Here is a 220,485-nt window from a genome sequence, read left to right on the forward strand (position 1 = left end):
TAAAGCTCTAGCCGACGCCGTTAAGCCGCCGCCTCATATCTATATCCCCGACGACTTTGACACATTGCTTATCAAACTTTAACTGCGACATAAATAACTGTGGTGGCAAAAGGCGCAAAACGCTTCAACAGATCTAGTTTTTCAAAAAACTTAAGCCTAAACCGCTTTTGTAAAAACCTAGAGGGGAGGGGCGGGAATAAATATATCGGCCTAGCATCTATTATTTCAAGCCCGGCTTTCCTCAACGCAGATTTGACATAGAAGTACGAGTAGTAGTTGAAGGGCAGTTCGCTATCGACAGACTCCCAAACTCCTCTTACAACGCCGCGGAGAAGGGCATCTTTAAACTTGCCAACCCCTTGGAACAGCAGGTATTCGTACAACATATCTAGACACACGGCGTTGTCTATATCTGTGATAAAGATGCCGCCTTTCTTAAGCACGTGCGCCACGGAGGCAAACGCACTCTCTAGGTTATGTAAGTGGTTGTAGACGCTGCCGAGCGCCGTCACTGCGTCAAATCTACGAGCCCTAATAGGCAACATGGCGGCGTCGCCCTGTATTCTATCGCCACATCTACACACTTTCAAAGACTCGACAGAGATGTCTAGAGGGATCACTGTGGCGCCCCTGGCCTGCATATAGAGACTCCAAAACCCCGTGCCAGCCCCCACGTCGAGGATATACATACCTCTTTTGATATATACGTCTAACACCTCGCCTAACTTTCTATACAACGTCCTATAGTACCACGTCCCTAGGTATTTATCTACATAGAGACGGGCTACTGTATCGTAATAATCGGCGACCGCCTTCACCTTGGCTCTATTCTAAAATCTAGCGATAGTTTCCTACGTAGTTTCTCTAACTTAGCAACCCCCCTCGAGAGGACAACGCCGAGGTACTCCTCAGGCACCTTGATCACAATTAGGCCGTCTCTCTCCTCAAGCTTAATCTCGCCAGGGGGCACGTAGCGCTTCAAGGCGGAGACCACCATGGAATATATCTTGCGGCTCGGCGCCCTCTCCCCGCCCCTCTTCACTGGCACCACGAAGGTCTCCTCGCCAAAGACGTAGATCTCGTACTCCACCTCGTCTGTGAGGAAGTCCTTGACTAAGATAACAGGCCTGGCGAGATCCTCCTCCCTCATCCCCGCCGGCACCTTTACCACCATAGAGAGGGCGTATATCTTCTTCACCTCGCCGTCTTTCATAAAGATCACCGTGTCAATTATGGAGGGGATCATGCCCAGCTCCACCCTCCTGATAAACCTCTGGATGGCGTCTATAGGCGAGGTGGCGTGGACAACCCCCACCATCCCCACCCCCGCCAGCCTGAGGTCCACGTAGAGCTGGAAGTCCGCCGTGTCCCTCATCTCGTCGAAGATAGTATAGTCTGGCCGCGACAGGAGGAGGATGTCGTGAACCTCCTCAGATGTGGCCAAGTTCTTCGAGATCTGCGTAATGGCGGGGCTCAGAGTCATATCTCTCGGCGACTCCAACGTCTTCACAATCTTGCCCTTGCTCAGGTAGAACTCCGCGAGGGCCTGGGCGAAGGTGGTCTTGCCCGCTCCAGGCGCCCCCGCGATCAATATACCCTCGGCGCTTTTCTCAAGCCGCTCCAACACCCTGGGGTCAAGCCCGTAGTCTTCTATGCTCTTCCTAACCACAGGTTTTGTAGCTGTGATCTCCAATCTTTCAGACACCGGCGGAAAAACTACGACTATTCTATGCTCCTTATGTTGTATAATCATCGAATGGGGGCGCCTGATCTCAATCCTCGTCTTTGAATTCAGACGAGACGCCTCAGAGACGAGCTCTCTAACTATTGTATACAGTTGCTTTCTCGTAAGAGGCTCTGGAGACAGTTGGACAAAACGCCAACTGCCCGGCTTGCCGACTTTGCCAAAAGGCGGCAAGCCCTCTTTTAAATGCACAGACATTACATCCTTAGAAAAAAACTTCTCTATCGTCAAAACGTCGCGCGGTTTGCCTAGATATATAGTTCTAATCCCCTGCACAACCGCGGCGTCTCTAGACAATTCGTCACTTGTCACATAGATACAGTTATTCTCTTTCGCAAACCTCCTAGCATACATATCTAACTCACTTGGGTCTACCCTCCTATCTATAGAAACAACCTCTATCTTTACAAAGTCCGAAAGCCCCAGCTTCTCCACAGACTCAAACAAATCTTTCAACTCCTCCACGCCAATTATCCCAACCCCATCCCCCTGTCTTGCAAGAGAAGAGAAATACTCCGCCATTTCAGAGAGGAGAAAGAGAGTGCCCCTAAGCCTCCCCCCAAGTATCGCCTCTTTTAACGAGCCGTCTAACACCACCGAGCTGTCAGCTATGTATTTATCCACCGCCAACACACATACAAGTCTATATAAAATCTTTTAGCAGATAGCCCGTGCGATATTTAATAACTACAGTCCCAGGACTCGAAGACTTTGTAATAGAAGAATCGGCGGAGCGGCTCTCGGCAAAAACTGCAAAAGCCATATACATGACAGGACGCGTAATCGTAGAGACAGAGGCAGAACCACACGCCCTATACAGTTTAAAAACTGCAGAGAGGTTCGGCATATTCCTAGGCGAGGGGCTAGCAGAGACACTACAAGAGGTGGTAAACACGGCGTCGACATATCTACCACACGTCTTGAAATACCTCACAAAAAACACAACCGTAGGCATACGTTGCGAAAGAGTAGGCCAACACCCCTTCACCTCACGCGACGTAGAGAGAGAAGTGGGGAGGTGGCTAAAGGAGAGGGGGTACGTCATCAGCCTAGTCGACCCAGACGTCGAGATAAACGTCGACGTAGTACACAACTACGTCACAGTCTGGATCACCGTAGCTAAAAAAAGCCTCAAAGACAGGCCCTGGCGCGCCTATGAGCACTACGCCAGCCTAAACCCCATAATCGCCCACGCCATGGCCAGACTCGCCAAGCCAGCCCCCGGGGAGACCATATGCGATCTGACATGCGGCGGCGGAACCATAGCCGCAGAGGCGGCCGAATACGCCCCCTGGGCCAGATACATATGCGTAGACATATCCCTAAAACACATAAAAGGCGCCGCCTTAAACACGGCGCGGTACCCCCAGGTAGACCTCCTCTGGTTCGACTCCACCAAACTACATAGAGCAATACGCCCCATATGCGACAAATACATATTCAACCCCCCATACGGCTTCAGAATACCCGGCAAGATAGGAAAGCTATACCACCTCCTCGGAAAAGCCATGCGCAAACTCACCCGCCACTGCGCCACCTACGTCACAATAACCCCCAGACACAAAACCTTCACAAGCCAAGTAGGAGGCGAGATAATCATGAGAAGAGTCATATACCAAGGAGGCCTATACAGCAGCATCATAGTGGGGAGAATATGCCCCACCTCGTCCCCCTAACTCTCTCTTGGCCCCTCCCTGGGGGACTCAAGGGCCCGCCCCGGGCACGCCGGGACGAGGGGGCGGCTCACCCGGGGAACGTGGCGCCAAGTCATTAACTTTCCCCGTCTTCGCGCCCCCGTCTGCCGCCCCGGGACCAAGTAGATGTCGTTCATGTGAAGAGTGTAGTTACGAGGTTAAGGGAGGTATGGGCGTAATACTGTTTATGGTCGGGCTTGCCGTCGTGGCGGCCAGCGATGCCGCGTCGACTCCGCCGAATCCCACGTGCAGAAGGCGCTAGCCGCCGTCCAGAATCTTCTTCGCCGCGCTTGGCCAGTACATTGCCAATGCAGAGGCGACGTATTCAATGGCCATCGCCGCCTCCCAGGCGCGTACCCTCCAGCGGGGGGCCGCGGCACCGGCTGACGACGTAGTACGCCCTCTGGAGGGCGTCCACCAGCGCAGCCACCAGCTGCCTCACGGGGAGAGACCTCGGCACAAGCCGCCTAACCCTCACGTGCTCACGTTCTCTTCTTCGCCTTCGCAACCTCCTCAAGAACAGCCATTACTCCGCCAATGATTATTAACGCGCCTCCCAACATCGCTGTCTTAGCCGGGACCTGCCCCAGGAAGATGTAGGCAAAGAGCGTCGCGAATACAGGGTCTAAATAGCTAAGGATCGAAGCTGTGTGAATGCTTATCTTCCTTAAGCTGTCGTACCATAGGAATAAAGCCAGTAGTGTATTTACTAAAGCCGAAACTAGCACAATAGCTATATTGTAAGCGTTAAGCTCGAAATGCAGGATTAGTAGAAATGGGGAGGTGATGGCGGTCGATATCAAAGTCTGGCAAAGCACCAACTCCAGCGGATTAGTCAATTTACCAACAGATAACTTGTTAAACACTATTAGCAAGCCGTAGCTCACTCCGCTGAGAATCGCCAAAATAAGCCCTAAGCTCGCGCCAGCCCCCTCCGAAACCATCGTCACAAATGGATTTATTATGACGGAAAGGCCGGCGAACGAAATCGCTGCAGACAGCAGTTTAACCCTACTCAATTTTTCACCGACGAAGTGCATCACGAACATGGAGAAGACGGGCCCCGTGTAGTAGATCATAACAGCTATAGAAACTGGGAGCATCGCCACGGAGTAGAATAGGAAGATCCAGTTAAGCGCCAAAAACACGCCTGAAGCCGCGATGAACCTATCCCTCAACAGCTGGACCTTGACGTTTCTGAGGAGCAAGAGCAGAGAGAGGGCTGTGAAGAAGACTCTGAAAAATACAAACACGGGAGACGGCAGGCCGGAGTATATGGAGAGTATAGATACGCTTCCCCAGATCGCTGTGGTTACAACCATTTCGAGCACGCCCTCCGCCTTTTTATTCATACCCTTCTAAACACCAACACGTGAGTCCCACCACCCAGCTTCCCCTCGCCCGTCGAATAGATTTTGTAGTGAGATTCAAGTCTCAGCCCACGCTCGGCGGCTTCGGAGATGAACTTCGCAACGGAAGTCTTCCTCTCTTCGATAACGCCTAGTAATAGCGATGTCAGCTCTAGGTGGTAGAAGTTCAGGAAGGCCTTTTCCTCGTCAACTCTATTCTCATCCTTTGTCCCCTCGCTAATATCGACGTAAACCTTAGATAAAATGTTTAGCGCAACTCTCAATTTCCCCTCAACAGCCGCGTTGTAGGCTGAAAGCAACTCCTCTCGAAAAGTCTCCAGCGGTATATCGAGCAAATACACCAAGTGGTGCTTAACCACGTTCAACTTCCTCGCCCTTTCACTGGCAAAGTCGTCTATAAACTCGTCAGCCACTATCAAAACCCCTCCCCTACTCAGCCGGCTGGAGGTCAGCTCGAGGAAGTTGTCTATGTGGTGGGAGGAGCCGAATGAGATAATCGCATCCGTTTTCTCCGGTAATTCATTAAGCGTTGGGAATGTGGAGATCGCTTTAAATAAGTTAGAAGTCTCTACGCAGGTTATGCCTAAATCCAATATCTCCGTCAGCATCCTCTCATGATATGCCGGGCCGCAGCCTAAGCTCACAACGTCTCTGATACCCCTCTTCTCCAACTCATATGCGACGTAGACTGCTTGTTCCGCGTAGCCTGGGTGTAGCGGCTCATACAAAAGGTATTTTAGTGGATCTATATTCCGCTCAAATGATGATCTTCTTAATAACGCGTTTTGGCTGAACTTTCTCACGCCTTCCTTTATCGCCTTGGGAATTGTCAACTTCCCCCTAAGCGTTAGGATTTCCGCATTAAGCACATCGGCAGTTAAACTCTCCTCTAACCCCTCAACCGTTTGGAGATTATTTACTGCGTCGATTAGCATCTTTAAAAATTTGTTTTCAACGTTCTCGTCATATATTAAATCTCTATATCTGGGAATACTTACTTTCCTTGTGTTTTTATACTCGATTGTTGGTAATTCATCTTTTGAGCCATAGATTAATGTTACGATGGCCTCCGCGTCGTCTCCTACGGCCATGTAGAGGTGCTCCCTGCCTCCGTAGAACTTCGCAAAATCTCCCTCGCCAACTAACGACAGCTTGTCCCTGCTCCCGACGATCATCACCCCTTTAATAACTTGCACTACTTCCATTGGCGAGTTCCTGTGGGGTTCAGAGCGCTTTATCGCGTTGGAGCGCAGCTTCATTAGGTATACCTCCTTGTTCTCTACACGCTCTATCAATCGAACTTCAACCCCCTCGTCTTTAACAACTATGTCGTATGTCACGAGTTCGCCAAAGGGAACGCCTAAGGCGTTGGCGATGGCCCAGAGCGTGTTGATGGAGGGGCTTATCTTGTCATTTTCTATCTCCCACAAAGTCGATTTCGAGACACCCGCCAACCTAGCTAACCGCGAAAGGCTGAGGCCCTTTCTCCTCCTCAGCTCAGACAATCTATTCCCAAGCTTATACTCCATAGCCGCTTAGGTTTGATATTTCGAACTTAAAAGAATTACGCCTAGCAGATCTACTGCCTAGATTAACGGGGATTTGTTCGAACCATGAAACGAGCAGGACTTCGGCGGCCTAGATCTCCACAAACCCGTTCGATAATACGAACCCTTCTGCCTCTGCTCGGGGCCAGCCACGCGAAGCTACACAGGGGCTTCAGCGCTTCTGTAGACTAGACCATTACGTATTCCCTATCGGTTGCCCTTCGCGCAATGAGGATGTCGATGTCACTCACAACAGCGTACCTCGACAGAGCCCACACGAAGACCCTCGGCGCCTGGGTCGAAGCACTTACGTCTTTAACGAGCTCAGCAACGGATCTGCAACCCCTGAGGAAGCACGAGTCAGTAGAAACTCAAGCGTGCTCTATGAGGAGGCTGTGGAGTGATCAGCGCTCGGCTGTGTATGTGGCGAGTTGGCAGTACTGAGATGTGGCTTTGGCGCCGGGCTTTGGCTCCCATGTTATCCCTCTCGTGTCTCTCGCCACTATGACAAAGGTGTAGAGGCCGTGCTTCGTGGCGTTAAACGGCACCTCGACTCTGAAGTACCACATGCCTCCGTTTTCCACAGCCACGCCTTCGCAGAACCAGCCGGTTTGATTACCCAACGTGTAGAAACTTCGCCTCACATACGCAGAGGTTGGAACATCGTAGAAGACTGCCACTGGATAGCACCACCGGGTGTAGTTAAACGGCGCCATGGCCCCCTCCACGTACCCCTCGGCGATGAAGTACGTCCCGTTGTAGGCCGGCGGCTTGATCCAGCGAACCCACTTAGACACCATGTAGATTGTCATGTGGGCTTCAGAGCCGTTATACACTATGCCGACAGAGACGTAGTTGTTGCAAGGGTCGAGGAGAGAGCGTCGGTGGCCCCAGTTGGCGTGCGAATCGTTGTAGACCATTGACCTTATCGACCCAACGATGAAGTCTGTCATGTTGAAGTTGCCACATCTAACGGGTTTGCCGTTTAGGAGACATCTCGCCATTGCGCCGTTTTCCTCCGCGGCGTATTTCCCGCCGTCTAGCTTCGTGTAGTAGTAGATGGGGTGTCTCCCCTCCGCGTCGTAGTGGCTGTAGATGCCGGTCTTCAACATGTATTCGGCGCGGTACTGCGGGGTCTTGAGGGGAATCCACCTGACCGGCGGGACGCCCTCCCTCTCCCTAATCTGGTTGAGGTACTCCAGGGCGAGTCTCCGTAGGCCGCTGGGGGTCCCGTTGTAGGTCTCCTCCGGCGGCGTGGGCGGCAGGAGGTAGCGGGCCGTGACCACTCCGCTGTAGCTTCCACAGGGCGTCTCCAGCACAAAGGTGTAGTTTACGGCCGGGGCGCCGCCGAGGTACGGGAGGTACACCGTCGCGTTCCCAGCCACCTCATATACCCGGCCCCCCACCCTCAAAACGCCGCGCGGCACACCCCTCAACTCCACGCGCACCGGCACCTCAGACCCCGCGAAGGACACATACCTGCTGTAGTTCACCTCAGCTCTACACGCCCCCGGCGACACCCCCGCCGCCGCCCTCCGCAGATCCTCCGCCCACCGGCGGACGAGAGAAGTCACGTTAAGGCCGTGTGTTACAAGGCCAGGCGTGGAGTTGTAGAGCCCGCCCTCGGGCACGAGCTTGAGGTGCTTAACCAAGTCGAGGAGCCGCGCGGCAAACAGATGTGCGTACCCATACAGCCAAGAACCGCCCATGAGGTAGAGCGCCAGGGCCAGGAGGAGGATCAAGACAAGCCGCCTCATGTAATACGCAGAACGGAGGCCTTGTATAAGGCGCGCGCCGCCATCCGCGAGCCTATAGTGGGGAGAGTGCGTCCCACGTGAGTAGGAAGACAAACGACGCCAGAGGCACAAGCACGTTGTCGTCTATAGGCGGGAACTCAAACCTCTCCACAAAGCTGGCCAAGACCGCCGCGACCGCCCCCGCGGCCCCTAGGTAGTGCCAGCCGATGGGTATGGAAACAGCCGCCATGGCTAAATTGCCCACCCAGTGCTTCGTCCTCCTCCCAAACAGGAGGTTTCTTACGACGCCCGTGGCCGAGTCGCCCACGGCCATAAAGAGCGCCGGCACAACGCCCAAGCGCCAGTCCCCCAAAAGGCCCCAGCTCGCGGCCACCACGACCCCCCACATAACTGCGAAGGAGACCTCGTACATATTGCCGGGGTCTTGAAACCACCAGAGGAGCCGGCCGGTCCTATGCGGTATGTAGAGCAACACAGCGATTAAAAACGCTGTGGCCGCGGGAACCACCCAGCTTGAAAAACTTGGGACCAACACCGCCACTACGCCGCCGGCTAGCACGTGGATAACCTTCCGGTTGAAATACACCGCCCTCATGTGCCCTAGGCGAGACAGCGGCTTATAGAGCCACCTCGTCAACCCAAGGGCTACGAAGGCGACCCAGGCGCCGAGCGCAGAGGCTAACGCCAGGTCGTTATACAAACTCGACACCATCTGTCTTGGTGAGGGTCACGCGGTAGAGAAAGTCCATCTGCCTGAGGGCGGCGGCGTAGTCGAACTCGTTCAGCGCCGCCACCGCGTCGACGGGCACCACCACGTCGTAGAGCCTCAGCCTAGCGCTGGCAACCGTGTGGAGGACGCAGATGTTGGCCACAGTCCCCGTGACCACTAAGTGCTGGACGCCGTACATCCGGAGTATGTGGTCGAGAGGCGTGCCGAAGAAGGCGTCGTACCTCATCTTCTCCACTACTATGTCCCCCTCCCTGGGCTTCAGCTCGTCTACGATCTCCCAGCCCCAGGTGCCCCTAATGACGTGGGGCCCCCAGATGGGAAACTCCACCGGGTCGTCCCCGTAGTGTGTGTCCTTTGTGTATATCACCCGCACGCCGCTCCTCCTCGCCCTCTCCAAGAGGGAGACGATCCTCGGGATGATCTCGCGGGAGGAAGGCGCGTACAGCCTCCCGTTGGGGTGGGCAAAGTCGTTTTGCATATCTACGACAATTACGGCGGCTCTTTTAGATGGGATAGAGACTCTATCGACGATATTCACCCTGGGCACGCGGACGTAATCAGGCAACATGTCAAAACTCCGAAGCATATTTAAATCTATATCAACCACTTTGAGATATGAAAGAAGTCATCTACACAGAAAACGCCCCCAAGCCCATCGGGCCCTACTCCCAAGCTATTAAAGTAGGGAATATGTTGTTCGTCTCCGGCCAGATACCGGTGGACCCAAAGACTGGGGAGGTGGTAAAGGGCGGGATAAGAGAGCAGACCAGACAAGTCATGGAGAACATAAAAGCGGTGCTGGAGGCCGCCGGCTACACCCTAGAGGACGTAGTGATGGCCTTCGTCTTCCTCGCAGACCTCAACACATTCCAGGAATACAACGAGGTCTACAGCCAGTACTTCAAAAAGCCCCCCGCCCGCGTCACAGTACAAGCCGCCCGCTTGCCAAAAGACGTATTAATAGAGGTGGCAGTTATAGCCGTGAGGTGACGAAGACTCGCAGCGCTGAGAGGTGAAGACGAACCGGGTTCCGACCGTCTTCATAATCGGAGGCGGGAGGGAGGCCATGCTCTGCGCCAAGAAGATAGGCGCGGTGCATATAGACCACTACGCGGAGGTCAACCCAGAGGAGATAGACGGCGGGATCCAGGCACACGTCGAGGACCCAAACCTCGCCATCCTCCTCCTAGACGCCGCCGAGAAGATATACCTCTACCCCGAATTCGCCCAGCTACTCCCCAGCCTCCCCCGGGACAGGGTAGTCGTGGTGGCGCCGGAGGGCCACCCCCTCTGCGCCGAGTATAGATGCGGAGATCCCTGTTCATAGCCACCACATCCCTCACGAGGTCAGGCGTCGAGGCCTGCACAGACTTCCTAGAGGCAACCGCGCCGAGGCTTGGCGAGTTCTGGCTACCACTCCCTAGGGAGCTCTGCGCCGGCCGGCCAGTAGACCTAGGCCCCCTGGAGAAGTACCTAGAGCCCCTCCTAGCCCTCTACCACGAGGTAGAGGCAGACTGGCGTTGCTACGGCTCCGCCGAGGACCTCCGGCGGAGGGAGATGGCCACGGCCAAACTAGCCGCCTTGGTCATAAAGGCGAGGGTATATGGGAAAATCGACCTAAGGGAGTGGGACGCCTACTTCAGCCGCCCGCCGAGCCCCCCGCCCACCCCCTCCCTCGTCTTCGGCGCCGTGGGAGGAGAGGAGCTCGTGATATGCGGAGCCTACCCGCCCAACCCAATAGAAGCCGCACACGAGCTGTGGCACACCCTCACCCCACAGAAGAAGACAGAACTAGCCATGTGGATCACCAAATTCATAGCACATATAGTAGACAGCATAAACCTCGACGAGGCATACCACAAACTCATAAGAGAAGGCTGGGAAAACGCATACAAGACAATACTAGGCAACTCGGGGCCATAACCAAAGTGGTGAGGAAAAATTTCCCACTTAGCGGCGCATAACGACCAGTATACACAGTGAATGGGGTAGATCACGCCAATTAGATATTGCATAGGAAATGTGATGCTTATATATTTACCCTAGCTTTCATAGTATGAAGTATATTGCTTTGTTATTATCAGCTATATACATTTATGGAACCACCGTAACCGCAACTTAGCACTTTGAGAGCTACGGCGTGACAGTTGATGTAAAATACGCAGCAGATATAGAATCCACTATCTCAAAATCCTACATATTGTGGCCCGGAGAGGAGATTGCGCTCTCGTTACAGCCAAAGAGCGGTAAATTAACGCTAGACATATCTGTGAGACAAGACGTGCCTCTGATAGGTGGCCTACACCTCAGCCGCGAAATTGACATAAAGCCCGACAAGCGGCGCGAAATTGAATACGGCGTGTTACCAGGTATGACCCCCTCCCCGCCCTGAAGGGCGGGGCTTGTTGTTTACGCTGTCACAAAGCGTTAGGTGTGGCCGAAGTTTAAAAGCCACGCGGCCTCTACGCCGCCGCGTGATAGCAAAATTTTTAAAATATAGACGACACTCCGTTTGTGGAGGAGCTTCCGCGAGAGGTGGAGCTTCTGCTCGAGGCGTATAGGGAGGCTAAGAGGCCCCAGATCAAGATAGGTTACATCAGGGTGAAGAGGGTAGTGGGTGTTTTCTATGGCGTTGAGGGTGAGGATAAGACTTAGGGCCGGAAGGCGCGAGGTCGAGACCTCCGCGCTTGTAAACACCGGCTTTGAGTCCTCTGCTCCTGACGTGGCGGTTCCCGTAGAGGTGGCTAGGAGGCTCGGCTTGTGGCCTCCCAAGTCGGCCAGAGTCGTGTCGGCCGATACGGGCGGCGGCGAGGTTGAGATGGTGTATATTGAGGCAGGCGCTGAGATCGAAGTGGAGGGGAGGCGGGCCTCTGTAAACATACTCGTGAACCCCTACATCGACGAGGTTTTAATAAGCGACTTCCTAGCTGGGGAGCTGGGCATCGTCATACTCGACGCGAAGAGGGGGCACTGGCGTTTTAAAGATGAGGAGACGTTGAGGAGCTCCGTAGAGCCGCAACGCTGGCCCCGCCGCGGCTAAACCCAACAGTTGGCCTAATTCCAGTAGCTGAAAGAAATTAAATCAGACTTTATTCTACATGAGCTGAGTGGTACTCTACGGTAAATAGAAAGGCCTTATTCATGGAGACAAGCCTCAAACACCGCCTCAACGACCGCGCTCCCCGCCCTGAAGGGCGGGGTTTCTCCTCGCCCAAGCCGTCGTGGACATCCAGCATGCCTCGGGCGTGGGTCGTCGGGCATGGGGCCGGACGACACACGGCCCTTCTCCAGACACGACCGGGACAGAGCCCCTCATTTGGGGAGAGGCGTACGCGTTTAAGTCTTCTGTCTACATCCCTTCCCAGGTCTCGGCCGCTGCCCGGGGTTGGTGGGCCGCGTCGGGGCGGGTATCGCGGCGGGGCGTCCCCCCGCGGGGGCCATCTGCCGTTGACCCGCCGCATGGCGCGCACCGCTGTTTAAGCCCTTCTCTGCCTTCTTCACCGATCTGCCGTGAAAAATATACTCGTACCCACCCCCCGCCCTAAAGGGCGAGGCTTATCGTTTGCGTTATCACGCTACTTCCTCTTTACGTCTCTAGGCTCCTCTCCCGTTAGTTCTTTTATAAGCTGGGCAAGCCTAGCCGCGGCCTCTGCCCCCTTGGGCGTCAGTCTCAGCTCCTCGTCGCCCGTTACGAACCCCCTCTCTTTTAGATACTCCACGTATTGCTGAAAGCGGCTGTAGCTCACCCCGGACAGCAACGCCGCCTCTCTCCTGCTACGTCCATCTGCGAGAAGGAGCAGGATTTTCGTCACAACGTGGAGATCAGGATAGAATCTCCCTCGCCTTTTCATAAAACACCTCGGCCCTCCTAGCCAGCTCGGCTGACCGCATCACAAGCCTCCACGCCAGGACCAACGCCACCGCCAAGGCGCTGTAGAAGGAGGCGGCCCACAGAGCCGTGTACAAAACCCAGCCGGCTGACCCCCAGAACACGTCCCCCGTCGCAACCGCTATGAACCTCCCTCCCGGGGCCACGCTCCCCACGGCCCTTACGTGCAACACCACCTCTGTTACGTTGCCGACGGGAAACGCCGGAGCTCCCTCAACCACCATCAGGGGAGTTGTGTAGAGATACAGCGAGGTGGTTGCGACAAACGCAAGCGCCGCGTAGGACGCGACGTACAAAACAGGAGCCGCGACGCAGACACCCCCGCGTCTGTGGAACAGCTCCAGCAGATCCAGCCCCCCGGCCCCCTTCCTCCCGGGGAGAAGGCCGACAACCGCGGTGGCCACCGCCGAGGCGGCCGTGGCCAGAAAGACAAAGCCCCCCACGGCGCCTCCAACATAGAGGAGGAACAAGACAGGCAACAGCCACACGTGAACCAGGGTTAGGTAGAGGAGGGGAGGAGCCCACCTGCACAGACGGAAAAGTAGAGACATGGAACGGAGAGGAGCTCTACTTAATAACATTTACAGAAAAACAAACCGAGACGTCGAGAAAAAAGATGGGTTTTTGGAGAGACATTATTACCAGTAGTATAGCGTTAGCGTGCCCGAATATCACCGGCCTGGCCGGCGCCCTCTGCGCCGCCTTTCCACTCGATTATACCCCTAGACCAGATCCTGCCGCCGTCTATCACCAGAAGTGTGCCGTTTGGTAACAATTTGAACTCGACTCGTCTGGCCTCACCCCCTCTCATGACTATCTTAACTACAGCAATGGGCCTCCCACCCTCTAGCAATACGGCGGAGCCGTTTGGCAACAGCCTTACCTCAACCTTCTTAACCCCCTCCTTTAGGTTCAGCGCAACTGTGTGTACACCGCCCTGGGGATCTACCATCTTCACAACCCCGTTCTCATATGTGTACGTCACCTTAAACACGCCAGCGCTCAGAGCAACGGCCATCACCGCGGCCGCCAACGCGGCGAGCGCCGCCAGCTTGACCGTTTGGGATTTCTTTTCCATGCCCGCCATTGTGCCGGGACATATAAGCTTTGCATACTCCAAGTCTACAACAGCGGCGGAGATACAACGTAAAACACAGGAGAGAGCCGTCACAACGACGTGCCCCGCCTTAGCCGCAGATACCGGCGCCAGCGCCGCCTGCGCAGAACACGGCGACACGCCGACATGTCGCCAATCGATATTCCAAACTGGCGCCGGCTGTAGCCGCAATTCCACTCCCAACGCCCACGTGAAAACGCCGCTCCACAAGAGGGCTCCAGGCGCGTTGGCCGGCGCCTCTGAGAGCCGCCTCTCTCGCACCACCAAAGCCGTGTACCCCGTCTCGCAACCCGCCGTCTTCCTTTCTTCGCCTCCCACTTGGCCAAAACGCATCTCTACCCACCGCCGGCCCCCTTCGACGAAAAGAGGAAAAGGGAGGGGTTTATCTAGCCTCTATGTATATGCCGGAGGGTACTTGATAGAGGCATGTGTTGCCCCAGATGTCTGTCGCGGTGTATTGGTATTTGCTCACGGCGGCGTATATATACTCAGGGACGTTGTAGTCGGTGGGGACGTCGGGGTGGTCGCCGTAGTTTTTTATCGAGCCTAAGACGTACATCGTGGCGCCCTGTATAGAAAGCGATATGTCTATGCCGGGGAATACGTCTTTAGGCAAAACCGCTGGAACAGGCACTCTCGCCAACACGGCCAACACCACGGCGCCCACTGGAATACCCACTTCAAAATCTGCCTCACATCTGTCGAAATAGGGAAATATCTCGTTGAACTGTATATGCTCGCCGGGCTGAAGAGCCCCGTCTGAAAGCGCCGTGTTGGAAATGACGAGCTGTTGTTTATCTACCCCGCCATAGAAGAGGTTGGCGACTTCCTGGGGCAGACCAAAATCTTTCCCACTTACGATCGTGCTACCGCTGATGTAGATATCGGCTATGTAGAAGTAGTTCTCCTCTTGTATGTAGTCTCTGCCTAAGACGCCTTCGTAGTAGACGTCGTACGAGGCGAAGACGGGCCTCCCCCATATCCAAATCCAGCCAGATCTAGTGGGGCCGAGGAACAGCCCGTTTGCTAAAAAGTACTGCCGGCCTCCCCAACTCCAGCCAGCTAAGCTAATTGAGGGTCCGTAGTCGCCCGGAACCGCTAGAGCGGCGCCGACGGCAACTTGCGAAGTTGCAGGTAAAGTGCCAATGGCAACCCCTACGGACCCGCTGTAGGTATAGTTGTTAACTGCCATAATGACGGGTATTTTCATATACAGCTTGCCGTTGTAGGTTGTGAAGTACGTAGAGGGAAGTACTGAGGTTAAGTTCTCCACACCTACCCAAGCCTTTCTATACCAGCAGATAAACGCCGGGGGATCTGGACTTACTACTTCACACCACGTGTCTTTCGGCGGCTCGACATACGGCAGCTTCATCGAGAGAGGTGTAAAGCTGTAGCTCGTAAACAGCCCCCTCTTCTCTTCTCTATCTACCTTAACCACGTGCCCCCTCCACTCCCCCCTGCCCTTTGCTATATGTAGCGTGTATATCAACTCTCTATCTCCCCTAACCACCTTGGCTGGGTGGTAGTCTAGGAAGTAGGTGGTGTAGAACAGGGGCTTTCCGCTGGTTTTGTTTATAACTGCCAGGCTGACGATAAGCGCTGTGAAGAAGTCCTCGGGGTCGTGCCCCCTAGCCTTTAGTAATTCAGTCCAGTTCCTAGCCACGTCGGCTAGGGCGCCGGCTGATATGTGTACAGAGCCCCGCGTAGGCCCTGAGAAAACTACAGCCTCCCCATCCGGCGTGACGGCTCTTATGAAGACGGCGGCTACCACATCGGGTCTTGTAAAGAGGTCGCTCTTCTTGACGCCGGCCTCGTAGAGCTCAAACCTCAGCGTGATCCCCGGGCTAGGCGTCTGAAACCCCAACATCACAAAGGCAACAGCCGCCAAAGCCGCCAACACCACCAGCTTTATTATCTGAGGCTTCGGAGCCACGCCAGCCGCTATGCCGGGATATATAAGCCTTGTCTACTCCAAGTCTACAACAGCAGCAGAGATACAACGTAAAACAACAAATAGGACGGGGCGGTAGGTGCTACCCCGTCTAGACCCGCGGCGCGATGCTCTCTCACATTCATCCAGCGGCGCCGGCGTCTCAGCCGCAACCGCGGCTCGGCGTGATCGATTCACGACGCCGGCGTCATCCCAGGCGCGTAACTAGAAGACCTCGGATCCCCTCCCCCCGAACACCGCCGATGGCCGCTGGTGACTTCGCCGTGGACTGGCAGAGCCTCGTGGGGGGGGGGGGGGGGCGTAGGTGCGCGATAGGTGCGCGGCTCAGCGGCTTGGGCCTAGCCACCTGGGGAGCCCGCCGCGTGTCTCTTTGAAAAACTCCTCGAACCAGTCGGGAGTTCTGAACTCGTTGACAACGTCGAGGTGGTCGTAGGGCTTTATGTCCAACACGGGGCTCCCGCTCCACGCATCGAGACCTAGGACTCTGAGCCTGGGCGGGTCCACCTCCACGATCTTGACTATGGAGAGAGCGATGGGGTTAGGCCTCTGTGTGAAGCGCGTTGCGAATATGCCCACCTCGGGGAAGTCCTCCCGGCCCCAGGGCCTCAGCCTCAGCTTGACGCCTGGGGTTTCATGGAAGAGCCATATTATGAAGGCGTGGCTGTACTCCTCAAGCCTCCCAGGCCCCTCCACATACTCGTCGAAAACCCTAATCACAGACACGAAGTCGTACTTATCCACCCGCCCCAGCCGCCCGTCCGCGTAGCGGTAGCCGGCGCCAAGCGCCGCCGCGACGCGCACAGAGTTTTCAAACGCCCGGACAAGCCCTATCGCCCTCCAGAGTCCCCGCCGATCTGCGGAAACGCTGGCGGGGTTGACTATCACCTCCGCCCCCGCCGCCGCCACCGCGCAAGCTCCGGGGAGAGCAAGTCTACACATACCAGACAGCAAACTGCGAACTCCCCGGCCCTAAACAGCGCCAGCCCCCCCGGCGAAACCCAGCCCCTCTCCCCCGTAGCCGCCGAGAGAAACACCTTCTCACCCCACGTCAAGAGGCCGCCCCTACCCACCACGGGGCAGACGTTGACAACCGCGCCACCTCGCCTAACCGCGAGACCCCCCACCACCAGCGCCGACACAACCCCCAAACCCCCTCGAGTTCGCCAGCGACGCTTGGCCCCTCCTCCCGCCCGAGGCGAAGCTAGAGCTAGCCAAGTGGGTGGTGGAATACGTCACACAGATCGTAGACAGCATAAACCTAGACGAGGCTTACCACAAGATAACAAGACTCGGGTGGACACAAGCCTACAGGAGGCTGAAGCCAAAGACAAGATGGCCGGCAGAAACAACCGAGCAGAAAACCCAAAGAGCAACCCATGTTGTTTTAATACGAAAGTGACGTATTTTGAGGGGAATTGCGGAACATAAGCGATGTTTTACACGTGGTAATACGACAAACGAAAAACCGATATTACTATACAGGGAGCTAAAGCCCCGGCCGGGATTCGAACCCGGGACCTCCTCATTACCAGTGAGGCGCTCCACCAGGCTGAGCTACCGGGGCAGGATAGAAAATGGCAAGACCTTAAAAATTTTGTCTCCTCTGCCAGTGCGAAGTCGCTCAATCATAGCCCCCCGGCGCCCTCCCCCGCTAATCCACAGCCTTTTGGGCCAAACGCCTAGATCCGGTGTTGTTATAGCTTTTCGTGTTCGGCAGAATCGCCCCCGGTCTCCGCCGTCTCTTCTCCCCTGCCTTCGCCGCCGCCTCCTCGGCTTCTAGCCATAATTGTAGGGGCCTTCTAGCCTTGTAGTGGCGCATGTACACTCTATGGTGCTAGTAGCGAGCGTCTTGTAGGGCGGGGGTCTAGACCTTGAAAAGTTAAATATAAGACGCCGTATAGATGGCGTAGTGATGATCTCTTCGCTGCGCGGAGTTGTGACCATTCCGGCGGAGCTGACACATTGTTTTATACTATAAAGGTAGTGGGGCCGCCGGGATTTGAACCCGGGATCACCGGCGTGCTGGCATCTACGGGGTTTGTCCCCAGGCCGGCCTCAGGGGGCTACGCCCAATCCTAGCCAGGCTAGACTACGGCCCCTTTGCTTTATTGGGTGGAGTTTATTAACTTTTCTATAGTTCACTCGGTGTGAGGATTGCTCTTGTCCAAATGCCTAGGGTTGGGCTTGGGGAGGGGGTTCGCTGGCTTCTGGAGCGGTTGCCTAGGGCTGATGTGGTGGTTTTGCCGGAGTATTGGCTTGGGAGGTCTGTGTTGGATGAAGAGGGCTTGCGCAGGCTTGTGGGGGCTTTTGTGGATGTGGCTTCTGCTGTGGGCGGGGTTGTTGTGGCTGGCGGCGTGGCTGTGGCTGTTGGGTCGTCTGTGAGGGGGGTTTGTCCGGTGGTGGGGCGGGAGGGGCTTTTGACTTGGGGTGAGAAGATCTTCCCGTCGGCTGCCACGGGGGAGAGGGGGTGGCTGTCTCCCGGCTCTAGGCTTGCGCTTTTTGCCGTCTCGGGGTGGGCTGTGGGGTGTTTGATTTGCATAGATCTCATGTATCCGGAGCTCGTGCGGAGGCTTGCGTTGGCGGGGGCTGAGCTAGTTGTAAATCCCGCGAGTATATCTGCCGACAGGAGAGGGCTCTGGGGGGCTGTGGGCCTTGTGCGCGCCTTTGAGAATTCGATCTACGTCGCCTCTGCGGTGGGGACGGGTTTTGAATATGCCGACGGCAGGCCTGTGGCAGGCGGCTCTTACGTGGCTTCTCCTAACGGCGGCTTTAGAAGCTTTGGTTCTGAGGCTGGGGTTTATGTAGCTGAGCTTGATCGTGGGGAGGTTCTTCAAGCTAGGGCTAGGAGGAGGTATTTAGACGATGTAAAGGCCGTGGGGGGCGTTGATTTAAATATCTATGGTCTATAGACGCTATGTCGTGTCCGATTTGCGTCAGGCCTATAGGAGTTGTTGAAGTGGGTCTGCCTAGGTGGGGCAGTGTGGATAGGTTCGACTTTGTGTCTGTGATTAGGGTGTTCGACGAGTATGTGGATGGCCTTGTGGGGCTTGAGGAGTACAGCCACGCCTTTATCCTCTGGCATTTCCACGAGGCAGGGGCGCCGCGTCTTAGGCTGAGGCCGTGGGGGAGGGAGGATCTTCCCGAGGTGGGGATATTTGCCACGCGGTTTCCGCAGCGCCCCAACGCGCTGGCGCTTACGATTGTGAAGATAGTGGAGGTGGATCCGCCTAGGGTCAGAGTGCTTGGGCTAGATGCTTGGAGTGGCAGCCCGGTGTTAGATATCAAGCCTTATGACCACCTCGATGTGGTTAACGAGTTCCGTACGCCGGATTGGGTCGAGGAGTTTTTCAGGGGGTCTGCCGATAAGTTCCCCCGCTGGCTGGGGCCTGCTAGGAAGACGTAGTGTAGAAAGATAATGGTAGCCCGGCCGGGATTCGAACCCGGGCCACGGGTTGTGGGTGCCGGCGGCACTGTCCAAAGCCCCGCATCCCAAGCCGGGTTGTCCTTTGGCCGCTAGACGACCGGGCTCGTCTATATCTTGGTTGTGGGTTTTAAGTTTTTTGTCTCTATTGCCAGCCTGTGGCTGGCTTTAGTGTTGTGCCGGCGGGGATTCTGGCGCCGCGTGGTATTAATGCGCCGAGTTTGTAATATGTCCTGCCTCTTACTTCTACGGGCTCTAGCCTTTCTCTTCCCTCTCTCAATACCGCCATTGTGACTACGTTAGGCTCTAATACGGCCTCCTCTCCGACTATGCTGTATGAGATAAATGAGGCTCTTCCTATAGTCGCCTTTCTGCCTATTAGGCTGTGGCTTATTTCCGCAGCGCTTCCTACCACGGCGTCTTCTTCTATATAGGCGTAGTTACGGATTAGTGTGTGGCTTCCTACGAAGGTTTTTTTGCCGATGTATGCCGGGCCTTTTACTACTGCATAATGGTCTATCTCTGCGCCTTCTTCTACTATGACGGGGCCTTCTATTATTGCAGTGGGGCTTATCTTTGTATTGCTTGCTATGTAGGTGTGTTTCGGCGCGATGTATTCAAGGAGTTGTAGTATGTCCTCTGGGTAGTTTACGTCATGCCAGACGCCGCTCCAGGGGATTGTGGCTATTTTCTTAGTTTTCGCCGCCTCGTTTAATGTTTCGTAAAACGTGGCTTGTAGTATTGTCTTTATTATGTCTCGTGGGAGTAGGGCTACGCCGCCGAAGATCCACTGGCTTTCTCCGCCTATTCTAGCCAGTAGGCCCCCGGCCTTTGTCTCTACAGCCCCGTAGCCTTTTGTCGCTTTTTTTGGCACTATGAGTATTGCGCCGTCTGCTCCCGTCGATATTGTGCCTTCTACTAATGCTCTGAAGGCGGAGGGGTCTACATATACGTCTCCATACGCCAGGAGGATGTGTGTTTCGGCGCCTAGGTGGGTCTCTGCGGCAGCGATGGCTTGTTCTATTCCCTGGCCTCGCTCTTCTACATATATATAGGGCCCTCGCTCTGGGTGGGGAGATACTATATACACTCTGCCGAAGATAGCTAGGAGGGGGTCTGCGACATATTGATAGAGTCTTTTTCCGCCGACTTCTATATAGGTCTTTGGGAGGGGGCCGGTGAGTTTTTCAAAAAGCCCCGGCTTTCCGCCTGCCAATACAACTGGTGCTATCTTCATACTACTCCACGGTGACGGTTTTTGCAAGGTTTCTAGGCTTGTCTGGGTCGTAGCCTTTTTCCACGGCGGTGAAATATGCCAGTAGTTGGAGAGGCACTATATGTAATATAGGCGCGGTGAGTTCTCCCAATTCTGGCACCTCTATGGCGTAGTCTAGTCTTTTGGCAATGTCGCTTTTCATAGGCACTGTGCCTATTGTGTAAGCGCCTCTGGCTTTCATTTCCGCCACGTTGCTTAACGTCTTTTCTCTTGTGTTTGGGTCTGAAAACACAAAGAGGACGGGGAAGCCCTCTTCTACTAACGCGATGGGGCCGTGTTTTGATTCCCCCGCTGGGTAGGCCTCGGCATGTATATACGCCACTTCTTTTAATTTTAGAGCGCCCTCCATAGCCACTGGCAACGCCGCGCCTCTGCCTAGATAATAAGCGCTTGGCTTATTCTTAAGTCTCTTTGCTAGGTCTTTTGCCGCGCCTGCTGTATTTTCTAGTGTTTTTCTCACAAGGTCGGGCAGCGCCTTTATCTCCCGCTCCATGGGGGCTGTATCGTAGCCTAGTGTTTTTAACGCTGCTACATAAAGCGCCGAGAGGGTGGCTACTTGTGTGGTAAAGGTCTTTGTGGCGGCTACGCCTATCTCTGGGCCGGCACGTGTGTAGATAACCGCGTCGCTTTCTCTAGATATTGTACTACCGACGACGTTTGTCACAGCTAGAACTCTGACGCCTTTTTCCCTCATCGTTCTCACCGCTTTTATTGTGTCTATAGTTTCGCCTGATTGTGAAATTGCGACTGCCACATCGCCTTTGTCAAAAAGCTGTTCATATGTGGCGTATTCAGAAGCTACTATTGGAACTGGAGTCACTTTTATACGTAGTAGCAATTGTAGGAAGGCGAGGCCGGCGTGAAGTGACGAGCCGGCGCCGACTATGTAGACATTTCTGGCAGAGAGCAAAGTGTTTGCGGCAGTTTCTAACAAAGGCCACTCAAGCCCTGCGACAGTCGTGGCCAAAGACTCGGGCTGTTCATATATCTCTTTTAACATAAAGTGTGGATAGCCGCCTTTTGTAGCCATTTCTGCACTCCAGGGGATCTCCTCTATGCGGCTGGATACGTCTTGTGACACTCCGTCTGCTTCAATATACACCTGGGTGGGGGTTATGTAGCCGTACTCCCCATCTCTTACCGCTATGACTCTTCTCGTGTAGTCGAGGACTGTTGGTATATCGCTGGCAATTATATTAAAGCCGTCGCCGACGCCAATTATAAGGGGAGATAGATTTCTGGCGAAGTATATTACCTTTGGATTTTCCGCATCTATCAAAGCCACGGCGTAGGCCCCCCTTATTTTTGAAATAGCTTTTTTAAAGGCTGTAAAGGTGTCTACGCCTTGTCTCTTATACTCCTCGACGAGGTGTGCAATAACCTCGGTGTCCGTTTCAGAACGGAATACGTGCCCCTTGGCCAAGAGCTCCTCCTTTAATTCGGCGTAGTTTTCTATAATGCCGTTGTGAACTACAGCAATTATGCCGCCGCAGTCTATATGGGGGTGGGCGTTAGATTGGTCAGGCTTTCCATGGGTAGCCCAGCGGGTATGCGCCACACCGGCTGTGCCTTGTATAGAGTCAAAGTTGTACCGCGCGGCCACCTCTGCGACTTTTCCCGCGTCTTTCCTAACTATTAACAGCCCTCTGTCTACTACGGCGATGCCGGCTGAGTCGTATCCCCTGTATTCAAGCCTTTCTAAAGCTCTTCTCAATATTTCGCCTAAGTTTCTCCTAGGCCTCTCGGCAAATACTATACCAAAAATACCACACATAGGCTTAGTCTATTTATTGTTACATTTAATAGTTTTTCATAGACATCGGCCTTAGACAATTTATCGTCGTCTAGCTCGGCTTTGGGCAGGGCTGTAGTAATGGACGCTTAGGGCTATAGACTCAGTGCCGCTGAAGGGCGCTCATCTCTCGCCTGAACCTCTACTCATCACCTCTATAGCTCTACAAGGCACGTTTATATTGTTGCAACTGCCAAGTACATAAACAACGCTGGGTTTTAGAAGCTGTATGAGTTGTCGTAGAGGCCTATGTCTGTCGTATATTGGGGCTTTGATGTGGGCTCCTGCTGCGTATTTATGCCCGCCTCCTCCCATACGTGTTGCAACTTCTGTACAATCGTATGGGCTATCTCTATGCGCGCCGCAGTATAGCCTGTAGACTCTCCAACCTCGTCTAACTAGTATATTTACAAATTTTACGCCCTTTTTCTCAAGCTCTATCGTGAGTAGACGGTAGGATATGCCTAAGCGTATGGGGCTGTATATAAATAGGGTCTCCTCTGCCGGCAGTTTTGTAGCTATTTCTTGGATTTGTCTATTCCTCTCTAAACCTCTCTGGGCAAGCGATTTCAAAGGCTCCTCTTCTAATGCAACAAGTCCAGCTTTTGCAAGTTTTTCTACCGCGGCCAACTTCTCTCTTCTGTCGGCGTATCTAATCGCGAGATCTAGAAGCCTCACTCTGGGGTCTGTTATATTGGCTGTATCTGTTTGTATAGCGGCGTCTACCAACTGCTTAGCCGCCTCGTCGTTTTCTAAGCCAAGTGCTTTAGCTGCCAATAGCGCTGATGCGGGGGCCTCTGGGTCGTAAAACTCCACTTCTGCACAGGGCTTGTTAGTCTTGTGGTGATCTGCCCTCACTCTTACTCTGCCTGGACAGGGGAGGTCTGCCACAAAATCCCACCTCGTTAGTCTAATCCACCATTTTTTTACGTCGGCTGGCCCCGCCAGTACGACCGCCCCCCGTGGATTAGCTCTTTTAAAAAGAGCTGCAGACGCTATCCCGTCTACATCTCCCACGTCACACAACGCGAGAGGTCTGCCAGTTAGTTTAGCTATGATTACAGTAAGGAGCATACGCCGCCGTTAGATATATATTTATTTAATTTTATCTACAGCGTTGAGGCTGGGGTTCTTGGGGAGGAGGAGTCTCTTTGAAGTCGTAAGGAGGGTATCGTTTAACATAGCTCTTTTTGAGCGGGGGGATATAACTATTGTCGATGCTAAACTTAGAGAAGGGGGAGATATCGTATTACATTGCGACAGCTATCGTTGTGTTGCACAAGAGTTGTTTACTCTCTTGCCTAAACTACTTGGAGGTGGAAAGGTGGGGGTGGACCTCGGCACGTCTAGAAACGGCATGGCTTATGTATGGAGAGGAGAGCCTATTCTCCACGCCGTATTAGACTGGAAGACTGTAGAAGAGATTTTAAGAAATATTGGGCCTCTCCAGATTTACATAGGCTCTTCTCCTTACGTCGACGTTAAAAAAGCGGCTACGCTTGTCGGATGCCGCGAAGTGCGGCTTGTGGACGAGCTAGCCGCAGGTTGGACAAGAAGGTGGCTTAAGGCAAAATATCCAGAGTTGGAGGAAGACGAAATAGATGCGCTAGCGTTTACATATCACGACGGAGTGGCTGTATCTCTATGTTGACAACTCACCACTAAAGTCCCCCGCTTGCGCCCTTCACCGACGGCCTGGCTGTCACTGGCACGAGGCCGGCGCTCTTCGAAGAGTCTCCGAATTGTAGCGTCTATATCTAAGCCTTCACAACTCTGCTAAATACAATCCGCCGGGGTAAAGCCCGCCCTAAAGGGCGAGGCTTGTCGCAGTTGTCACTACATAAGTTTCAACATTTTCATAATGTATATCTCAAGGGAAAAAGTTTCGCAAAGACTCCCCAATCTCTTTTATAAGCCCTGTTTTCGGCCAAGGGAGATTGCGGTGGGCGTGTATTTCTCGTCCTTTGTTTTAACTTCTGGCTCTACACAACTCTACAGAGGCCGGGGTTATAACTCCGCTGTTTCTAAACTAGCAGACATAGCCTTAGGTGTTAACCCCGGCGAGGGGTTTTCGTAGCGAAAATCTGCGTGCGTGGGCAGATCGCCTCTCGCATGTTCAAAGGCTGTAATCTATCGATAGGTGTAAGACTAGTATTATCTAGGAAACTTTAATAAGCCGGATATGTCTTTTGTCAGTGTTTGTTGTGAAATGCGATTCATGTGGATTTATACTATATAAGGGGCCGGAGCCTAAGACTGTAGAAGCTGTCTATAAAATGTGGGGTGGAGTCTGCCCCAAGTGTCTCTCGCCGCTGGAGAGGAAGCCGATAAAAATAGCCATAGGCTTAAAGAGAGCGGCACGTTAAAGATATATTAGGGGCCGTTCCGTCCGTCATGGACAGGAAAGGGAAACTTCTACTTGCCGTGCCAGCCCTATTGGCGGCGTTTGCCATCGCTCTCTACGCCAGGATGTATAGGGTGTTTCTCTGGGGGTGGTGGCTGGACGAGTTTGACCCCTACATAAGGTACTACCTGGCCAAGTACACTCTTGAGCATGGCGTTGGGTGGTGGTGGGGCGGTGCGCAGTTTACCCAGTTCTGGCACCCCTACGGCGTAGACTGGGGCAGAGTACTCCTCCCGGGCACCTCCCTCTACGGCCTCTTTGTCTACGCCCTCCTACGCCCCTTCGGGGTAGATCTGTGGCACGCCGTCATAGCGGCTCCGGCGATAATGAACTCTCTGGCTGTCTTTTCCATGTTCTACCTGGGGTATAGGGTTGGGAGCGAGTTGGGTATACCAAACGGCGGGGTTAGAGTTGGCCTAGCCGCCGCGTTGCTCACTGCCATAGCGCCGGCCTTCGTCGAACGCGGCTTTGCCGCTTGGTTCGACGACGAGCCGATAAGTCTCTTCCTAATCCCCCTGGGCCTTGCCCTGTTGATAGACGGCCTTAGGAGGCCGTGGACTGGGGCTCTGGCAGGCGCCGCGTTGGGCTACGTGGTGTGGACGTGGGGCGGGCACTTCTACGTCTGGAACTTAGTCGGCCTATACGCCATGGTCCTCCCCGCCTACTACTACCTAAAGCTCGCCCTGGCGAAGCCGGGGAAGAAGAGCAGACCCCCGGAGCTCCCCTTCGACGCGAGGAACTTCTTCCTGTCCTACCTCCTATTCTACGTGGTATACGCGGCCTTTGTGGCGGCTATACCTAGATACGGCGTACACACGGTGGCGAGCGCCTTCAACATCCTGCCGACTTTCGGCCTCGCCTCGGCAGCGTTGACGTGGGCGCTTGGCTTAAAGCTCGGCGCCGCCAAAACCGCTGAGTTACTGAGGCGCTACATATGGGCTGTCGCAGGCGTGGTGGCCGTCGGCGTGGCGGTGTTCGCAGCGGCTATCGCGGCTGGGCTCATCGGCGGGAAGTTCCTCGCCACCCTTCTGCCCTTCGGCAGATCGGCGATCGTGGCCAGCGTCGCGGAACACTCGACAACTCAGTTTATACAGATCTTGAGTAGGTACGGCCCCATAATCCCGTTCATAGTTGCCTCTCTGCCGTATCTCTTCACGCCCAGCGGCCTGCTGGCGCTGTCTTACCTAGTTACTGCTGGCTACTCCGCCGCCACCATGGTCCGCCTCCTCGTGCTTCTAGCGCCTGCCGCGTTGCTCGCAACGGCCGTAGGCATGGTTAAGCTCGTCGACAACAGGAGGTTTGGCCACATCGTAATGGCGGCGGCCGTGGTCTCCACTGTGATGCTGTTCTCCGCCGTAATGCCAACCGTCTCGCAAGGCCAGGGCTTTGTTCAAGGCCTCGCTAGGCAACCTACCCAGATCGCCACCTCCGCTGTGGGAGTGGTGAGCGACGACTTCGTAGACGCCTTGATGTGGCTTAAGACCCGTCTGCCGCCTTACGAGCCCGTGGCGTCGTGGTGGGACTACGGCTACTGGATATCTGTCGTCGGGAACAAGACAAGCCTCGCCGACAACTCGACGATAAACGCGACACAGATAGGCAAGATAGGCCTCGCATTTATGGCGCCGCCTCAGATAGGCGCCGCCATATTTACGAGGCAGTTCGGCACCAAGTATGTCCTCGCCATCATGCCCTACGCCATATACCCTGTCACCTTGTCCACAGGCCAGCAAGTGCCTCTCCTCGTACACGAGTATCCGCCGGGCGGCGACTTCTTAAAGTCCTACTGGATGACGAAGATAGCTCTGGAGAACGTGGGCTACGCCGCGGATGTGTTAAAGGCGCGCGGCATGAGCCCCGAGGACTACATATACACGAGGGTGATGTCTTTCCCAGGTCCTCCGCCTAACACGGCGTACGCCTACTTCACCATCGGGGGTAGCTACTACCCCGTCCCGCTGGATTTAAACAGGACGTTGTACGCCATGCTCTTCTCCAAGGAAAGGTTCTTCCCCATATATGGCAACTACAGCCAGTTCCTCCCCTGGATCTTCGAGGGCGTGGAGCAACCAGGCGGGGGCTTCACGTCATTTAGATCTCTGAGGCTCGTCGGCGGCAACGTCTATCTGCCGACCGACATAACGCCGCAGCTCCAGAGCTTGGGGGCCTACGTGATCAAGGGCTGGGACCGCGGCGGGGTAGACGTCGTCGTTGACCCATTGACGAACACCACCCAGAGGATCCCCCTGGTTACGGCCGACCCGCGGCCTCTGAGGCTTGTATACGTCTCCAAGCCCTACGGCTGGGTGGTGGTGTACGAGGTGGAGGGGAGTTAAGGCCCTCCGAGGAGGTCTTTCAGAATTCTCTCCTTTGTCTCCTCTCTGACGGGAAGTGCGCCCGTCGACAGCTTCTGTAGGATTCTATACCTCTGGTATTTATCCTCTGGGGAGTACTTCGGCGGATGTGGCACCTTGACGGGGCCTCCGCACCTGGGGCACTTCTCCTTAGACAGCGTGTAGGCCCCACATTTTGTGCAACGCCTCAGGAGTGACCTCATTCTAGGCGCTGCACCGTGGCTATTACTTTGTGCTTCTTCTGTAGCGTCTGTAGTATGTTTGCCAGCTCTGTGAAGGCGGCCTCCACCTGCTTAGGCGCCTGGCCTACAAGGTCTATGCGGTACCTCGGGGGCCCCACCACGTATATCTTCACAGAAACGCTGGGGTATTTCTCATGTAGGGTTTTCGCCAGCTCCGCTAGGGCGGCTTTTATCCTCTCCGCCCCGTCGCCCTCGACGCTGACGGCCTTTATTATGCCGGATATCTTGGTGGGGGGTATCTCCACCTGTTGTCTCGCAAGCTCCACAATCTGCTCCTTGAGCTGGGGGTCTAGCTCCAGGTCATCTAGGACGTGGGGGCCGGTTTTCACGACCTCTTCAAACACCTTGAAGGGGTCTCCGAACTGCTCCTCCAGGTACCACAGCGCCTTAAGCGCCTCCTCCGGCGGCCTGCCCAGCTTCTTCATGGCTATCTCGAGCATCTTGAGCACTCTGACCTTGTGGCGGTAGAGCAAGAGCTTCTTCTCCTTCTCGTCGACGCGGACGCGCTTTAGCGACACTTCCACGACTCTCATCCTCGGGTTTACGCTAATTACCTTAAACACTGTCTTATTCCCCTCCTTCACGTAGTCTCTAATCGAGTGGAACCAAGACTGTATAATCTCTTGCGTAGGCGCGAAGGCCTCCAGCTCGTATTCATCAAGGTAAATGTATGCGCCGTGTTCAGCTATTTTTTTGACGGTACCAATTACCAGCTCTCCGACGTCTGGGAGATCTTTCTTAACCAGTTTCATAAGGCGATGGGGGTATTTGGTATAAATCTGTTTAGCTATTCTAGTATTTTCACTACGTGTCCCGCAAGTCTAGCTTTTCCACCGGTTGGCTCGGCGAGTACTCTGCCACAAACTAAACAGCGCACTACCATAGCCGCGTGGGAAAATACTACTTGTTCATTTCCACAGTCTGGACATCTGACTTTTATAAACTTAGACCGAGGTTGTGGGATTAAGACCTTGCTAAATTTAACTGGCATACTATACTAGCTCTACTTTCTTCATTCTACCAAGACTTCTCACAGTTTTATAACCGCATTTAGTACATGTAAAGACGAGAGTCACTTTCTTATTTACTTTTGCAAAACGTTTTTGCTTAGGCTTTGGAGTAGAGCCGTACCCCTTTAGTTTTCTCTCATATCTTCTCTGGCCTTCTGCTAAAGTGCGCCTCTGGCCGGCGTGGTAGTGAGATACTGTGTGTTTTGTATAAGTGTTGCAACGTGGGCAGTACTTATTAACAGACTTGGGAAATTTCATCAACCAACGCTGGAATTGAGTAAAAAATAAATCTTTCGCGCCGTAGGTCTCCTGACAAACATGGAAAACTAGCTCCTCCCAATGGCGCTCTGACAAAGTCTTATGGAAACCTCTTTGCCACACCCCTCTCCTCTAGATCTTTGGCGTCTCTCGCCGGTAGCTTAGCTAAATCTCCTTTGGCAAAGGGGCCTATTTGGATAAACTCCTCTGTTACTATGGCTGGGTGAGACACCAAAAATTGGACCACCACGTAGTTCTGTGATTTCTTCCTCTGCGGGCTGGCTTGTCTTATCTTAAGCAGGGGGCCTATTAGTCTCTCCTCTTCTGCAGTCATGTTACTAGGAGTTCTACCCTGGCTGAGCTCCCATAGTATTTTCTTAATTCTAAGGTCTACAATAGCTAATAGAGTCGAGATTATGTGGTCTTTTACTTTGTCTTGGAGACTCTGGGGAAGGGGCGAGTTTTGTAGCTCTTTTATAAACCGTTCGGCCACTTCTGCGTATGAGCTGTAGGGGGGTTCTGTTAATAGGCGTGAATTTACCTCCGCCGTAAGCCAAAGTCTTAGTTTCTCAATCATATATTTTACCTATTTCTTGCAGTTCTAAATATATTGCAAGATATGCAGGAAGTACTTTTACATCGCCTTCTCTAGCATTTATTTTTTCAAATAAGACAGCGCCTTCAAATGTCTTGTTAAATCTAAGTTTTAAGTTGCCCTTCTTAAAGACAATTGCGCGTTCTACAATCTGCTCTACATCTTTTTCGAGGTCTTGTTGAGAGAGGGGGAGCGCCAACAGTCCTGTCTTTCCGTTTATAGAGCCGGGTACTCTAATTAGCCTGTGTATATCCTGGGTAACAACTTCGTCTATTTCTATTTTTAAAGCTCTTGGGTCTTCAACTCCCTGTCTAATTCTAAAGAGGTTTCCGCCGACCTCCTCCTCGTACAAAACGACTTTTTTCCTCCCCTTCTTTACGACGAAACGAGAGGGGTCGAAACCCACGGCCTTTAGGTAGTTGACAAGCTCTCTCCTCTCCTTAGCCCCTAATGTTAACACCTCCTCTTCAGACACATGTATGTGGAAACCTCTGTTGCCAGAAAACACAACACGCCTAGGCTTCAGCCCTAGCTCTCCTGTGAGGACGTCAATTAGCTTGTTGGCCTCTTCTTTTGCATCATTAAGACAAGCTATGGACACAAGTTTGCTTTCTCTACAAGCCTCTGTATCAAGGTGATCACCGTCTATGTCAAATATTAAGTCTGCCCCCAGCCAGCCTTTTCGTTCCATATCTTCTTCGCCCGGCCTTTCGTAATATGCCGAAGAGTGGTATATATGTCTTGGCGTTTTTTCTATAACAAATTTTTTCAATTCTTCCAAAGTTTTGAAAGCTCTATGTCTAACTATACCGCCTTCAAAATATTGAAATGCAAACTCTCTTTTCTCGACCGCGTCTATGTCAAATTTTGCATAATTCCGGTAGAAGTTGCGGAAAAAGACTTCGACGATCACTCTACTCTAGGCGCTAGGAAGTAGGAGATTTTGCCGCCCGCGGGAATGTCGAAGGTCAACAGTAGGGGTTTCGCCGTTGCTAACTCAATTGTAACTATGTCGCTGATTTTAGACGTCTTTCCGACAATATCAACTAGATATTCCAGAGAGTATCGGGCGGAAGCAGGCTCTTTTACATCAAATTCGTAGACGAGCTCGCTGTTTTTATCAAGCTTAACTTCTACCTCGCCTTTATCGCTAGACGCCTTCATTAACAACGCCTCTTCATTAGCCTCAAATTTTATCTCATCTGCTATAGCATCTGCGTCTTTTACTGCAGAAGCTAAGACATCGCTGGCAGTTTTTACCATTGCCGTAAATACTACCTTTGGCGTTGGGAGGTCTTCGCTGACAACCTCTATCGTCGGTATTGTAATAGATCTCACAGATTTCCCAACTAGTTTTATTCTCACTCTACCCTCCTCAATCTCCATAGATATCTTATCCCCCTTCTTAATCCGTCTCAAGACCTTCTTCAAGTCTTTGAAATTGAGGCCAATACGCAACTCCTCTACTTCTGGAAATTCTTCAAACGCCTCCTTGGGTATTGAAAGATCTACCATCGCAGTTCTAGATGCATCAAGTGCCCTGAGGTAAAGGCCGTCGCTTCTGACGATAAAACTTGCCTCCTCTACCAATACAGAAATTGAGTCTACTATATATGCAAATTCCTTGGCGTCTAGGTATGTTAATATGTGTTTCGACATGTTATTATATCACCACCCTATTTTTAAGTCTGTAGATTGGTATTATTCGTATTCGCGCCATGTATATCCACATTTTGTACATCTGTAGAAACGCGTTGGCGGCTCATCTGCCGCTCTAGTTTGTTGAACCCATACATAAGCCTCGTCGTGTCCACATTTGGGACATCCCCTAGTCTTAACCTTAGGCAGATTTATTATATTATCAGACACCACTATGATAGTGTTTTTACTCTCTACAATAGACTTGCTCTGATATCTGTTTTTCGCATCGCCGCTAATCTCCTCTTCATATCCACATTTTGGACATCTCAATACGGTCTTATCCCCCTTTCTTACAGGGATTAACAAACTCTTGTCGTTAGGACAAAATCTCATGCCGCTACAAACGACGTGTGGTATATAAATTCTTTGAGACAAAAATCTTATAAATCGGGGCTATAACTGGGGCGTGACGTCAGTTAAAGAAGTTCCTGCCGATATGTTAATAGCTGAATTAGCTAAATATATAAAAGAGAATATACCGCAGGTAAAGCCGCCGGTATGGGCGCCTTTTGTAAAAACTGGGGCTAACAAAGAGAGGCCTCCTATGAACGAAGACTGGTGGTATATAAGAGCAGCATCTATAATGAGAAAACTATACCTATATGGGCCTGTTGGCGTCGGTAGCTTAAGGACGGCCTATGGCTACAGGGCTAAGATAGGCGATAAGACAAGACCTGAAAGAACTAGAAAAGCGGGGGGCGCCATAATTAGAAAGATATTACAACAGCTTGAACAAGCTGGTCTAGTCGCTAAGACCAAACAGGGGAGAATATTGACTCCAGAGGGCAAGTCGCTTGTCGACAGGATAGCTGCAAAAATTGGAAGAGAGCTTACAAAGACAAGACCGGAGCTTTTGAAATACATCGCGCCGCCTAAGGAGTAATGGCTGAGGGGGGTTTTGAAGATAGAGAACTAGAGGAGATAAGGAGGAGGAAGCTGGAGGAGTTACAAAAAAGGGCAGAGCTTGAGCGGCAGGCACAAATAGCGGCAGCTCAGAGAAGAGTTGCATTGAAAAGAATACTCACTCCTGAAGCTCTTGCAAGGTTAGATAATATCAGAGTTGTGAGGCCTGAGCTGGCGGAAGCTCTTGAGCAACAGCTGATTGCTCTAGCTTCCTCTGGGAGAGTAAAAGTGCCTATAGATGATGAGACATTAAAGAAAATTTTAGAGGCTATCTATAGCCAGACACGCCGGGAGTATAGATTTCGTCTCTAAAGTTTTTAAACTCTCTGATTAAAACACGGCCATGGCCCGTAATAAGCCTCTTGGCAAAAAGTTAAGACTAGCCGCCGCGCTTAAGTCTAATAGAAACCCCCCTGTGTGGGTTGTTGTGAAAACTAAGAGAAGAGTCACTAGATCTCCCACACGTAGACACTGGCGTAGGACGAAGCTAAAGGCTTAGGCAGATTTTATTGCTCTTATTATCTCGCCGAGTTTCTCAGGTTTCTCCTCAGCTAAGGTCCCAGTTACTATCACATTTGGCTTCTCCCGCGCAATTGTATAAGCTACCTCTCCGCTTCTAATACCGCCGCCCACAATTAAAATTCTTGGAAAGACTCTTCTCGCGGCTCTTACCATCTCTGGGGGCGCTGGCTGAGGCGCCCCGCTGCCAGCTTCTAAATACACCGCCTTAAAACCTATGTAATTTGCAGCTAATGCATATGCCATAACAATGTCGGGCCTTGTGTATGGTATTGGCTTACTCATTGAGACAAAACCTGCGGCGCCGCCGTCACCTATTATAATATAAGCTGTTGATATAACTTCCAACTTGGGATAGTGCTTTGCCAATAGGACAGCGCCTTGTATCTGAGCCCCAATTATATAATAGGGGTCTAGCGAGTTTAGCACGCTGAGAAATAATACGCCATCTGCTTCGTCAGTGAGTTGCGAAATAGAGCCTGGGAAAATTACGACTGGGACGTGCGCTATTGATTTTATGTCTTTGACAACTTGTGTAATCTGGCTCTCTCTAATGCCTAAAGATCCGCCGACTAGTATGCCGTCAGTCCCTGCCTCTAAAGCGTATTTAGCAATCTTTAGATAGTCAACTGATTTATCTGGGTCTATCAATGTGAAGTGTTTCGTACCCTCTACTAGATATTCATATAGTTTCATTGCCATCAACTCCTTCTTGTTTTCTTTGCAGTGGTGTTATTTTGCCCTCTAGATATAGGTCTACGAAAGCGTTATAGTAATCCACAGCCATCCACCCCGGCCGCTCTTCAAATTCGTAACGTAAGCCACAGTTGCCACATATTACTAAATAGCCGTTTTCTGTCTTTTTTACTGTAACTAATTGAGCGCCACAGTGGGGGCAGGTAAAGATTTTTGGTAATGTCTTCTTTAGCTTTGGAATTATCTTTCTAGTCTTTCTTCGTCTCCCCATATAACTCGTGGGGAGACCGTAAATATAAATATACGTCAGCTGTAGCGCCTTCGGTCACCAAATCACCGTAACCCTGACGGCATCACCATAGAGCACTTTATACAAATTTTAAAACTTTAGCGTAATGAAACCTATGAGATATCTGTCTGGCTTAAACCCAGTTTATAAAGTGGCAGATATCTTACCACAAGTCAACAAAATAGAAGACGTGGAGAAAATCGCCGTATGGGATGCGGCAGGCCGCGTAGTTGCCAGAGATGTTATAGCGCCTCACGACTATCCCCCATATCCTAGGGCCGCCTATGACGGCTATGCTGTTAACTCTAGCGCAACGCCGGGAAAGTTCAGAGTCGTCGGAACTATTCTCGTAGGGCAATATAGGAGAGATATAGTATTGAATAGCGGCGAGGCCGCTTATGTCACGGTGGGAGCTTTTCTGCCTGAGGGCGCCGACGCTGTTGTGCCTGAGGAAGCTGTAAAAAGAGAGGGGGAGTACATTCTGGTAGATAGGAAGTTTGAAAAATACGCCAATGTAGACCCTCCTGGCTCATATGTACGTAAGGGTGTTGTATTATTAAAACAAGGCACTGTAGTCACGCCGTTTGATGTTGTAGGTCTTCTCGACGTCGGCATCACTACGCTATATGCATATAGAAGGGTACGCGTCGGCATTGTTACAACAGGCGATGAATTAATCGCCCCGCCTATCGATCCAGATACAGCTAGTGAACTAGTGTTACGTGGAAAGGTTATTGAATCGACGGGATCTCTAGTTGCGTGGTATATCCAGACGTTTATGCCATATGTAGAAGTTAGAGAAAAAATAATCACCGGAGATAGACACGAGGAGGTGCGAGCAGTAGTAGACAGATTTCTTAAGCTATACGATGCAGTTATTATAACCGGCGGCGCAGGGCCTAGCGAGATAGACCATTTTTACAAACTAGGCTTTGGGGGGCTTAGAGGATTTCGCATGAAGCCTGGAAGACCTACGAGTGTGGCAGTAGTAGGAGGGAAGCCTGTCTTTGGACTTTCCGGCTATCCGATAAGCGCACTTCACGGCGTTATTAGAATCGTAGAGCCAGTTCTCAGATATATGGCGAATGTAAATAAAGCGCCAGGCCACGACTGGCATTATGCGGTAATTACACAAGATATACAGGGCGAGATGGCTCAGATTGTGCGGGTAAAACTTGAGGTTACTGAAAGCGGACTTCATGCAATACCTATTAAGGCTAGACACCATAGTTTTACAGAGCCGGATGCGTGTGGTGTAGCTTTAATACCGCCGGGGGGCGTAAAAAGAGGAGATATAGTTCTAGTATTAACGTACCGCGATATTAGGAGAGGCTAGACATTTGCTAAGCTTAATATAGCCTCTTTTAACAAGCATATCCAAAGCGTACAGCATATAGCCAAATCTCTTCTCTACATATTCACTACCGTACCACTCTAGATGCGCTTGTATTAGTTCGTCAAGACACCACTCGGTTTTTCCAGTCTCTTTTACGATCTTCATAATAAAGCCTGTGGCATCTTCTACGGCATTCCATTGATAGGCAAACCAAATCCACTCTCTAACCTCTACTGCGTAGAAATCCGGCATAAATTTGGCAACGCTTGTTATTACCTGTAACGCGGCTGTCTTAACCTCTTTTGGTCTACAACACTCTTCGAGACTCTTTTTTGCAAGCTCGATACTATCGCCAGTGTCGACAATATCGTCTACTACCAACACTCTTTTACCACTTAGATCTACGTTAATTGGATATTTCACATAAGCTTTCTCAGCGATTTGTGCAGCAGAAGGCCAATGTACCACTTGTACACTGAGGAGGTCGCTCACGCCAAGCCAATCACAGAGAAGGCGCGCTGGTACATAACCGCCGCGGGCCACAGCTACTATTACGTCTGGTTGCCAGTTACTCTCTTTGATTTTCTCTGCTAATTTCCTACTCCACTCAACAATTTCGTCAAATGTCACAACTTTTACAGGGATCTTAGGCACGTTGAGGTAAGTTCCTACCCAGTTTATATACATTCAAGAGTATTATTTACACGGCTCCACAGTTATAAACGTCGTACCGAAATTGCGACATTTAACTAAACCTTTAAATTCAAAATCCGATGTCCTAACAATACCGCACTCCATATCCACACACTGGTTAAAGAGGAGGTTGCCCACTACACATCTATCGCCTTCGCATGATGCGTATTTAGCCCTCTTTCTTCCCCCGTCTACCATCATGTTTATATTGCCGGCTGCAATATACAGCCCTGCTACATTAAACGCAACGAGCCACCTTCCCATCACTTTTGCAACAATATATGGAAGAGCTCTCAACAGCCCCAAGTCTACGGCAACGCCTCCTGGCATAACCACAGGATCTAATGCGGCATAGATCCCAAATAGAAGCAACCAACTCTCATAGCTCAGAGAAAGTCTCCATTTTAACGCGCTGTAGATGCCATATCGCATAGCTATAGCAAATCCAAGCCACGACTGGTCTATTACCTCAAGCACATCTCTAAACTTCAACAGCCCAAGAAGAGCTGCAGATATCTTGTCTAGATTTGGCGGCGTGTAAAGCTTACGCTCTCTTAACCCCCTGGCAATTAATACACCAAGAGTCTCTCTACATCTTCGCAGAGCTATAGGCTCCCCCCTGCGGTAGATATCCCAAAGAGGACGTGACCCTTTAATAACAGCATATAGATATTCGGCGAGACAATCGCCACTATTTAACCTATCTGTTGCATAAAGTTCAGAAATTCTAAGAGCTTTATTTAACCCCTCTGTAAAAACCTCACGGTAGAAAAACCTAGGTATTTCAGGAGGGTCGCTACAGAGATATAGCCCGCCAACTTTAACAGGACATCTCAAGGCGCGTCTAAATACAACCAATTTTTCGTTTAGATAGACGCCATCTTCTCTAATTTCTACTCTTCCCAATATACGACTACCACCAAATTGTAACTTACTACTGTTGATATATAGCGTTTTACTAGGAGATATCTTGATAAAAATATCGGCGAGGTTATCAGCGTTCAAATCCTCGCTCATCAATCGCCACTCGCCTCTCGTCACCCATAAAAAACAACACAGAAAGATAAAAATTAATACCTAGTTGCCGTATCCACACCATCATCGTGTCTAACAACAACTCAGCCAGTGCAGACGTAACATATCAAAGAGACACACAGAGATGTCGTAATAGCTCGCGAAGTACGGCTTTAAAAGGGAGCTACGTGCCGCCCGGCCCCACGTCCGAGGTTGCCGACAACGGCATAGGCGAGAAGGAGGTTTCTAGACATCGTCTAGGGATGGGCGGACGAAAATCAGACGTCTTTTTCTCTAGTATACAGCCATGTAAGCTTAGAGAGATCTATTCCCTCGCCGTGTTTTATAAGAGAGAGGACATTCCAGGTTATTACCCCTATGATGATGTGTCTACAAATCTTTCCCCCTACTGTATTACCTTCACACGTACACTTAGCCCCATATTCGCCTACTGCGACATAATACCAAACATCTGGTTTTTTCCTTGATCTTACGGCCAGCCTTAGTCCAACTATCTTACTTCCTCTCTCAACTATTTCAACTATTCTCACAGTCTCAGGAGTTACATAGAAATATAGATCTAGAACCTTCTCTATCCTTATATCTAAAACTCTAGAGAGGGCCAATAGGAAGTTCTTAATCTGGTCATCAATTTGATACTGCATCTACAAAATCTTCATCTCCTGCTATAATAGAGATTCTTGAATCTGGATATTGTTGTCCATAGATTACGTATTTAAAGCCGGGGATATATTTTGAAAACGTCAACGCCCCCGCGATATCTAATACACGTAACCTCCCTCTGAGGTCTACAAAGCCTTTTGCAATTCCTTCGGCTGTATATATTAGTTCTGCGGCAGAACTGCCCAAACTCCTCCCCTTTAGCCCCATTTTTCGCAAAATTTCACAAGTCTTGTCAGGAAATCCGTTGCTAATGGCTACAAAAACTATATTACTTTTCCTTCTTCTTTTGATAGGCCTTCCGTTTTTCCGAGCGCCGAGCTCTGGACTGGCAGTATATATATCTCCCATTGGTAAAATAGATACCGTTGCGTATTCTAAATCCCCAAGCGTTCCTTCTCTGTATTTTCCAGCTGCTAAAGAAATGGCAAAGATTGGTATCCCGACAGTATAGTTAAGCGAGCCGTCTAGCGGATCAAGAACAAACATATACCGCTCGTCTCCCCATCTATAGACCCCCCGCTCTTCTGCATATAGAACCCCGCCCTCTCTAAAGTTTTCTTTTAACATATAGTACACCAACTCCTCTATTGCTAAGTCGATTTCTCTAGTTACATCATCTCCCTTGTCTAAAATAATTTCGACACCTCGACCTTTTTTGAAGCTATCGAGTAAGTATTGAGAAGCCCGCGCCACAACCGCCTCCAATATACCTAACACATTTCCAACTTTTCTATATCTTATTTAAATAGTGCAGATGGATAGTCGCAGCAATTATAAACTTAGCTGTCTGACGACATATGGAAAAGCCAAAGAAGAGGTTTGTAATTGCGTCTATAGGGTTTTTTTAAAGCCGAATCCTTATATCAAGAAAAGTTTCTGAAAGCCAAGCCCCTTCTGTTGCCAACTCGAAGTCTACTATATAATCAACAAAATCTTGCGACACTAGCTACAGCGTTTATATAATCAACAACGTCATTGCCCAGAATTCTTTCTATGTCTCTGATGCCCGAAACCACAAATACTTTGACTTTCATACGCCCAGAGTATATGTTATATATAGTTTCTATAATATCACGAAATGTCGTAGCTACTTTAACTCTATTTTCCTCTAACTCCACTGGGAGTGTTGTCTGCGGAAATAGCGAAAGGTAGAATAGATCACGCGTTGAAGCGAGCTCTTCTAATTTTTTCGCAAGCTTTCTCTTATCTGTCCCATATATGCCTACTATCTGAGATTTGTATAGTTCCTCTACGCCAAGAAGCGTTGCGTCTTCAGGCATCGGCGACTTTATGACCAAGGGTTTTTATTCGGATATACGTAGACGAGCCCTATGCCCTCTAGAAAGTCGAAAAGAAAACGTTCACTAGGGGGCGCATGTCTAGATTTAACAAGATTTAAGATATCTAACTGTATGGCCCAGTGCGTTTTCTTTACTCCACACTTTGACTAAGTTATCTGCTATGTAAAACACTTGCTTTGACACGCCCTCTACTACAGCTATGATTGGCATATCTTTAGAAAGCTGGTAGAGAAAGCCGTGAGCTAATTCTTCTAATTTCTCTTCATGTGGCGCAATCCCATTTATCGTATCTACTACTAGCGCCTCATATTCGTGGATATGGTCTGCAATAAACTTAGCTATATTCCCTCTAAAGGCTCTTGGGAAGTCGAATACATAGAATTTCTCGGCGTTGGCGCCAACTCTAGCAAAAGTCGTCTTTAGTATGTTTGGCGGTTCATTTGTACTAATCCACAGTATTCTATTTGTCACTTTGTCGGCAAGTTTAGCGGCAACGCTAGTCTTTCCGCTTCCAGGCGGCCCGTAGACTACAGTAAGGCCTCTAGAGGCCACTTCCTGAATTACAAACACATAGGTGCAACGGTGTATATTTTAAAATTTGCAACACGAACTGAGAGAAGACGCAAGTATCTTAAGCATGTAATTTTCCAAAACTCCTTTTGCTCTCTTGGCGAGACGCTCTGGATTTCTGCGTTCTTTCACCATAGGAGGCACAAGAAATGCTTGTCGCTGTACCACCACTAGCTTGCCGACAGAGATGTTAAAAAGCCCTGCATTAAAGAGCTCCCCTAGTAGACAACTTAGACATTTGTAGAAACGTCTTGGTATATATACGACAACATCTCCATATATCGGAAACTCTACACAATCTTCACATACGCCCCCCTCTCTACACCACATGGCGTAAACAGCGCCGTTTTCAGTAACAGCCACGTGATAATCTCCTATCGAAGTTATACATTCGAAGTCCCTCCCCTTTATTAGAAAAACTGTTGAAAATATCTCGAACATAGACACTCTACCCTCTCATAGCAGTCTTAATAAGGATGTTGGGTATTTAGTGGGCCCGCCGGGATTTGAACCCGGGATCACCCGCGCGTCAGGCTTCTGCGGGGCTCTGCCCCTGGGCATCCTACCGCTAGACTACGGGCCCCGTAGATGTCCTACCCACACTTTTTAAGCTTTTTGCTAAAAGCACGATTAGAGAACGTAGCGGGCCCGGTGGGATTCGAACCCACGACCTACGGGTTTCTACGGGCGGCAACCGCCCCTAAGAGCCTCGGCAGGCCCGACTGGGTCCTCCGCCGCTCTACCAGGCTGAGCTACGGGCCCTGCATTCAAGAGTTGCCAACTTTATAAGCTTTTCTATATCTCTGATTCATCTCGGCATGTGTAAAACATAGACATCTACAACCGCCAGAAACGTTTATATAGGGGGTCTCCTTGGGGTAGATGGAACGAAGGCCAAAAAGAGGGCCGTTTCGTGGACGACGCAGCCCGTCTGGTCCGAAGCCTGTTAAAGAAGGAGATGTATTAGAGGTGGAAGTTATAGAAAAATCTAGAAAGGGCGATGGGGTTGCAAGAGTTGAAGGATTTGTAATATTTATACCAGGAGCAGAACCTGGCCAGAGAGTGAAGATACAGATAGAAAAAGTAGGCGGCACCTACGCGATAGGTAAGGTGGTCACCTGAGCTTGGCGCTTATACGGTACTCGTCGACTCTCCCGCGTGCTTTTTCTCTCCTCTCCCTATGATCTTTTAGAAACCTCGAGATCTTCTCGTAGAGTTTTAGTTTGCACTCTCCGCAAAGCATAGCGCCCGACTTGCAGTCCTGCCGGATTTTCTCCACAGAGGCGTCGTCTGGGTCAAACAACATGTGGTAGTGGAAGACAGGACATATATCGGGGTTGCCGCCGTATTTACGTTGTTCCTCCGCCGTGGGCCGGCCCCCCGTGAAGGCGTTCATTATCTTCCTCTTTACGGTTTTCTCGTCGTCTGTTGTATATATTGCTGAGTCCGGGTTTGAGGCAGACATCTTGCTCTCCCCCGTAAGCGCCATTATGAACTTCGAGTATATGGTGGCGGGCTTGGGGTAGCCGAGGCTGTCCGCTATATCTCTGGCCAGCCTGAAGTAGGGGTCTTGATCTATGGCACATGGTATCAACACGGGGGTGGGCTGGCCGCGGAGCTCTGTGGGGAGGAATGCGACGGCTATCTGCAGCGACGGGTAGAAGATAAGGCCTATGTTTGTGGAGTCGGTGAAGCCGAAGGTGGCCTTGACCGTGTTCCAGGTGAGCTTCTTGGCTACCCTCACCGCGATGGGGTAGAGCGGCTCGATGTCTTTTGTGTCCACTATGAGGTGTAGTTTGTCGGGCGTGAAGCCCAAGGCAATTACGTCTAGGGCGTTTTCATACGCCCAGCCGGTGGCCTCGTCTAGCTTCATCTCCGGGTCGTCGTAGAACTTCTCGTCGTCTGTCATCTGGAAGTAGACCTCAAGGTTGAACTTGTCCGAGAACCACTTCAGCAATATCCACGGGACCATGTGGCCTATGTGTACAGGCCCGCTTGGCCCTCTCCCCGTGTATAAAGCCCAGGGCTTCCCCTCGCCGTGCCACTTCAAGATAGTGTCGAAGTCTCTATGGGCATAGAAGAACCCCCTTTTAATTAGTGGATGTACTTCGCCGGCATATTTCTCAAGCAACGCCACTTCGTCTGGTGTTAATCTCCTCGCACCAAAGTGTTTAAGAAGCTTATCGTAGTCTACCCTCCCCCTCACCTCCCAGGGCGTAACGACAAACTCTTCCTCATTTCCTCTTACGTCCACCCCATGAGTTTTTGGTGCTTTTAGTCAGTATTTAAGCTAAACCGCCGACGAGTCCCTTATCGATTAGATACGACACCGTCTGCACCCAGCCTGCGAGTCGGCCTAGCTTTCTATATGACAGCCCTCTGAGACAGCGCGAAGAGAGAGGACATGTCTCACATGTGTACTTGCGGCAGTAGTTTGCCCTTGGCGTCTCTCCGGCTAAGCCCAACTTTGGGGCAGTCCTCATGAAATGTTTATCTACGGGGGCAGATGTGACATCGCCTGTAAAAAGCAAAAAGAGGTCGGCGACTTTAGGGCCTACGCCTGCTATTTTAAGCAACTCCCCCCTACTGCGGGGTCTCCCCAGTCTTATATAATCCTCTATGGCTTGTGGAAGCCGCTGTAGTTGATAACTTCGCCCAATTTGAGACGCTATCTTTACAATCTCTCTCAAGTCTTCTGATAATGAAAAAATGCGACGTATCCACCGTAGGACATTAGTATGATAGTTTGTATTTTGCGTTAAGAAAGCAGTTACAAAAAGAAGATCCTCATCTCCAGGCGAGATTGAAATGCCAATACAATCGCCGTATAACTCCACGAGCCTATGTACTCTGTTGCGTAAATCGCCGTCTACATCATTTATATATCTCCAAGGGTTGTACCAACGGCCAGATATATACTGATCCTCCGACGCTTTTACGCCTTTTTTCACCCCAAAGATTTTTACATAATTCTCATCTAGTAGTGAAAGCGTAAGACTTGGATAAAGAGTGAGACTAAGACAGCGGTCTTCCCTACTGTGTCGCATCATATCATAAAGGTGGGCACGCCACTTGGGGTCACTGCGTGAGTTGGCCTAAGTCCCCGCATCTCCATGAGTTTAACTACATGAGGATACAGTATTACATATTCTACATCAATACATTGTGACAGCCGTTTGTCTATCTCTTCTAGAGTCTTCTCAAGCTGTCTTATGCTTTCATCTGTCGAAAATCCTAACATCGCCGCGGGATATACGTCTTGACAAGGCGTCATGCCGCTTTCTATCAAAAGTTGAATAGCCTCTATCTGTCTGTAGAAATAGACTCCAGGCGACCAAGTAATTTTTTCAAATTCCCAAGGGGCGGCCCCCTTAATTGAAACTCTAACGACTGCGTTTGGCCTTGCCGCAAGCTCTTTCGCAACCGCCTTGTCTATGAGAATGCCGTTTGTCTCCACGATAAATACATAGTCTCTCAGCTCGTCTATTACTTTAATTAAATGCTTAGGCGCAATAAGGGGCTCGCCGCCGGAGATCCTCACTTGATTAAATCCCTTCTCTTTTACAATTTTTCTAAGCTTGTCTGCAACTTCGTATGGAGACATCCACGCCCCCGCCGTAAGTACATACGAAGTGTTTCTCCACGCCCAACACATACCACACCGTAGGTTACAGCCGACAACGTCTGCTGTGGCAATACCTCCATACCATCTATCCGCTCTAAACCGTTTATACCGCCTATATATAACGCCATCTACTGTCTTCACAGCATACTTCTCCACAAGCGCAAGCAATTTCTCCGGATCTATCACATTAAATACTGTCATTGTATTTATTTAATTTACTTTGCTTGAAAAATTTACAGAAGAACATATAATAAGGTATCTTCACAATATGTCGTGTATGAAATAAGTTTTCCTAAAAAGGGCGTAAAAGAAGTTAGAGAAAAAAGGCCAGAGCTATATTGGGGCTAACGGCTGAGCCACTAGGGTGAAGATCAAGTAAACCTCGTCCTTTTAATGCGGCAGAGTCTGTCACTGGTGGGGTCGTCGCTTTACCTGCCTCTAAACTTCATGAGAAGAGAGACCGCAACGTAGCCGCGATGATAAACACCAAGAGAAGAGCCTTGGAGGTATTTACAAAAGGCTGTGCACCGCCGGCCCTATGCCCAGGCGGCCCGGCGTCAATGACGGCATAGAGGAGAAAGCCCCTAGGTGCTGCCGGCTGACGACGGCGGCTAAATTTTAAAACGTCCCTTTTTCTGCTTAGCTGTGTCTGAGGAGAAGAAGGTCGTACTCACTAGGGAATATATAATTAACCTAAGGAGGGCGTATGTCGTTTCAAGAACTAAGAGGGCAAAGTATGCGGTTGGTTTAGTCAGAAGATTTATCGCCAGACATCTAAAGGTTGAGCCTAAGGCTGTGAAAATTGGACAGCGGTTAAATATGGCGATATGGTCGCGTAGCATTGAAAAGCCGCCTAGAAAAGTCCACGTGGTTGTTGAGAAATATAGTGATGGCGTAGTAAAGGTAGAACTAAAAGAATGACCTTTGATATAGCTCCCGTCAGAATATTTGGAAGCCCCTCTGTGGGGGTATTCATAGCTACAAACAACACGGTAACATTTCTACCGCCTGATGCGCCTGAAAAAATTGACGATGTAGTGCGGAACACTCTCCGCACATCTATCGCCAGATTTACAGTTGCCAAATCTCCTTTACTTGGCATTTTTCTTGTACTGAACGACAACGGCGTGTTACTTTCCGCATTAGCACTAGAGGAAGAGGTAAGACTTTTTAAAGCCCTTGGGTTGAATGTGGGTGTTGTAAATAGCAAGTACACAGCCATCTCTAACCTCATATTGGCGAACAATAAAGTGGCTGTCGTCTCGCCACTCTTAGAGCCTGAGGTACGGAAGATAATTGTAGACACCCTAGGCGTAGAGGTAATTGTAGACACAATAGCTGGCAACCCGCTTGTCGGCTCACTCGCAGTAGCTAACTCAAGAGGCGTCTTAGTGGCGCCTGAGGCTACAGACGAAGACTTGAAAAAACTTTCGGAGTACTTCAAGACGAGAGTTGACGTAGGCACGGTTAATAAGGGGAGAAGCTTTATTAGAGGCGGCATTGTGGTTAATGACAACGGGGCGCTTGTCGGCGACGAAACAGCAGGCCCTGAGTTAATGAGAATAACTCAGGTCCTGGGGTAAAAGCCAAGGCCGCGTACACAAGGCCGCCGGCCGCATATCGCCAAGCTCCATGCAGGAAGCACCATGGAACCAATAGCGGTACGGGGCGAAGAGGAAGCCGCCGTCTACAGCACAGCAGGAGCTTAAAAACAATAATTTTACATGAAAACGGAGGATAGAGGGGGGGAGGGCCAAAGAAAGGCGCGGGCAAGAAGAGGGGCAGAAAAAGCGCCGAGAGAGGCAAGAAGAAAGACACAGAGAAGAAGAATGAGTATGTCGTAACGCGCACAGACGGTAAATTTTTTAAGGTTTTGCGTCTCTATACGACATGCCTAAGATTTACCGCATAGTTGGCGAAACTACCACAGGTATGAAGTTTAAAATAGAGGTAACGGCCGAGAAGCCTTACGACGCAATTGAAAAGGTGTATTCTCTCATCGGCAGTAGACACAAGCTTTCGAGAGTACAGATAAAGATAAGAGAAGTTACAGCAGTACAGCCAGAAGAAGCTCGTTCAGACAGTGTAAAGATGCTAATGGCGATAGACCGAGTTATCAAGTATTAATATGTCTCGACAAGATGTCCAGAGACTTCTTGAGGAATATCAAGTCATTAATGAACTCTTAGCTACACTTCAAGCTCAACATACCACAGTATCTGAGCTTCTTGAGGAGCTTACTACTGCACTAGATGGCGTAAGGCTGTTGAAAACGGAAGGCGGAGAGAGACTTGTTCATATAGGAGCCGGTCTTTTTGTATTGGGCACATTTAACGCAAGAGAAGTTCTCACTCCTCTTGGCGCCGGCTATCATGCCTTTTTAGATCTAGAAAATGCCGAAAGAATTCTAAAAGAGAGGATAGACGAGTACTCTAAGGTAAAGACCTCTCTTGAAGAAAATATAGAGAAGCTTATAGAAAGAGCGGCCCAAATTCGCCAGGTTCTAGAGAGGCTAGGTATTAAGTAATGTTTGAAAAACTTAAAAAAACATTCTCTAAGTTTGTAGAGTCTGTAGTTAGTGTTGTAAAAGAAGAGAAACTTGATGAGCGCGATGCCGAAAAACTTCTCTCCGATTTATATTTCGACTTGGTAGATAGTGATGTTGCTGTTGATGTCGCCGACGCAGTAGTTGAAGAACTTAAGAAGAGGCTTGTGGGGATTAAAGTGCCGAGATTTGGAGATAGAGAGGCCGCAGTTAAAAAAGCCGTATATGAAGCTCTACTCAATGTACTTGGCGACGTGCCTGACGTAGACTTCTATAAAGAGGCAAGAGAAATGCTTGAAAAGACTAGGCCATTTGTCGTAATGTTTCTCGGGCCCAATGGCTATGGAAAAACCACTACGTTGGCAAAATTGGCATTTCACCTACAGGAAATGGGGTTTAGAGTTGTAGCCGCTGCCGCCGATACGTTTAGAGCAGGAGCAAGAGAACAATTAGAGGAGCATGGAAGGAGAGTTGGATTTAGAGTTGTGGGAGGCGCCTACGGCTCTGACCCCGCTGCAGTTGCTTACGACGCCATTCAACACGCTAAATCCAGGGGGTACCACTTTGTACTTATAGATACTGCAGGGCGTATGCACACTGATACAAACCTAATGGATGAGCTTAGAAAAATACAGCGCGTGGCAGAGCCCCACCGCTCAATTTTTGTATTTGACGCACAGTTAGGCAACGAGGCATTAGAAATAGCTAAATATTACTCTAAATATGTCAATATAGATGGTATGATAGCTACTAAGGTAGATGCATATCCAAAAGGCGGCTCTATTCTTACCTTTATATATGTATTGAAGAGGCCAGTATATTTCCTAGGCGTTGGCCAAACTTACAGAGACTTGGTAAAGTTTTCCAAAGCAGAGTATATAAGTCAGCTATTAGCCTTAACCTAACCTCCTAGTTCTCTCAGCGTTTAGCTCTTCCAAGAGTTTGTATTTCTACAAGGTAGCTGTAAGCGAGGGTATTATACTTGTTGCCGTGTGTTACCCGAGACACAAACGACTTTTACAACCGAAAGTCTTGCCTCTAGGACAGACTTTTAATCTCGACAATCAACATAGGAAGGTGAGGAAAAAAGACTCAAACATCGGCGTTGCGTACAGCAAGACGAGTCAACTAACCCCTCAGATCGCCCCAGCGGGAAGACGCCCCCGCCGAGATACCTGCCCATAACCCCGTCGGAAGTGGCGTAAAGCGGGGCTGCCCCATGAGACGCTGAAGGAGGGCCGCTTGACCCCATGACCAATGACCCCATGTCAGAGGTGGCCTAATTACTAATGAAGGCGTTGGCGAGGAGAAACCTCGCCCTCTAAGACAGGAGCGCAGTCAGAAATGCCGTGTCTCTACAGCGGCAAGCTTTTATAATATTACGAATTATAGCATGTGTCGTCGTTACAAGAGAAGATAGCAAATATCTGGAGAGATATTAAGTGGGTTATTTCTACGGCAACAAAACCCGATGAAGAGGAGTTTAAACTTACAGCGAGATTTTTGGTTCTTCTAGCATTTGTCGCCGGGGCGTTTCAGTTAGTCTTTCACTTAGCTGGCGTTTATATCAACAGCGCTGTTTACAAACAAACAGTTCCAACATTAGGCGATCCTATAAAAGAGACTGTTACCGCGCTTGTGTCTATAGGGGTGATCTTAGTAGGGCTGATATATCTCATGGCTAAGTTGAGGTGATGTCGCAAGAGAGGTGCCCTGTTTATAGCGTCAGCGCCGTTTCACGGCAAGAGTACAACATAGTGATAGTATTAAAGATGCGCATAGAGTCTAACAAAATTCCAATATATTCTATTGTGGTACCCCCCGAGCCTTTTGGGATTTTATTTATAGAGGGCGAGTCTCTTCCCGCAGTCAGCCGTGCCATCTACGGTGTGAAACATATCAAAGGAATTATGAGGGGAGTGACAAATGTAGAAGAGGTATTAAGGGTGGTAAGGCCTACAAAACCCGCCGTTGAAATAGATATAAACGACGAGGTAGAAATTATCGCAGATGTATTAAAGGGGAGTAGGGGGAGGGTTACCTTTGTAGACAGAGAAAAGGGAATTGTGCGCGTAGAGCTTCTAGACAGCGCCTTCCCCATGCCCCTAGATCTCAGAATTAACGAAGTGAAGTTAGTAAAGAAGGCGTCACAAGGATAAAGCTTTAATACTAAGCCCTTTGAGAGGCCGATGTCTAAACGCGTTATAACTGTGCCGTTACAAGGCGGTAAAGTTGCTGTAAATCCACAGTTTCAAGACTCACTTAAACAGATAGGCCTTGACCCAAACGCCGTTGTTCAAAAAATACAAGAAGAGTTGAAGAGATACAGCAAATACCCTATCCAGAAGGTAGAGTTAGAGGTCTTTTCGCCGTCTAGATACGAGGTTAAGATATATCTTCCGCCAATAGGCGACTTATTCTTAAAAATACTTGGAAAAGACACCGGCGCTCACGACTCCAGAAATGAAGTTATTGGAAACTTGTCATTTGACCAGCTTGTCGAAATTGCAATATTTAAGAAAGACGAGCTTAAATCTAAGAGTCTAAAATCGGCGATAAAACAACTACTTAGTACATGTAAGGCAATGGGAATTACAGTAGATGGGAAACCGGCTGGCGAAGTTATTAAGGAAGTAGACGCAGGGAAATACGACGAAATAATTAATAAATTTGAAAAACTGTGGTCGCAATGAGCGCCGTAATTAATAAAGAGGTTCTACTTTCAAAGATTAAAGAGGCGTTGAGAAACGGAAAGCCGAGAAGGTTTAGACAGAGCGTAGAGCTTATTGTAGTATTAAGAGATGTGGATTTGAACAAGCCTGAGAATCGTATAAATCTATTGGTTGAGCTCCCCCATCCACCTAAGCCTAACAAAGTAGCTGCCTTTGCGCATGGCGCATTTGAAACACAAGCTAAAAATGCCGGCGTAGACGCGATAATTACAAGAGATCAAATAGAGTCTTTAGCTGGGAATAAGAGAGCTATTAGAAAACTTGCAAAACAATACGACTTCTTTATAGCTCCGCCTGATCTAATGCCTTTGCTAGGCAGAGTGATAGGTCCCATATTTGGCCCCAGAGGCAAAATGCCGGAGGTCGCACCGCCTAATGTAGACATAAAAGCGCTTGTAGAAAGACTAAAGCGGTCTGTAAGAGTTAGGCTTAGAAACGAGGCCGTGGTAAAAGTCAGAGTTGGATCTGAGACCCAGAAGCCTGAAGAGATTTTAGAAAATATCCTTGTAATACTTGAGGAACTCAATAGGAGGTTCCCACTACGCCAACACTTAAGGGGGATCTATATCAAAAAGACAATGGGGCCTCCCGTAGTCGCTAGGGCTCTGGAGGTTTTAGTTCGCTAAATTATTTAAATACAGCAAGTTCTTCGTTTTGATGCTCGCCATAGGCAAGAGGAGATATGTAAGAACTAAGCCATATCCACGGCGTAAGGTTAAAATAGTAGAAGAGGCCATAGATTTATTAAAACGCTATCAATATATCTTTCTATTTGACCTACACGGGCTTTCTGCCAGAATTCTACACGAATACAGATATAGGTTAAGACCATATGGTCAGATTAAGATTATAAAGCCTACGTTATTTAAAATCGCGTTTACTAAAGCCTACGGAGGTGTGCCAATAGATATCGCAGAAAAAGTCCGGGGCGAAATAGGCTTCTTTTTCACAAATGCCAACCCTGCAGAGGTTATTAAAATAATCGCTGAAAATAGCGTTAGAAGAGCCGCCAAGCCTGGAGACAAAGCGCCTTTTGATATAGTCGTCCCAGCAGGTCCTACAAACGCATCGCCAGGCCCTATAATTTCTAAATTCGGCAAATTGAAAATCCCCACTAGAGTTCAAGAAGGTAAGATCTGGATTGTAAAAGATACTGTAGTTGCCAAAGCCGGTCAAGAGATTACGCCAGAAATAGCTGAGGTTCTCAGAGTAGTTGGGATAGAGCCTATATTTGAACAACTAAGGCTTATAGGCGTTATTTGGAAGGGCAAGAGATTTGTAGAAATAGCCGAGCTTGCCGTAGACGTCGGTAAGTACAAAGAGCTATTTGAAGCCGCAGCTGTTTATGCAAAGAATTTAGCGCTTAACATAGTCTACCCAACTAGAGAGGTATTGCAAATAGTTATACCGGCGGCTCATATGAGGGCAGTTGCTCTTGCAGCTAGACTCGGCGTAGTGACTAGAGAGACGTTACCAATGTTATTAAGCAGAGCAATTGCAGAGGCTAACTCCTTGGCGGCTTTAGTTGCATCTAAGGCACCGGAACTCGGTCTATCTGTGTCAACAGTGCCACAACCTACGTCACAACAACCGATACAACCTACTGAAACTCCAAAAGAGAGCGCCGAGGAGAAAAAGGAGGGACCTAGCGAGGAGGAAATCGCGGGATCTTTGGCGTCTCTCTTTTAAATGGTAAAGGTTTTTGCACCCGGCGTTGTAAAATTATTTGGAGAACACGCCGTTGTATACGGCAAGCCGGCTATAGCAACTACAATTGACAGAGGAGTTTTCATAGAGTGTGAAAAAAGCGACCGTCTCATTATCGAGTCAATAGGCACGCCATCTACGCTTGTGTACCTCCCAGAAGAGGGGCGTTTAGAGGCTTTAGGCGCAGAACGTTTTTTTGCATATGTAAATACCGCTCTTAAAATTGCTAGAGAAAGATGGGGCAAGCTTAAGGCTAGGTTTTCTATAAAAAGCGAACTTCCGCCTAGCATAGGCGCTGCGACATCAGCCGCCGTTTCTGTAGGCATTTTAAAAGCATACTCTTTATGCGCCAACGTTGAAGTTAGTAAAGAGGAACTCGCCAAGCTTGGACATCAAGTGGAGCTTAATGTACAGGGAATTGCATCGCCTATGGACACTACCGCTGTGGCGATAGGGGGGGTTTTAAAAATCTGGGCTCACCCCTTTCGAGTTGAAAAACTAGACGTGTCTCTTCCACAGTTTTACATAGTGGTACTCCCCCGCAGAGGCACAACTGGCGAAATTGTAGCTGACGTAAAAGCTCTATTGGATAGACGGCGTTCTGCACAATCTGTAATTAATGCAATAGGCGAGGTGGTGGAGGAGGCAGAGGGGTGTTTAAGACGCGGCGATTTAAATTGTGTCGGAGAGTTAATGATTTTAAACAATTGGCTACTGGGAGCTCTTGGAGTTGTAGACAACAGAGTGATGACGCTCTTAGATTTACTTAAGACGTTTGTCTATGGCGGAAAAATTAGTGGAGCTGGCAGAGGCGGCGTGGTGTTAATACTACCTAAAGACGAGACCGTAGTAGAGAAAATACTTTCGGCAACCGGCTATACATATTTCAAGGTCTCTATTTCTAAGACAGGGGTGGTTGCCATATGACTCAGATAGTGGGCCTCCTTGGGCTACTTCTAATTGCTTCGGCTTGGGCTGTCAATATAGCTCGCAAAAGCCCTCCCCCTCCGCTTGATCTCACCCTCTTGTATCTCCTGGGGAGTGTCGTACTTACGGTTTATGCATTAATACTTGGCGACATTATCTTCACAGTACTAAATGCTGTATCTAGTATGCTCTCCCTTATTAATCTCCTACGGGCACTACGTATTAAAAACCAAGGCTAAACACATATATGGCACAAAGACCTAAGATAGGAGCTAAGGCGTATCACCTCTTGTTGGCGCCTGGCGAAGTCCCGCGGTATGTACTTCTGCCGGGAGACCCAGGGAGAGTGCCGCTTATTGCAAAATATTGGGATAACGCCAGAGAGGTTGCAAAAAATAGAGAGTTTGTTACATGGGTGGGTACATATAGGGGCGTTCAAATTGGAGCCACTTCTACTGGAATAGGCTCTGGCTCTACCGCAATTGCTATCGAAGAGTTATTATACGCCGGCGCAGACACCTTTATTAGAGTGGGGACTACAGGCGCCTTACGGAGAGAAATAAAACTAGGCGACGTGATAATTGGAGCCGCCGCAGTACGTTTTGATGGAGCTTCAAAATGGTATGCGCCGCCGGAGTATCCGGCTGTTGCCCATTGGTTAGTAGTAAAGGCGCTGATAGAGGCGGCGGAAGCTCTAAAAGTTAGATATCACGTCGGCATTGTAGCATCTACAGATTCGTTCTACGTTGGCCAAGAACGGCCTGGGTATGGCGGTTTTATGCCGCCGTGGGCAAAAGGGCTTATAGAAACTCTGAGAGCTCTCAGAGTACTATCTTTTGAAATGGAAAGCGCAACTATATACACCCTCTCCTCTATCTATGGCGCAAGAGCCGGCGGAGTTTACGCAGTAATTGCAAATAGAGAGACAGACGAATTTTCTCCAGAAGTCGGCGTTGAGGAGGCTGTAAGAGTCGCAAATGAGGCCGTGAGGATATTAGCTGAGTATGATAATAAAGGTAGTTCAAATACGTGACACAGCAATTATAGAGCTTAGCCTGCCGCCTTGTGCCGACGTATTTACTTTCAAGATTAGCAGTAGAGAACTAGAAATTTGCGGCAAGACGTACGTCCTAAGTGAGGAGATAGGCGAATTTAAAAGGGGGCTTCTCCTATTGGAGAAAACCCCATTTTTTATCGAGTGTGACGAGGGGAATTGCATAGCTGCTAAGGCGCAAGTATAAAAATGCCGCCGGTTAGCTAAAACCATGGAGGTGCTTGTGGCAGCATATAATGTAAGTTCTGTGCCAAAGATGTTAGAACTAGCCAAAGTTACATATGGCTTTGGCTTAAAACGATTTATACTCATTAAGGTGTTTGGAGCGGCGGCGCAACAGATAGGAGACCTCTTTAAGCTTGCGTTTAAAATGGGCGGAGAGGTATTAGTATTTAACGACATAGCCGATGCAGTGGATATTTTAAAACCAGATATTATATATGCATTAGGGCGCCCCGACAGAGATACAAAACCTATAGAGAAGGTAGATGGGAAAATTATGTTATTAGTACATGGGGCGGACTTGTCGTTTTCGCCTAGAGAACTACCCCCAGGCGCAATTATGAGCCACGCCGTGGCAAAAGACATAGGCTCAACAGGACAGCTTGCGATTGCGCTATATAGATTACTAGGCGCCTAGCCACGGACTGGGATTTTTATTTCCTCTTCTCTGATTTTCTTAGCCGTAATTATAAGCACGCCGTTTTTATACAAAGCAGATGCTGTAGAGGGGTCTATCCTAACTGGCAGACGTATAAGTTTTGAATATTTTCTATCTCCTCTAGCGCCCTCGGCCTTAATTAACGAGCCGTCTTTTGTTACCGAAAGAGATATATCGCTAGCCTCAAGCCCCGGCATATCTATCTCTATCCTAATCCCGTCGCCTTCTTCAACGAGATGATAGTCTCTCTTTTCTTTAATTTCCTCAATCATTTTTTGAAACGACTTTGTCACCTCTTCTATAGCTCTTTTGAAATCTTCCATATCTCTAGCTACAGTTTGTATTTTAATTATTCTCTTCTAAAGACTTTGCCGACGGCCCTCGGCGGCTTAGCCCTCCCAATTACTCCCGCAACTATCAACAACGTTGCGATATACGGAATCATCCTAGTTATTTCATATCTAGCTACGCCCACTGTCTGTAGCCAATATGACAAAGCGTCAAAAAAGCCAAATATAAAAGCTCCGACAATGGCCAACAGGGGATTCCAATTGGAGAATACAACGTTGGCAAGCGCTATAAACCCCCTCCCTGCAGAAATCTCCTTTGTAACGACAGAGAGATACGCGGTGCTTAGATACGCCCCGGCTAAAGATGCCAATGCCGACCCAATAATCGTAGAGAGTAACCTCACCTTGTATACATCTATGCCCATGTTATACGCCGAGTCTGGATCCTCGCCACACGCCCTAATTATAATGCCCACTCTAGATTTAAATAAGACATACCACATGATCCCCGCAACGATAAATGTAAAAACAGTAACCCACATGGGATCTGCCTTTGCCCAATCTGGTACTTGTTTATATCCAGCCACACCCCAATAAGCTTGTATACCGTAGGCCACAGCCCCCGCCGCAAATAGGTTTATTGCAACTCCGCTGATAATCTGATCGCCGGCTAGATATGTTGAGATATAGCCATGTATCAATCCCACTGAGGCGCCTATGGCAATAGCAGCCGACATAGCAATTATCGGCCATACGAGGTCTGGCAACCACATCCCCACGCGGTAACGGAGATAATCTACCGCTAGAGGAGCGACAAACGCACCCAGTAACATTATCCCCTCCAGCCCTATGTTAACAACACCGCTACGCTCCATTAGAATCTCGCCTAAAGAAGCGAGAAGAATCGGCACAGATGCCAAAAGCGCTTGTATGATTAGAAGAAGGAGTAGTTCTGTCATGTCTTTTTTAACATCTGTATAGCTAATAACAATATTATAACGCCTTGTATTATCCTCACAAACTCAAAGGGCGTTCCAGCCTCTATTTGCATATGTCTCGCACCTTCTTGTAAAACGCCGAGGAATAACGCCGCAATAGCCACGCCTATGGGATGTCCGCGGCCTAACATAGCTGCGGTAATTCCGTCGAAACCTAAGCCATAAACATTGGCGAGATTTCTCATTAAGCTATAAGACGGCGGCTTGGCGACCACTTGCATAACGCCGGCAACGCCCGCCGTTAATGCGCCTATTAAAAACGACAGCATTATCGACCGCATAGGCTCAATGCCGTAGGACTTAGCTACTATTGGGTTTTGACCGCTTATAGAAATTCGATAGCCCCATACACTGTATTTAACAAAGATATAAACAAACAAAGCTATTATATAAGACAACGGAACTGCCGCCGTGAGATCTGTCCCAGCTACTAGCGGCGTTAGACGCGCTGGCTCAGGTGTTTTTATAGACTCCTCTGGCTGAAGAGGATTTGTAAATACTGTAGACACAGCCATTATTACAACCCAATACGCAATCCAATTCATCATTATAGTAGTTATCACCTCGTTTACCCCTCTCCAGATTTTAAGAAGAGCAGGTACTAAAGACCAAACACAAGCTAAAGTCAACCCTATAAACAACGCAAGAGGTAACGCCAAACTACTCTTTGTAATATATGCCGCAACTACAGCGCCCAAAGCCCCCATATATACTTGGCCCTCTGCACCTATGTTAAACAAACCTGCTCTTAAACCTACGGCGAAGGTAAGACCGGTTAGAACTATTGGCGCCGAAAAGGCCAGTGCAGAAAAGAAATATGTATAGTCTAAGAGCGGGGTAAATAACATAGATCTATACGACATTATTGGGTCGTATCCAGAGATCCACATAACTACTGCGCCTATGGCAAAGGCGGTGACAAGCGTAAGAACTACGTCTAACAATGGAAGAGGTATCCTCATAACCCTGCCATCTTCTTACCCACTAGGTCTACCCTCATCTCTTCTACAGGGCCTAAAGCCACTATTTTGCCTCTGTAGATAACCGCGATGGTGTCCGCCAATTTGTATGCCTCATCTAAGTCGCTTGTCACAAGTAAAATGCCTGCTCCGTTATTCCTCGCCTTCATAAGCAACTGATGGACATACTCTGTCGTAGCTACGTCTAAGCCGCGTGTAGGTTGATGCGCTATTATTAGCTTAGCCCCCCTACTTAGCTCACGCCCAACTACAAGTTTTTGTTGATTCCCACCCGATAGGTGACGTACAAAAGCCCTGGGGCCAGGAGCTACTATGCCAAATTCTTTAATTAGCTTTGTCGCAAATTGTTTCGCCAAAGTCCATGAAATTATCCCTCTTTTTGCAAACTCACTCTCTTTACCAATTATCGCATTTTCAACAAGCGTAAATTCTGGTATCAACGCTTTTCTCAACCTATCGTCGGGGATATAAGCCAGTCTGCCGTATATTTTGATCACACCCCTTCTCCACCTCCTTAAGCCTACTATAGCTTCAACTAAATGTTCCTGACCGTTGCCTTCTACACCAACAACGGCCAAAATCTCCCTCTCTCTCACTTTAAAACTCACGCCTTGTACGACAGCTCTGCCGCCCTCGTAGATCCATAAATCTTCTACTTCAAGCACGAAGTTTTCCCCCGGTTTCTGAATTCTTTCGACACGTTCTATTTTTAACTCGCCGACCATAGATTCAACTAATCCCCTGGGGTCATAGGGAGGAAGAAATTCTGCAACTTTTACGCCTCTTCTCAATACTACGACGCGATCAGCTATTTCCAATACCTCAGGTATTTTATGAGTGATATAGACTATCGATTTGCCAAGGCTCCTCAATTTTTTTATTACTTGGAAAAGAGATCTCACCTCTGGAGGCGAGAGCACTGTGGTAGGCTCGTCTAATATAAGCAAATCCGCGCCCCAGTAGAGAGCCTTTACTATTTCAACTCTCTGTCTTACACCAAGGGGCAACTCCTCCACATCTCTATCCCACTCAATTTCAAATCCAAGCTCTTCCGATATCTTAACAGCTCTTTCTTTTAACACCGTTGATATAGGTTTTAAACTTGCTCCCTCTAAAATAGCCAGATTTTCCAAAGCTGTAAGTCCAGGTATAAGAGAGGGGTGTTGGTGAACCATAGCAATTCCAAGCTTTAATGCGTCTCTCGCACTTCTAAACCTCACCCTCTTGTCGTTTACATATATCTCGCCAGAGGTAGGTCTGTAAACTCCCGCCAATATCTTCATTAGAGTTGTTTTCCCAGCCCCATTTTCGCCTAACAATGCCAAAATCTCGCCTGGAAAAATTTCAAGAGAGACACCCCTAAGGGCGTATGTACCATCTGAAAAAATCTTGTGTATTTCCCTGAGAAAAACCTTCATTTAGCTAACTCTGCCAAGGCCAAGCTCTTTTCTAAGTTGAACAACTTGGTCCTGCGTAGTGGGCAGAGGCACTTTCTCTTTGCCAGAGATTATGTCTTGTCTTAACATACCAATAGCATCCCAAATCCACGCCGGTATTTTAGACCTCATCTCTCTGACAGTCTCAATAATTTTCTGAGCATCCTCCTGTCTAACAGCCCCCGCCTTAATGCCAATTTCTAAAAACTGCGACAAATCGTCAAGTGTACTCACAGAAACGCCGCCTTCTTTAAGACCTAGTTCTAAAACACCGCCTTTGAATGTCCCCTCAACTGCCATCTTGGTTGCAGTATAAACGCCGACATCTACTCTCTTCATCATAGAAGCGAGGATAAAGCCTGGCTTAATATAGTCCTGATCTGCGTCTACTCCAATTGCAAAAGGCGGCCCCATATTCTTCCCAGCCTTCCTACCAGCCTCTGCAACAGCCTCAAAAACTCCCAACCCCGTAGCGCCTGCAGCCTGATATATCACACATACTCCCTGCGAAAGCATAACTTCAGCCGCTTGTTTACCCTTGGCGGGGTCGTTAAAAGACCCAGTATATATGTACAAGATGTCAAACTTTGTATCTTTGCCAAACTTCTGTTTGATATACCGCTCGGCCCATCTCACGCCGTATGCATACCCAATTTCAAACTTCCAGAGGACGGGTATCTCCATGCCTAATACAATACCGACTTTTGTACAGTTGAAATAATATGCTGTAAGCGCCGCCAAAGCACCAACGAGAGCCGAGCCCTCGTTTTCCCGATACAGTATTGAAACCACATTTGTCCTATCTGGCACATACCCATCAACAATGGCGAATTTGACATTTGGATACTCTTGCGATACTTGTTTAACGGCGTCTGTCATTAAGAAACCTACAGCAACTATTAAAGCCGCATCACCTGACCTCGCGGCAGCTCTTAAGTTAGGCACATAATCGTCTTGTGTTCTACTTTGTACCTCCTTCAAGCCAAGTCCAAAGTCCTTTGCCGCCTTTGAGGCCCCTAGATATGCCATATCATTAAACGAGAGGTCTCCCCTACCTCCAATGTCATATACCACATATACGTTCTTAGTCTGTACAGTAGTCTGGGCGGGTTTTGGCTGCTGAGTTATATACAGTATAGCTAAAGCCGCTATAACAACTGCGACAATAGCCCCAAGGGCTAATGTTTTAGAAGCCATATAAATAGCTATTTAGGACTATTTATATGTTACCATCGCTAAGATTTATTAAATTCCACTAGACATATGTATGTGAAGACGCTTACAAGGTCTGACAGATGAGGAGGGCTGAGCAACTGATCTATATCTTTTTATATAGGTGATAAAGTTCTACTATGAACTACAGTGTGGAACATGCAAAAGTGAAAGAGCTAATTGAGAAAGCCCAATGCACGGGGGCTTCTCCACTAGATGTAGTTAACTGTATAATTGAACAGCTGAGGTCTGCCGGATACACTCCAACGACTACACAGTTGTTAGATGCAAATGTCGACCCCGCCGAGAGGCTTGAACAAGCGAGATTTATACGATTTGAGGCCCGTAGAGAGGGAGATAAAAACCTCCACATATTTACTTTTGCACTACTTAAGCCAGGCGGAGTTTATAAGCCTCTCTGGCTTCAGTCCGCCGTAATTGAAAAGTAATGGAAACCATCAGAGAGCGACTTATAAAGATTCTGCTTGAGAGTAAGGAGCCGCTCACTATACACCAACTACAGTCGTTAGCTCAGACAGAGTTGAAACCAAACGAATTATATGAAGAGTTAGAACATGTAAGAAGGACTTTGAAAAGAATGGGGTACCGCCTAGTGATAGTGCCAGCCACGTGTAAAAAGTGCGGCTATCAGTTTACAGATAGAGAGAAGTTGAAAAAGCCGAGTAGATGCCCGCGCTGTAAGAGTGAGAGAATTGAGCCGCCTAGGTTTTATGTGGTTACTTCTTCTTAAACTTCTTAGGCCGTAGATTTCTAGAGCGGCAGCGGCGGCATTTCTCCGCATCTGGGGGATTCCGCGCGCCGCACTCTCTACAGATCTTATACTGGAATTTGTGTTTCATTACTATAGCCAACTTCTCAGGATCTAGCGTGATAGGCATAGGTGGTTTGGAGATTTCAAATTTATATACTTATCACTCCACTTCTCTCTCTTCTACGGCCTCTCCGAGAGACCGAAAAGGGAGAAGAGACGATCTAAGATCGATGAAGTTAAATAACTGTAAAGTGACGAACATGTGTCTACTTCTCTTTTAGGCATAGCAAGAGACGGCGATGAGTATTATATTCTTAATATTACAGAGGGCTACAAGTCACGTCTTGTTTACTGGTTTAGAGATCTCGAAAACCGTATCTCTGCCGCACTTAAGATAGGCACGTCGGTTGTATTACTGGGGCCTCACGGCTCTGGCAAATCTGTACTCGCGCGTTATATAGCCGCAAAGTTTGTAAGCGAGTATTACGCAGTCATAGACCTAGGCGTAGATGTTGTCACTTTTGACAACTTGCTCGAAATACTTCCCGAGGTACCCAACGCAATGGGGTTTTACGACCCTCTTGGGATATCGTTTTACGACAATCCACATCTCCCAAGAGCCGAGTTGGCCGTGCCCTGGATACGGCGGTGTCAGTATATAATAGACCGCGCCTTTTATCTAAACACACGTGACATACCGACGTTATTAGTATTGCCATATGACTTGTTTCGCTACTCCCCGTGTAAGACATACATAGAGAAGAACTCGAAAATTGTCGACATAGCAGAATATCTACGTAACATAGATGTGCCTTCTATATTAAAGAGCGTGTTTTCTACACATGCAGCAGCTCTAGGCTGCAAGACTTCAAACCCAGACCCATACATAGACTACGTCTTGCAGAAACACAGCGATTTAAGTGGAGTTTTTGCCTTGGCGACATACGGCGGTAGGCTCTATGCCAGAAATAGATGCGCCCCATACAAACCAGATGTGTTATACCAAGACGTTATAAAAGAGCTTGCAAAGATATACTACAGACTATATCGAGAACTCTTCTTCCCAACTTGCCAAATCGCCAGAGCCTTAGCTATTCCTCTTTTATTAAGTCTACAGGGCCAACATATACCACCGGCAATTATACACCCGCTTTCAAATGCAGATAGAATTTCTAGGAGACTGTATATATTGAGCAGAGCTTCTGCAACCCTAGACTCGGCGGCTAGAGAAGAGATACTTGAAGAACTAAAAGAGCTATATCAACCACAGGAAGAGTTTGTCGACATAGCAGAGTGGGCTTCTGCGCCTAAGGAAAGCGTCGTAGTGGAATCGCTTAAGCTATCTATTAGAGAAGATCGTTGTACTAATATACAAGGAAGCCCTATACATAAAATAAGGACGGTTTACAAAGGCCTTATGACTCTAGACTATAGATATGCTATTGATCTAGCTAAGGCAGTAGCTTCAATAGCGCTGGGCATAGATATATGTAAAGAGGATATAGGTAAATATCTTTGTTACAGAGGGGAGGTACCCCAGATAATTATCGAAGCACTGGGCGGCGATAAGAGAATAACTCTTGAGACACATATTGTGTCGCCTACCCCCCGCTGTCTTGAAGATGGCATTGAACTACTGACTCAACTAGCTGCTGTAGATGCAAGAAGAGCCCCGCTTCAATGTCTAGAGAAGTTTATAGAAGTTCTTTATAGCACAGTCCAGAAAAATCCAGAAAGTCTTGTTAAATTTTATAAACTATATAGAGACTATATGGAAATAGTTGCGGAGAGGGTAGCTACGCCTATTCTTAGAAAATTCGCGCTGGCGCATTACTATGGCGTTGTGCCAAGCGAAGCCACTCCGATTTTAAAGAGGATACTAGAAGTTGCGCAAGAAGATTACAAGACCGTTGCGACGGTTCTAGCGTCTCTAGCTACTTTGACGTCTGAAGATGTCGCTAGTCTACTGCCCACTTGCGACTGTCCCTATCTAAGGGCGTTCTCCGCGTATCAAATAGCTAGAAAGCTTCTGGAGACTGACCGGTCTCAAGAAGTATTAAAAATTCTCGACGTCACAATTACAGAAGTTAAACGTGGCGACCCACGGCATGAATATACACCACAGTTTATCCAAGAGGTAGAGGAGCTCTATCGGCAAGTGGCTTTAGAGCTTATTGTTTAAAGTACTACCTTTATTAGGTCTCTGGCGTCGCCTTTTAAAGCAGATATATAATATATCTCCTGTGCTCCTACCGCTACAGCGATTTCATCAGCCTCAATATAGAAGCCGTATTCACGCGCGAGATCCATTTTATTTCCCACGACAGCTAGTCTTTTAAACGGCTTTATCCCCCTATCTAACAAGTCGCTGTGTATTTCTACCAAAGCTTTCAGAGTATCGTAGTGAAGTAAATCATACATATATACGGCCTTGTCTACATAAAAAGTCCACATCTTGGCAAAGTTTTGGACTACCTCAATGACATACTGCCCTGGTACATCGATGAGATTTACCTCTCTATTGGCAATATAAAGGCAGTAGACGCCAGGACGCAGAGTTACAGTAGGCCTAATCGACAGCCCCATAACCTATATGTAAGCGTTGTCTTGCCTACACTACAGACGCCCAAGAGGGCAACGATGTGGCACACGTCACATCTACAGGCACTATATAAATAGGAAGTGTCTCTCTAACCACCGTTATATTTAAAAATAAGTGAAAAAAGACGCGTATGAATCCGGTAGGAAGACTTGCGTTGTGGATAATGATGTACATTGTTGTAATGGCTGTTGTACAATACGCTTTCCAATTTGTAACTAGTAACATATATAAAGATGCGATGAGCTACAAGGTCTACGTCGATATTCTACTCACTCTATTCTTTGGGTGGCAGATTGTAAAAGCGTTTGCAGATATTGTGGCGTTGCCTGTTGCTAAAAAACAGGGAGAGACCGCCGGAAAGGCTGTGGCAAATCTAATAAAACTTTTGGGCATAGGCGCTCTGGTAGCATCTCTAGCAGGCGCCGTCTCTGGCGGCGCCGCTGCGGCGGCTTTAGGCGGTTTTATCGGATTGGTAATAGGCTTTGCAACTCAGCAAGTGCTTAGCCAAGCGGTAGCCGGCATCTTTCTACTTCTCGCAAGGCCGTTTAAAATTGGCGACAAAATTGTAGGCGCCGGCCAAGAAGGCATAGTCGAAGACATAGGCGCTATGTACACTGTTGTTAAAGATGCCGAGGGTAACAAGATCTTAATACCTAACAACAAACTAATAGGCGATATACTGAAGATAAAGAAGTCTTAGCTTTTTTCAAACCATACCTCAACCTCCCAATTTTCTCTTGGGATAACCACCGCGAGCGCCGGCCTCAAACCCAACTTCTCCATTATCTGTTGTCTCTTCTGTAGAAGAGTTCTCTTTTTCCTAAGCTTTGGATCTGTGGGGCGCATTGTGGTTTTAACCTCGACGTGGTAGACCACCCCATTTTCAACTAGTAGAAAATCCACCTCTCTAAGCGTTTCTATCACTGATGCGACAAAATCAGGCTCGCCTCTAAGTCTTTCATAGATAACAGCCGCTATCTCTATATCTGTCTCTGTAAAAATGTCGAAGTCTTTTAGGAGCGTGGGCGATACGCCCTTTAATACATAGTCTTTTAACTCTTTTAGCCCCAAGGAGAGAAGTAGGGCGTAGACGCCCTCTGTATCCCTCCCTATATATTTCACAAGTCCCCTCGGCGGGTCTAAAATCACTGCAGGCGCGCCGTCTTCAACCACAGGGACAAACCACGACTTATGTATAGGCCATTCAGAAAGCACATGTTTAGAATACACGCCACGACCTTTTTCGTGCGGCATTGACGTTCCCCGAGGCGCTATCTTATCCGCAGAGTATAAACCCTCAACTAACATTGCAATAGTCTCACCGCGGGATACTTTCTGTAACACTTTCGCAAATATATACTCGCCAAAATAGCCTATTCCAGCGCCTAGTGTCTCCAACAGATTTACCCTAATCAACACTCGGTATAGAGCCTAAATTTTTCAAACCATCGTTTAATTACACGACGCATATATATTTATATATTGGCTATAGATAGCTTGTGATTTCTAAACTTTTCGACCCCCAGAGCGTGGCGTTGGTAGGAGCGTCAACAAAACAAGGGTCCGTCGGATATGTTATCCTAGAGAATTTAGTCACTAGATTTAAGGGCGTTGTATATCCAGTAAATCCAAAATATGACGAAGTAGAGCTTTGGGGCCGTCGGATTAAATTTTACAAATCTATCTTGGAGATAGATGCGCCAATAGACGCCGTAGTTATAGCAACGCCCGCGCCTACTGTACCTAAGATACTTGAGGAGGCTGGCCTTAAGGGCGTCCCAGTGGCTATTGTAGTAAGTAGCGGCTTTGCAGAAGCTGGAAATGTAGAGCTTGAAAACTGGACAAAGGCTGTGGCAAAACAATATGGCATAAGAGTACTAGGCCCCAACTGCATAGGTGTTTACAACGCATATACAAACTTCGATACAATATTCCTCCCAGCCGATAGAGCCGGTAGACCGCCGCCAGGCCCCCTTGCGTTAATTAGCCAAAGCGGCGCAGTCGCTGCGGCAATTATGGACTGGGCTGCTAGGAGAAAAATAGGCCTTGGCCTTATGGTAAACTACGGCAATAAAATAGACATAACAGAGGTAGAGCTACTAGAGGCCTTTGCGGCAGACGACAGAATAAAAGTAATAACACTATATATCGAGGGTTTTAAATATCCTGGCGAGGCCTCTAGGTTTCTTGAAAGCGTAAGAAAAATAGTGCCGAAAAAACCAGTGGTTGTCTATAAAGCAGGTAGAGGCAGGGCTGCTCAACGCGCAGTGAAAAGCCACACGGCGGCTATGGCTGGGACATACGAGATGTACCACGGACTTTTCCAACAGGCAGGAGTAATAGAGGCTTCGTCTGTTAGAGAAATGTTTGACATGGCTAAGGCCCTTGCCTATCAGCCGATTCCACGCGGTAAGCGGGTGCTAGTTGTAACAGACAGCGGGGGCATGGGCATACAAGCGGTAGATGCACTAGAGGCACTTGGGCTTGAGGTGCCCGAAGTCCCCGAAAGTATAGCCAACGAGCTAAAGAGAGAGCTTCTCCCATTTGCGGCGGTGTCAAACCCTATAGATGTAACTGGAAGCGCCACAGACGAACACTATAAAATAGTGCTAGATACGTTGCTCCCAACAGCATTTTTCGACATGGCGCTAGTGGTTACTCTAATGCAAGTGCCAGGTCTTACGAAAAACCTCGCAGAGTATATAATCAACAGCAAGAAATATGGCAAGCCTCTTGTTGTTGTCAACTTCGGCGGTAGCGAACTTGTCCAAAAGTTTGAAGACATATTAGAGGACAATGGAATACCTGTATATCCAACACCGGAAAGAGCGGCAAAAGCCCTGTGGGCTTTATATAAATACGCAGAGGTGAAAAGAAAAATATGACACACACAATTGTAGCTAAAGCCCTTGCCGAAGCTAGAAACAAGTTGAGAGAAGATGAGGCGCTAGCTCTACTTAAGGCATATGGAATACCAACTCCGGACTTCGCCCTAGCTCGCGACGAAGAGGAGGCGGTCAAGCTAGCTGAACAAATAGGCTATCCAGTAGCTGTAAAAATAGTATCTCCACAGATTGTACACAAGACGGATGTAGGCGGAGTTATCCTAGGGGTGTCAAACGAACGGGAGGTCAGAGAGGCTTGTGTACAAATTAAGGAAATTATCAAAAAGGTGCCATATGCCGAGCTTGAGGGCGTCTTAATACAGAAGATGGTGCCAAAAGGCGTAGAGCTTATAATAGGTACAGTCTACGACGAGATTTTTGGCCACGTAATACTCTTCGGCCTAGGCGGGATATACACCGAAGTTTACAAAGACGTCTCCATGCGTATAGTGCCTATAACTGAAGAAGACGCATGGGAAATGATACGCGAGGTAAAAGCCTATAGAATACTTACGGGCTATAGAGGCATGCCGCCGCGCGACGTAGCCGCGGTTGTAGACATACTAGTAAAGTTTTCACGACTCGTACAAGAAAACCCAGAGATAAGAGAAGCCGATTTAAACCCAGTAATAGCACTTGAAGAGGGGAAAGGAGCGTATGTAGTAGACGCAAGATTCATACTAAAGATGCCGTAGTGGTGGGGCCGGAGGGATTTGAACCCCCGACCTACGGGTCTGGAGCCCGCCGCTCTGCCTGGCTGAGCTACGGCCCCTCTCTACTTTTAGCTCACAGTTTTTAAGCTTTCTCCTACTACAAGACGTGTTATACCACAGATGAGAATAGCTACAAGAGACATCTATTCAAGCCCGGCTTCCGTAATTCTGTACTCTATCCTTACGTCAGGAGCCATACCAGGCACGTCTAATGGCCACATGTAACCCTCTAGCTTCGCCTTGTTAGGCCGCACCATCATAAATCTCGCGTTTACGGTATGTGCCAAGACGTTGCCGCCCGCCGGCCTTTTCACGCCGCCGGCAAAAATCTCGGGCACGTCCATCACTTGATTTGCCAAAATAGAAGTTACGCCGAACGTCCTCGCATGGCGTCTCAGCCAATCGACGAGATAGTGAATTCGCTGTTGTCTAGCCGCCAACATCTCCCTACCGGGAAACTCAGCACGATACAACGCCGTGATTGTATCTATTATCACAAGACGGCAACCCTCTTGTATATGGCGTGGGATGTCGTATTTCACTATCTGTTCTAACTGCATTACATTAGCCGGTTGATATAAAACAAGCGACGTGTCTAATCTCTCAATTTCTACACCAAACCGCCTCGCAATTGTCTCGACGAGCGTTGGGTTAAACGTGCCCTCTGTATCTATATATACAACTCTCGCAGTAAAACCCTCCTTAAGTCCTACCACGGCAAGTTGATGTGCAAACATTGACTTACCAGTGCCATATTCGCCAGCAAATTCATATATAAAGCCCTCCCTTATCCCTCTCCAAGGAGTTTTTTCGTCAAATTCTACAAGCCCAGTCTTAAAAGTCTTGACTTGTCTCTGTCTAAACTCGCCAAATGTCACCGCCTTCACCCCGCCGACTTTTTGCAAAACTTGCTGTAGAAGCTTTACAGCTCTTTCATATTCGATACCTGCCTCAGCTAACTCCTCCGCCGTAAATTCAGATAGATGTTCTAGAGATGTAATACCCAACTCCATTAGCTTTTCAAACGTCTTAGGACCCACGCCCTCAAGCGAAGATAAATCGGCTTTCTTCCTGGACATAAAATCAGTTTATCTCTATGTTAAATTTATTCAGAGGGATAACCGCCTCTTCACACCTCCAGGCTCCCCAAGACGTCATCACTTTTTTACCTCTACACAGAGGTATATATGTGATGAGCCTCACGGTAGGCGAAAAATGAGCGCAACGCCCTTCACTGACTCGGCTAGACGTTTCGCTCAACCTCGCCTTTATATACGCCAAAAGCTCCTCTGTCTCTTCCTCTGTGAGATATCCAACGCCCAATCTCTCAGCGAACTCTCTATCGCCAACCACAAGCACAAGCCTCCTCTCTATGTCTCCGAGCTCTCCCATAGATAAAGCCCTCACGCCAGGAACCCCCTTCCACTCATCTGGCGGCTGACCCCTAAATACAACAACTACCTCCATGCCATAGCCCTACATCCAATTTATAAGATATTACGTAGTTACAACCGAAAGCCTTGCCCTTTAGGGCGGGGAGGGGGTCATACGCCAAGATATGGCTTTAGACAAGTCTCCCGCCACAGCACTTCCACATCGCCGGTATAGGCGGCTATCTCCTCCGGTTTACCGCCTTTTATATATAAGACGTCGTCGTCATAGCCACACGTCGCCTTTAGTAAAACCTCCCTAACGCTAGGAGGCAACTCCCTCCAGGCGTGTCTGGCATAGCCCAGTTTTTCAAACAGTCTCGCTACTGCGACGTTATCTATCGCAGATGTTGCAAGATATGTAGATGCGCCACATAGCCCCTCTACATATCTAACAAGCGAAGTGGCAATCCCCCGTCTCCTATGCTTAGGCGCTACAACTATATAGTAGTGTACACACGTCATCTCTGCAAGACGGACTGCGTAGAAGACCTCAGCCCCCACAGGCTCCCCATCTATATAGACAGTAACGGCGTTTGAGCCAGGCCATCGTTCTAACACCGCCTTTGCGTATTTAACAGGGCCTCTATAATAAAGACCGACAAGTCTCAACGCAGTCTCTCTGTCTATTACGAACTCCACCGCGTTATCTCTAGAAAATCCTCCTCGCTGAGCTCTATCTCTAGAGACCTTACGATCTCGTCGATATGCTCTCTCCTCTCGGCCTTAGGAATAGGCACGACGCCTCTCTTGACATACCAAGCAAGAGCGATTTGAACCGCCGAAGCCCTATACCTTGTTCCAATTTCCATAAGCCTCCGATCTCTAGCAATAGCCCCCTTCTCAAGAGGGGTGTACGCCATGTACATAATCCCATTTGACAAGACATACGGTATGACATTTGCATCATCACTCTTATAATATAAAGAGTAGCGGTTTTGAACTGCCGCCAGCTCGTACTTCTTTGTACAACTTTCAGCCTCCTTGATTTGTCTAAGTGAAAAATTGCTAACGCCAAAAAACTTAATCAAACCTCTATCTACAAGAGTTTCAAACGCCCGTATTGTCTCACATATGGGGACTATCTCTGAAGGCCAGTGAAGCAGATATAGGTCAATATATGTGCCGAGCCTTGCCATACTTTGTTTGGCAGACTTCAACACATCCTCGAAACGCGCGTGGCTAGGCCACACCTTAGAAACAATAAACAGCTCATCTCTTGGAAACCCCTTTATCGCAAGACCCACGAGCTCTTCCGTATGCCCACCTCCATACATCTCAGCTGTGTCTATAAGAGTTATGCCCCGCTCTATTGCGTACCTCAACGCATCTATCCACTCCCTGTCCCTACTTCTATCCGAGACCCAAAAACCCCCACCAATCCCCCAAGTACCCAGCCCCACTGCAGAGACACAACCCACACGCCTAAAACAAACCCTCTTCACAGGAGCAAATTGACACATATTCTAAAACGTAACTGGCGGGCCCGGTGGGATTTGAACCCACGACCTACGGCTCCGGAGGCACGACGGACCTAGCTGGGTCCTCCGCCGCTCTATCCTGACTGAGCTACGGGCCCCGTACCAGCTGGACACCACGCTATATAAAGATTAATGGTGCGGCGGCCGGGATTTGAACCCGGGATCAACGGCTTGGCAGGCCGCCATCCTACTCCGGGGCGGTGGCTCCCCCACCGTCCAAACCAGGCTAGACTACCGCCGCTGTAGGACATACCGCGTTACTTTTTAAGTTTTTCTTTTGCTATTTTAACCGTTCTTTATAAATAGTAATGCTTTTTCAAGGGACATGTCCAAGAAGCAGAAGTTGAAGTTCTACGATATTAAGGCGAAGCAGGCGTTTGAGACTGATCAGTATGAGGTTGTTGAGAAGCAGACTGCCCGCGGGCCGATGTTATTTGCAGTAGCAAAATCCCCATACACAGGAATAAAAGTCTACAGACTAATCGGCAAAAAGAAATAAAAATAAACCCCCCTTTTTCTCTCACCACCTTAATAATGCAACTACTCCTCCCATAGCTTTTAGTCCTGCTCCTACTTCGCTATCCTCTTTAACTATGTGGATTTTGCCCCGCGTCTTATATACCTGAGCAAGAAGGGGCCATATATCTTCAGGTCTTTCTTTAATCAACGTGTCTAGCACTAGCACAGTCTCTATGCGACCGGCATCGGTAGCTTCTCTAACTTCGTTTAAACCTATTGCCACAGAGAGTCTGTCTACTGACAGTTTGTGTATAAATCGCTGATATACATTTATCCCCATTTCAATTTTAAACTTCTCATAGAGACCGCCTCTAATGAATTCATAAACACCTGCAAGACCGCCAGAGCCCTGCGGTACTTTTATTGCCTGTATATACTCACTTGCTTGTTCTATTATCATACTAGGTCCTGCCAATACGACTATGTCGGGCTTATGACGTCGTTTTAACTCGTCTACAACCTCTTTAATAGCAGTAAAGTACTCTTCAAACATGCTATCGTCTTTCCTACCAGTGTTATACATAGTATGTAGGATTTCTACTCCTAGCGCCGTTATATATGCAAAAACGGTTTCTTCATCATCAACAGATATCAGCAAAACCCTTGGCAATACTGCTTTTGCCATGTTAAGAACTTCTATCACGACGTCTAAGGGATAGTCGTATGCCTTTTCTATTTCTATCTCCCTCCCTGGAGTTACATCAAAGGTATGTCTTCTGCCCTTTACCCCCTCGATGCCGTCTTGCACTTCGACAACAGTCCCCCTAATTCTTAAACTACCGCGAAACTTGTGATACTCTAAAGACTCTACCTTTATGGCTAGATATATCTTGATTCTTTCGCCTTCTTTTACGCCATCTGGCTTATACTCTCTAACCGTCCATCCCCTTATGATATCTCCCTTGTCTATAAGTAGGTAGATGAAGTATAAGTCTTCTTCTCTTTCAGGCACCAGTTTTATAATCCTGCGCTTCGTATCTACTTCATATCTCACAACACAAACTTGTTAGGTAATGTAAATGATGAGCCCGACCAAACACGAAGAGTGAAGACGCGGCAGCTGACTGAACTTGCTATAACTGAGATCGCATTATGCGAAATGTTTATATATGAGTGAAAATTTGACTTTACATGAAACCAAATTCGTCATTAGTCGATGAACTAACAAAATTGATAAGCCAGTTTTATGAAAACGGCTATATTGAGGTGGCTAGGCTACTCGAACGCGCTAGAATTCTTGCACTGATGAAAGAAAGAGAAATGTTAATACCTCCTGCTACTGACTAAGAAGAGAGGACACTCTGTTTACATCCGCGCCTACCACTATGTCTATGCTACCGTTTCTTACTATTATAAAGGTAGGCGTACCTATCTGTACCAAGCCTTTCTGTATAAGGAAATTTACCATGGCTCTTTTTACATCTTCAAAATCGTTTTGTGTTGGTGCATTACTACATTGATATTGTCGTAAGAGTTCGAGCTGTTTCTCCGGCCCCTCGTTTAAATATGTAGTATACAGTTGTGTTAACAAGTCGTATGTTTTGTTGCCCAACTGCTTATATGCACAGTGAAGATATCTATGGGCTACAACAGCATCTGGGTGTACAATAAAGTCTACAAATATAAGCCTAAGTTTTCCCTCTAACATAAGCCGCCGATAGAGGGGGTCTAGTTTCTCATGTGCTATAGCGCAATAGGGGCAATGTAAGTCAAATAGCTCTACTAAGACCAAGGGGGCATTTGGGTTGCCAAAAGAGATAGCCCAACTTGGAATTGGTAATGCGCTAGAAACGGCGGTTTGAGACGTAGATGTAGATAAATTTTTGTATATTATTGTCGCCGCGATAATTAAAAAGACCACTATAGCAGTAATGAATAAAGTCCTAGGCCGCATAACGCTGAATAGTAACTGTATTATTAACACTTCTCTAAATACTCAAAGAGTTTACATATTGCGTCTCTATACCAATCTACCGGTATTGCTATCAATGCGCCCATATAGTGACCGTATACTACCACCGAGTGTGGAGGGGCTAGTTTTATAAACGCGAGAGAGAGCATGTCCTCCTCTCCGTTAACTTTTATCATTACGTTGTCTCTTACAGCCTCCTCGACGGCTATCCACGCCTCCTCTGTTATATAACCAGGCGGATTATAAACCTCTATTGTTTTTCTAAAGAAAGTTGGTTTGTCGATTTTGAGACCGCGACGAGTTTTTCCATCTACCGCAGCAGAGGTGGGAGCGAGACTGTATTTGAGGAAGTTTGTTGTTACAATATCGCCAACGGTATATATCTGTTCAATTCCATAACTTTCGACAAGGTCTCTCACTACCTCTATAGAGCGGGGAGGTTCCTTCCATATCGCTACGGGATATGGGAAAGCGAATAGGTCACGCCGACAGCAGAGTTTAAAACACGTCATATTACAACACGGCCGCAAGGCGTGGGCAAAACCACAGTAATCCCCGGCGGCACTATGGGCAACTCTGTGTAAAAGTGAAAAGGTATCAGCATCTTTACGCCAGCCCTTTTTGAAATCTCTATAGCGTCTACAGTGGTGCTATGGCCAACCCTATGGACCTCATCCTCCTGCCCTGGGTTTCCCGAAACTTCATGTATGAGTATATCACAACCGCGTGCAAGTTCTACAACAACGTCGGCTGGCGCCGTGTCTGAGCTATAGGTCGCACATTTACCCTCATGTTCTATTCTCACAGCCAACGTGTCTATAGGATGACTTGTTTTTGCAAACCTCAGTCTTGTCTGCCCCATTGTAACTTCCCTTGTTGCTTCCAAAAATTCCACATATTGAAGCGTATTCTCTATACCAGTGGCTATAGCTAAGGCCTTTGCCGCCTCTAGCGTTTCTCTGTTGGCTATTATCTTCAACTTTTTACCTAGCCTTTTTGCCATAAGCATAAATGTGGGAAGGCCGAGTATATGATCTCCATGTCTATGACTTATGAATATAAGGTCGGGCCAGGGAAGATTGCATTGTATAACACGAGCATATGTACACTCGCCAACGTCTAAAAGTATATTTATATCTGTTTTAACATAAAGAGAGGCGTAGCCGATATAGGGAGAAGATATCCACCCTCCGTATCCCACTATATATATCTCCACCGCGTCAAAGAGCGCACTTTTTAAAAACATTATCCCTAAGAGTGCCATGCTGGCAGACCTCTTAAAGAGGGGTGAGTTAACAATAGCGATCTACGGCTTGGGCTATGTAGGACTTGCGCTGTCTGCGGCGTGGGTGCTTGCGGGAGCTAGGGTTATCGGCGTTGACGTAGATCTTTCAAAAGTAGAGAAGTTGAACGGAGGCGTGGTGGAATTTCCAGAAACCGACGTTGTTGAGACTCTCACATCGGCTATAAAGAGCGGTAAATTTCAGGCGACTACCGATGGAATAATAGCCTCTATTAGGAGCAATGTTAAGATAATTGCGGTGCCTGTCTACCTTAAGAAGTCACCTATTGCAGTAGAGGTAGACTTTTCGGCCTTAACATCCGCAAGCAGAGCTATAGGCGCTGGTCTTAAGAGGGGAGACTTAGTCATTGTAGAGTCTAGCGTTCCGCCAGGTACAACAGAAGATGTAGTAAAGCCTATACTAGAGGGGGTCTCAGGTCTTGTCGCAGAAGAAGATTTCTACCTAGCCTACAGCCCAGAACGTATCATGGTTGGCCATGCGCTGCGGGATATTACAGAAAACTACCCTAAAATAGTCGCCGGAATTGGGCCTAGAAGTACAGAGGAGGCTGCGGAACTATATAGACTTATATCTAAAAAGGGCGTTATAACATTACGGAATGTAAAAGAGGCAGAATTCGAAAAACTCCTAGAGGGCGTATATAGAGATGTCAATATTGCATTAGCTAATGAAATGGCCAAACTAGCAAATGCCATGGGGATTTCTTTTAGAAGGGCTCGAGAGGCGGCAAACAGCCAGCCATATAGCCACGTACATAAGCCTGGCACTGGCGTGGGGGGCAATTGCATACCGGTCTATCCATACTTCTTAATGTGGACTGCGGCGAAATACGGCGTAGAGTTACGACTGACATATCTCGCTAGGCAGATAAATGAAAGACAGCCAGAGGAGGTGGCGTTTGCAACACTCCGCGCCATGTTAAAACACGGCATTAACCCTGCTACGGCAAAAATAACGATATTGGGGCTCGCGTTTAGGGGGGATGTCGATGATTCTCGTGAGAGTCCCACCTATGGCGTAATAGCAACGTTGCTTAAGCTTGGTATTAAACCTACACAGATTGTGGTACACGACCCATATATAAGGCAAGACCGTCAATTATCCACGTGGGGCGTTGTGCTTACACAAGACCTAGAAGTTGCTGTAAAGGGGGCGGACATAGTAGTAGTGTCTACAGATCACTCTATGTACCGTATAGAGGCAAGCAAGATCGCTAAATACATGAAGACCCCTGTGGTTATAGACGCCAGAGGTGTATTAATACCAGATATGGAGATCTACGCGATAGACTCGGGGAATTGGCCCTAACTTATTTTTAATTTTTTCACAATGTCATAAGTCTCAACAATAGCTTTGATATTTGCCTCTAGATATCTCTTAGGGACGTACTCAGCTGTAGCTTTTAGTAAACTTTCCAGAGAGACTGCGCCACTAACAGCCGCAAACGCGGCAGCCATTATTAAATTTACCACAGGCCATCCGGCGACAACTAGGCCGTGTTTAAGAGCTATTGACGTGGCATCTATTGATATATACCAGTCGGCTGGGTTTTTTGTATTTACTATGTACGTAGCGCCTTCTTTGCCGTATTGTTTTACATCTATTTGATCTATGATACGTCCATCTAGCACAATTACGTAGTCGGCTTTTTTAATCGAAGAGTGGAGAAGAACTTCGCCGATTCTCAGATATGCTTTTACAATAGCTCCTCTTCTCTCTGCTCCAAATTCCGGCAATGCCTGCGCCTTCTTACCCTCAAGTGCTGCTGCGTGGGCTAATAGTTGAACTGCTGTTACAGCCCCTTGTCCCCCTCTTCCTAAAAAGATAACTTCATACATAGCGTTTCTAATTACATACATTTATAATTTTTTCTACTTAGTTTAAAATGCAATAATATAGTGTACATAGTCAGAGACTTGTATTTTATACAAACTAGCTTCATGTATTACGGTTCTATATACCAATATAAAATATATAAATGGGGAACGAGAAAAAAGCGTGTTACCCATATCTAAACCTGCGCTAGCGTCGGCCGGCATAACAGGCACTTGGCGTGTTTATAGACCCGTGATTAAACTTGAGAAATGTATAGATTGTGGATTATGTTGGCTCTACTGTCCCGAGTCGGTAATTGAATGGGAGAGGGGACAGAAGATACAGATAGACTATACCTATTGCAAGGGGTGTGGAATCTGTGCAAATGTCTGCCCTGTAAAAGCTATTGACATGGTTCCAGAAGTAGTATGAAAACACTTTCAGTACAAAAAACAGCTCTGACAGGAAATTATGCAGTGGCGTATGCAGTTAAAATGGCTAAGCCGCATGTGATAGCGGCGTATCCTATTACACCACAGACGTCAATTGTCGAAAAACTCGCTGAGTTTGTAGAGAGAGGAGAGTTAAATGCGCGTTTTGTAAATGTGGAGTCAGAGTTCGCCGCTATGTCTGTGGTTTATGGCGCTGCAATGGTTGGCGCGAGGGCTTTTACAGCAACTTCGTCACACGGCCTTTTATATATGTATGAAGTCACTTGGTGGACTGCGCTTAGTAGGGCGCCTGTAGTTATGGCCGTAGTAACACGTACCATAGGGCCCCCTTGGAATATCCACGTAGAACATAACGATATTCTCACTCTCAGAGATTCAGGTTGGATTATAGCAATGGCCGAGACTGTACAAGAGACCTTTGATCTAACAATACAAGCGTTTAAAATAGCAGAGACGGCAATTCTCCCCGTTGCCATCGGAGTAGACGGTTTCATACTTAGCCACTCCACAGAGCCTGTGGAGATACCACAACAAGAAATAGTGGACTACTTCCTACCGCCGCGTAAACCAGATATACCGTTATTACTCCGCCCTGGGGAGCCTATTACATTTGGTAACTTGCCCTCTGACAACAAGATTCATGCTAGGCATAAGGTATCGACAGTATATGAAGCACATGAGAAGGCTAAGAAGATTATCAACCATATTGATGAAGAATATGGAAAAATTACAGGCAGAAGATATGGAGGACTTGTGGAGTGGTATAGAGCAGAAGATGCTAAACACATCGTGGTTTGCGCCGGCGCTTGGTGTAGTGATGCTAAACACGCAGTCAACGCTTTAAGAAAAGACGGCATGTCTATTGGTCTCATGAGGCTGAGATTCATTAGACCTTTCCCAAGGGAGGAGGTGGAAAAGCTTGAAGATTATGATACCGTTATCATATATGACAGAGATATAACTCCCCTCGGGGGAATCTTGGGCATCGAGATTAATTCCCTAGTCTCTAGGCCAAAGACAATAAACATAATAGCCGGTATAGCGGGCGTAGACTTTGATAGTCATAGATTTTATGAGACGATACGAAATGCTGTCGAGGGGAGATACAGAGAACTAGAGTTCATAATATGAGCTTCCGTATAGATCAGTTGCCGAAGAAAAAATACATACTACCAGGCAATGCGGCGTGTGCTGGGTGTGGTATGATGATAGGCTTGAAGGTCTTGGGCATGGCGATTGGCGACGAGTCTGTGCTAGTAATACCAGCGAGTTGTGCATCTGTTGTCCAAGGCCTAGCTCCGAAAACCGGCATTGCGATACCCATTTTAAATGTGCCATTTGCCTCTTCTGCCGCAGTAGCTACAGGCGTGGCAGAAGCATTTAAAACACTCGGCATAAAGGGACATGTAGTTGTATGGGCTGGCGACGGCGGTACTGCGGATATTGGTTTTGCGACCTTGAGCGGTGCCGCAGAGAGAAATAGTAATATAATCTATATCATGTACGACAACGAGGCGTATATGAACACAGGCATACAACGTAGTAGCTCAACGCCGCGCGCTGCTTGGACTACAACAACTCCGGCTGGAAAACGCGAGAGGAAAAAAGATGTAGCCCTCCTCATGGCTATGCACGGAGTGCCCTACGTAGCCACGGCCAGTATCGCGTATCCACAAGATTTCTATAGAAAGCTGAAGAGAGCTACTGAGATAGACGGTTTTAAATTTATACACCTCCATACCCCTTGTCCCCCCGGCTGGAGATTTGACCCCGCAAAAACCGTAGAAGTTGCAAGACTTGCTGTAGAGACAGGCGCTTGGATATTGTGGGAATACGACCACGGGCAGTTTAGATTAAACCCACCGAGTACGATATACGCCGATAAAACAAAGAGGAGGCCATTGTCGGAATATTTGAAACTACAGGGTAGATTTGCCCATCTTACTGAAGACGATATTAAAGCGCTGGAAGAAGACCTAGAAGATAAATGGCAGACTATACTTGCGCTCTCACAATCTTTCTCACGTCGTTAACTTATTACACACTGCCTTGCGATTTTTGCGAAAAATTTTTATATGCACAATTTTTGTCAAACCATGTCACAAACGCAAGCTCCTAGGACAGGGGTCCCCATCATGATATTAAAAGAGGGGAGTCAGAGAACGACAGGCGTAGACGCCCGTCGCTCCAATATACAAGCCGCTAAGGTTATAGCCGAGATTTTAGCTACATCGCTAGGACCCAGAGGCATGGACAAAATGTTGATCGATGCCTTTGGCGATGTAACAATAACAGGCGATGGCGCCACAATTTTAAAAGAGATGGAAGTACAACACCCGGCCGCAAAGCTATTAATCGAAGTTGCCAAAGCTCAAGATGCCGAAGTTGGCGATGGCACAACTACTGTTGTAGTTCTTGCAGGCAAACTACTTGAACTTGGCGAAGAGCTATTAGAAGAGGGTATACACCCCACTATCGTCATAGATGGCTACAAGAAGGCAGCTGATTACGCCCTTAAAGTTGCTGAAGAGATTGCAAAACCAGTTGAGCTCACTAAGGAGCAACTCTTAAAAGTAGTCTCCAACGCTCTCTCTTCAAAAGTAGTTGCCGAAACTAGAGACTACTTGGCAAATATAGTTGTAGAAGCAGCTCTACAAGCCGTTGAAACAAGAGACGGAAAGCCATATCTAGATTTAGACTGGATTAAAATTGAGAAAAAGAAGGGCAAGTCTATATATGAGACGCAACTTGTAAGGGGCATAGTGCTAGATAAAGAGGTTGTACATCCAGGAATGCCTAAACGTATAACCAACGCTAAAATAGCTATTCTCGACGCCCCGCTTGAGATAGAGAAACCAGAGTGGACTACAAAGATATCTGTAACAAGCCCAGATCAAATTAAGGCGTTTCTTGACCAAGAGGCGGAGATTTTGAAATCTTATGTTGACCACTTGGCCTCAATAGGCGCCAATGTAGTAATAACTCAGAAGGGCATAGACGAGGTTGCACAACACTTCTTAGCAAAGAAAGGCATTATGGCTGTTAGAAGAGTAAAGCGTAGCGACATTGAGAAACTTGCGAGAGCCACAGGCGCTAAGATAATTACATCTATTAAAGACGCCAGACCGGAGGACTTAGGCACTGCGGGATTAGTAGAGGAGAGAAAAGTAGGCGAAGAAAAGATGGTGTTTGTAGAAGATATACCAAACCCAAGAGCTGTAACTATATTAGTGCGCGGCGGTAGCGACAGGATATTAGACGAAGTTGAAAGGTCTCTCCAAGATGCTCTCCATGTTGCACGCGATCTCTTTAGAGAGCCGAAGATAGTGCCTGGCGGAGGCGCCTTTGAAATTGAAGTCGCTAGAAGAGTTAGAGAATTCGCTAGAAAACTGCCTGGCAAAGAGCAGTTAGCTGCACTTAAATTCGCCGACGCCCTAGAGCACATTCCAACAATCCTAGCGCTTACAGCAGGACTAGATCCAGTAGATGCTATAGCAGAGCTTAGACGTAGACACGACAATGGCGAGATTACCACCGGTATTGATGTATATGGTGGCAAAATCGCCGACATGGCGGCGCTCAATGTATGGGATCCGTTACTTGTGAAAAAGCAAGTCATCAAATCTGCTGTAGAAGCCGCCATAATGATTCTGCGTATTGATGACATTATAGCCGCAGGCGCGCCAAAGAAAGAGGAAAAGAAGGGCAAGAAAGAGGGAGAAGAGGGAGAGGAGAAGAGCGAAACTAAATTCGACTAGTTTTTCCCAACCTGTAAATGTTATATACCGGATTTATTTGCCACTTGCCGTGGAGACTCTATCTACGTCAGAACTCCTAGAGCGAATAAACAAGCTAGTAGAACTCCTAGAGCGAGCTTTAGTCAAGAGAGATTTCTATCCGCCTCGCCTTACTAAATACGAGATTGCACGTATCATAGGCGCTAGAGCGCTACAGTTAGCAATGGGAGCGCAACCGAAGATCGACATACGAGAACTCGGCACGACAGACCCCGTATTAATAGCTCTAGAGGAGTTTAGACGTGGACTTCTCGACTTCATAATTGTAAGAGAATTTCCAGATGGGAAAGCTATAAAGATTAGGCTGAGAGAACTCCTCGAGCTTGAGAAAACTCTTTAATTGGCTTTATTAACACGACATCGCCGAAGTAATAAAATTCATGTCCCCCCTTTACAATTTTTTTCTCTGGGCTACTCCTAATTTCAACATCGTCTAATAAGTAATAGATTATGTACTTTTTTGTCCTAAATATTTTATATCTCCCCTGTGGCACCTCCATGGAACTTTTGCAAATACGGCCTTTTATAACTACTGCCCAAGAAATAGCTTTGCTAACCTATCTTCATCTATAGATTTTGTATCTCCGCTGTATCTTATCCTGCCTGTTACTAAGACATAAGCCCTATCGCCTATTTCTAATGCCTTCTTGGCGTTTTGTTCGACAAGTAATATGGAGATCCCAAACTTGTCTCTTATGTCTTTAATAACAGAGAAAAACTCGCTTACTAACTTCGGCGCAAGTCCTGCAGTGGGTTCATCTAACATAAGTAACTTCGGATTTTTCATCAAGCCCAAACTTATGGCTAGCATCTGTCTCTCGCCGCCTGATAAAAACTTTGCCTTCCTATCCCGCAACTCCCTTAGCCTAGGGAATATTTCATATATCTCCTCGACTCTTTTTAGAACATCTTTTTTAGACAGACCCGCAGATGCAGCTATTAAGTTTTCAAATACTGTAAGTTCGCCGAATATATTCGGCGTGCCAAAGTTATTTGGCGACTGCATTACATAAGCAACACCTAATTTCATAACCTCGTGCGGCGGCTTGCCTGTAACGTCGTGGCCCAGTAGAGTTATTCTGCCAGAATATACGTCGGCCATACCCACTATGCTATTTAACAGAGTTGACTTACCAGCGCCGTTAGGCCCCAACAAAACGACGATCTCCCCTGAGTTTACTACAATATCAACTCCAAAAAGGACGTGAAACTTACCATATCCAGCTTCAAGCTTCTCAACTCTTAAAACCTCCGCCATGCGTCTTAAAAACTCTTTCTTAATAAGCCTTCTAGGAGGGAATTGATAAATATCCTTAAGATACAATATACCTATGGCAACTAAAACTCTGTACTTAGCAATAGGTATAGTGATTTTGCTAGCTATAATTGGGATTCTGATGTCAACAGGGGGTCAAGCCCCCTCTGCGACAACTACTCCTACGCCAACGCAAACACTTACTACGTCTCCTCCAACAGCCCAGAAAGTTTTCAAACTAGGCGCCTTACTACCCCTTACTGGCGGTTTTAGTAGCTATGCTAAGTTGGCGCAATGCGCCGCACAACTAGCCATAGATGACCTCAACTCGGAATACGCAAATAAGGGGTATAAGTTCGAACTATATGTAGAAGATACACAGCTAGATCCTAATGTTGCATTACAAAAACTACAGACGTTATATGCAAAGGGCGTAAGAGCCGTCCACGCGGGTCTCACAAGTAGAGAGGCTTCTGGAGAAAAGCCTTTTGCAGATCAGAACAAGATTATCCTATTTAGCGCGTGGTCTACCTCTTCTCTACTCGCCATACCTAACGACTGGCTGTATAGAATTGTGGGTACAGACGCCAAACAAATAAGAGCAATAGGCGCTATTTTAAAAGAGCTAGGTGTAAAAAATGTCGCCTTAATATATAGAAAAGACCCCTATGGAGAGGGTCTATATATTGAGTTACAAAAAGAGGCTACAAGACGCGGCTTTAAGCTCGTCTCAGTGGCAGCCTACGACCCAGATCCTAAGGCGTTTCCACAAGCCGCGCCTGAGGCTGTTAGGAAGATATCTGCCGAAGTTAAAGACCTCGTGGGGCCGGACTTTGCGCTTGTAATCGTTTCTTTTGAAGACGACGGCGCCGTAGTACTTAAAGCAATAGGCCAAGACCCCATTTTATCAAAAGCCAGGTTAATAGGTACTGAGGGCATGGCATTTTCTCCCATATTACTACAGGAAGGCGGGGCTGTGATGGCAAAGGGCAAAATAGTGGGCACGGCCAATTGGGCGCTTCCAACTACGCCTGAGTACAAGGAGTTCTACAGAAAGTTCAAGGCTAAATGTGGAGCAGAGCCTATAACACCAGCTCCTCAATCTTATGATGTAATTAAAATGCTTGGCGAAATAATGGCCTCGATAGGCACAGACGATCCAGACAAGGTACGCACCACACTAGAACAATGGGGTAGAGAAGGCCGCTACAAGGGCGCCACAGGCGTGGTTATCCTAGATGAAAACGGAGATAGAGCTAATCCGAACTTCTTACTATGGGGCGTCACTATAAAGAACGGCACCTCTACGTATATAGAAGTGGGATATTATGACTACGATAAAGACTCTATAGAGTTCACTCCAGAAGGTAAACAGTACTTCTACGGAAAGTAAGAAATCTAATAAAGCGGTTTTTCCCACGACGTTTATGTTGACAACTCTGTAAAGGCGTCTTTGCAGTAAAAATTTAAAAATGAAAAAAATAAAGAGCTACGCGGCGGTAGTCTAGTCTGGTTTGGACAGTGGGGGAGTTAAAGCCCACTGCCCCGGAGTAGGATGGCGGCCTCCCAAGCCGTTGATCCCGGGTTCAAATCCCGGCCGCCGCATGTTTCCCCAGACACTTGCCTAGTCACGATAGGCACAAAAATTTAAAATCTCAGGTAGAGAGGATTTAAGGCGGGGGTGCCCGAGCCAGGTCAAAGGGGCAGGGCTTAAGACCCTGTGGCGTAGGCCTGCGTGGGTTCAAATCCCACCCCCCGCACCAAGTCTTTATTAACTGGTCCCGTAATGTTGTTAATGTCTAGGGAGCTTATAGTTAGTAAAATAAGGAGTGGTACCGTCATAGACCACATACCTGCTGGCAGAGCGCTTGCAGTATTACGTATTTTAGGAATTACGGGAAAGGAGGGCGTCCGTATTGCGCTGGTAATGAATGTGGAATCTAAAAAACTGGGGAAGAAGGATATTATAAAGATAGAGGATCGCGAATTAACACCAGAAGAGGTAAATATAATCTCAGCAGTAGCCCCCACGGCGACGATAAATATCATAGAGGACTTTAGGGTGGTTAGGAAGTTTAAGGTGACGCCTCCTGAGGTAATCAGAGGGAAGTTTAAGTGTAGAAACCCCACCTGTATAACTAACGCGCCTAGAGAGCCTGTAGAGCCTACTTTTTATCTAGTGAGGAGAGAGCCGCCTCTCTTTATCTGCGCATATTGTGGCAGATATCATGAGTTAAGCGATTTGATATGATAGAGAAGTTTTTAGAGCTTGGCGTAGTGAAGTTCGGCATATTTAGACTGTCAAGCGGTTTAGAAAGCCCGTTTTACATAGACCTACGTAATGTCTTAGGAGAGCCCGAATTACTCCGCTGGGTGATTGAACAATATCGTGAAATCCTCTTGAGACTGAAATTTGACATAATTGTGGGGGTAGCTACAGGTGGAATTCCGTATGCTTCAATTCTAGGCTATACTCTAGGTAAGCCCATTAGTTATGTAAGACCGGAGGCCAAAGAACATGGGACTGGTCGTTTGATAGAAGGCGCAGAAGTCTCAGGAAGGGAGGTTGTAGTAATAGACGATGTTTTAACCACAGGGAAGAGCATTATTGGAGCTATAAATGCTATAAGATCAGCCGGCGGCATTGTGGCCGGAGCTGTTGTATTTCTAGACAGAGAACAATGTGGTTCCAGAAATATAAAAACTGCGACGGGGGTAGAAGTGTATAGCGTATATAAGATGAGGGGTCTGTTAGATAGGCTTAAAGATTATATAGATGAGGAACAATACCGCTCGGTCATCAACTATTTGGCACAATGGCGTTGTTAATAATTATCGGCCGTCTTCTACATTATGTACACCCAGAGATAAGCCATAGGCTGGGCTCACTTCTATTTTCTCTGCCACTCCCTACATGTCGTTGTGTACAACAGTGGGAGATTGGCGATGTAAAAGTTTGTGGGCCTGTCGGCGTAGCGGCCGGTTTAGATAAGACTGGGAGATACTCTCGGTTTCTCTCTTTTTTCTGTCCCGGATTCATAGTGGTGGGTTCTACACTCCCGTATAAACGCCGGGGGAATAAACCGCCTAGAGTAGCTAGAATTTGGCCATATTCTCTTGTAAACGCCATGGGGCTTAACAGCCCTGGCATAGCCGCAGTTTTACACAAATTGACGAACTTAAATTATCCAATATTTATAAGTATAGCTGGCTTTACAAAGGAGGATTTTTTAACACAACTTATATACCTCCGGCGTTATAAACCAACAGCAGTTGAGGTAAATATATCTAGCCCCACATATAAAGGACTTTGGCGCGATTTACCAGAGCTTATAGATATAGACATGCCTATGTTTATTAAAGTCGGCCCCTCTGTAGATGTGGCCTCTGTCATAAGAGATGTCAGAAGGCTCGGGTGGGGGCTTGTGGTTACAAATACCTTCCCAATAGAGGACAATCGAATAAGCGTAGGAAGGGGAGGCCTTAGTGGTCTCTTACTATATAAATATGGCTTTAAACTTCTAGTAAAAGTCAGAGAAGCCGCAGGGCCGGATATCCCCATTATATACAGCGGCGGTCTCTTCTCCTGTAGCCAACTAAGGGAAGTTTTGAAATATGCAAATGCCGCCGAAATTTTAACATCAATACTCTACTTTACTCCATATATCCTAAAGATACTTAACCGATGTTTATACAGTCGAGAGTAGTCTCATAGGCTTCTTCAACAAGTTTCTTCAAGCGGCGCCAGTGTGCGCCAACCCAGTAATAGCGTCCACAAGATGTGCAACGCCAACATTTTTCGCTAAATATCCTATGGCCCACAGCCTTTTCCGCTTCTCTACAACTTACTTCGACAACGTCGCCTCCGCAAAGTGGACACCTAGATTTCTCAAGAGGTTTTAAACCAAGTCTTAGAAATATAGATATCCACTTAATGTGGTCGTCTGTCTTTATTAAAATAGTGGGACCTCTCCTTGTTTTATAGAGCTCCTCATCTCGCGTAACTACTAGACATTCTGTATTTAAGAGCTCTGTATCCCCCAAGTCTGAGCTGTATATCACCTTGAGTCCAAATAGAATACGTAACATACGGGCCAGCCACCCCAACATAGAGTCTATATATATACAGTGGAGATACGGCACGCCTTTTATTTCGCAGTCTACCACGTGGCAAAGACTCTCTCCACTTCCTCCCAAGAGAGGGGCGATCCCCGCCCCTCCTCAGCTATCTGTGAGGGGCCAGGGATAGCGGCTACTATCTCTTCGAGAGAACATCCCCCCCACTTCTTGGCTAGCTCTCTACCTAATTTGCTCTTTTCTACGCCGCCTGGCGATATGATAACGTATCTATCAGCTAATAGTTGCGCTGATTTTGGCGGTGCCGCCACTACTCTATAGATATCTCCATCTTTTCTACAACCCACTGCCAGCTCTAAACGGACGTGTCTAATATACTCCCTTTTGCCATATATCATAAACGAGCCACGGGCAAGATATTGGCCGGCGGGCGCATGTTTAGAGACTTGCTCGCCGCGGACGTAGTATACATCTATTGAATGTATCCCAATTTTCCATGCCTTGCTATATGCAGCGGCAAACTGTGCAGTTTGTAATAACTCAAGGGGGTCCTCTGATGGGGGCATTACAACCACTGAAGCGCCTGGGATATCTGCATGAAAGAAGAGGTAGTGTTCCCTAAGGTATTTTCTTACAATAGTCTCATTTTGCGACGCGTCTCTACCCCCAATTATCGGTCTCTTACCTGTGGTAATAGACCAGCGAAATTTCTCAAACCAAGCCCTTTTAACAACTATTTTTACAGAAGACTTAACTTTCTCCTCGGCGCGGTGTATCTCCTCTTCTAACTTAGCCAGGTCTCTTCTGAGTTTCTCCACAACCTGTGCCGCCTTATTCGCCTTTTCTTCTAACTCTTTTGCATGTTCAAACATCCGCGATATTTGACGTCCCACTGGGATGTCTTTCTCAAGTTCTACAACTGTGCCATCGGGAAGTTCTATTTTTACCCTCTTGTTTACGTATACTACACGTATACTAGTCTCGTAACCCCTTAATGCATCTTCTATCTCTGATTTATACATCAGAAGTTTATGAGCAGTAGTTTTCAGAAGAGACGCCTCCTTCTTATACTCGGGGATCTTCTTCTCTAGTTCTGCTATTGTTGTTTCCAGCTTTTTACGTCTCTGTATTAACTCCTGAGTCTCTTGGATGAGAGTAGACCCCAGTTCCATTGGAGAAAAGTAGTAATCTAGGGCTTCCCAAAAATGCGTAAATTGTTTTAACTCGTCGCATTGTATGGCGGTGAGTCTTATAGGGAGGACTGTGACAGGAATATTCTCTTTTATACATACCGTGGGCTCTATTTTGCCAATGCGTATCTGATCTACAATAATCTTCAGCGTCTCCGCAAGAGCTCTCGGCGAAGAGCCTGCTCGTGCAATAAGCTCTTCTGCAAGCTCAGGACCTGTGCCCAGACGTCTAACTAAGCTCTTCTTTACATCGCCAGGGTCTATCGCCTTCTCAATAGCGTTAACATCTGCAGTAAAGATATCAATAAATGCTGCCGGTGGATAAACGTAGGACAGGCCCGGCTTTAATTCGCGGTCTCTACCTCTATAGCTATGTAAAAGCCATACTATCTTTCCATCTCTGACAGACACAATGTTAAAGGGCTCTATCAGTTCGATAATTATTTTTCCAGACACAAACTCAAGTTCTAAAATACGGTCAAAACGAGGCATGTAAACTTTTACTAGCTTTTCACCTCGAAACAACCCCCTGAGTGTTTCAGCCCCCTCGTGGCTTTTTTCAGGTATAACACCAGTTAGAGAAGCCCTAAACTTAGTTATAGTCATAAACCCAGATGTAAATTTAAACAAAAACCCAGCTCCTGTCTTGTATATATTTTCAACTCTATTGTTGATCAGATTAGACATCTCTACAGCTGAAGCTAGAAGATCTAACGCCGTGACAACTTTCTTCACATTATGTAAATTGTTAGATATAGAAAAAGTTTAGGTAGCTAGTCTCACTCCATGTTTTTCAAGAATTTCTTTCATCAAAAGTGCGTCTTTTTCTAACAACGGCGATTCGCATATAAGTGTAATAGTTATATCCCTGGCGCTCAGCTCTTTTGCCAAAGGCTCAAAAGGCGGCATATTACGTTCAATGGGCTCGTGTTCATCTACATATTTCCCGTTGCGGTATCGAATAGACGTAAAGTGTGTATGCATGTGTCTGTCTCCAAACTCCTTAGTCCAAAGATCTAATACTTCGCCATAGTTTAAAACGCCGTTATTTCTAGCGTATAAATGCCCCCAGTCGACCACTGGCGTAACAAATGGCAGCTCCTTAGCCAATTTAAACGTCTCCTCAATACTCCCAAATTGATTCGTCCGTGCAGTGATCTCTACGCCGACATATACGCCGGATCCCACCCCCGACTCTTTATACGCCTTTTCTAACTCCTCCTTTACTTTTTCATAACACTTCTGAGGCCCTAGTTTGCCGTAATACGCAGCGTGAACTACCACAACCCAAGCCCCCATATAATATGCTCTATCGAGTGAATCTACTAGCCTTTGTCTAGACTTCTCAACTTTATCTGTCTCTTCAGAACAGAGGTTGATGAAATATGGCGCATGTACAGAAAGTTTGATGTTATACTCCTGCGCCGCCTTGCCGACTTGTTTGGCAAGTTCTCTCGACATTCTAACGCCTTGTACAAACTCTACCTCCATCGCGTTTAACCCCAACTCTCTAACAACACGCACTGCGTCAAGAGTAGACCTAGCTTTTGCGACATATTGTGGAATGCCAGCGGGCCCTAGATAAACTCTAGCCATTAATTCAAAAACGGAATCCATTATTTAAGGTGGTGTCTGTATGTTGTTGTGATAGAGGCTCCGCCTTTTGATAAAAGTCTTGGAATGTTGTACTACGTTACTGATACATGTCCCGCTGGCGGCGTAATAAAGGCGAGACCTGAGGATTTTATAGTAGAGGAGGTGCTTAAAGATGGCACAGTGGTAGCGCTCACAGGCATCTCTCTAAAGCCAAGAGTGGGAAGTTGGACATGGATTCACGTCGTTAAAAAGAATACTGACACATTGAAGCTACTTTTATATCTAGCTAAGACGCTCGGCCTAAAAGCCAGAGACATATCTATAGGGGGGATCAAAGACACCAGAGCAGTCACATCACAGATAATATCTATAAGAGGGGATGTGACAAATTTGCCAAAGATACGTAATGTGGAGTTCCTCAGCTTCTGGCCTATGGACAAGCCTATAACGCCATCTCTAATCTACGGCAACAGATTTACCATAACACTTCGCAATGTTGAGAAAGTAGATTGTGCAGAGGCTACGCTAAAGACGCTCCAATATATCGCTTTGCCAAATTACTATGGCTATCAACGTTTTGGAACTATACGGCCGGTCAGTCACCTCTTAGGCAAGGCGCTTGTAAAAAAAGACGCAGAAGAGTTCTTCGACATTATGTTTTGTAAAATCTTCGCCTACGAATCTGACGTCGCAAAAAAAGCGAGAGAAGCGGCTTGTAAAGGAGACTATCGGAGAGCCCTAGAGATATTTCCAAAAAGGTTTATAGAAGAAAGAGCCGTATTGAGGGGACTTTTGAGAGGTTTAGACTTGTGGAACGCCATCATGTCTATACCGATTCAAATACTTCGGATATATGTAGAGGCTTTACAATCCTATCTCTTCAACCTGTTTCTATCTAAACGCATGGAGTTAGGTCCTTTGAATAGGCCAATAGAGGGCGACTTAGTCGAAATTAACGGACAGGTTGTACACTACGCAGAAGGTCTCGGCGGCGAGGTAGTATTGCCAACCGTTGGCGTCGGCGTAAAGATGCCCAGGGGTAAAGTGGGAGAAGCTGTATTGCAGTTATTAAAGAGAGAGGGGGTAGAGCCGTCTATGTTTTTAAAAATGCCGAGAGGACTCAGGGTATATGGAGGCTATAGGAAGGTTGTCCTAACTCTAAGGGATTTTAGATACGCTGTAGATAAAGAAGTAACGGTCAGTTTCACTCTACCAAGGGGTAGTTATGCCACTGTAATTCTCAGGGAGGTTGTAAAACCCGAGGAACCTTATAGACATGGGTTTTAGCCGTAGAAATATTTTATTTCTGGATTTAATATTTAGACGTGGTTGACGCATATCCGGCGGACGCCGAGATTCCAATACCAAAGAGAGACGCATTAATAATACTGGCGGTGCACAGCTATATACCATCTCAAGCGAACCCCCGTCCCGAGCTGATAGAGACTTTACTACAGACTCTGCAAGGGAGGGACGTATCTATAACATTCTCCATGCCTAAGTCTTATTTTGAAAAAGCAGTGAAAATTATGGGCTTGGAAAAACTTGCCGCTAAATACGGCGCTAGAATAATACAGCCTCAACAACATGTGGACTATAAGATAGAACTTGAAACGTCTAGAGGCACAAAAATTACCGTTAGGGCGCTCAGGGCGGCTTTCGAAGAGTCTCTCACAAAAATAGTTGTAGCAATACCTGTAAGCCACCCTCAGACTATTCTGTATTTAACAATGCCCACCGCCGCTCTACAAGTACTAGAGCCAAAAGACGCACAAAATCTTTACGAAGGTTTTAGAGCGCTTTATAAATATATTGCAAATATCTACAAATTAGAAAAAAACACCTTTTGTCTTACAGATGGTAAATTTGTCATTGAGGGCGATGGACCCATAAAGGGATTTCAGAGATACTGGGGGGTGATAGTAACCGGCGAAAACTGTGGCGAAGTTGACTATATAACAGCGCAAGCCCTTGGCGTAAACCCAGAGGACTTGGGCTACCTATATTTCTACTTCGGTGGCTCTTGGCCAAAGATAAAGCCGCCAAGGCTTCTGGAAGAAAACAAAATTCAAATAAAGCTTACGAGTAATATCGGGATACTCCTCAGTTGGAAAAGAGGATAACATGATGAATGCGTTGGTGGATGATAGATGAGTGACGACGGACGGACTGATGTTATAAAACTTTATTGACTCTTATTGTCCGCTTTAAAAGTACTTGATAAAAATATATAAATATCAGCAAATATGCGGCTATGGCAAAACGTGGCGGCAAGAGAACAGTGGGCGTGTCTTATAGATTCCACGTCACTCCGGGTATATTCTTAAACAGCTTAGTGCCGGTTGCAGACAACTCCGGCGCTAGACTTGTCCGCGTTATAGGTGTTGTAGGTCATTATTCAAAGACAGTGCATCGGAGGATCCCTGGCGCAGGCGTTGGCGACATGGTTGTCGTAGTAGTGCGAGAGGGGAAGCCTGAGTTGAGAAAACAGATATTTAGAGCGATTGTTGTGAGACAAAGGCGGCCCTACAGGAGACCAGATGGAACATGGGTCGCTTTTGAAGACAACGCCGTAGTTATTGTAACTCCGGAAGGAGATCCTAAAGGGTCGGAGATCCACGGCCCTGTTGCTATGGAGGCAACATTGCGTTGGCCGACAATCGCAAACCTAGCATCTATAATAGTTTAAATTTTCAGCATACTCTCTAGAGTCTTAGTTATAACTGCTGGATTTTTATTGCTATAGTATAAGATAGACGTGGCCTTGTCAGAGCTAGAGACTCTACTGCCGAGACTCACTAAGCTTTCTCCGGCGAAAAAGATACTAGCGCTTTACAAATTAAGAAGTCTAGTTAGTGAGGAGGACTTTAGACATCTTGCAACTCTCTTAAGCATAGACTTAAGCAAAAGCGAAAGCCCAAAGAGGTGGGTCTCTGTTAACACAGTAGACGAAAAAATTGAGGACGAAGGAGACATAGTAGAGGATCTTATAGAGGTAGACGTCGAAATTCTAGAGATTTTAGAAGACGATGAATATGTTGGTAAAAAAATCGTGGAGAGAATATGGAAGTCGAATACCTTATAGAGAAGTTAGGACAGTACCTAGGCGGCATAGACATAGAGAAGGTGAGACATAGCTTGAGGTCAAAACCTGTCGGCGCCGAGAGAATACTTGGGATAAAGATAGAGGAGTCTGAAACTACAGAAGCTGAATGTCTTAGAATTAAGGGCCTTATAGATCTATATAAAAAGGAGGAGATGAGATTGATAGCCCTCCTTAGAGAGCTTAAAACAATGGGAATTGCGCCAAGCGATATGGAGATTTTGAAGAAGAAAATTAGGCTAGTGAGAAAGAGGATACGCATCTACAGAGATATTATGAAAAAATGTCAAGCATCACTTCCAGAAGTCTAACATAGACGTTGACACATTTATAGAGCTTTCCACGGTATCGCTGAACCTTTGGGAATATCAGGGCAGGTCAGTTTCGTCATTAAATCAGGCCCCAGAGTTTACATCACAAAAGAGTACTCAGTATCAAGATTTAAGTGCTATGTCTCTTATTTCAGCTGCTTTTAGGCTGTAAGGGCTTCTCTTTCATTCACGCCCTCGTGAACGACCACGCCGCATCAGAGCAGAAGCATTAGGCAAGCTCGAGTCCCATTTGATAGGCTATTTCCCTACGTTTTTAAAGGTTCTAAACTGGCTTGGCACTTATCAAAACAACGATATGTATTAACGTCTCCTATTCAAAGGAGGGGATTTACCTCGCCTGATAGACGAAGTCTTACTAGGGTAGGCCTGTTTTATCATAAAGTTGGGTCTTAGAGTTTACGTCTTAGAGAAGCGGCGGTATGAATGTTACGTGCCCAACTCCCAGGAGGTGAGATATTGTTTCTGTTCTTCGGTTAATTCTTCTATTTCGATACCCATAGTTTTGAGCTTAAGCCGCGCTACTTCGCGGTCAAGTTCGTCGGGTAATTTATAGACGTCAATAGCTAGCTTATTTTTTACAATATGCTCGGCGGCGAGGGCTTGGTTTGCAAAAGATAGATCCATGACCTCAGAGGGATGGCCCTCTGCGGCTACCAAATTCACTAGCCGGCCCTCCCCGATGAGATAGACACGTTTGCCATTTGGTAGCGTGTATTCCTCTAGGTACTGTCTTATTAACTTCTTTGAGATTGCTACACGTTCAAGACCTGCGACGTCGATTTCTACATTAAAGTGACCAGCGTTTGCGAGAACTGCGCCGTCTTTCATCTTAAAAATATGGCCTAGATTTATTGCTCTTATATTGCCCGTGGCTGTTATAAATATATCGCCTATCTCAGCTGCCTTGTCCATAGGCATAACTTCAAACCCGTCAAAGACAGCCTCCAGAGCCCTCACGGGGTCTACCTCTACCACAATTACTCTCCTTGCGCCGAGGCCTCTAGCCCTCATTGCGATTCCTCTGCCAACCCAACCATACCCGGCAATAACCACGTTTTTGCCGGCTATGAGGAGGTTTGTTGCCCTCAAGACGCCGTCCCAAGTGGACTGGCCTGTTCCATATCTGTTGTCAAATAGATACTTCGTATAGGACTCGTTAACTGCTATGATTGGGTAGAGAAGCTTTCCAGCCCTCTTCAGCGCGCGGAGCCTTAACACACCTGTGGTGGTCTCCTCGGTGCCCCCGCGGAGTCCGGCCACTAATTTATCGGGGTCTATAGACCCCGCAGTCTCTAGTACGTACTCAATTGTCTTGTCTCGTGCTTCATGCTTAAGCTTATGTATTGTCACTGTTAGGTCTGCACCGTCGTCTAGAGTAATCGTGGGGTAAAAAGACAACGCGAAACCAATGGCATTGTAATAATCTCGTTCAGACATCCCACGCCATGCGTAGACATATGCGCCTTCTTGTGCCAAAGCGGCGGCTACATCATCTTGAGTTGAAAGAGGGTTAGATGGTATAACTACAACTCGCGCTCCTCCTGCGATTAAAGTACGTACTAGAACTCCTGTCTCTTTTGTGACATGTAAACAAGCGGCTATCGTCTGACCTGCAAGAGGTTTCTCTTTTTCAAAACGCTTCCTAATTTCTAACAATACGGGCATATTTCTCTCAGCCCAGTACAACTGTTCCCTACCTCTTTCGGCTAGCGAGAGATCTTTTACCTTAGATTCTGTCATCGGCATATAGAACATAAAATTAATTTAAAGATTCTATATTGTTGAAAAACATGGTACCAAGAGTACGGAGTTACATACCTGGGCTCGACGAAATTTTATACGGCGGTATACCAGAGAGAAGCGTTGTTTTATTAAGCGGAGGGCCGGGGACAGGCAAGTCTATACTTGGCAAACAATTTCTCTATAACGGTTTAAAAAGGGGAGAGCCAGGCGTTTTTGTAGCACTTGAAGAACACCCCGTTGCCGTCCGCCGTAGCTTTCGCCACTTTGGATGGGATATTTCTCAATATGAGCGCGAGGGGAAATTTGCAATAATAGACGCGTTTACGGGTGGCGTCGGTACTGCGGCACAACGGGAAAAATACATAGTGAAGCAGGTAGACGACGTCTATGAATTAAGCGATGTGTTGAGACAAGCAATTAAAGACATCGGCGCTCGTCGCGTGGTAATAGATTCAGTATCTACCCTCTACTTAACAAAACCAGCTGTGGCTAGGGCTACGATTATGACACTAAAGAGAGTTATAGCAGGTCTTGGATGTACTGCGTTTTTCGTATCTCAAGTCTCGGTGGGAGAACGCGGTTTTGGCGGCCCCGGCGTAGAACACGCAGTAGACGGCATAATCCGTCTCGACTTAGACGAGATAGACGGCAAGTTACACAGGTCGATCATTGTGTGGAAAATGCGAGATACAAAACACTCGATGTTGCGCCACCCCATGGAGATAAAAGACGGCGGGATAGAGGTGATGTGGGACAGATATCTAAAGATTGTAGGAAATACCGTTAAAATAGAGCCGATCTCTAAGGAGGAGGTAGAGGCTATGCGAAAGGCTGTGGAAGAGGCCGAGAAACAGCCAGCTCAGAGAAAAGTTGAAATAGAGGTGGAGGATTAGGGCCATGGCGGAGATTCCGTTAAAGCCGACGGGACGTGAGGAGATTAGAAAGCTGGAGTCAGCGCTATTAGTAATGTCTTTGTTTGACAAAGAGACTCTTGAAGCAATTAAAGACCCAGCCACTAGAGTGACTTGGGTAGACTCGCTTTATACCGCCGCGGCTGCCTTAGCTAGAGAGAGAGCTGGCATTCCTACTTCTAAAATAGCTGAAGAGCTTGGAGTCACCGAGGCTACTGTAAGACGCCATTTAAAAGGTGAAACCAGGGCTGGACAATTAGTGAAGAAAGTATACGATAGGTTATCTAAAGAAGGCTTTAAGGTAGAATTGCCGACAGAACTAGCCGAAGAGTGTACAAAACAGATAACTGAACTGAAAGATAAAATAGAAAAAGTAAAGAAGGCGCTTGCAGAAATTCAAAGCTGGCTTTAGTATAAATGATTACTATTTTAAACGAGGTAAAAAGCTTGGGAGTTTTCGTAGCTTATGACGTAGTATATGGGGTAGACAATACGAGATATACGTCGCAACTTGAAGAAGAGATTAATAGAATCGTGGAAGAGATTAGAGGGGCTCTCTCTTTAGAAACGCTAAAAGATCACCACATAATTAGAGCGTATCGCGACTTCTATTGGAAGACTCTTAAAATAGATCCAACAAAGCAACGGCCTGCGCAAGAGGCCCTCCTCAGGAGAGTGTTGCGCGGGGAGTCTCTGCCGAGGATAAACCCCGTTGTAGATGCTGGAAATGCCATATCAATAAAATATATAGTGCCCATAGGGCTTTATGACATTTCGAAGATCCACGGAAAAACCCTTCGCATTAGGCTGTCAAGAAAAGGAGAGGTCTTCCACCCGATAGGAGGTCAGCCGCATGAGCTAGATGATCAGATAGTCCTTGCGTCAAATGACCAAATACTCCATGTGTATCCATATAGGGATAGTGTAGAGACAAAAATAGACGTGTCAACAAAAGACGTGTTAATCGTAGTGGCAGGAGTTCCGGGAGTTGAGGAGGAGCGGTTAATAAATGCAACGTTACACCTCCGCAGACTTTTATCGCTTTTGGGAGGTGTCGCCGATGGCGATGTGAGATTAGCTTAATCTTTCTAAAAAGGCATTTACAAGATCCTTTACTGTCGGCCCCTCTACTATCTTTAACCTCCAGCTAACTCTTGCAATGGGTTTGTTTATGCTTATTACTCTCTCTATTTTAGCTGGCGTGGCTACAAGTACGATATCTACATCAATATGTTTAATTACGGCTTCTAAATCTCTTCTCTGTTCAAGAGTGTAGCCTAGGCTTGGCAATACAGGCCCTATATTATACTCTTCATATATCTTCTTTATAGTGCCGACAGCATAGGGTCTCGGATCTACAACCTCTGCTCCGTATTTTACCGCAGCTATATAGCCTGCGCCATATGGCAAACCGCCATGAGTAACTGTAGGCGCGTCCTCAATTATAAGCACGCGTTTACCCGTTATATCTTTATCTACATAAACCTCTAAGTCTGCCTTTGTTATAGATGCCCTTGGATTTACCCGTCGGACGTTACTAACGACCTTTTCGACATTTTCTCTACTGGCATCACTAACCTTAGTTATGATTACTGCATCTGCAAGGCGGAGGTTTACCTCGCCGGGAAATGAGTTAACCTCATGGCCTGCTCTACGCGCGTCGGTTACAACAATCATATAATTAGGTCTAAAGAATGGGAAATCGTTGTTACCGCCATCCCACAGTATAATATCTCCAAGACGCTCTGCTTCTCTTAATACAGCGCTGTAATCTACACCGGCTAACACAGGGACCCCTATCTCCACATATTGCTCAAACTCCTCTCTTTCTTCAAAGGTCAGTTTGTCTAGATCCTCCGGCCTTTTAAATACCTCAACTATGCTCTCTTCTAGATCTCTATATGGCATTGGGTGTCTCACTACGGCAACTCTATACCCCTTGGCAGAGAGCTCTCGTACCACCTCCTTAGAAACAGTAGATTTGCCGGCGCCTGTTCTAGTCGCCGTGACAGCTATGACAGGTTTTATAGAATTGAGATATGTGTCATTAGGCCCGTGAATTTTAAATGTGGCTCCGCTGGCAAGCACGGCCGAGATTATATGCCCAACCTCATCATATAACAAATCACTATACGCAAGAACAGCCTCATCTACGCGAAGCTCTTTTAGAAGCCGCGTAAGCTCCTCGTAGCTTCTCCATGTATATATAGGTATGCCCTCAGGTATGCCAGAGAGCGAAGGCGGATATCTCCTATTTGGCAAAGGAATTTGTGTCATTAAAAACGCAACTACTTTATAATCTTTAGACCCTCTGTATACCATGTGATACACATGGAAGTCTCTCCCTGCAGCTCCTATAATTGCGACTCTACGCATACTAATCTAGAAGCTATATGCTTATATGTATTACTAAATAGAAGCCAGTCTTAAAAGACGCAAAAATCGGCCTTATGTGATATTTTTCGGCGACGTACACATAGGCTCGCGATATTCGAAAATACAGGAGCTAGTAAAATGTCTCAGAGCTACATATGTAGAGGAAGTTGTTATTACCGGCGATCTTTTTGAGAATCAGTATAGGAGGGTTAGCTACGACGAAGCTATTAAACTCATAAGAAGAGCCATGGGGATTCTACAGATTCAACCACGGAGACTGTATATTTCTTTTAGTAAGTCATCACATGACCCACAGCTACCAGGGCCCCTTATTACAAAAATAGGCGATACTGAGGTCTTTGCTTATAATGGCGAAGTTTTTATAGAGGGCCCTCAAAAAATTGTAGTTACACATGGAGACAGAGCCATAAGGAGTGGGGTATTGGCGTATTTTATAGATCTCGTCAGAAGAGGCCAGCTCGGCAGATGGTTGAGGAGAGAGTTGGCATTAAGCGACGAGGTTTGGCTAGTTTATGGCCACAGCCACGTGCCCTATGTCAATGAGCAAGAGAAAATACTCAACCCCGGAAGTTGGAAAATATATGGGGTAAGGAGGATTAGAGGCAATATTTATCAATTACCTTATCCCAAGCCTCTCTGCCAGCCAGATCTCTAGCCTAGTTATCGCCTCTGGGAGTCTTCCTAAGTCTACGACTTCTCTCTGCCGTAAGTCGCCGCCTAGACATTTCTCCCACATAACGTGAAATCTAACGTTGCCCCTGGCTATACGTCTCACATTTTCAAAGGTCGCCTCTTCTTGATTTATTACAGCGCCGGGTCCTGCATACGCTAACTTATGCGCGTAGCCGACATAAATAAGCTCGCCGACGGCGTGTGATAATATACGCGAAATTGTCCTCCGTCTACATGTTGACATGTTTAAAACGCGGACTCTATAACCCATTTTTGCAATTAAGGCTCCAACTACAGCGAATTGGTATGAGGAGCCAGGCGGCGGAGGTATCACTGTGACATCGCCAAGCGCGTTTGTGACGTCAAATAAAAGGTATGTATAGAAATCATGCAAGATATACCTCTCTGGAACCTCTCCCAAGATCATAAAGAAGATATAGCTTCCAAAATTTCGGTTGGAGATATATAGCCGAAGTGTATATATCCCTTGCCCTTGGCTAAGTGGTAAAAGAGAAGTGTCGGCGTGCCAATAACACCGAGTTCTTCTGCCATCTTTTCACATATCCTCAAGTTACCCTCGGGGCAGTTGCCGATTTCAACCCTTTTGCCTTCAAAGGCGTCTCTTACAAACTTCAACCGTTCTTTTTCAGAAATACATCTGAGCATTCTATGGAGAGGTTCGGCATCTCTATGAACTACATAGTCACACATTGCGTATGTTATAAGCCCCCTATTTGCCATATCTACTAAAAGCTCTTCCGTCTCTTTAAACAACTTTGCACAGAAAGGACATTTTAAATCGAAAAATACTAACACAACTCTCTCGCTATTTCCTACCTTTACTACTGCCAAATCAAGTAACCTCTTTACTACTTCGGTCTTTGTAAGTGGCGTGAGTCTGAGCTTAGACTTTCTGAAAAACACGGCGATAAAAACAAATAGCTGTTTAAAACATTTCAACGGTGACGACATTGGTCTTAGCTGAATAGTGACGAGGGGAACGATTACGCGAAAATCTAAATATAGAAATCAAAGATTGTGCTAATGATTAAAATAGTAATTCACCACACATGTAAGTCGTCATATGTATTATACAAAGCCCTCAGGGGTGTGCCAGGTATAACTTTTGAAATGGTGGGCACGTTGTATTTCCCATATCTCAAACGTTACGTATTGAGTGTGCCTGCAGTTTTTGCTAATGGGAAACTTGTATTAGTAGACCCGGTAGAGCCAGGCGATGTAATTGCTCTAAAAGATGGCAGAACAAAGAAGGAGCTTGACATAGAAGAGGCTATAGAAAACTTTGTAAGAGGTATAATGGCGAGTCAAGCTATTTTAACAGCTGTTATGTTGTATAAATCTCTCAAGCCTGTGCTAGATCCTGAGCTTGTCGCAGTGCTTTCCAGAGCGAGATATCATGAACAAGAAGACAAAATTGGTCAGATTGTACATAAATTACAGGAGAGAGGAGAGGAGCTTTTGCAAGAACACTGGGAGAGTTTTATCAAGTTGCTAACTTTTGGACTTGTTAGAGAGCTGTATTGGCTCGGCATTGATATAAACGAGCTAGAGATTAGCCATATAAAAATGTGGCTATTAGCAAAAGCTACATTAGGCAGATTGGGTTTGCCATACCCAAAGCCATCAGTGCCAGACGATGTGGCTACTGCGGTGTATGCCACATTGAAAGAGTCAGGCCAGAGATATATGGACAAGATAGCCGAGGAGCAAAACATCATTGCTACAGACAGAGAGTTTCTCGCATTAATACAGGAATATTGAAAAGTTTCAGAAAGCTCTCTCCACTTACTTTTTCACTGAAGTGAATATATACAGAAATTGACACAAATACCATGTATACAGTTGTTAAACTCAGCGGCTTATTGGAGCCTTTCTCACTTGAGAAATTAAGACTATCAATTCGACAGGCAGCGTCTGAGGTGGGCGTTGAGGTAGACGGCGAGGTGGAGATAAACATAAATAGGGACGTCAACTCGTGGGAGTTGGCGGATCTAGTCCAGCTTGAGTTGCTCAAGCGCGCCATAGATAGGCCAGAGTTGGCGGAGGTGGCTAAGTCCCACCTCCTGGGCAGGATCTACAAGGAGGTCTTCGGCAAGGACTTCCTCAAGCACAAGTCGGGCTATCTAGAGCGGGCTCTCGCGAGGTATAGACAGCTGGCGGAGGCCGGCCTGCTGAAGGAGGAGTCTCTACGCCTGCTGGAGGCCTTCGAGCCCAGGCCCGACTTCGACAGATCGCTCAGCTACAACGCCCTCCGCCTCTTCACCAACGGCAACTACGCCCTGAGGGGCGGGGACTTCAGGCTGGCCGAGACCCCCAGCATGGCGGCTTGGCGCGTCGCCACAGCCGTCGCGCGGGATGTGGAGACGGCGAGGAGGTACTACGACGCAATCACGTCACTGAGGATAGTGCCGGCGTCGCCCTTCTGGTTCAACGCCTGGACTAAGAAGGAGATGTTCGCCTCGTGCTTCACGCTGGAGGTGGAGGACTGCCTATCCTCCCTCTCCCACCCAGGCCGCTTCTGTATCTACGACGCCCTTGCCTACTCCGGCATAATACAGCAGTTGGGCGGCGGCGTCGGCTACGACTTCTCCCTGCTGAGGCCGGAGGGCGACGTGGTGAGGGGGAGCGTCGGCGTTGCCTCAGGCCCAGTCAGCTTCATGAAGCTGTTCGACACCAACGTCGAGGTGATTAAACAGGGGGGCAAGAGGAGGGGCGCCCAGATGGGCACGCTACACGTGTGGCACCCCGACGTGAGGAAGTTCATAAAGGCCAAGACGGGGGAGCTCAAAGACGCCCACCTCCAGAACTTCAACATCTCGGTCTTCGTAGACGACGCCTTCATGGAGAAGGCGCTGGGTCTCGACAAAGACCCGAAGTACCCCCTGGTGAACCCGAGGATATATCTGGAGAGGACCGGGAGGAAGCCCGTGGAGGAGACCCGAGTCAGCCCGCCGCAGGAGGCGGTGGCCGGTTGGGTAGACGCGAGGGAGCTCTTCCGCGAGATCGCGGAGGGCGCCTGGGACTCGGGAGACCCCGGCGTGATATATAAGGACAACCTAAACGCCTCCAACCCCCTCCTCGGCGAAGAGATAGAGGTGGCCGGCCACAGGTTTAGATACATCTGGAGAGCCGTCAACCCCTGCAGTGAGACCCACCAAAACCCCTTCGAGGTGTGTAACCTCACCCACATAAACCTAGTCAAATTCGCCAGGGAGTGCGCCGGGAAGACCTTCGAGGAGAAGCTGGCGTGTATAGACTGGGAGGGTCTCGCCGAGGCGGCCCGCCTAGGCACTAGGTTTCTCGACGACGCGATAGACCGTAGTTACACGGGGATAGAGGTGATAGACGAGATGAACCGTGCCACGAGGAAGAACGGCCTCGGCATCATGGGCTTCGCCGAGCTGTTGATAAAACTGGGCATCCCCTACGCCAGTTGGGAGGCGGTGGAGCTGATAAACAGAATAATGGCGTGGATATACGTCAACGCCCTCGACGAATCCGCCGAGTTGGCCAGGGAGAGGGGGCCGTTTAAGTTCTTCGAGAAGTCGGCGTACGCCAGAGGCGAGATACCGGTTCTGAAGTTCCAGGACTACGTCTGGGGCAGGTGGGAGCGCGTCAAAGGGGCCTTCCCGCCTGAGCTAAGGGAGGCAGGCGACCGCCTCCGCGAGATAACCATGAGGACGAGGGAGTGGCTGAGGCCGAGGCTTGAGGCGCTGAGGGAGAAGGTCAAAGGCGGCGTGAGGAACTCGGTGGTGTTGTCCATAGCCCCCACGGGCAGAACCAGCATACTGGCCGGCACCACAAGCGGCGTGGAGCCCGTCTTCGCCCTGGCCTTCATAAGGAACGTGACCGTCGGCACCCTCATAGAGTACTACTGGCCGGCGGTGGAGTGGCTGAGGGCGAGGGGCCTCTGGACGCCCCAGGTGAGGAAGACGGTGGAGGAGACCGGCATGCTCAAGGACGCCCCTCTGCCGGAGGAGGTGAAGCACCTCTTCGCCACCGCCATGGAGATCGGCTGGCTGTGGCACGTCCTAATGCAGGCGAGCGCACAACAGTGGGTGGATCAGGGCATATCCAAGACCATAAACATGCCCGCCAATGCCCCAAAGGAGGACGTATACTGGGCTTTCGCCCTCGCGTGGGCCCTCGGCGTTAAGGGCATAACGGTGTATAGAGACAAGTCCAAGTCTGTGCAGGTGATATACACAGGGCTGAAGCAGGAGATAAAGAAGAAGCTGGCCGACACGAAGATAATAGTGAAACCCATCGCCCTGGACTCAGCCATAGAGGAAGTCGCCGAGAAGGCCAAGCTGAAGGCCCTAGAGGAGGGCAAAGACCCCTACTGCAAAACTGGGGAGTGTGGTTAGGCGATTTTCAAAGTTGAGTTAATAAGCCGGGAGGGAAGCTATCCACATGTTAGATATCATATCTAGATCTGTGAGGATAGGGCTTGTTTTTGTAATTTTTAGTGTATTCTATACACTATTCAACGTGTGGTGGGCTGGCGTATTAGACGTCTTCCCATTGCTTGTGGGGGTCTATTTGATGACGTTAATCTCCGTCGTTCCATACATAGTTATAAACGTTGTTATAGCCCTTAGAAACAGGGGGGATGGGAGGTGGGTTATCACAGTGGGACTCTCTCTGACTTTGCTCGCCTCTCTTATCGCGGCAATAGTTAAACTAAGCCACTTGAGGGAGGTCGTAGTGCCTTTCTCTATTTCACAACTAAGGTTTGACAGCGTGTTAGCTCTCTCGCTTGTATTACTTGGTCTATCTGCATTAATATACTTAAATGGGATAGTACCTGAAAGCAAAAAATTGGCCCGCATATTATATTTCAACCTAGTGGAAGACAACAAAGAGGACGACGTTGAGACTATTTAAGTAGGTCTCTTTATATGTTCGACAGTTATAAGTTATAAAATTACTCGCATTTATACGTTGTGGAGAGTGTTTTGTTGATTAGAGAATTTGAGAAAGGCCCTTATGAACTAGTGGAAATTCTGCGGTTTGAGAAAGGTCGTCGTTATATCTACAGACTTCTGGCAAACGACCGCGAGTACTTCGTACATATAGTTGTACTCGGAAACGTTATGTATATCGAGCTATGGCACCCGGGATATGCAATCCCATTGCTTATATTCCGCATCTCTAGAGTTGAGGAGCTGACTAGAGTTTTCACTCTTTTAAAGTCCTTAACTGGCGGGTAAAGATTTATAGAATATACAACCTCCCGTACTAATGTCCTACAGTGTATTAGAAGCGCTTAGGAATAACCCTGACTATGTTAAAAAGGTGTTAACTGCAAGAAGGCTCGACACGTCGCTGGTAGACAAATTTTTAGAGCTGGATAAGAAATGGCGGCAACTGAAAAAAGAGGTTGATGAGCTAAGACATGTTTATAACCAGCTTTCAAAAGAGGGCGCAAAGGCGCCTCCTGAAAGAAGAAGAGAGATTGTAGAAAAGGCACGTGAACTTGCGGCAAAGCTTGAAAACTTGGAAAAAGAGGTGGAAAAAATTGAAAGAGAGAGGGAAGACCTTCTCTGGAGTTTTCCAAACTTAATTCATGACTCTGTCCCCATATGTCCAGAGGGTGTAGATTCAATTCCAGTAAGGTATGGAGGGGTCGTCAAAGTCGCTAAAGATGCCGTGGGGACTCTCAAAGACGTAGAGTATGTAATAGTGGATAAACTCCCTATAGGCCATGCGGATATGGCCGAGGTTGTCCTAGGGATGGTGGATACCCTCAAGGCAGGGGAGGTGGCAGGAAGCCGCTTTTACTATCTTCTTGACGATTTAGTATGGCTAGATTTTGCCTTAGCTATGTACGCTATGGATCGTCTGGCTCAAAAAGGATTTAGACCAATTATACCGCCATATATGTTAAAATTTGACGTAATTAAGAGAGTGCTCGACTTTGACACATTTAGAGATGCTATCTATAAGATAGAGGGCGAGGATTTATACCTAATAGCGACGGCGGAGCATGGAATAGCGGCCTATCTATACAAGAGAGAACTTGTAGAAGACGAGCTCCCGCTCTTGTTTGTGGGGTGGTCTCCCTGTTTTAGAAAAGAGGCAGGGGCCGGCAGTAGGGATCTAAAGGGGATTTTTAGAGTCCATATATTCCACAAGGTGGAACAGTTTGTATTTTCGCTCCCTGAAGACTCTTGGAGGTGGCATGAGGAGATAACAAAAAACACAGAGGAGCTTATAAAAGATTTGGGTCTGCCGTATAGAGTAGTAAACATATGTGCTCACGACCTAGGCGCGCCTGCGGCAAAGAAATACGACATTGAGGTATGGTACCCAGCCCAAAGCATGTATAGAGAGTTGGCGAGTTGTTCAAACGTAACAGATTGGCAGTCGTATAGGCTAGGTATCAGGGTGACTAGGAAGGGCATGAGACGCGAGTTTGTACATACGCTAAACTGCACTGGGCTTGCCACTACGCGTACTATTACGGCGATATTAGAAAACTTTCAAAGAGAAGATGGCGTAGTTGAAATACCAAAAGTACTAAGGCCATATTTAGAGCCTATTAAGGCCGCTCCCAAGGACTATATATACCCAAAGAAGAGAAGTTAGTCAGCGTTTAGATCCCTCGTCATAAGTCAGTTAGCCTGGAGTCGTCACCTAACTTAAAAATCTAGCACTAACTTTTTTAACTATAGACGACTATTGGCCGTGTCGGCGCATAACGTTGTAGTCGGCATAATTTCGGAGGCCCTTGTAGACCTTTTAAAGAGGATGTGTGAATGTGAAAAGCTTAAAGAGTTGCATGTTAAAGATTTTGAACTTGCCAAAGTAGCTGATGAAGTTACAAAGGCGATTTCAGAGGGGCGAGAGGGCGATTTTGGCCCCGTGGTAGTAAGGTTGCAAAAGAAGTTTTTAGGTAGGCGTGAGATAAAGGTCTGGCTATTTGGAAGAGAAATTGACGTAGATTCTTTACTGTCTGAAATATCTAAGGCAAAGTCGAGGGTGTCTTGGCTTTTAAATGATTGTTCTGATCAAGCTCTAATAGAGACTCTCTATAAATACGAAGATAGATATCTAATTGAAGTTGTCCAGAGGAATTTCAATGAAATAAGAAAAGTTTGTTCAAGGGAGGTTCCAAAGCTGGTCTTTGGCGACGTACCAACTTACGTTATTGAAGGAGTTACAAGAGGAATAGAGACTTATTTGAGTAAATGACGTTGGTAATTAAGCTTTCGGGACGTGTGTTTGAAGATGAAGAGCTGATTTTTAAATACGCTCGGGTGATCAAAGCGTACAGCGGCAAAGTTGGTGTGGTAACAGGCGGTGGGGAGATAGCGAGGAGATATATCTCTATAGCTAAACGGGGGGGTGCATCTTATACATTTCAAGATCTCCTCGGTATATACGCCAGCCGCCTAAATGCATTACTTTTCATCTCTCTTTTAGAAGACGCATGTCCCATTGTGCCTACAAATATAGAGGAGTTTCTAGACGCTTGGCGCCGCTGTCGGATAACAGTGACTGGAGGCTTTCAGCCAGGCCAATCTACTGCCACCGTCGCCGCACTCGTAGCAGAAGCTGTGAAAGCGCCTGTTTTGTTGAACGCAGCTAATATTGACGCTGTATATAGCGAAGACCCAAAAATAAATCCAAACGCTAAAAGACTCCCAGTTCTGACATACGACGAATTCGAAAGAATACTTAAGTCGTCTGTATTACCAGGGGGCTATGAATTAATGGACACATGGAGCATTTCGATTTTAAAGAGAAATTGTATCACCACATATATATTCGATGGAAGAAAGCCAGAGCATATAGAGGCTGTTATGAGGGGAGAGAACCCGGGGAGTAAAATAACATGCTAGGAAGTGTGTGAACCCCGCGGCAGGGGGTCTTTTCACAGACGCCCTACTTTGGGCTACTCTAGACCCCCCACCAAATTTTAGATGACCACATGTTTTAAATGCTTTAATATCTAGACCCTATGGATTGTATATTTTGTAAAATAGTGAGAGGGGAGGCACCTGCGTGGAAAGTATATGAAGATGGAGAGTTCATAGTTATATTAGACAAATATCCAGCATCCTATGGGCATCTACTTGTGGTATCGAAAGAACACTATACTAATGTAATAGATGCCCCAGTGGAGAAAGTTGTTAAAGGTTTTGAGATAGCCACAAAGCTTGCAAAAGCTTGGGCTAAGTTAGGAGCTCCTGGTGTAAACATAGTAACAAACGCAGGGCGTGACGCAGGTCAAATGGTATATCACCTACATATACATGTGATCCCCAGATGGGGCGGCAAGTTGACGTGGCATGGGAGAGAGGAGATTAGAGAGGAAGAGGCTAGGGAAGTTGTAGAAAAACTTCAAAGAGTATTACCAGAGTATTTTAAGTAGGTAATTTTAGCTAGGTACGTCTACTACAACGGTGAAACTTACTGCGACTGAAAAGAAAGTTGCAGAACTATATTCAAGAGGCTTAAGACCTAGAGAAATAGCCGAGACGCTCGGTATATCTATAAACACGGTATATAAGGCTTTGTCGAAAGCGCGTAAAACGCTAGAGGTAGTAGAACCCCCGGCTAACCATTATATATTTAGCTTCCCCATATACACATACTCCATAAATATTTCCGCCACTCCCGTATCTATATCTTCTAGCGGGGCGTTTCTTGTACAAAATCTCCATGACATGATCCTGAAGAAACTTGACGAGATCCTCGCCTTGCTCAGCTCAGAGAGACGCGAACCGCGTACGGCTCAAAATAATACGACTTCTAACCAGACATATGTGAGACTTGAGGGGGAGGGCCGTAATGGAAATGGCCATATGCCTGAGTTATTGAAGAAAAACATATGGATATCGCTTCTGAGAAACAAGGCGGTTTAATCATCTGGCGAGTATTTTTATAATTAGGCCTTGAAAAACTGTCTCATCTGCGGCCAACTTTCTTCCGCTTTTTACATCAATTGCTGCGATAAATCTTTCGCCAAGTTCCGTATGTATAGCATAAGCGACATCTCTTGCGGTGTATGTATGCGGCACTAGCAATAAATCCGGTAAAACGTTGCCGTTCTTATCACTTAACCTTCTTTCATCTTCAACGGGATAAATTGCCACGTATTTTATTGCATCGAATACTGCAGCGTTGATAGCTTTGGTCACGCCTGTCGAACCCCACTTCTTTAATAATTCCGCTATTTTGTCTAACGCCGATTTTTGTTGTGGCGTTAGCTGGCCCACTACTTCGAAACTCTGGTCGCCTGGCTTGTATTTAATAAGCCCTTTTGCCGCCGCCCGTCTTAAGGCCAATTCAGCCTCGGCGGATGTGGGCACAATGATTCTATTAGGAAGCGTCTCTCTTAGTTTTTTATACCCCTCTTCGCCCTCTGGAAGGTCGATTTTATTTGCCGCTATTACAATAGGCTTGCTGTATTCTCTAACTAAGTGGCTAAATTTTACGAGGTCTTCGTCACTCCATTTGCTTGGAGATTTTTTCGCTAGGTCTGCATCTTGAAGCGCTGCCTCTACGTGTGCCCGCCCCATACCTAACCCAGCTAGTTTCTCTAACAGAACTTCAGTTATGTCTCTTTTGCTAAACTCGACATAACGAACAACCCTGTCCCAGTCCCTACGGAGTATAGATGCAATCCACATATCTATCTCTCTCTCAAGGAAATAAACGTCTGAGACAGGGTCGTGAGACCCCGGTTTAACAAGCCTACCTTCTTCGTCTGTAGACCCTGAGGCGTCTACGACGTGTATAAGGACGGGGGCTCTCCTTAAGTGGTCTAGAAACTGGTTTCCCAACCCCCTCCCTTGCCACGCGCCAGGGACGAGCCCAGCTACATCTATTAACTCCACTGGCGCAAAACACACGCCGTCAAGCACTATGTAGCTTCTGGGGTTACATCTAATGTTTGTACAGGGGCATGTCTCTATTCTTACATATCCAATGCCTATGTTAGGATCTATTGTGGTAAATGGTATGGGAGAAATCTTGACATCTTTTAGAGTTGCTGCTGCAAAAAAAGTTGATTTGCCGGCGTTTGGCTTGCCTACAATGCCTATCTGTACTCTGGCTTGAGTCACCACGTATATATTTCGGGGTTATGTTTATAAAAATGCGGCGCGCCATCGTTATTTTAATAACTATAGCCCTCCTCTTGGTAAATCCAGTTTTAGGTATCACTACGGCGTTTTTCTATATAACTAGACGCTACATAATTACATATGCTGTTTTGTGGCGACGTCTGTTGAAATGTGAAATCTTCACGCCGTTGATTACATCAGCGAGCCTTATCGCATCGCTTCTTTCACCACACGCGGGCATTGCTAAGGCAATTGTCATCTCTTTGGGAGGAATTGCCCTATATCTCGCTCCCACGATGCCCCGCCTTTCTCGTGCCATCTCTCTATTTACGCTTGGACTGTCGATAGAGACGCCATTTAAGTTGTTCACAGTACTACTCTTTATTTCCATAGCTTTTCTAGTTTACAAAGCGACTTCGTGTGGCTATATTTGTCAAAAGGTTGCAACGGCGCCGGAGGGAGACCTAGGCTATATACCACAGTTAGGTCTAGTTTGTGTATTTGAGAAGGACGGCAACGATATGCACACTCTCCTATTCCGCTATAACAATTGGCACGTGAAGTGCACATATGCTATATGTAGAGCTGTAGATAAAGAATCGTTTTACAGCGAGGTAGGCACGCTAGACAGATATCTGCCAGAGCCCGTTGCCGAGGATTTCAAAGGGCTTATACATATAGTCGCTCCGTCTCAAACCGCGCTTAGGATTGTAGGTAAGTACTTTAAAACGGCAGTGGTGATAGGCAATATAGAAGCGTCACAGAGACGCCTAGTTTCGATTTCTAAGTTAAAGCCGGATGTTGTCGCTACGGTATTTAGGACCGTTATGGGATTGTCTGTGGAACAAAGCGTTTTAGTAAGAGAGCTGTTATCTCGCGGATCTAGAGAGGAGTTGTTAACATGGTCTTTACGCCATCCCTGGCTCAGACCTCTTTACGATCTTTGGGACGGGGGTGAGGAGCCTATAGGCATTGTAAAAAGTATTTTTCCAGATCAGATAGGGACGTTTGAGTCTCTGTTATATGCATATACCAAGAGGATTCCGGTGTTGACCGATAGAGCCGACATAGCAAATATCGCGGCCGAGCTAGGTATTTTAACCTTTTTTATCACAGACAGTCCCCGGGACAATTTCATAATCCTAGGCCCTGTAGTTGTCAAAAGAGCAGATCGGGAGCTCAAGATAGAGGGGGGCAGATATATCGTACATTTAAACGGAGCGCTTTATGCAGACGAATTGTAATTTTTTTAAAGTGATACGTAGCTCGACGTGTGTTAAAGAAAGAAGAAGTTAAAAAAGTCGTGAGGCCCGAAGCCCCTCAATATGTGAAAGACGTTGTTGAACATCCTCCGTTTAGAGTTACTACAAACACGACTCTGGAGACTCTCGCCTCGTATCTGAGAAAATTCCCAATCGACGTAGTGCCTGTGTTTAAATCTATCTTTTCAGAAGACGTAGCTGGAGTTGTATATCCACATACATCCCTCTTGATAAAAAGTAAGAAGCTAGATGCCAAAATAGGCGATTTCTTAAATCCGCCGATCGTAGTCAAGGAGAGTTGGAAAATAGAGAACGTTGCCGAGATTTTAATAGCGGAATCTAAGTGGGGCGCAGTTGTAGTAGATGAAGAGGGGAAATACGTCGGAATTGTGACGTTGAGAGGTCTCCTGTCGGCTCTTGCGCTAAAAGAGCCTAAGGCTAAGTCTGTTGCCGCTATTTACACCCCCCTAGGCGAGAAGAAAAGCAGAGCGGGGTTTGTGAAAGCTATTGAGAGAGTATCTAAAATTTTCAAAAAGCTTGTCGGGGGCGAGGTAGATGGCTATGTAGTTCTCAGCAGAGAAAACGGCGCCGTTGGGATTTTGACGATTTGGGACTTTGTAAAGTCGCGGAGGTGGTACAGAGGCGCAGGCGAGCCCAGGCCGCTATTTGGCACTCGCGTGACTAGAGGCGAGAGTAAGCACACGGGAGTTGTAAGAGTGTGGAGAATTATGTTTAGAGGCGTAGCTGTAGCAACGCCTGAAACACCTGTGGAAGAGGTGGCGAAGTATATGGCTACGACTGGGTTATATGTAGTACCAGTCGTCGACAAAGACCAGAGGGTCATAGGAGCTGTAACTGTGTGGGACATACTACATGCATATTTATATGGGCCTAAAGAGGGGAGGGAGGATATAGAGGTTAGAAAAGCTATAGAGATAGTTGTTGAAAAACCGACGTTAGAAACCGCAATAGGGATTAGGCCGTCTAAACACGTCACAGGCTTAAGAGCTAGAGACGTAATGTTAACCGACATACCATCTGTTAATATCAGAGATACGCTTTCGAGAATACGTAAAGTTTTCCTAAGAAGCCGCAGTAGTATAGTCGCTGTATTAGACGACGGCGGAAAGATAGTGGGGTTTATAACTAGGCGCGACTTCCTTACCTATATAGCAGAGAAATCGCTGGGGTACTGGAAGAGACAAAAAGGCAAGATGTTAATATTGAAGGAACAGGTGGCGCCAGGTGAGACGGTGAGAATACTAGTTGAGGAGGGCACTGCCGGAGACATAATGAAGACAAACTATCCAGTTGTTGCTCCAAATACAACAGTAGAGGAGATAGCATATAAGATGTTAGCCGCTGGTACAGACTATGTAGTAATAGTAGGCGAAGACAATACGCCAATTGGCGTAGTGACAAAGGATGAGCTTATAAAGGCGTTTAAAGAGCGTGGCAGAAAAGCAAAAGTAGGAGAGTTAATGACGCCGGCGGAAATCGCCACGGTGAATTTCTTTGCCAGCTTACACTCTGTGATAAAGAAGATAAATGCATATGAGCTAGATGGTGTTGTTGTAACAGAGGGTAACGATATAAAAGGCGTGGTATCTGTAGACGACCTCGCTTTAAGACCTATTGAGGAAACGTTAAGAGGCGAGAAAATCATCTTCTTCACGAAGTCTGGCGTTTTAAGAAAAGTATCAACAGGTCTAAGAAGATTGCGCTATTCTAAAGTCGGCACATTAATGGCATTTGATGTTATGAGACCCGTAAGTCTAAACATCTCTATTAACAACGACGTAGGCGAAATTATAGATAAATTACTTGAAAACGGAGTATTGCCGGTGTTTGATGAACAGGGAAGGTTAGTAGGTGTTCTTAATAAAATGGACATAGTAAAAGACCTTGCCAGGGTGTATATTACATACGCCATGCCTGAGAAAGTTGCAGAGGTAAAAGAGATGGAACGAGAGATCAAACAGTCTTGAAATTCTTTTTATATCTAGGACATTACTTACTGTATGTCTAGTGAGATTACTCTGAAAGTTGCCGAAGCTAGGTCGCGCGATGTTGGTAGAAGTATTGTTAGAATCCCTGTGCGTATAATGAGGAAACTCGGCATAGAGCCTGGCGATTATGTAGAAATCGTTGGTAGAAAGTCGGCCTACGCCCAAGTGTGGCCGGCGTATCCGGAGGACGAGGATAAGGACGTCATTAGGATGGACGGCATCATTAGACAGAACGCCGGCGTTGGCATTGGAGATACTGTAAAAGTTAGAAAGGCAGTCTTAAAATCTGCCCAGAGGGTGGTCTTAGCGCCCACAGAGCCTGTCAGAGTAGACCCGGAGTATCTAAAGAAACAGATACTCCTTGGCAAACCAGTGGCCAGGGGACAGGCGATAGACGTACCTTTCTACGGCGGCGCTATTAGATTCGTCGTGGTGCAAGTGCAGCCCGGCCCAGCGGCCTACGTCTCTATAGACACAGAGGTCACAGTACGCGAAGAGCCTGTAAAAGAGACAGAGCTCTCCATTCCGAGGGTCACTTGGGAGGATATTGGTGATTTGGAGGATGCTAAACAGAAGATTCGTGAGCTTGTGGAGCTTCCTCTTAGGCATCCTGAGTTGTTTAAACATTTGGGTATTGAGCCTCCGAAGGGTATCCTCTTGATTGGCCCCCCTGGCACGGGCAAGACTCTCCTCGCCAAGGCTGTGGCTAACGAGGCCAACGCCTACTTCGTCGCTATAAACGGCCCCGAGATCATGTCGAAGTACTACGGCGAGTCTGAGGCGCGGCTTAGGGAGATTTTCGAAGAGGCGAAGAAAAACGCCCCCGCCATAATCTTCATAGACGAGATAGACGCCATAGCCCCCAAACGCGAGGAAGTCACGGGAGAGGTAGAAAAGCGAGTGGTGGCACAACTACTAACCCTAATGGACGGACTACAAGAGAGAGGACAAGTAATAGTAATAGGAGCAACCAACCGCCCAGACGCAATAGACCCAGCACTAAGAAGACCAGGAAGATTCGACAGAGAAATCCACATACCTATGCCAGACAAGAGAGCTAGACGTGAAATTCTGGCGGTGCATACACGCAATATGCCGTTATGTACAAAAGCCGATGTTGAGAGTGGGATTTGTGCGCCAGGTGACGAGGTTGACCTAGATAAAATTGCCGAGATGACCCACGGCTACACCGGCGCGGATCTCGCGGCGCTTGCAAAAGAGGCCGCCATGGCGGCGTTAAGAAAGGCTATGAACAAGGGCATAATTAATATTGAACAAGACGTCATACCACAAGAGGTATTAAATAAGTTAAAGGTAGGTATGTCTGACTTTTTAGAAGCTATGAAATATGTACACCCAACAGTACTAAGGGAGGTAATCATTGAGGTTCCCGAGGTGCATTGGGACGACATCGGGGGATACGACACTATAAAACAGGAGCTGAGAGAGATCGTAGAGTGGCCTATGAAGTACAAACACTACTTCGACGAGTTGGGAGTCGAGCCGCCGAAGGGAATCCTCCTCTTTGGGCCGCCCGGCGTGGGGAAGACACTATTTGCAAAAGCAGTGGCCACGGAATCGGGCGCTAACTTCATCGCCGTCAGAGGCCCCGAGCTTCTCTCAAAGTGGGTCGGCGAGTCTGAGAAAGCCATACGTGAGATCTTTAAGAAAGCCCGCATGGCTGCTCCCTGCGTTATATTCTTTGATGAGATAGACTCAATAGCGCCTGCGAGAGGCTCCAGACTTGGTGATTCTGGAGTCACAGATAGAATGGTCAATCAGCTACTCGCCGAGATGGACGGAATAGGCACGCTCAAAAACGTGGTCGTCATGGCTGCCACCAATAGACCTGATATTTTAGATCCGGCATTATTAAGGCCGGGCCGTTTTGATCGAATAATCTACGTCCCACCGCCTGATTTAAAGGCGAGGATAGAAATACTGAAGGTCCATACAAGAAAGATCAAGTTAGGAGATGATGTAAATCTGGAGGAGTTAGCAAAGAAAACCGAAGGCTACACCGGCGCAGACCTTGCGGCGCTTGTAAGAGAGGCGGCAATGCTCGCCCTAAGAGAAACCATAAAAGAGAAAACGCCAAAGGCAAAACCAGTCTCATGGAAGCACTTCGAAGAAGCGCTAAAAAGAATACCACCATCGCTCACCCCAGAGGATATAAGACGTTACGAGGAAATGGCGAAAAGAATTAAACGTGCTGTTGTTGGTCTATAAAAAGTTTAAATAGTAGCACAGGAAGGGTTACTATGTCGATTTTTGATGAATTTGAGAAATTCATGAGGAGATGGCAGAAATTCTTTGAAGAGATAGAGAGACAAATAGAGGAAGACTTTAGAAGATTTTCTTCACAAGTTGGCGGTGGGAGACCACGCTACTATTACTATGGCTTTGAAATTACTGTGGGACCCGACGGAAGACCCGTAGTTAGAGAATTTGGAAATGTAAGGAGAAGACCTGATGTCGAACGTATAGAGGTCGTAGATGAGATTGATCCGCTTACGGACATAGTAGAGGAGGACGACAAGATAAAGGTTGTTGTAGACATGCCAGGGGTAGAGAAGGAGGATATAAAGCTCTACATAAGCGAAGACGGGAAGACGTTAACAATAGACGCTAGGGGTAAGGAGAGGAAGTACCATAAGGAGATCAGGTTGCCAGCCGCCGTAGATCCAAACAAGGCCAAGGCGACGTATAAAAACGGTGTTCTCTCCGTAGAGCTAGAGAAGGTAGAGAAGAAAAAAAGAGGGTTTGAGATAAAGATCGACTAAGGTAGCTCTCTTAGCAATGTTTCGATTTTTTGCTTAATCTCATTTATTCTTCTTTCACACTCTACAACTCTCTTTTCAACCTCCGAGTGGGGTATAAACCACTCTATCTTAGGCTCTCCAAACGTTAACTTTCCGCCTTCTATTATAGCCTCTACTGTTATACGTACAATATCAAGTTTTCCAACGCCCATGGAAATAAGCTTCTCGTAGATCTTCTTATTGAGCTCAGAGGTTGCCCTCACTATCTCCTCCCGCGGTAGTACACCCCCAAATACTGCGAAAGCAGTCCGTCTTAGTTTATCTGCAAACCTAGCCGCCACAACTACGCCGGTTCTAATTTCATACCTATTTGGCGCCTTGACCACATGTCCGCCGTATAACTCAACATTTTCCTGCGCTTTTTCAAGGTCTCTCTGTATGTTCTCCTCTAGCTTCCAAGCTGCCATGACTAAATATTATTATATATTTAAGTTATTAAGTTAGATTTTTTTGTCTACCGCGTGTACCGTTTATGGATTTGATAATAAAGGTGAGAAGAGGGTTTGAGAAAGTTGTAGCCTCGATAATAAAGGAGCTTCTGGGTTCTGCTGTCGAGGTAACTCCCGCGCCCCAAGGTTATCTCGGCATAGTTTTTGTAAATGGAGTTGGTGCCGGTAAGTGGGAAATTGCAAAAATGTTAGTGGAAAAGGTGCCAGAAGCTGACAAAGTGCTTGTGGTGGAGGGCGTGACAAAAGCCGAACTTCCCGAAATAGAGAGAGTTGCTGTGGAAGTTGCTAAGAGGTATATAAAGAGCGGCGACACCTTTGCAATTCGAACTACCAGAAGGGGGGTACACAGCTTTACTTCTATAGACGTAAATGTGAGAGTTGGCGCCGCCGTGAAAGAAGCAACAGACGCCGAGGTCGATCTAGAAGAACCATCTAAGCCGTTATATATTGAGATATTTCAAGATATTGCCGCCATTTGTATTCCGGCCACGAGAGAATATAGGAAACTAAGACGTGACAAACCACTGCCGTTAGAGACGTTTAGAAAAGTTGCAATAGGCCAGTTTATCTATGAAGGAGATGAGGAGGCTGTGCGAAAAATGGGAGAGAGAATAGGCAGAGCAGCACAAACCTTTGAAGTTGGTGAGCTTACAATCTTGCTTTACAAGCAGACGTCTGGAAAAACGCTGAGGTTGTTTTTAGAAGCTGTAGAGGAGGGCATAGAGAGTAGATACCAAATACAGGTGAAAAGCTATGGAAGAGCTGTGTGGAAAGTCCCCATATATGTTTACGAGTTATATCAATATGTAAGAGATAGAGTGGGAGAGCCCTTGGTAGTTACAGATCCTAAGGGGGACTATATAACACATGTCAAAGATAAATTAGCAGAGTTATTCAAGGCAGAGAGAGTAAACTTTTTAATAGGGTCTAGAGAGGGGGTGCCGCCTGGCGTATTTCGTTTCGCATCTCTAGTAGTAGATTTAGTGCCCGAGGTCACCATTGCCACAGATTTTGTAATACCTTCGCTAGCTGTGGCTATCGCAAGCGCGCTAGAGGAAGCAAACGCCTTGCCTAAATATGTTGGGAAAAAGAGACCGAGATCCTCAGAGTGAAAAAGATAAATAGCCCTCATCATATCGAGTTTCGATGTCAGCTACAGAACAGCCGCAGCAGCAACAACAGAAGTTGAGGTGGGGCATAGCGTGGATATATTCATCTTCAAATAATACGATAATTACTATAACAGATTTAACAGGTGCCGAAACTGTAGCTCGCGTAAGCGGCGGCATGGTAGTACGTGCAGATAAAGATAAACCATCTCCCTGGGCGGCGATGCAAGCTGCTTACAAAGCGGCGCAATTAGCTCTTGCAAGAGGTATAAATGCAGTACATATAAAAGTGAGGGGACCCGGCGGCTATGGCATGAAAGTGCCCGGCCCCGGCGCCTCGGCTGCAATAAGAGCCCTAGCTAGGTCCGGCCTTATAATTGGGAGGATAGAAGACGTCACTCCAATACCACATGATACAATAAGGCCGCCAAGCGGGCGCAAGGGGAGGAGAGTCTAATGGAGAAAAAGGACTGTCTATTCACCATACTTGACTTTTGTAGTAATCGTAACTCTCGCGGAGTTCCTAATGATCTGCTTAAACAAGCTAGAATAAAAGCCCGCAAATTAATCATAGTTAGCAAATGTGGAGATGTTAGAGAGATTTTTTCAGCAATACGTATCATTGCCGGCGAAAACATGGATTTTCCAATGCGCCATTATCATGAGGTAGAGATCCAGGAAATAGCTAAGTTAGAGAGGTGTAGCACATTTGAAGTTTTAAACCTCTAAACTATATATGTTTAGTGATGACAAGGCATTTATGGCCTCATATGGCCGGCGCTGGAACAGCTGAGTTAAACGGGTTGATGAGAAAAGCTTTGTGAATTGTGAACGCGCTGAGCTACGCTGACCAAACATTTTTTATTATAAAAAGCGGTTTTGCTGTGGAAGCTGTACTTAGTAAGAAATTGTCAGATGGCAGAATAGAGTGTTTGGCTTGTGCCAGGAGATGTAAGTTAAGAGAGGGCCAGACGGGGTTCTGTGGTGTTAGAACTGTAAGAGACGGAGTCTTAAGGCTCGATGTATACGGCTTAATTTCTGCCATAGCTGTAGATCCAATAGAAAAAAAGCCGTTGACACATTTCTACCCAGGGGCTTTAGTTCTCTCGTTTTCAACTTTTGGATGTAACTGGGCTTGTCAATATTGTCAAAACTACGAGCTAAGCCAGAGGAGGAGAGCTGAAGGTTTTGAAGTTACGCCGGAGTTATTGGTAAAGATTGCAGAAAGCTACGGAGCCCACGGAATTACATACACATATAACGAGCCGTCAATTTTCATAGAGTTTGCCCACGACGTCGGCATATTAGCCCGTTCAAAAGGGCTCTTTAATACCTTTGTCACCAATGGCTATATGACCCCGGAGGCTGTGAAATACGCAAGCGAGTTTTTAGATGCGGCAACTGTAGACTTCAAAGGAAATGCAGACGAGAAATTCCTAAGGAGATATGTGTATATTACTGACGCAGAGCCCATCTTTGAGACTCTCGCAGAGATGAAAAAATATGGCATATGGGTAGAGATAACAGATCTTGTCGTGCCTGAAGTTGGCGACGACTTAGAAAAGGCTAGAAAACTCGTGAGACGGATAATAGATATATTAGGGCCAGAAGTCCCAATACACTTCCTACGCTTCCACCCAGATTACAACATGCGCCACCTCTTTCCAACACCTATAGAGACCTTGGAAAAACATGTAGAGGTCGCCAAGGAGGAGGGGGCAAAATATGCCTACGTGGGCAACGTGCCTGGCCACCGTTATGAACACACCTACTGTCCAGAGTGTGGGCGTGTGGTAATCAAGAGAAGGGGCTTTGACATCTTAGAAATAAACCTTATAGAGAAGGGGGGAGAATACAGATGTAAGTTCTGTGGCGCCAAGATTAACATAAAGGGGCGTATTATGCCAACGTGGAGAGAGGAGTTTCGCTTTGTCTATGTGCCGATACATGCATTTGCCAAGTGGGTCAAGCGCGAATCTTAATAAATAGTAATATAATAGAGTGGTGCAACGGCTGAAAAAGATTTTTTCAAGCGGTTTAGAAGACATAAGGACCAAATTAAAAGTCCACATAGGTCTCTCATTCGAATCTCTTCGCATATTGCAGGAGTTGATATCTGCAAAATCTATTGACAAGAGCTTTGTAGACGAGGCGCTGAGAAAAGTGACAGCTTTAGAGAGAGAGGGCGACGAGATAGTCAGAGACTTGGTAGATAGAGTTGCCCAGGGAGCTGTTGTGCCGACAATCACAAATGTGGTTTTAATTCTGCTTGATAACGTAGATAATATCCTCGACTTGATATATTTCGCGATTAAAGAAATCAGAAGAGGCTACCACTTGTGGTCAAGCGACCAGATATATACAATTATTATCACAGAGGTAAAAGAAATGCTCGATCTTATAAAAACTATGCTAGAATATTTCCAAAACATGCTTAATGCAAAAGGAGATGAGGATATCAGGCGATATGCGCGCCTCATAAGTTCTCTCGAAGAAGAAATTGACGAAATAAAGGAGAATATATTAGACAAAGCCTACGGGCTCCAACTAAACGCCGTAGAGTTCAACCATTTAATCTCCTTGGTATATACAGCTGATAAAATAGCCGACAATATACAAGACGCGGCCTACCACCTGGCAACTATCTCAACATCAATATAAATGGAAGACCTAGAAGATATATACACATTTTTACTAGCCCTCATACTGATATATAACAATTCGTTAGTGCTTCTAGGCCCCACCGCATGGGGCACGGGCGTCGGGCCTAGAAGATCTTTTATAATCGCCGTGGCGGGACAACTTCTAGGCATATCCACAAGCCATATGTCACACATACACGTGGGGACAAGCGAATTCCTATATATCGCGGCCCTTTACACCGCGTTGTCTATAGCTAAGATAAGCATACCAATATCTATAGTAGGATATGCTATATACTCACTCAGGCCAGACGCCGTAATTCTGTGGTTGACATCGCCCACAGTCTCTCTTATAGTTTTCCCACTATGTAAATTATTAAAAAGAAGCGACATAATGATATTACCATCGCTTTTCTTACTGATGTACGTATTCGGATATAACAACGTGGCGTTATTTTCACGCAATATACCACTAGCCACATTAGCGGTTGTAGTCGGAACATATCTTGGTCTCGGCTTTTCACGGTGGGTGGCAGATCTGGCGGCGCTCAGGCCAAGAACCGTAGTGGCAATAAACTTAGCTACTATAATTGGCGCGTTTATTGGAATATCATTTAACATACCTGTATCATTTACATTAGTCGCCTACTCTGCGATGTTAGTTGCCTCATTAAGCTCTAGTATAAGATTAATAAAGATAGAGAAATTCGTAAGAGCTTACGTCGGAATAATTATAGCGTTAATAGCCGCCGCTATATTTCCCGCTCTAAAATCACTACTTCTATCCCTGGTTTAACAAGCCGTTTAAACTCTTCGGCTTCTCTCCTCGAGCCCACTATTGCGCCATAGTGCATTGGTATAGCTACCTTTGGCTCTATTGTGTTTACAAACTCGGCGGCTTCAGAAGGCGTCATTACGTATACGCCAGACACAGGCACTAGAGCTACGTCTGTTTTTATATCTCTAAACTCTGGTATAAAGTCGCTATCTCCAGCGTGGAATATACTAACGTCGCCCCACTTTATAAGATATGCCACTCTTCCATCTTGCTTGGGGTGAAATACCACACCACGCGCAATATCTCTATATTTGTTTATATTATACGCTGGATAAGTCGTAACTTGGATATTTTCAATGCTCTTTGTCTCACCTGGCGTCACCTCTACGATATCTGTGACAACTTTGCCTACACATTGCCTGGCGATCTTTGGCGCAACCACTATAGTAGACGGCTTCTTTAACCGCTGAATAGACGGTGGATCGCAATGGTCAAAATGTTCATGAGTAATAAGCACAATATCGGCCTTAGGCTCGCCAAGTTGTATCTGGTATGGATCTATGTATAAAACCGCGCCTTCTCCGACAATTCTAAAAGCGTCATGCCCTAACCAATATATGGTCAGATTTTTGAACCTATATGGCATAAAAAAGAGTGGAGGTTAAAAAATATTTTTATTTTTCCTTATTTCTTTTTGCCGATTAGTCTGTAGACTTTTATTCCTGTGTATGGGGATTTTGCTACTGCAAATAACATCGGCCCGCGGGCAGTCTGCTTCTCAACAACCTCATACTGATCAGTCTCAAACGCCTGCTTCGCCTTAATATCGTAGAACTTCAACTTCTGCTTCTTGGACATGTGTTGACAATACTCATTGGTTTATAAAGCTTTTGTTTAATTTGGATACTGTATTTTATTCTACAGTATTCTTTATGAAATAAATATTGGGGATGTTCTATTTCTTCTTTGTTTTATTTATGTAGTTTTTCTCTTTCTGTATATTCTATATTGCTCTAGACCTTTTTTTGTAGGCCTCAATCTAAATAGTAAAGATAAGAAAATACATTACATTCAGTATTTAAAGGGACGTGGCTCTCTTATCGATATATATGGTGTATAGAAAAGTTGTTGCTATATTAGGCGTTGGCGGAGTCGGAAAGACCATTTTTGCTTATAGAATACTTAAGATATCGGATACGCCTGTACTTACGCTAAGACCTAGTTATTATAGAATTTACCTCGGAGATTTAGAAGTCGATTTAGTAGATGTGCCAGGTCAACGCGTATTTGACGTGGCGATGAAGTTCGCCTCATTTAAAATACCGGTTATTGACAGACTTATCTATATGTACGATGTGACAAATTACGAGTCTCTTTTCGCAATTTCAGAATTACATACTTTATTCATAGAGAGGGGTTCTCAAGTAGCAAAAGGGTAGTTGTTGTCGGTAATAAGATGGATTTTACGACCGAGATAGGGTTTTATATTGAAGCAAACGAGATTGCAACTTCTATAGGTGCCAAAGAGGTATACTATATATCTACCGTCAGAGACCCCCTGAGGTTTTTGTAAAAATTATATTAGGAGACTATGATTAGACAATTAGAATATTGCTTTAGGCATTATGCGATCTAAATTTTTAGAGTATAATACTTAATGTCTATTTATCAAAGTGCGGCTATATAGAAAGTCCTAATCGTTTGAGTACTTGTTTATATGTCATTTCCCAGTTTTCTCTCGTAAGCCAAATGACCTCAAACCCCAATCTTTTCGCGATACCTATATAGTTCCTATGTATGGTCGCTAAAATTCTCGGGGTATTTGATACTACTTCTTCCAAGTCAGTTGTGAAATTTGGGCACTTGAATTCCATGGCGCCAATTTCATCAACTATAGCTAAGTTGCATGGCTTATGTCGCAAGGCCTTGCTTATAAGAGTACACGTACCTAGATTAATTACATATTTGCCGACGGAAGGCATGCCAATTCCTTCTCTGGCAAAGGGCTTTCTCTCCCCGGAGTTGACATCTATTATATCAAATCCTATTCTTTTTCCGCCATCTCTTACTTCTACTGTTATAAACCCACATATGGCAAATTTAGATTTAGCTACTTCCAATACCTTTGTTACTAGTGTTGTTTTTCCAACACCCGGCATACCGGAGATTCCTAATTTAAGTTCAGCCCTTTCACGCAACGTCATATATTCGGCTTAGTCTAGCTTCATCATATGTCTTGGAGATATATCAAGATATAAAACTTCTTGATGGCGTTAAAGTACCTTCTAGTGCTTTTTCAATAATACCTTTTATAAGTCTTTCAAATGGGGTGAATGTCTCGCCTAATGTACTTTTTAATTTCATTAACATTTTCTTTATTTCTATCGCGATATTTACCATATCGTCTTTTTCTCTTTTCTCGTCGCTATAGTCATCTGAATACTGATATAATATGCCAAGCAAGCGACCTAGTTTTGTAGCGGTATCAAAAAGTTCTCTTCTACCTAATAGAATGATCGGCAACACCAGCGTGGCCTCAATGAGCGGTGCAGTTTTAAACTCTGCGGCTTTTTTGTATTCGCCGTCAAGATCTAAGGCTTGCCCTATTGATAGTCTCTGTGCGACATCTGCTAGATATTCTACAACTTCTGGCCCAAGCTGCAACGCCCTTTTTATAGACTCTGCAATAATCCAGTCGCTTGCTACTATAGATCTTCCATCCCCATATAATGCCCGTGGCGTCTTAACCCCTCTTCTTTCGTCGTGTTTGTCCATGACATCGTCCTGAAGTAAAGATACAATATGTAATAACTCTACTATAGCCGCTGCTTGTATAATCTTTGTTTCAAATATAGACTTTCTGTCAAGACTATAGGAAAATGTGAGAAGGAGAATAGGCCTAAGGAGTTTTCCTGGGGTCTCTATGTAGTAACGTATAACGTCGCGAAGAGATCTAGGCTCAACACTCTTTCCAACGTTTTGGAGAAGTTCTCTGACTTGTTCGAGCGCCGTTAGAATCTCGCGAGGTAATGACACGGGTAAAAAATCTTTGTGGATTAAATACTAAGCTTTCGCAAAAATATTACTTTGCTCTATAGCGGCCTTCTGCTGTTTTCTCTACCTTTCCCTCTCTCACAAGCCTGGTGAGTTGTGCTCTTACAATTGCTACTTTTTCTACACCTAGGACTTTTGCTATTTCTTCTGCTGTAAATTCTTTACCTTTATTCTGGGACAGATATTCGTATATTTTAGCTTTTACGCCAGATGGCATAAATAAAAATAAAGTCCGCAATATTTAAAGATTTAAGGCGAGAGCGGCGCCAACTTTAATAATGGTGTTGTATCGTTCCTATATGGTTAAACTCGCGCTTGTAGTAGCAGAGTTTAACTACGATATTACACAACTAATGTTACAAAAAGCTCTTGAACATGCGAAGTTTTTAGGCGCTGAGGTCACGTATGTAGTTAAAGTCCCTGGTGTTTTTGACATACCAATGGTGTTAAAAGAGTTGGCGTCGAAAAACGATGTTGATGCGATTGCCACACTTGGCGCGGTGATACAAGGCGCGACAAAACATGACGAAATAGTCGCTACTCAAGCTGCTAGGAAAATACTAGATATCGCAGTTGAAGTGGACAAGCCTATTACTCTCGGGATTATTGGACATGGCGCAAATAGAATACAGGCGCTTGAGAGAGTAGAAGAGTATGCCAGACGTGCTGTAGAGGCAGCTGTAAAATTAGCGAGAAGAAAGAGAGCTCTAAAGGAGGCGAAATATACAGGTTCGACGGTGTATATAGACTAGCGCAATAAACTACTCTTGCTGCCGTCCAAATAACAGCTTTCTCATCTCGGCGCCTACTATCTCTATGGGGTGGGTTCTTGCAGACTCCATCAACTTTTTTAGTGTGAGACCACCTCTTGCATATTCCTCGACCCACTCCTTGGCAAATTCGCCGCTTTTTACACGAAGTGCAAAGATCCGCATTTTTTTCTTTACTTCTTCGTCAATTATTTTAGGCCCCACTGTTAAACCTCCGTATTTAGCGGTGTCGGAGACGCCGTTTAACATTCCGTAGATACCTCTTTGCCATATTAAGTCCATGATGAGTTTGGCCTCGTTTAAAACCTCGAAATAGGCCACCTCTGGTTGATACCCCATTTCTACAAGCACCTCAAACCCCTTTTTGATCAACTCCATAAGTCCGCCCACTAATACGATCTGTTCGCCTATCAAATCTGTTTCCGTCTCTTCGGCAAATGTAGTTTCAATAACTCCTGCCCTGGTTGCGCCAATGCCCTTGGCTATAGCAAGCGCATATTTCAAAGCCGCGCCGCTGTAATCTTGGTGTACTGCTACAAGCGCAGGCACCCCTCTTCCTGCCAAAAATTCCTCTCTAACGGCCTTACCCGGCGCCTTAGGTGCAACCATTATTACGTCGACATTTTTAGGCGGTTTTATAAGGCCGTAGTGTATGTTAAAGCCGTGGGCAAAGTCAACTACGGCGCCCTCTTTTAAAAATGGTGCTATCTGGTTTTGCCACACCTTTGGTTGTTCCATATCGGGAATCAACACCATTATTACATCTGCTTGCGCAACAGCATCACTAACTTCGTATACTTCAAACCCCTCCGAAACTGCTAGATTCCACGAGTTGCCCCCCTTTCTTAAACCAATTATTACTTTCAGCCCGCTGTCTCTTAGGTTTAAAGCCTGTGCCCTGCCTTGTATGCCATATCCGATTACTGCTATAGTCTTCCCCTTTAGAGGCTCTAAAGATGCGTCTTTGTCAGTATAGATCTTTGCCATATCTATAAAACTCTAGCTGTTTATATATTCTTCTATTTTTAACACCTCGGGTAATTTATCCAGCTTAGCAACTAGCCATCGAACTTCATCTGGAGGTCCCTCTACTCTCATGTAAATCTTATACATAGAGTCCTCTAGTGTTACAGACATGTTAATCAGTTGGACTTTTGCTCTGCGCGTAATTGCTATAACGCGGCCAAGGGCGTCTAAAGACTTTGGCACAATTATGTTAATATTACTCATACGTCAATTTGACATCCATACCTGGCGGTAATATTGCGGAAGTTAACCAATCGCCAGGCTTAACCCACGGTAGCACTATGTCGTATTCGCTATCAATCGTCAAGTCCACTATCAAAGGTTCGTTATTTCTCAACGCTTTTGCCACAGCTTTCTCTAGCTGTTCGTAACTCTCTGGCCTAATTGCATCTATATCGTACGCCTCTGCTATCTTTAAGAAGTCGGGCCTCTTGCTAAACTCAGTCGCAATTATTCTCCTCTGGTATAGGTATATCTGCCATTGTTTAACTAACTGCAAAGCTCTGTTGTCAAAAATTACGACCACTATGGGCAAGTTATAATCTCTTACGAGAGCTAGATTGTTCATAGTCATCTGGAAGGATCCATCTCCGTCAATACACAAGACAGGTCTCTCTCTTGCGGCTAGTTTAGCTCCTAACGCGGCCGGGACGCAGAAGCCCATTGTGCCTAGCCCAGCGGATGTTATAAATGTCCCAGGTTCATAGACGTCCCATACAATTTCTGCCCACATCTGATGCGAGCCAACGCCAGTGACAGTAATCGTATCTCTAGGAGCCGCGGCCCTTAGGATTTTCAACGCCTTCCACGGATGAAATGCCGGCGTTGACGCCGATATCTTAGCCATGGTTTCTTCATATTTTTTTCGAATTTCTAGGAGCCAATCTATAAATTTCTGATTTCTAAAACTTGATACGTGTATGTAGTCTAGTAGTAGTCTTAGTGTTTCTTTTGCATCTCCTACTATGCCTATAGTTGGTTTTACATTTTTACCTATCTCGCTTTTATCTATATCAATATGGATTAGCTTAATTCTGCCGCTCTTTACATATTCTATCAACTCTTTGAAACGTCCCCACGTCCTATCGCTAAATCTAGTGCCCACTGCTAATATGACATCTGCATTTGCTAACGCGGCATCGGCCTCAGCCCGGCCATGCATACCGGCGGGTCCCATGTATAGCGGAAAGTCGTGGGGTATTGCCGCTTTGCCAGGTAGAGTAGAAACGATGGGCGCGTATAGAGTTTTTGCAAGCTCTAAAACCTCTGGAGTGGCGCCTGACCACAACACGCCGCCTCCTACAAGAATTACTGGTCTTTCGGCCTCCGATAGATATTTAGCTGCAAGTCTAGTTTTATCTACATCTGGCGGAGGCGGTATAAACTTCTCTCTATTTACAACGATTTTATCCTCGTAATCGGGTGCAGGGGCAATTTGGATATCTCTGGGGAGATCTATTAATGTAGGCCCAGGTCTTCCTAAGATTGAAATCTCATAGGCTGTTTTAAACGCTGAAGAAGCTTCTGAGGGTTTTCTAACCTGGTATACAAATTTTGTAATTGGAGTTACCACGCCTAGGATATCTGTTTCTTGGAATCCGTCTCTCCCAAATATGTTTGTAGCTACCTGTCCCGTGATTACTACTAGAGGCGTAGAGTCCATATATGCGTTGGTTAGCCCAGTCACGACGTTTGTAGCCCCTGGACCGCTTGTAACAGCTACAACAGCCGGCTTCCCTGAAACTCTAGCATAGCCTTCTGCCGCGTGCATTGCGCCTTGTTCGTGGCGAAATAGGATAGGCTCTATCTCTTGGTCGTATAATGCATCATATAACGTCATTATAGACCCGCCGGGTATTCCCAAGATATGTTTTATCTTATAGGCTTTGAATGTTTCAACTAGTTTGTCTACAACTCGTTTTGAATCCCCGTTTCGAGCCCCGAAATTACCCCCGACATTAGCTATGCAAAAAATACAAATATTTAAACGTTCTTCCCTCTATATAGAGTATTTATAGCTCTTGTAGCCAATTTTATTACATTTCGCACATTTGGATACGTCTCTATGCTGTCTATATCTGATATGTCAATCCACATGCCACTTCTTAGAACACCTCCCACCTCTCTTACTAAGTAAATGAGATCGAAATGTATATGCACCTCCTCTGGGTATTGTACAACCTCCTCTAATATGACAAAGGGAAGCGGCCTTTCAACAACATTATCGTCTTTTATGCCGTGAACATATCCTATGGGCTCTACTACTAAGCCCGTTTCTTCTTCAAACTCTCTCACAAGAGTTTCTATAGGAGTTTCTCCCTCTTCCACATGCCCGCCTGGGTAGAGATATACGCCAAGTCGCCTGTGTTTTACCATTAAGACTCTGTCGTCCCTTATCAATACACCGCTAGCAACGACACATTTCTTAACCATGAGTCTTATCAATAAGTTTTTAAAATGTGAGATGGTACCAGTAAGTGTTTAGTAAGATAAAATTGGGAATTGAAGAATGGAGGAGACTAGAGACAGACCTCATGAGAATATCTTCAGGAGAGCCCCTCGAGATAATTATTAACCTTACTCTGGTGGCTACTGAAGAGGGAGAGGAGTATGAGGAAGACGAAGAAGAGTATCATCACCATACATTTGAAGAGAATGAATTTACAAAGGAAGTTGCAAAACTGATGGACCACATAGCACAAACCTATGGCGTACACATCCATCCACATCTACATAGTAACCATGGCAGTGTTATGTTTGCAGTGAAGGGGGCTCCAAAAGACCTTATAAAAACGCTAAGAGATACTGTGGAATATATAAAGCTCAATTGTGAGAAATGTATACTACATACACTAGATGGCGAGTTTCACATAGGCGAAGATTTAGCAGCTATATATTTTGGCGATGCGTATAAGGTAACTTTTATCCTACCTGCTGAAGACGGCAGAAGGCTAAAAATCCACGAAATTCATCTTTAGTTTTATGCAGTTAATTACATCCAAGACCTCTCTCTCCTTTATCTTTTCCATATCTTCAAGAGATATATGCGGATAACCGCCTATCCATATATGCCTATGGATAAAGGAACTATCTTCCACACTCCACACGCACTTCCTCTCCTTGATTTTGTCTAAGTCGTTGACGTGTATAACCACATCGCAATCGCACTGAGTCGGGCATCCAAGAATCTTCGCCAACAGCGACGGCCCTCTTACAACCGGCACGCCGAGCTTATATATTTCCCAGTAAAGTTCGCACTTGTAATTCTTTCTCTATAAAATTTAAGTCTATATCATCGTCCTCTAGGATAATATAAATATCTCTGAGGGAGATCTTCTTCTTACGTAACATCTTAGGGGACACTTCCACAAGCTCCGGCACTAAAGTATCGTCGATCTTTTTTACAAATATCTTCACATTAAACAAAGCTACTCTTTTAAACTACTGATGCGAACTTCTTCCCCTGGCGCTGTTGGGAGATAGATGTTATCATATCCCTCGTTTATAAGGCGTCGGATTAATACTGATGCAGATAGAGGATCTGTGTGTACAAGTATGATCTTCGTATCTCTAGAGAACCTCTTTATAAAATGCTCTAATTCCCTCCTCCCAGCATGTGCGCTGAAGTCAAACCATTCAAGTCTTGCGTCAACTTTTATTATTGTACCATCAACTACAGCGTATCCTTTGCTTAAAATTTCAAACCCAGGCGTATTTGGAGCTTGGAAAGATGGTAGGAATATACCATTTTTCTTGTTTTGTGCCATCTTTTTGAAGTAATATAAAGCAGCGCCGCCTTTTAACATGCCTGCTGGGGCTATAATCACTGAATGTTCCTCTAGCGCCCCTTTTCTCACATACGCGCTAGGTACCTCTATAGCTACTTCTAGGGCTTTTTTATAAAGGCCGGGGTCTCTTAACAGATGTGGATATCTCGCAATGATTTGATTTATCTGTCTCGCAAGTCCATCGATATATATTGGGTATTTATCTACGCCATGTTTCACCAGCGTTAGTAAAATCTCCTGTGCTCTACCTAGTGCAAAAGACGGTATTAACACAGAGCCGCCGCCCTCTAAAGTTTCTCTTACAGCCTGTATAAAATCTCTTTCAAGTTTCTCGCGTGGTGGATGATCCGTAGAGGCATATGTCGCCTCCATTATTATAACGTCGGGGTTTTTCGGCAAGTTATATACATCAGCCCCCCTAAGTAGGTTTGTATCCACTGTGTTGAAGTCGCCTGTAAAAACCACAACCCAACCCTCCACTTCAACTACGCCTATTGCACTCCCAGGTATATGACCGGCGTTATAGATTGTTAAAACAGCGTCTCTACCAATTTCTACGGGCTCGCCGTATATAAGAGGTATAGCGCTTGCCATGGTTTCTCTAACCTCTTCTTGCGTATAAGGCAGATAATATCCAGAGAGTTTTATTGCATCTGTATACATCAAATCGCTTAGCTCCATAGTAAGAGATGTCGAATAAATAGGAGTCCTAGACGAAATATAGAGTAAAGGAAGTCCGCCGCTGTGATCCAAGTGGGCATGGCTGAGAAAAACCGCTGTGAGGTCTCGCGGGCGTATGTGAAGCGGAAATACCGGCCTGCCTTGTGCGTCAAAAGATACGCCGTAGTCTAGCAATATGCCATTTGACGCTGTTTTTAAAAAAACAGCTAGTCTACCTACCTCGCCTGCGCCGCCTAAGAATCTTATCTTCACAAACCTGCCGTAGTTTAGAAATAAAACTATTTTTAGAGGGGTGTCTCCTAACCTTGTGGAAGAAGTCAGTAGGTACCTAGACAGAATAGTCGAAATAAATAGAAGAATTCTTAGAGAGCTGGAAGAGATAAACGAAGTACTAGCAAAAGCTAGGGAAAGAGAGCTCGGGAAGCGCAGATAAATTTATATATCAATCTACTGGGGCGTCTCATGCCGTTTACTACATCTATACAGCCTAGACGACAACGGCTTAGCCTATACACGGCGCCGCTACATTTAAGACATAAGCTATTCAATGCAAAGCTCTCACCTGATTTACAGAAAAAATTGGGCGTAAAAAGACTTCCTGTAAGACGCGGCGATACGGTTATGATAATGAGAGGGGATTTCAAAGGTGTTACCGGCAAAGTCGTTAAAGTAGATCTTAAGAAGGTGAGAATATATGTAGAGGGAGCTACCAGGACAAATAGCAAGGGTCAAACCGTGTATTACCCAATACATCCCTCTAAAGTGATGATAATAGATATCGATACATCGGATAAGATTAGACAGAAAATAATACAGAGAAGAAAGAAGGAGTAGATATGGTACATCTACGTCGTACAACTGCACCATACTGGTGGCCTATACCGCGGAAGATCGGAGGAGTATGGGTAGTAAGATCTTCTCCAGGGCCCCATAGTCTTGCCTATTCGTTGCCACTTGCAATAATCATAAGAGACGTACTAAAATATGCTAAGACAATGCGTGAAGCAAGATATATAATATCGAGAGGATATGTAAAAATCGACGGCGTTATTAGAAAAGACTATAAGTTCCCAGTGGGTCTTATGGACGTTGTAGAAATCGTGCCAACGGGAGAAATTTACAGAGTTGTGCCAGACGAGAAAAAGTATTATGCCCTCATTCCTATTTCTTCAGAAGAGGCAACGTTGAAATTGCTAAGGGTAGAGGGGAAAACTGCAGTAAAAGGTGGTAAGTTGCAACTACATTTCCACGATGGTAGAAACTTAATAGTATCTCAAGACGTAGGTCGTCATATAAAAACCTTTGATACTGTGCTATACGATTTACAGAATAAAAATATAAAAATGCATATACCATTTAAGCTGGGAGCCTATGCTGTAGTCACCCGCGGTGGTAATGTAGGCTTCTCTGGAAAATTATATGAAATTGTTTGGACACTAAAAAGAAGACAGTCCGTTGTCGCGTTAAAAAGAAATGAAGAAGTGAGAAGAACAATTCTAGATTACATAATGATAACAGGATCTGAAGCTCCTGTTATAAAAATCTCTCCTTAATCAGCAGGAGGCTTCTCTTCTGTATAAACCTCAGCCATCTTCTTCGATAAGATTCTCTCCTCGGCTTTCCAATACGCATCTCCGTAGTAATCAAGAGCTTTTCCTATATCACTTAGGCTAATGGCTATAGGTTCATACACTCGCACGACGTCGCCCTCCACAACCCACCCCTCTACAACGCCCCCTACTGCCCAATCGTATTTTGCATTTATCACATACCGTCTTTCAAACGTAGACCCTCTGACTTTAATGTATACAGTAGCTATGCCAAATTCTGTAAAAAACCGTGATACTACATCCCGATATCTCTCGTTAGCCTTAGGAGATGGCACCCTCTCAAGATATATTATATCTTCTCGCTTTAAGTCTTCTTCAAGAAGTTGTAGAAGTTTCGAGACAGGCTGGCCTGTTCTTTCAATTCGCATAGTATGTGTTAACACTACGTTATTTATTTATTATACAGCCAACAAGCTACGTAATGTCCGCTCTTCACCTCTATTAATTTGGGTTCTTCTTTGTCGCATTTGCCTTTTATCGCATAGGGACATCGAGGATGAAAACGACAGCCAGACGGCGGATTTAACAAACTAGGCGGCTCGCCAGGCGGCACTTTTCTAACCTTAAATCTATTAGAGGGATCTGGATCAGGCAGAGCCTCTATTAGAGCTTGAGTATATGGATGTAAAGGCTCCTTTATAACATCTCTAAATCTACCATACTCTACAACCTTTCCAGCATACATAACTAATATTTTGTCAGATAAATATTTCGCAGTGGCTATATCGTGGGTAATGTACATCATTGTAATGCCGTATTTAGTCTGTAAGGATCGCATGAGAGAAAGTATCTCTGCTCTAATAGATACGTCGAGCATTGAGACGGGCTCGTCGGCAACAATAAACTTGGGTCTTGTAATAAGCGCTCTCGCAATACCCACACGCTGTCTCTGACCGCCGCTCAACATGTGTGGATATTTTCTGAGGAAGTCTTCAGGCGGTACAAGTTTTACCTCCTCTAGAGCTTTTATGACAAATTCATACCTCTCTTTGGGATCTACGCCTCTGAGTATAAGCGGCTCCTCTAGTATATACTGTACTGTATGATATGGGTTTAAAGAACTGAAGGGGTCTTGAAACACCATTGCGGTTGAAAATCTATACCACCTAAGTTCAGACTCTGGAAGATACGTAACATCTTTGCCTTCAAATACTATCCTGCCAGAGGTGGGCTTTATAAGTCTCAAAATTGTCCTTCCTAGTGTAGTCTTTCCAGATCCCGACTCTCCAATCACTGCTAAAACCTCGCCTTTTTCCATTGAGAAGCTAACTCCATCTACCGCTTTCACATATCTCACAGGGCTAAAAAGTCCCCTTTTTACAGGAAACCATGTCTTAAGTTCTTTAACTTCTAACAACGACATATTAATACAACCAGCATGCAACCTCGCTTTCTTCTATATGTTTCATTACAGGTTCTTCTTTGTCGCATTTGCCTTTTATCGCATAGGGACATCGGGGATGAAAACGACAGCCAGACGGCGGCGTGATGAGACTAGGTACATCGCCTGGGATATATTCTATAGTCTTTTCTTCACGTAATGTAGGCACAGCAGCAAGTAGTTTCTGTGAGTATGGATGTTTTGGTTTATAGAAAAAGACATCCGCAGGCGCTAGTTCTACAAGTTTTCCGGCATACATAACGCCAATTTTGTCGGCTATTTCAGAGGCTAAAGCTATATCGTGAGTAATAAGGATGTATGATAAATTATATTTTGTTTTTAGTTCTTTTAATAAATTCATAATATTTGCTTGAGTAATTACATCAAGAGCAGAAGTTGGCTCATCTAGAATTATTAACTTTGGTTTCATCATAATGGCCATAGCAATTACTACTCTCTGTTTCATGCCTCCAGAAAGTTCAAAAGGATATCTCATTAATACATCTTTAGTAAGGCCTACGGAACGGAGAGCTTCTTCGGAAATTTTTAAAGCTTCATCTTCTGAAAGACCAAGATGTAAGACTAGGGGCTCTATCATTTGGTCACGCACTCTCAATACAGGATTCAGGGCGTTCATAGACGCTTGAAACACCATAGATATTTTCTTCCAACGTATCTTTCTCCTAATTTCCTCCTCGCTCATCTTCATCAAGTCTATAGTTCCTAATTCGTCGTCATAAAAGAAAATTTCTCCGCCGATTTCAGCGACATTACGTGGCAACAGTCTTATTATTGTAAATGCTAGTGAACTTTTGCCACTACCGCTTTCGCCTACAAGAGCCATAGCCTCCCCCTTGTTTAACCTAAAGGAAATTCCGTCAACAGCTCTCACAACACCTCTAGATGTGCTGTAATACATCTTTACATTGCGTAGCTCGAGTAAAGGCGGCATAAAACGCTCTAAATAATACTATATATATTTATTTCGTTCTTGCCATGTGTGGAAGTAACAATAGTGGGTAATCCAACAATTGACATCATATACACAAACAAAGGTATTTTTAAGAGATACGGCGGGCCTACATATTATGCATCTCTTGCACTAGCCGCACTATATAATAATGTAAGAGTCTTAGGTGTTGTATCATCGGAAGTAGCAATGGAACTAAGAAAAATATTTCAAGAAATGGGTGTAAAAGCCGATTTAATAGAGGCGGACGTCACTACAACATTTGAGCTAGACTACAGAACAAAGCCCAGGAATGTTAGACTAGTAAAAAAGCCTTCGAGAGGTATAGAGAGAGTAGAGGGGGACATTGTAATTTTGTCCCCAGTGTATGACGAGCTTAGGGATGCAGAGATACGTGCAAGAATTGTTGTGGCAGACCTACAGGGGTATTTACGTGCTAAAATACCGCTCCCTGATGCAAATTTGGTACATTTTTCATATGACGATATACAAATGTCGATGAAAGAACTCCTAAATTTCGCTAAGAGATGGCTATATGTTGTATATACACTTGGCGAAGAGGGCTCATATGTTGTTATGGGTAGCAAATTGTATTATATAAACAGTGCAAGACTTAACGTAGAGGATGTCACAGGTAGTGGCGACGTATTTCTAGCGGTTTTAACCCTCTACCACTATATAAGAGGCATGGATTTATTAGCTTCGGTATGTGAGGCTAGTAAGTATACGGCTGGGTTTTTAATAACTAGAAGAGTCCAGCGGTACGAGTATGATTGTACTATACAAGTTGTTCAAGAGTAGCTATTCTTCTGAGAATATCTGTTCTAGTTATAATACCGACCAACCTGTCTTCAGAATCTACTACCAACAGTCTGCCAATACCCCCCGCGACCATTAAACGTATTGCCTCATGTATGTCTTCATCCTCATATATAGTTGGAGGATCTTTTACCATTACGTCTTTAACCTTAGCATCAAGTTTACACAAGGATAAAGTCTCCATTAGTTTAGAAGCCATTAGAAGACCAATAGGCTTTCCATTTTCATCTACGACAGGTATGCCCCTGTATCTCTTCTCTATAAATAGCTTTACATAAGGAGCTATTGTATCGTCTGGCTTAGCCACCACAGGATTTGGCGTCATTATGTTTTTCACAGATGTCCTAGGTATAGAGACGATCGAAGTTATTTCTACCAACGCCTCTATATCGGCCTTTATTATCTTTCCAATTAACACTAAGCCGTTAGGAAGAGGTCCTATTCTTACCTCTCGTTCTATGTATTCTGTTAAATCCCCTATAACGCGCATTGAAGCAAGAGGTTTATCTGACAGCAAACCTATTAGAGTTACATCTAATGCGTATCCGATGACGTTACTAAGCGAAACTATAGGCACAGAGAACGTTTGACGAGATAACATATCTGTGGCTTTTGAAGTAGGTATGTACCCGCCGTGAGGCCCCGCTTTACTTATCACAAGTCCCATAGACTTGAGAATTGAGAGCATATTACGCACATAGCCCTCGTGTATACCCAACGCGCTCGCAATATCTTTAGATTTAACGGGAGTATTCCCTTTATTATATAGTTCAACAAGCACTTTTAATACACTATATACGGAGTCGGAAAAGTTAACCATCTTTTAGAATTTACCCCCCAATATAAATATACTTCTGTAGGCAGATTATATATGCTTCAGCGATCGGTCTCTTGCTCATCGTATCGCTAGACCATCTTCTCATCATAGTCTAGGAAAAAATTCTGGCAAGATTTATAAAGTAGACCGATCCACGCATTAATGTTAGCACTTATCGTAGACAATGTCGATTTACTCATAAAAGAAAGGCTAGAGAAAATTGGAATAAAAGTTGATATAAAACCAGGTATTTCAAGAGAGCAGTTATTAAATATAATAGGAGACTATGATATTTTAATTTTTAGGGGAAGGCTAAGAATAGATCGAGAGATTATTGATGCAGGCACAAATTTGAAAATTTTAGCAAGATATGGCGTTGGGTTAGATAACGTAGATGTTGAATATGCTGTAAAAAGGGGTATTGCAGTTGTTAGCGCCCCTCGCGCACCTACACAGAGCGTCGCCGAATTAACGATAGGTCTTATGCTTGCAGTCGCCCGTAGAATTCCGTTGCTGAATGCCAAGGTAAAGGAGGGCGAGTGGCCTAAAGGCAAATATATAGGTATTGAACTAAGCGGAAAAACTCTTGGTGTCTTAGGATTTGGTAGAATAGGTAGGGCTGTAGCTCAAATAGCTAAGGGCTTAGGTATGAAAATTCTAGCAAGTGACATAGTAGATGTAAGTTCCGACGTGGAGAAACTGGGAGGTAGACAAGTGTCGCTACAAGAGCTTCTAAAAGAAAGCGATGTATTGTCTATCCATGTACCTCTAACACCGGACACATATAGATTAATTAATGCCGATAGACTCGCTTTAGTAAAAGATAATGCCATATTGATAAACACAAGCCGGGGTGAGGTCGTTGATCATGAAGCGTTACTACAACACATAGATAGACTATGGGGCGTTGGCCTAGACGTTTTACCAGAGGAACCCCCCAAAAGCCCCTATCTGAGAAAATTGATAACACACGAAAAAGTTGTAATAACGCCACATGTAGGTTCCGAGACTTATGAAGCAATGAGAAGACTAGCCGAGGAGCTTGTGTTAAACATAGAAGAAGTGGTCTCGAGAATAAGGCTATGAAGTATCTAACGCCAGGGCCGGTACAATTGCCGAAGTTTGTAATAGATGCGATGGCAAAACAACCACCGTTTCACCGAGATAGCGAATTTAAAAAGTTGTTCAAATCTGTATTAGATAAACTACACTCATTGTATCCAACTAGAGCCGTAGTGATGCCTGGCACAGGTACTCTAGCTGTTGATACAATGATATACAATTACGTAAACCCTGGGGACAAAATACTTGCGCTTGTCTATGGTGAGTTTGGAAAACGGGCTGTAGAGACGGCTAAGATTAGAGGCGCAAATGTGGTTGAAATTGAGCAAGACAAGCCGCCAGCTCCCGACGAAGTTGAAGACATCTTGCGGAGAGATCGTGAAATTAGGGCTCTGTTGTTGATACACAATGAGACTAGCACTGGTATCGCCTATAAGCAACTAAAGAAGCTTATCGATATTACAAAGTCGTATAACGTCCTTCTTCTTGTAGACAGCGTCTCTGGATTTCCTGCAGAGCCTCTTCCACAGGACATCGATGTTGTTGCGACGGCGTCGCACAAAGCGCTTTTAGCGCCCCCAGGGGCCTCCATCTTATACCTCTCTACAGAACCAAAGGCAGAGACAGGCGTACCTCCTTCTATGAACTTAAGAAAGTTCATAAAAATGTTAGATAATCTAGAAACGCCGTATACTCCACCGATTTCTATACTCTTCGCCCTAGACGTTTCCCTGAGTTATATACTGGAACTAGGGCCTAAGTATGTAGATATCCACAGGGAGAGAGTAGAATATCTATATTCTGCGCTGAAGTTAAGACCTATTCCGCCAGCCGGTTTACGTAGTTTTACAGTAACGGCTTTCTATTGTGAAAAGCCAAAAGAAATCATTGCTAAACTAAAGGAGGCGGGGTACGTCATCTCAGGCGGTATGTACAAATATAGAGAAAAATCAATTAGAATAGGTGTAATGGGAGATATAACCATGGAGGATCTAAGAAGAGTTGTTGATATAATTAATCGTGTGGATTGACGAAGTTAATTGTAAGCTCTGTATAATTTCATCAAGGACCAGCGATTTAGTAAGGCTTAATAGACCTGAAAAACTCCCTGAGATTCTAAGCGAACTCTCCCGTCTATTGCAAAAGTCTAGCAGAAGTGAAGCATTTTCCGAGAGCTTTAGATCTGTAGCTAAGCTTGTCGGCGTAGAGGATCCCTATAGAGAATATAAGGAGAGACTAGCTACAATAGGCAAAAAAGTTGCGGAGATCGTGAGACACAAACTTCAACAAACTTCATGGGATTTAAAAACTGCCCTCAGAATAGCGGCTGCGGCGAATATCGTTGATACAAGCGTATTGGGCTATAGACCTAAGAAACTAGAGGAAGCCATATGGGATTTGCCAGCAATAGAAGAGTACGTAGAGTTACCCTCTGAATTATATTATGTGCTTGATAATGCAGGAGAGGCGCAAATAGACTTTGTTGTAGCTGAGGCATTAGAGAGAAATGGTATTAAACCCATATTTGTCGTCCGTTCGGAACCTTATGAAATAGACATGACAGAAAGCGATCTGGCAGGATACAGGGTGATAGCTACGCCCGGCAATATATCTCCCATCAGATGGATAAGAGATAGATTCATAATAGCGAAGGGTATTGCCAATTTTGAGGCATATATAGAATGGGGAGAGGTACCAGCGCTTCTATTGTTCAGGGCAAAGTGTGATGTACTCTCCAGGGTATTTTCAGTCCCTAGAAATTCGCCTATTATTATCAGCGGCGAGAAGGCTAAGGCTATTAGCCTAGCACAATAAGCTTTACAGGCACTCCATTCTTATATTGAATGGTGATTTTTAGAGACTCTAGCCCACCCTCTCTTATGATAGATTGCGCTACTTCTCTCACCTTTTTTAGGACGCTTAGCAGATCTACCATGTGTCTATAAGATTCTTCCAAAATCTCGTATCTGGTCATAGGATTAGGGTCTATATATAGCTGGAGACCTGTGATTTCAAGAGGTGGACTCTTCTCTGAACTTCCAGTGCTAAATTTCCTCAATAACTCTTGAAGTCTTTTATACCGCTCTAGTGAAGGCTTTAAATTTTCCAACTCTGTGCTTAACGCCTTAACCAACTCTTCTAATTCTCTGACTTTCTGGTCAAGCTCGGATAAAAACTGATTTGCATCACTATAAGTCTTCACAGTATATACATCCATATACCATATGCCTATAGCCATTTATAAGCACAACGCTTAAGTAATCCAAGCGTTTTTCCTTACAAGTGCCCCTTCGTATAAATTTATACGGATAGTGTAATCACCCTTGCCTAGATACGTTTTTAAACAGTCGGAGATATTGGTATAACGTCTTCTTTTGATTACATAGACCCTAGAGCCCTGTACAAACGGCCCTATTATGTCCTTATCTAAATATTTTTCTACAAATGCATCAACTGCACCGTCATAGACAGGGGGCCCCCTGTGTAACATATAAGGCGGAAGCTCGATCTGTTCCACTACATATATAAGAGAGACGTAAGACTTTTCGTCGCTTTCAACACCCCATCGGTACACCCTGAAGCCGCATTGTTTAAGCCAATTAAAAACTGATCTCCCAATTCTCTTATAACGTCCCCAGACGATGTCGGGAGGCTCATTAGGGTATGGGAATACCACCTCTACAACATTTGTTTTAATGACGGCGCCTTGTCTCTGTTGGAAATATGTTATAGAGGGGTTTTTTAAAAATCGTCGTGATGCCAATATAAAAGTTGACATAGATGTCAACGAAACAGCTGCGGCTACGTTTCTCTCAGGGTCTACAGGGTCTACAACAACAAGCGGCGCTTTAAACTTCGCCCTAGATTCAGAGAAAGTAATATATGTACGATAAGGCCTCCATCGTGATGCCGCTTTAAGAACATCTATAAATGAGCCATAATATGCAACAAGAAGCTCAGTTAAATATCCAGAAAAGCCTTCAACCTTTATTTCAGCCCCATAAACTCCAATTGTTTTCATAAAGAGCTTTAACAATCTGACATCTCGTCTCTGCTCTTCGCTGAGTTTTTCAACTAGAAACTTATGGTGAAGTGGCGTTCTATCAGCTGCCGTTATAGGTCTTTCGCCAAAGCTAATTTTATAGCATGGAACAACGTCTACTTCGTATCCATCGACAAGGAGAGAAAGATATGGGTGTTGCGCATAACGCATGCTCCATGTGACCCCCCTCTCTGAAAAGTATCTTGATAACAGCGTTATAACATCTTTTATATTTATGTTTCTGTTTGTGAGTACAATAAAGATATCTATATCGCGTTGCCCGGGTAGCCATGTAGAACGTGCACTAGAGCCGTATACGCCTATCTCCGCCTCTATCCCATATTTATTTATTGCATCGGCGATTAAGGCCTTAACTTTCTCCGTAACTTTCTTTAACTCTCTCTCTTCCTCTTCGCTAGGCGTAACGAGTTTATAGGCCTCTCTAAGTACCTCCTCTAAAGTGCTCACGTGAGATATTGTACAAAGAGGTCACTATAAATAGGCCCTCTCGGCGTTAGCACTGACTTTTTTAGTTTCACCTTATCTACTTCGATAACGCCGAATTCGGCTTCTCTATAGCGCTCAATAACCTCTCTGAGTTTATCTATGTTTCTTCCAGATTTAATTCTCCCTATAGTAAGATGAGGAGAAAATTCGCGATCCTCTCTATGTTCTGCATATTTATCTACTAAATTTCTTACTATATTTGCGAGATTGACAAGATTTTCTAAACCCTTAGAAACGCCAATCCATAATACACGAGGTTTAGCCAAGTCCGGAAATACGCCAAGTCCAGAAAGCGCGATTTTAAACTTACTGAATCTGATGGTTGTTAAGGATTTAACAATATCATTAACTCGGCTTTGAGGAATTTCTCCCAAAAAACGCAGAGTTAGATGTAAATTTTCTTTTTCTACAAGCTTTATGTCGAGACCAAGTCTTAGAACCTCTCTTTGTATTTCCTCTACTTTTTTAACAATCTCCGGATTTTCGACGTCGATAGCTACAAAAGCTCTAACCAAGGTCATGACCTCAGGTTATGTAGCCACTTAGTCAATAAGTTGCATGTAAGGGGGGTTATGAAACTAACGCCGCATCGGTCAGAATATGGACAATATACACAGGGTATTGATAACAAAGTTCTAAGCTCATTTGGGAGGGCGTCAAAATCTACTATAAAGGCCTCTACTGTCTCCTCATGTATTTTACTAAGCAGTCTATATGCCTTCTCAGTCAATCTTACTATGTATACACCTCGTTTGTTTCCGCCAACTCTTTCTCTCGCTATGAGTCCTCTTTTTTCAAGTCTAGCGAGTATGGGTAGGCCGGTCTTACTATCTATTCCAATGTACTTCCAGAGATTCCTCTGTTGATAGCTACCGCCAAGTCTCTCAAGCCCCTGTAATATCTGTATCTCAACCTCAGTAAGTACATCAGACTCTTCTGCAAACTCTTGTGTCGCCACGTCACTAAAATAGTGGTCTCCATTTAAAAATTTAAACTACACCGTGACCTCAATATATAGGATCTCCGAGAGTTCTTTCAATAGATCTCGTATAGGTCCTTCCGTGGTATCTGTAGCTTTTGCCAGCTCTTTCTGAGTCACCTCTACGCCGGCTATGTAACAGGCGTAATAAACAGCGGATGCTGCGAGAACTTGCGGCTTTCTTCCATTTCTAATACGTGGTGATGATAAAATATAGCGTAATATATCCACGGCTATACGTTGCACCTCTGCAGATTTCTCGTCGCCTATACCCAACGCCGATACAATCCTGGGTATGTATATTTTTGGATCTATACGCGGCGGTTTTATACCAAGTTTATTTGCAACACGCATAAGCTCCATATATGCTGAGATAAAAGACGAACGGTTAATTCCGAGGTTTTCTGCTAGGCTCCTTAAAGTAATTGCGGCTACCCCATGTTTCTTGAGCGTGAAATATAGAGCTGCAGCATACCCCTCAAGTCTTGGCGCCCGATATCCAGCATCATATAACTTTTTATACAACATGACAGTATCCTCTATCACAGCTTTTGGGATGTTAAGCTTCTGTTTTGCAGCTTCTAAAAACTCTCTTATGTCTACCTCTATGCGTTCAAGTGGTGTAGAGATAGGTCGTGCAAACTTCTTTAAGCTAAGCGCCTTAAGTTTATCGGCTATCTTCACATTGCCGAATTCTATATCTCCCATAGAGGAGCCTATGGGGCCTGAATACGCCCTTGATGACTCAGGTTTCCTCCACTCAGGGCCTAAATCTGCAACTCCCTCTCTTAAGACAGTTCCGCAATTCTTACATATAACTTGTCCACGTTCGTAATCAACAACTACGTCATTAACTGCGCCGCACACCGGGCAGCGGTGCTCCTCTACTTCAAATATCAGCTTTCTAGTCATTTTCTCCTCTTCTCTAAGTCCTGTAGTTTTACATACAGTGGTTGCCCTATTAAAGATTCATCGCGAACATAAGGTTTTACAAGCCCGTACGGATTTTTTATATTACCTATTACATCGTAGAGAATGCCGACTTTTTTCATCGTGTAAGTATAGATGTTTATATAAATGGGGGGAACCTCGTTAAGTTTTACCACGAGGTTCCCGAGACGTGAATAATGAAGAGCAGTTCCAATGCGTTTCATTAAAACCCCATCGCGCCCTAATTAATAATAGTTATGCCTTTCAATATCTAGGTAATATGAGGATCTCCGGCTTATTAGGACCTGAGTTCAAACACCGCCTATCCCTAGGCGACGCCTAGGGACTTTCTCTCCGCCCACGCCGTCACCAGTACCTACGATAATTCAGGCATGGGGTCATGGTGTCTGGCAGCACTTGGCCTTTCACCAGCGCCCTTCCCTCGATGTTTATCACGGCCGCCACGTCTCTACCCCCTCACTCGCAGCGGGGCAACGGAGTGCCCTCGAGACAGAGCCCCTCACAAGACGCCCCCACACCGCAGGCAAATTGAGGAAGTCCCCCTCGGGTTGACCTTGACGATTGGCATCTTCCCCTCTCTAGCCTTTTGTATAATTTCTCTTAAACATAATCATAAACCTAACTCTATAGACTCTATCTCTGAGCTTGGGTCATTAATTCTCAATATCATATACTTCGACATCTCCTTTGGCAAATTCTCGACGGCTATACGAGAGAAGTTTAAATACCCCACTGTTATTAAAAGGCTGTGAAGCTAGCCGCATTTTACAAAGGCAGAGATTTAAAAAAGCCCAGCGGCGGGAAAAAGGGAAGAGTAAGAAAAACTAAGAAGAAGGCGTTGTGTGGAGGCCCTCCACAAATACCTAAACTAGGTGAAAGAGATTTGAGACTTGTAGAGAGAGTAACAGGAGGTAACTTAAAGGTTAGAGTCAGGGAGGTAAGATATGCGAACGTTTACATTCCAAAGGAAAGGCGGCATGTAAAAGCTAAGATACTCTCAATTTTGTCAACGCCAGCAAATCCAGATTTTGCGCGTCGCAATCTTATAGTCAAAGGTGCGGTGATACAGACCGAGGTTGGCAGAGCTGTCGTCACGTCGAGACCTGGGCAAGACGGGGTTATAAATGCAGTGCTTATAGAATGAAGAAACGAGGCGGGAGAATACTCTGGCTTGTTTACCTAGACTCGTCGGTCCCTCGTTCTCGGGGTAGAATTTTGCCGCGAAGTAAAGCTGTGAGTAAGCCGACTTTACAAGAAGTTATACAGGCTTTAGAGAGACTGGGGTATAGATATCAAGTGTACCAAGATAAAAAGTATCCGGCGCTTTGGTTTGAAGAGCGGCAGGGCTACATCGTGGTAGAAACTAGTGAAAAATTACGTATACTTGCGCTTAAAGTTGCGGAAGAGGTAAGAAAACTCAGGCGTTAATGTATACAGTATTTTTTGTAGGCACAGCAGGTTCTGGTAAATCTACTCTTGTATCAACTCTCTCCACGTGGATGGAAGACCAAGGTTTTGACGTCGGCATAGTTAACCTAGATCCTGCGGTAGAGTACTTACCTTATGTGCCCGATATTGACATAAGGGATAGGATTAGCGCCAGGAAGATAATGAAGCAGTTTAAACTAGGGCCGAACGCGTCTATAATTGCGGCTGTTGATATGATAGTGACTGAGGCCGAGAGAATTAAGGAGGAGATGGAGATAATCGGGGCCCCCATTTACCTAATAGATACGCCAGGCCAAATGGAGCTTTTTGCGTTTAGACAGAGCGGTGCATATCTAGTACAAAAACTATCTGATGTCCACACCTTAGTAGTATATGTGGCAGATGCTGTCTATGCACAGTCTGTTGATGGTTTTGCTGTGACTATGTTGCTTGCTCTGTCTACCAGGATACGGTTTAAAAAACCGCAGATATTGGTAATCAACAAATCCGACCTTCTGTCAGAAGACGTACGTATAAATATTTTAAACTGGGTAGAGGATCCAACTACATTACTTGAGTCTATAGATTTACCACCTTATGAAAAGGAAATCTTACGCTCTGTCGCCAATATGGGAGGGTTTATAGAACCTCTTTTTGTTTCTGCCAAAACAAGCGAGGGCATAGACAAACTCTACTACCAACTCCAACTACACTACACTGGGGGCGAAGATGTTCAGCTACCTCCCTGATGAGGCTTGAGGTGCTCAGGAGTTACTACAAGAATCTTCTTCTTATCTCCTAAATAGGTCTCTATAACATACGCTCTACCCCTAGTACCGATCACAACGCCAACCTTCCCCTGGTAACGTCTATGCGGCGCATTTTCCACAAAGGTCGGATCTATATCTATTACAACTCTATCGCCAGGTTTGTATTCATATAAAAGGCGGGAAAGTCCGGAGAGTCCTCTTTCTCTAGGTTTCTTTCTTAATAACTTTCTGCTCTTGTAACGATAGCCATGTGTTCTCTTAACCATACGTCTCTAAAACTCGGCAGTTATTAAAATTTTAGTTTTCGGCGAATAAGTTAAAAAGGTGAGATATGATAACGTGTAGTGAGCATTAAGAAAATACGCAAATCGGAGGAGATAACTAATGCTAAGGCATTGGAAATACTAAGGACGTTGTCTACTACAACTCAACTTTCAGAAGACCAGAGAAAAACGCTTGACTATTTAGAAAAGGTAACAAAGAGAAAGCCTGACGAGGCAGAGTCTATAGTGAAAAAGCTAATTGAAAAATTTGGATTCACACGTATTACAGCAGTTCAGTTAACAAATCTGTCTATAGAAAGCTTAGATGAGTTAAAACTTATACTCTCATATCTTGAGAAAAGGGAGTATTCAGATAGTGAGCTAAAGGAAATATACAAGATACTAACTGGGCAATGAAGGGGAGAAAGGAGGAGTATGCATATGTAATAGACATACTACCCCCGGAAGTAGCAGTTTACAAACTCCCACCGAAAATGAGAAGGGAATTCCCACATGATGCGACATATGCCCATTTAGTTGGTGAAAACCATTTTACGCTTTTGGAAGTGACGCTTAAAAAAGGAGTTACTGTAGACATAGGAGAGAGATTATACGTAGGACTTGGGACTAGAGATAAGGTTGACAAAATTGTGAGAAGGATAAGATACGACGATCTTCAACCACAGGGCAAAGAGAATCTTCGTGTGATCATAAGAAAGATTGTAGAACAGCAAGAGGAGCGTTTTATAAAATGGCTCAATGAGGCGGGGCCTATCACTTTAAAACTCCATAGTCTGGAGTTGTTGAAAGGCGTGGGGAAGAAGAAAGTGCAGGAGATAATAGAAGAAAGGAGAAAAAAGCCCTTTGTATCATATGAAGATGTAAAACAGAGAGTCGGTATAGATCTTGTTGAATTAATTACCGATAGAATTCTGAGAGAAATAGCGGGAGAAGATCCGTATTATGTTTTTGCATCGCCTCCTCCTGCTACAAGCCAGTAGTTATTTCAGCCTATCCCTAGGCGACGCCTAGGGACTTTCTCTCCGCCCACGCCGTCACCAGTACCTACGATAATTCAGGCATGGGGTCATGGTGTCTGGCAGCACTTGGCCCGCCGCCAGCGCCCTCCTCTAACCTCCGCCTAATCCAGATGACGTCTCTCTTCTCGTCTAGCTTGAGCCGTGGCTGAGGCTTCAAGCGCCATCGCAAACTTCAATTCTTCATCGCCTACCCAAGATGCGACGTAGATTCTTGACGAATTCAAAGCATCATATTCTGAAGTTTTCTTGAAAACCCTCGGCGGGCGGACACGCCGCCCGACATGTGCAACGCACAAACGGGGAGGTATAGACCTGATTGTACAACACACAACAGGCCTAGCAGACATGGATTCCTATACGGCGGAACGTCCATTCAACAGAGCGTAAAGGATACCTACGACAAGCTGTGGAGCGACTGAAAACCTCGCCCCTTAGGGCGGGGAGGGGTCGTATTTGGGAATTTCTGTTAGACCTTTACCTCAGCTCCAGTTATTTCACTCGAGTTATCTTATATCGATTTAATATCTGCCACACCTCTACCTCAACTCCCGGCGCTAACCTCCCCTTAGCCTCTTCCTCAACGTAATCTATGGGAACTTCGATAGTCTTATAGTCTCGCATATCCATCAGTTGAATAACGTTGCCAGAGATCGAAAGCACTTGTGCCGTGAACTTCTCAATAATAGGCACCTCTATCTGGGCGTCCACCGGGAGACTTAAAGTCCTTTTTCCACCATCAAAAACGCCGATGGCAACGATTCGCGCTTTCGCGCTACCGTGTTTCCCCGTTTTAGACTTCTCTATCTCTACAACTCTACAAGGCTCTCCATCTATTACCACATAGGAGCCCTCCTTTAGCTCTCCTACCTCAACGTACTTAGTTGACATGGCCTCCCTTAAGGCACTGATATATAAACTTTAGACACAGGCATATTTCAATACATCGCCGCATTTGGGAATTTCTGCCGGAATTCTTGGTACGGCCTCTGCAATAACTCTTTTTATAATGTCGATTTTTTCGGTCATCATTTTTTCTACAGCCTCTGCTGTCACAGGTTGGTGAGGAACTAACACATCGTAGTCTGTCACAAGGGCGATTAAGCCATAACACATGCCTAATTCTCTAGCTAAGTTAATCTCCGGCACAAGAGTCATGCCTATTATGTCGCATCCAAAAACCTCCCGCCATATTCTAGATTCAGCTTTTGTACTAAACCGAGGCCCTTCAATACATATGTAGCACCCCCCGTCATGTGTTCTATTATATCTGCTTGCCACCTCTACTAAAACTTTTCTAATCTCCTGGGTAAAAGGCTCTAGCCCAATTGATATATGACACGTACGCGGCCCGTCGTAAAATGTGTATTCACGCGACTTAGTCATATCGACGAATTGATCAGGAACGACGAAATCGCCGGGAGCGTAGTCAGGTCTTAAAGAGCCGACAGCACTTACGGCTATTATAGACCTAACTCCTAATGTATAAAGCGCGTATATATTAGCGCGATAAGGTATTTTATGCGGAGGATACTTATGTCCTCTGCCATGTCTGGGCAAAAAGGCGACGACACGTCCTGATACACGTCCAATTATTACATTGTCAGAGGGTAGACCATATGGCGTATGTATTTGTACCTCCACGGCGTTTTCAAATATGCCAGGGTCGTAAAGACCGCTACCTCCTATAATTCCTAGTCTTGGAAATTCCTCGACCCCCAACTCTTTTGGCTCTTTAGGTGGTTGTGTGAGTTTTATGACCATAAAGGTAATATTTAACGGTGTTTTAACAATTGTGGAAGTTTTTGCGCCTTTGCCTACAGAGCTTGTGAAAAGATTCGGGGCGAGGAAAATAGACGATAAATACGAGATATCTGCCATAAATCTGCCCTGGGTTATTAAACAGGAGATAAACTTTATTTTTACGCCGGGAGAGAAATATGTAGTAGATGGTGTCGAAATAGACGGGCTTGTTCCACCGTGGGAAGCCTACGTCTCATTTGTAGACCCCAGCGGAGAATTTGGAATAGGTTATATTGCAACAGGACGGCGTAGGATGTTTGAATGTGTACACAAGGTTTATACAACGCCGTTATATCTCCAGCTGGCTCCGTATATTGTGGTAAAGCCTGTCGAACTTCTTTTATCAGACAAACCAAATGTCATAGATTGTGTAGAGAGAGTTTTCCATGCTAGATATATTGCAGTTTTTATAAATGCCCCTATAAACATTGTACAAAAAATCAAGACGACATTATCGCCAAATATTAAGAGGAACATTTAAATACTGAGGGGAGATAGAGACATAGAATGGAGATAAAACTTCCAAACCAAGACGCCGAAGACATCATAGACCAACTGTTGGGCGGCTCTGAGGAAGAGACGTTAATGCAGACGCTTACTAAAGAAAAGGCGTTAGTTAGAATAAGGTTAGAAAACCGGAGGGGGCATTACGTAACTATAGTAGATTTTGGAAATTCAGAAGACGCAAAACAATTGGGCATAAAAGACATGGCCAGAGAGTTAAAAAAGAGACTAGCCGCAGGCGGCACTATAAGAGACAGTTGGATTGAAATACAGGGCGACCACCGTCAGAAAATCAAGAAGATATTAATAGAAATGGGCTTTAGAGAAGAAAACATACTTATCGATGAGGGAATCACTGAGACATAGTATAAAGACGGCGTTAGAAAAGGGCGATTATAGATCTCTTTCAGGTCTCTGTCTCGAGTTATTACAGGCAGATAGTTGGCTGGAGTGTTGGAGAAAAATGGAAGAGGTTATACAACAAAGTGGAGAATATGTGTTGGCTAAGTTTCTCGCAGCGGCATATGTCCTCTCCCAAAGTGAGATATATGAAACGCTCTCGCCTGAGACAAGGGAGTTTCTAGCGCGTGATGTAGTTATATGTCTTGAGAAAACAGCGCAAGTTATAACCTCTCTAACTTCACGACAGGGCTCTGGAGATATACGTGAATTAAGAGATGTCTGATATTTTTCAAAACTACAACTTTTTCTCTTTGTATATCTGAGATCTTTCCACCGTTAGTTTTTACCTCAACTGCATAGATTACGCCATTTTTAAAGGCGAAGAGGTCAAATGTTTTAAGAACGCGCCTATAGCTGAGCAACTCTCTGGCAATAGGCCTAAAGACTTCAAGAAGAGGCCCCATGGCTTTTTTAATACACTTTTTAACACACGGGGCATATATGCTGTATTCTAGCTGTGTTATACGTCTACCGTCTATAGATAGACAGCGCCCCCTCCAGTACGTAAGACTTATATAGCCGACGTCTGTCGGCACAGTTAAAGTAAGCGGCTCTGGCGGCTCTTTTTCACAACTCTCGCCTCTTATACCCTCGTATGCGACCGCTAGTTCTAAAAACCGTATGAATTTGACAGGTCTCCATGTGATATAGCCATTTTGCCTTAGAAAAATTTCCGCCACATACTCCCCAATTTGCCCCAATTCTTGCGGCTTCACATCTTTGTAAGCGTGGGTATGCCTAAGATATAGAACCCCGCGGCTAGTACTGTCTTAACAGAGTTTACTAAAGCAAGTCTAAAACTTCTCACAGGCTCCTCTGTTTTTAACACTGGCGCTTTTTCGTAATAGCTATTAAATATAAGCGCAAGTCCGTCTAAGAATTCTGCCACATAGTCAGGCCTAAGCGCGCGAGTTGCCTCTCTAACGACGCTAGGCCATTCTGCAACTTTTAATATGAGCTCTCTCTCCTCTGGGAGTATCTCTTTGGGAATGGCGACTTTTTTAAGATCTATCTCTTGAGCTTTTTCTAAAATCGAATAGGCTCTTACATATGTGTATTGGAGGAAGGGGCCTGAGTTTTGTCTCATATTTAACACAGTCTCCCACTTAAACTCTATAGGTTTTCTAGGGCTTGTAGATAAAAAGGCATATCTCACAGACCCCACTCCAACTCTCTCCGCTATAATACCTGCGATCTCCGGGTTTTTCTCTTTTACAAGATCTGCCGAACGTTCAACAGCTTCATCTAAAATCTCGTCTAGAGATATATATTGACCCCTCCTTGCGGACATTTTCATGCCAGGTAAATTCACCATTTCATAAGCGTAATGTATCAATTTCTTGGCGACATCTTCATATCCAAGAGCGTAGAGGATAATACGAACATGCGCTTGTTCATGTGTCTGCTCTGTAGATATCACGCGTATGACTTTGTCAAATCCGCGTCTTGCCTGCCAAAGCGCATATGCTACATCTCTTGTCACATAGAGCGTAGTGCCGTCAGACCTCGTCAACGTAACAGGAGGTATGAATTTCGGGAGATCTAACACGTCCCACAGCTTGAAATCTTCTACAAACTTATCGGCGCGGAACACCACGGCGCCACCTCTATCGTCAATATACTGTGGCCACCTCCTCCGTAGTTCGGACACCACACGTGTTGCCTCGCCAGACCATACAGCTATATCGCTTTCATAATCCCAGCTGTCTAGCTCTATCCCCAATCTGGCTAAAGTCTCTCTCTGCCCCTTTAGTACTAACTCGACGACTTCTCTAACAATTTTCTTCACTTCCGGGTCGCCTGTTTCATACCTTTTATTAAGCTCAGCTGCCTCTTCTACAATATTTCTTTGTCCAAGAACCTCCACGAGTTTATTAATAACCTCCCCCTCTGTGTCAATAAGGCGCTTTAATACAGAGACCCAACTATCTATTTCGTTTATAATTTCTCTCCTTTTCTCATCGTCTTTCTCTTTTTCTAACTCTTTCTTTAATCTATTTATTTCAGCAATTGCATTAACTGCGGAATAAATAGCCCCTATTACAACATCGGGTTTCGTCCTCTTGAGAACCTCATCTACGTACTTTTTTACCACATTATATCCAATAGCGGCATACATCACCTGGACGCCACAGTCGTCAACATAGAAATGAGACTGAACAACATTACCACAGAATCTTAACAATCTAACAAGAGAATCTCCCAATATGGCATTTCTGCCATGTCCAATATGCAGAGGATGTATTGGATTAGCCGACGTGTGTTCAACAAGAAAACTCCCTATCTTACACTCATCAGTAAAGCCATATTTATCGCCCATTTCGGCAACTGCTCTAAAAGTCAATTCTGCGACTTTCTCTACTGCCAAGTCAACGTTTAGATAGAGCCCATCTACAGAAATAGATGTGAGGTACTTAAACTGACGGCTTTTAAGAGAGTCTACTGTTTCTTTAAGTTTTCCAGCGTCTACTCTATACTTATGAAACTTTGCAGAAAAGTAACCAAAGCGTTTCGATCTCTCTATCTCAGGCACCTCGCCGATACCTATAGCATACGCCACCTCTGCCACAAATTTTTCAAACTCCTCCCGCGGAGGCTTTAGAGGATCCACATGAATAAATACTTAAGGGATTATAAATAAGAAAGTCTTCTGAAATCGTCATTACGATCCTTCGATACGACGAGATCGTTATTGAGAAATTGATCGTAGAAAATCGCGATTTTCACATTCGTGAGGTTTATCTTTATGAGGAACTCTAGCGGTTGAAGTCTAGAAAGAAAATTTTAAATATCGATATTCATACCGTGCGCATGTCGAGTGAGGTAAAATTTTCGCCATATGAAGACGCCGTTGCGGCTCTAGTTATACAAATACTTGGAAGAACCGGGGTAGCTGGAGAGGTCACACAAGTCAAAGTAAAAATTCTCGAAGGCCGTGATAAAGGCCGTATCTTGACTAGAAATATTAAAGGGCCTGTGAGACTCGGCGACATAGTGATGTTAAGAGAAACCGAAAGAGAAGCGCGGAGAATTACGGCACGATGAAGATTTATAAATGTGCATTCTGTGGGGCTGACATCTTGCCGGGCTACGGCATAATGTATGTAAAAACAGACGGCACTACGCTGAGATTTTGTAGTAGGAAATGTTTTGTAAGCGCTGTGAAATTCAAAAGAGACCCTCGGAGACTCGCTTGGGTGAGAAAACGACAGAAATAGCTACTTTTTAGCGGCGCCGCTACTAGGTAGAGGAATAGCGTTTAGACCGTGTTTAGCTCTTATCTCATTTATCTTAGCCACTAGTGCTTCTAAATCGCCGGCAGCTTGGCCTGGGTCTATAACTACAGCTGATGCCGCAGATACATTAATACCCGCCGCTTTGCCCAACTTCTCTTTAGATGGCACATAGACATAGGGAACTTTCTTCTCTTCACAAAGAAGTGGCAAATGCGCCACAACTTCCGGCGGGTCGACGTCTTCTGCAATAAGTACAAGTTTCGCAAGTCCTCTTTCCACGGCCTTTGTAGTTTCATTAGTCCCTTTCTTAATCTTCCCTGTTTGTCTAGCTATTGACAGTATTTCCAACGCTTTCTCAGCAACCTCGGCTGGAACTTCAAATCGTACATAAAATGGCTTCCCCGGCGGTGGATTTGCGTAGAACGTTCTTGGGTCTATTGTCACTGACATGGCCTTAGAAAAAGCAAAAGCTATATAAGTATTTACACCCATTTACATCTACAAATCTTGCTCTGTGGTGAATAAGAGTTTTTACTCTCCAATCTAATTTCATAAACTCTGTCGTAGAACGGGACAAGACCGAGTAGACTCTCGGCGGAGCCTTGTCTCTATATCCGCCATATGAATCGCTTGTCTTCTTTTGATGACAAGGGAGTGAGAATATGATGTGGTGGTATATAGTGGGATAAAGCTCTACGTTGTGTATGAGGGTCTAGGCGTCAAAGAAGTATCCTTTCTGTGATGTAATCTTGAAGATGGGAGGGTCTATACAAGAGAGGTTCGGTGTTGTTCTGAACACCGATATAAACATAGCCAGAAATACTGCCGCAAGCTCAGACTATCGTCGTCAAAAACTAAAGTGTATTTCACAACGAGCGACCGACTATTACCGCTATGAGGAGCAATGGGCGAAAGCTTCACGCTGTGGTTACACCTCTTTACGTAGTTTCTCTAAAATATTGCGGCTTAAAGTTTTAGAAGGTTTCTCTCCAAATATACCCTGGGGCCTAAACATAAGTACAAGAATTATTGCTATACCAAATATTATATACTGGAAGAAAATCGGATCTACATTTACGATAGATCTAATACTTTCTTTGTAGATACTTATTATTCTTTCTAAAGCATAATATACTGCGACACCTATAAGAGCGCCAATGTTATTACCAGTCCCGCCTATAATCAACATAGCCCATGCAATAAAGGTATAGAGTGGGACAAACTGACCCATGTTTACAAAGTTATTGTAGAAGACAAGTAGCGCACCGGCAACTCCGCTGAGAGCAGATGCTGTGGCTAACACTCTAACTCTAAACTTTACGATATCTTTGCCGAAAACTCTTGCGGCGACTTCTGCATCACGTATAGCTCTTAAGGCGCGGCCAAAGGGCGAGTTTCCAAGTCTCTCCAATATTACTAATGTTAGGAGGAGAAAGAGTGCCGTGATTGCTAAATACCCCCAGGGTCTGTAACTTCCCATCCACGCAAACGGATCTGGTACGACGGCGCCGAAAACACCGCATGCAATGGGGGGCGTATATGTCGTAATTACTCTAATAGTCTCTGCACTTACAAGAAGAAGAATGCCTAAATAATCTTCGCGTAGTCTCAATGCGGGACCTGCCATAAGGACGCCGAAGACGCCTGCCAACAGGGCTGCTAGAGTTATGGAAAGTAGGAAAAACAGCGTTCCATAAAGCGGTGACATACTAAATATATTATTTATAATCGTAACGGTTTGATACTGATAGGCCGAGCAATACCTGTCTATATCAGCTAAGGGATCTATGCCAAGTTGAGATGCAATAGTGGCTTTATAAATTTCAAGAGCTATTTTCGTCGTTATGCCTCCCACGGTTAGCCCGCCCAGTGCTAAAAACATGACTTTTCCAAATTGAGGAAGCCCCAGGTAGCCTACCTCTAAGTTAAGACTTAAGACATATATTCCATATATTGCAAAAAGTACGGCGGTTTCTCTAAAAAGTATAATTAATGCGCCAGGGTCTATTTGGAGTATCATTTTCTAATTCTCTGGACTAATGATGATATAATTTCAACAAGCCCCTGTGGAGCAAACAACAGTATTACAATAACAAACGCGAAGGGAATCACAAGTTGGAATTCTGTAGGTATATTCAATGGTGTTAGTATATAGGTCGCACCTAATACGAGACTTAATCCAACGACATAACCTCCCAACACAGCTCCATAGATATTCGATAAGCCGCCTACAACAGACACTATAAACACAACTGCGAGTCTAAGCCATCCAAGTTCCTCTGTCATGGGGAAAAACATAGCCATATAGACCCCCGCTATACCAGTCACAGCTCCAATTAAAAGCCAAGCGGCTGTAAATACTTTCTCTACGTTTATGCCTACCGCTCTTGCTAAGTAGAGGTTGTCAATGCTGGCTCTCATGACTATGCCGTATCGAGTCTTATACAATAGGAAGTAGAGAAGTGTTGTGATTATGGCCACCATTATGGTGGTGTTTATCAACGCGGAAGTTAAAAAATCTGTGCCAGGCCATATATATTCCCACCTTGTTAGAAGTATGTTTCTCGTGAGATATCCAAATGTATTCTGTACATAGTCGGCCACTATGGCTATAGAGGCAAATATTACATAATGTAGGCCAAAAGACGCAATCATAAGAGGAGTTATGCCAGCACCTCTCCTAATCATGGGTTTAAAGACAGCTATGTAGCTTAAAACAGCTACAAGACCTGTGACTAGTGCAACTAATGGAAAAGTCAGATAGATATTCGCAGGAAGCCCGAAAGGTTGAAGTAGAAATACTATAGTAAAGTAGCTAACATAGGCCCCCACCGTTGCTAAATCGCCATGGGCAAAAGAAGGGATCTTAGTAGTGATATAAGTCAGATTTAAGCCAAGACCTAACAGTACATATATATTTGAGAATATTATTGCTCTAGCTAATGTAGGATAGTCGATGCCCAGGAATTCCATATGGCGAGAAAAGCAAATATAAATAAATCTTATTATGCAAACCTCTATACAATATACAGTATTATATAGATTTTCAAAGTATTTAAATTCTCGTTATCTACACGCTATGGCATCAAAAATACTATACATAGGAATAGCAGTTGTAGTGGTAATACTAGTCGCAATAGTCGCTATTTTAGCAACAGGCGGTAAACAGACCGCGCCAACCACGCCAACGCCCCTTACGCCAAGTCCAACACAAACGCCGAAGCCTACACCAACTCCCACACCATCTCCCTCACCTACCCCAGTTAGGAAAGTTGTCTACATTGGTGCTGCGTTGCCTTTGACTGGTGGTCTGCAGTCCTACGGCATTGGTGTTAAGAATGCTGTTGAGTTGGCTGTGGAGGATGCCAATAGGATGTGTCCCAGCTATAGGTTTGAGCTTCTTGTGGAAGACACTGGGACTAATCCGCAGCAGGCTCTTCAGAAGGTGCAGGTCTTGTATGCTAAAGGTGTGCGTTTTGTTGTAGGGCCTATGGCCAGCGGAGAGGTTAAAGCAGTAAAGCCTTTCGCCGACCAGAACAAGATCATAATCTTCAGCCCCTCCTCCACCTCGCCAGCTCTGGCAATACCCAACGACTGGGTCTATAGGATAGTGCCTACGGACTTCGCCCAGGCGGCGGCGATAGCCGACCTCCTAAAGCAACTGGGCGTTAAGAAGGCCGTCATCCTCTATAGAAACGACGAGTGGGGCGTCGGCCTTAAAGACGCCATAACTAAGGAGGCTGAGAAACTCGGCATACAGATCGCCTCAGCGCAAGGCTACGACCCAGACCCCAAGGCCTTCCCCACCGCAATTCCAGAAGTTGTTAGAAAGCTCTCAGCCGCCCTCGGCCAGCCGAGTGGCGACTCTGCAGTTATATTTGTGACTTTTGAAGACGACGGCGTGGTGGCTATGCAATCCGCGGCGCAAGACCCAGTCCTCGGCAAGGTCAGATGGATTGGCACAGACGGCATTGCCTACAGCGACGCCTTGATTAAACAGGTTGGGAAAGAGATGGCGGCCCGTAAGTTGCTCGGCACTATCACCGCCCCAGACCCCAACGACCCCAAGTACCAGGAGTTCAAGAAGGAGTACAGGGCTAAATACGGCAGAGAGCCTGTGGCCTACGACCCATATGGCTACGACGCCGCCATGATGCTAATGCAGATAATCTGCAAGACCGGCACAGACGACCCAGAGAAAGTACGCGCCACCCTAGAGCAGTGGGGTAAAGAAGGCACATACCAAGGCGCCACAGGCAAGGTATATCTAGACCAGGCGGGAGACCGCGCCTACCCCAACTACGTGATATGGGGCGTCGCCATCGTCAACGGCACAGCTAAATACGTGGACGCTGCCTACTACTACGGCGCAGAGAGGAGGATCACAATCTTTGACCAGGGCAAGTCTCTATTCCAGAGTTAATTTTAAAAATAAATAGTGTTTTTTCCAAATGGTTCTTTTAGTTACCAAAGGTATTGTAAAACAGTTTGGTGCTTTTAGAGCTCTTGATGGCGTTGACGTAGAAATAGAGAAGGGGAGAGTGACGCTGATTATCGGCCCTAACGGCTCTGGAAAGACTACGCTTGTCAATGTTATTACAGGAGTTTACAAGCCTGAGGCAGGCAGGGTGTTTTACACAAAGCCGGATGGCAAGATGATTGATATTACGGGGTGGCCTCCGCACAAGATTTTCGAAATTGGGATTGTAAGAACTTTCCAGATACCGCAGATCTTCCAGAAGCTTACTGTGCTTGAAAACCTACTTGCTGTTGCCAGAGGCCAACGTGGGGAGAGTGTAATATCTGCTCTGTTAAAAAATTGGGTTAAAGAAGAGGAGGAGTTGGCCAGAAGGGCATTTGGAATTCTTAAGGCTGTTAGACTTATAGATAAGTGGGATGTTCCCGCATACTTATTATCTGCCGGTGAAATGAAGTTGCTTGAGCTTGCCAGGGCGTTGATGGCGGGGGCAAATCTTATAATATTAGACGAGCCTATAGCTGGCGTACCTGTCGACCAGGCGCACGAGGTGTTTAAAATAGTGCGTGACATAAATAAGCAACAAAACGTGACTTTTCTCGTTATAGAACATCGTATTGATATAGCGTTTAAATATGTAGACTATGTCTACGCTATGGCCAGCGGTAAAGTAATAGCCAAAGGCCTCCCAGAGGAAGTTGCTAACGACCCAAAGGTCAAGGAGGTGTATATCGGAGGATAAAGCTTAAAAACATACCGCCAAGAAGACTCAGCCGGGGTGGCCGAGCGGCCCAAGGCGCGGGACTGGAGATCCCGTCCCCGTCTAGGGGGCCCGGGTTCAAATCCCGGCCCCGGCGCCAGTTTCTGTAAAAATTTCATAAGCTGGTATAGATGTGGTGATGAACGCCTAGTTGGGGATGGGGATGTCCGTAGTGGCCAGGTCTGATTGGGCTCAACTTTATAAAGGCCGAAAAATATAGGGGTAGAGCCGGGGTGGCCGAGTTGGTCCAAGGCGCGGGCCTGCTAAGCCCGTCCCCGTTCGGGGGCGTGGGTTCAAATCCCACCCCCGGCGCCAAACCCGTTTATACACAATTATTCTTTGGTCATGTGAGGATGGGAAAATTATATAAAAAACGTAAGAGTTGGGCCCGTTATGAATCTCAGGCTTATACTCATTCTTGGCCTAGTATCGCTTCTTGCCGACTGGCTTTATGAGAGCGTGCGTGCCGTAGTTCCGCAGTATCTATACTACCTAGGCGCTTCTGCGGTTTTTGTAGGCTTTGTCTTTGGCCTTGGCGATGCCTTGGGCTACGCTGCTAGGTTTATAACAGGCCCGCTTGCTGATAAAAGAGGGGGTTACTGGCTTGAGACTTTCCTTGGTTATGCGTTGCAAGTGGCGGCAGTGGCGGGGCTTGTGTTTGCTAGAGATATGTGGCAAGTTGCTGGCCTGATATTTTTGGAGAGGTTTAGCAAGGCGTTGCGTACGCCGGCGCGTGACGCAATAATTTCCGCGGCGGGGGGAGCGGAAGCTAGGGGGAGGGCATTTGGCATACATGCCTCTCTTGACCAAATTGGGGCGATTATTGGTGTAGCTATGGCGACGGCGATGTTATATTATAAATTCACGCCACGCGACGTATTTCTCATATCGCTTGCTCCAGGGGTTGCCGCATTATTTACGCTGTATGTGGCATATAGGGTTGGCAAATTAAAGCCGGAGAAGAGGAAGTCTACAATCCTTATGGATTTAACTGTTTTTAAATTTGGCGTGACCCAATTTCTCTTGGGGCTATCTCTAATTCACATATCTCTTTTCATGTATAAACTCGCTGAAGTTGCTTGGATGGCCTCGCTTCTTTATCTAGTCGCTATGGTTTCGGAGGTGCCTGTGTCTTTGCTACTGGGGCATTTCTATGATAAGAATGCCAAAGCCCTATTGGTCGCTCCACTTTTCTCAATCCTGTTGGCGGCTATTTTTGTGGCTGGAAATATTCCAGCGTTGTTCTTAGGTGCCGTGCTTTATTCTGTTGTGACGTCATACGCAGACGTGGTTGCGAAAGCACACGCCGCTAGACTTGGGGGCGCGACGTCGCTGGGCGTGATAAATGCTATGTGGGGCTTTGGTCTTCTCGTAGGCGGTATTTTATATGGCTACTTCTTTGACATAGGTGCAAGTATTCCGATTTTTATATTAGCCACTGCTTCGGCTTTTATCTCTTTGGTGTTACTATGGCGAGAGAATACTTAATAGAGCTCTATAGGAGGTTGGCCCCAATATACGAAGAGGTGTATGGCGTGGAGCAACGTCTCAAGTATTGGCTTATTCTGTCACAGGTGGGCGAGAAGGTAGTAGACGCCGGATGTGGAGTTGGGCTGGCTTTTGAGGTATTAAAAAGCTACGTGGTTTGTCTTGACATATCTCTCGACATGTTGGAAAGAGCTAGGGCGAAGAGTGGAGAGTGGGGCGATTTGATACTTGCCGATTATTGGTTGCCGCCATTTAGGGAAAATGCGTTTATCTCTGCCCTCTTTATTTCATCTGTAGAGCCGGAGCTCTTTGAGAAACTTCACGCTGTTTGGCGTCAAATCGCATATAAATTCTTCTACGAATTCCGTGGCAAATGGCGTATTTTTGAGCAACGTAACTAAGTTAAATAAGTGATTAATATGTCGTATGGATATGTGAACAAAACAAATATATTTATGCTCGCCACAGGAGGCGTATGTCTTTTCAGGAACAGTACTATGAATACCAGGATTATTACCCAGTATATGATAACAGAGCGCCCACAGGGATTTGGTATATCGACCAGTTACTACAGGGCGGCTTTAGAAAGGGAGAGATCTATTTAGTTGCAGGAGAGGCAGGCCAGGGGAAGACAATATTTAGTCTTCAATTTCTAAAAACCGGGGCTGAGATATATGACGAGCCCGGGCTCTATATTACAATAGACGAACCCTCTGAGGATGTAAAACGTGGAGTAAAAGACTCTCTTGGCTGGGATCTCGACATACTTGAAAACCAGAATAAGCTAATATTTGTAGACCTCAGGACGCATTTTAGGACGTACGCTAAAGAGGAAAAGGTAACTGCAGATCCACGAGATATTGCTAAAATAATTCTTGAATATGTCAAAAAATTTGGAATAAAGAGACTTGTCATAGATCCAATAGCTCCCTTGATTATCACATCGCATACAGACATCTTATGGGTGAGAGAGTATATGAGGGAGCTTGTATTCCAGCTGAGAAAGATAAAAGACATAACCACACTGCTGACCTCTGAGATTCCTACTGGTGAGAATAAAATAAGCCGCTTTGGTGTAGAGGAGTATTTAGCAAGCGGCGTGATAAAGCTTGAGCTTATGGAATACAGAGGCTTTGTATTTAGAGTTATGTTTATAAGAAAGATGAGGTGGACAGCGGTGCGGCCACAGAAACTTGTCTTTGAGATATATCCCCACTATGGCATATACATCTTAGATCGTCTCGAGAATTTTATGAAACAAATAGATATTTGGTACGCGACGTTAAGTCAGCAAGCGCAAGCGCCACCGGTGACACAATAAATTTAAGCTCCCACTGCAGTTACTACGTGAAGGCGCTTGGCGAAGTATTTAGTAAGCTTGTCGAAAAAATTAGAGGTGTTAGTTATATAGACGAAGCAACGTTACAAGAGCTTTCAAGAGAGATTCAAAGAGCGCTTCTTAAAGCCGACGTTCCTCTAGATATGGTAAAGACGTTTACTGAAAATGCAGTAAAGAGAATGCGTGAGGAGAAGCCGCCTGCCGGTATACCGCCGAGGGAATACGTCTTATATATCCTATACGATGAATTAGTAAAGCTGTTGGGCGGGGAGCAACCCGCCGAGTTTAAACCAGTTAAAAAACCCTATTTGGTGCTCCTCCTAGGTGTCGAAGGAAGCGGGAAAACAACGACAGCCGCAAAATTAGCTAGATATTTGGTAAAGAGAGGATATAGAGTGGGGCTTGTGGAGACAGATACTATAAGACCCGCCGCGTTTGACCAGTTGAAACAACTTGCGGAAAAGATAGGTGTCCCTTTCTATGGCGAAAGAGATAGTAAAGATGCTGTAGAAATCGCACGTCGCGGTGTCCAAAATTTCAAAAATATGGACGTGGTAATTATAGACACTGCAGGGCGTCATAAAAACGAAGAGGCTCTACTACAAGAGGTAAAGATGATATATGAAGCTGTAAACCCCGACGAGGTTATACTTGTAATAGATGCGACAGTTGGTAAACTAGCGGCTGCACAAGCGGAGGCCTTTATGAAATATCTACCGATACATTCGGTAATAATTACAAAGATGGATAGCACTGCGAGAGGCGGCGGCGCATTAGCCGCTGTTATTAAAACGGGGGCTAGGGTGAAGTTTATAGGCGTTGGCGAAGACGTAGACGAATTCGATTTGTTTAACCCACGTAAGTTTGTGGCAAGAGTCCTCGGGATGGGCGACCTAGACGCGTTAGTAGAAAAGATAAAAGCCGTATTTGAAGAAGAGAAGGTTCTACAGGAGATAGAGTCTGGGAGATTAGATCTTTTAACTTTTAAAAAACAGATAGAGGGTTTGTTAAAACTTGGGCCGCTGAGTAAGGTACTTCAACTGTTGCCAGGGGGTTTTGCCGCAAAAATCTCGGAGGAGCAAGTTGAACTTTCGCAAAAGAATCTAAAGAAGTGGTATGCCATATTAAGTTCTATGACAATAGAAGAGTTAAAGAACCCAGATATTCTAAATGCTTCAAGAATCCGCAGAATAGCGCTTGGCGCTGGCGTTACACCTAAAGACGTAAAAGAGATGCTAACTGTATATGAAAACCTGAAGAAGATGTCTAAGACTTTAAAGAGACAGCTGAGAATGAGGATACCAAAGTGAGGCGTTTTCTCGTAGTGACTTCATTACGAAGATTTACGGCGGAGCCGCATATACATGCAAAACTGCTTGTCGCCGCCCTCTTGATTTCCAATGGCATACGTAAAGACGCCGAAGCTGTGTTTTACCTAGTAGATTTACAAAAGACAGTAAAAATTCTTGGCAGCCGGGTAAAGAGACTTTTTCCAGATGAAGACTCCTCAGTGGGATTTCTAAAAAAGGCATTTGCAGGCGAAAAATTAACAGGTGTGATAGTAAAGAGGGGGGCTTCTGACTTAACTATAGGAACGACAGTGGGGCCGGGAGGTCGACGTAGGTGTATGCCTAACCCACCCTTTACCTACGTGGTAGTGTTTGAGCCATTTGACATAGACTTGGAATGTGATGCTGGGTTAGGAAAACTACCACCACATCACCAAGTCGTAATTATTAATATTGAAACTGATAGACTTCTCTACCACAGGCGATAAGTTAAATATTATCTCTAGTTGTGGACGTCGTGGATATACTAGAAAAATCTCTTGAAATTCTCAAGGCCTACCCACTTTGTGACTCTTGTCTTGGTAGACTTTTTGCACAAATGGGTTACGCGCTGGAGAATTGGGAAAGGGGTTTTAGTATAAAGACGATGTTACATATGAAATTAGTCACACTTTTCCGCCAAGGCGTTGATGTTACTACAGATTTAAAAAGCCTAGCTCGTATACATAAACCTACTAGGCGCTTTCTCTCAACTATTGGAATTACTGTGGAGGAGGCTCAGTGTTATATATGCGGAGGTCTTCTCTCGAATGTTGAACGTTTTGCTAAAGAGGCTGTATCAAAAGTCGATGGAATAGAGTTTGAAACTTTTGCAGTAGGTACCACAATACCAAGAGAAATTCTTGAAAGAGAGTCAGAGGTTGTAAAAAAATTCCTCGTCTCTACAGGAGAATCTATTAAACATGAGATTAATAGGAGAATCGGCAAGGAGCTTTTAAGACTACTAGGCAGACGCGTTGATAAACAACGGCCAAATATCTTAATAAAGATAGATTTGATAAACGGTAAGATAGATATAGTGAAGAATCCTCTTCTTATAGAAGGGGTATATCTAAAACTTAGCCGGAGGATTTCTCAAGCTAAGAAATTCGGTAATGTAAAATCCTCCTTGTTGGAGAAGCTACAGTACATCAGGGATATGTATGGCGGCGTAGAACACATAATTCATGTATCAGGGAGGGAGGATAGCGACGCTAGAATGTTGGGGCCCGGCAGACCTCTTGTTGTGGAAATCAAACAGCCGACTAAATACAAAGGACTCCCACATCTATACTCCGACGGGGACGTGATCTTTATCCCACTTGGTTTTACCACTAGAGATGAAGTCAGAAAGCTAAAAGAAAAGGCTAAGACAGATATAAAATTATATCGTGCATTAGTATACTCCGATCGCCCGCTTTCTGAGGAGGAGCTTAGAAAACTTGCTGAACTTTCGGGCAAGACAGTAGTCCAATACACACCGCGTCGAATTAAGAGACTTAATCCAAGAAAGAAGAGGACGAGGATGGTTTATGAAATCGTTTGGCGTTTTATATCGTCTCACGTCTTTGAGCTTTATGTAAGATGTCAGGGTGGGCTCTATGTAAAAGAGTTTATTCACGGCGATGGAGGTAGAACTACGCCAAGCGTTGCTGAAATTTTAAACACGTACTTAGAAGTGTTAGAGCTTGACGTGCTATCTATAGAATAGTTTTTAACTAAATGATTTAACAATCCTGTGGAGAGAATAGTAGTTGTAAATTTCGGCGGGCAATATGCCCATTTAATTGCCAGACGTCTCAGAGAAAGGGGGGTGTATACGGAGATTGTTACGCCTGAAGACGCCGTTGAAATAGCCAAAGCGCCAGATGTAAAAGCAATAATTCTCTCTGGAGGCCCTAGTTCTGTTTATCAAGAAGGTGCGCCTGACGTACCAGATGAGTTATTTGCTATTGGTAAGCCTATACTTGGCATATGCTATGGACACCAATTGATTGCAAAAAAGTTGGGGGGTTTGGTAAGGCGGGGTAAGGGTGAATATGGTAAGACGTTGGTAAGGGTGTTGGTAAACGACCATATTTTCGACACATGGGAAAGCGAAGAGATAGTTTGGATGAGCCATAGCGACTATGTAGCGCAACCTCCAGAAGGGTTTACCATTTTGGCAGTAAGCGAGAATGGGTACGTGGCTGCTATGAAGAAGGATTATATCTACGGTGTACAATTCCACCCAGAGGTTGTCCATACGCCAAAAGGCGGTGTATTGTTGGAGAATTTTGCTAGGAAAATAGCCGGGGTAAAGCATGTGTGGAAACCAGAGGATCAGATAGGCAAACTCATTGAGGAGATTAGAAAGGAGGTAAAAGATGGCGATATAATTATCGGCGTAAGCGGTGGCGTTGATAGTACTGTAGTTGCTGTACTTGTACATATGGCAGTTGGAGAGAGGGCAAAGGCTGTGTTTATAGACCATGGGTTGTTTAGAGAGGGAGAGCCTGAGCAAGTTGTGAAACTATTAAATTCGCTTGGCATAAAAGTTTACTACGTTGACGCGCGTGAGCGATTTCTAAAGCGGCTAGAGGGCGTCTCTGACTGTGAAGAAAAACGTAGAATAATAGGGGAGACATTTGCAGAAGTATTTACAGAGACTTTATCCAAGTTCCCAGAGGTGAAATATTTAGCTCAAGGCACTCTGTACCCTGACGTTATAGAAAGCGGAGCGGTAAAGGGAGCAGATAAAATAAAGAGTCATCATAACGTAGGCGGTTTACCAAGGTGGTTTAACTTAAAACTTATCGAGCCGCTTCGCGAGTTCTACAAAGATGAAGTAAGAAAATTGGCAAGGGCCCTAGGCTTGCCAGACGAGGTGGTATACAGACACCCATTTCCAGGCCCTGGTTTAGCAGTACGTATAATCGGGCCGTTTACCAGAGAGAAGTTGGAAATTGTGAGAAAGGCTACTAAAATTATAGAAGAGGAGTTGGAGAAAGGAGGTATTTTGAGAAAGGTGTGGCAAGCTTTTGCAGTAGTTGGCGATGACAAATGGGTGGGTGTGAAGGGTGATAGACGTACTGTCGGTTATATTGTAACTATAAGGGTTGTAGAGAGTGAAGACGCGATGACGGCAGATTGGTCGCGTTTACCCTATGAAGTCATAGAGAGAATCTCAACACGTATAACTTCCGAAATCCCCCAAGTGACTATGGTTACATATGCCGTCACTACAAAACCGCCGTCAACTATAGAACCCTGTTAATATGCGGTCGGCCCTACCGGCTCCGCCTTCATACTCGCCCGTCACGCGGGCGTAAATCTGGCGGGCGGGGAACCGGGGGTTCTTTTTAATCTTCGCCTAAATTTAAAAACTTTAATCTGGTGGGAGGGTATGTACATAGGTACAGATTTCGTAATTGTCAGCGAGAGCTATCTAGCGACGCGGGCGGGCTACGAGACTTATAAAGCTGGCGGCAACGCTATAGATGCTATTACTTGTGCCTCTATAGTATTAACATATACGTTGCCACATCTAGGCGGTGTTGGAGGAGATTTTCTGGCGCTTGTACATAGCGGCAGTAATGTAGAAGCTATATTGGGGCTGGGGTGGGCTCCAAGGAGAATCCCAGAGAAACCCCCGCGGAGGGGTTTACGCTCAGCTACTGTGCCGGGCTATGTGGCTGGTCTCTATGAATTCCACAGGAGACACGGCGTTTTAGAGTGGAGGGAGGTTGTAGACATAGCACTTAATGCTATGGAAAAAGCGACGTTGCACCCATCTCTAGCGTACGCAATAGAGAGACATAAAGATGTACTTGTTGCAGACCCTGGTGGCCGTATATATCTTAGTTTACCTCGACTATCTGGCGCGCCTTATCGTATAGACCCGTTAATAAAGCTGTGGAACAAACTTAGAGAGAACCCACTGTCTTTTTACGACGAAATTGCTAACGACATACTATATGACTATTTTGAACTAGAGGATTTCTCGAGATTTAAAGCCGAAGTGAAAAAGCCCGTGTATATAGAGTTGGGGGATTGGATTATATATGAGGCGCCGCCCCCCTCTCTTGGTTTTGCTGTGTTACTTGCGGTGAAGTTGACTAAACGCGCCGAGGGGGCGTTTAGCTATTCCAGGATTCAGAATACTGTTGCGGCGTTGAGAAAAGCGCATTGGGCACGCGACCGCTATTTACACGACGGCTATATACCACTTGACGATTTACTAAGTGGCAAGATAGAGCTAGGCGAAGCCGAAGTCCCAGAGCCCACCCCAGGCACTACATATCTCGCGGCGGCGGATAGAGACTTTGTAGTTTCTGCTATACAATCTCTCTACTATCCCTTTGGCGCAGGGTTTACAGATGCCAAATGGGGGATAACATTTAACAATAGGGCAAGCGATTTTACACATGGTTTAAACAGTGCATCTCCTCACAAAAGACCTGCACATACCCTCTCGGCTGTAGTAATGGAGAGAGGGGGCGAGATTTATGCACTCGGGGCAAGCGCCGGTCATTATAGACCTGCCATTTATACACAATTAATACACAATATAGTATGGTATGGAATGGATCCACGCCAAGCCATATGGGCCCCCCGTTTTATTTGGTTGCGTGGCGCCGAGGTTCAAGCAGAGGAGGGTTGGGAAGGGGGGCCTGGAGTACATATCGTAAAATACCCCAGCCGCATGGGCGTAGCGGCTTTAGCGGCTAGAAAAAACGGCACACTAGTTGCAGTCTCCGATATACGTGGCGACGGCTTAGCCTTGGGGATATAGCGAAAAATTTATTTTCAAAGATCAAAGAAATAGCTATGGGCTATCGGTGCGCAATCTGTGGCAGGGAGGACACCCCACTTTTAGAGGCTAACATAAAGGGTATAGGACCCGCGCTAGTATGTCCAGACTGTTGGTCTAAACTTATGGCAGAAAACAAGATAATTGTAGGAACTAGTGGCGGGGGTTGTCCCTGCGGTTAGACGTAGTTGTCGTGTAAAATATTTAAATCGTCATAAATACTATAGCAGGAAGCGCGGGGGTGCCCGAGCCAGGTCAAAGGGGCAGGGTTGAGGTCCCTGTGGCGTAGGCCTGCGTGGGTTCAAATCCCACCCCCCGCACCACCTCTATAGTCTTATATAGATCTTAACATATTTTAACAGTCTCATTCTTGTAGTTATGAATAAGTCTCTAGCTGTAGGAATAGTTGTTTTAGTTGTCGTGTTGGCAGTTATAGCAATATTCCTATCTCAACAACAAGCCCCTGCGCCCCGTCCGTTGCCACAGTCTTCAAGTCCCACTACAACGCAGACTCCTATTCCCACCACGCCGAAGTCTTCTCCCACTTCTACAACGCCGCAACCAACTTCGCTTACGATCGGAGTGACAGATAAAGTCACCGACTTAGATCCAGCGAACGCCTACGACTTCTTTACATGGGAAATTTTCTACAACACAATGGCGGGGCTCGTTAGATACAAGCCGGGAACAACAGAGCTAGAGCCCGACCTAGCTGAGAATTGGACGGTGCTAGAGGGGGGCAAGGTGTGGGTGTTTAAACTAAGGCCAAATCTTAAGTTCTGTGACGGTACCCCGCTTACTGCCAGTGATGTAAAGCGGTCTATCGAGCGCGTAATGAAGATAAACGGGGACCCTGCTTGGCTTGTCACAGATTTTGTAGAAAAGGTAGAGACACCCAACGCAACTACAGTGATCTTCTACTTGAAGACACCTGTCTCCTACTTCCTAGCGCTTGTAGCAACGCCGCCTTACTTCCCCGTACATCCAAAATATGTACCCGATAGAATCGACTCGGATCAGACGGCAGGCGGCGCAGGGCCCTACTGTATAAAGTCATTTGTGAGAGACCAACAGATAGTGCTAGAGGCAAATCCATACTACTATGGGCCTAAGCCGCAGATATCTAAAGTTGTCATAAAGTTTTATAAAGACGCTACGACGCTGAGACTTGCCCTAGAAAGAGGCGAGGTCGATATAGCCTGGAGGACTCTTAATCCGCCTGATATTGAGGCGCTAAAGGCATCAGGCAAGTTTAAAATCGTCGAAGTGCCTGGTTCTTTTATACGTTACATAGTACTTAATCTCAATATGCCAGAGCTAAAGGACGTTAGAGTAAGACAAGCGCTGGCCGCCGCCGTGTGTAGAAAGGACATTGTGCAGACGGTATTCCGTGGCGCTGTTACGCCGCTTTATACTCTAATACCAGAGGGAATGTGGGGTTCTTACCCAGTCTTTAAGGAGAGGTACGGGGACTGTAACATAAGCCTAGCCAGATCCCTTCTACAGCAGGCTGGGTATAGCCAGAGCAAGAAACTGTCGATCGAGCTCTGGTATACGCCGACACACTACGGCGATACCGAAAAGGATCTTGCAGCAGTGTTGAAAGAGCAGTGGGAAGCCACAGGGCTTGTTTCTGTTACCGTGAAGTCGGCCGAGTGGGCTACATATGTACAGCAACTTAGAAGCGGCGCTATGATGGTATCTCTGCTGGGTTGGTATCCCGACTACCTGGATCCAGATGATTACACAACGCCGTTTCTCAAAAGCGGCTCTAACAAATGGTTGGGTAATGGCTATAGCAATCCAAAAATGGACGAGATACTCACCAAAGCCTCTGTTGAGGAAAGTCGGTTAGTTAGAGAACAGTTATATAGACAGGCACAACAACTGTTGGCGGAAGATGTGCCCATAATTCCTCTTGTACAAGGTAAGCTGTTTATAGCAACGAAGCCAAATATACAAGTCGTAGTAGATCCGACAATGATCCTGAGATATTGGGCAATAAAAATAGCCTAGTCTTTTTTCCCCAGTCTCTCCCCTAGTCCTTCTCCCAAAAGTGAAAACCCCAGCGCAGTTAACACTATAAATATGCCTGGAATAAGTAGCCACCAATAGCCGTTTATTATATAGGATTTGGCACTAGAAAGATCAAGACCCCAGTCAGGTGTTGGCGGTGTCACAGTATATCCAAAGAAGGCAAGCGCCGATTCTGTAAGCGCAGCGTCTGCTATGTTTATAGTCGCCACGACGACTAGAGAAGGCACGAGATTCGGCAGTACGTGTCTAAAAATTATCCTATGTCGTGGCATACCCAGGGAAACTGCAGCCTCTATGAAAAGACTGGATTTGACTACTAAAGTCTCGTTTCTTGCCATTCTGAAGTAAGTGGGTATATAGACGACGCCTATTGCCAATGCTGCGTTTAAAGGACTAGGTCCCAGCACGCTTGCGATAGCTATTGCAAGTATCAAACTGGGGAATGCGTACATGCTATCCATTACCATGTTTAACACCCTATCTGTTTTACCTCCGATGTAGCCTGAGAACATGCCAAGAGTAAATCCTATAGATGCAGAGAATAATGTGGCTAAAAGCGATACTCCTATGATTACTTGTCCTCCGTAGAGAACTCGGCTTAATACATCACGACCTAAATTGTCTGTCCCAAAGGGGTGTTTTATACTAGGCGGGCTCAGCGGCTCTGCGACTTTTTTTGTAGGGTCGTATGGTGCCACCACCGGCGCGAGTGCTGAGAATATAATGACGAAAGCTACTAGGAAGGCGCCGGTTTTTAGCATCATAGGCCTTTCCTAACCCTAGGGTCCAGTAATGCGTTTATTATGTCTACTAAGATATTCATGAATACAACAATAAATACAAACACAACTACTGTGCCTTGTACCGTAGTATAGTCGAGATATTGAATTCTCTCAAGAAGAAGAGTGCCAAGACCCGGCCACGAAAAAGTCGTCTCTGTCAAAACGGCGCCTTGTAATAAAAGCGCCAGTTGTAACCCCATCATTGTGACTGTTGGGACTATAGCTACACGATACGCCTTCCACAATACGCTCCACTCTCTAAACCCCATAGCTCTATATGCAAATATAAAATCCTCTCCGAGAGTCTTTTTCATATTGTTTCTAATTAGACGTACAAAGACGCCAGATAACACCAGACCTAGCGTAAATGAGGGTAGTGCTAAATGCCAAACAGCGTCAAAAAACGAGTCTAGTCTCCTCGCTAAGAGAGAATCCAATAGGTAGAGACCCGTTATCTTCGGTGGCTCTAGACCCGGCGTTATACGGCCGGCGACGGGGAATAAGTTAAGCCACACTGAGAATATAAGCTGTAGCGCTAAGCCGATAAAAGGTATAAAAAGCACATATGCTACCATGGCATATACCCTGGTGGCCGTGTCGAATTTTCCGCCGTATTTTACCGCTAGAAATCCAAATAGATGGCCTAACACGATGCTTACGAAAAACGCCGAGATTGCTAATTCTACAGTCGCCGGCAATCTGTCTATGATTTCATTAACTACTTCTCTTTTTCCAAATATTAAACTTCTCCCTAAGTTTCCTGTAAAGATTTGTGATAAGTAGTCAAAATATTGTATATAGATTGGTTTGTCTAATCCTGCCTCTCTTATTAATTGTTCTACATACTCTGGTGGAGCTTTCATGCCGACCATCGCTATTATAGGGTTCCCCGGTATGACCCTTAGTATAAAAAACACTACAGTAAGTAGAATTAATAAAGTCGGCACCGCTAAAAGAGTTCTAAAGGCGATATATCGTAATAGACTTGACATGAGTTTCTCAAAGAGACAAAATTTATAAGTTGGGGAGTATGCATCAAAGGGCCCGTGGCTTAGCCCGGTTAGAGCGCCCGGCTGATAGCCGGCCGGTCAGAGACCGGGAGGTCCCGTCAACCCCCTCGGCGGGGGGTTGGGATAGGGTTCAAATCCCGGCGGGCCCACCAAATACGGATTTGTTTTTACCCTCCTCACGGCGTCTATTGTCAACGCCACGATGGGTATTGCCAGTGGGAGTAGGGCTTGGGGCGGTAGTAGTGGTATGTTTACGGCGCAGGCAAGGACGAGCGCGTTGTTTACCACGGCAGTTTAGCGACGGTGGCCAAGACCGCCGCGACGTGTCTAGCAACGCCGACCCCCTCCACCGAATAGGCCCACCTTCTTGTGTATAGTATCGCCATTGTAATGCCGACGTTGAGCGCGACTGCGAGCCAAGGGGTGTCTGCGAAGTACTGGTTCGTCTCGACGGCGCTGAAAGTCAAGTGTGTTGCACTCTTGCCTTTCTTTCCAGGCGGGGGTTGCGACATGCGAATGTTGGCCGCGTTCTTGGCCGCGGTGGCGGGGGTCACGGCCGTCGTGTGGTACACTGCCTTCGCACTGACGCACTCCAAGACCGTCCTCCGGGCGCTCGCCGTGGTGTTGTCCACATCGGCCATCTCTGCCGTGGTTCTGGACATACTCACTTGGATACTCCCCAAGGCCGTACAAGCGGCCGCCGCCTTGAGAGACGCCGAGACATGGGAGTAGGCTTGTTCCCGACAACCTAGTTTTTCTCTCCCACGCCATATGCGCCCATGAGCCAAACATACAGAGCGCCGAAGGTCAAAATCCCATGGCATCTCGTCGAGGAGAGGCCAGACGTCTTAGACACTGTAACGCGTATGTATTTAGCCGTCGAGGAATATGTAAAGAGACTGCTAAAGGAGTTGACGGGGCAAGAGGAGCCGAGACTCACGGCGGAGGAGTTGGACAGACTCCTCACGCTAGACAGGCGGGAGTTGGCGCACGGGATTATTGAAGAGACGTTCCACAAGTACGGACTTAAGAAGTACCTTGCAGAGTGGGCTAAATTCCTTTGGCGCGACGTAGTGTTCCATCGGGCGGTTCCGCTCTATGCCCAGTTGAGAGTCAAAGACGAGAGAGACGTGGGCAAAGCCGTCAAGTTGAAGAAGGGTAACATTGCTTGGATCAGAAAGCGGTTGGAAGAAGGCGCCAAGTCGAAACTCGCTTTCCTCGGTGTGGAGGTGAAGAGGAGCAAGAAGGAATCAACATACGGAAAGCTCTATATAGCGCTTGTCTTCGCCCGTGAAGCGACGCCGGTGGAGCTCAAGGCGATAGTTACCGTTGATATTAACCGTCTTGACTATGGCATAATAGTAGGCCTTCTCGTGGAGGGGAAGTTGAGACAGACGTTGAGACTTCCAGATGCGTCTGTAACTAGGGAGTCGGGGGAGACTTCACGAGGAGATAAGTAGGTTGGAAGAACGGGCCGCAAGGGAGACGGGCCCCGTCAGAAGGAGGCGGCTTGAGGAGAGGACGCGCCACCTCAAGTCCAGGCGGTTTAGGAAAATAGGGGGCGTTGTGACGCAGATCGCTAGAGAGATTATTGAACTTGCTAGAGCAAACGACGCCGCAATCGTGGTTGACAAGATCGAGAACGAGAGTTACCGAGAGCTCAAGGAGAGCAACTGGAGTGGCGGAAAGAAGTACTTCCTAGACGGACTGGGTCAACTGAAGAGGAGACTGATGGAGTTGGCATTGTGGTACGGCCTGCCGTATTTAGAGGTTATACAGCACAGCCTGCCCGAAATGCGGCGCCAAAATGGCAGAAGAGAGAAGCTACATCACGCATCGCCCCGCCTGCACTGACCATAGGGACCGGATTCCGCTGTTGTGGGCCAAGAGACGTTATTGAGAAATCCTACAGAAGACAAAACAACCGGCTTTTTCCTCCGTCCGGCGACCACCTCACTTTTAAACTCGTAAGTCCTTTCGCCCACGAACCAACCGGCCCTGGGGACCGGCCGGCTATTGCGGTCTGACGCGCCCGTCCGCCCGGGCACGGCCGGACCCCCACGCCCCGGGTTGTCCAGCGCGACTCGGGCACGTGCCCCGAGCCCCCAGGGAAGGCCGGTGAAGCAAAGGGGAACTCACCAAAGTCTCTAAGTTTTTAAACTTAGCAAAAAATCGGCTTTATGCATGTAGTATATAGCGTGGAGGAGGTTGAGATTCCTCAAAATGTTAAAGTAAGTGTCGAGAAGATTGGGCCGTTTGATTATGTAGTTAAAGTGAAGGGGCCTCTTGGCGAAATTACCAAGGAGTTTAGAAATACGCCGGTGGTTATGAATTTAAGAGATGGAAAGGTAGTGCTTGAAGTATTTAACGCTAGAAAAAAAGAGTATGCCATCCTTGGCGCTTACAAAGGCATTCTTAGAAATATGTTTCTTGGAGTCACCAAGGGCTGGAGGTACAAGCTGAAGGTTATATACACGCACTTTCCTATGCTTGTAAAAGTGCAGGGAAATCAACTAATAATTGAGAATTTCCTTGGAAGAAAGTCAAAAATCGTACTTACAATACCCAGTGGTGTAAAGGTAGAAGTAAAAGGCAAGGAGGATATAATAGTAGAGGGCGTAGATAAAGATCTTGTTAGCCAATTTGCGGCTACGATACAGTCGGCCGTAGAGTTGAGAGGAGACGAGAGGCCCTCTCCACACGGCCGCGAAGGCGGTTTAGGCATTGTCGACGGAATCTACGTCGTTGGATATGAACATATTAAAAGTTAAATTTTTGGAGCTTACGTGTCGTCTGCGCCTTTGTCTCTGCACTTTATGTCATCATAATATGTACAGTCTTAAATTAGCAGATCTGTTAGTCGGAGGTGCAGAGGGAATAAGCCCTTTGGCAAATGTAGCAAGCTTCGCCCTTTAGGACAGTGAGGAAGCCTCGTTTTGTTAAGAGTTTTGTATTTTTATAGCTAGACTTAATGCTTAACTAGTGCTAGTAGTACCCGACGAAAATTCCAAAAGGTATAAAGATGCCTACGGCGAGGTTTAAGTTAAATCCGCGCGCTACGTCTCCTCTTATGCCTAGTACTGCTGAGTATATTTCCAAGAAAGCCCCTATCGACGTTAGAACAAGCCCCCATATGTTAAGTCCGTAGCTTATGTAATTGACAATATACAAAGTTGCAGACGCGGACATTAGGAGAGCAGTTACTATATCGGCAGCTTTTAATCCAAAACACGCCGGTATACTCCCCAGCCTTTGTCTTTTATCAAATTCGTAATCTCCCTTTGAATACATGACGTCAAATCCGGCGACCCACAATGCCGAAGCTACAACTAATATCCATGGTGTTTTTGCTAAAGCTATTTGTATATCGTCTGGATATGTCGCAATAGCCGCGCCCAGGGGTACTAATGCGTAAACTAAGCCTAGGTGTAAATGAGGAATACAGTGAACCCTCTTCGCGTAGGGATACGTCATGACGACAGCCAGATATGGCAACGAAAGCGTCAAAGGCCATTTTCCAAGCGCCATCGCTGAAAGTATAAAAATGGCAACGCCGAAGAGGAAGACGCCATAGGCCTCTCTGAAGCTTATTTTACCAGATACAAGCATCCGTCTTTGAGTTCTAGGATTCAGCTTGTCTATAGGGTAGTCTGCAATATTATTCCAAGCCATCCCAGCAGTTCTAAGGCCAAAAACAGCAAGTCCTATAAATACGGCTTTCCAAAAGTCGATTACTCCACCTGTTAGTAGTGCCGCGGCATATGCCATGGGAAGGGTAAAAATAGTGTGTTCTACTCGTATAAACCTGAGGATTCTTATTGTAGTTGTGCCGACAACCTCAGGGTCGAATAGCACTTTTGTCTACACTACTGGATTAAAATAGATTAATATATTTAAGCCAGGAGTAAAGATAGCGTGTGGACGAGATAGATAGGTTGCTATGGAAAAAAGCGGTTGAGATAACTAGCAGAAAAACGCAGAAATGCTGTCTAGTGAGCTATACGCCTGGCCATGTCTTGTCTGATGTTTCACAATTTAAAAACGCCGTGATGGGGTGTAGAGTAACTTTTGTCATGTTTTTTGGCAAAACATGTCCCTATTGTCAAATGTTCGACCCGATCTTTAGATATATAGGAGAGAAATATCGTGAATATGCAAATTTTGTAAAAGCAGATATAGAGGAGTTCTACAATATAGCGATTCGACTAGGTATAATGGCGACGCCGACCACTGTGGCTTTTTTAAATGGACAGCCCATAGAGGTGGCACCAGGCTTTATGACGGCTCCGCAGTTCAAGACATTTGTAGAAACTGTACTTAGCCACGCCGGTTGTAAATAGTTTTAAAGTCGTATCGCGCTATTCATATGGTAAGAGTAGTTATAGTCGGAGGCGGCGCTGCCGGAGCTTCTGCAGCTGCCAGAGCAAGAAGACTAGATCCCAATGCTGAGATTATATTAATAGAGAGAGGCTCGATGATAACTCACGCACCTTGTGGAATGCCTTATGCCATAGGGGGAGTTGTTAAAAGTCACGAAGATCTGATGACGTACAAACCTGAGGAGTTTGAAAAAGAGAGGAACATCAGGGTTTTAATAAGATCTACCGTTACGGAGATAGATGTAGATAAGCGTGTCGTAGTTGTCGAAAGAGGGAACAACACTGAGAAGATTTCTTGGGATAAGCTAGTGATAGCAACAGGCGCAAAACCTCTGATACCTAAAATTCCCGGCGTAGAACTGAGGGGGATATTAACTATGAGACACCCCGACGAAGTGCCAGAGTTAAAGGCGCAACTAGAGACTGCAAATACTGTTGCAATTGTGGGAGGTGGATACATAGGTGTTGAAATGGCTGAGATATTACTCGAATTAGGAAAGAAGGTAGTTCTCTTTGAGATGTTTAACCAAGTACTCCCAACAGCCCTCGATCCAGATATGGCGGCTATTGTCGCAGATGAGATGAAAAATCGCGGTGTAGAACTCCACTTAGGAGAGAAAGTTGTAGAATTCTCTGGCGCGGGACACGTTAGTAAAGTGATTACTGAGAAAGGTGAGTATAAAGTAGACAAAGTAATACTTGCTGTAGGCGTAAGACCAGACGTAGATCTTGCTGTAAAGGCTGGAGCTAAATTAGGCGAGACGGGAGCCGTCTATGTAAATGAATACATGGAAACGACTGTGCCTGACATATATGCTGCTGGCGACGTAGCAGAAAAGACGCATAGAGTTACCGGACGTAGAGTTTGGATTCCATTGGCGCCTACCGCAAATAAAGAGGGCCAGGTCGCTGGTGGAAACTCTGTCAAGGGGCGTGTGTTAAAGTTTCCTGGTGTCGTTGGAACTGCAGTCACTAAGTTCTACAGTCTCTATATTGCCAGGACTGGATTAAGTGAGAGAGAGGCAAGAGAGTTGGGCTATAAAGTTCAAAGCACGTTGATAAAAGCTAGGACTAAGGCTCATTATATGCCGGGAGGAGAGCCTGTTAGTATAAAGCTAGTGGCTGAGGAATCTACAGGTAGTATACTTGGCGCACAGATAGTCGGCAAGAGCCAAATAGTTGCATCCTATGCCGACATCATCGCATTAGCTGTTCAATCTAGGTATACAATTGAGGATTTATTCTTCTCCGATCTGGGCTATATGCCAGATGTAGCTCCCGTATGGCATCCATTAATCGTAGCGGCAAGGGTGTTAAGCAGAGGAAAGTTATAGTTTTTGGCTAGCAGATTTCCAGCTTTTTGGTAAAAACATGTTTTAATTCTAGTCTAAGCTACCTTAGTCATGATTACAATAATTGGAAGCGGCAGAGTTGGCACCGCGGCGGCAGTTATAATGGGATTGCTTAAAATAGACACAAAGATTCTGCTAATAGACATCATAAAAGGGTTGCCTCAGGGAGAGGCTTTAGATATGAATCACATGAGTTCAATATTAGGTCTCGACGTAGAGTATTTTGGTTCTAATGAATATAAAGACATGGAGGGTAGCGACTTGGTAATTGTAACAGCTGGGCTTCCGAGAAAACCAGGTATGACAAGAGAACAGTTGTTGGAGGCAAACGCCAAGATAGTTAGTGAAATAGGTAAAGAGATTAAGAGATACGCGCCTAACTCTGTAGTAATATTAACAACAAATCCGCTCGACGCGATGACATATGTAATGTGGAAATCCACAGGTTTTCCAAGAGAGAGGGTAATTGGCTTTAGTGGCGTGTTAGACGCGGGTCGCCTTGCCTACTATGCTGCCAAAAAACTTGGCGTATCGCCTGCGTCAATACTCCCCATAGTCTTGGGCCAACATGGGGAGAGTATGTTCCCTGTGCCAAGCAAGAGCTTTATACATGGCGTACCGCTCAGCAGACTATTGACAGAGGAACAATTGAAAGAGGTTGTGGAAGAAACGGTCAAGGCTGGTGCCAGGATAACAGAGCTAAGGGGTTTCTCGTCGAATTGGGGTCCGGGCGCTGGATTAGCGCTAATGGCAGAGGCTGTAAAACGTGACACCAAGAGGTCTCTTATAGCCTCGGTTGTGCTTCAGGGAGAGTATGATGTGCGCGACGTCCCAGTAGAGGTTCCAGTGATACTTGGGAGAAGCGGCGTTCTAAAAGTACTAGAGATTGAGCTTTCAGCAGAGGAGAGACAGAAGTTTATGCAAAGCGTAGAGGCGATAAGGAAACTCATCGCCTCTATACCGTCAAATTATCTCCAGTAAATTTTATACCTCTTTTCTCTCCTAATTCCTATGGCTCAAGCTTTACTGGAAATAACTAGTAGCAAAGGGAAATTGATAGTAATGGAAGATGTAGAGCTGGGACATGTGTTTGCCGTAATTCCATATGAGAAAAGAGCGAATCCGACTCTCATTAGAGAGTTGCGGGAGCAAACGCTTGATCCTTGGAGATACGTCAATGGAGTAGGGTTTGTTCTCGACCTGACCGCTTGGAAACAACAATCTTCTATAGATATAGACTATGTGAAGAATAAAATAGAGAAGTATAGAGAAATTTTAGACACTGTTTTTCAATTCCTTGAGACCGCCTCTGCTAAAGAACCCAAGAAGAAGACTACCAAAAAGAAGAAAAGCAAGAAGAAGTCGAAAAAGAAAAAATCTTAGAAAAAATAGTGTGGCATAAGTTTAAAATATCCACATCGATTATTTGCGCATGGCTACACCAATAGGCGGACCTGAAGAGGAAGTGCCTCATATAGAAGTAGACGAAGAGACTAGGGAGATCATTAGGGAGATGTTATCCCAAATGGAGAACCCTGTGGAGATAAACTTCTTTACAAGTCAGAATTGTGCAGGCCGTGAGACTAATTGGTGTATACCTACCGAAGAGTTTCTAGATCTACTAATACAACTGGCGCCGCAGGAGAAACTACGTCTTAATAAATACTTGTATGAAAAAGACGCAGAGAGTTTTAAAAAATTTGGCGTGGAACCTCAGCGTGTGCCAGTGGTATACTTTGGCAACGGCTTTATTAGGTATCTTGGCGCACCTCTTGGAGAAGAGGTCAGAGCGTTTATAGAGACTGTTATTAGACTTAGTACGGGTAAGACAGGGCTTAGGCAAAAAACTAGGGCTGAGCTTTCTACACTTGCACAGAGTGCTTCAAAACGTGTCTACATCTTAACTGTAGTTACGCCAAGCTGCCCATATTGTCCATATGCTGTCCTCTTGGCAAATATGTTTGCATATGAAAGCAAAGGGAAAGTTGTGTCTGTTGTAGTAGAGGCACACGAAAACCCAGATATAGCAGATATGTACGGCGTGACAGGAGTTCCAGCTGTAATTTTACAAGCCGAAGACGTTTCAGTTGGAGATGTAGAATTTGTAGGCGTACCCCCAGAGCACGAGCTTTTGGCGCGAGTTAAAAACCACATGGGTCTCTCTTAATGAAGATACGTGTTGTTACAGGAAATCCGCACAAGTTGTTAGAAATTTCCAAAATCCTAGCCCCTTTTGGAATCTCTGTAGAGAGGCTGGACGTCAAAAAAATAGAAATTCAAGATGACGACGTAATTAATATAGCCAAGAACGCGGCCGAAATCTTATGTCCCATATACGGAGATTTCATTGTGGTTGAAGACACGGGGCTTTATATAGGAGCGCTAGGCGGCTTTCCTGGTCCTTATGCAGAGTATGTATATAGAACCATCGGTTTGAAAGGCTTGCTAAAGCTAATGGAGGGCATTGTCGACCGTAGGGCTGTTTTTAAATGCGCCGCAGCTATATGTGTAGAGGGGACTGTTCACATTTTTATCGGCGAGACGCAGGGCTATATAACCCGTGAGCCCAGGGGCAACAGAGGGTTTGGCTACGATCCCGTGTTTGTGCCAGAGGGCGAGACTTTGACATATGCAGAGATGGATGAAGAAACAAAAAACAAGGTTTCGCATCGTGCTAAGGCGTTTACAGCTTTGGGCAACTGGCTTATATCTAAATTTAAATAAAGATGAAGTATTTTAAGCTGTGGATGTGTTTAGAAGGCCTGTAATAGAGTTTGCTACTAGAAACGTTGTTACAGCAAGTGAGAAGGATAAAGTGCTCAATGCTATGAAGACTATGGTTAACCTAGATATCAGACGGTTGCCTATTGTACGTGGCGATAAGTTAATAGGCATAATAACAATGCTTGATATATTAGATGCGATATATTCCTGGATTAGCGATAAAAATACCGAGGGCTCTCTGTATAGTGATATCTATATGAAGAGCGTGATTGAAATAGGGACTAGAAGTGTAATTTCTGCACGTCCTGAGACCCCATTAGGCGAGGTGATAGCACTTTTCCTCCGCCATAACTTTGGCTCTATGCCAATAGTAGATGAGACAGGGCGGTTAGTTGGCATATTTACAGAGTGGGATGTGTTAAAGGTCGCGTCACAACTAGACTTCCCACACAGAGTTCGCGATGTAATGACGAGAATAGTCTATGTGTTGACGCCTTATTCTACTGTAATGGACGTGTTAGAGGGTATTACAATCTATAAATTCAGGAGGTATCCAATAGTGGACGAAACAGGCAAAGTGATAGCGATGTTACACGCAAAAGATGTACTTAGATATTTTGCTTCTGACGAAGTTATTGAGAAAATCAAGCAGGGAGCTGTAGAAGATATAGTGAGTAACTATGCGATAAATATTGCAAAATCGCCCATATTTGTAGCTAAGCCAAACGACCCAGTTATAGACGTCGTCAAGAGAATGCTTGAGTATGATGTCGGCGGAGTCCCTGTAGTTAACGAGGAGGGCACGGCGGTTATAGGTATGGTGACTGAAAAAACCTTAATGCTCCTCTTTGAGGGCTCTGCGGAGTAGTAAAACACTCAGCGCCACGAAAAGACTCATAGAAGCGGCCGTTGCCCCGGCCATTACAGCTATAAGAAGAGACGGCGTAGAAACTGTGGCAGAGAAGTTAGATTTACACTCCACATACAAGCTTCTTGTTCTATACATCTCTAGGTGTTGGGTTGCCGTTGTAGGGGTGAGTATGTTGTTTTTATCTCTGCATATGATCTTTGCCTTTGGATCCTTTAGTACTACTATGGCGATATCTGTACCTACAGTACATGTAATGTAGAACTCTGGCCTATCTGGCCAGAGCGATAGTAGGCATTGAGGGTTGCCATAATAAATGCCATACACAGTGTAAGACCCATTGAAGTACCAACTAACCTTCTGTGGCAAGGGTATGCTTTGTCCATCAACTACTAAAGTTCCATTTATAACGGCGGCTGTGTAGTTACCAGAAGGCCCCTTAACTAACAAAACTCCACCCCAGACTGTGAAGACCAGTATCATTATGAATAGGAGGGCCAATTTGTACATCATGGCCAGCGTATGAGTAAAATTTAATAAACGTTTTGTTTAGCGTGGTTTTTTGCTTGCTACATCCGCTAATTAAGGAGGCGTTGAAGGAAAGAGGTATTTCAGAGCCTACGGAGCCTCAAAAGTTAGCGATTCCCGAAATATTGGCTGGTAACAACGTCCTTATAATTGCTCCCACTGGCAGTGGGAAGACTGAGGCTGCGATATTGCCTATTCTATCCAGAATGTTAGAAAGTAATATAGAGAGACCTGGCATATATGTACTCTATATCACGCCGCTTCGAGCACTTAATAGAGACCTTCTGGATCGTATCAAATGGTGGGGAGAGCGCGTTGGCTTTAAAGTCGACGTGCGCCACGGAGATACAGACAAAGCCGATAGACAGAAACAGAGTAAATCGCCGCCTCACATCTTGATTACTACGCCAGAAATGCTCCAAGCAATTATGACCGGCAGACGTCTGCTTGAGTATCTAAAGGAGCTTAGGTGGGTTGTAGTTGACGAAGTCCATGAGTTAGCTGAGGATAAAAGAGGCGTACAGCTCAGCTTAGCGCTTGAGAGACTTAGGTATCACATCGGCAGAGATTTCCAAATCGTTGGTCTTTCAGCAACAGTAGGTAGCCCCGTTGAGGTGGCTAAGTTTCTCGTCGGGGGAAGCAGGCCGTTTAAAGTAGTTCTCGTAAACTTTGCAAGACAGATGAAGTTAGACGTCGTAAGACCCAAGCCGACTGAGGAAGACTATAGATTAGCTGAAGCCTCTGGGTTGTTTCCAGACGTCATAGCCCGCCTACGTTTTATAAGAAAGCTTGTTGAAGAAAACCGCAGTACGCTAGTTTTTGTAAACACCAGAAGTATGGCTGAGCTATTGGGCTTCCGTCTCTCCTATCTCTTTGGCGATTTGCCCATTGCAGTACATCATTCATCATTATCTAAAATGGTTCGCGTCTCTGTTGAAGAACGCCTTAAAAAAGGCGAGCTTAAGGCTGTTGTTGCGACTTCAAGCTTAGAACTGGGTATAGACATAGGACATATCGATTTAGTAATCCAGTATATATCTCCGCACCAGGTAACGCGCCTACTTCAACGTGTTGGGAGGAGCGGCCATAGACTTTCAGCTATGCCTAGAGGCGTGATAATTGGCGAAGATATAAACGATATAATGGAGGCGGTGGTTATCGTAAAGAGAGCACGAAACGGGCTTATAGAACCGACTCAAATTCCCGATAAGCCATACGATGTATTAGTTAACCAAATTGTAGCCTTTCTAATACTAAAGCCTAGGTGGAGACTAGAGGAGCTGTATGAAGTAATAAAAAGAGCCTACCCCTACAAAGATCTATCGATTGAGGAGTTGAGGAGAGTTGTAAGATTTATGCAAGATCTATACCCCAGGCTTGCGGTCTATTTTGAAGATAGCGACGTAGTAGCGAGACCAAGAAGCCGAGGCTTCTACCGCTATTTCTACGAGACTCTCTCTATGATTCCGGACGAGAGACAGTATGCCGTTATTAACGAGAAGACCGGCGAATTAGTAGGTACGCTCGACGAATCGTTTGTAGCTGAATATGGCACCGTCGGGGTGAAGTTTATTTTTAGAGGCAGACCTTGGCTTATAACGAAAGTAGAGGATAGAGTTATAAAGGTAATAGAGGCGCCTGATCCCACAGGCGCAATACCTAGCTGGATAGGAGAGGAGATACCGGTGCCTTTTGAAGTTGCGCAAGAAGTTGGCGTTTTGCGCGTTAAGGCCTCTCGTGGCGACTACAAATCTATAGCCGAGGAATATGGGGTAAACGAAGAGGTTGCAAAATTTATAGTTGAGGAGATTTCAAAACACAAAGGCCCCATCCCCGATGATAAAACAATAGTTATTGAACAGTTTAAAGACAACATTGTTATAATACATGCGGCCTTTGGGACGCGAGTAAATAGGACACTAGGTAAATTGCTTGGAGAGCTTCTTATTAAAACTCTAGAGAGACCCATAGGTGTCTACCAAGACCCCTATGGGATAATTATACAGTCTTCCGAGCCTCTAGCGGCGGAGTTAGTTAGAGAACATCTTAAGAAACTAGCCTCTTTAAATGCGCAAGAGATTGCCGAGCTTCTAAGGTCTGCATTAGTTAAATCAGGCTCGTTTAAACGTAGAATTCTACATGTGGCTAAGAGGATGGGGGCCATTGATAAAGAAGCTGATGTATACAGTGTTAGTATGTCTAAACTAGTTGAGGCGTTTAGTGGAACTGTCGTCTTTGATGAAGCGTTGAGAGAGACTTTTGAAAGAGACCTAGATTTAGAACATACGGCAGAGGTTTTACAACGCATAAAAACAGGCGAAATATCAATAGTACACTCCGTTGAGCCGACATATCTCGGCGAGGTTCTATATGAAAAGCTATCGCATAGACTTGAGATTATACCTCCTGAGAGACTTAAGAAACTTGTCCTAGATAGTACAAAGGCGAGGTTGCTCAATTACACTATGCTTGCCGTATGTTTAGATTGTGGTTGGCATGGGCTAATTAGAGTTGGCGAAGTTACAAATCTTATTTGTCCCAAGTGCGGCGGGGCGAATGTTGGAGTTGTAAGAGTGGTGAGAAGCGATAATTTAGAGCGTGAGATAAGGCGGAACGTGGAGGAGGTAAGACGTACTGCAGAAGTTATAAAGAGGTATGGCTGGGTAGCTCTCTATGCCTTGGCTTCTAGACTGCCTGTAGAGACTGTGGAGAAGATATTGGCCGATATCAATGGCGTGGACATTAATAGACTCACGGAGATTCTACAAGAGGCTGAGAAAGAGTATTTAAAGCAAAGACTTCTCGAGTAGCCTAGCGGTATAAAAGGGATAGAGGTCATCTCTATTAAATTGAGCTAAATTGCGTCGTATATATTCTTTTGCTTTCTCTCTGTCCATAGGTAGAAACTCCCCATGTTTATATATTGTGAGAGAAGGCACATCCCTATCCACTATGCCGTAGATATGTGAAATGGGACCTATATATTTCCCCCCGTAGACCAAAGTCCCAATAGCTGTTTTTACAAACTCTCCAAAGACTGGGCCTAGTTTTTTATATGTTTTTGACGTATACGAGGGCCTTATGGGTCCTAGAGTGTTTTTTAGATTTGAGACTGTAGTTCCTGCGCCGAGATTTACGAAAGCAGCTATGTACGTATCGCCTAGATACCCGCTATGTTGTTTACGTGTGTAAGAGTCTAATATGGCGTTTTTAGCTTCGTCACGTATCTTAACATCATAATAAAGCGTGGTGCCTGGACGTACATATGTAAACGGTAAGACGGCGGAGCTAGGCCCTATGACCGCAGGCCCCTCTACATATGTATATTCATAAAGCTTCCCACGGAGATAGATATCTCCTCTCACTACACCCCCCACGTCTCCTTTCATAATCTCTATGCCAAGTTCTTTAAGACGGCCAATTGCCAACTTCATAACTTCAATATTATTTTCGAGAAGGTCTGCTATAGATGTAAATGGCTCAGCTGTAAGTAGCTCTCCTCTAAAGTCTAGTCTACTCTCTCCACATGCCAAGTTTCTAGATTTAAGGAGGTGGGGAATACAGCCGACGTGTATTTTCGGCACGTCAAGCGGTATGCCCTTTCTGATTTCAAATCTACACCCCTCTAGAATATGTGGGAGGTCTACAGTATCTTCTACATATATCACAACTCTACCCATATCGCAAAATGCTAAAGCGGCTAATTCGACAATTCTAAAACCTCCTACTATTAAGTACGGCGCTGGGGTGAGAAGAGGCGGGTCTATGCGGCCTACGACGGCTAATTCCACAACAAACTTATTAACCTGGTATAAAAATTGCCTTGTTGAAATGATTGAGAAGATAGTCAAAAGAATTATAGGAGTTGAAGACGCACCTGCGTGGTTAGTGAGAGAGGTGTTTAAGAAAGTTGAGGATGGCCTAGATATAGATAGTGCAGTTAACTACCTGGCGCCAAAATTAACTGAGATATACAAGTCAAATATCGCGAAATACAGACCTGGGAGGGCAAGTATAAGAAAGGCGTCTGCTTTTTTAGTAGCAGAGTTTATCGAGCGGCTGGGGTATAGCGTCGAATTTATCAATCTCTTTGGCGCATCTTTTCCAGCAGCTGTAAGAGGAGAGAGGTTGTACACACCTCTTGCGTTAATTTTAGATGAGAAGAGAAAATCGCTGTATCTAGCGGCAAAAGCTAGAAGACTTATGCAGAGCGTTATACAACTCACAATGACTAGAAATGTAGATGGCGTATTAGTAGAGGTTGTTAGAATCGAAAAACCGCCCTATTATTACCTATATACTTCTGCTAATGTTGCTAGACTTATTGAAGAAAGCCGGCCTATTGTCGCCACGGTAAATAAAAAACTTGGAAAGTTATACTACTACTGGCGCCACTTCCGGGAAAGGGGGTATCTTGTGCTTGTAGATAAAGAAGTCGGCGGAGTTGTAGTAGATCTCCTAGCGGTTGGGTTGGGGAGATACGCGGTGGTGAGTAGAAAAAGCAAGAAGATAGGCAGACTTAGAAAAGTTCTAGACTCTATCTACTTAGTTTGAGTTTGAGCTTTTCTTCTCTCTCTAATTTTATTTATCTCTTTTTCAAGAAGTGAAAGGTGGAAATTTAACTCTTCGATGCCGAATTTCTTAGCCACCTCTCTCCCATATTTTATCAGCTCTTCTGCCTCTGCAAGTTTCTTTCTCTTGACTTTTTCTGTTGCCGTATATATGATACACTCAACAAGTTTTTCTTTAAACTCAAGAGCCTTGTAGTTATTTCCGTCTTTCTCGGCCCATGTCACTAGACGTTCCCATCTAGTGCATATAGGCATCGGCGTCTTGCTACGACGAACTTAAAAAATTTTTTATCTACTCAATAGCGGATAGTTGAGCTTTGAGTTTTATAAGTTTCATATACTCTTCTTCCATGCCAAGTTTCTTTGCAGTCTTTAGCGCATTGGCTAACTTCTCGTGAAGGCGCATTGCCACTTCGGGGTTTCTGGGGACAATTCCAGCCTTTACCTTTCTCAAGTAGTCTTCTACATCTCTAATAATTGCGACTATCTTCTCTGCGGCGATATCTAATTCTACATCGTCAATAGTCTTACTGCTATTCTTCTGTACATTTATAGTTAGCACTATGGGCTCTACTATCACCTTCTCTCTTGGTTTCTCGATGTTATACTTCCCCATTAAATATCCGGCGATTAGATATCTGACTAACTCTGACACTCCATCAAGCCCCTCTCTTTTAGCAAGTTCTTCCAATACACGTTTTACCTTTCTATGTACACGGACTGAGACAACTGCTCCCTCTTTATCGGGCGCTCTGAATAAGTCGTTATATGTTAGGTCAAACTCTCTTATGGGGATACTCATGTAGATCTAGTACCTAGGGTTATATACCTCAAACAACTAATTTCTATATCAATACTCTACATGTGAGATTCCTAAAGCGAAGATAGCCGTTGTTCTTAAATATGGATTTTTTAAAAAGAACAGAAGCACAAGCAGGCGATGGTTGAGTCAATTCTGTTCGCCCCATTCATAGTATTGGCTCTCGCAGGGCTAATGAGGGAGTACCTATTCTGGAGAAACGAGACGGCATCCCATAGACAGAGTTGTAGAAAAATCAGCGTGATTATACCTATGAGAGGTGTATATTCTTGGACCGAGGACAACTTAAGGGCTATAACTTCTCAAAAAACCGACGTAGAGATAGAGTACATATTTGTTGTAGATTCTCCAGAGGATCCAGCCTATGTACTTGCGCAGAAGTTTGGTAGAGTTATAATAAGCCAAGGAGAGGGGAAAAGCGCAGCGCTTGCGACAGGTCTAAAGGTGGCAAAAGGCGACTGTATAGTTTTTGCAGATGACGACATCAAGCCTAGAGAGAATTGGCTTGAGTCATTAACGGCCCCCCTTTCTTTATACACGGCCGTAACTACGTATAGGTGGTATGTTGGTCAAGGGCTCTGTCATAAGGTGAAACTAGCCATCAGCAACATGGGATTTCCTGCCATGATGGATAAAAGATCTAGATTTGTCTGGGGTGGCTCCACGGCTTTTAAAAGAGAGTTTGCCGAGAGAGTTAAACTCGCTGAGAGATTGCCTAAGTATATAAGCGATGATTACGCAGTGTATTCTGCCATAAAAGAAGTCGGCGGCACCATATGGTTTGCTAAATCGGCTATAGCGCCTACGCCAGACCCACAGTGTAAAATTCAGGAAGCTTTTCACTGGGGGGTGCGTCAGATACTTATGGTGAAGTGGCACGCACGCTTAGGTTGGTATATAGGACTTATGATCTACACGCTAGGCTTTTTTATATCTGTAGTATTACCTATAGTAGGCGTTTTAATCCGCAATTATTGGTTGCTGCCGGGACTTGCACTACACCCGATAAACCTTGCAAAAGATTTTATAAGAGCTAGAGGAGTGAAGAAATATACGGCTATACAAGTTAGTGTTGTTGATATCGTCGCCACTTGGGCTATAGGTAATTTTATAATTCCCACAGCGCTTTGGGTTTCTGTTTTTACAAAATGTATAAATTGGAGAGGTCGCAAGATATGCCGGTGATAGACTACTCAATTCTTTGGGCTATCTTTAAGACGTTTTTCAACCTCGTAGTAAGTGTCCTAGCTATGTTAGGCCTGGGGGAGTGGGGAGGTCGCGTAATGGCAGTGTTGCTTTTTGCAACTCTCTTTTTCCTAGCTGGCGCCTTTAAGAAGACTAGGAGAATTATTGGGCCGCTTCTTGCATTGGCGATAATGATAGTGGCTCTGTTGGGCTACATCTAAATAAACAAGTGTGGTGGTTTGCACGTGGCCCGTATAGCTGTCGTAGATAGAGACGCTTGTCAACCCAGAAAATGTGGTCAAGAGTGTGTAAAATACTGCCCAGTTAATAAGTCTGGCAAAGTCGTATACATAGATGAACAATTGAAAAAAGCCGTTATTTCAGAAGCTCTTTGTATAGGTTGTGGCATATGTGTACATAAATGTCCTTTCCAAGCAATTACTATAGTAAATCTACCCGACGAGCTTGAAAAAGACTGTGTGCATAGATATGGGCCAAGTGGATTTAAGCTCTACCGCCTCCCCATCCTTAGAAGAGACAAAATCATAGGGGTGTTAGGCCGCAACGCCCTTGGCAAAACCACTATGGCTAAGATTCTCGCAGGCGAGTTTGTGCCAAATCTTTGTAACACGAGGGACAAAGTCACTCCTGAAGACGTGATTAGATATTTCAAAGGCACAGAGTTACAGACGTATTTTTCAGAGCTCTATAGTAAGAGACTTAGGAGTGTTCACAAGATTCAATATATCGAGCTTATACCAGTATATCTCAAGGGTTCTGTTGAGGAGATAGTGAAGAAGGCAGGGATTAACGAACAGTTGTTAAAGAGGTTTGGCCTAGATAAACTTCTCGATAGGAAAATAGAAAATCTGTCGGGAGGCGAGTTACAGAAATTGGCTATAGCTGCTGCGCTTTCAAAAGACGCAGATGTCTACATCTTTGACGAGCCGGCGACACATCTAGACATCGTAGAGAGAATAAAAGTTGCAGATGCCATTAGAGAATATACAGCCAATAAATACGTGCTGGTCATAGAACACGACCTAACGGTTCTTGATTTCCTGGCGGACAACATAGTAATCGTCTATGGCAAACCTGGTGCCTATGGAATTGTATCCTATCCCGCCGGAGCTAGAGAAGCTATTAATGAATACCTCGCCGGCTATATATCGTCTGAAAACATGAGGATTAGAGATAGGCCTATAAAATTTGAGACGAGACCTCCTGAGAGAAAGGCAAGTAAAGCATCACGTCTTGTAGAGTGGACTGATATATTCATAGACCTAGGCAGTTTTCAGTTAGAGATTCTAGCGTCTTTTATATCAAAAGGCGAAATTGTTGGCATAATAGGCCCAAATGGTATAGGCAAAACAACTTTTCTAAAGGCTTTAGTAGGCGAGATAAAGCCAGCTAAGGGGCAGATCAGCTCAATTCCTCGTATAAGTTATAAGCCACAATATATTAGAGATATAGCCGTGAGAAATCAGGATGTTACCGTCGGCCTGTGGCTTGCCAAAGAAGTTGGAGATTATTCTAACAATCCCATATGGCCTGATTTAAACAGCGGGTTCAACTTAGTCCCTCTTTTAGAGCGTAAAATGGGCGAGCTGTCTGGAGGCGAACTCCAGAGGGTTGTAGTTGCAGCATCTTTGCTAAAAAAAGCCGACTTATATGTCTTAGACGAACCAATGGCCTACCTAGATGTTGAACAACGTATAACCGTGGCTAGGACAATCAGGCGTATAATAGAGGAGAGTGAAGCCGCTATGCTTGTGGTAGAGCACGACATTGCGATGCTAGATTACATGTCTAATGCCATTATGCCCTTTGTAGGTGAGCCGGGGAGAAGGGGTTTCTCTCCAGGTCCCACGGACATGAGGACAGGAATGAATATGTTTCTAAAGTGGGCCGATGCGTCATTTAGACGGGATATTAAATCGGGTAGGCCGAGGTTAAATAAGCCTGGGTCTGCTCTCGATAGAGAGCAGAAGGAGAGGGGAGAGCTCTATTATATTTAACTATGGGATATATATACGGCATTTTGCCGCCAATGCCGCCTCTAAGGCCTTTTGAAGGCATTACTCCAGTTAAGCCACATATCACATTAGTTAAGCTCAAAAGACCTGTAAAAACAGAGCTAAGGTATAGACAATTTGTCGTAAGACTCGGCCCAGTGGTTTTATTACCCAGCGTAACCAAGCCGAGATATATAGCTCTCAAAGTGGAGCCATACGGGGAATTAGCCGCATTGCGTACGTTGTTGTTGGCGTCTCTTGGCGAAGCAGTAGAGGAGAGATATACAGAGTTTAAGCCACATCTCTCAGTATATGCCATACGTTTAAAGCATCCTACAAATGAGGATCTCGCCCCAGCGATTGAGGAGACATCTAAATATGTCGGCACGGCTTTCGAGGTAAAGGCTATACACCTCATAGATACAACAGGAGGCGTCTATTTATCGCTCTATACACTTCCTCTTTATGCGTAAAGAGATAGAGGCCTATCTGGGGGGTTTAGCCGTCGGCGGTTGTGTTGTAGAGTCGCCAAAGCCGTACATACTACAGTGGCTTAAGTCGCTTGGCATGTATAAAGATAGGCTAGTTTTGCCAAAAAGATTTTGTAAGTATACGCCGTCTACTCTTTTAGAACATGTGTATTTCCTTAAGGGAGCTTTTGAGACATATGGCGAGTTTTTCGCCGGCGACCCCCATATGGGAGATGTCATAGCTATATACAAAGTTAGGAGTAGAAAATTAATAAGGTCGTTGCGTCTATTGGGCATACATCCTCTTGAAACTACTGATGAAAAAGGCGAGAGAAATTTCATTGTTATATACCGTAGTAAAGATATAAAGCGATTTATTAAATTTGTCAAGCCTGTTATAGAAGACGTGGCTATTGCAAGATTACTAGGCTTATGTACGCAGAGCTTATAGTCGAGATTTTAAATTACGTAGGTATAGTGGCATTTGCAGTATCGGGCGCATTGAAAGCAGGCGAGAAGGATATGGATCTGCTCGGGTTTATCGTGTTGGGGTTTTCGACGGCGCTAGCTGGCGGTATAATTAGAGATGTATTGTTGGGCAGAGTTCCTCCGGCGAATCTAATGTATATTCCATATCCGGCTACTGCGATAATAGCATCGTTAGTAACATTTGTCTTATATCCTCAAGTGAGGAGGTATAGAGACGTCGTCTTATATCCAGACGCCCTGGGATTAGGCGCATTTGCGGCAATAGGCGCAGATATTACAGCTACTTACTGCTCCACCAACAGGATAGAGAGCTGTTGGCTACTTGTTATAACGCTCTCTTCAATAACAGCAGCAGGCGGGGGCGTAGTCCGCGACATACTTGCTGGGGAAGTCCCAGTGGTGTTAAGACGTGAGGTTTATGCATCTGCGGCTGCTATCGGCGGCGTATTATATCTAGCTTTGTATCCACTGGGCAGAGAAATTGCCATGTTAACCACAATTATTGCAGTAACCGCTATTAGAGTAGTTACATTATTAAAAGGTTGGGAACTCCCCCGCGTTAGGCTGTAGGATTTTACATCTTAGCTTTAACTTCTTATGTACTACACAGAGGTCTCTCTCAGTTGGCATGCCTTCGGTATATATTCTAAAGCCTTTGAGATAGGCCTCGTACAACGGGTGGCGTGGCTCCTCAGCTGACATAGGTATTATACACATGGTTTCTCCATCATATACCATTTTCCCCTTATTATTTCTAGCGATGTATATCATAAGTTCATCTCCCCTTATTTCAAATAATGTACCTAGAGGACGTTGAGGGGGTCTGCCACCTCTAACAGAGATATACGACAAAACAACAAGCCCCAAATCGCATGTAGTAATGCCAAGACCAAGTTTTAAAACCCGTTGTAGAGCCAGGATGTCAAAATATTTAAAACGCGGCAGTAGAAAGAGTAACTTCTGGAGTAATTCCTTTCTATCTATCACGCCTCTTTTGACTTGAGTTATATACACATATGTAGTTTCTACAATTTCATAGGTACCAAATCGACTCCACCCCCTAATGGCGTGTTCAAATCCCTCTTCTGATTGCGATACTATAATCGCTGAGACTAGATACTTTGGCTCTTCTAACATTCTAGTATCTACAAGGGGGCCGTAGTAGTCAAAATGGTCAATCCAACCGATCACATCCATGTCATATCTTATTTGTATATTGCTAAAGATATTTAAACGGAGCGTAACGCAAATTTGTGGCCCCTCGCTTCTTTATATATCCGGGTTACAAAAGCATAGAAGACGAGCCTAAAATTAGGCAAATGATTTACAGGGGCTTGAAAGAAATTGAAACAGAGATCCGTAAGCGGATGTTAAATTCTGACAATGTAGAAGAATTAGGCCGTGCATTAAAGGCAATAAACATGATCGCCGTTAGGGTAAAATCTATAGAGGGGAAGATAGAGTCTAAAAAAGAAATTGAACAAATAGACGCTATAATATTTGACAAAATGAATGCTATGCTTTCGGCGTTGGCAAACAAAGACTATGTATCCCTCCTAGCTATTGCGTCCGAACTGGAGAAGCTTGTAGCACGGCGTAGTTCACTCTTTTCATAATGGTTTGCCTAGCTCCTTTTACACCTGACGAATTTATAACATGGTATAGACACCTCGGGAGACTCAGACTCTTCTGGGCTAAACCTGTAGTAGAACTTTTCCCACTATATAGACTTACAGAGGGCTGTGTAACAAAGGCAAGGTGGTTTTCCGACAAGCCGAGACTTGAAGAGGCATATATAATTGTACTTAGACATGCGAAAAAGATAGACTTCTTATCGACATTGAGAGGGATCAAGATACTAATAACGCCAAATGAAATAAGTAAAGAGCTTTATCAACTCAAGGGCGGTCTCTATATATACTCTACATCTCGACCTTGTGCTACTGGGGTTTATCTAGAAAAACCGCCGGAGGGCCATCGAGAGCCCGATCCTGACCACATAGTCTTATCCTCTGGATCTGATTTACGCTATCTGTTGTATCTAAACCGGTGGAATTTTAACATAGATTATCTGTGGTTGCAATCTCTTGAAAGCCTAGACGATGCCATAGAGAGTGCAATATGCGAAGCCAGAAGACACGGGGGGAGATTTGTGACTGTGGCGACAAGCGAGGGTCATTTAGACACTATAGAATTCAACCTATATAAACCAGACCACTCTTACCATATATACAAATTGGCCTTTTAGTATATAAAGGGAACTCTACCGAATATATTAAAATATTATAAATGGACAAAAACAATGTATAGTCTCGCCCATATAGTAAAATGTCCTATATGTGGTATCGAATTTAAACCAGTTATAGAATCCGTGAAAGATGGCGAGACGGAGGTCGTATGTCCCAACGGTCATGTTTTCACTATTTTTGTAAATAACAGCGAGTCGGTTTTAGACTGCGAAATTAGAGACTGGGAGAGATTTGGCCTTCTGCCGCAAGCAACTCAACAAGCAGTGTTGGAAGCCATACAGAGTGGAAGAGTTCCAAGCGACCTTCAAACGCTTATGAGGAGATTAAAGGAGACCGGAATTGTAGTCTGTACATGAAGATAGTAGAGGAGATAAACGTATTTCGTTACTATAAACCTTTTATAGAGGCAGCCGGCGGCATAGGTCAAGTTAAAAAAGCGCTGGCGTGGAGCGAGTGGTATGCAGTCAAGTGGTGGGATGAGGTATTTAACGAATTGGGTCTCCAGTCTATTAGAGAGAGCGTTTTTGCCCGCGCGCTCTTTATCTCTTTACGAATAAGGGGGTATATCAGAGAAGACGGCCACATAAGGAGGAGACCTGAGAAACCTGAATATCCGACCAACAGCTACGCGATTGAGTTTGTAGAATTACACGAGTCGTTTGATAGAATAGGCGCTGTCAATGTGGCGTCTAATAAAGCCGATGAAAACACTATAGCCATACTCTACTCCACAATGCTTAGCCAGGGCTGGTACAAGATTTTAAGACACACCTTTCTAAAGCTTGTCGAAATTGAGAAATTCCAGACAATTTTTGAGCCAATTATAAAAGAGGGACAGGTGGCATTAGCGGTTATGGAATTTCACAAGCCTAAGATGTACATAGGTTTTGACTACAGGAGAGATAACGTTGAGCTGGCTACAGCTGTGTTGAAAGCCAAGCCTGGAGAGTGTAAAGATATATGCATATTTAACGCGCCAACTTCGTGTGACGCTGTCAAACTTGCGAAGAAGTACATAAGTGGAGTAGATGCAGTATTGATGTTACACACACTCTATTGGCTCCTTGATCCTGTCAAGGAGCTTACTTGTATACGTTCAATTATTGGCCAAGGAGGGAAACTTCTAATAGGGCAACAAGTAGTGGAATCCACGCCGGGTTTGGTGGCGTTAGTAACAGCAATGGGGGCAAAACATGTCTTTAGTTGGAAAGGTGTAGAACACATTCTAAAAGCAGCTGGTTACGGGCTTTCAAGACGCTATCTTAGATACATGCCTTATTACATCGCCATATGGGAGCCTAAGTAAAGTTTGACGAACTAGCAAAGTATATATAAACAGAACCAAATCCTCTTTCTTTAAATAGCATAAACTTAGAGTATCTACCTACGATTTCGCGGATTTTTGCATTTGGTGGAATAGAGGAAATTATTAGATGTATTTTCTTATACTCCTTACATACCTCTTTTGGCGTTATGAGACATACAAGTTTAGGAAGTATAAACTTTGTATATATACTAAGAAGCTTTCTAACAAATTTGTTATTAGGATTTCCTATAGATACCACACATTGGTATAGAGAGACTCTATTAAATTCCGCAATAGCCCGCTCTATATCTATTGATGCATGTAGAGAATAGCCTGCCAACAATAAGTCAAACCCCTTATCTCTAAACGGCATATATTCAAAAACTCCAACGACTTTCTCGTCTGCCGTCGTATTTACATAGAGCATCTCTGGTGTTGCATCAAGAGCTACGACATATCTCACTCCTCTCAAATGCCTAGCCATATTGCCCGGGCCTGCCCCCGCGTCAAGAACTTTAACAGGACTTCTCCCATCAACGGCATAGAAAAGCGAAACGGCCTCTTCTCTCCACCTATCTACGTTGCCTAGAGTGGCGATAAAATTTGCCCTCTCGTATGCTTTCCAAATCTTTTTATATGCCTCCATTAGCGCACGCCATCTATATCCAAAGTCCACGGTCTACGCTGTATAGATGTATATAAACCAGATACTCACACCGCCCCCCAAGGCCCATAGCCACCAGTAATCTCTTCCAGATTTCAGAAGCCAAACGTCTAAGCCTGCGGTGCTATGGACAACCGCGATAATTATAGTAGCTAGTGAAACCCAACCAAGATGGAGTTTAGCACACACCGTGTACGAATCTATTAAGCCTAGAGTAGCCTTCTTAACAACCTCCGGCTTTGCTAGACATAGCCCAGAGATTGAGACCAGTAGCCCAAAGAGTAGGAGAAGGACTGCGGTTATGTCAAGGATAAAAACGCTTATAGCGGCTCTCCCAGACATATAACGTGCGGAGAAGAGGTTTCTTAAAATTCATAGTAGCTAGCCCCTTAGGGCGGCTATTACTTGGCATAGTGGCGACGTTGGTTTCGTCGGTAGTAATTTATCTAGACTTGGTAAATGGAAATGTGAAAAAAGCTACCGTTAAGGGTGCCAGAGAGATTTTGCTTCCATATCCACGTCTCCATGGCACTGTATCTGTAGAGGAGGCTTTAGCAAATAGGCGGTCAATAAGAGAGTTTAGAGATGAGCCGATTGAGCTGGAGGAGTTAAGCCAGCTTCTATGGGCAGCCTATGGTATATCAGAAACTAGATACGGACTTAGAACAGCGCCTAGCGCAGGAGCGCAATACCCGCTGGAGGTGTATGCCGTCGTTGGAGAGCGTGGCGTAAAAGCCGATTATGGTTATTTAGAGGCTGGAATCTATTACTACGACGTATACAGACATTGTCTTCTTTTAAAAAAGAGAGGTGATTACAGAGAGGCTCTATATCGTGCTGCTTTAGAACAGCCGTGGGTACTCACGGCTCCCGTCTCTATAATTTTCACGGCTGTATATAGCAGAACTGTTAGAGTATATGGAGAGAGGGGGCGTGTGAGATATGTGCCAATGGATTTAGGCCATGCCGGACAAAACGTCTATCTTCAAGCGACGGCGTTAGGCCTGGGCACAGTTACCGTCGGGGCTTTTCACGACGAGGAAGTCAGAGAAATATTGGAGCTATCTCCCGAGGAAACTCCCTTGTATATTATGCCAGTGGGAAAACCGTTAACACCCTACAGACTTACAGAAGAGGAATTAATACAATTTTACCAAAACAATAGAAAGTCATCCTATTAACGGACAGCTAGTTTTTTGATAACTCTAAAGTACGTCTCGGCTACGTTTATCACCTGTTTTACTTCGACATATTCGTCTGGCGCATGGGCTAAATTGACGGGGCCTGGACCGTAGGTGACTGTAGGTATTCCAGCTTTTATAAAGAATCTGGCGTCTAATCCGCCTATACATACGGTTCTCTTAGGTTTTTTGCCAACCACTTCCTCAACGGCAGAAGCAAGAGTCTCTACCAGTGGATGGTTTGGCTCTACCAGGGCAGGCTCTGATATGTTTGTAACTTTCACCTCCACTCTATGAGGTATCTCTTTCGCTATTTTCTCTACGAAAGCGATAAACTCGCGTTTTACCTCCTCTATGTCTTCCTCTGGTATAACTCTCCGATCTACAGAAAAGGCGAAATAACCAGGTACCACGTTGGTTTTTACAGAACCTCTCACCTCTCCGCCTATGGTAATTGTAGGCGAAGCCCCCCGCGGATCTTCATACTCGTATTTACTTACCCTTGTAGATATCGCCTTGATATACTCCTGAAGTCTATACGCAATATACGCCGCGCCCTCAAAGGCGTTTAAGCCAAGCCAAGGTGTAGAACCGTGGGCTTGCCTTCCATATACCTCCACCATAAACCACACGAGCCCTCTGTGGCCAATCCAGATGTTATCCTCGCCTGAGCCCTCTGCTATTATTACCCAAGGTGCTTTTATTTTACCAGACCTAGCTAAGTAACCGGCTCCAGTTTCGCCGCCTATTTCCTCGTCAGGAACGAATGAAACCTCGAAATTTTTCACGCCAGCCGTCACGGCCTTTTCCACTGCTAGCATAATTGACGTAAGGCCGCCTTTCATATCTACAGCACCTCTGCCATAGAGCCGCCCGTCTTTATAAAGCGGTTCAAAAGGTTTTGTTACCTTCCAACTCTCTAGGGGACCCGGCGGCACTACATCGTAATGTCCATTAAAGTGGATCCTCGGCTCTCCCATCCTAGCTATTAAAATAAGCCGTGGGTAGTCCACACATTCGGGACATACTTTTGCAACCTCAGACTTTGGGACTTCTAAAACCTCGGTGTCTAAACCCAGAGATTTAAAATATCTCTCTGCGAAATCTACAAACTCAGCATATTTCTCGCCAGGGGGATTAACCGTGGGAATTGAGATTAGTCTCCTTAAAAGGGATACGGCCTTTTCTTCCATAGAAAAGACTAGGTGGTACTAATTAAGCTTAAGGCTTCGACTTGTGTCGAAAAGAAAATAAAAAAATCACTAATTCTATATAACTATGGAAAAATACCAACTCACATTGAATAATGTATGGAAGTATATAAAGGAAGTTTTTAGCGAAGTTGAAGTTGCATATCTCCCGCCTCATGGCAATAATATTAGATCCACATACGGCAGAGAATACGAAAGATCAATGCGTCTAGCTGATGGACTTAGACAAATGGGCGTGGGACCCGGAGATAGAGTAGCTACACTAGATTGGAACACAATCTGGCATTTCGACCTATATTGGGCTGTGCCCGGAATGGGCGCGGTACTCCATCCACTTAACGTAAGATTAGCGCCAGAGGATCTTGTCTATATTATAAACCATGCCAGAGACAAGGTGTTAATATATCACAGAGACTTTGCGCCACTTGTAGAAAAGCTCAAGCCGCATCTTAAGTCTGTACAATTATATATCCAGATATCCGATGGCGCCGGCCCCGTGGCAAAAGACCCAGAAATCGAGGATATAATAAAGCAAGGCCAGCCCAAGCCCTTCCCAGATCTCAATGAAGATACCGTGGCTACCATAGGCTACACCAGCGGTACGACAGGTCGGCCTAAAGGCGCTTACTTTACACACAGGGCACTGGTGCTACACACATTGACAAGCGCAGTTGCATTTGCTGGTTTTAGAGGGTTTGCCCGCCCCGAGTGTGCAGAAGAGCCGTGTACCTTTTTACAACTAGTGCCTATGTTTCACGTACATGGTTGGGGTACTCCCTGGACGTTTGCGCTTCTTGGCTGGCGCCAAATATACCCAGGCCGTTTTGATCCAAATCACACAGTGAGGCTAATTGCAGAGGAGAAAGTCAAGACTATGGCTGGAGTGCCCACAGTTCTTTACATGTTACTGACGGCTCCAGATTTGCCCAAGTATGTAGCTAAGATCAGAGAGATCAAGCCGATCTTTGTCGTTGGCGGTGCTGCGTTGCCTAAAGAACTTGCTAAGAAGGCGGCTGAGGTTGGATTTATACCAAGAGTAGGTTACGGCATGACGGAAACGGCGCCTATACTTACACTCGGCTTCTTTAGGCCGACGGAGAAAATGCCGCAAGACTTAGATGAGTACTATAGTTTACTTACAGCTACGGGCCTACCTATACCTCTGGTAGATCTAGCAGTTGTGGACGAAAACCTAAACCCAGTGCCTAAAGACGGCAAAACAATGGGCGAAATAGTGGTAAGATCACCATGGGTGACTCCAGAATATCTCGGCGATTCGGAAAAAACTAAAGAGGCATGGAGAGGTGGGTGGTTCCACACAGGCGATGTCGCAGTGTGGATGCCAGATGGACGTGTCAGAATTGTAGATAGGGCTAAAGATGTAATAAAATCAGGCGGCGAATGGATTTCGTCATTACAACTAGAGGACCTTATTGCGACTCATCCAGCAGTTGCTCAGGCGGCGGTTATAGGAGTTCCACATGAGAAATGGGGAGAGAGACCAGTAGCTGTAGTGGTTCCAAAGCCGGGTGCTATGGTAACTGAGCAAGAGATCATAAAACACCTTGAAAAATTCGTGGAGAGTGGTAAAATACCTAAATGGTGGTTGCCCGATAAGGTGATATTTGTACAACAGCTGCCACTGACAGGCACAGGTAAGATTGATAAAAAAGTTTTAAAAGAGCAATATAAGGACATTTTAAGACAAAGTTAAATATCCTAAAATTTTTATTTATCTAGAAAAAGACGTAGTTATGAGAGCAATTCAACTTGTTAAATTTGGAGAGCCTAGGGAGGCTCTTAAATATGTGGAATTGCAAGATCCAACGCCAGGCCCTGGGGAGGCTGTAGTGAAGATCGAAGCCGCAGGCGTTTGTGGCCGAGATCTTGTCGTGCGTAAAGGCGCTTTTCCGCATGTAAAACCGCCAGTTATACCTGGCCATGAGGGAGTTGGCAGAGTGATTGATGTAGGCGCTGGTGTTGAAAAGGACTTAGTAGGTATGAGGGTATTTCTCTCGGCTATTTATGACGGCACATGTGATTATTGCAGAAGGGGGCTAGAGAATTTATGTAGAAATGCAGAACTACTTGGCGAATCTCGTAATGGCACATATGCCGAATATGTAGTTATTCCAGCGAGATTTGTGCATCCATTCCATGGCGTAGATCCAAAAGTAGCTGTAGTAGCGACATGTCCGCTTGCTACTGCTGTTTATGCGTTAAGGCAGGTGGATGTGGAAGGGAAGAGAGTATTGATAGTAGGCGCCGGCGGCACTGGGGTTTATATAGCACAACTAGCTCGTGTAAGAGGAGCTGAGGTCTATGTATCAACTAGGTCTGTTGAGAAAGCGAAAGTGTTAAAAGAGCTTGGTGTTAAAATAGCTGAAGACAGAGATAAAGACTTTGACATAGTTATAGACACAGTGGGCAGCCCCACTCTTGAAAAATCGTTTAAACTTGCCAAAAGAGCTGGAACTATAGTTGTTATTGGTAATGTCACAGGCGAGCGTGCTTCAATAAGCCCTGCATTGATTATCCTGCGGCAATTAAAGGTGTTGGGTAGTATGGCTTTCAGGCCATGGGATATTTATGAGGCACTAGATTTATTAAAGAGGGGGCTTATAAAGCCCCTTTATACAGAATATAGGCTAGAGAACGCTCCAAAAGCTCATGAAGATATGGAGAGAGGTGCAGTAGTTGGAAGAGCAGTTTTAATTCCCTGAGTTAAAGTTATGTATGTAATAGTGGCATCTCTTAACGATCCTGTATCACGCATATTTCTCGACGTAATTGCGCCTACGCCGTTGGTTAAGACTGAGGGCAATATAGAAATTAGAAAGTTTGTGGACTTCCCAGTTGTGGTGTATAGAGGAGAGCCCACTGACTTCAGCCGCGAGGACATACTGGCCTCTTTTGGAAAATATGCCATTTTTATATCTAGACATGAGATGGCGAATCCAAGGCCGTTGTTTACGGTTCACACTCCTGGCAGTTGGCCCGACGTATCTATATCAAATCCGCCACTTACATCTTCAATATTTAGAACTTTGTGTAAATTAGCGTACGAGCCCTACACATGCGCCTTTGAGGCGACGCACCACACTCCAAATACCTCTTACATATCTGCCACATTTGTAGAAGTTGGAAGTACAGAAAACGAGTGGAAGGACAGGAAAGCAGTTGAGACTTTAGCCCAGGCGGTTGAAGAAGTATTAAACAGTCAGATAAAGCCAAACACGCCGGCTATGGCCATAGGCGATCTCCACTACGTGACTGTGACAGACCCAGTGTTAAAAGGCGAGTTAGACCTAGGCCATGTGATTCCTAAGTATGTAGATATCTCTCTCCAAGTAGTACAAAACGCCTACCTAAAACATACCACGCCTATAGAAAGAGCTATATTGTTCAAAAAGAATGTAAAAAACCCTGCCAGAAGCGAGATAATAGAGTTTCTCAAGTCGCGTGGTGTCGAAATTATCACAAAGGGGTAAACATCCATAGCCCCTCTCTGCGACGCCGGTCCTCCCCGAGAGGGTGCGGGGCCCGCCCGCGACAGCCACAAGAGGGGCACTGTACCCGCCTGTTATTCAACTCCTACAATTTCGTGCCACATCTCGGGCAGACCATACTGTACAACCGTTCCTCTAAATACGGCAACCTATACCACCGCGCTAGCGCTTGCAGTCTCCTCCTCAACTGCCCAAGCCCATCTAGGAAGTGCTTCCTCACGCCGTTTCCGCTCCTCTCCTTCAACTCCCGGTAGGTGTCGTCCTCCATCGTGTCTACTACGATTGCAGCTTGATGCTCTCTGGCCAACTTTATAATCTCACGCGTAGCGTTTATAACGACCCCGTTGTTGAGCAAGTAGGACGTCGGCCTTGGAAAAAAGGCTATTGTTGGATATAGGGGGAAATTGCGGTTAGTATCCGCCCGGCGGCATTTGCGATGTATGCGGCGAGCCCAACCACAAACAACAGTATGCCCATACCTCTCTCACCACATACACAAAAAAGCCAGAAACACTCTTTCAACTACCTCGACACACCTGCCTCACAGCGACGCCGTGAGGCAGGTGAACGTTTCAACTCCGGCGGAGGGCCCAGAGCGCGCCGAGGGCCGCGGCGGAGAGCGCCGACACCGCCACAAACGCCCAGAGGACTCTCTCAGAGCGTGTGATGGCGTAGGCGACGGCCCACACCGCGACTGTGGCGACGGCCATCGCCGCCAGAAACACGGTCAAAATCCGCATGCCATGACTACACAGGCGGGAGAAAAGCAAGCAGAGAGACGGAGAAAAAGGGGGTTGATCCTACCACTCCTCCTCTTCCTCCCACTCCTCTTCCCACTCGTCCTCTTGTTCCCACTCCTCCTCGAACTCTTCCCACAACTCCTCTTCCTCCTCGTCTTCTTCTTTTTTGCAATATTCCTCACAAGACACAGGTATTGGATGTTGTGGGGCAAATGGATCGGGTATTAGGGCAAAACACCCACTGTCTTCAGTTGTTTCTATGTATACCACGTTTCCATCACATGTCTCAACGTTGACCAACTTTCCTCCCAATTCGCAGATAGCGTTTTCAATTAGCTTTTTTTCTATAGGGAGTTGGGTTTGGCTCATATGCACATCTGGGGGCCGGGAGAAAAGGGAGGGTTTTGACATTGACGTGTGGCGGTCTATTGTGGTATCTCAGAGATACCGGTCTCGGACGGCTTTACGCATATCGCAATCGACATAGATGTGGGGGAGAAAAGAGGTTGCCAAGGCTTCTCTGGGAGCGGGCCGTGTTTCTCTTCGCCTTGTCTAAGCGTCTCCTCTAGGGGAACGCTCCGGTAGGGCACGTCGGCGAGAGCCAAGACAAGTGGCTCAAAACCCCACAAGCCGATCGGCCGGACGGTCGGCGTCTCACGTAAAGCGTAAAGACGTAGTTTTTTGCGTTAACCAACTCGTGAAACGTCTAAGTCGCTCTTATATGCCAAGAGAATTCCCCGTGCGTACGGTATTGGCACAGATGAAACGGGAGAGAAAAAACTAAAGTGGTGTGACGAGGTAGAAGCCGCCGGCCTTGACAGCGCGGTAGGCGACGCTGAAGTATGCCGGGTCGATACAGACGTCCCTGTCCTGGCCGACACAAAGGAGTTTCCTCTCTCCGCAGAAGATGTTGGAATAGCTATCAGCGTCAGGATCGTAGTCATAGACACATCTGGCGACGTTGAAGTTGGCTTGTCTCACCGGCCGTAACAAAACAGCGGCGACAGGCGAGTAGTTGTAGGCGACGTCAAGAGCGCCAACTTGGAGAAGTCTCAGGGGCTTCAGCAAAACCAAACCATTCTCCCTAACGAAGTCCCAGAACTTCTCCCTCTCCATTATTTGGGTCATGCCACTTTACGCGGCGGGAGAGAAAAGCTAGCAGACACGCTTTCAGCTCCTCCGCTTCACCTGCCTGACAGCGACGACGTCAGGCAGGTGAGTCGGTGGAGTTGAACGTCGAATATTTCAACTAGCTTTTCTCCCTCACGCCCTGTACGCATATGAGCCAAGTCTACAGGACGCTGAAGATCAGAATCCCCTGGCGGTTGGTCGAGGAGCGTCCAGACGTCCTTGACCTCGCCGTAAGGATGCACTTGGCCGTTGAGGAGTACGCCAAAAAGTTGTTGAAAGAGTTGACGGGGCAAGAGGAGCTCAGACTCACGGCGGAGGAGTTGGACAGACTCCTCACGCCAGACAGGCGTGAGTTAGCTGTCAAAATAATAGATGAGGTGTTTCCAAAGTACGGTCTCAAGAGGTACTTCATAGACCAAGCCAAGTTCTTCTGGCGTGATACGGCGTTTTGGCGAGCAATCCCATTGAACGCACAACTTAGGGTTGAAAACGAGAGAGATACGAGTAAGGCGGTCTTTGTCGACCTCGAGAGCGGCGTTGTTAGAGTAAGAAAACTCGGCATACCGCCTTTCGCCGTCAAGTTGAAGAAGGGCAACGTCGCTTGGATAAGAGAGAGACTAGAAGAGGGCGCCAGACTCAAGTTGGCGTTCCTCGGCGTAGAAAGGCGGAGGGGCAAGGAGCCGACTTATGGCAAGCTATATGTCGCCCTTGTCTTCGCCCGCGAAGCGACGCCGGTGGAGCCCAGGGCGCTTGTCGTTGTCGACGTAAACCGTCTTGACCACGGCGTCGTGGTGGGTCTCCTTGTGGACGGCAAGATTGTCAAGCGGAAGAGGCTCCCCGACGAGCGCGCGGTCAAAAAGTTGTGGAAGCTCCACAGGAAGATAGGCCGTCTCGATGCGCGAGCCGCAAGGGAGACGGATCTTACCAGAAGGAGTTTTCTCGAGAGTAGAGCGCGTTACCTCAAGTCCAAGCGTTATAGGAAGATAAGAGCCATTGTGGAGCAGATTGCAAGCGAAATCGTAAAATTGGCGAGAGAGCACCAAGCCGCCATAGTGGTAGACACGATGGACTACGAGACGTATATTGCGAGGAAGCAGAGTGGCGAAAGCGGCGATAAGAAGCACCTCTACGATGGATTAGGTCAGCTAAGGAGGAGGTTGAAAGACCTCGCCCAGTGGTATGGGTTGCCGTACCTCGAAGAGAGACTGTATAGCACGGTCTGTCCCCGTTGCGGAGCAAAGATGAAGAGAGAGAAGAAGCGCATAATGTGTTGTCCCTCTTGTGGATTTAGTGATACACGCGACAACATCCCGTTGTTGTGGGCCAAGAGGAGGTACTGGGAAATCCTCCAGAAGATAAAACAACCCGTTTTTTCCTCCGTCCCGGCACCCCTCACGCTTTTAACCTCGTAAGTTTTCTTCTCCCATGAACCGCATTCCCCGGCCCTGGGGGCACGGCCGATTAGCCACGCCCGTACGCCCGGGCACGGCCGTGCCCCTCTCGCCTCCGCCCCGCCCGCCGAGGGCGTCTGGCGGAGGCGGGCCAAACCCAGCCCCCGGGGGAGGGCCGGGCACCGCGAAGGGGGCATACGCGACAAACTGAAATAATCCCCTTTTCTATATCTCATTTTCTCCGATTTCCTCTCTGTTCACACTTTATCACCTGACTTTCAGCGGCTTTGAAAGTCAGGTGATCCGCTTTTGCCAACACGACTTTCTTCTTCTGAATTCTTTGGGGCATGAGTCGACTAAAGACGGCGGCCTTTACGACTCTGGGCGACGTGTTGACAACGGTGGTCGGACTGCTGTTGGGCGCCGTCGAGCGCCGACGTACCTTGGCTCGCCATCGCAATGGCGATACTGTATGCGACCAAGTGGAGTCATAGAATAGAGAATTGGCGTCGTTAAACACGTTGCGTCGCCGTCGCTAAACTGCCGTGGCGAACAACGTGCTTGTTCTCGCCGGCGTCACAGCTGGGCCCCTACTGCCGTTGCAAGCCATGCTCTTATTGGCAATGCCTATCGTGGCGTTGACAATAGACGCCGTGAGGAGAGTAAAACAAACCAGTTTTCCCACTAGGAATGAGATACGGAAGGAGTCCGTATTCCCCTAGTTTTTCTCTCCCACGCCATATGCGCCCATGAGCCAAATATACAGAACTTTAAAGGTGAAAATACCATGGCGTCTTGTCGAGGAGAGACCAGACGTCCTAGACCTTGTGATGCATGTGCATCTAGCGGTGGAGGAGTATATGAGGGGCCCGTGATTTCATGAGAAACAAATTTTTATAAAGATATTTCTAGGTTAGATGGAGTGATGGTGACCCCGATCGCTGAAAAATGAAGAATGGTATTACTGCTGATTTTTTAACCGCTTTATTTCCTCTATAAGAAGCGGAATAATTTGTTTGTAGTCTCCTACAACTGCATAATCTGCGTTCTCCATAATGGGCGCATGAGGATCTGGGTTTATTGCCACAATGGTTTTTGCTTCCAAAATACCCATTAGATGTTGAATGGCGCCGCTTATACCTACCGCGATATAAAGTCTCGGCCTAATGGTCTTTCCTGTCTGTCCTATCTGCCTTGTGTGGGGGGCCCAGCCTGCACGTACAGCCATAAGTGAAGCGCCTACAGTACCCCCCAGTAGCTTTGCCAGCTCTATGAGGAGTTTAAACCCGTCGGCGGAACCTAGACCTCTGCCCCCCGCCACAACAACATCTGCTGACTCTACAGGAGGTAAATCTGCAACATCTTTCTCAAGTCTCTTCTCTACAGATATGAGGCGGGTCTTTCTAGTAACCTCCACTTTTTCTATGATTATCTCTCCCGTTCTGTTAGTATCACGTGGAGGCTTTGGAAAAACGCCAGGTCTAACACTGGCCATCTGCGGCCTTCTCTGGGGCGTTTTTATAGTAGCTAATTGCGTCCCGCCAAACGTGGGACGTATCTGCATTAGATCACGGGTCTTCGGGTCTATTTCAAGTGCTGTACAGTCGGCGGTTATACCTGTCGTTAAGGTGTTTGCAATATATGCCGCTAACTCTCTTCCGCGTTTTGTAGCACCTATTAAGAAGATCTCTGGCTTATACTTTTGAACGACTGTAGCTATCGCTTCTGCATATTCTTTCGGCGTGTAGATCTTCAACTCTGGGTTGTCTATTATAACCACTTTGTCGGCTCCGTGGTAAATAGCTTCACGTGCCATCTCTTCGGTTCCTGCAACTATTACTCCCCCTACTTCAGCACCGCCGAGCTTTTGTGCAAGATCTCTTGCCTTTCCTAAAAGCTCCAATCCTACGTCCTTAAGCCTATCCCCCTCTCTCTCAAGGTAAACCCAAACGCCCTTATATTCCTCCTTCTTTATTGGAGGCCAAAGTGAGCAAGGCATAGCTACAACACTCCCTCTTGTTTTAATATTTCAATTATTTTCTTCACTACCTCACGTGGCTCTCCCTGTATGACCACTTTCTTCCTAGGTGGATACGTTGCAGGCGCCATGCCAGCCACCATAGTTGGGCTACCGCGGAGACCTACGCAATCTTGCTCAAGATTAAGTTCTTTATTGCTTACTATCTGGATGCGCTCCCTTGCATTAAGCTTACGACTTAGTTTTATCTCTCTAGGTACTTGGGAGCCTTTTAATATGGATATTACCGCGGGCATCTCAACTTCATATACTTCATCTACACCCTCATCTTCTAAAAAGCGTCTGACAATCAATGTCCTTCCCTTTACCTCTGCGTCATATACGTAATAGACATATGGCACCCCTAACCAGCTAGCTGTCTGAGCTCCTATATGTGCCGTAGTACTGTCTATCGTCTCTTCGCCAGCTACAACTAAGTCGTAATCAGGTATGTATTTTTCAATGGTTTTTGCTAATACATATGCAGTGGCCCAGGTGTCAGCTCCTGCAAAAACTCTATCCGACGCCAGTATTGCCCTATCTACTCCCATACCTATTAAGCTCTCTAGAGCGGGGATCCCACTGGGCGGAGCCATAGATAGTGCTATGACCTCGCCTCCATATCTATCTCTCAGTTTTAATGCAAACTCTACCGCATCTCTATCCCATACGTTTACCGTGAGAGGAACCCCCTCTCTTACAAGCGTGCCGGTTTTAGGATCTATCTTTATGGCTGAAGAAAGTGGGACAGCTGCTTTTGTGAGTACTACAATTTTCATAGCCTCACGTAAATCTGTACCATATTCCCATTCCTGAACGTGGATAGTTCCACTCTATGTTATTGTATGGGCAAACAACACGACATGTTCCACACTCTACACAAGCCTCTGTGCTTAAGACTACATAGTCGCCTTGTTGAACATAACATTTCGCTGGACACATGTAGGTGCAAGGCTTTTTTTCACATTTTCTACACTGTTCAAGATCCTTGATCTTTATATGTGGCCTATGTATGTCTACGTCCCAGGCGTTTGCGTTTAGCCTCTCCTCTATTGTAAAGTACTTTAGACTCATAGACTTTTCGCCATTCTTAGCATATTTATCATTAATTTTACTAGGTTTACCTTAGTCTTTTTCGACGCATCGCGTAGTGCCTCAAATAGTGTCCTATGGTTTTCGTCTACGTTGAAATACTTATGTGCCGTCTCTGTCGACAACAGTGTTAAATCTCTAAAAAGGGTTTCGTCGCTTAACAATCTGTCAGCCTTCCTATATTTCTCAAGCTGCGGCAGTATGAAGCTATTCCTTAGCTTCTTCTCATATATTGATAAATCCTCTGCAGAAGGACTACGTGCCTCCCGTATAGCCTCTGCCGCGAGAACGCCAGAGGCTATGGCAAAGTCCACCCCTCTGATTAATACCCCTGTGTGTAGCAAGAACCCGGCGGCATCTCCCACTATCAATAACCCATCATAATAGAGACGTGGAGGAGGCATGTTGATACCCGCCACTGGTGTCATGTGTCCTCCATACTCCTGAAGAGTAGCGCCTTTAACTAAAGGCGCTATATACGGATGTAATCTAAGCCTCTCAGCTAAGTCGTACACTGGCGTTTTTAACTTTGACCAATTTCTTAGATAAACAACGACACCAAGTGCAAGAGAGTCCTTATATGTGTATATAAACCCGCCGCCAGGCAGGTATTCGGTGGGATAGCCAGCGATAGCCCACGCAAGCCCCTCATCTTCGCCTAAGCCAAGCCTTTCTTCAAGAGTTTTCTTGTTTTCAAATTTTAACACCTCCTTAACGCCGACTGCCACGACCTCTGGCTCTAGCTTTCTAACTATCCCAGCCCTCTCAAGAAGAAGCCTATTAACGCCCTCTGCGTCTATAACATAGTCTGCGTGTAGCGTATCAGAACCAGATTGAACCCCTATAAATCTGCCTTTGTCATCTTTTACAAGTCTGTCTACTGTAATCTCTGTTACTATTTTTGCTCCAGCATTTTGCGCTAATTTAGCCATCCAGGAGACGAAAGAAACAAGCGGCACAATAAAGCTTGTCTTTTCTTTTTCTACGATTGAAAACTCGAGCGTTAGTGCTTTATCATCTGTGAGAAATGTAACACGCTCTTTTCTAACCCACCTATCAACTGGCGCATCTTTACGAAATTCCGGTAGATATTTATCGAGCCAATAGGCGTATATACGGCCGCCGTAGAGCTCCTTAGCTCCCGGCTCTCTGCCCCTTTCTAATACTACTACTTTAAAACCGGCAGATGCCAATTTATAAGCCGCGGCTAATCCTGCGGGACCAGCCCCCACTATGGCTACGTCGAATTTCATGACGTGCAACTTTTACCCAATAAATATATATGTGGTTCGTCTCTGCGCGAATTTTTATTCCTAACATAAGATGAACGTTTTAAAACGGATAATGACGTAACTCTATGCGTATAGTTATAAAATACTTTTCTGTATTAAGAGATATAACGGGGAAGATACGTGAAGAGCTAGATCTAAAAAACGGTACGTCAATGTCGCAATTGATCGAATGGTTTTTTAAGACATATCCCAAGGCAGAGGTTTTTAGAGAAGAGCTTTTGATACTAGTCAACGGCCGTACTGTTGACAATAACTATATACTAAAGGATGGTGATGAAGTTGCATTTATGCCTCCGGTAAGCGGCGGCGGAAAAATCATACAGGGCTCTCTGGATTTAAACCGTGAAGTGGCGGACATCATAGGAAAAACTGCACTGCAAGGCGGTGGCGGCGTGGTGATTTTTGTAGGCTATGTCAAAGGTAAGGTAAACGGCGCTTGGGTAAACACACTAGAGTATGAGGCATATGAACCATATGCATCGTTTAAGATAGATGAGATAGAAAAATGGGCTAGAGAGCAAGAGGGTGTTCTTGATGTAAGAATCTACCACGTGGTTGGTTCGCTTAAGCCAGGGGATACCACTATATATGTTTTTGTTTCTGCTATAAACCGCGATATAGCTTTTAAAGTCGCCCGAGAAGCGCTAGAGAGAGTAAAGCATGAAGTGCCAATATTTAAACTCGAACGTAGAGACGACGGCGAATTTTGGGTTCTGGGTGATGGTAAAAGAGTGCCTAGAAGTCCTCAATCTTGAAGGGAGACTCTTCCACATCGACAAAACCTTCTATCTCTGACACATATTGGTTTTGTTTCACTTTAATTACTATGTTTATGGCGTAGCCGCTTTTAGTCACTACAGTGGTTTTTCCGTGGTCAAATTCTATGTCAATAACTTGCTCGCCGACCTCTTCTAGTTGTCTAGCAACACGGCTTAAGAGACTCCATAGGAAAGAGAGAGCAATATGGATACCTCCGGCTCTTACCTCTACGGGTCTTATTAACGCTTCTGAGAAAAAATTCCCTATCTCTCTGCCTATGTCAGAACTTGTAGATTCTATCAACATGTATACACGTAGCTTATTTAGACTCCTCACTTTTTCCTCAAGTACGTTCACCACTTAGATGTGCAGCATCTGTATTTAAAATAGAGCTGTCAATAAAACAATGCCCTCTTTAGAGCGCCAAGCAAAGCTATATACAGGACGTTGAGTATTTAAACAAGTTGGTAATAAGTGTCGTGGGCGAGTCACATCTTTACTATGAAACTACACCCACAGGAATTGAGGGGCTTGATGTTACAATAGGGGGCGGATTTATTAGGGGCAGAACGTATTTGATCTCTGGCGAAACAGGGACGGCCAAAACTTTAACCGCACTCACGTTTCTCATACAAGGTGCGTTAAAATATGGGGAACCTGGCATATATATATCCGTAGATGAGACATACGAGCAATTTGTAGAAGGCGCTAGGAGATTCGGATGGGATATTGAAGAACTAAGAGCTAAAGGACTTATCGAGGTTTTAGTGCCGGAGATGGATATTGTAGAGCGTATTAGAGAGAAAGATCCGACCGCGATTGCCAAGTCGCTAGTTGCATCTATTCGTGAATACGTCGTTGCACTAAACGCCCAGAGACTGGTTATTGACCCTATTGCGCCGCTTGTCTCGCTTGACAAAGATGTACAAGTACTTAGGGAATATATCAGGGTATTAGTTATGAGCATAGAGAGAGAGATAGGGACAACCAATATCATTACTACCGAAATACCCTCTGGTTCTGGCGCAATAAGTAGGTATGGAGTTGAGGAGTTTCTAGCGACGGGAGTGTTTATAATGGGTATAGCGAAAACTCGTGACGGAAATTTCAAGAGGGTAATGTTTATAAGAAAAATGCGGTGGAGTCCTGTCCACCCGGGGATTTATGAAATAGAGATTGTCCCAAAAATTGGCGTTGTGGTAAAAGGCCAAGTTAAAGAGCCTCTAGTCCCGGTCACCTACTTACCAACTCTATAATCGCCATTTCACTCTAATTGTCCAATGGACAATTATAATACACATTTCACATGAAGAGCCTATGTCTGACATTAAAAACCCCGCCCAAGAGACTACGGTTATAATATCAGAGGGGTTCGTATCTTCACCACTTGTCATAATATCCCGTCTTCATCATAACTCACAACCCCTGAATATAAACTCTATTCAAAGAGCCAAATAAAGCTTCCCCCAATATTACACTTGTCTTCTAAATCTATGGGTAATGACGATATAGCTCTGTTACTATACGTATACGTGTCTGAGGTGCCCGTGTTGTTAATACGTCGGAGAGGCTTAGTGGTAAGAAAGACATTGATTAAACATAACAACGCCATAATAGGTGAGTATATATATGTGAGACGTGGCTTGTTTGAGGCAGAGGCTGAATATGATCTAGAAGATGGCGTATTGTATTACTTACAGATCTGTTGGTTTAATAGATGCATCACGTGGTTTGAAGGCGAGCCTGACAAAATGCCTCCTCTACCTCTTTTAGAGAGAGCCCGTAAGTTCTTTGGAGAACTGGCAAAATTTTCACAAGCTGCAGAAGCTGCGCTAAAGCTCCTATTTCTCTCCAAGTCTCGGCTATTCTAGGAGGACTGTCTACAGAAACGTCTTGTGGCTATAATCACAGACGTCTAACCTCAAATCGTTAAGGCCTAGGGCTAAAGACGTCTCTTGTAATATGAGGAAATCCAACCAAGTGTGGTATGTAGGGCGTTCGCTAAGTAGTATGTGGCTGCATGAAGCCACAGCCAGAGGTTGGGGGGACGTATCTACATAGGGTTTATCATAGTTCTGTGCATAACTGTCGTCAACCTGATCACACAGACAGAACGGAGAAAGGTGTACGATAACTATATTAATCCTGTTATGGCTCTCATAACGGTTTGCCTCATTTATAGCCGCTCTTCACCGCTCCGATCCTCTGACCGCATTCATCGGCGGTTACAATTTTTACGAAAGATATAAATATCTATATGTTAAGCAACATATGCGCGATATTACTGCAAATAAACTTGCAGAACAGATTATAAATTTGCTAAGAGAATACGGTGAACTAAGTAGTGCAGATATAGCTAAAATACTTGGCGTAAACAGACGCTCTGTAACTGCTATATTAGCTAGGTTAAGAAGAGAAGGTATAGTTGAATATCTAGGTTATTGTTTTGGAGGTCATAGGTGCAATACTAAATGGAGACTTAAAATGAATTAGTTACAATTTACCCCTACTAGTCACAAACATAAGTGAAATTAATATAACATTATGGCGTTTTATTTACGTGGGCCTGTGTACTGTTGCATGGCGCGGAGAAAAGTATCGAATAGAGTGTTCACCTTCTTCTTTACTAAGCATAGCTACAAAAATAGCGGAAATAGAACATATACCATATCTAGAGGTATATAGGGGGTTAGTAAACAGTCTGGAAGATATGTATAGAAACACAAAGCGTAAGATTGATATGCTTCTCTCTGAAAAACAAATCTAAGATTATTAGCCATATCGCTTATTCAAAAGTTTTTAAACTAGGTAATTCATTGGCGATGGTATGTCGACTGGCATCTTTGGCGAACAACTTCCAAAACATACTAAGATTGAGTATATAGGCGACGTACCCATCATAGAGGAATGCCCCCGTGACATAAAAACTCTCAACGGCGAACCTGTGCTGTTGTTTGGAAAGTGGAGTTTTGAAAATGTCGTAGTGAAAGACCCGGGCTTACGAAGGTATATCTGTCTAAAGCCGGTGCTATTGCCTCACACAGAGGGGCGCTACCAGAAGCATAGGTTTGGAAAGGCTAGAATACCTATCGTCGAACGTCTTATAAACCTAATGATGAGACCTGGACGTAATACTGGCAAAAAACATAAAGCTTATAATATTGTTAAGAGAGCTTTTGATATCATTTATTATAAAACTGGACAGAATCCTATCCAAGTATTGGTAGATGCTATAATTAACGTAGCGCCTAGAGAGGAAGTTACGAGAATAATCATGGGCGGTATTGCTTACACAGTTTCTGTAGATGTCTCACCACAGAGAAGACTAGATCTTGCCCTCCGTTGGATTACCGAAGGTGCAAGGACGTGCTCCTTCAATAATCCAAAACCTATAGAGGAGTGTCTTGCAGACGAAATTATTGCAGCGGCATCAAACGACCCCAGAAGTTACGCAGTTAGAAAGCGCGAAGAGCTTGAACGTATTGCCGCTGCCTCGCGCTAACTGTTTTTAACCACTATATACATAAGACCATGGCCGAGTTGTTTTGGTTTGAGAAGTATCGTCCTCGTTCGTTTGATGAGGTGGTTGATTTGGAGGAGGTTAAGAGCCGGCTTAGGGAGTTTGTGAAGAGTGGTAATATGCCGCATCTCCTCTTCTACGGCCCTCCTGGCACTGGGAAGACTACCATGGCTCTTGTCTTGGCGAGAGAGCTCTACGGCGAGTATTGGCGTGAGAATACGCTAGAGCTCAACGCCTCAGATGAGAGAGGTATAAACGTAATCCGGGAGAGAGTAAAGGAATTCGCCCGCACAGCCCCAGTAGGCAAAGCCCCCTTCAAACTAGTCATACTAGACGAAGCAGACAACATGACAAGCGACGCACAACAAGCACTAAGAAGAATAATGGAAATATACGCACAAAACACAAGATTCATACTACTGGCAAACTACGTCTCACGTATCATAGACCCCATAATTTCAAGATGTGCAGTATTTAGATTTTCTCCAATGCCGCGACATTTAATGGCAGAGAGACTTAAGTATATCGCCAAGAGCGAGGGCGTAGAAGTTAAAGAAGATGCCATAGATTTGATATATGAGCTTTCTGAGGGAGATATGCGCAAAGCTATAAACATATTACAAGTAGCTGCAGCAACAAATAAGATAGTTGATAGAAATGTGGTTGCCGCTGCAGCTGCCGCCATCAGACCTACCGATATAGTGGAACTCTTTAATTTAGCGCTTAGCGGCGATTATTTAAAGGCACGTGAAAAGATGAGAGAGCTTATGTACGTCAAGGGCGTAGCTGGTGTAGATTTCATTAGAGCGTTTCAGAGAGAGCTTATCCGTATGTCTCTAGACGATGAAACAAAGGCAGAGGTAGCAGAGCTTTTAGCCGATGTTGACTATAGATTAACACAAGGCGCCGACGAGGAAATCCAATTATCATATTTCCTCGCCAAGCTTGGCTCTATAGGTAAAAAAATAAGGGCCGCAAGCCTCCCGCCTAAAAAGAGGTAATGGCAATTCCTTGGGTTGAAAAATACCGACCGAAGACGTTTGAGGAAATTGTAAACCAAGAGGAGGCAAAATATACGCTAGCCTCCTGGATATGTGCTAAATTCAAAGCCCCTAGAGAATTCTGCACACGGTGGGCTAAGAAGAAAGATAAAGAAATTGTTGAGGCCAAAGCGGTTCTACTCGCTGGCCCCCCTGGCATTGGAAAGACGACCATTGTCCACGCGTTAGCTAGAGAAATTAAGTACGAACTTATAGAGCTTAATGCCAGCGACGTAAGAACTGGCGAAAGAATTAAACAGGTGGTGGGGAGGGGGTTAAGAGAGGCCTCTCTCTTTGGCTATGAAGGCAAACTAGTTCTCTTTGACGAAGTAGATGGGCTCCATGTAAAAGAGGATCTAGGCGGACTTGAGACGATAGTCGAAATCATAGAGATCGCAAAAGTGCCCGTGATAATGACTGCAAATAATCCTTATGATCCCAAATTTAGACCTCTGAGAGATATAGCATTGGTTATAAATTTAAAACGGCTTTCGGAGGATGATGTAGTAGAAGTACTTAGGAGAATATGTGCCAACGAGGGGGCTAAATGTGAAGAAGAGGCCTTGAGGAGCATAGCTAAATCTTCCCTCGGCGATTTAAGAGCTGCAATAAACGACCTACAGATGTATTTATCAAGTGGGAAAAAGATACTTACGGTAGACGATATAAAACGGGTTGGCGAGCGAAACCCGCAGCTGTCGATGTTTGAAATTCTCGATAGGGTATATAGAGCGAGATGGTTCGATGAAGCACGCGCAATCTCCTTTAACCCCTCTTTTGATTGGGAACAGTATTTCTTGTGGGCCCTTGAGACAATACCAACAGTATATAAAGACCTCGAACTTATGGCTATTGCATACGACAGGCTTAGTAAAGCCGACATGTTTCTCGGAAGGATTAAAAAAACACAAGAATGGGAGCTTCTGCCATACGCTTTGGAGCTCTCTCTAGGCGGCATATCTCAAGTAAAAAATAAGCCAAGACTACCGCCATTTATTAAGTATGGGTTCCCACAAAGACTTTTACTACTTGCTAAATCTAAGGAGGCAAGAAGACGACGAGAAGCTTTAGTAGAGTATCTTGCACAAAATTTACACGTCTCTAAGTCTTTCGTCAAGTCAGAACTCATATATGTTCTTTCGGCCATAGCAAAAAAAGACCATAGCATAATAGATAGATTAAGTAAGGCGTTGGGGATAAATGCGCTAGACATAAAGAATTTGCTACTTTAAAAAGTCTTGAGATGCGTAAAGCTGTTATTATACATACCGTACCTAAAAAAGAAGCTATAGTTGCGAGAGATCTATGCGATTGTTTATATTACTATGATCAGGAGGTAGTATGTAAAGTAGTTACCGTAGGTAGAGTATATATTTATACACATGTAGAATATCTAGACTATTGTATAAATATGAAATATTTCAGATCACTAATTAAAAAAGTAGAATATAGTGGAGACGTATCACAGCCTTATTTAAAAAGCCTGAGAGACGGTGTTAACAAAAACTTTTAGTATGCTCCTCTATATTGAGTCATATGTAGTCTGAAAGTATTTAAATAAGCCCCGTTTATATCAACATGGGTATTATCATTAATGAGACTGTGTTCTCGCCAAGCTACGTACCTCCCAAACTTCCACATAGAGAACAACAACTTCAACAGCTAGATGAAATGCTTAGCAACTGGCTCAGAAACCCCGGCAACTACTATCCCAGAGTAACTCTCTTGGGCAGGCCTGGCACAGGAAAAACTGTAACGATACGTAAATTATGGGAGTTGCGGCAAAACGAGGCGGTAGCACGTTTTGTATACATAAATGGATTTCTATATCGAAATTTTACAACTATAATAGGCGAAATTGCTAAATCGCTCAACATCCCATTTCCAAGACGTGGGCTAAGCCGTGACGAATTTTTAGCACTTTTAATAGAACACCTACGTGAAAGAGATTTATATCTTCTGTTGGTCTTAGACGACGCCTTTAATTTTACACCAGATATACTATCTACATTCATAAGGCTTGGACAAGAGACTGATAAACTAGGCGCATTTAGAATTGCCCTAGCCGTTGTAGGCCATAGCGACACTATACTCAACAGCCTAGACCCGTCTACCCGAGGAATCATGGGCAAATCTATCATACGTTTTACACCATATACTAAAGACCAAATCTTTGATATTTTATACGAGAGGGCACAATTAGGACTTGCCAAGGGGTCCTACAGCGAGGAGATAATTCAGATGATAGCCGATATAACTGGTGCCCAAAGCCACCTAGATACTAGCAGAGGAGATGCGAGGTTGGCAATCGATATACTTTACCGTGCTGCACATATTGCTCAGCAAAGCGGCAGAAGACAGATAATGCCAGAAGATGTGAGAAAGTCGTCTAAAGAGGTATTATTTGGCGTTTCAGAAGAAGTTTTACAAGGGCTGCCGCTCCACGAGAAAATTTTCCTACTAGCTATTGTTAGAACGCTTAAGTCAACACGCGCCCCATATGTAACTTTCGGAGAAGCAGAAGAAGTTTATAAAATGATATGTGAAGAATATAGAGAAAGACCTAGAGTACATAGCCAACTATGGACATACCTTGGGGATTTAAAAGAAAAGGGAATAATTGAGACGAGACAGAACAAAAAAGGCGAGGGGGTGCGCGGGCGTACTACGTTGATATCCATAGGCACAGAGCCTTTAGAGACTCTAGAAGCAGTTCTCGTACGGATGATAAACGAGGAACTTAGATGATAGAGAAGATCCTCGGCTCCCCGCTCCGCATACGCATAATTCTGGCCCTCTGGGAAATGGGCGAAATAAATGCCACAGAACTGGCAAAGCGGTTAGAGACAAATTATAGCCAGTTAATCTCCCACATAAAGCTTTTAGCTAGTTATGGATTAGTTGAAGAGAGACGAATAGGTCGTATTAGGCTAGTAAAATTACGGAACTCAGAACTTGTCAAAATGTTGGTAAATGCATTAAAACAAGCCGATGAGAGTATAAAAAGAGGTAAAGCCGATGTAACATATGAATAAAAAGAGACAATACTCATAGGCAACATGGGGGCGCGTTTTGAGCGTTATGTTGTAGATTTACTTCCAGCATTAGGCCTTATACCAAAAACTACACGCTATAAGATATATCGCAATGGAGTAGAAGTTGGAGAAATCGACATACTTGCTACAGACGAAAACGGCAATACTTACGCCATAGAGGTAAAGGCTGGCAGAGTAGATATTAGCGGGATACGGCAAGCCTATATAAATGCAAAATTAATTGGCGCAAAACCTCTTATTATAGCGCGAGGATATGCCGACGAAAACGCACGACAACTTGCAAAAGAATTGGGCGTAGAGGTCGTCCTTCTACCCGATTACGTATTTCTCTCAATAGATGATTTATATACCGTATTTACAAATGCTTTTGCGAGATTCTTAACCACAGTTGTTACGACCGCTACAGCCCTTGAGAGACACGAAATAGAGGCGATAAAAAACTGTCCAGACATCCAGTGTCTTTGTGAGAAAATAAACTGTGATAACCTATTCAACAAAATACCAAGAGAAGCGAGAAATTACGAACTACTGACTACAGTTGTCAGACTAATAACGCATCTACCGAAGCTTTGTAAGTTGCTTAATTACGGCTACTCCCCCCTCTAAAATTATCATTGCAAAAATCTTGGACGTCGTCTCTCGCCGGAGTTTACAACCTGTACTAGCTTTCGTCAAGTGAGAGTTGGTGTTGTTGGTCGCCATCAAGGCTGTTGTTATAAGCAATGCGTTCATCCCCGGCATTGTAGACACGGCCCTGGCGTCGCTCCACGTGTTGTCAATCACGACCGTGTCCACGGGGATCCCGACCTTTGTGACAAGTTTGAGCATATAGCTCATTCTCTCGGGCATGGCCTCGCCGAAATCCCTCACCACGTCCTCTTCCAGCCTCTGGTAGAGCTCAAAGATCTCATAGCCTGGCATCAGGTAGAGGACAGGGATATCTTATGGACATAGGGCGGGTCACCCCTTAGGAAGGGCGCCAGCCGTCCGGGCCTCCTAGGCGCTCTAAAGAGTTTCGAAGATGCTCCTTAAGATAGGACAGTCCATACCATTGCGCCAACTCTTTCAGTCTCTTTCTCATCTGTCTAACGTCGTAGAGGGTTGCGGCCGAGACGTTTTGTGTTCATTGTTCCCAAAACGAAGACCAGAAAACGAGAAATGCATAACCTTGACAATCGGAGACGTTGAACGTCAAGTTATGCTTTTCTCTCGCTTTTAAAACTCGCCGTTGGTCGAGATATGGACGGCGAACTTATTGCAACGCTTCTGTCTGTGACGCTCTACGTTGTCGTGACGGTTACGGTGGTCTACTTCAGTTGGCAATAATAAAGATATTTACTATTATAGTTTTCCGCCTATGGAGAAACTAGTGGAGGAACTGAAAAGGAAGTTTAGACCAAAGATTAAGCCAATAGAGTGGAAAGGTGACAAGTTAGTACTACTAGACCAGAGATTTCTGCCATTTGAAACCAGATATTTCGAAGCAAGAACCGTCGCCGATGTCGCTGAAGCTATACGCAACATGGTAGTTAGAGGTGCACCTGCCATTGGCATAACGGCGGCATTTGGGATGGTTCTCTCGCTAGTTGAGAAAAAGCCCAGGACAGTAGAGGAGGCGTTAAACACGCTCACGTCAGCAAAGGAGACACTAGCTAAAACCAGACCCACAGCTGTCAATCTCTTCTGGGCACTTGAACGTATGTATAACAAAGCAACAGAAATAGCTACATCAACGGCAACAGTAGACGAGCTTAAATCCGCCCTAGAGGAGGAAGCCAAAAGAATTTTCGAAGAAGAACTCGATGCCGAAATCAGGATAGGGCTTTACGGCGCCGAGCTTTTAGAAAATGGTGACACAGTGCTTACGATTTGCAATGCAGGAGGACTTGCGACAGGAACCGGCTTAGGTACTGCAACTGCCCCTATCTATGTCTCTATGATGTTAGGAAAACAGGTATCCGTAGTTGCGCCAGAGACTAGGCCTTGGCAACAAGGCGCCAGACTTACGGTGTATGAGCTTATTCAAAACGGCGTGCCGACAAAACTCATAGCTGATACAGCCGTGGGTCTTGTAATGCTTAAGCGCCTTGTGAATATCGTCATGGTCGGCGCAGACCGCATACTTTTAGACGGCCATGTATACAACAAAATAGGTACGCTCAATGAGGCCGTACTTGCTCATGAATTTGGAATTCCATTTTACGTACTAGCGCCGACAAGTACAATAGATCCAAAAAGTAGAGTAGAAGACGTCGAGATAGAGGAGAGAGATCCAGATGAGGTACGTACAGCTAGATCTAACCAAGGCATAGTATATGTCACATTAAAAGAAGTCCCTGTCTACAACCCAGTATTTGACGTCACACCGCCTAAGTATATCACTGGGATCATTACAGAAAAAGGCGTAGCGACACAGCCGTTATATAAAAACCTTCGCAAATTGTTGAATATGTAATATAAAAATGGCGAAAAGATACGCCTATAGTATTTTAAAGTACAGCCTTCGTAAATATACTGTACAAATGTGATAAAATTTTTAAATAATGCAAATCCTATATCGCAATGCGATTCGAGATCCTAGAAAAAAGACTTGTCGAAGCTTTAATTCTTCTTCTAATTAACGCAAGAGGGAAAGTAGTAAGTATAAAAGCAACGTCATTAGCAAAATTGGCGGGACTAGGCTCCGACCATAGTGCTATTTTAAAGACAGCAAGATTCCTACAAAAATTATCAAGATATAAATTTTTATCAACAGAACATCAATCAAAGAGAAATAAGACATATAGATATATTTTAAAAGCCGATGACGAACTGTGGCAACTGGTTCGTAGAGATCCCGAAAGAGCAAAGGAAATTCTCATAAAAATACTACATGAATGAACCTATACGGTATAGAAATAGATTATGGGCTCTATAAACACTTTCTCGAATATCTCTCCGATAACGAAATAGATGCGCTTTTTCACTCTGTCACAAAGCCCCCCTCTAGATATTATATAAGGGTAAATACTACAAAGATAAGCCGTAGAGACTTAATGAAGAGATTAAACTCCAGGGGAGTTCAGGCATACCCGGACGAACATTTTGACGATGCCCTATGGCTTCCTGTAGAGGGGCCTTTTGACATACCGACAGCCAGGAAACAAGTCATAGTTGATAAAAAAGCTGCAGAAAGCGTAATGCTAGGTGCGGATCTTTACGCACCTGGTATCGTAAAGACAGATCACGTCAAGGAAGGCGACGAAGTAAATATAGTGTCAGACAACGGCGTAGTCGTTGCCTTTGGAACTGCTGTTGTAGATAGTGATGAAATCTTAAAGACCCGGAGGGGGTTGTATATAAAGGTAGAGAAATCTCTTTACAAAGCACCAAAGATAAGGGACTTACCTGAGTATAAAGAAGGCTTGTTGTATAGCCAAAGTCTTCCGGCAATAGCTGTGGGACATGTGGCAAAGAGGGCAAGAGCTTCTACAGCGGTAGATCTCAACGCTGCGCCAGGCGGAAAGGCTACACATTTAGCTCAGATAGGGCTACGTATAATAGCTGTAGATAGATCTTGGCCAAAAATAGAGAAGCTAAAAGAAGAGGTTAAGAGACTAGGTCTAGCCGATAGAATTGACGTCGTTTTACATGACAGTAGATATTTAGATAGAGACTTTCCCCGCTTGGCGGCCGATTTGGCTCTAGTAGACCCGCCTTGTACAGACATAGGGGTGCGCCCCAAGATTTATCATAAGGTGACTATAGAGATGGCTAAGACGTTATCTAGATATCAGATCCAGTTTCTCAAGACAGCACTTAAGATAGCACCGACGGTCATATACTCCACCTGCACACTTACGTATATAGAAAATGAGGATGTTATAAGGAAAGTAGGCGCAGAGCCCGTTGATACAGGATTAGAAATAGGCGCCCCTGGGTGGGGATGTCCAGAATGTAGAAGATTCTTACCTCACATACATAATACGCCTGGTTTCTTCATTGCGCTTTTACGCCGCCGGCGTTAGTCTCTAGTCAATATAGCGTCTAGCTCCTCAGTCGTGAGTTTCGGCTCGTCTTGTCTCGTCACTTCCTTTAACAGTCTTCTCACATACTCCTCTACGGCCAAGTACATCCTCGTCACAAGGTTTAGGACGTGGGTCTCTCTTCCACAAACCGCCACGGTATCGTTACTTTCAGCATCCTGTACGTTTGGTTCATAGGCGCATGTGGTGTAGAGAAGAAAAGCTAGGAGAGTACGGACTCCTTCCGTATCTCATTCCTAGTGGGAAAACTGGTTTGTTTTACTCTCCTCACGGCGTCTAGTATCAACAGTACAACGGGTATTGCCAGTGGGAGTAAGGCTTGGGGCAGTTTAGCGACGGCGCCGGTGTTGCGAGCAGCCGGCCGCGCTCGTCCTCGCGGCTGGAACTTTCGGCTTACTCTCTTGTACTCCTTATAACTAACAGAAATTTCTGTCTCGCCACATATATGCACATGCACGCATACAGAACGCTGAGGATGGAAATCCCCTGGTGTCTTGTCGAGGAGAGGCCAGACATCCTAAACCTCGTGACGCGTATGCACCTAGCGGTGGAGAAGTATGTGAGAAGACTGTTAAAGGAGGTCGTGGGGCAGGAAGGTCCAAGCTCACGACAGAGGAGCTTGACTGCTTGCTTACTCCCGACAGGCGGGAGTTGGCGTACAAGATTATCGAGGAGACGTTCCCAAAGTACGGACTTAAGCAGTATTTCATAAACCAAACCAAAGTATTCTGGCGCGACGCGGCGTTTTTCAGGGTAGTTCGGTCAAATGCACAACTGAGAATTGAAAACAAGAAAGACATGAGTACGGCCGTCTTTGTCGACATCTTTGGGGGTGAGTACTATCAACAGTGTAATGAGCCAGAAATGGGGTGTAATAAGCCAACTATTGCATAAAAGTAGCAAGGTAGCTTAAGTAAGCCTTAGGTTTTGTGAACAAGCAGTTCTAGGAGAACAAGATTTTGGAATTAAAAATCTTTGTTTGAATATTATGCCAATGAACTTATATATTTTCATGCGGCAAAAACAATATGGTTGTTAGGGCTTTATTTCCAAAGGGGAAAGAGCCACGCTATGCATTTGAGGTGCTCATTAAAACTCTACCAGAGGCGTCCCTAATTTTCTCCCAAGAGGGTATTGTACTCAAAGCGCTCGATCCTACAAAGACCGTGCTATTTGATTTAATATTTCACGCCGCATCTCTTGAGGATTATTTTATAGAGGAGGAAACAAGGGTAGGCCTCATCTTTACCACAATAAAAGACGTCATTAAGCGTATAGGTGCGACAGAAAAACTAGAGCTAGAGGTCGATAAAGAGAATAATAGATTCTCCCTATATGTATATCCAAAGAGAGGGAAGGAGGTCGGCTTAACAAGACGTTTTTCATTTCCAATAGTACAGGTAGTTGAAGAAGAAGTTCCAGAGCTCGCGTTAACCTTTGAAGCATCTTTTGAGATAGACTCCGGCGTTTTTGACGACATATTATCTATGGTAGAGGAGGTATCTGATTGGATACAGATAACGGCGATGCCAGACAAAGTTATATTTAAAGGCATTGGCGAAGGCGGAAAAGTTGCTGAGGCTGAGTTAAGTCAAGAGAGTGAGTCTATATTCAATATCTCGTTGGAAAATTCGGCGTCTTCAAAATATAGCGTAGAGACGCTTAAAGACATCAGCAGTAAGATGAAGAGTTTGTCTAAACGTGTTAAGGTTGAGCTCTCATCAAATAAACCACTTAAGTTGACGTATGAATTCACCACGGGGACTTTTACGGCGGTTATAGCACCTAGAGTAGACTAAAAAATAAAATTCTGTCTCTGAAGAAGAACGTGATGTTAGCTGGTATTGCTGAAAAGTGAAGATAGACACCAAAACTGATTATTTAAATAATGCATATACTGCCGAAATCCACACTACAACTATTAAGATAACTGTAAATGCGTCAAGTATTTTCATCCCTCGTTTAGTTTTTACAAACTCAGCAAGTATCCTCCTAACTCCTAGTCCGCCGTGGATTACCCAACCAGTAGCTATAGTAGCTTCTATATATCTAAGGTTGTAGTTTAGCTTTCCAAACCCATGTGGATATATAGTGATGGGGTTTGTAGTCATTATAACATCTAGCGGCAACGTGGATATGAAAAGCGCCGGTATTGCCACCAACACCCAAAGAGCTGCTAGGAGGAAAACCAACCTAATGGTGCTCTCTCTCATGGTCCCACGTAGAAATGTTGTCCAAAGAATGTTAAATATGGCATATATACCACAGCGGCTAGGCCCACTAATATCATAAAGGCTATATATAGTTTATGAAGTTTTGACGTTCTTAAAGCTGGGAGCGGCTTTATCGGGTCTCTAATCGGCCAGCCCTTTATGACTCCGAACTCCACTAACGCTATTCTAAGGCCGTTGAGACCATGGAATACGATGAATATAAAAAAGAGAGCGCCGAGTAGCTTACCCAACGGGGTTGCGTCAAAACTCTCCGTAACCTCCCACCCTAAAAATGCGTCTGAAAATACACGTCCAAATAAATACAAGACTAGATATATGCCGCTGACTCTTTGTATTGTGAAGAAGAGCCTCTCATAGTTTACATATCTAAACCACTCGCCTAACCCCATGCCAGATCTCATAGTACCAACTTCAGTATTTTTATTAATTCCTTCTTTAGCCATATGTCTAAACATATTAAGGCCTTTTTGCACGTCTTAATAATGCAGCTTTCAGCAATTGTATTGAAAAACCTGGATCGACACCACGTGGACAAACAGCGCTACACGTATAAGCCAGGTGGCAACCCCATACGCCCTCTTCTACGTCGATGATTTTAGCTCGCTCTTTCCAGCCTTGGTCTCTGCTATCCGCGCTCCATCTATATGCAGCATTGAGCGCCATAGGCCCGAGAAATCTCTCGTGGGTGGCAACAACAGGGCAAGCGGCCATACATAAGCCACATTGAATACAATAGGCAAAGTTGTAGTATTTGTCTAACTCCTCGGGCTTTTGCCCAAATTCTCTGTCTGTTTCATAGATTTCTTTTATGTCACGAATTATATAGGGTTTTACCTTCTTAACTTTTTCAAAATCAGGCTCTAAATCTACAACTAGGTCTTTTATCACTTTATGATTCCACAAGGGCTCTACTGTTATTACGTCCGTTTTTAAATCAGAGAGCAATGTTTGACACGCCAGGCGAGGTACGCCATTTATAACCATGCCACATGAGCCACATATAGCCATGCGACAACTATAGCGTACTGCAAGTGTAGGGTCCTGTTCTTCTTTGACTTTAAGTAGAAGATCTAGCACAGAGACTCTTTCCGACGGCGCCTCAACTTTATACTCCTGCCACCAACTCTTTTTACCGTCGTATCTTTTTATTTTTATTACTACCGACTTCATATTAATACTTCCTTTCCTCTGGTTTCCACTTAGTTATTGTAACCGGAGTATATGTGAGCTTGATCTCTCCCCCGTAGAGATAAGCTACTGTATGTTTTAGCCAATTGACGTCGTCTCTCCTCGGGTAATCAAGTCTATAATGCGCTCCTCTAGACTCAGTTCTTGTATATGCGCCCACTCCTATGACGAGCGCTAGGTCTATCATTCCATCGACCTCTAAGGCATCTTTTAGATTCTGATTGTAGACTTTACTGCTATCAACCACTCTAAACGACCTATACTCCCTAAGTTTTTTAAGTTTGGCGAGCCCCTCGGCCATTGAGGATGCATGTCTAAATGGTCCAAAATGTTCTTCCATTATGTCATTGAGCTGTCTTTTAACCTCATAAGGACTAGGCGCGTTGACCTCTTTGTGAAGTAACACGTCAAAGATTCTACTTTCCTCTCTCTTTGCTATATCTAACAGTTTTTCGCTAGGAGATGCAAGAGCCGGGGTCTCCATTGCGTATTTTGCAGCTTGTTCGCCTGTCAACCGCCCCCATACTGAACATTCGCTTAGTGAATTAGAGCCAAGACGGTTTGCTCCGTGAACACTTACGGCTGCCGCCTCGCCAGCGGCCCAAAGGCCCTTAATCCACTTGCCGTCTGCGGTCAATACACGGCCCCACGTATCTGTGTGTATGCCTCCCATTGTGTAGTGTACTGCAGGTCTTACCGGGATTGGCTCTGAGAATACATCGATACCTGCATACTTATGTGCCAGTTCGCGTATAAATGGTATCCTTTTGTTTATCTTCTCCTCTCCCAAGTGTCTAAGATCTAGACCCACGTAACACATACCTGTTTCATGTTGGAAGCCCCTCCCCTCTGCACATTCGGTTAGTATCGCCCTTGATACTATATCTCTTGGCGCCAATTCCATCTTTTGTGGGGCGTATCTTTTCATAAACCGTTCTCCCTCTTTATTAATGAGATAACCTCCCTCCCCTCTGGCGGCTTCACTAACAAGTATGCCGCTGGGGACGAGAGCTGTGGGATGCCATTGGACAAATTCCATGTCTTTAATTGCGATGCCCTCTCTTAGTGCATACCCTAGAGTTTCCCCAGTGGTTGAATGTGCCGTAGTGGTGAAGCGGTATAGCCTGCCCGCACCGCCTGTCGCGATGATACCGGCTTTGGCATAGAAGAGTTTAAATTCGCCGGTTTTTAAATCGTAGGCAGTAACTCCTTTGAATTCGCCATTTTCAACTATAAACTTCGTAACAAAATGTTCATGAAATACATGTATATTGTCAAACCTTCTGGTTTCCGAAAAGAGTGTAGACATAATGAAGAAGCCTGTCTTATCGGCGGCAAATGTTGTACGCGGTATTGACATCCCACCAAAAGGTCTCTGTGAAATTCGCCCATCTGGCTCTCGGCTCCAAGGTACGCCGATTCTCTCCAAATAGCGCACCTCTCTGGGGGCGTATTCTACTAATATCTGTACAGCGTCTTGATCTGCGAGAAAATCGCTACCCTTAACTGTGTCATAGGCATGTAATTCAAGAGAGTCCCCTGTCTTTTCAGGGTATAGAACTGCCGACATACCGCCTTCGGCAGATAAGCTATGGCTGCGCATTGCCTGTACCTTTGACAATATTGCAATGGAGATCTTGCCGCCGCTAGTCCAAGCAGCAGCTGTAGCAGCACGCAAGCCGGCAATTCCCGACCCCACTATTACGAGGTCGTATTTTAAAATTTCCATGGAAATCCAGAGGTAGCCGGTATATATTATTATATTTCGACTATAGTCTAAGGCTATATTAACTTACTTAAAGGCTACAAGGTTTTTAACTACATTTCCAAAAAGGAAAGTGAGGCTAAGTGTATCCATAATAAGACAAGATGGGGTAGATGTTTGCGAAGGGCAGGTATTAGCTAGGTGTTGCATAGATGACATATGTGCAGATATTCCACTTAACGCAGGCGTTAGATCAGGTGTCTATGATTTGGAAACGGCGTCTAGAGACCCTGTGTTAAGAGTGTGTATAGATGTATTATCTAGGCAGAGGGAGAGGGGTATAAAGGCATTAAAAGTTTGTAAATCTGGAGATGCCGAAAGATGTGTTAAAAAACTCGCCGAGTATGTACTAACTAAATACGGCGGCCCTATATTACTCGTCGGATTTAACAAAAAAGTTGCCAGTGTTCTATTTTCTCTATCTGAGGGCATAGTTGCTGATGAAGAGGGTAGACTTGTTCCCTACGACTTTGTAGATGTATCAAATCCATATCAGTGGCTAGAAAAGACGCGAGTTGTAGTTGTAGCTCCTGGAGTTTTAGATCGTATTGATATAGCCCAATTGGCGAGAAAAGCTAAAGAATTGGGCAAGCCAGTGGTTATGTATGGCGCCGTTTCGCACGTATATAGAGACTTAGGTATAGAATACTTCTGTCCACACGGGCTAAAAATACAGTAAAGTAAAATATATAAGACCTCAAGTATTAGTAAATGTGTACTTTTATGAAAAGTCTGCTGGCGCAGTGGTATATACCATAGATCACGGCGAGGTATTGTATCTGTTACTACATGGGAGATATGGATGGGACTTCCCCCATGGTATAGTTCGTCTACGTGAAACAGACGAGGCGGCTGCACTCAGGGAAATATTAGAGGAGACAGGGCTGAAGGTGGAGCTAGTCCCCTCATTTAGAGAGGAGATACGGTACAAGTATTCTAAAAGGGGACACACAATATATAGAGAAGTCGTATATTTCTTAGCTAAAAGCCGCGAAAGAACAGTCAAATTATCTAGAGAACATGACGCTTATGTGTGGGCCGCTAGAGAAAAGGCACTTAGACTAATAACTAGAGACGAAACAAGGGCGGTCTTGCTTAGAGCTTGGAGAAAAATTCTAGAAATTGAAAAAATTAGCTAATTACAGACACGCCCTCAACTACGTAGAATGGATATTTTGCAAAGTTGTTTCCGCTGGTCCTATAAACAGTCGCAAAACTCGGCGAGTACATCAACGCCACATAGTCGACAAATAGGGGCGTTCTTATAAAGTACATATTGAAACTTAAATCGGAACCGACGGCTACCATAGGCACCACAAATCCGCCTCCTAGCACATTTGCAGTCTTATACACGAGGTCGTATCCAATCGGCGGCGGGCTAAGCATGAAGTTTACATACGGCGACACGGTAGACAACACCGGCATATCGCGTGGGTCTCTGAATGGTCTAACCACGCCATTTATCTGCTCACTTGTGCCACAGCCGCCATAAAGCGATGTTCTAACCAATATTGCAAAGCTATTGCTTGTGACCACTGGATACGACGCCGACATTGTCGTATATACAAGACCGCTCACTGGTACGGG

279 protein-coding genes, 14 tRNA genes and 3 pseudogenes (2 of these 296 running past the window's edge) are annotated in these 220,485 nt (G+C 45.8%); 165 read left to right on the forward strand and 131 right to left on the reverse strand.

What is annotated here, in order from left to right; genetic code table 11:
- Positions 1-82: the 3' end of an MBL fold metallo-hydrolase gene (locus PISL_RS02070; protein WP_011762160.1), read on the forward strand. Its footprint begins 782 nt before the window's first position; 82 of the gene's 864 nt are visible here — the last part of the coding sequence; its start codon lies beyond the left edge, outside the window; it ends in the stop codon at positions 80-82.
- Here the strand turns inward: PISL_RS02070 and PISL_RS02075 are convergent.
- Positions 72-818, reverse strand: a complete 747-nt coding sequence (locus PISL_RS02075) for a class I SAM-dependent methyltransferase (RefSeq protein ID WP_011762161.1) — start codon at positions 816-818, stop codon at positions 72-74. The genes PISL_RS02070 and PISL_RS02075 overlap by 11 nt on opposite strands.
- Positions 815-2,368, reverse strand: coding sequence for a PINc/VapC family ATPase (locus PISL_RS02080; protein ID WP_053240273.1), 1,554 nt, complete (start codon positions 2,366-2,368; stop codon positions 815-817). Before PISL_RS02080 ends, PISL_RS02075 begins: the two co-directional genes overlap by 4 nt.
- A gap of 47 nt (positions 2,369-2,415) precedes the next feature.
- On the opposite strand from PISL_RS02080, the gene PISL_RS02085 reads away from it, so the two are divergent.
- Complete coding sequence (locus PISL_RS02085; RefSeq protein ID WP_011762163.1) at positions 2,416-3,420, forward strand: THUMP domain-containing protein; 1,005 nt, start codon at positions 2,416-2,418, stop codon at positions 3,418-3,420.
- 343 nt (positions 3,421-3,763) lie between these two features.
- Here PISL_RS02085 and PISL_RS10550 read toward each other — a convergent pair whose 3' ends face one another.
- The 6 genes from PISL_RS10550 to PISL_RS02110 form a co-directional block, all read right to left on the reverse strand.
- Positions 3,764-3,916: a hypothetical protein gene (locus PISL_RS10550; RefSeq protein WP_245218438.1), complete on the reverse strand. Its 153-nt coding sequence runs from the start codon at positions 3,914-3,916 to the stop codon at positions 3,764-3,766.
- Positions 3,917-3,920: 4 nt separating this feature from the next.
- Positions 3,921-4,790: a DMT family transporter gene (locus tag PISL_RS02090; protein WP_011762164.1), complete on the reverse strand. Its 870-nt coding sequence runs from the start codon at positions 4,788-4,790 to the stop codon at positions 3,921-3,923.
- Positions 4,787-6,337: a helix-turn-helix domain-containing protein gene (locus PISL_RS02095; RefSeq protein ID WP_011762165.1), complete on the reverse strand. Its 1,551-nt coding sequence runs from the start codon at positions 6,335-6,337 to the stop codon at positions 4,787-4,789. The genes PISL_RS02090 and PISL_RS02095 overlap by 4 nt, the downstream gene beginning before the upstream one ends.
- 422 nt (positions 6,338-6,759) lie before the next feature.
- Positions 6,760-8,112, reverse strand: a complete 1,353-nt coding sequence (locus PISL_RS02100) for a CAP domain-containing protein (protein ID WP_011762166.1) — start codon at positions 8,110-8,112, stop codon at positions 6,760-6,762.
- A 52-nt stretch (positions 8,113-8,164) separates the two neighbouring features.
- Positions 8,165-8,824, reverse strand: coding sequence for a hypothetical protein (locus PISL_RS02105; RefSeq protein ID WP_011762167.1), 660 nt, complete (start codon positions 8,822-8,824; stop codon positions 8,165-8,167).
- Positions 8,805-9,410 carry a cysteine hydrolase family protein gene (locus tag PISL_RS02110; protein ID WP_011762168.1) on the reverse strand — a complete coding sequence of 202 codons (606 nt, stop codon included), beginning with the start codon at positions 9,408-9,410 and terminating at the stop codon, positions 8,805-8,807. The genes PISL_RS02105 and PISL_RS02110 overlap by 20 nt, the downstream gene beginning before the upstream one ends.
- 47 nt (positions 9,411-9,457) lie before the next feature.
- Here PISL_RS02110 and PISL_RS02115 point away from each other — a divergent pair, with 47 nt between their 5' ends.
- The 6 genes from PISL_RS02115 (at position 9,458) to PISL_RS02135 (ending at position 11,882) form a co-directional block, all read left to right on the forward strand.
- Positions 9,458-9,832, forward strand: coding sequence for a RidA family protein (locus PISL_RS02115; RefSeq protein WP_011762169.1), 375 nt, complete (start codon positions 9,458-9,460; stop codon positions 9,830-9,832).
- Positions 9,833-9,854: 22 nt separating this feature from the next.
- Complete coding sequence (locus tag PISL_RS02120) at positions 9,855-10,169, forward strand: hypothetical protein (protein ID WP_011762170.1); 315 nt, start codon at positions 9,855-9,857, stop codon at positions 10,167-10,169.
- Complete coding sequence (locus tag PISL_RS02125) at positions 10,148-10,765, forward strand: hypothetical protein (protein WP_011762171.1); 618 nt, start codon at positions 10,148-10,150, stop codon at positions 10,763-10,765. The genes PISL_RS02120 and PISL_RS02125 overlap by 22 nt, the downstream gene beginning before the upstream one ends.
- 217 nt (positions 10,766-10,982) lie before the next feature.
- Positions 10,983-11,234, forward strand: a complete 252-nt coding sequence (locus PISL_RS02130; protein ID WP_011762172.1) for a hypothetical protein — start codon at positions 10,983-10,985, stop codon at positions 11,232-11,234.
- A 122-nt stretch (positions 11,235-11,356) separates the two neighbouring features.
- Positions 11,357-11,497, forward strand: a complete 141-nt coding sequence (locus tag PISL_RS10555) for a hypothetical protein (protein ID WP_167827602.1) — start codon at positions 11,357-11,359, stop codon at positions 11,495-11,497.
- Complete coding sequence (locus tag PISL_RS02135) at positions 11,469-11,882, forward strand: pepsin/retropepsin-like aspartic protease family protein (protein WP_011762173.1); 414 nt, start codon at positions 11,469-11,471, stop codon at positions 11,880-11,882. The genes PISL_RS10555 and PISL_RS02135 overlap by 29 nt, the downstream gene beginning before the upstream one ends.
- 535 nt (positions 11,883-12,417) lie before the next feature.
- Here the strand turns inward: PISL_RS02135 and PISL_RS02140 are convergent.
- The 7 genes from PISL_RS02140 to PISL_RS02170 all read right to left on the reverse strand — a co-directional run bounded on the left by PISL_RS02140 (position 12,418) and on the right by PISL_RS02170 (position 17,901).
- Entirely contained in the window at positions 12,418-12,693 is a 276-nt protein-coding gene (locus PISL_RS02140; RefSeq protein WP_011762174.1) for a winged helix-turn-helix domain-containing protein, read from the reverse strand.
- Complete coding sequence (locus PISL_RS02145; protein ID WP_245218442.1) at positions 12,665-13,282, reverse strand: hypothetical protein; 618 nt, start codon at positions 13,280-13,282, stop codon at positions 12,665-12,667. The genes PISL_RS02140 and PISL_RS02145 overlap by 29 nt, the downstream gene beginning before the upstream one ends.
- 104 nt (positions 13,283-13,386) lie before the next feature.
- A complete protein-coding gene (locus PISL_RS11265) occupies positions 13,387-14,181 on the reverse strand; it encodes a hypothetical protein (RefSeq protein ID WP_011762176.1) in 795 nt (264 codons plus the stop codon).
- Positions 14,182-14,230: 49 nt separating this feature from the next.
- Entirely contained in the window at positions 14,231-15,784 is a 1,554-nt protein-coding gene (locus PISL_RS02155) for a hypothetical protein (protein WP_011762177.1), read from the reverse strand.
- A 342-nt stretch (positions 15,785-16,126) separates the two neighbouring features.
- Positions 16,127-16,603: an SAM-dependent methyltransferase gene (locus tag PISL_RS02160; RefSeq protein ID WP_011762178.1), complete on the reverse strand. Its 477-nt coding sequence runs from the start codon at positions 16,601-16,603 to the stop codon at positions 16,127-16,129.
- 689 nt (positions 16,604-17,292) lie between these two features.
- A tRNA-Thr gene (locus PISL_RS02165) sits at positions 17,293-17,366 on the reverse strand.
- A 420-nt stretch (positions 17,367-17,786) separates the two neighbouring features.
- Positions 17,787-17,901: transfer RNA gene (locus PISL_RS02170), tRNA-Pro, on the reverse strand.
- A 48-nt stretch (positions 17,902-17,949) separates the two neighbouring features.
- Between PISL_RS02170 and PISL_RS02175 the strand changes: the two genes are divergently transcribed.
- Positions 17,950-18,711 carry a carbon-nitrogen hydrolase family protein gene (locus tag PISL_RS02175; protein ID WP_011762180.1) on the forward strand — a complete coding sequence of 254 codons (762 nt, stop codon included), beginning with the start codon at positions 17,950-17,952 and terminating at the stop codon, positions 18,709-18,711.
- 5 nt (positions 18,712-18,716) lie between these two features.
- Entirely contained in the window at positions 18,717-19,205 is a 489-nt protein-coding gene (gene tsaA, locus PISL_RS02180) for a tRNA (N6-threonylcarbamoyladenosine(37)-N6)-methyltransferase TrmO (RefSeq protein ID WP_011762181.1), read from the forward strand.
- A 13-nt stretch (positions 19,206-19,218) separates the two neighbouring features.
- On the opposite strand, the gene PISL_RS02185 is transcribed toward tsaA, so the two are convergent.
- The 4 genes from PISL_RS02185 to PISL_RS02200 form a co-directional block, all read right to left on the reverse strand.
- Positions 19,219-19,330 (reverse strand) — tRNA-Gln (locus tag PISL_RS02185).
- Between the two features lie 38 nt (positions 19,331-19,368).
- The gene (locus PISL_RS02190; RefSeq protein WP_011762182.1) at positions 19,369-20,460 is read right to left on the reverse strand and encodes a nucleotidyltransferase family protein; all 1,092 of its coding nucleotides are present in this window, start codon (positions 20,458-20,460) and stop codon (positions 19,369-19,371) included.
- Position 20,461: 1 nt separating this feature from the next.
- A complete protein-coding gene (gene glmS / locus PISL_RS02195; protein ID WP_011762183.1) occupies positions 20,462-22,273 on the reverse strand; it encodes a glutamine--fructose-6-phosphate transaminase (isomerizing) in 1,812 nt (603 codons plus the stop codon).
- A gap of 141 nt (positions 22,274-22,414) precedes the next feature.
- Complete coding sequence (locus PISL_RS02200) at positions 22,415-23,365, reverse strand: DHH family phosphoesterase (protein ID WP_011762184.1); 951 nt, start codon at positions 23,363-23,365, stop codon at positions 22,415-22,417.
- Positions 23,366-23,408: 43 nt separating this feature from the next.
- Here PISL_RS02200 and PISL_RS02205 point away from each other — a divergent pair, with 43 nt between their 5' ends.
- The 3 genes from PISL_RS02205 (at position 23,409) to PISL_RS02215 (ending at position 27,031) form a co-directional block, all read left to right on the forward strand.
- Positions 23,409-23,942: a hypothetical protein gene (locus PISL_RS02205; protein WP_053240275.1), complete on the forward strand. Its 534-nt coding sequence runs from the start codon at positions 23,409-23,411 to the stop codon at positions 23,940-23,942.
- 544 nt (positions 23,943-24,486) lie between these two features.
- Positions 24,487-24,657, forward strand: coding sequence for a hypothetical protein (locus PISL_RS10565; RefSeq protein WP_167827604.1), 171 nt, complete (start codon positions 24,487-24,489; stop codon positions 24,655-24,657).
- Between the two features lie 28 nt (positions 24,658-24,685).
- Entirely contained in the window at positions 24,686-27,031 is a 2,346-nt protein-coding gene (locus PISL_RS02215; protein ID WP_011762186.1) for an STT3 domain-containing protein, read from the forward strand.
- Here the strand turns inward: PISL_RS02215 and PISL_RS02220 are convergent.
- The 8 genes from PISL_RS02220 to PISL_RS02250 form a co-directional block, all read right to left on the reverse strand.
- Positions 27,028-27,252, reverse strand: coding sequence for an RNA-protein complex protein Nop10 (locus PISL_RS02220; RefSeq protein WP_011762187.1), 225 nt, complete (start codon positions 27,250-27,252; stop codon positions 27,028-27,030). The genes PISL_RS02215 and PISL_RS02220 overlap by 4 nt on opposite strands.
- Positions 27,249-28,043 (reverse strand): translation initiation factor IF-2 subunit alpha, encoded by a 795-nt coding sequence (locus tag PISL_RS02225; protein ID WP_011762188.1) that lies wholly within the window; start codon positions 28,041-28,043, stop codon positions 27,249-27,251. Before PISL_RS02225 ends, PISL_RS02220 begins: the two co-directional genes overlap by 4 nt.
- Before the next feature lie 35 nt (positions 28,044-28,078).
- Positions 28,079-28,282, reverse strand: a complete 204-nt coding sequence (locus PISL_RS10570) for a 30S ribosomal protein S27e (RefSeq protein ID WP_011762189.1) — start codon at positions 28,280-28,282, stop codon at positions 28,079-28,081.
- Position 28,283: 1 nt separating this feature from the next.
- Positions 28,284-28,559, reverse strand: coding sequence for a 50S ribosomal protein L44e (locus tag PISL_RS02230; protein WP_011762190.1), 276 nt, complete (start codon positions 28,557-28,559; stop codon positions 28,284-28,286).
- A 100-nt stretch (positions 28,560-28,659) separates the two neighbouring features.
- Positions 28,660-29,136 carry a DNA replication complex subunit Gins51 gene (locus PISL_RS02235; RefSeq protein WP_011762191.1) on the reverse strand — a complete coding sequence of 159 codons (477 nt, stop codon included), beginning with the start codon at positions 29,134-29,136 and terminating at the stop codon, positions 28,660-28,662.
- Entirely contained in the window at positions 29,129-30,067 is a 939-nt protein-coding gene (gene priS / locus PISL_RS02240; protein ID WP_011762192.1) for a DNA primase catalytic subunit PriS, read from the reverse strand. The genes PISL_RS02235 and priS overlap by 8 nt, the downstream gene beginning before the upstream one ends.
- Positions 30,064-30,813 carry a proliferating cell nuclear antigen (pcna) gene (pcn, locus tag PISL_RS02245; RefSeq protein WP_011762193.1) on the reverse strand — a complete coding sequence of 250 codons (750 nt, stop codon included), beginning with the start codon at positions 30,811-30,813 and terminating at the stop codon, positions 30,064-30,066. The genes priS and pcn overlap by 4 nt, the downstream gene beginning before the upstream one ends.
- 42 nt (positions 30,814-30,855) lie before the next feature.
- Positions 30,856-31,188, reverse strand: a complete 333-nt coding sequence (locus tag PISL_RS02250; protein ID WP_011762194.1) for a transcription factor S — start codon at positions 31,186-31,188, stop codon at positions 30,856-30,858.
- Positions 31,189-31,261: 73 nt separating this feature from the next.
- On the opposite strand from PISL_RS02250, the gene PISL_RS02255 reads away from it, so the two are divergent.
- From PISL_RS02255 to PISL_RS02265, 3 genes are read left to right on the forward strand one after another with little or no spacing between them, the layout of a single operon-like run.
- A complete protein-coding gene (locus tag PISL_RS02255; RefSeq protein ID WP_011762195.1) occupies positions 31,262-31,738 on the forward strand; it encodes a 30S ribosomal protein S19e in 477 nt (158 codons plus the stop codon).
- A complete protein-coding gene (locus tag PISL_RS02260; RefSeq protein WP_011762196.1) occupies positions 31,738-32,070 on the forward strand; it encodes a DNA-binding protein in 333 nt (110 codons plus the stop codon). The genes PISL_RS02255 and PISL_RS02260 overlap by 1 nt, the downstream gene beginning before the upstream one ends.
- A 31-nt stretch (positions 32,071-32,101) precedes the next feature.
- Entirely contained in the window at positions 32,102-32,257 is a 156-nt protein-coding gene (locus tag PISL_RS02265) for a 50S ribosomal protein L39e (RefSeq protein ID WP_011762197.1), read from the forward strand.
- Here PISL_RS02265 and PISL_RS02270 read toward each other — a convergent pair.
- Together PISL_RS02270 and PISL_RS02275 are read right to left on the reverse strand one after the other, a co-directional pair.
- Positions 32,254-32,973, reverse strand: coding sequence for a phosphoglycerol geranylgeranyltransferase (locus PISL_RS02270; RefSeq protein WP_011762198.1), 720 nt, complete (start codon positions 32,971-32,973; stop codon positions 32,254-32,256). The two genes, PISL_RS02265 and PISL_RS02270, sit on opposite strands and share 4 nt — an antisense overlap.
- Entirely contained in the window at positions 32,960-33,244 is a 285-nt protein-coding gene (locus tag PISL_RS02275) for a hypothetical protein (protein WP_011762199.1), read from the reverse strand. The genes PISL_RS02270 and PISL_RS02275 overlap by 14 nt, the downstream gene beginning before the upstream one ends.
- Positions 33,245-33,377: 133 nt before the next feature.
- Here PISL_RS02275 and PISL_RS02280 point away from each other — a divergent pair, with 133 nt between their 5' ends.
- A complete protein-coding gene (locus PISL_RS02280) occupies positions 33,378-34,598 on the forward strand; it encodes a molybdopterin molybdotransferase MoeA (protein WP_053240533.1) in 1,221 nt (406 codons plus the stop codon).
- On the opposite strand, the gene PISL_RS02285 is transcribed toward PISL_RS02280, so the two are convergent.
- From PISL_RS02285 to PISL_RS10575, 9 genes are all read right to left on the reverse strand, one after another.
- Complete coding sequence (locus PISL_RS02285) at positions 34,569-35,252, reverse strand: phosphoribosyltransferase (RefSeq protein ID WP_053240534.1); 684 nt, start codon at positions 35,250-35,252, stop codon at positions 34,569-34,571. The two genes, PISL_RS02280 and PISL_RS02285, sit on opposite strands and share 30 nt — an antisense overlap.
- 42 nt (positions 35,253-35,294) lie before the next feature.
- Positions 35,295-36,308, reverse strand: coding sequence for a hypothetical protein (locus PISL_RS02290; protein WP_011762202.1), 1,014 nt, complete (start codon positions 36,306-36,308; stop codon positions 35,295-35,297).
- Between the two features lie 275 nt (positions 36,309-36,583).
- A complete protein-coding gene (locus PISL_RS02295) occupies positions 36,584-36,970 on the reverse strand; it encodes an SWIM zinc finger family protein (protein ID WP_011762203.1) in 387 nt (128 codons plus the stop codon).
- Complete coding sequence (locus PISL_RS02300; protein ID WP_011762204.1) at positions 36,954-37,706, reverse strand: inositol monophosphatase family protein; 753 nt, start codon at positions 37,704-37,706, stop codon at positions 36,954-36,956. Before PISL_RS02300 ends, PISL_RS02295 begins: the two co-directional genes overlap by 17 nt.
- Before the next feature lie 206 nt (positions 37,707-37,912).
- Positions 37,913-38,269, reverse strand: a complete 357-nt coding sequence (locus tag PISL_RS11270; RefSeq protein WP_011762205.1) for a hypothetical protein — start codon at positions 38,267-38,269, stop codon at positions 37,913-37,915.
- 105 nt (positions 38,270-38,374) lie between these two features.
- Complete coding sequence (locus PISL_RS11275; protein WP_011762206.1) at positions 38,375-38,860, reverse strand: RAD55 family ATPase; 486 nt, start codon at positions 38,858-38,860, stop codon at positions 38,375-38,377.
- A gap of 21 nt (positions 38,861-38,881) precedes the next feature.
- The gene (locus PISL_RS02310; protein ID WP_245218478.1) at positions 38,882-39,301 is read right to left on the reverse strand and encodes a hypothetical protein; all 420 of its coding nucleotides are present in this window, start codon (positions 39,299-39,301) and stop codon (positions 38,882-38,884) included.
- A gap of 50 nt (positions 39,302-39,351) precedes the next feature.
- A tRNA-Val gene (locus tag PISL_RS02315) sits at positions 39,352-39,443 on the reverse strand.
- A 60-nt stretch (positions 39,444-39,503) separates the two neighbouring features.
- Positions 39,504-39,622: transfer RNA gene (locus tag PISL_RS10575), tRNA-Lys, on the reverse strand.
- A 120-nt stretch (positions 39,623-39,742) separates the two neighbouring features.
- Here PISL_RS10575 and PISL_RS02325 point away from each other — a divergent pair.
- Positions 39,743-39,982 (forward strand): TRAM domain-containing protein, encoded by a 240-nt coding sequence (locus PISL_RS02325; protein WP_011762208.1) that lies wholly within the window; start codon positions 39,743-39,745, stop codon positions 39,980-39,982.
- On the opposite strand, the gene PISL_RS02330 is transcribed toward PISL_RS02325, so the two are convergent.
- From PISL_RS02330 to PISL_RS02340, 3 genes are read right to left on the reverse strand one after another with little or no spacing between them, the layout of a single operon-like run.
- On the reverse strand, positions 39,975-41,114 hold the full coding sequence (locus tag PISL_RS02330) for a tryptophan--tRNA ligase (RefSeq protein ID WP_011762209.1): 1,140 nt from the start codon (positions 41,112-41,114) through the stop codon (positions 39,975-39,977). The genes PISL_RS02325 and PISL_RS02330 overlap by 8 nt on opposite strands.
- Positions 41,115-41,145: 31 nt before the next feature.
- On the reverse strand, positions 41,146-41,910 hold the full coding sequence (locus PISL_RS02335; protein ID WP_011762210.1) for an HhH-GDP family DNA glycosylase: 765 nt from the start codon (positions 41,908-41,910) through the stop codon (positions 41,146-41,148).
- Positions 41,907-42,671 carry a radical SAM protein gene (locus PISL_RS02340; protein WP_053240277.1) on the reverse strand — a complete coding sequence of 255 codons (765 nt, stop codon included), beginning with the start codon at positions 42,669-42,671 and terminating at the stop codon, positions 41,907-41,909. The genes PISL_RS02335 and PISL_RS02340 overlap by 4 nt, the downstream gene beginning before the upstream one ends.
- Before the next feature lie 459 nt (positions 42,672-43,130).
- Between PISL_RS02340 and PISL_RS02345 the strand changes: the two genes are divergently transcribed.
- The 15 genes from PISL_RS02345 to PISL_RS02415 all read left to right on the forward strand — a co-directional run bounded on the left by PISL_RS02345 (position 43,131) and on the right by PISL_RS02415 (position 52,090).
- Positions 43,131-43,406, forward strand: a complete 276-nt coding sequence (locus tag PISL_RS02345; RefSeq protein ID WP_011762212.1) for a 50S ribosomal protein L31e — start codon at positions 43,131-43,133, stop codon at positions 43,404-43,406.
- Entirely contained in the window at positions 43,403-44,068 is a 666-nt protein-coding gene (locus PISL_RS02350) for a translation initiation factor IF-6 (protein ID WP_011762213.1), read from the forward strand. The genes PISL_RS02345 and PISL_RS02350 overlap by 4 nt, the downstream gene beginning before the upstream one ends.
- Before the next feature lie 307 nt (positions 44,069-44,375).
- A complete protein-coding gene (gene rpl18a, locus PISL_RS02355) occupies positions 44,376-44,612 on the forward strand; it encodes a 50S ribosomal protein L18Ae (RefSeq protein WP_011762214.1) in 237 nt (78 codons plus the stop codon).
- Between the two features lies 1 nt (position 44,613).
- The gene (pfdA, locus tag PISL_RS02360; protein WP_011762215.1) at positions 44,614-45,012 is read left to right on the forward strand and encodes a prefoldin subunit alpha; all 399 of its coding nucleotides are present in this window, start codon (positions 44,614-44,616) and stop codon (positions 45,010-45,012) included.
- Entirely contained in the window at positions 45,012-45,935 is a 924-nt protein-coding gene (gene ftsY / locus PISL_RS02365) for a signal recognition particle-docking protein FtsY (protein ID WP_011762216.1), read from the forward strand. Before pfdA ends, ftsY begins: the two co-directional genes overlap by 1 nt.
- 490 nt (positions 45,936-46,425) lie before the next feature.
- Positions 46,426-46,725, forward strand: coding sequence for a hypothetical protein (locus tag PISL_RS02370; protein ID WP_011762217.1), 300 nt, complete (start codon positions 46,426-46,428; stop codon positions 46,723-46,725).
- Positions 46,725-47,189 (forward strand): transcription elongation factor Spt5, encoded by a 465-nt coding sequence (locus PISL_RS02375; protein WP_011762218.1) that lies wholly within the window; start codon positions 46,725-46,727, stop codon positions 47,187-47,189. Before PISL_RS02370 ends, PISL_RS02375 begins: the two co-directional genes overlap by 1 nt.
- A 30-nt stretch (positions 47,190-47,219) precedes the next feature.
- Positions 47,220-47,723, forward strand: coding sequence for a 50S ribosomal protein L11 (locus tag PISL_RS02380; protein ID WP_011762219.1), 504 nt, complete (start codon positions 47,220-47,222; stop codon positions 47,721-47,723).
- The gene (locus PISL_RS02385; RefSeq protein WP_011762220.1) at positions 47,720-48,388 is read left to right on the forward strand and encodes a 50S ribosomal protein L1; all 669 of its coding nucleotides are present in this window, start codon (positions 47,720-47,722) and stop codon (positions 48,386-48,388) included. Before PISL_RS02380 ends, PISL_RS02385 begins: the two co-directional genes overlap by 4 nt.
- 31 nt (positions 48,389-48,419) lie before the next feature.
- Complete coding sequence (locus PISL_RS02390) at positions 48,420-49,451, forward strand: 50S ribosomal protein L10 (protein WP_011762221.1); 1,032 nt, start codon at positions 48,420-48,422, stop codon at positions 49,449-49,451.
- Positions 49,452-50,396 (forward strand): mevalonate kinase, encoded by a 945-nt coding sequence (gene mvk, locus PISL_RS02395; RefSeq protein WP_011762222.1) that lies wholly within the window; start codon positions 49,452-49,454, stop codon positions 50,394-50,396.
- Positions 50,393-50,635 (forward strand): hypothetical protein, encoded by a 243-nt coding sequence (locus tag PISL_RS02400; RefSeq protein ID WP_011762223.1) that lies wholly within the window; start codon positions 50,393-50,395, stop codon positions 50,633-50,635. The genes mvk and PISL_RS02400 overlap by 4 nt, the downstream gene beginning before the upstream one ends.
- 8 nt (positions 50,636-50,643) lie before the next feature.
- Positions 50,644-51,429, forward strand: a complete 786-nt coding sequence (gene udp, locus PISL_RS02405; RefSeq protein ID WP_011762224.1) for a uridine phosphorylase — start codon at positions 50,644-50,646, stop codon at positions 51,427-51,429.
- Positions 51,401-51,637, forward strand: coding sequence for a hypothetical protein (locus tag PISL_RS02410; RefSeq protein ID WP_011762225.1), 237 nt, complete (start codon positions 51,401-51,403; stop codon positions 51,635-51,637). Before udp ends, PISL_RS02410 begins: the two co-directional genes overlap by 29 nt.
- A 24-nt stretch (positions 51,638-51,661) precedes the next feature.
- Positions 51,662-52,090, forward strand: a complete 429-nt coding sequence (locus PISL_RS02415; RefSeq protein ID WP_011762226.1) for a RecB-family nuclease — start codon at positions 51,662-51,664, stop codon at positions 52,088-52,090.
- Here PISL_RS02415 and PISL_RS02420 read toward each other — a convergent pair.
- Genes PISL_RS02420 through PISL_RS02440 form a run of 5 tightly spaced genes read right to left on the reverse strand, consistent with a single transcriptional unit; the run spans position 52,087 to position 57,012 of the window.
- Positions 52,087-52,434, reverse strand: coding sequence for an Hsp20/alpha crystallin family protein (locus tag PISL_RS02420; RefSeq protein ID WP_011762227.1), 348 nt, complete (start codon positions 52,432-52,434; stop codon positions 52,087-52,089). The genes PISL_RS02415 and PISL_RS02420 overlap by 4 nt on opposite strands.
- Positions 52,435-52,460: 26 nt before the next feature.
- On the reverse strand, positions 52,461-53,360 hold the full coding sequence (locus PISL_RS02425) for an ABC transporter permease (protein ID WP_011762228.1): 900 nt from the start codon (positions 53,358-53,360) through the stop codon (positions 52,461-52,463).
- The gene (locus PISL_RS02430) at positions 53,357-54,361 is read right to left on the reverse strand and encodes an ABC transporter permease (protein WP_011762229.1); all 1,005 of its coding nucleotides are present in this window, start codon (positions 54,359-54,361) and stop codon (positions 53,357-53,359) included. The genes PISL_RS02425 and PISL_RS02430 overlap by 4 nt, the downstream gene beginning before the upstream one ends.
- Entirely contained in the window at positions 54,358-55,797 is a 1,440-nt protein-coding gene (locus PISL_RS02435; protein WP_011762230.1) for an ABC transporter ATP-binding protein, read from the reverse strand. Before PISL_RS02435 ends, PISL_RS02430 begins: the two co-directional genes overlap by 4 nt.
- Positions 55,798-57,012, reverse strand: coding sequence for a BMP family lipoprotein (locus PISL_RS02440; RefSeq protein ID WP_011762231.1), 1,215 nt, complete (start codon positions 57,010-57,012; stop codon positions 55,798-55,800).
- A 155-nt stretch (positions 57,013-57,167) separates the two neighbouring features.
- On the opposite strand from PISL_RS02440, the gene PISL_RS02445 reads away from it, so the two are divergent.
- Together PISL_RS02445 and PISL_RS02450 are read left to right on the forward strand one after the other, a co-directional pair.
- Positions 57,168-57,476: a hypothetical protein gene (locus PISL_RS02445; protein ID WP_011762232.1), complete on the forward strand. Its 309-nt coding sequence runs from the start codon at positions 57,168-57,170 to the stop codon at positions 57,474-57,476.
- Positions 57,476-57,778, forward strand: coding sequence for a transcriptional regulator (locus tag PISL_RS02450; RefSeq protein WP_011762233.1), 303 nt, complete (start codon positions 57,476-57,478; stop codon positions 57,776-57,778). The genes PISL_RS02445 and PISL_RS02450 overlap by 1 nt, the downstream gene beginning before the upstream one ends.
- Here PISL_RS02450 and PISL_RS02455 read toward each other — a convergent pair.
- Positions 57,765-57,926 carry a 50S ribosomal protein L40e gene (locus PISL_RS02455; protein ID WP_011762234.1) on the reverse strand — a complete coding sequence of 54 codons (162 nt, stop codon included), beginning with the start codon at positions 57,924-57,926 and terminating at the stop codon, positions 57,765-57,767. The two genes, PISL_RS02450 and PISL_RS02455, sit on opposite strands and share 14 nt — an antisense overlap.
- A 135-nt stretch (positions 57,927-58,061) precedes the next feature.
- Here PISL_RS02455 and PISL_RS02460 point away from each other — a divergent pair, with 135 nt between their 5' ends.
- Positions 58,062-59,981 (forward strand): hypothetical protein, encoded by a 1,920-nt coding sequence (locus PISL_RS02460; RefSeq protein ID WP_011762235.1) that lies wholly within the window; start codon positions 58,062-58,064, stop codon positions 59,979-59,981.
- Here PISL_RS02460 and PISL_RS02465 read toward each other — a convergent pair.
- A pseudogene (locus PISL_RS02465) lies at positions 59,978-60,450 on the reverse strand (Rab family GTPase). The gene PISL_RS02460 and the pseudogene PISL_RS02465 overlap by 4 nt on opposite strands.
- Positions 60,451-60,531: 81 nt before the next feature.
- On the opposite strand from PISL_RS02465, the gene PISL_RS02470 reads away from it, so the two are divergent.
- Complete coding sequence (locus tag PISL_RS02470; RefSeq protein WP_011762237.1) at positions 60,532-61,101, forward strand: mechanosensitive ion channel domain-containing protein; 570 nt, start codon at positions 60,532-60,534, stop codon at positions 61,099-61,101.
- On the opposite strand, the gene PISL_RS02475 is transcribed toward PISL_RS02470, so the two are convergent.
- Positions 61,098-61,820, reverse strand: a complete 723-nt coding sequence (locus PISL_RS02475; protein WP_011762238.1) for a hypothetical protein — start codon at positions 61,818-61,820, stop codon at positions 61,098-61,100. The genes PISL_RS02470 and PISL_RS02475 overlap by 4 nt on opposite strands.
- Positions 61,821-61,900: 80 nt before the next feature.
- Here PISL_RS02475 and PISL_RS02480 point away from each other — a divergent pair, with 80 nt between their 5' ends.
- Together PISL_RS02480 and PISL_RS02485 are read left to right on the forward strand one after the other, a co-directional pair.
- Positions 61,901-63,286, forward strand: coding sequence for an acetate--CoA ligase family protein (locus PISL_RS02480; RefSeq protein WP_011762239.1), 1,386 nt, complete (start codon positions 61,901-61,903; stop codon positions 63,284-63,286).
- Positions 63,283-63,981, forward strand: coding sequence for an acetate--CoA ligase family protein (locus tag PISL_RS02485; protein ID WP_011762240.1), 699 nt, complete (start codon positions 63,283-63,285; stop codon positions 63,979-63,981). Before PISL_RS02480 ends, PISL_RS02485 begins: the two co-directional genes overlap by 4 nt.
- Here PISL_RS02485 and PISL_RS02490 read toward each other — a convergent pair.
- From PISL_RS02490 to PISL_RS10580, 7 genes are all read right to left on the reverse strand, one after another.
- Positions 63,982-64,058 (reverse strand) — tRNA-Trp (locus tag PISL_RS02490).
- Positions 64,059-64,142: 84 nt separating this feature from the next.
- Positions 64,143-65,078 (reverse strand): ATPase domain-containing protein, encoded by a 936-nt coding sequence (locus tag PISL_RS02495; protein WP_011762241.1) that lies wholly within the window; start codon positions 65,076-65,078, stop codon positions 64,143-64,145.
- Between the two features lie 4 nt (positions 65,079-65,082).
- On the reverse strand, positions 65,083-65,466 hold the full coding sequence (locus tag PISL_RS11615; protein WP_011762242.1) for a hypothetical protein: 384 nt from the start codon (positions 65,464-65,466) through the stop codon (positions 65,083-65,085).
- Positions 65,467-65,543: 77 nt separating this feature from the next.
- On the reverse strand, positions 65,544-66,071 hold the full coding sequence (locus tag PISL_RS02505) for a GNAT family N-acetyltransferase (RefSeq protein ID WP_011762243.1): 528 nt from the start codon (positions 66,069-66,071) through the stop codon (positions 65,544-65,546).
- Positions 66,059-66,874 carry an aldo/keto reductase gene (locus tag PISL_RS02510; RefSeq protein WP_053240278.1) on the reverse strand — a complete coding sequence of 272 codons (816 nt, stop codon included), beginning with the start codon at positions 66,872-66,874 and terminating at the stop codon, positions 66,059-66,061. Before PISL_RS02510 ends, PISL_RS02505 begins: the two co-directional genes overlap by 13 nt.
- A 33-nt stretch (positions 66,875-66,907) precedes the next feature.
- Positions 66,908-67,008 (reverse strand) — tRNA-Arg (locus tag PISL_RS02515).
- A 35-nt stretch (positions 67,009-67,043) separates the two neighbouring features.
- A tRNA-Gly gene (locus PISL_RS10580) sits at positions 67,044-67,151 on the reverse strand.
- An 84-nt stretch (positions 67,152-67,235) separates the two neighbouring features.
- On the opposite strand from PISL_RS10580, the gene cc1 (PISL_RS02520) reads away from it, so the two are divergent.
- Entirely contained in the window at positions 67,236-67,409 is a 174-nt protein-coding gene (gene cc1 / locus PISL_RS02520; RefSeq protein WP_011762245.1) for a DNA-binding protein CC1, read from the forward strand.
- Between the two features lie 21 nt (positions 67,410-67,430).
- On the opposite strand, the gene PISL_RS02525 is transcribed toward cc1 (PISL_RS02520), so the two are convergent.
- Entirely contained in the window at positions 67,431-68,423 is a 993-nt protein-coding gene (locus PISL_RS02525) for a pelota family protein (protein ID WP_011762246.1), read from the reverse strand.
- A gap of 137 nt (positions 68,424-68,560) precedes the next feature.
- On the opposite strand from PISL_RS02525, the gene PISL_RS10585 reads away from it, so the two are divergent.
- Positions 68,561-68,716 (forward strand): hypothetical protein, encoded by a 156-nt coding sequence (locus PISL_RS10585; RefSeq protein WP_011762247.1) that lies wholly within the window; start codon positions 68,561-68,563, stop codon positions 68,714-68,716.
- On the opposite strand, the gene PISL_RS02530 is transcribed toward PISL_RS10585, so the two are convergent.
- Genes PISL_RS02530 through PISL_RS02540 form a run of 3 tightly spaced genes read right to left on the reverse strand, consistent with a single transcriptional unit; the run spans position 68,706 to position 70,557 of the window.
- Positions 68,706-69,323 carry a thioredoxin domain-containing protein gene (locus PISL_RS02530; RefSeq protein ID WP_011762248.1) on the reverse strand — a complete coding sequence of 206 codons (618 nt, stop codon included), beginning with the start codon at positions 69,321-69,323 and terminating at the stop codon, positions 68,706-68,708. The genes PISL_RS10585 and PISL_RS02530 overlap by 11 nt on opposite strands.
- A gap of 23 nt (positions 69,324-69,346) precedes the next feature.
- Positions 69,347-69,853, reverse strand: a complete 507-nt coding sequence (locus PISL_RS02535) for a GTP-dependent dephospho-CoA kinase family protein (RefSeq protein ID WP_011762249.1) — start codon at positions 69,851-69,853, stop codon at positions 69,347-69,349.
- Positions 69,850-70,557: an MBL fold metallo-hydrolase gene (locus PISL_RS02540; protein WP_011762250.1), complete on the reverse strand. Its 708-nt coding sequence runs from the start codon at positions 70,555-70,557 to the stop codon at positions 69,850-69,852. Before PISL_RS02540 ends, PISL_RS02535 begins: the two co-directional genes overlap by 4 nt.
- A gap of 46 nt (positions 70,558-70,603) precedes the next feature.
- On the opposite strand from PISL_RS02540, the gene PISL_RS02545 reads away from it, so the two are divergent.
- Positions 70,604-71,953, forward strand: coding sequence for a nucleotide sugar dehydrogenase (locus tag PISL_RS02545; RefSeq protein WP_011762251.1), 1,350 nt, complete (start codon positions 70,604-70,606; stop codon positions 71,951-71,953).
- On the opposite strand, the gene PISL_RS02550 is transcribed toward PISL_RS02545, so the two are convergent.
- Positions 71,950-72,483, reverse strand: a complete 534-nt coding sequence (locus PISL_RS02550; RefSeq protein ID WP_053240535.1) for a 2-oxoacid:acceptor oxidoreductase subunit gamma family protein — start codon at positions 72,481-72,483, stop codon at positions 71,950-71,952. The genes PISL_RS02545 and PISL_RS02550 overlap by 4 nt on opposite strands.
- A gap of 160 nt (positions 72,484-72,643) precedes the next feature.
- Between PISL_RS02550 and PISL_RS02555 the strand changes: the two genes are divergently transcribed.
- The 5 genes from PISL_RS02555 to PISL_RS02575 all read left to right on the forward strand — a co-directional run bounded on the left by PISL_RS02555 (position 72,644) and on the right by PISL_RS02575 (position 77,049).
- Positions 72,644-72,892, forward strand: coding sequence for a 4Fe-4S binding protein (locus tag PISL_RS02555; RefSeq protein ID WP_011762253.1), 249 nt, complete (start codon positions 72,644-72,646; stop codon positions 72,890-72,892).
- Positions 72,889-74,043 (forward strand): pyruvate ferredoxin oxidoreductase, encoded by a 1,155-nt coding sequence (locus PISL_RS02560; protein WP_011762254.1) that lies wholly within the window; start codon positions 72,889-72,891, stop codon positions 74,041-74,043. Before PISL_RS02555 ends, PISL_RS02560 begins: the two co-directional genes overlap by 4 nt.
- Positions 74,040-74,945, forward strand: coding sequence for a pyruvate synthase subunit PorB (gene porB / locus PISL_RS02565; protein WP_011762255.1), 906 nt, complete (start codon positions 74,040-74,042; stop codon positions 74,943-74,945). The genes PISL_RS02560 and porB overlap by 4 nt, the downstream gene beginning before the upstream one ends.
- Positions 74,946-75,008: 63 nt before the next feature.
- Positions 75,009-76,670: a thermosome subunit alpha gene (thsA, locus tag PISL_RS02570; protein ID WP_053240279.1), complete on the forward strand. Its 1,662-nt coding sequence runs from the start codon at positions 75,009-75,011 to the stop codon at positions 76,668-76,670.
- Positions 76,671-76,719: 49 nt separating this feature from the next.
- The gene (locus PISL_RS02575; RefSeq protein ID WP_011762257.1) at positions 76,720-77,049 is read left to right on the forward strand and encodes a DNA-directed RNA polymerase subunit K; all 330 of its coding nucleotides are present in this window, start codon (positions 76,720-76,722) and stop codon (positions 77,047-77,049) included.
- On the opposite strand, the gene PISL_RS02580 is transcribed toward PISL_RS02575, so the two are convergent.
- Entirely contained in the window at positions 77,009-77,209 is a 201-nt protein-coding gene (locus PISL_RS02580) for a hypothetical protein (protein ID WP_053240280.1), read from the reverse strand. The genes PISL_RS02575 and PISL_RS02580 overlap by 41 nt on opposite strands.
- Positions 77,210-77,238: 29 nt before the next feature.
- A complete protein-coding gene (locus tag PISL_RS02585; RefSeq protein WP_011762258.1) occupies positions 77,239-77,967 on the reverse strand; it encodes a branched-chain amino acid ABC transporter ATP-binding protein in 729 nt (242 codons plus the stop codon).
- Positions 77,968-78,040: 73 nt separating this feature from the next.
- On the opposite strand from PISL_RS02585, the gene PISL_RS02590 reads away from it, so the two are divergent.
- The 6 genes from PISL_RS02590 to PISL_RS02610 all read left to right on the forward strand — a co-directional run bounded on the left by PISL_RS02590 (position 78,041) and on the right by PISL_RS02610 (position 81,671).
- Positions 78,041-79,357 (forward strand): ABC transporter substrate-binding protein, encoded by a 1,317-nt coding sequence (locus tag PISL_RS02590; protein WP_053240281.1) that lies wholly within the window; start codon positions 78,041-78,043, stop codon positions 79,355-79,357.
- A 100-nt stretch (positions 79,358-79,457) separates the two neighbouring features.
- Positions 79,458-79,569: transfer RNA gene (locus PISL_RS10590), tRNA-Gly, on the forward strand.
- A 70-nt stretch (positions 79,570-79,639) separates the two neighbouring features.
- Positions 79,640-79,727 (forward strand) — tRNA-Leu (locus PISL_RS02595).
- Between the two features lie 32 nt (positions 79,728-79,759).
- On the forward strand, positions 79,760-80,215 hold the full coding sequence (gene pyrI, locus PISL_RS02600; RefSeq protein ID WP_053240282.1) for an aspartate carbamoyltransferase regulatory subunit: 456 nt from the start codon (positions 79,760-79,762) through the stop codon (positions 80,213-80,215).
- Positions 80,212-80,793, forward strand: a complete 582-nt coding sequence (gene pyrE / locus PISL_RS02605; RefSeq protein ID WP_011762261.1) for an orotate phosphoribosyltransferase — start codon at positions 80,212-80,214, stop codon at positions 80,791-80,793. Before pyrI ends, pyrE begins: the two co-directional genes overlap by 4 nt.
- Positions 80,781-81,671 carry a beta/alpha barrel domain-containing protein gene (locus tag PISL_RS02610; protein ID WP_011762262.1) on the forward strand — a complete coding sequence of 297 codons (891 nt, stop codon included), beginning with the start codon at positions 80,781-80,783 and terminating at the stop codon, positions 81,669-81,671. The genes pyrE and PISL_RS02610 overlap by 13 nt, the downstream gene beginning before the upstream one ends.
- Here the strand turns inward: PISL_RS02610 and PISL_RS02615 are convergent.
- The 3 genes from PISL_RS02615 to PISL_RS02625 are packed head-to-tail and all read right to left on the reverse strand — an operon-like array spanning position 81,643 to position 84,827.
- Positions 81,643-82,131, reverse strand: a complete 489-nt coding sequence (locus PISL_RS02615; protein WP_053240283.1) for a Mut7-C RNAse domain-containing protein — start codon at positions 82,129-82,131, stop codon at positions 81,643-81,645. The two genes, PISL_RS02610 and PISL_RS02615, sit on opposite strands and share 29 nt — an antisense overlap.
- Positions 82,125-83,966, reverse strand: coding sequence for a ribosome rescue protein RqcH (rqcH, locus tag PISL_RS02620; protein WP_011762264.1), 1,842 nt, complete (start codon positions 83,964-83,966; stop codon positions 82,125-82,127). Before rqcH ends, PISL_RS02615 begins: the two co-directional genes overlap by 7 nt.
- A gap of 30 nt (positions 83,967-83,996) precedes the next feature.
- Positions 83,997-84,827, reverse strand: a complete 831-nt coding sequence (locus PISL_RS02625) for a TIM barrel protein (RefSeq protein WP_053240284.1) — start codon at positions 84,825-84,827, stop codon at positions 83,997-83,999.
- A gap of 48 nt (positions 84,828-84,875) precedes the next feature.
- Here PISL_RS02625 and truD point away from each other — a divergent pair, with 48 nt between their 5' ends.
- The 5 genes from truD to PISL_RS02650 all read left to right on the forward strand — a co-directional run bounded on the left by truD (position 84,876) and on the right by PISL_RS02650 (position 88,241).
- Positions 84,876-86,114, forward strand: a complete 1,239-nt coding sequence (gene truD, locus PISL_RS02630; RefSeq protein WP_011762266.1) for a tRNA pseudouridine(13) synthase TruD — start codon at positions 84,876-84,878, stop codon at positions 86,112-86,114.
- A 38-nt stretch (positions 86,115-86,152) separates the two neighbouring features.
- Positions 86,153-86,950, forward strand: a complete 798-nt coding sequence (locus PISL_RS02635) for a DUF362 domain-containing protein (RefSeq protein WP_011762267.1) — start codon at positions 86,153-86,155, stop codon at positions 86,948-86,950.
- Positions 86,951-87,081: 131 nt separating this feature from the next.
- The gene (locus PISL_RS02640; RefSeq protein WP_011762268.1) at positions 87,082-87,516 is read left to right on the forward strand and encodes a 50S ribosomal protein L14; all 435 of its coding nucleotides are present in this window, start codon (positions 87,082-87,084) and stop codon (positions 87,514-87,516) included.
- 69 nt (positions 87,517-87,585) lie between these two features.
- Positions 87,586-87,912 (forward strand): hypothetical protein, encoded by a 327-nt coding sequence (locus PISL_RS02645; RefSeq protein ID WP_011762269.1) that lies wholly within the window; start codon positions 87,586-87,588, stop codon positions 87,910-87,912.
- Positions 87,891-88,241 carry a hypothetical protein gene (locus PISL_RS02650; protein WP_011762270.1) on the forward strand — a complete coding sequence of 117 codons (351 nt, stop codon included), beginning with the start codon at positions 87,891-87,893 and terminating at the stop codon, positions 88,239-88,241. Before PISL_RS02645 ends, PISL_RS02650 begins: the two co-directional genes overlap by 22 nt.
- A gap of 447 nt (positions 88,242-88,688) precedes the next feature.
- On the opposite strand, the gene ahcY is transcribed toward PISL_RS02650, so the two are convergent.
- On the reverse strand, positions 88,689-90,002 hold the full coding sequence (ahcY, locus tag PISL_RS02655; RefSeq protein WP_053240285.1) for an adenosylhomocysteinase: 1,314 nt from the start codon (positions 90,000-90,002) through the stop codon (positions 88,689-88,691).
- Positions 90,003-90,052: 50 nt separating this feature from the next.
- Between ahcY and PISL_RS02660 the strand changes: the two genes are divergently transcribed.
- The 3 genes from PISL_RS02660 to PISL_RS02670 are packed head-to-tail and all read left to right on the forward strand — an operon-like array spanning position 90,053 to position 91,999.
- Complete coding sequence (locus PISL_RS02660) at positions 90,053-90,898, forward strand: KaiC domain-containing protein (RefSeq protein ID WP_011762272.1); 846 nt, start codon at positions 90,053-90,055, stop codon at positions 90,896-90,898.
- A gap of 4 nt (positions 90,899-90,902) precedes the next feature.
- Complete coding sequence (locus PISL_RS02665; RefSeq protein ID WP_011762273.1) at positions 90,903-91,328, forward strand: helix-turn-helix domain-containing protein; 426 nt, start codon at positions 90,903-90,905, stop codon at positions 91,326-91,328.
- Between the two features lie 5 nt (positions 91,329-91,333).
- Positions 91,334-91,999, forward strand: coding sequence for a B3/B4 domain-containing protein (locus tag PISL_RS02670; RefSeq protein ID WP_011762274.1), 666 nt, complete (start codon positions 91,334-91,336; stop codon positions 91,997-91,999).
- Here PISL_RS02670 and PISL_RS02675 read toward each other — a convergent pair.
- Complete coding sequence (locus tag PISL_RS02675; protein WP_011762275.1) at positions 91,991-93,292, reverse strand: cyclic 2,3-diphosphoglycerate synthase; 1,302 nt, start codon at positions 93,290-93,292, stop codon at positions 91,991-91,993. The two genes, PISL_RS02670 and PISL_RS02675, sit on opposite strands and share 9 nt — an antisense overlap.
- A gap of 76 nt (positions 93,293-93,368) precedes the next feature.
- Here PISL_RS02675 and PISL_RS02680 point away from each other — a divergent pair, with 76 nt between their 5' ends.
- Positions 93,369-93,968, forward strand: coding sequence for a metallophosphoesterase family protein (locus PISL_RS02680; protein ID WP_011762276.1), 600 nt, complete (start codon positions 93,369-93,371; stop codon positions 93,966-93,968).
- Here the strand turns inward: PISL_RS02680 and PISL_RS02685 are convergent.
- Both PISL_RS02685 and PISL_RS02690 read right to left on the reverse strand, forming a co-directional pair.
- Positions 93,930-94,412 carry a hypothetical protein gene (locus PISL_RS02685; RefSeq protein ID WP_011762277.1) on the reverse strand — a complete coding sequence of 161 codons (483 nt, stop codon included), beginning with the start codon at positions 94,410-94,412 and terminating at the stop codon, positions 93,930-93,932. The two genes, PISL_RS02680 and PISL_RS02685, sit on opposite strands and share 39 nt — an antisense overlap.
- A complete protein-coding gene (locus tag PISL_RS02690; protein WP_053240286.1) occupies positions 94,409-94,909 on the reverse strand; it encodes a DsbA family protein in 501 nt (166 codons plus the stop codon). Before PISL_RS02690 ends, PISL_RS02685 begins: the two co-directional genes overlap by 4 nt.
- A gap of 120 nt (positions 94,910-95,029) precedes the next feature.
- On the opposite strand from PISL_RS02690, the gene PISL_RS02695 reads away from it, so the two are divergent.
- The 9 genes from PISL_RS02695 (at position 95,030) to PISL_RS02735 (ending at position 102,879) form a co-directional block, all read left to right on the forward strand.
- Positions 95,030-95,767 carry a thioredoxin/glutaredoxin gene (locus tag PISL_RS02695; protein ID WP_011762279.1) on the forward strand — a complete coding sequence of 246 codons (738 nt, stop codon included), beginning with the start codon at positions 95,030-95,032 and terminating at the stop codon, positions 95,765-95,767.
- A gap of 71 nt (positions 95,768-95,838) precedes the next feature.
- Positions 95,839-98,373, forward strand: a complete 2,535-nt coding sequence (locus tag PISL_RS02700) for an adenosylcobalamin-dependent ribonucleoside-diphosphate reductase (protein WP_011762280.1) — start codon at positions 95,839-95,841, stop codon at positions 98,371-98,373.
- 46 nt (positions 98,374-98,419) lie between these two features.
- The gene (locus tag PISL_RS02705; RefSeq protein WP_011762281.1) at positions 98,420-98,893 is read left to right on the forward strand and encodes a hypothetical protein; all 474 of its coding nucleotides are present in this window, start codon (positions 98,420-98,422) and stop codon (positions 98,891-98,893) included.
- A 59-nt stretch (positions 98,894-98,952) separates the two neighbouring features.
- Positions 98,953-99,219 (forward strand): hypothetical protein, encoded by a 267-nt coding sequence (locus PISL_RS02710; RefSeq protein WP_011762282.1) that lies wholly within the window; start codon positions 98,953-98,955, stop codon positions 99,217-99,219.
- Between the two features lie 31 nt (positions 99,220-99,250).
- On the forward strand, positions 99,251-100,597 hold the full coding sequence (gene serS / locus PISL_RS02715; protein ID WP_011762283.1) for a serine--tRNA ligase: 1,347 nt from the start codon (positions 99,251-99,253) through the stop codon (positions 100,595-100,597).
- Positions 100,598-100,696: 99 nt separating this feature from the next.
- The gene (locus tag PISL_RS02720; protein WP_011762284.1) at positions 100,697-101,203 is read left to right on the forward strand and encodes a hypothetical protein; all 507 of its coding nucleotides are present in this window, start codon (positions 100,697-100,699) and stop codon (positions 101,201-101,203) included.
- A complete protein-coding gene (gene pyrH, locus PISL_RS02725; protein ID WP_011762285.1) occupies positions 101,200-101,853 on the forward strand; it encodes a UMP kinase in 654 nt (217 codons plus the stop codon). Before PISL_RS02720 ends, pyrH begins: the two co-directional genes overlap by 4 nt.
- A gap of 119 nt (positions 101,854-101,972) precedes the next feature.
- Positions 101,973-102,386 (forward strand): HIT family protein, encoded by a 414-nt coding sequence (locus tag PISL_RS02730; protein WP_011762286.1) that lies wholly within the window; start codon positions 101,973-101,975, stop codon positions 102,384-102,386.
- A 31-nt stretch (positions 102,387-102,417) separates the two neighbouring features.
- Positions 102,418-102,879, forward strand: coding sequence for a sigma factor-like helix-turn-helix DNA-binding protein (locus tag PISL_RS02735; protein ID WP_011762287.1), 462 nt, complete (start codon positions 102,418-102,420; stop codon positions 102,877-102,879).
- Here PISL_RS02735 and PISL_RS02740 read toward each other — a convergent pair whose 3' ends face one another.
- A complete protein-coding gene (locus tag PISL_RS02740; RefSeq protein WP_011762288.1) occupies positions 102,880-104,085 on the reverse strand; it encodes a redox-regulated ATPase YchF in 1,206 nt (401 codons plus the stop codon).
- A 29-nt stretch (positions 104,086-104,114) separates the two neighbouring features.
- Here PISL_RS02740 and PISL_RS02745 point away from each other — a divergent pair, with 29 nt between their 5' ends.
- From PISL_RS02745 to hsp20, 4 genes are read left to right on the forward strand one after another with little or no spacing between them, the layout of a single operon-like run.
- A complete protein-coding gene (locus tag PISL_RS02745; protein WP_167827605.1) occupies positions 104,115-105,326 on the forward strand; it encodes a hypothetical protein in 1,212 nt (403 codons plus the stop codon).
- A gap of 29 nt (positions 105,327-105,355) precedes the next feature.
- Positions 105,356-107,332, forward strand: a complete 1,977-nt coding sequence (locus PISL_RS02750; protein ID WP_011762290.1) for a CBS domain-containing protein — start codon at positions 105,356-105,358, stop codon at positions 107,330-107,332.
- 33 nt (positions 107,333-107,365) lie between these two features.
- Positions 107,366-109,582 carry a CDC48 family AAA ATPase gene (locus PISL_RS02755; protein ID WP_011762291.1) on the forward strand — a complete coding sequence of 739 codons (2,217 nt, stop codon included), beginning with the start codon at positions 107,366-107,368 and terminating at the stop codon, positions 109,580-109,582.
- 32 nt (positions 109,583-109,614) lie between these two features.
- Positions 109,615-110,136 (forward strand): archaeal heat shock protein Hsp20, encoded by a 522-nt coding sequence (gene hsp20, locus PISL_RS02760; RefSeq protein WP_011762292.1) that lies wholly within the window; start codon positions 109,615-109,617, stop codon positions 110,134-110,136.
- On the opposite strand, the gene PISL_RS02765 is transcribed toward hsp20, so the two are convergent.
- Positions 110,133-110,582: a DUF2258 domain-containing protein gene (locus tag PISL_RS02765; protein WP_011762293.1), complete on the reverse strand. Its 450-nt coding sequence runs from the start codon at positions 110,580-110,582 to the stop codon at positions 110,133-110,135. The two genes, hsp20 and PISL_RS02765, sit on opposite strands and share 4 nt — an antisense overlap.
- Positions 110,583-110,647: 65 nt before the next feature.
- Here PISL_RS02765 and PISL_RS02770 point away from each other — a divergent pair, with 65 nt between their 5' ends.
- The 5 genes from PISL_RS02770 to PISL_RS02795 all read left to right on the forward strand — a co-directional run bounded on the left by PISL_RS02770 (position 110,648) and on the right by PISL_RS02795 (position 115,171).
- Positions 110,648-111,736: an SPOUT family RNA methylase gene (locus tag PISL_RS02770; RefSeq protein WP_011762294.1), complete on the forward strand. Its 1,089-nt coding sequence runs from the start codon at positions 110,648-110,650 to the stop codon at positions 111,734-111,736.
- Between the two features lie 34 nt (positions 111,737-111,770).
- The gene (locus tag PISL_RS02775; RefSeq protein WP_011762295.1) at positions 111,771-112,190 is read left to right on the forward strand and encodes a 30S ribosomal protein S11; all 420 of its coding nucleotides are present in this window, start codon (positions 111,771-111,773) and stop codon (positions 112,188-112,190) included.
- A gap of 427 nt (positions 112,191-112,617) precedes the next feature.
- A complete protein-coding gene (gene amrS / locus PISL_RS02785; protein WP_053240287.1) occupies positions 112,618-113,715 on the forward strand; it encodes an AmmeMemoRadiSam system radical SAM enzyme in 1,098 nt (365 codons plus the stop codon).
- A gap of 22 nt (positions 113,716-113,737) precedes the next feature.
- Positions 113,738-114,394 (forward strand): DUF47 domain-containing protein, encoded by a 657-nt coding sequence (locus tag PISL_RS02790; RefSeq protein WP_053240288.1) that lies wholly within the window; start codon positions 113,738-113,740, stop codon positions 114,392-114,394.
- Positions 114,395-115,171, forward strand: coding sequence for a hypothetical protein (locus PISL_RS02795; RefSeq protein WP_011762299.1), 777 nt, complete (start codon positions 114,395-114,397; stop codon positions 115,169-115,171). It begins immediately after the preceding gene.
- On the opposite strand, the gene PISL_RS02800 is transcribed toward PISL_RS02795, so the two are convergent.
- The gene (locus tag PISL_RS02800) at positions 115,128-115,799 is read right to left on the reverse strand and encodes an MBL fold metallo-hydrolase (protein WP_011762300.1); all 672 of its coding nucleotides are present in this window, start codon (positions 115,797-115,799) and stop codon (positions 115,128-115,130) included. The two genes, PISL_RS02795 and PISL_RS02800, sit on opposite strands and share 44 nt — an antisense overlap.
- 38 nt (positions 115,800-115,837) lie before the next feature.
- On the reverse strand, positions 115,838-116,011 hold the full coding sequence (cc1, locus tag PISL_RS02805) for a DNA-binding protein CC1 (protein WP_011762245.1): 174 nt from the start codon (positions 116,009-116,011) through the stop codon (positions 115,838-115,840).
- Positions 116,012-116,241: 230 nt separating this feature from the next.
- On the opposite strand from cc1 (PISL_RS02805), the gene PISL_RS02810 reads away from it, so the two are divergent.
- On the forward strand, positions 116,242-116,592 hold the full coding sequence (locus PISL_RS02810) for a Rab family GTPase (RefSeq protein WP_245218452.1): 351 nt from the start codon (positions 116,242-116,244) through the stop codon (positions 116,590-116,592).
- Positions 116,593-116,832: 240 nt separating this feature from the next.
- Here the strand turns inward: PISL_RS02810 and PISL_RS02815 are convergent, their stop codons facing one another.
- The 3 genes from PISL_RS02815 to PISL_RS02825 are packed head-to-tail and all read right to left on the reverse strand — an operon-like array spanning position 116,833 to position 118,424.
- Entirely contained in the window at positions 116,833-117,357 is a 525-nt protein-coding gene (locus PISL_RS02815; RefSeq protein WP_011762302.1) for an NTPase, read from the reverse strand.
- A 43-nt stretch (positions 117,358-117,400) separates the two neighbouring features.
- Positions 117,401-118,189: a polyprenyl synthetase family protein gene (locus PISL_RS02820; protein WP_011762303.1), complete on the reverse strand. Its 789-nt coding sequence runs from the start codon at positions 118,187-118,189 to the stop codon at positions 117,401-117,403.
- A gap of 46 nt (positions 118,190-118,235) precedes the next feature.
- Positions 118,236-118,424: an HTH domain-containing protein gene (locus tag PISL_RS02825; protein ID WP_011762304.1), complete on the reverse strand. Its 189-nt coding sequence runs from the start codon at positions 118,422-118,424 to the stop codon at positions 118,236-118,238.
- Between the two features lie 82 nt (positions 118,425-118,506).
- Here PISL_RS02825 and ribH point away from each other — a divergent pair, with 82 nt between their 5' ends.
- Positions 118,507-118,959 (forward strand): 6,7-dimethyl-8-ribityllumazine synthase, encoded by a 453-nt coding sequence (gene ribH, locus PISL_RS02830; protein ID WP_053240289.1) that lies wholly within the window; start codon positions 118,507-118,509, stop codon positions 118,957-118,959.
- A gap of 9 nt (positions 118,960-118,968) precedes the next feature.
- Here the strand turns inward: ribH and ilvC are convergent, their stop codons facing one another.
- From ilvC to PISL_RS02850, 4 genes are read right to left on the reverse strand one after another with little or no spacing between them, the layout of a single operon-like run.
- Positions 118,969-119,964, reverse strand: coding sequence for a ketol-acid reductoisomerase (gene ilvC, locus PISL_RS02835; RefSeq protein ID WP_011762306.1), 996 nt, complete (start codon positions 119,962-119,964; stop codon positions 118,969-118,971).
- A 12-nt stretch (positions 119,965-119,976) separates the two neighbouring features.
- Complete coding sequence (locus PISL_RS02840) at positions 119,977-120,207, reverse strand: ACT domain-containing protein (RefSeq protein ID WP_011762307.1); 231 nt, start codon at positions 120,205-120,207, stop codon at positions 119,977-119,979.
- A complete protein-coding gene (gene ilvB, locus PISL_RS02845) occupies positions 120,200-121,969 on the reverse strand; it encodes a biosynthetic-type acetolactate synthase large subunit (RefSeq protein ID WP_167827711.1) in 1,770 nt (589 codons plus the stop codon). The genes PISL_RS02840 and ilvB overlap by 8 nt, the downstream gene beginning before the upstream one ends.
- A 17-nt stretch (positions 121,970-121,986) precedes the next feature.
- Positions 121,987-122,436 carry an NUDIX hydrolase gene (locus PISL_RS02850; RefSeq protein ID WP_011762309.1) on the reverse strand — a complete coding sequence of 150 codons (450 nt, stop codon included), beginning with the start codon at positions 122,434-122,436 and terminating at the stop codon, positions 121,987-121,989.
- Positions 122,437-122,480: 44 nt separating this feature from the next.
- Here PISL_RS02850 and PISL_RS02855 point away from each other — a divergent pair, with 44 nt between their 5' ends.
- Positions 122,481-122,981: a hypothetical protein gene (locus PISL_RS02855; RefSeq protein ID WP_011762310.1), complete on the forward strand. Its 501-nt coding sequence runs from the start codon at positions 122,481-122,483 to the stop codon at positions 122,979-122,981.
- Here the strand turns inward: PISL_RS02855 and PISL_RS02860 are convergent.
- The 3 genes from PISL_RS02860 to PISL_RS02870 are packed head-to-tail and all read right to left on the reverse strand — an operon-like array spanning position 122,955 to position 124,724.
- Positions 122,955-123,227, reverse strand: a complete 273-nt coding sequence (locus PISL_RS02860) for a hypothetical protein (protein ID WP_011762311.1) — start codon at positions 123,225-123,227, stop codon at positions 122,955-122,957. The genes PISL_RS02855 and PISL_RS02860 overlap by 27 nt on opposite strands.
- 7 nt (positions 123,228-123,234) lie before the next feature.
- Complete coding sequence (locus PISL_RS02865; protein WP_053240290.1) at positions 123,235-123,420, reverse strand: hypothetical protein; 186 nt, start codon at positions 123,418-123,420, stop codon at positions 123,235-123,237.
- A gap of 11 nt (positions 123,421-123,431) precedes the next feature.
- Positions 123,432-124,724: an MBL fold metallo-hydrolase gene (locus PISL_RS02870; protein ID WP_011762312.1), complete on the reverse strand. Its 1,293-nt coding sequence runs from the start codon at positions 124,722-124,724 to the stop codon at positions 123,432-123,434.
- Between the two features lie 55 nt (positions 124,725-124,779).
- Here PISL_RS02870 and PISL_RS11505 point away from each other — a divergent pair, with 55 nt between their 5' ends.
- The 3 genes from PISL_RS11505 to PISL_RS02880 are packed head-to-tail and all read left to right on the forward strand — an operon-like array spanning position 124,780 to position 126,025.
- A complete protein-coding gene (locus PISL_RS11505) occupies positions 124,780-124,905 on the forward strand; it encodes a hypothetical protein (RefSeq protein ID WP_280531781.1) in 126 nt (41 codons plus the stop codon).
- 29 nt (positions 124,906-124,934) lie between these two features.
- Complete coding sequence (rplX, locus tag PISL_RS02875; protein ID WP_011762313.1) at positions 124,935-125,306, forward strand: 50S ribosomal protein L24; 372 nt, start codon at positions 124,935-124,937, stop codon at positions 125,304-125,306.
- A 2-nt stretch (positions 125,307-125,308) separates the two neighbouring features.
- The gene (locus PISL_RS02880) at positions 125,309-126,025 is read left to right on the forward strand and encodes a 30S ribosomal protein S4e (RefSeq protein ID WP_011762314.1); all 717 of its coding nucleotides are present in this window, start codon (positions 125,309-125,311) and stop codon (positions 126,023-126,025) included.
- Here PISL_RS02880 and PISL_RS02885 read toward each other — a convergent pair.
- From PISL_RS02885 to PISL_RS02895, 3 genes are read right to left on the reverse strand one after another with little or no spacing between them, the layout of a single operon-like run.
- Positions 126,022-126,450 (reverse strand): hypothetical protein, encoded by a 429-nt coding sequence (locus PISL_RS02885; protein ID WP_011762315.1) that lies wholly within the window; start codon positions 126,448-126,450, stop codon positions 126,022-126,024. The genes PISL_RS02880 and PISL_RS02885 overlap by 4 nt on opposite strands.
- A 23-nt stretch (positions 126,451-126,473) precedes the next feature.
- The gene (locus PISL_RS02890) at positions 126,474-127,445 is read right to left on the reverse strand and encodes an ABC transporter ATP-binding protein (protein WP_011762316.1); all 972 of its coding nucleotides are present in this window, start codon (positions 127,443-127,445) and stop codon (positions 126,474-126,476) included.
- A 1-nt stretch (position 127,446) separates the two neighbouring features.
- Positions 127,447-128,415 carry an ABC transporter ATP-binding protein gene (locus PISL_RS02895; RefSeq protein WP_011762317.1) on the reverse strand — a complete coding sequence of 323 codons (969 nt, stop codon included), beginning with the start codon at positions 128,413-128,415 and terminating at the stop codon, positions 127,447-127,449.
- 48 nt (positions 128,416-128,463) lie between these two features.
- Between PISL_RS02895 and PISL_RS02900 the strand changes: the two genes are divergently transcribed.
- Positions 128,464-129,234 (forward strand): PfkB family carbohydrate kinase, encoded by a 771-nt coding sequence (locus tag PISL_RS02900; RefSeq protein ID WP_011762318.1) that lies wholly within the window; start codon positions 128,464-128,466, stop codon positions 129,232-129,234.
- Here the strand turns inward: PISL_RS02900 and PISL_RS02905 are convergent.
- Entirely contained in the window at positions 129,212-130,072 is an 861-nt protein-coding gene (locus PISL_RS02905; protein ID WP_011762319.1) for a CBS domain-containing protein, read from the reverse strand. The two genes, PISL_RS02900 and PISL_RS02905, sit on opposite strands and share 23 nt — an antisense overlap.
- 159 nt (positions 130,073-130,231) lie before the next feature.
- Here PISL_RS02905 and PISL_RS02910 point away from each other — a divergent pair, with 159 nt between their 5' ends.
- From PISL_RS02910 to PISL_RS02920, 3 genes are read left to right on the forward strand one after another with little or no spacing between them, the layout of a single operon-like run.
- Entirely contained in the window at positions 130,232-131,155 is a 924-nt protein-coding gene (locus tag PISL_RS02910; RefSeq protein WP_011762320.1) for a D-2-hydroxyacid dehydrogenase, read from the forward strand.
- The gene (locus tag PISL_RS02915) at positions 131,152-132,162 is read left to right on the forward strand and encodes a pyridoxal-phosphate-dependent aminotransferase family protein (protein ID WP_011762321.1); all 1,011 of its coding nucleotides are present in this window, start codon (positions 131,152-131,154) and stop codon (positions 132,160-132,162) included. Before PISL_RS02910 ends, PISL_RS02915 begins: the two co-directional genes overlap by 4 nt.
- A complete protein-coding gene (locus tag PISL_RS02920; RefSeq protein WP_011762322.1) occupies positions 132,152-132,946 on the forward strand; it encodes an ARMT1-like domain-containing protein in 795 nt (264 codons plus the stop codon). The genes PISL_RS02915 and PISL_RS02920 overlap by 11 nt, the downstream gene beginning before the upstream one ends.
- On the opposite strand, the gene PISL_RS02925 is transcribed toward PISL_RS02920, so the two are convergent.
- The 6 genes from PISL_RS02925 to PISL_RS02950 are packed head-to-tail and all read right to left on the reverse strand — an operon-like array spanning position 132,930 to position 136,814.
- Positions 132,930-133,349 carry a hypothetical protein gene (locus tag PISL_RS02925; protein ID WP_053240291.1) on the reverse strand — a complete coding sequence of 140 codons (420 nt, stop codon included), beginning with the start codon at positions 133,347-133,349 and terminating at the stop codon, positions 132,930-132,932. The two genes, PISL_RS02920 and PISL_RS02925, sit on opposite strands and share 17 nt — an antisense overlap.
- A 36-nt stretch (positions 133,350-133,385) precedes the next feature.
- Positions 133,386-134,642: a CCA tRNA nucleotidyltransferase gene (gene cca, locus PISL_RS02930; protein ID WP_011762324.1), complete on the reverse strand. Its 1,257-nt coding sequence runs from the start codon at positions 134,640-134,642 to the stop codon at positions 133,386-133,388.
- Positions 134,639-135,202 (reverse strand): RNA 2',3'-cyclic phosphodiesterase, encoded by a 564-nt coding sequence (gene thpR, locus PISL_RS02935; RefSeq protein WP_011762325.1) that lies wholly within the window; start codon positions 135,200-135,202, stop codon positions 134,639-134,641. The genes cca and thpR overlap by 4 nt, the downstream gene beginning before the upstream one ends.
- Entirely contained in the window at positions 135,199-135,639 is a 441-nt protein-coding gene (locus PISL_RS02940; protein WP_011762326.1) for a helix-turn-helix transcriptional regulator, read from the reverse strand. Before PISL_RS02940 ends, thpR begins: the two co-directional genes overlap by 4 nt.
- A 36-nt stretch (positions 135,640-135,675) precedes the next feature.
- Positions 135,676-136,572 (reverse strand): TFIIB-type zinc ribbon-containing protein, encoded by an 897-nt coding sequence (locus PISL_RS02945; RefSeq protein ID WP_011762327.1) that lies wholly within the window; start codon positions 136,570-136,572, stop codon positions 135,676-135,678.
- Entirely contained in the window at positions 136,569-136,814 is a 246-nt protein-coding gene (locus tag PISL_RS02950) for a Gar1/Naf1 family protein (protein WP_011762328.1), read from the reverse strand. Before PISL_RS02950 ends, PISL_RS02945 begins: the two co-directional genes overlap by 4 nt.
- Before the next feature lie 545 nt (positions 136,815-137,359).
- Between PISL_RS02950 and PISL_RS02955 the strand changes: the two genes are divergently transcribed.
- The 3 genes from PISL_RS02955 to PISL_RS02965 are packed head-to-tail and all read left to right on the forward strand — an operon-like array spanning position 137,360 to position 138,788.
- Positions 137,360-137,755 (forward strand): 30S ribosomal protein S8e, encoded by a 396-nt coding sequence (locus tag PISL_RS02955; RefSeq protein WP_011762329.1) that lies wholly within the window; start codon positions 137,360-137,362, stop codon positions 137,753-137,755.
- Positions 137,752-138,039: a signal recognition particle subunit SRP19/SEC65 family protein gene (locus tag PISL_RS02960; RefSeq protein WP_011762330.1), complete on the forward strand. Its 288-nt coding sequence runs from the start codon at positions 137,752-137,754 to the stop codon at positions 138,037-138,039. The genes PISL_RS02955 and PISL_RS02960 overlap by 4 nt, the downstream gene beginning before the upstream one ends.
- Positions 138,039-138,788, forward strand: coding sequence for an ATP/GTP-binding protein (locus PISL_RS02965; RefSeq protein ID WP_011762331.1), 750 nt, complete (start codon positions 138,039-138,041; stop codon positions 138,786-138,788). Before PISL_RS02960 ends, PISL_RS02965 begins: the two co-directional genes overlap by 1 nt.
- Here PISL_RS02965 and PISL_RS02970 read toward each other — a convergent pair.
- Positions 138,773-139,075 carry a 50S ribosomal protein L21e gene (locus PISL_RS02970; protein WP_011762332.1) on the reverse strand — a complete coding sequence of 101 codons (303 nt, stop codon included), beginning with the start codon at positions 139,073-139,075 and terminating at the stop codon, positions 138,773-138,775. The genes PISL_RS02965 and PISL_RS02970 overlap by 16 nt on opposite strands.
- A 78-nt stretch (positions 139,076-139,153) precedes the next feature.
- Here PISL_RS02970 and PISL_RS02975 point away from each other — a divergent pair, with 78 nt between their 5' ends.
- The gene (locus PISL_RS02975; RefSeq protein ID WP_011762333.1) at positions 139,154-139,489 is read left to right on the forward strand and encodes an RNA polymerase Rpb4 family protein; all 336 of its coding nucleotides are present in this window, start codon (positions 139,154-139,156) and stop codon (positions 139,487-139,489) included.
- Complete coding sequence (locus PISL_RS02980) at positions 139,486-140,073, forward strand: DUF655 domain-containing protein (protein WP_011762334.1); 588 nt, start codon at positions 139,486-139,488, stop codon at positions 140,071-140,073. The genes PISL_RS02975 and PISL_RS02980 overlap by 4 nt, the downstream gene beginning before the upstream one ends.
- Positions 140,074-140,213: 140 nt before the next feature.
- On the opposite strand, the gene PISL_RS11510 is transcribed toward PISL_RS02980, so the two are convergent.
- The 3 genes from PISL_RS11510 to PISL_RS02990 form a co-directional block, all read right to left on the reverse strand.
- Positions 140,214-140,336, reverse strand: coding sequence for a hypothetical protein (locus tag PISL_RS11510; RefSeq protein ID WP_280531782.1), 123 nt, complete (start codon positions 140,334-140,336; stop codon positions 140,214-140,216).
- Between the two features lie 265 nt (positions 140,337-140,601).
- Positions 140,602-141,000 (reverse strand): translation initiation factor IF-5A, encoded by a 399-nt coding sequence (locus PISL_RS02985; protein WP_011762335.1) that lies wholly within the window; start codon positions 140,998-141,000, stop codon positions 140,602-140,604.
- A 30-nt stretch (positions 141,001-141,030) separates the two neighbouring features.
- Positions 141,031-141,873, reverse strand: coding sequence for an S-methyl-5'-thioadenosine phosphorylase (locus tag PISL_RS02990; RefSeq protein ID WP_011762336.1), 843 nt, complete (start codon positions 141,871-141,873; stop codon positions 141,031-141,033).
- On the opposite strand from PISL_RS02990, the gene PISL_RS02995 reads away from it, so the two are divergent.
- Genes PISL_RS02995 through PISL_RS03005 form a run of 3 tightly spaced genes read left to right on the forward strand, consistent with a single transcriptional unit; the run spans position 141,866 to position 143,101 of the window.
- Entirely contained in the window at positions 141,866-142,393 is a 528-nt protein-coding gene (locus tag PISL_RS02995; RefSeq protein ID WP_245218457.1) for a hypothetical protein, read from the forward strand. The two genes, PISL_RS02990 and PISL_RS02995, sit on opposite strands and share 8 nt — an antisense overlap.
- Positions 142,394-142,419: 26 nt before the next feature.
- The gene (locus PISL_RS03000) at positions 142,420-142,782 is read left to right on the forward strand and encodes an SUI1 family translation initiation factor (RefSeq protein ID WP_011762338.1); all 363 of its coding nucleotides are present in this window, start codon (positions 142,420-142,422) and stop codon (positions 142,780-142,782) included.
- Positions 142,760-143,101, forward strand: coding sequence for a hypothetical protein (locus tag PISL_RS03005; RefSeq protein WP_053240292.1), 342 nt, complete (start codon positions 142,760-142,762; stop codon positions 143,099-143,101). Before PISL_RS03000 ends, PISL_RS03005 begins: the two co-directional genes overlap by 23 nt.
- On the opposite strand, the gene PISL_RS03010 is transcribed toward PISL_RS03005, so the two are convergent.
- Positions 143,040-143,594 carry a hypothetical protein gene (locus PISL_RS03010; RefSeq protein ID WP_167827606.1) on the reverse strand — a complete coding sequence of 185 codons (555 nt, stop codon included), beginning with the start codon at positions 143,592-143,594 and terminating at the stop codon, positions 143,040-143,042. The two genes, PISL_RS03005 and PISL_RS03010, sit on opposite strands and share 62 nt — an antisense overlap.
- Entirely contained in the window at positions 143,591-145,489 is a 1,899-nt protein-coding gene (locus PISL_RS03015; RefSeq protein WP_011762340.1) for an arginine--tRNA ligase, read from the reverse strand. The genes PISL_RS03010 and PISL_RS03015 overlap by 4 nt, the downstream gene beginning before the upstream one ends.
- Positions 145,490-145,689: 200 nt before the next feature.
- Between PISL_RS03015 and PISL_RS03020 the strand changes: the two genes are divergently transcribed.
- Both PISL_RS03020 and PISL_RS03025 read left to right on the forward strand, forming a co-directional pair.
- Entirely contained in the window at positions 145,690-145,923 is a 234-nt protein-coding gene (locus PISL_RS03020; RefSeq protein ID WP_011762341.1) for a 30S ribosomal protein S28e, read from the forward strand.
- On the forward strand, positions 145,920-146,096 hold the full coding sequence (locus PISL_RS03025) for a 50S ribosomal protein L24e (protein ID WP_011762342.1): 177 nt from the start codon (positions 145,920-145,922) through the stop codon (positions 146,094-146,096). Before PISL_RS03020 ends, PISL_RS03025 begins: the two co-directional genes overlap by 4 nt.
- Here PISL_RS03025 and rpl7ae read toward each other — a convergent pair whose 3' ends face one another.
- The 3 genes from rpl7ae to PISL_RS03040 all read right to left on the reverse strand — a co-directional run bounded on the left by rpl7ae (position 146,097) and on the right by PISL_RS03040 (position 149,087).
- Entirely contained in the window at positions 146,097-146,564 is a 468-nt protein-coding gene (gene rpl7ae / locus PISL_RS03030) for a 50S ribosomal protein L7Ae (protein ID WP_053240293.1), read from the reverse strand.
- 478 nt (positions 146,565-147,042) lie between these two features.
- Positions 147,043-148,134 (reverse strand): branched-chain amino acid ABC transporter permease, encoded by a 1,092-nt coding sequence (locus tag PISL_RS03035; RefSeq protein WP_011762344.1) that lies wholly within the window; start codon positions 148,132-148,134, stop codon positions 147,043-147,045.
- Positions 148,131-149,087 carry a branched-chain amino acid ABC transporter permease gene (locus PISL_RS03040; RefSeq protein WP_011762345.1) on the reverse strand — a complete coding sequence of 319 codons (957 nt, stop codon included), beginning with the start codon at positions 149,085-149,087 and terminating at the stop codon, positions 148,131-148,133. Before PISL_RS03040 ends, PISL_RS03035 begins: the two co-directional genes overlap by 4 nt.
- A 106-nt stretch (positions 149,088-149,193) precedes the next feature.
- Between PISL_RS03040 and PISL_RS03045 the strand changes: the two genes are divergently transcribed.
- The 15 genes from PISL_RS03045 to PISL_RS03110 all read left to right on the forward strand — a co-directional run bounded on the left by PISL_RS03045 (position 149,194) and on the right by PISL_RS03110 (position 162,314).
- Positions 149,194-150,537, forward strand: coding sequence for an ABC transporter substrate-binding protein (locus PISL_RS03045; RefSeq protein WP_011762346.1), 1,344 nt, complete (start codon positions 149,194-149,196; stop codon positions 150,535-150,537).
- 28 nt (positions 150,538-150,565) lie between these two features.
- Entirely contained in the window at positions 150,566-151,333 is a 768-nt protein-coding gene (locus PISL_RS03050) for an ABC transporter ATP-binding protein (protein WP_011762347.1), read from the forward strand.
- A 30-nt stretch (positions 151,334-151,363) separates the two neighbouring features.
- A tRNA-Ser gene (locus PISL_RS03055) sits at positions 151,364-151,451 on the forward strand.
- Between the two features lie 127 nt (positions 151,452-151,578).
- A tRNA-Ser gene (locus tag PISL_RS03060) sits at positions 151,579-151,666 on the forward strand.
- A 78-nt stretch (positions 151,667-151,744) separates the two neighbouring features.
- A complete protein-coding gene (locus PISL_RS03065; protein ID WP_011762348.1) occupies positions 151,745-152,839 on the forward strand; it encodes an MFS transporter in 1,095 nt (364 codons plus the stop codon).
- Entirely contained in the window at positions 152,821-153,240 is a 420-nt protein-coding gene (locus PISL_RS03070) for a class I SAM-dependent methyltransferase (protein ID WP_011762349.1), read from the forward strand. Before PISL_RS03065 ends, PISL_RS03070 begins: the two co-directional genes overlap by 19 nt.
- Before the next feature lie 74 nt (positions 153,241-153,314).
- Positions 153,315-154,160 carry an ATPase domain-containing protein gene (locus PISL_RS03075; protein WP_011762350.1) on the forward strand — a complete coding sequence of 282 codons (846 nt, stop codon included), beginning with the start codon at positions 153,315-153,317 and terminating at the stop codon, positions 154,158-154,160.
- A 26-nt stretch (positions 154,161-154,186) separates the two neighbouring features.
- Positions 154,187-155,488 carry a signal recognition particle protein Srp54 gene (locus PISL_RS03080; RefSeq protein WP_011762351.1) on the forward strand — a complete coding sequence of 434 codons (1,302 nt, stop codon included), beginning with the start codon at positions 154,187-154,189 and terminating at the stop codon, positions 155,486-155,488.
- Positions 155,485-155,955 carry a hypothetical protein gene (locus PISL_RS03085; protein ID WP_053240294.1) on the forward strand — a complete coding sequence of 157 codons (471 nt, stop codon included), beginning with the start codon at positions 155,485-155,487 and terminating at the stop codon, positions 155,953-155,955. Before PISL_RS03080 ends, PISL_RS03085 begins: the two co-directional genes overlap by 4 nt.
- Positions 155,956-155,984: 29 nt before the next feature.
- Complete coding sequence (locus tag PISL_RS03090; RefSeq protein ID WP_053240295.1) at positions 155,985-157,217, forward strand: tRNA pseudouridine(54/55) synthase Pus10; 1,233 nt, start codon at positions 155,985-155,987, stop codon at positions 157,215-157,217.
- Positions 157,218-157,244: 27 nt separating this feature from the next.
- The gene (gene guaA / locus PISL_RS03095) at positions 157,245-158,762 is read left to right on the forward strand and encodes a glutamine-hydrolyzing GMP synthase (RefSeq protein ID WP_011762354.1); all 1,518 of its coding nucleotides are present in this window, start codon (positions 157,245-157,247) and stop codon (positions 158,760-158,762) included.
- Positions 158,763-158,891: 129 nt separating this feature from the next.
- Entirely contained in the window at positions 158,892-160,280 is a 1,389-nt protein-coding gene (locus tag PISL_RS03100; protein WP_011762355.1) for a gamma-glutamyltransferase, read from the forward strand.
- Positions 160,281-160,315: 35 nt separating this feature from the next.
- Positions 160,316-160,480 carry a hypothetical protein gene (locus PISL_RS10595; RefSeq protein WP_167827607.1) on the forward strand — a complete coding sequence of 55 codons (165 nt, stop codon included), beginning with the start codon at positions 160,316-160,318 and terminating at the stop codon, positions 160,478-160,480.
- 53 nt (positions 160,481-160,533) lie between these two features.
- Positions 160,534-160,621 (forward strand) — tRNA-Leu (locus tag PISL_RS03105).
- A 55-nt stretch (positions 160,622-160,676) separates the two neighbouring features.
- Positions 160,677-162,314: an ABC transporter substrate-binding protein gene (locus PISL_RS03110; RefSeq protein ID WP_011762356.1), complete on the forward strand. Its 1,638-nt coding sequence runs from the start codon at positions 160,677-160,679 to the stop codon at positions 162,312-162,314.
- On the opposite strand, the gene PISL_RS03115 is transcribed toward PISL_RS03110, so the two are convergent.
- Together PISL_RS03115 and PISL_RS03120 are read right to left on the reverse strand one after the other, a co-directional pair.
- Positions 162,311-163,099, reverse strand: a complete 789-nt coding sequence (locus PISL_RS03115; RefSeq protein WP_011762357.1) for an ABC transporter permease — start codon at positions 163,097-163,099, stop codon at positions 162,311-162,313. The genes PISL_RS03110 and PISL_RS03115 overlap by 4 nt on opposite strands.
- Positions 163,096-164,109 (reverse strand): ABC transporter permease, encoded by a 1,014-nt coding sequence (locus PISL_RS03120; protein WP_011762358.1) that lies wholly within the window; start codon positions 164,107-164,109, stop codon positions 163,096-163,098. The genes PISL_RS03115 and PISL_RS03120 overlap by 4 nt, the downstream gene beginning before the upstream one ends.
- 48 nt (positions 164,110-164,157) lie before the next feature.
- Here PISL_RS03120 and PISL_RS10600 point away from each other — a divergent pair.
- Positions 164,158-164,279 (forward strand) — tRNA-Ile (locus PISL_RS10600).
- Between the two features lie 129 nt (positions 164,280-164,408).
- Here the strand turns inward: PISL_RS10600 and PISL_RS10605 are convergent.
- Positions 164,409-164,699, reverse strand: coding sequence for a hypothetical protein (locus PISL_RS10605; protein WP_167827608.1), 291 nt, complete (start codon positions 164,697-164,699; stop codon positions 164,409-164,411).
- On the opposite strand from PISL_RS10605, the gene PISL_RS10610 reads away from it, so the two are divergent.
- The 4 genes from PISL_RS10610 to PISL_RS03140 all read left to right on the forward strand — a co-directional run bounded on the left by PISL_RS10610 (position 164,689) and on the right by PISL_RS03140 (position 166,898).
- Positions 164,689-164,859 (forward strand): hypothetical protein, encoded by a 171-nt coding sequence (locus PISL_RS10610; RefSeq protein ID WP_167827609.1) that lies wholly within the window; start codon positions 164,689-164,691, stop codon positions 164,857-164,859. The genes PISL_RS10605 and PISL_RS10610 overlap by 11 nt on opposite strands.
- Positions 164,860-164,906: 47 nt before the next feature.
- The gene (locus PISL_RS11645) at positions 164,907-165,587 is read left to right on the forward strand and encodes a hypothetical protein (RefSeq protein ID WP_011762360.1); all 681 of its coding nucleotides are present in this window, start codon (positions 164,907-164,909) and stop codon (positions 165,585-165,587) included.
- Between the two features lies 1 nt (position 165,588).
- Positions 165,589-165,981: a hypothetical protein gene (locus PISL_RS11650; RefSeq protein WP_011762361.1), complete on the forward strand. Its 393-nt coding sequence runs from the start codon at positions 165,589-165,591 to the stop codon at positions 165,979-165,981.
- Positions 165,982-166,307: 326 nt separating this feature from the next.
- Entirely contained in the window at positions 166,308-166,898 is a 591-nt protein-coding gene (locus PISL_RS03140; protein ID WP_011762362.1) for a 50S ribosomal protein L6, read from the forward strand.
- A gap of 214 nt (positions 166,899-167,112) precedes the next feature.
- Here the strand turns inward: PISL_RS03140 and PISL_RS03145 are convergent, their stop codons facing one another.
- Positions 167,113-167,982 carry a UbiA-like polyprenyltransferase gene (locus tag PISL_RS03145; RefSeq protein WP_011762363.1) on the reverse strand — a complete coding sequence of 290 codons (870 nt, stop codon included), beginning with the start codon at positions 167,980-167,982 and terminating at the stop codon, positions 167,113-167,115.
- 62 nt (positions 167,983-168,044) lie between these two features.
- Here PISL_RS03145 and PISL_RS03150 point away from each other — a divergent pair, with 62 nt between their 5' ends.
- The 7 genes from PISL_RS03150 to PISL_RS03180 all read left to right on the forward strand — a co-directional run bounded on the left by PISL_RS03150 (position 168,045) and on the right by PISL_RS03180 (position 173,450).
- Positions 168,045-168,467 (forward strand): thioredoxin family protein, encoded by a 423-nt coding sequence (locus PISL_RS03150; RefSeq protein WP_011762364.1) that lies wholly within the window; start codon positions 168,045-168,047, stop codon positions 168,465-168,467.
- A 26-nt stretch (positions 168,468-168,493) separates the two neighbouring features.
- Complete coding sequence (locus tag PISL_RS03155; protein ID WP_011762365.1) at positions 168,494-169,840, forward strand: FAD-dependent oxidoreductase; 1,347 nt, start codon at positions 168,494-168,496, stop codon at positions 169,838-169,840.
- A gap of 69 nt (positions 169,841-169,909) precedes the next feature.
- A complete protein-coding gene (mdh, locus tag PISL_RS03160; RefSeq protein ID WP_011762366.1) occupies positions 169,910-170,839 on the forward strand; it encodes an NAD-dependent malate dehydrogenase in 930 nt (309 codons plus the stop codon).
- Between the two features lie 30 nt (positions 170,840-170,869).
- Positions 170,870-171,241 (forward strand): hypothetical protein, encoded by a 372-nt coding sequence (locus PISL_RS03165; RefSeq protein ID WP_011762367.1) that lies wholly within the window; start codon positions 170,870-170,872, stop codon positions 171,239-171,241.
- Between the two features lie 49 nt (positions 171,242-171,290).
- On the forward strand, positions 171,291-172,025 hold the full coding sequence (gene pdo, locus PISL_RS03170) for a protein disulfide oxidoreductase (protein ID WP_011762368.1): 735 nt from the start codon (positions 171,291-171,293) through the stop codon (positions 172,023-172,025).
- Positions 172,025-172,582, forward strand: coding sequence for an XTP/dITP diphosphatase (locus tag PISL_RS03175; protein WP_011762369.1), 558 nt, complete (start codon positions 172,025-172,027; stop codon positions 172,580-172,582). The genes pdo and PISL_RS03175 overlap by 1 nt, the downstream gene beginning before the upstream one ends.
- 19 nt (positions 172,583-172,601) lie before the next feature.
- On the forward strand, positions 172,602-173,450 hold the full coding sequence (locus PISL_RS03180) for a CBS domain-containing protein (RefSeq protein ID WP_053240298.1): 849 nt from the start codon (positions 172,602-172,604) through the stop codon (positions 173,448-173,450).
- Here PISL_RS03180 and PISL_RS03185 read toward each other — a convergent pair.
- Positions 173,418-173,963, reverse strand: coding sequence for a hypothetical protein (locus PISL_RS03185; RefSeq protein WP_011762371.1), 546 nt, complete (start codon positions 173,961-173,963; stop codon positions 173,418-173,420). The genes PISL_RS03180 and PISL_RS03185 overlap by 33 nt on opposite strands.
- A 41-nt stretch (positions 173,964-174,004) precedes the next feature.
- On the opposite strand from PISL_RS03185, the gene PISL_RS03190 reads away from it, so the two are divergent.
- Complete coding sequence (locus PISL_RS03190; protein ID WP_011762372.1) at positions 174,005-176,788, forward strand: DEAD/DEAH box helicase; 2,784 nt, start codon at positions 174,005-174,007, stop codon at positions 176,786-176,788.
- On the opposite strand, the gene PISL_RS03195 is transcribed toward PISL_RS03190, so the two are convergent.
- Positions 176,765-177,769 carry a sugar phosphate transferase gene (locus PISL_RS03195; protein ID WP_011762373.1) on the reverse strand — a complete coding sequence of 335 codons (1,005 nt, stop codon included), beginning with the start codon at positions 177,767-177,769 and terminating at the stop codon, positions 176,765-176,767. The two genes, PISL_RS03190 and PISL_RS03195, sit on opposite strands and share 24 nt — an antisense overlap.
- Before the next feature lie 40 nt (positions 177,770-177,809).
- Here PISL_RS03195 and PISL_RS03200 point away from each other — a divergent pair, with 40 nt between their 5' ends.
- Complete coding sequence (locus tag PISL_RS03200) at positions 177,810-178,532, forward strand: hypothetical protein (RefSeq protein ID WP_011762374.1); 723 nt, start codon at positions 177,810-177,812, stop codon at positions 178,530-178,532.
- Here PISL_RS03200 and PISL_RS03205 read toward each other — a convergent pair.
- Together PISL_RS03205 and PISL_RS03210 are read right to left on the reverse strand one after the other, a co-directional pair.
- On the reverse strand, positions 178,520-178,804 hold the full coding sequence (locus PISL_RS03205) for a hypothetical protein (RefSeq protein ID WP_011762375.1): 285 nt from the start codon (positions 178,802-178,804) through the stop codon (positions 178,520-178,522). The two genes, PISL_RS03200 and PISL_RS03205, sit on opposite strands and share 13 nt — an antisense overlap.
- Positions 178,805-178,841: 37 nt before the next feature.
- On the reverse strand, positions 178,842-179,351 hold the full coding sequence (locus PISL_RS03210) for a ribbon-helix-helix protein, CopG family (RefSeq protein WP_011762376.1): 510 nt from the start codon (positions 179,349-179,351) through the stop codon (positions 178,842-178,844).
- 138 nt (positions 179,352-179,489) lie between these two features.
- On the opposite strand from PISL_RS03210, the gene PISL_RS03215 reads away from it, so the two are divergent.
- The 6 genes from PISL_RS03215 to PISL_RS03240 are packed head-to-tail and all read left to right on the forward strand — an operon-like array spanning position 179,490 to position 184,098.
- Positions 179,490-180,554 (forward strand): glycosyltransferase family 2 protein, encoded by a 1,065-nt coding sequence (locus PISL_RS03215; RefSeq protein ID WP_011762377.1) that lies wholly within the window; start codon positions 179,490-179,492, stop codon positions 180,552-180,554.
- Positions 180,545-180,775 carry a hypothetical protein gene (locus PISL_RS03220; RefSeq protein WP_011762378.1) on the forward strand — a complete coding sequence of 77 codons (231 nt, stop codon included), beginning with the start codon at positions 180,545-180,547 and terminating at the stop codon, positions 180,773-180,775. Before PISL_RS03215 ends, PISL_RS03220 begins: the two co-directional genes overlap by 10 nt.
- Before the next feature lie 24 nt (positions 180,776-180,799).
- Positions 180,800-182,572 carry a ribosome biogenesis/translation initiation ATPase RLI gene (locus PISL_RS03225; RefSeq protein ID WP_011762379.1) on the forward strand — a complete coding sequence of 591 codons (1,773 nt, stop codon included), beginning with the start codon at positions 180,800-180,802 and terminating at the stop codon, positions 182,570-182,572.
- Between the two features lie 2 nt (positions 182,573-182,574).
- Positions 182,575-183,042 (forward strand): 2'-5' RNA ligase family protein, encoded by a 468-nt coding sequence (locus PISL_RS03230; RefSeq protein WP_011762380.1) that lies wholly within the window; start codon positions 182,575-182,577, stop codon positions 183,040-183,042.
- Positions 183,035-183,490, forward strand: a complete 456-nt coding sequence (locus tag PISL_RS03235; protein WP_011762381.1) for a hypothetical protein — start codon at positions 183,035-183,037, stop codon at positions 183,488-183,490. Before PISL_RS03230 ends, PISL_RS03235 begins: the two co-directional genes overlap by 8 nt.
- A complete protein-coding gene (locus tag PISL_RS03240; protein WP_011762382.1) occupies positions 183,472-184,098 on the forward strand; it encodes a trimeric intracellular cation channel family protein in 627 nt (208 codons plus the stop codon). The genes PISL_RS03235 and PISL_RS03240 overlap by 19 nt, the downstream gene beginning before the upstream one ends.
- Here the strand turns inward: PISL_RS03240 and PISL_RS03245 are convergent.
- The gene (locus PISL_RS03245) at positions 184,063-184,725 is read right to left on the reverse strand and encodes a hypothetical protein (RefSeq protein WP_011762383.1); all 663 of its coding nucleotides are present in this window, start codon (positions 184,723-184,725) and stop codon (positions 184,063-184,065) included. The two genes, PISL_RS03240 and PISL_RS03245, sit on opposite strands and share 36 nt — an antisense overlap.
- A 56-nt stretch (positions 184,726-184,781) precedes the next feature.
- On the opposite strand from PISL_RS03245, the gene PISL_RS03250 reads away from it, so the two are divergent.
- From PISL_RS03250 to PISL_RS03265, 4 genes are read left to right on the forward strand one after another with little or no spacing between them, the layout of a single operon-like run.
- A complete protein-coding gene (locus PISL_RS03250; protein ID WP_011762384.1) occupies positions 184,782-185,144 on the forward strand; it encodes a hypothetical protein in 363 nt (120 codons plus the stop codon).
- Positions 185,144-185,776, forward strand: a complete 633-nt coding sequence (locus PISL_RS03255) for a hypothetical protein (RefSeq protein ID WP_011762385.1) — start codon at positions 185,144-185,146, stop codon at positions 185,774-185,776. Before PISL_RS03250 ends, PISL_RS03255 begins: the two co-directional genes overlap by 1 nt.
- A gap of 54 nt (positions 185,777-185,830) precedes the next feature.
- Positions 185,831-186,133, forward strand: coding sequence for a hypothetical protein (locus PISL_RS03260; RefSeq protein ID WP_011762386.1), 303 nt, complete (start codon positions 185,831-185,833; stop codon positions 186,131-186,133).
- Positions 186,130-187,083, forward strand: a complete 954-nt coding sequence (locus PISL_RS03265) for a class I SAM-dependent methyltransferase (RefSeq protein WP_011762387.1) — start codon at positions 186,130-186,132, stop codon at positions 187,081-187,083. Before PISL_RS03260 ends, PISL_RS03265 begins: the two co-directional genes overlap by 4 nt.
- Here the strand turns inward: PISL_RS03265 and PISL_RS03270 are convergent.
- On the reverse strand, positions 187,076-187,759 hold the full coding sequence (locus tag PISL_RS03270; RefSeq protein WP_011762388.1) for a class I SAM-dependent methyltransferase: 684 nt from the start codon (positions 187,757-187,759) through the stop codon (positions 187,076-187,078). The two genes, PISL_RS03265 and PISL_RS03270, sit on opposite strands and share 8 nt — an antisense overlap.
- A 3-nt stretch (positions 187,760-187,762) precedes the next feature.
- Positions 187,763-188,089 (reverse strand): hypothetical protein, encoded by a 327-nt coding sequence (locus PISL_RS03275; protein ID WP_011762389.1) that lies wholly within the window; start codon positions 188,087-188,089, stop codon positions 187,763-187,765.
- 5 nt (positions 188,090-188,094) lie between these two features.
- Between PISL_RS03275 and PISL_RS03280 the strand changes: the two genes are divergently transcribed.
- Positions 188,095-188,928, forward strand: coding sequence for a SagB/ThcOx family dehydrogenase (locus PISL_RS03280; protein ID WP_053240299.1), 834 nt, complete (start codon positions 188,095-188,097; stop codon positions 188,926-188,928).
- Here the strand turns inward: PISL_RS03280 and PISL_RS03285 are convergent.
- Positions 188,925-190,121, reverse strand: coding sequence for a M20 family metallopeptidase (locus PISL_RS03285; protein WP_011762391.1), 1,197 nt, complete (start codon positions 190,119-190,121; stop codon positions 188,925-188,927). The genes PISL_RS03280 and PISL_RS03285 overlap by 4 nt on opposite strands.
- Positions 190,122-190,206: 85 nt before the next feature.
- Between PISL_RS03285 and PISL_RS03290 the strand changes: the two genes are divergently transcribed.
- The 3 genes from PISL_RS03290 to PISL_RS03300 are packed head-to-tail and all read left to right on the forward strand — an operon-like array spanning position 190,207 to position 193,630.
- A complete protein-coding gene (locus PISL_RS03290) occupies positions 190,207-191,853 on the forward strand; it encodes a long-chain-fatty-acid--CoA ligase (RefSeq protein WP_011762392.1) in 1,647 nt (548 codons plus the stop codon).
- A 40-nt stretch (positions 191,854-191,893) separates the two neighbouring features.
- A complete protein-coding gene (locus PISL_RS03295) occupies positions 191,894-192,862 on the forward strand; it encodes an alcohol dehydrogenase catalytic domain-containing protein (protein WP_011762393.1) in 969 nt (322 codons plus the stop codon).
- Positions 192,863-192,871: 9 nt separating this feature from the next.
- On the forward strand, positions 192,872-193,630 hold the full coding sequence (locus PISL_RS03300) for a D-aminoacyl-tRNA deacylase (protein ID WP_011762394.1): 759 nt from the start codon (positions 192,872-192,874) through the stop codon (positions 193,628-193,630).
- Between the two features lie 103 nt (positions 193,631-193,733).
- Here the strand turns inward: PISL_RS03300 and PISL_RS03305 are convergent, their stop codons facing one another.
- From PISL_RS03305 to PISL_RS03320, 4 genes are all read right to left on the reverse strand, one after another.
- Positions 193,734-194,003 carry a hypothetical protein gene (locus tag PISL_RS03305; protein ID WP_011762395.1) on the reverse strand — a complete coding sequence of 90 codons (270 nt, stop codon included), beginning with the start codon at positions 194,001-194,003 and terminating at the stop codon, positions 193,734-193,736.
- 217 nt (positions 194,004-194,220) lie between these two features.
- Positions 194,221-194,388 carry a hypothetical protein gene (locus PISL_RS10615; protein ID WP_167827610.1) on the reverse strand — a complete coding sequence of 56 codons (168 nt, stop codon included), beginning with the start codon at positions 194,386-194,388 and terminating at the stop codon, positions 194,221-194,223.
- 60 nt (positions 194,389-194,448) lie between these two features.
- Positions 194,449-194,757, reverse strand: coding sequence for a hypothetical protein (locus tag PISL_RS03310; RefSeq protein WP_053240300.1), 309 nt, complete (start codon positions 194,755-194,757; stop codon positions 194,449-194,451).
- 411 nt (positions 194,758-195,168) lie between these two features.
- Complete coding sequence (locus tag PISL_RS03320) at positions 195,169-195,516, reverse strand: hypothetical protein (protein WP_011762397.1); 348 nt, start codon at positions 195,514-195,516, stop codon at positions 195,169-195,171.
- 152 nt (positions 195,517-195,668) lie between these two features.
- Here PISL_RS03320 and PISL_RS03325 point away from each other — a divergent pair, with 152 nt between their 5' ends.
- From PISL_RS03325 to PISL_RS11515, 3 genes are all read left to right on the forward strand, one after another.
- On the forward strand, positions 195,669-196,931 hold the full coding sequence (locus tag PISL_RS03325; protein ID WP_011762398.1) for a zinc ribbon domain-containing protein: 1,263 nt from the start codon (positions 195,669-195,671) through the stop codon (positions 196,929-196,931).
- A gap of 524 nt (positions 196,932-197,455) precedes the next feature.
- Complete coding sequence (locus PISL_RS10620) at positions 197,456-197,632, forward strand: hypothetical protein (protein WP_209320006.1); 177 nt, start codon at positions 197,456-197,458, stop codon at positions 197,630-197,632.
- A gap of 27 nt (positions 197,633-197,659) precedes the next feature.
- Positions 197,660-197,785 (forward strand): hypothetical protein, encoded by a 126-nt coding sequence (locus tag PISL_RS11515; protein ID WP_280531783.1) that lies wholly within the window; start codon positions 197,660-197,662, stop codon positions 197,783-197,785.
- Positions 197,786-197,871: 86 nt separating this feature from the next.
- Here PISL_RS11515 and PISL_RS03335 read toward each other — a convergent pair whose 3' ends face one another.
- From PISL_RS03335 to PISL_RS03350, 4 genes are read right to left on the reverse strand one after another with little or no spacing between them, the layout of a single operon-like run.
- Positions 197,872-198,909 carry an electron transfer flavoprotein subunit alpha/FixB family protein gene (locus tag PISL_RS03335; protein WP_011762399.1) on the reverse strand — a complete coding sequence of 346 codons (1,038 nt, stop codon included), beginning with the start codon at positions 198,907-198,909 and terminating at the stop codon, positions 197,872-197,874.
- Positions 198,910-198,911: 2 nt separating this feature from the next.
- On the reverse strand, positions 198,912-199,706 hold the full coding sequence (locus PISL_RS03340; protein WP_011762400.1) for an electron transfer flavoprotein subunit beta/FixA family protein: 795 nt from the start codon (positions 199,704-199,706) through the stop codon (positions 198,912-198,914).
- Between the two features lie 4 nt (positions 199,707-199,710).
- Positions 199,711-200,001 (reverse strand): ferredoxin family protein, encoded by a 291-nt coding sequence (locus PISL_RS03345; protein ID WP_011762401.1) that lies wholly within the window; start codon positions 199,999-200,001, stop codon positions 199,711-199,713.
- Positions 199,998-201,272: an FAD-dependent oxidoreductase gene (locus PISL_RS03350; protein ID WP_011762402.1), complete on the reverse strand. Its 1,275-nt coding sequence runs from the start codon at positions 201,270-201,272 to the stop codon at positions 199,998-200,000. Before PISL_RS03350 ends, PISL_RS03345 begins: the two co-directional genes overlap by 4 nt.
- A 104-nt stretch (positions 201,273-201,376) precedes the next feature.
- On the opposite strand from PISL_RS03350, the gene PISL_RS03355 reads away from it, so the two are divergent.
- Positions 201,377-202,066 carry a molybdenum cofactor biosynthesis protein gene (locus tag PISL_RS03355; RefSeq protein ID WP_011762403.1) on the forward strand — a complete coding sequence of 230 codons (690 nt, stop codon included), beginning with the start codon at positions 201,377-201,379 and terminating at the stop codon, positions 202,064-202,066.
- Here PISL_RS03355 and PISL_RS03360 read toward each other — a convergent pair.
- Positions 202,047-202,430 (reverse strand): hypothetical protein, encoded by a 384-nt coding sequence (locus PISL_RS03360; protein WP_011762404.1) that lies wholly within the window; start codon positions 202,428-202,430, stop codon positions 202,047-202,049. The two genes, PISL_RS03355 and PISL_RS03360, sit on opposite strands and share 20 nt — an antisense overlap.
- Positions 202,431-202,549: 119 nt before the next feature.
- On the opposite strand from PISL_RS03360, the gene PISL_RS03365 reads away from it, so the two are divergent.
- From PISL_RS03365 to PISL_RS03415, 11 genes are all read left to right on the forward strand, one after another.
- Positions 202,550-203,326 carry an ATPase domain-containing protein gene (locus PISL_RS03365; protein WP_011762405.1) on the forward strand — a complete coding sequence of 259 codons (777 nt, stop codon included), beginning with the start codon at positions 202,550-202,552 and terminating at the stop codon, positions 203,324-203,326.
- Between the two features lie 237 nt (positions 203,327-203,563).
- Complete coding sequence (locus PISL_RS03370; RefSeq protein ID WP_011762406.1) at positions 203,564-203,941, forward strand: hypothetical protein; 378 nt, start codon at positions 203,564-203,566, stop codon at positions 203,939-203,941.
- A 400-nt stretch (positions 203,942-204,341) separates the two neighbouring features.
- Positions 204,342-204,563: a winged helix-turn-helix transcriptional regulator gene (locus PISL_RS03375; RefSeq protein WP_011762407.1), complete on the forward strand. Its 222-nt coding sequence runs from the start codon at positions 204,342-204,344 to the stop codon at positions 204,561-204,563.
- Positions 204,564-204,630: 67 nt separating this feature from the next.
- Positions 204,631-204,837: a hypothetical protein gene (locus tag PISL_RS03380; RefSeq protein WP_011762408.1), complete on the forward strand. Its 207-nt coding sequence runs from the start codon at positions 204,631-204,633 to the stop codon at positions 204,835-204,837.
- 60 nt (positions 204,838-204,897) lie between these two features.
- On the forward strand, positions 204,898-205,572 hold the full coding sequence (locus PISL_RS03385; protein ID WP_011762409.1) for a 30S ribosomal protein S7: 675 nt from the start codon (positions 204,898-204,900) through the stop codon (positions 205,570-205,572).
- 29 nt (positions 205,573-205,601) lie between these two features.
- Positions 205,602-206,591, forward strand: a complete 990-nt coding sequence (locus PISL_RS03390; protein WP_011762410.1) for a replication factor C small subunit — start codon at positions 205,602-205,604, stop codon at positions 206,589-206,591.
- Positions 206,591-207,862: a replication factor C large subunit gene (locus PISL_RS03395; RefSeq protein ID WP_011762411.1), complete on the forward strand. Its 1,272-nt coding sequence runs from the start codon at positions 206,591-206,593 to the stop codon at positions 207,860-207,862. The genes PISL_RS03390 and PISL_RS03395 overlap by 1 nt, the downstream gene beginning before the upstream one ends.
- An 11-nt stretch (positions 207,863-207,873) precedes the next feature.
- Positions 207,874-208,143, forward strand: a complete 270-nt coding sequence (locus PISL_RS11655) for a DUF3195 domain-containing protein (RefSeq protein ID WP_011762412.1) — start codon at positions 207,874-207,876, stop codon at positions 208,141-208,143.
- 65 nt (positions 208,144-208,208) lie between these two features.
- Complete coding sequence (locus PISL_RS03405) at positions 208,209-209,378, forward strand: ORC1-type DNA replication protein (RefSeq protein WP_011762413.1); 1,170 nt, start codon at positions 208,209-208,211, stop codon at positions 209,376-209,378.
- Positions 209,375-209,665, forward strand: a complete 291-nt coding sequence (locus tag PISL_RS03410) for an ArsR/SmtB family transcription factor (RefSeq protein ID WP_011762414.1) — start codon at positions 209,375-209,377, stop codon at positions 209,663-209,665. The genes PISL_RS03405 and PISL_RS03410 overlap by 4 nt, the downstream gene beginning before the upstream one ends.
- Positions 209,666-209,689: 24 nt before the next feature.
- On the forward strand, positions 209,690-210,292 hold the full coding sequence (locus PISL_RS03415; protein ID WP_011762415.1) for a restriction endonuclease: 603 nt from the start codon (positions 209,690-209,692) through the stop codon (positions 210,290-210,292).
- Here the strand turns inward: PISL_RS03415 and PISL_RS11160 are convergent.
- Positions 210,245-210,607, reverse strand: a complete 363-nt coding sequence (locus tag PISL_RS11160) for a hypothetical protein (protein WP_011762416.1) — start codon at positions 210,605-210,607, stop codon at positions 210,245-210,247. The two genes, PISL_RS03415 and PISL_RS11160, sit on opposite strands and share 48 nt — an antisense overlap.
- Before the next feature lie 436 nt (positions 210,608-211,043).
- Here PISL_RS11160 and PISL_RS03425 point away from each other — a divergent pair, with 436 nt between their 5' ends.
- The 3 genes from PISL_RS03425 to PISL_RS03435 all read left to right on the forward strand — a co-directional run bounded on the left by PISL_RS03425 (position 211,044) and on the right by PISL_RS03435 (position 213,693).
- The gene (locus tag PISL_RS03425) at positions 211,044-212,141 is read left to right on the forward strand and encodes an S-methyl-5-thioribose-1-phosphate isomerase (RefSeq protein ID WP_011762417.1); all 1,098 of its coding nucleotides are present in this window, start codon (positions 211,044-211,046) and stop codon (positions 212,139-212,141) included.
- Between the two features lie 107 nt (positions 212,142-212,248).
- The gene (locus PISL_RS03430) at positions 212,249-212,566 is read left to right on the forward strand and encodes a hypothetical protein (protein ID WP_011762418.1); all 318 of its coding nucleotides are present in this window, start codon (positions 212,249-212,251) and stop codon (positions 212,564-212,566) included.
- On the forward strand, positions 212,563-213,693 hold the full coding sequence (locus tag PISL_RS03435) for an RsmB/NOP family class I SAM-dependent RNA methyltransferase (protein ID WP_011762419.1): 1,131 nt from the start codon (positions 212,563-212,565) through the stop codon (positions 213,691-213,693). The genes PISL_RS03430 and PISL_RS03435 overlap by 4 nt, the downstream gene beginning before the upstream one ends.
- On the opposite strand, the pseudogene PISL_RS10630 reads toward PISL_RS03435, so the two are convergent.
- Positions 213,693-213,886 (reverse strand): annotated as a pseudogene (locus tag PISL_RS10630) (zinc ribbon domain-containing protein); the annotation flags it as partial. The gene PISL_RS03435 and the pseudogene PISL_RS10630 overlap by 1 nt on opposite strands.
- Positions 213,887-214,162: 276 nt before the next feature.
- Between PISL_RS10630 and PISL_RS03440 the strand changes: the two are divergent.
- Both PISL_RS03440 and PISL_RS03445 read left to right on the forward strand, forming a co-directional pair.
- Positions 214,163-214,545, forward strand: a pseudogene (locus tag PISL_RS03440) (zinc ribbon domain-containing protein); the annotation flags it as partial.
- 194 nt (positions 214,546-214,739) lie between these two features.
- Complete coding sequence (locus tag PISL_RS03445) at positions 214,740-215,510, forward strand: DNA polymerase sliding clamp (protein ID WP_011762421.1); 771 nt, start codon at positions 214,740-214,742, stop codon at positions 215,508-215,510.
- Between the two features lie 78 nt (positions 215,511-215,588).
- Here PISL_RS03445 and PISL_RS03450 read toward each other — a convergent pair whose 3' ends face one another.
- Genes PISL_RS03450 through PISL_RS03465 form a run of 4 tightly spaced genes read right to left on the reverse strand, consistent with a single transcriptional unit; the run spans position 215,589 to position 218,862 of the window.
- A complete protein-coding gene (locus PISL_RS03450) occupies positions 215,589-215,924 on the reverse strand; it encodes a hypothetical protein (protein WP_011762422.1) in 336 nt (111 codons plus the stop codon).
- Entirely contained in the window at positions 215,921-216,388 is a 468-nt protein-coding gene (locus PISL_RS03455; protein WP_245218460.1) for a succinate dehydrogenase/fumarate reductase transmembrane subunit, read from the reverse strand. Before PISL_RS03455 ends, PISL_RS03450 begins: the two co-directional genes overlap by 4 nt.
- Before the next feature lie 13 nt (positions 216,389-216,401).
- A complete protein-coding gene (locus PISL_RS03460) occupies positions 216,402-217,115 on the reverse strand; it encodes a succinate dehydrogenase iron-sulfur subunit (protein WP_011762424.1) in 714 nt (237 codons plus the stop codon).
- Position 217,116: 1 nt separating this feature from the next.
- Positions 217,117-218,862, reverse strand: coding sequence for a succinate dehydrogenase/fumarate reductase flavoprotein subunit (locus PISL_RS03465; protein ID WP_011762425.1), 1,746 nt, complete (start codon positions 218,860-218,862; stop codon positions 217,117-217,119).
- Between the two features lie 109 nt (positions 218,863-218,971).
- Here PISL_RS03465 and PISL_RS03470 point away from each other — a divergent pair, with 109 nt between their 5' ends.
- Entirely contained in the window at positions 218,972-219,577 is a 606-nt protein-coding gene (locus PISL_RS03470; protein WP_011762426.1) for a hypothetical protein, read from the forward strand.
- A 34-nt stretch (positions 219,578-219,611) separates the two neighbouring features.
- On the forward strand, positions 219,612-220,037 hold the full coding sequence (locus PISL_RS03475) for a bis(5'-nucleosyl)-tetraphosphatase (RefSeq protein WP_011762427.1): 426 nt from the start codon (positions 219,612-219,614) through the stop codon (positions 220,035-220,037).
- On the opposite strand, the gene PISL_RS03480 is transcribed toward PISL_RS03475, so the two are convergent.
- Positions 220,030-220,485 carry the 3' end of a S8 family serine peptidase gene (locus PISL_RS03480; RefSeq protein ID WP_011762428.1) on the reverse strand. Its footprint extends 3,315 nt past the window's final position, so only the last 456 of its 3,771 coding nucleotides appear in the window; its start codon lies off the right edge, out of view — the gene reads right to left on this strand; the stop codon is at positions 220,030-220,032. The genes PISL_RS03475 and PISL_RS03480 overlap by 8 nt on opposite strands.

This window comes from Pyrobaculum islandicum DSM 4184 (genome assembly GCF_000015205.1).
Classification (GTDB): Archaea; Thermoproteota; Thermoprotei; order Thermoproteales; family Thermoproteaceae; genus Pyrobaculum; species Pyrobaculum islandicum.

Excerpts from the sequence above, each read along its gene's own strand:
- PISL_RS02090 (WP_011762164.1), bottom strand. The coding sequence starts at position 4,790 with ATGAATAAAAAGGCGGAGGGCGTGCTCGAAATGGTTGTAACCACAGCG.
- PISL_RS02095 (WP_011762165.1), bottom strand. The coding sequence starts at position 6,337 with ATGGAGTATAAGCTTGGGAATAGATTGTCTGAGCTGAGGAGGAGAAAG.
- PISL_RS02100 (WP_011762166.1), bottom strand. The coding sequence starts at position 8,112 with ATGAGGCGGCTTGTCTTGATCCTCCTCCTGGCCCTGGCGCTCTACCTC.
- PISL_RS02105 (WP_011762167.1), bottom strand. The coding sequence starts at position 8,824 with ATGGTGTCGAGTTTGTATAACGACCTGGCGTTAGCCTCTGCGCTCGGC.
- PISL_RS02110 (WP_011762168.1), bottom strand. The coding sequence starts at position 9,410 with ATGTTGCCTGATTACGTCCGCGTGCCCAGGGTGAATATCGTCGATAGA.
- PISL_RS02115 (WP_011762169.1), top strand. The coding sequence starts at position 9,458 with ATGAAAGAAGTCATCTACACAGAAAACGCCCCCAAGCCCATCGGGCCC.
- PISL_RS02125 (WP_011762171.1), top strand. The coding sequence starts at position 10,148 with ATGCGGAGATCCCTGTTCATAGCCACCACATCCCTCACGAGGTCAGGC.
- PISL_RS02135 (WP_011762173.1), top strand. The coding sequence starts at position 11,469 with ATGGCGTTGAGGGTGAGGATAAGACTTAGGGCCGGAAGGCGCGAGGTC.
- PISL_RS02140 (WP_011762174.1), bottom strand. The coding sequence starts at position 12,693 with ATGAAAAGGCGAGGGAGATTCTATCCTGATCTCCACGTTGTGACGAAA.
- PISL_RS02145 (WP_245218442.1), bottom strand. The coding sequence starts at position 13,282 with ATGTCTCTACTTTTCCGTCTGTGCAGGTGGGCTCCTCCCCTCCTCTAC.
- PISL_RS11265 (WP_011762176.1), bottom strand. The coding sequence starts at position 14,181 with ATGCGTTTTGGCCAAGTGGGAGGCGAAGAAAGGAAGACGGCGGGTTGC.
- tsaA (WP_011762181.1), top strand. The coding sequence starts at position 18,717 with ATGTCGTGTCCGATTTGCGTCAGGCCTATAGGAGTTGTTGAAGTGGGT.
- PISL_RS02190 (WP_011762182.1), bottom strand. The coding sequence starts at position 20,460 with ATGAAGATAGCACCAGTTGTATTGGCAGGCGGAAAGCCGGGGCTTTTT.
- glmS (WP_011762183.1), bottom strand. The coding sequence starts at position 22,273 with ATGTGTGGTATTTTTGGTATAGTATTTGCCGAGAGGCCTAGGAGAAAC.
- PISL_RS02200 (WP_011762184.1), bottom strand. The coding sequence starts at position 23,365 with ATGCTCCTTACTGTAATCATAGCTAAACTAACTGGCAGACCTCTCGCG.
- PISL_RS02215 (WP_011762186.1), top strand. The coding sequence starts at position 24,686 with ATGGACAGGAAAGGGAAACTTCTACTTGCCGTGCCAGCCCTATTGGCG.
- PISL_RS02220 (WP_011762187.1), bottom strand. The coding sequence starts at position 27,252 with ATGAGGTCACTCCTGAGGCGTTGCACAAAATGTGGGGCCTACACGCTG.
- PISL_RS02225 (WP_011762188.1), bottom strand. The coding sequence starts at position 28,043 with ATGAAACTGGTTAAGAAAGATCTCCCAGACGTCGGAGAGCTGGTAATT.
- PISL_RS10570 (WP_011762189.1), bottom strand. The coding sequence starts at position 28,282 with ATGCCAGTTAAATTTAGCAAGGTCTTAATCCCACAACCTCGGTCTAAG.
- PISL_RS02230 (WP_011762190.1), bottom strand. The coding sequence starts at position 28,559 with ATGAAATTTCCCAAGTCTGTTAATAAGTACTGCCCACGTTGCAACACT.
- PISL_RS02235 (WP_011762191.1), bottom strand. The coding sequence starts at position 29,136 with ATGATTGAGAAACTAAGACTTTGGCTTACGGCGGAGGTAAATTCACGC.
- pcn (WP_011762193.1), bottom strand. The coding sequence starts at position 30,813 with ATGTCGAAACACATATTAACATACCTAGACGCCAAGGAATTTGCATAT.
- PISL_RS02250 (WP_011762194.1), bottom strand. The coding sequence starts at position 31,188 with ATGAGATTTTGTCCTAACGACAAGAGTTTGTTAATCCCTGTAAGAAAG.
- PISL_RS02260 (WP_011762196.1), top strand. The coding sequence starts at position 31,738 with ATGGCTGAGGGGGGTTTTGAAGATAGAGAACTAGAGGAGATAAGGAGG.
- PISL_RS02265 (WP_011762197.1), top strand. The coding sequence starts at position 32,102 with ATGGCCCGTAATAAGCCTCTTGGCAAAAAGTTAAGACTAGCCGCCGCG.
- PISL_RS02270 (WP_011762198.1), bottom strand. The coding sequence starts at position 32,973 with ATGAAACTATATGAATATCTAGTAGAGGGTACGAAACACTTCACATTG.
- PISL_RS02275 (WP_011762199.1), bottom strand. The coding sequence starts at position 33,244 with ATGGGGAGACGAAGAAAGACTAGAAAGATAATTCCAAAGCTAAAGAAG.
- PISL_RS02280 (WP_053240533.1), top strand. The coding sequence starts at position 33,378 with ATGAGATATCTGTCTGGCTTAAACCCAGTTTATAAAGTGGCAGATATC.
- PISL_RS02290 (WP_011762202.1), bottom strand. The coding sequence starts at position 36,308 with ATGAGCGAGGATTTGAACGCTGATAACCTCGCCGATATTTTTATCAAG.
- PISL_RS02295 (WP_011762203.1), bottom strand. The coding sequence starts at position 36,970 with ATGCAGTATCAAATTGATGACCAGATTAAGAACTTCCTATTGGCCCTC.
- PISL_RS11270 (WP_011762205.1), bottom strand. The coding sequence starts at position 38,269 with ATGCCTGAAGACGCAACGCTTCTTGGCGTAGAGGAACTATACAAATCT.
- PISL_RS02310 (WP_245218478.1), bottom strand. The coding sequence starts at position 39,301 with ATGTTCGAGATATTTTCAACAGTTTTTCTAATAAAGGGGAGGGACTTC.
- PISL_RS02325 (WP_011762208.1), top strand. The coding sequence starts at position 39,743 with ATGGAACGAAGGCCAAAAAGAGGGCCGTTTCGTGGACGACGCAGCCCG.
- PISL_RS02335 (WP_011762210.1), bottom strand. The coding sequence starts at position 41,910 with ATGATGCGACACAGTAGGGAAGACCGCTGTCTTAGTCTCACTCTTTAT.
- PISL_RS02350 (WP_011762213.1), top strand. The coding sequence starts at position 43,403 with ATGACCTTTGATATAGCTCCCGTCAGAATATTTGGAAGCCCCTCTGTG.
- rpl18a (WP_011762214.1), top strand. The coding sequence starts at position 44,376 with ATGCCTAAGATTTACCGCATAGTTGGCGAAACTACCACAGGTATGAAG.
- pfdA (WP_011762215.1), top strand. The coding sequence starts at position 44,614 with ATGTCTCGACAAGATGTCCAGAGACTTCTTGAGGAATATCAAGTCATT.
- ftsY (WP_011762216.1), top strand. The coding sequence starts at position 45,012 with ATGTTTGAAAAACTTAAAAAAACATTCTCTAAGTTTGTAGAGTCTGTA.
- PISL_RS02375 (WP_011762218.1), top strand. The coding sequence starts at position 46,725 with ATGTCGCAAGAGAGGTGCCCTGTTTATAGCGTCAGCGCCGTTTCACGG.
- PISL_RS02380 (WP_011762219.1), top strand. The coding sequence starts at position 47,220 with ATGTCTAAACGCGTTATAACTGTGCCGTTACAAGGCGGTAAAGTTGCT.
- PISL_RS02385 (WP_011762220.1), top strand. The coding sequence starts at position 47,720 with ATGAGCGCCGTAATTAATAAAGAGGTTCTACTTTCAAAGATTAAAGAG.
- PISL_RS02390 (WP_011762221.1), top strand. The coding sequence starts at position 48,420 with ATGCTCGCCATAGGCAAGAGGAGATATGTAAGAACTAAGCCATATCCA.
- mvk (WP_011762222.1), top strand. The coding sequence starts at position 49,452 with ATGGTAAAGGTTTTTGCACCCGGCGTTGTAAAATTATTTGGAGAACAC.
- PISL_RS02400 (WP_011762223.1), top strand. The coding sequence starts at position 50,393 with ATGACTCAGATAGTGGGCCTCCTTGGGCTACTTCTAATTGCTTCGGCT.
- udp (WP_011762224.1), top strand. The coding sequence starts at position 50,644 with ATGGCACAAAGACCTAAGATAGGAGCTAAGGCGTATCACCTCTTGTTG.
- PISL_RS02410 (WP_011762225.1), top strand. The coding sequence starts at position 51,401 with ATGATAATAAAGGTAGTTCAAATACGTGACACAGCAATTATAGAGCTT.
- PISL_RS02415 (WP_011762226.1), top strand. The coding sequence starts at position 51,662 with ATGGAGGTGCTTGTGGCAGCATATAATGTAAGTTCTGTGCCAAAGATG.
- PISL_RS02420 (WP_011762227.1), bottom strand. The coding sequence starts at position 52,434 with ATGGAAGATTTCAAAAGAGCTATAGAAGAGGTGACAAAGTCGTTTCAA.
- PISL_RS02425 (WP_011762228.1), bottom strand. The coding sequence starts at position 53,360 with ATGACAGAACTACTCCTTCTTCTAATCATACAAGCGCTTTTGGCATCT.
- PISL_RS02430 (WP_011762229.1), bottom strand. The coding sequence starts at position 54,361 with ATGAGGATACCTCTTCCATTGTTAGACGTAGTTCTTACGCTTGTCACC.
- PISL_RS02435 (WP_011762230.1), bottom strand. The coding sequence starts at position 55,797 with ATGAAGGTTTTTCTCAGGGAAATACACAAGATTTTTTCAGATGGTACA.
- PISL_RS02440 (WP_011762231.1), bottom strand. The coding sequence starts at position 57,012 with ATGGCTTCTAAAACATTAGCCCTTGGGGCTATTGTCGCAGTTGTTATA.
- PISL_RS02445 (WP_011762232.1), top strand. The coding sequence starts at position 57,168 with ATGAACTACAGTGTGGAACATGCAAAAGTGAAAGAGCTAATTGAGAAA.
- PISL_RS02450 (WP_011762233.1), top strand. The coding sequence starts at position 57,476 with ATGGAAACCATCAGAGAGCGACTTATAAAGATTCTGCTTGAGAGTAAG.
- PISL_RS02455 (WP_011762234.1), bottom strand. The coding sequence starts at position 57,926 with ATGCCTATCACGCTAGATCCTGAGAAGTTGGCTATAGTAATGAAACAC.
- PISL_RS02470 (WP_011762237.1), top strand. The coding sequence starts at position 60,532 with ATGAATCCGGTAGGAAGACTTGCGTTGTGGATAATGATGTACATTGTT.
- PISL_RS02485 (WP_011762240.1), top strand. The coding sequence starts at position 63,283 with ATGACACACACAATTGTAGCTAAAGCCCTTGCCGAAGCTAGAAACAAG.
- PISL_RS02495 (WP_011762241.1), bottom strand. The coding sequence starts at position 65,078 with ATGTCCAGGAAGAAAGCCGATTTATCTTCGCTTGAGGGCGTGGGTCCT.
- PISL_RS11615 (WP_011762242.1), bottom strand. The coding sequence starts at position 65,466 with ATGGAGGTAGTTGTTGTATTTAGGGGTCAGCCGCCAGATGAGTGGAAG.
- cc1 (WP_011762245.1), top strand. The coding sequence starts at position 67,236 with ATGTCCAAGAAGCAGAAGTTGAAGTTCTACGATATTAAGGCGAAGCAG.
- PISL_RS10585 (WP_011762247.1), top strand. The coding sequence starts at position 68,561 with ATGAAACCAAATTCGTCATTAGTCGATGAACTAACAAAATTGATAAGC.
- PISL_RS02530 (WP_011762248.1), bottom strand. The coding sequence starts at position 69,323 with ATGCGGCCTAGGACTTTATTCATTACTGCTATAGTGGTCTTTTTAATT.
- PISL_RS02535 (WP_011762249.1), bottom strand. The coding sequence starts at position 69,853 with ATGACGTGTTTTAAACTCTGCTGTCGGCGTGACCTATTCGCTTTCCCA.
- PISL_RS02545 (WP_011762251.1), top strand. The coding sequence starts at position 70,604 with ATGCTGGCAGACCTCTTAAAGAGGGGTGAGTTAACAATAGCGATCTAC.
- PISL_RS02550 (WP_053240535.1), bottom strand. The coding sequence starts at position 72,483 with ATGTATGAAGTTATCTTTTTAGGAAGAGGGGGACAAGGGGCTGTAACA.
- PISL_RS02560 (WP_011762254.1), top strand. The coding sequence starts at position 72,889 with ATGAAAACACTTTCAGTACAAAAAACAGCTCTGACAGGAAATTATGCA.
- porB (WP_011762255.1), top strand. The coding sequence starts at position 74,040 with ATGAGCTTCCGTATAGATCAGTTGCCGAAGAAAAAATACATACTACCA.
- thsA (WP_053240279.1), top strand. The coding sequence starts at position 75,009 with ATGTCACAAACGCAAGCTCCTAGGACAGGGGTCCCCATCATGATATTA.
- PISL_RS02580 (WP_053240280.1), bottom strand. The coding sequence starts at position 77,209 with ATGGAGGTGCCACAGGGGAGATATAAAATATTTAGGACAAAAAAGTAC.
- PISL_RS02585 (WP_011762258.1), bottom strand. The coding sequence starts at position 77,967 with ATGGCGGAGGTTTTAAGAGTTGAGAAGCTTGAAGCTGGATATGGTAAG.
- PISL_RS02590 (WP_053240281.1), top strand. The coding sequence starts at position 78,041 with ATGGCAACTAAAACTCTGTACTTAGCAATAGGTATAGTGATTTTGCTA.
- pyrI (WP_053240282.1), top strand. The coding sequence starts at position 79,760 with ATGTCTAGGGAGCTTATAGTTAGTAAAATAAGGAGTGGTACCGTCATA.
- pyrE (WP_011762261.1), top strand. The coding sequence starts at position 80,212 with ATGATAGAGAAGTTTTTAGAGCTTGGCGTAGTGAAGTTCGGCATATTT.
- PISL_RS02610 (WP_011762262.1), top strand. The coding sequence starts at position 80,781 with ATGGCGTTGTTAATAATTATCGGCCGTCTTCTACATTATGTACACCCA.
- PISL_RS02625 (WP_053240284.1), bottom strand. The coding sequence starts at position 84,827 with ATGGCTAGAGTTTATCTAGGGCCCGCTGGCATTCCACAATATGTCGCA.
- PISL_RS02640 (WP_011762268.1), top strand. The coding sequence starts at position 87,082 with ATGGCAAAACGTGGCGGCAAGAGAACAGTGGGCGTGTCTTATAGATTC.
- PISL_RS02650 (WP_011762270.1), top strand. The coding sequence starts at position 87,891 with ATGGAAGTCGAATACCTTATAGAGAAGTTAGGACAGTACCTAGGCGGC.
- ahcY (WP_053240285.1), bottom strand. The coding sequence starts at position 90,002 with ATGACAGAATCTAAGGTAAAAGATCTCTCGCTAGCCGAAAGAGGTAGG.
- PISL_RS02660 (WP_011762272.1), top strand. The coding sequence starts at position 90,053 with ATGGTACCAAGAGTACGGAGTTACATACCTGGGCTCGACGAAATTTTA.
- PISL_RS02665 (WP_011762273.1), top strand. The coding sequence starts at position 90,903 with ATGGCGGAGATTCCGTTAAAGCCGACGGGACGTGAGGAGATTAGAAAG.
- PISL_RS02670 (WP_011762274.1), top strand. The coding sequence starts at position 91,334 with ATGATTACTATTTTAAACGAGGTAAAAAGCTTGGGAGTTTTCGTAGCT.
- PISL_RS02675 (WP_011762275.1), bottom strand. The coding sequence starts at position 93,292 with ATGCGTAGAGTCGCAATTATAGGAGCTGCAGGGAGAGACTTCCATGTG.
- PISL_RS02685 (WP_011762277.1), bottom strand. The coding sequence starts at position 94,412 with ATGATCTTGGGAGAGGTTCCAGAGAGGTATATCTTGCATGATTTCTAT.
- PISL_RS02695 (WP_011762279.1), top strand. The coding sequence starts at position 95,030 with ATGATTAAAATAGTAATTCACCACACATGTAAGTCGTCATATGTATTA.
- PISL_RS02700 (WP_011762280.1), top strand. The coding sequence starts at position 95,839 with ATGTATACAGTTGTTAAACTCAGCGGCTTATTGGAGCCTTTCTCACTT.
- PISL_RS02705 (WP_011762281.1), top strand. The coding sequence starts at position 98,420 with ATGTTAGATATCATATCTAGATCTGTGAGGATAGGGCTTGTTTTTGTA.
- serS (WP_011762283.1), top strand. The coding sequence starts at position 99,251 with ATGTCCTACAGTGTATTAGAAGCGCTTAGGAATAACCCTGACTATGTT.
- pyrH (WP_011762285.1), top strand. The coding sequence starts at position 101,200 with ATGACGTTGGTAATTAAGCTTTCGGGACGTGTGTTTGAAGATGAAGAG.
- PISL_RS02730 (WP_011762286.1), top strand. The coding sequence starts at position 101,973 with ATGGATTGTATATTTTGTAAAATAGTGAGAGGGGAGGCACCTGCGTGG.
- PISL_RS02745 (WP_167827605.1), top strand. The coding sequence starts at position 104,115 with ATGCGGCGCGCCATCGTTATTTTAATAACTATAGCCCTCCTCTTGGTA.
- PISL_RS02755 (WP_011762291.1), top strand. The coding sequence starts at position 107,366 with ATGTCTAGTGAGATTACTCTGAAAGTTGCCGAAGCTAGGTCGCGCGAT.
- hsp20 (WP_011762292.1), top strand. The coding sequence starts at position 109,615 with ATGTCGATTTTTGATGAATTTGAGAAATTCATGAGGAGATGGCAGAAA.
- PISL_RS02765 (WP_011762293.1), bottom strand. The coding sequence starts at position 110,582 with ATGGCAGCTTGGAAGCTAGAGGAGAACATACAGAGAGACCTTGAAAAA.
- PISL_RS02770 (WP_011762294.1), top strand. The coding sequence starts at position 110,648 with ATGGATTTGATAATAAAGGTGAGAAGAGGGTTTGAGAAAGTTGTAGCC.
- PISL_RS02775 (WP_011762295.1), top strand. The coding sequence starts at position 111,771 with ATGTCAGCTACAGAACAGCCGCAGCAGCAACAACAGAAGTTGAGGTGG.
- PISL_RS02795 (WP_011762299.1), top strand. The coding sequence starts at position 114,395 with ATGGAAGACCTAGAAGATATATACACATTTTTACTAGCCCTCATACTG.
- PISL_RS02800 (WP_011762300.1), bottom strand. The coding sequence starts at position 115,799 with ATGCCATATAGGTTCAAAAATCTGACCATATATTGGTTAGGGCATGAC.
- cc1 (WP_011762245.1), bottom strand. The coding sequence starts at position 116,011 with ATGTCCAAGAAGCAGAAGTTGAAGTTCTACGATATTAAGGCGAAGCAG.
- PISL_RS02815 (WP_011762302.1), bottom strand. The coding sequence starts at position 117,357 with ATGACGTTGCGTGAAAGGGCTGAACTTAAATTAGGAATCTCCGGTATG.
- PISL_RS02825 (WP_011762304.1), bottom strand. The coding sequence starts at position 118,424 with ATGCCATCTGGCGTAAAAGCTAAAATATACGAATATCTGTCCCAGAAT.
- ribH (WP_053240289.1), top strand. The coding sequence starts at position 118,507 with ATGGTTAAACTCGCGCTTGTAGTAGCAGAGTTTAACTACGATATTACA.
- ilvC (WP_011762306.1), bottom strand. The coding sequence starts at position 119,964 with ATGGCAAAGATCTATACTGACAAAGACGCATCTTTAGAGCCTCTAAAG.
- PISL_RS02840 (WP_011762307.1), bottom strand. The coding sequence starts at position 120,207 with ATGAGTAATATTAACATAATTGTGCCAAAGTCTTTAGACGCCCTTGGC.
- PISL_RS02850 (WP_011762309.1), bottom strand. The coding sequence starts at position 122,436 with ATGGTTAAGAAATGTGTCGTTGCTAGCGGTGTATTGATAAGGGACGAC.
- rplX (WP_011762313.1), top strand. The coding sequence starts at position 124,935 with ATGCCGTTTACTACATCTATACAGCCTAGACGACAACGGCTTAGCCTA.
- PISL_RS02880 (WP_011762314.1), top strand. The coding sequence starts at position 125,309 with ATGGTACATCTACGTCGTACAACTGCACCATACTGGTGGCCTATACCG.
- PISL_RS02885 (WP_011762315.1), bottom strand. The coding sequence starts at position 126,450 with ATGCGAATTGAAAGAACAGGCCAGCCTGTCTCGAAACTTCTACAACTT.
- PISL_RS02890 (WP_011762316.1), bottom strand. The coding sequence starts at position 127,445 with ATGTCGTTGTTAGAAGTTAAAGAACTTAAGACATGGTTTCCTGTAAAA.
- PISL_RS02895 (WP_011762317.1), bottom strand. The coding sequence starts at position 128,415 with ATGCCGCCTTTACTCGAGCTACGCAATGTAAAGATGTATTACAGCACA.
- PISL_RS02905 (WP_011762319.1), bottom strand. The coding sequence starts at position 130,072 with ATGGTTAACTTTTCCGACTCCGTATATAGTGTATTAAAAGTGCTTGTT.
- PISL_RS02910 (WP_011762320.1), top strand. The coding sequence starts at position 130,232 with ATGTTAGCACTTATCGTAGACAATGTCGATTTACTCATAAAAGAAAGG.
- PISL_RS02915 (WP_011762321.1), top strand. The coding sequence starts at position 131,152 with ATGAAGTATCTAACGCCAGGGCCGGTACAATTGCCGAAGTTTGTAATA.
- PISL_RS02925 (WP_053240291.1), bottom strand. The coding sequence starts at position 133,349 with ATGGATGTATATACTGTGAAGACTTATAGTGATGCAAATCAGTTTTTA.
- thpR (WP_011762325.1), bottom strand. The coding sequence starts at position 135,202 with ATGACCTTGGTTAGAGCTTTTGTAGCTATCGACGTCGAAAATCCGGAG.
- PISL_RS02945 (WP_011762327.1), bottom strand. The coding sequence starts at position 136,572 with ATGACTAGAAAGCTGATATTTGAAGTAGAGGAGCACCGCTGCCCGGTG.
- PISL_RS02950 (WP_011762328.1), bottom strand. The coding sequence starts at position 136,814 with ATGAAACGCATTGGAACTGCTCTTCATTATTCACGTCTCGGGAACCTC.
- PISL_RS02960 (WP_011762330.1), top strand. The coding sequence starts at position 137,752 with ATGAAGAAACGAGGCGGGAGAATACTCTGGCTTGTTTACCTAGACTCG.
- PISL_RS02965 (WP_011762331.1), top strand. The coding sequence starts at position 138,039 with ATGTATACAGTATTTTTTGTAGGCACAGCAGGTTCTGGTAAATCTACT.
- PISL_RS02970 (WP_011762332.1), bottom strand. The coding sequence starts at position 139,075 with ATGGTTAAGAGAACACATGGCTATCGTTACAAGAGCAGAAAGTTATTA.
- PISL_RS02980 (WP_011762334.1), top strand. The coding sequence starts at position 139,486 with ATGAAGGGGAGAAAGGAGGAGTATGCATATGTAATAGACATACTACCC.
- PISL_RS02985 (WP_011762335.1), bottom strand. The coding sequence starts at position 141,000 with ATGTCAACTAAGTACGTTGAGGTAGGAGAGCTAAAGGAGGGCTCCTAT.
- PISL_RS02995 (WP_245218457.1), top strand. The coding sequence starts at position 141,866 with ATGACCATAAAGGTAATATTTAACGGTGTTTTAACAATTGTGGAAGTT.
- PISL_RS02990 (WP_011762336.1), bottom strand. The coding sequence starts at position 141,873 with ATGGTCATAAAACTCACACAACCACCTAAAGAGCCAAAAGAGTTGGGG.
- PISL_RS03000 (WP_011762338.1), top strand. The coding sequence starts at position 142,420 with ATGGAGATAAAACTTCCAAACCAAGACGCCGAAGACATCATAGACCAA.
- PISL_RS03005 (WP_053240292.1), top strand. The coding sequence starts at position 142,760 with ATGAGGGAATCACTGAGACATAGTATAAAGACGGCGTTAGAAAAGGGC.
- PISL_RS03020 (WP_011762341.1), top strand. The coding sequence starts at position 145,690 with ATGTCGAGTGAGGTAAAATTTTCGCCATATGAAGACGCCGTTGCGGCT.
- PISL_RS03025 (WP_011762342.1), top strand. The coding sequence starts at position 145,920 with ATGAAGATTTATAAATGTGCATTCTGTGGGGCTGACATCTTGCCGGGC.
- rpl7ae (WP_053240293.1), bottom strand. The coding sequence starts at position 146,564 with ATGTCAGTGACAATAGACCCAAGAACGTTCTACGCAAATCCACCGCCG.
- PISL_RS03035 (WP_011762344.1), bottom strand. The coding sequence starts at position 148,134 with ATGATACTCCAAATAGACCCTGGCGCATTAATTATACTTTTTAGAGAA.
- PISL_RS03040 (WP_011762345.1), bottom strand. The coding sequence starts at position 149,087 with ATGGAATTCCTGGGCATCGACTATCCTACATTAGCTAGAGCAATAATA.
- PISL_RS03045 (WP_011762346.1), top strand. The coding sequence starts at position 149,194 with ATGGCATCAAAAATACTATACATAGGAATAGCAGTTGTAGTGGTAATA.
- PISL_RS03050 (WP_011762347.1), top strand. The coding sequence starts at position 150,566 with ATGGTTCTTTTAGTTACCAAAGGTATTGTAAAACAGTTTGGTGCTTTT.
- PISL_RS03065 (WP_011762348.1), top strand. The coding sequence starts at position 151,745 with ATGAATCTCAGGCTTATACTCATTCTTGGCCTAGTATCGCTTCTTGCC.
- PISL_RS03070 (WP_011762349.1), top strand. The coding sequence starts at position 152,821 with ATGGCGAGAGAATACTTAATAGAGCTCTATAGGAGGTTGGCCCCAATA.
- PISL_RS03075 (WP_011762350.1), top strand. The coding sequence starts at position 153,315 with ATGTCTTTTCAGGAACAGTACTATGAATACCAGGATTATTACCCAGTA.
- PISL_RS03100 (WP_011762355.1), top strand. The coding sequence starts at position 158,892 with ATGTACATAGGTACAGATTTCGTAATTGTCAGCGAGAGCTATCTAGCG.
- PISL_RS10595 (WP_167827607.1), top strand. The coding sequence starts at position 160,316 with ATGGGCTATCGGTGCGCAATCTGTGGCAGGGAGGACACCCCACTTTTA.
- PISL_RS03110 (WP_011762356.1), top strand. The coding sequence starts at position 160,677 with ATGAATAAGTCTCTAGCTGTAGGAATAGTTGTTTTAGTTGTCGTGTTG.
- PISL_RS03115 (WP_011762357.1), bottom strand. The coding sequence starts at position 163,099 with ATGATGCTAAAAACCGGCGCCTTCCTAGTAGCTTTCGTCATTATATTC.
- PISL_RS03120 (WP_011762358.1), bottom strand. The coding sequence starts at position 164,109 with ATGTCAAGTCTATTACGATATATCGCCTTTAGAACTCTTTTAGCGGTG.
- PISL_RS11645 (WP_011762360.1), top strand. The coding sequence starts at position 164,907 with ATGAGCCAAACATACAGAGCGCCGAAGGTCAAAATCCCATGGCATCTC.
- PISL_RS03140 (WP_011762362.1), top strand. The coding sequence starts at position 166,308 with ATGCATGTAGTATATAGCGTGGAGGAGGTTGAGATTCCTCAAAATGTT.
- PISL_RS03155 (WP_011762365.1), top strand. The coding sequence starts at position 168,494 with ATGGTAAGAGTAGTTATAGTCGGAGGCGGCGCTGCCGGAGCTTCTGCA.
- mdh (WP_011762366.1), top strand. The coding sequence starts at position 169,910 with ATGATTACAATAATTGGAAGCGGCAGAGTTGGCACCGCGGCGGCAGTT.
- PISL_RS03165 (WP_011762367.1), top strand. The coding sequence starts at position 170,870 with ATGGCTCAAGCTTTACTGGAAATAACTAGTAGCAAAGGGAAATTGATA.
- pdo (WP_011762368.1), top strand. The coding sequence starts at position 171,291 with ATGGCTACACCAATAGGCGGACCTGAAGAGGAAGTGCCTCATATAGAA.
- PISL_RS03175 (WP_011762369.1), top strand. The coding sequence starts at position 172,025 with ATGAAGATACGTGTTGTTACAGGAAATCCGCACAAGTTGTTAGAAATT.
- PISL_RS03185 (WP_011762371.1), bottom strand. The coding sequence starts at position 173,963 with ATGATGTACAAATTGGCCCTCCTATTCATAATGATACTGGTCTTCACA.
- PISL_RS03200 (WP_011762374.1), top strand. The coding sequence starts at position 177,810 with ATGATTGAGAAGATAGTCAAAAGAATTATAGGAGTTGAAGACGCACCT.
- PISL_RS03205 (WP_011762375.1), bottom strand. The coding sequence starts at position 178,804 with ATGCCTATATGCACTAGATGGGAACGTCTAGTGACATGGGCCGAGAAA.
- PISL_RS03210 (WP_011762376.1), bottom strand. The coding sequence starts at position 179,351 with ATGAGTATCCCCATAAGAGAGTTTGACCTAACATATAACGACTTATTC.
- PISL_RS03215 (WP_011762377.1), top strand. The coding sequence starts at position 179,490 with ATGGTTGAGTCAATTCTGTTCGCCCCATTCATAGTATTGGCTCTCGCA.
- PISL_RS03220 (WP_011762378.1), top strand. The coding sequence starts at position 180,545 with ATGCCGGTGATAGACTACTCAATTCTTTGGGCTATCTTTAAGACGTTT.
- PISL_RS03230 (WP_011762380.1), top strand. The coding sequence starts at position 182,575 with ATGGGATATATATACGGCATTTTGCCGCCAATGCCGCCTCTAAGGCCT.
- PISL_RS03235 (WP_011762381.1), top strand. The coding sequence starts at position 183,035 with ATGCGTAAAGAGATAGAGGCCTATCTGGGGGGTTTAGCCGTCGGCGGT.
- PISL_RS03240 (WP_011762382.1), top strand. The coding sequence starts at position 183,472 with ATGTACGCAGAGCTTATAGTCGAGATTTTAAATTACGTAGGTATAGTG.
- PISL_RS03245 (WP_011762383.1), bottom strand. The coding sequence starts at position 184,725 with ATGGATGTGATCGGTTGGATTGACCATTTTGACTACTACGGCCCCCTT.
- PISL_RS03255 (WP_011762385.1), top strand. The coding sequence starts at position 185,144 with ATGGTTTGCCTAGCTCCTTTTACACCTGACGAATTTATAACATGGTAT.
- PISL_RS03260 (WP_011762386.1), top strand. The coding sequence starts at position 185,831 with ATGTATAGTCTCGCCCATATAGTAAAATGTCCTATATGTGGTATCGAA.
- PISL_RS03265 (WP_011762387.1), top strand. The coding sequence starts at position 186,130 with ATGAAGATAGTAGAGGAGATAAACGTATTTCGTTACTATAAACCTTTT.
- PISL_RS03275 (WP_011762389.1), bottom strand. The coding sequence starts at position 188,089 with ATGTCTGGGAGAGCCGCTATAAGCGTTTTTATCCTTGACATAACCGCA.
- PISL_RS03285 (WP_011762391.1), bottom strand. The coding sequence starts at position 190,121 with ATGGAAGAAAAGGCCGTATCCCTTTTAAGGAGACTAATCTCAATTCCC.
- PISL_RS03290 (WP_011762392.1), top strand. The coding sequence starts at position 190,207 with ATGGAAAAATACCAACTCACATTGAATAATGTATGGAAGTATATAAAG.
- PISL_RS03295 (WP_011762393.1), top strand. The coding sequence starts at position 191,894 with ATGAGAGCAATTCAACTTGTTAAATTTGGAGAGCCTAGGGAGGCTCTT.
- PISL_RS03300 (WP_011762394.1), top strand. The coding sequence starts at position 192,872 with ATGTATGTAATAGTGGCATCTCTTAACGATCCTGTATCACGCATATTT.
- PISL_RS10615 (WP_167827610.1), bottom strand. The coding sequence starts at position 194,388 with ATGCGGATTTTGACCGTGTTTCTGGCGGCGATGGCCGTCGCCACAGTC.
- PISL_RS03310 (WP_053240300.1), bottom strand. The coding sequence starts at position 194,757 with ATGAGCCAAACCCAACTCCCTATAGAAAAAAAGCTAATTGAAAACGCT.
- PISL_RS03320 (WP_011762397.1), bottom strand. The coding sequence starts at position 195,516 with ATGACCCAAATAATGGAGAGGGAGAAGTTCTGGGACTTCGTTAGGGAG.
- PISL_RS03325 (WP_011762398.1), top strand. The coding sequence starts at position 195,669 with ATGAGCCAAGTCTACAGGACGCTGAAGATCAGAATCCCCTGGCGGTTG.
- PISL_RS11515 (WP_280531783.1), top strand. The coding sequence starts at position 197,660 with ATGAGCCAAATATACAGAACTTTAAAGGTGAAAATACCATGGCGTCTT.
- PISL_RS03335 (WP_011762399.1), bottom strand. The coding sequence starts at position 198,909 with ATGCCTTGCTCACTTTGGCCTCCAATAAAGAAGGAGGAATATAAGGGC.
- PISL_RS03340 (WP_011762400.1), bottom strand. The coding sequence starts at position 199,706 with ATGAAAATTGTAGTACTCACAAAAGCAGCTGTCCCACTTTCTTCAGCC.
- PISL_RS03345 (WP_011762401.1), bottom strand. The coding sequence starts at position 200,001 with ATGAGTCTAAAGTACTTTACAATAGAGGAGAGGCTAAACGCAAACGCC.
- PISL_RS03350 (WP_011762402.1), bottom strand. The coding sequence starts at position 201,272 with ATGAAATTCGACGTAGCCATAGTGGGGGCTGGTCCCGCAGGATTAGCC.
- PISL_RS03355 (WP_011762403.1), top strand. The coding sequence starts at position 201,377 with ATGCGTATAGTTATAAAATACTTTTCTGTATTAAGAGATATAACGGGG.
- PISL_RS03370 (WP_011762406.1), top strand. The coding sequence starts at position 203,564 with ATGGGTAATGACGATATAGCTCTGTTACTATACGTATACGTGTCTGAG.
- PISL_RS03375 (WP_011762407.1), top strand. The coding sequence starts at position 204,342 with ATGCGCGATATTACTGCAAATAAACTTGCAGAACAGATTATAAATTTG.
- PISL_RS03385 (WP_011762409.1), top strand. The coding sequence starts at position 204,898 with ATGTCGACTGGCATCTTTGGCGAACAACTTCCAAAACATACTAAGATT.
- PISL_RS03390 (WP_011762410.1), top strand. The coding sequence starts at position 205,602 with ATGGCCGAGTTGTTTTGGTTTGAGAAGTATCGTCCTCGTTCGTTTGAT.
- PISL_RS03395 (WP_011762411.1), top strand. The coding sequence starts at position 206,591 with ATGGCAATTCCTTGGGTTGAAAAATACCGACCGAAGACGTTTGAGGAA.
- PISL_RS11655 (WP_011762412.1), top strand. The coding sequence starts at position 207,874 with ATGCGTAAAGCTGTTATTATACATACCGTACCTAAAAAAGAAGCTATA.
- PISL_RS03405 (WP_011762413.1), top strand. The coding sequence starts at position 208,209 with ATGGGTATTATCATTAATGAGACTGTGTTCTCGCCAAGCTACGTACCT.
- PISL_RS03410 (WP_011762414.1), top strand. The coding sequence starts at position 209,375 with ATGATAGAGAAGATCCTCGGCTCCCCGCTCCGCATACGCATAATTCTG.
- PISL_RS03415 (WP_011762415.1), top strand. The coding sequence starts at position 209,690 with ATGGGGGCGCGTTTTGAGCGTTATGTTGTAGATTTACTTCCAGCATTA.
- PISL_RS11160 (WP_011762416.1), bottom strand. The coding sequence starts at position 210,607 with ATGCCAGGCTATGAGATCTTTGAGCTCTACCAGAGGCTGGAAGAGGAC.
- PISL_RS03425 (WP_011762417.1), top strand. The coding sequence starts at position 211,044 with ATGGAGAAACTAGTGGAGGAACTGAAAAGGAAGTTTAGACCAAAGATT.
- PISL_RS03430 (WP_011762418.1), top strand. The coding sequence starts at position 212,249 with ATGCGATTCGAGATCCTAGAAAAAAGACTTGTCGAAGCTTTAATTCTT.
- PISL_RS03435 (WP_011762419.1), top strand. The coding sequence starts at position 212,563 with ATGAACCTATACGGTATAGAAATAGATTATGGGCTCTATAAACACTTT.
- PISL_RS03445 (WP_011762421.1), top strand. The coding sequence starts at position 214,740 with ATGGTTGTTAGGGCTTTATTTCCAAAGGGGAAAGAGCCACGCTATGCA.
- PISL_RS03450 (WP_011762422.1), bottom strand. The coding sequence starts at position 215,924 with ATGAGAGAGAGCACCATTAGGTTGGTTTTCCTCCTAGCAGCTCTTTGG.
- PISL_RS03455 (WP_245218460.1), bottom strand. The coding sequence starts at position 216,388 with ATGGCTAAAGAAGGAATTAATAAAAATACTGAAGTTGGTACTATGAGA.
- PISL_RS03460 (WP_011762424.1), bottom strand. The coding sequence starts at position 217,115 with ATGAAGTCGGTAGTAATAAAAATAAAAAGATACGACGGTAAAAAGAGT.
- PISL_RS03465 (WP_011762425.1), bottom strand. The coding sequence starts at position 218,862 with ATGGAAATTTTAAAATACGACCTCGTAATAGTGGGGTCGGGAATTGCC.